Annotated in this window: 169 protein-coding genes, 1 pseudogene, 1 riboswitch and 2 other annotated features (1 of these 173 cut by a window edge); of the genes and pseudogenes, 103 read left to right on the top strand and 67 right to left on the bottom strand. The window is 63.3% G+C overall.

The window, feature by feature from the left end; translation table 11 throughout:
• Positions 1 to 276: 276 nt before the first annotated feature.
• The 7 genes from rpmH (at position 277) to DN611_RS16355 (ending at position 7,686) form a co-directional block, all read left to right on the top strand.
• A complete protein-coding gene (gene rpmH / locus DN611_RS16385; protein ID WP_021751147.1) occupies positions 277 to 417 on the top strand; it encodes a 50S ribosomal protein L34 in 141 nt (46 codons plus the stop codon).
• A gap of 121 nt (positions 418 to 538) precedes the next feature.
• Positions 539 to 883, top strand: a complete 345-nt coding sequence (rnpA, locus tag DN611_RS16380; protein WP_021751148.1) for a ribonuclease P protein component — start codon at positions 539 to 541, stop codon at positions 881 to 883.
• Positions 883 to 1,092, top strand: a complete 210-nt coding sequence (gene yidD, locus DN611_RS16375; protein WP_025543888.1) for a membrane protein insertion efficiency factor YidD — start codon at positions 883 to 885, stop codon at positions 1,090 to 1,092. Before rnpA ends, yidD begins: the two co-directional genes overlap by 1 nt.
• Before the next feature lie 151 nt (positions 1,093 to 1,243).
• The gene (locus tag DN611_RS16370) at positions 1,244 to 2,374 is read left to right on the top strand and encodes a YidC/Oxa1 family membrane protein insertase (protein ID WP_021751150.1); all 1,131 of its coding nucleotides are present in this window, start codon (positions 1,244 to 1,246) and stop codon (positions 2,372 to 2,374) included.
• A 15-nt stretch (positions 2,375 to 2,389) separates the two neighbouring features.
• A complete protein-coding gene (gene jag, locus DN611_RS16365; protein ID WP_119311864.1) occupies positions 2,390 to 3,214 on the top strand; it encodes an RNA-binding cell elongation regulator Jag/EloR in 825 nt (274 codons plus the stop codon).
• Between the two features lie 154 nt (positions 3,215 to 3,368).
• Positions 3,369 to 3,577 (top strand) — a binding site (T-box leader).
• Positions 3,578 to 3,633: 56 nt separating this feature from the next.
• Positions 3,634 to 5,049: a glycine--tRNA ligase gene (locus tag DN611_RS16360; protein WP_021751153.1), complete on the top strand. Its 1,416-nt coding sequence runs from the start codon at positions 3,634 to 3,636 to the stop codon at positions 5,047 to 5,049.
• Between the two features lie 687 nt (positions 5,050 to 5,736).
• Positions 5,737 to 7,686, top strand: coding sequence for an LTA synthase family protein (locus DN611_RS16355; RefSeq protein ID WP_119311863.1), 1,950 nt, complete (start codon positions 5,737 to 5,739; stop codon positions 7,684 to 7,686).
• A gap of 99 nt (positions 7,687 to 7,785) precedes the next feature.
• Here the strand turns inward: DN611_RS16355 and msrA are convergent, their stop codons facing one another.
• From msrA to DN611_RS16335, 4 genes are read right to left on the bottom strand one after another with little or no spacing between them, the layout of a single operon-like run.
• Positions 7,786 to 8,364, bottom strand: coding sequence for a peptide-methionine (S)-S-oxide reductase MsrA (msrA, locus tag DN611_RS16350; protein WP_021751157.1), 579 nt, complete (start codon positions 8,362 to 8,364; stop codon positions 7,786 to 7,788).
• The gene (locus DN611_RS16345) at positions 8,364 to 8,669 is read right to left on the bottom strand and encodes a DUF6881 domain-containing protein (protein WP_021751158.1); all 306 of its coding nucleotides are present in this window, start codon (positions 8,667 to 8,669) and stop codon (positions 8,364 to 8,366) included. The genes msrA and DN611_RS16345 overlap by 1 nt, the downstream gene beginning before the upstream one ends.
• Positions 8,654 to 9,826, bottom strand: a complete 1,173-nt coding sequence (locus tag DN611_RS16340) for a serine-tRNA(Ala) deacylase AlaX (RefSeq protein ID WP_025543895.1) — start codon at positions 9,824 to 9,826, stop codon at positions 8,654 to 8,656. The genes DN611_RS16345 and DN611_RS16340 overlap by 16 nt, the downstream gene beginning before the upstream one ends.
• Positions 9,827 to 9,869: 43 nt before the next feature.
• Positions 9,870 to 11,048 carry a glycoside hydrolase family 3 N-terminal domain-containing protein gene (locus DN611_RS16335; protein ID WP_021751161.1) on the bottom strand — a complete coding sequence of 393 codons (1,179 nt, stop codon included), beginning with the start codon at positions 11,046 to 11,048 and terminating at the stop codon, positions 9,870 to 9,872.
• A 140-nt stretch (positions 11,049 to 11,188) separates the two neighbouring features.
• Between DN611_RS16335 and DN611_RS16330 the strand changes: the two genes are divergently transcribed.
• The gene (locus DN611_RS16330) at positions 11,189 to 11,881 is read left to right on the top strand and encodes a hypothetical protein (RefSeq protein ID WP_119311862.1); all 693 of its coding nucleotides are present in this window, start codon (positions 11,189 to 11,191) and stop codon (positions 11,879 to 11,881) included.
• A gap of 108 nt (positions 11,882 to 11,989) precedes the next feature.
• On the opposite strand, the gene aspS is transcribed toward DN611_RS16330, so the two are convergent.
• From aspS to DN611_RS16230, 20 genes are all read right to left on the bottom strand, one after another.
• A complete protein-coding gene (gene aspS, locus DN611_RS16325) occupies positions 11,990 to 13,765 on the bottom strand; it encodes an aspartate--tRNA ligase (protein WP_119311861.1) in 1,776 nt (591 codons plus the stop codon).
• A 60-nt stretch (positions 13,766 to 13,825) separates the two neighbouring features.
• Positions 13,826 to 14,347 carry a hypothetical protein gene (locus DN611_RS16320; protein ID WP_119311860.1) on the bottom strand — a complete coding sequence of 174 codons (522 nt, stop codon included), beginning with the start codon at positions 14,345 to 14,347 and terminating at the stop codon, positions 13,826 to 13,828.
• Between the two features lie 128 nt (positions 14,348 to 14,475).
• Positions 14,476 to 15,831, bottom strand: coding sequence for a histidine--tRNA ligase (gene hisS / locus DN611_RS16315; protein ID WP_119311859.1), 1,356 nt, complete (start codon positions 15,829 to 15,831; stop codon positions 14,476 to 14,478).
• Positions 15,832 to 16,174: 343 nt separating this feature from the next.
• Positions 16,175 to 16,588, bottom strand: a complete 414-nt coding sequence (locus DN611_RS16310) for a methylglyoxal synthase (protein ID WP_021751168.1) — start codon at positions 16,586 to 16,588, stop codon at positions 16,175 to 16,177.
• A 15-nt stretch (positions 16,589 to 16,603) separates the two neighbouring features.
• On the bottom strand, positions 16,604 to 17,356 hold the full coding sequence (gene minD / locus DN611_RS16305; RefSeq protein ID WP_021751169.1) for a septum site-determining protein MinD: 753 nt from the start codon (positions 17,354 to 17,356) through the stop codon (positions 16,604 to 16,606).
• A 35-nt stretch (positions 17,357 to 17,391) separates the two neighbouring features.
• The gene (gene rsmG, locus DN611_RS16300) at positions 17,392 to 18,090 is read right to left on the bottom strand and encodes a 16S rRNA (guanine(527)-N(7))-methyltransferase RsmG (RefSeq protein ID WP_256264602.1); all 699 of its coding nucleotides are present in this window, start codon (positions 18,088 to 18,090) and stop codon (positions 17,392 to 17,394) included.
• Positions 18,087 to 18,533 (bottom strand): large-conductance mechanosensitive channel protein MscL, encoded by a 447-nt coding sequence (mscL, locus tag DN611_RS16295; RefSeq protein WP_021751171.1) that lies wholly within the window; start codon positions 18,531 to 18,533, stop codon positions 18,087 to 18,089. Before mscL ends, rsmG begins: the two co-directional genes overlap by 4 nt.
• A 185-nt stretch (positions 18,534 to 18,718) precedes the next feature.
• Complete coding sequence (serS, locus tag DN611_RS16290) at positions 18,719 to 20,035, bottom strand: serine--tRNA ligase (protein WP_021751173.1); 1,317 nt, start codon at positions 20,033 to 20,035, stop codon at positions 18,719 to 18,721.
• Between the two features lie 67 nt (positions 20,036 to 20,102).
• Positions 20,103 to 20,633: a hypothetical protein gene (locus tag DN611_RS16285; RefSeq protein ID WP_021751174.1), complete on the bottom strand. Its 531-nt coding sequence runs from the start codon at positions 20,631 to 20,633 to the stop codon at positions 20,103 to 20,105.
• Positions 20,634 to 20,653: 20 nt separating this feature from the next.
• Positions 20,654 to 21,532, bottom strand: coding sequence for a ParB/RepB/Spo0J family partition protein (locus DN611_RS16280; protein WP_021751175.1), 879 nt, complete (start codon positions 21,530 to 21,532; stop codon positions 20,654 to 20,656).
• Between the two features lie 22 nt (positions 21,533 to 21,554).
• Positions 21,555 to 22,313 (bottom strand): ParA family protein, encoded by a 759-nt coding sequence (locus DN611_RS16275; RefSeq protein ID WP_036636898.1) that lies wholly within the window; start codon positions 22,311 to 22,313, stop codon positions 21,555 to 21,557.
• A 187-nt stretch (positions 22,314 to 22,500) separates the two neighbouring features.
• A complete protein-coding gene (locus tag DN611_RS16270; protein WP_119311858.1) occupies positions 22,501 to 24,369 on the bottom strand; it encodes a glycoside hydrolase family 13 protein in 1,869 nt (622 codons plus the stop codon).
• Between the two features lie 14 nt (positions 24,370 to 24,383).
• Entirely contained in the window at positions 24,384 to 26,588 is a 2,205-nt protein-coding gene (locus DN611_RS16265; RefSeq protein WP_119311857.1) for a penicillin-binding transpeptidase domain-containing protein, read from the bottom strand.
• A gap of 14 nt (positions 26,589 to 26,602) precedes the next feature.
• A complete protein-coding gene (locus DN611_RS16260) occupies positions 26,603 to 27,115 on the bottom strand; it encodes a hypothetical protein (protein WP_021751179.1) in 513 nt (170 codons plus the stop codon).
• Between the two features lie 42 nt (positions 27,116 to 27,157).
• Complete coding sequence (gene mreC / locus DN611_RS16255; protein ID WP_021751180.1) at positions 27,158 to 27,997, bottom strand: rod shape-determining protein MreC; 840 nt, start codon at positions 27,995 to 27,997, stop codon at positions 27,158 to 27,160.
• 22 nt (positions 27,998 to 28,019) lie between these two features.
• The gene (locus tag DN611_RS16250; protein ID WP_021751181.1) at positions 28,020 to 28,598 is read right to left on the bottom strand and encodes a Maf family protein; all 579 of its coding nucleotides are present in this window, start codon (positions 28,596 to 28,598) and stop codon (positions 28,020 to 28,022) included.
• A 10-nt stretch (positions 28,599 to 28,608) separates the two neighbouring features.
• On the bottom strand, positions 28,609 to 29,040 hold the full coding sequence (locus DN611_RS16245) for a dUTP diphosphatase (RefSeq protein WP_021751182.1): 432 nt from the start codon (positions 29,038 to 29,040) through the stop codon (positions 28,609 to 28,611).
• Between the two features lie 180 nt (positions 29,041 to 29,220).
• Positions 29,221 to 29,865, bottom strand: a complete 645-nt coding sequence (locus DN611_RS16240; protein ID WP_160117459.1) for a DUF998 domain-containing protein — start codon at positions 29,863 to 29,865, stop codon at positions 29,221 to 29,223.
• Positions 29,866 to 29,869: 4 nt separating this feature from the next.
• Positions 29,870 to 31,990 (bottom strand): U32 family peptidase, encoded by a 2,121-nt coding sequence (locus tag DN611_RS16235; RefSeq protein WP_119311855.1) that lies wholly within the window; start codon positions 31,988 to 31,990, stop codon positions 29,870 to 29,872.
• On the bottom strand, positions 31,987 to 32,328 hold the full coding sequence (locus tag DN611_RS16230) for a cell division protein ZapA (RefSeq protein WP_021751185.1): 342 nt from the start codon (positions 32,326 to 32,328) through the stop codon (positions 31,987 to 31,989). Before DN611_RS16230 ends, DN611_RS16235 begins: the two co-directional genes overlap by 4 nt.
• A gap of 236 nt (positions 32,329 to 32,564) precedes the next feature.
• Between DN611_RS16230 and DN611_RS16225 the strand changes: the two genes are divergently transcribed.
• A complete protein-coding gene (locus DN611_RS16225) occupies positions 32,565 to 33,488 on the top strand; it encodes a DnaD domain protein (protein ID WP_119311854.1) in 924 nt (307 codons plus the stop codon).
• A gap of 6 nt (positions 33,489 to 33,494) precedes the next feature.
• Entirely contained in the window at positions 33,495 to 34,493 is a 999-nt protein-coding gene (locus DN611_RS16220; RefSeq protein ID WP_119311853.1) for an ATP-binding protein, read from the top strand.
• Between the two features lie 62 nt (positions 34,494 to 34,555).
• Here DN611_RS16220 and ileS read toward each other — a convergent pair whose 3' ends face one another.
• From ileS to DN611_RS16180, 9 genes are all read right to left on the bottom strand, one after another.
• Positions 34,556 to 37,363, bottom strand: coding sequence for an isoleucine--tRNA ligase (ileS, locus tag DN611_RS16215; RefSeq protein ID WP_021750459.1), 2,808 nt, complete (start codon positions 37,361 to 37,363; stop codon positions 34,556 to 34,558).
• 36 nt (positions 37,364 to 37,399) lie between these two features.
• On the bottom strand, positions 37,400 to 37,603 hold the full coding sequence (locus DN611_RS17370) for a PF20097 family protein (RefSeq protein WP_021750458.1): 204 nt from the start codon (positions 37,601 to 37,603) through the stop codon (positions 37,400 to 37,402).
• Positions 37,604 to 37,625: 22 nt separating this feature from the next.
• Positions 37,626 to 37,898: a PF20097 family protein gene (locus DN611_RS17365; protein WP_036630943.1), complete on the bottom strand. Its 273-nt coding sequence runs from the start codon at positions 37,896 to 37,898 to the stop codon at positions 37,626 to 37,628.
• A 33-nt stretch (positions 37,899 to 37,931) separates the two neighbouring features.
• Positions 37,932 to 38,183: a binding site (T-box leader), on the bottom strand.
• A 71-nt stretch (positions 38,184 to 38,254) separates the two neighbouring features.
• Complete coding sequence (locus tag DN611_RS16200) at positions 38,255 to 39,589, bottom strand: hypothetical protein (RefSeq protein WP_119311852.1); 1,335 nt, start codon at positions 39,587 to 39,589, stop codon at positions 38,255 to 38,257.
• Between the two features lie 63 nt (positions 39,590 to 39,652).
• On the bottom strand, positions 39,653 to 39,823 hold the full coding sequence (locus tag DN611_RS16835; protein ID WP_170180091.1) for a hypothetical protein: 171 nt from the start codon (positions 39,821 to 39,823) through the stop codon (positions 39,653 to 39,655).
• 102 nt (positions 39,824 to 39,925) lie between these two features.
• A complete protein-coding gene (locus DN611_RS16195) occupies positions 39,926 to 40,576 on the bottom strand; it encodes a peptidoglycan recognition protein family protein (protein WP_025544643.1) in 651 nt (216 codons plus the stop codon).
• Positions 40,573 to 42,549, bottom strand: coding sequence for an ABC transporter permease (locus DN611_RS16190; protein WP_145985120.1), 1,977 nt, complete (start codon positions 42,547 to 42,549; stop codon positions 40,573 to 40,575). The genes DN611_RS16195 and DN611_RS16190 overlap by 4 nt, the downstream gene beginning before the upstream one ends.
• Positions 42,524 to 43,420 (bottom strand): ABC transporter ATP-binding protein, encoded by an 897-nt coding sequence (locus DN611_RS16185; protein ID WP_021750452.1) that lies wholly within the window; start codon positions 43,418 to 43,420, stop codon positions 42,524 to 42,526. Before DN611_RS16185 ends, DN611_RS16190 begins: the two co-directional genes overlap by 26 nt.
• Entirely contained in the window at positions 43,417 to 43,779 is a 363-nt protein-coding gene (locus tag DN611_RS16180) for a GntR family transcriptional regulator (RefSeq protein ID WP_119311850.1), read from the bottom strand. Before DN611_RS16180 ends, DN611_RS16185 begins: the two co-directional genes overlap by 4 nt.
• Before the next feature lie 295 nt (positions 43,780 to 44,074).
• Between DN611_RS16180 and rpsO the strand changes: the two genes are divergently transcribed.
• Entirely contained in the window at positions 44,075 to 44,341 is a 267-nt protein-coding gene (rpsO, locus tag DN611_RS16175; protein ID WP_021750449.1) for a 30S ribosomal protein S15, read from the top strand.
• A 173-nt stretch (positions 44,342 to 44,514) separates the two neighbouring features.
• A complete protein-coding gene (locus tag DN611_RS16170) occupies positions 44,515 to 46,665 on the top strand; it encodes a polyribonucleotide nucleotidyltransferase (RefSeq protein WP_119311849.1) in 2,151 nt (716 codons plus the stop codon).
• 137 nt (positions 46,666 to 46,802) lie between these two features.
• Here the strand turns inward: DN611_RS16170 and DN611_RS16165 are convergent, their stop codons facing one another.
• Together DN611_RS16165 and DN611_RS16160 are read right to left on the bottom strand one after the other, a co-directional pair.
• Positions 46,803 to 47,447: an S-layer homology domain-containing protein gene (locus DN611_RS16165; protein ID WP_025544650.1), complete on the bottom strand. Its 645-nt coding sequence runs from the start codon at positions 47,445 to 47,447 to the stop codon at positions 46,803 to 46,805.
• A gap of 193 nt (positions 47,448 to 47,640) precedes the next feature.
• Positions 47,641 to 48,198, bottom strand: a complete 558-nt coding sequence (locus DN611_RS16160; protein WP_119311848.1) for a flavodoxin family protein — start codon at positions 48,196 to 48,198, stop codon at positions 47,641 to 47,643.
• A gap of 103 nt (positions 48,199 to 48,301) precedes the next feature.
• Here DN611_RS16160 and DN611_RS16155 point away from each other — a divergent pair, with 103 nt between their 5' ends.
• The 12 genes from DN611_RS16155 to DN611_RS16100 all read left to right on the top strand — a co-directional run bounded on the left by DN611_RS16155 (position 48,302) and on the right by DN611_RS16100 (position 59,998).
• Entirely contained in the window at positions 48,302 to 48,649 is a 348-nt protein-coding gene (locus tag DN611_RS16155) for a winged helix-turn-helix transcriptional regulator (RefSeq protein WP_025544652.1), read from the top strand.
• Positions 48,650 to 48,654: 5 nt separating this feature from the next.
• The gene (gene mnmE / locus DN611_RS16150) at positions 48,655 to 50,049 is read left to right on the top strand and encodes a tRNA uridine-5-carboxymethylaminomethyl(34) synthesis GTPase MnmE (RefSeq protein WP_119311847.1); all 1,395 of its coding nucleotides are present in this window, start codon (positions 48,655 to 48,657) and stop codon (positions 50,047 to 50,049) included.
• 116 nt (positions 50,050 to 50,165) lie between these two features.
• Positions 50,166 to 50,747, top strand: coding sequence for a DUF1836 domain-containing protein (locus DN611_RS16145; RefSeq protein WP_021750440.1), 582 nt, complete (start codon positions 50,166 to 50,168; stop codon positions 50,745 to 50,747).
• 2 nt (positions 50,748 to 50,749) lie between these two features.
• Positions 50,750 to 51,622 (top strand): DegV family protein, encoded by an 873-nt coding sequence (locus tag DN611_RS16140; protein ID WP_021750439.1) that lies wholly within the window; start codon positions 50,750 to 50,752, stop codon positions 51,620 to 51,622.
• A gap of 89 nt (positions 51,623 to 51,711) precedes the next feature.
• Positions 51,712 to 52,686 carry a 50S ribosomal protein L11 methyltransferase gene (gene prmA, locus DN611_RS16135; RefSeq protein WP_119311963.1) on the top strand — a complete coding sequence of 325 codons (975 nt, stop codon included), beginning with the start codon at positions 51,712 to 51,714 and terminating at the stop codon, positions 52,684 to 52,686.
• 28 nt (positions 52,687 to 52,714) lie between these two features.
• Entirely contained in the window at positions 52,715 to 53,710 is a 996-nt protein-coding gene (locus DN611_RS16130; protein ID WP_119311846.1) for a bile acid:sodium symporter family protein, read from the top strand.
• Positions 53,711 to 53,848: 138 nt separating this feature from the next.
• Positions 53,849 to 54,649: a ParB/RepB/Spo0J family partition protein gene (locus DN611_RS16125; RefSeq protein WP_021750436.1), complete on the top strand. Its 801-nt coding sequence runs from the start codon at positions 53,849 to 53,851 to the stop codon at positions 54,647 to 54,649.
• 127 nt (positions 54,650 to 54,776) lie between these two features.
• Positions 54,777 to 56,675, top strand: a complete 1,899-nt coding sequence (locus DN611_RS16120; RefSeq protein ID WP_119311845.1) for a VanW family protein — start codon at positions 54,777 to 54,779, stop codon at positions 56,673 to 56,675.
• Between the two features lie 119 nt (positions 56,676 to 56,794).
• Positions 56,795 to 57,454, top strand: a complete 660-nt coding sequence (locus DN611_RS16115) for a TVP38/TMEM64 family protein (RefSeq protein WP_036636562.1) — start codon at positions 56,795 to 56,797, stop codon at positions 57,452 to 57,454.
• A 79-nt stretch (positions 57,455 to 57,533) separates the two neighbouring features.
• Positions 57,534 to 58,595, top strand: coding sequence for an acyltransferase (locus tag DN611_RS16110; RefSeq protein ID WP_119311843.1), 1,062 nt, complete (start codon positions 57,534 to 57,536; stop codon positions 58,593 to 58,595).
• A 10-nt stretch (positions 58,596 to 58,605) separates the two neighbouring features.
• The gene (lspA, locus tag DN611_RS16105; RefSeq protein ID WP_021748676.1) at positions 58,606 to 59,112 is read left to right on the top strand and encodes a signal peptidase II; all 507 of its coding nucleotides are present in this window, start codon (positions 58,606 to 58,608) and stop codon (positions 59,110 to 59,112) included.
• Complete coding sequence (locus tag DN611_RS16100; protein WP_119311842.1) at positions 59,081 to 59,998, top strand: RluA family pseudouridine synthase; 918 nt, start codon at positions 59,081 to 59,083, stop codon at positions 59,996 to 59,998. The genes lspA and DN611_RS16100 overlap by 32 nt, the downstream gene beginning before the upstream one ends.
• A gap of 18 nt (positions 59,999 to 60,016) precedes the next feature.
• Here DN611_RS16100 and DN611_RS16095 read toward each other — a convergent pair whose 3' ends face one another.
• Entirely contained in the window at positions 60,017 to 60,274 is a 258-nt protein-coding gene (locus DN611_RS16095; protein WP_036629957.1) for a hypothetical protein, read from the bottom strand.
• Positions 60,275 to 60,368: 94 nt separating this feature from the next.
• On the opposite strand from DN611_RS16095, the gene DN611_RS16090 reads away from it, so the two are divergent.
• The 3 genes from DN611_RS16090 to miaB all read left to right on the top strand — a co-directional run bounded on the left by DN611_RS16090 (position 60,369) and on the right by miaB (position 62,832).
• Positions 60,369 to 60,572, top strand: coding sequence for a helix-turn-helix domain-containing protein (locus tag DN611_RS16090; RefSeq protein ID WP_021748673.1), 204 nt, complete (start codon positions 60,369 to 60,371; stop codon positions 60,570 to 60,572).
• Positions 60,573 to 60,585: 13 nt separating this feature from the next.
• On the top strand, positions 60,586 to 61,290 hold the full coding sequence (locus DN611_RS16085; RefSeq protein ID WP_119311841.1) for an HAD family hydrolase: 705 nt from the start codon (positions 60,586 to 60,588) through the stop codon (positions 61,288 to 61,290).
• Positions 61,291 to 61,419: 129 nt separating this feature from the next.
• Positions 61,420 to 62,832, top strand: coding sequence for a tRNA (N6-isopentenyl adenosine(37)-C2)-methylthiotransferase MiaB (gene miaB, locus DN611_RS16080; RefSeq protein ID WP_021750637.1), 1,413 nt, complete (start codon positions 61,420 to 61,422; stop codon positions 62,830 to 62,832).
• On the opposite strand, the gene DN611_RS16075 is transcribed toward miaB, so the two are convergent.
• Positions 62,829 to 63,074, bottom strand: coding sequence for a hypothetical protein (locus DN611_RS16075; protein ID WP_021750636.1), 246 nt, complete (start codon positions 63,072 to 63,074; stop codon positions 62,829 to 62,831). The two genes, miaB and DN611_RS16075, sit on opposite strands and share 4 nt — an antisense overlap.
• A 100-nt stretch (positions 63,075 to 63,174) precedes the next feature.
• On the opposite strand from DN611_RS16075, the gene DN611_RS16070 reads away from it, so the two are divergent.
• The 18 genes from DN611_RS16070 to lepA all read left to right on the top strand — a co-directional run bounded on the left by DN611_RS16070 (position 63,175) and on the right by lepA (position 83,108).
• Positions 63,175 to 63,375, top strand: a complete 201-nt coding sequence (locus DN611_RS16070; protein WP_021750635.1) for a helix-turn-helix domain-containing protein — start codon at positions 63,175 to 63,177, stop codon at positions 63,373 to 63,375.
• An 843-nt stretch (positions 63,376 to 64,218) separates the two neighbouring features.
• Positions 64,219 to 66,825, top strand: coding sequence for a DNA mismatch repair protein MutS (gene mutS / locus DN611_RS16065; RefSeq protein WP_174233006.1), 2,607 nt, complete (start codon positions 64,219 to 64,221; stop codon positions 66,823 to 66,825).
• 238 nt (positions 66,826 to 67,063) lie between these two features.
• Complete coding sequence (locus tag DN611_RS16060) at positions 67,064 to 67,774, top strand: CPBP family intramembrane glutamic endopeptidase (RefSeq protein ID WP_021752058.1); 711 nt, start codon at positions 67,064 to 67,066, stop codon at positions 67,772 to 67,774.
• A gap of 38 nt (positions 67,775 to 67,812) precedes the next feature.
• Positions 67,813 to 68,724: an AEC family transporter gene (locus DN611_RS16055; RefSeq protein ID WP_025545571.1), complete on the top strand. Its 912-nt coding sequence runs from the start codon at positions 67,813 to 67,815 to the stop codon at positions 68,722 to 68,724.
• 19 nt (positions 68,725 to 68,743) lie between these two features.
• Entirely contained in the window at positions 68,744 to 70,825 is a 2,082-nt protein-coding gene (gene mutL, locus DN611_RS16050; RefSeq protein WP_119311840.1) for a DNA mismatch repair endonuclease MutL, read from the top strand.
• Between the two features lie 226 nt (positions 70,826 to 71,051).
• Positions 71,052 to 71,246, top strand: coding sequence for a DUF6440 family protein (locus tag DN611_RS16045; protein ID WP_021750627.1), 195 nt, complete (start codon positions 71,052 to 71,054; stop codon positions 71,244 to 71,246).
• 5 nt (positions 71,247 to 71,251) lie between these two features.
• On the top strand, positions 71,252 to 71,845 hold the full coding sequence (locus DN611_RS16040; protein ID WP_119311839.1) for an NAD(P)H-dependent oxidoreductase: 594 nt from the start codon (positions 71,252 to 71,254) through the stop codon (positions 71,843 to 71,845).
• 167 nt (positions 71,846 to 72,012) lie between these two features.
• Entirely contained in the window at positions 72,013 to 72,957 is a 945-nt protein-coding gene (gene miaA / locus DN611_RS16035) for a tRNA (adenosine(37)-N6)-dimethylallyltransferase MiaA (protein ID WP_021752061.1), read from the top strand.
• 62 nt (positions 72,958 to 73,019) lie between these two features.
• The gene (gene hfq, locus DN611_RS16030; protein WP_021751189.1) at positions 73,020 to 73,265 is read left to right on the top strand and encodes an RNA chaperone Hfq; all 246 of its coding nucleotides are present in this window, start codon (positions 73,020 to 73,022) and stop codon (positions 73,263 to 73,265) included.
• A gap of 64 nt (positions 73,266 to 73,329) precedes the next feature.
• Positions 73,330 to 74,823, top strand: a complete 1,494-nt coding sequence (locus DN611_RS16025; protein WP_119311838.1) for an HlyD family efflux transporter periplasmic adaptor subunit — start codon at positions 73,330 to 73,332, stop codon at positions 74,821 to 74,823.
• Positions 74,824 to 74,872: 49 nt separating this feature from the next.
• Positions 74,873 to 75,565: a YggS family pyridoxal phosphate-dependent enzyme gene (locus tag DN611_RS16020; protein ID WP_036631279.1), complete on the top strand. Its 693-nt coding sequence runs from the start codon at positions 74,873 to 74,875 to the stop codon at positions 75,563 to 75,565.
• A 35-nt stretch (positions 75,566 to 75,600) separates the two neighbouring features.
• On the top strand, positions 75,601 to 76,035 hold the full coding sequence (locus DN611_RS16015) for a cell division protein SepF (protein WP_021751192.1): 435 nt from the start codon (positions 75,601 to 75,603) through the stop codon (positions 76,033 to 76,035).
• 27 nt (positions 76,036 to 76,062) lie between these two features.
• Positions 76,063 to 76,773, top strand: a complete 711-nt coding sequence (locus DN611_RS16010) for a DivIVA domain-containing protein (protein ID WP_025545188.1) — start codon at positions 76,063 to 76,065, stop codon at positions 76,771 to 76,773.
• A gap of 80 nt (positions 76,774 to 76,853) precedes the next feature.
• The gene (locus DN611_RS16005; protein WP_021751194.1) at positions 76,854 to 77,732 is read left to right on the top strand and encodes an HAD family hydrolase; all 879 of its coding nucleotides are present in this window, start codon (positions 76,854 to 76,856) and stop codon (positions 77,730 to 77,732) included.
• Positions 77,733 to 77,875: 143 nt separating this feature from the next.
• Positions 77,876 to 78,565, top strand: coding sequence for a helix-turn-helix domain-containing protein (locus tag DN611_RS16000; RefSeq protein ID WP_119311837.1), 690 nt, complete (start codon positions 77,876 to 77,878; stop codon positions 78,563 to 78,565).
• Entirely contained in the window at positions 78,562 to 79,995 is a 1,434-nt protein-coding gene (locus DN611_RS15995; RefSeq protein ID WP_119311836.1) for an MBOAT family O-acyltransferase, read from the top strand. Before DN611_RS16000 ends, DN611_RS15995 begins: the two co-directional genes overlap by 4 nt.
• A gap of 10 nt (positions 79,996 to 80,005) precedes the next feature.
• On the top strand, positions 80,006 to 81,091 hold the full coding sequence (locus DN611_RS15990) for a hypothetical protein (RefSeq protein WP_021751197.1): 1,086 nt from the start codon (positions 80,006 to 80,008) through the stop codon (positions 81,089 to 81,091).
• A 211-nt stretch (positions 81,092 to 81,302) separates the two neighbouring features.
• Positions 81,303 to 83,108 carry a translation elongation factor 4 gene (gene lepA, locus DN611_RS15985; RefSeq protein WP_119311835.1) on the top strand — a complete coding sequence of 602 codons (1,806 nt, stop codon included), beginning with the start codon at positions 81,303 to 81,305 and terminating at the stop codon, positions 83,106 to 83,108.
• A gap of 269 nt (positions 83,109 to 83,377) precedes the next feature.
• On the opposite strand, the gene DN611_RS15980 is transcribed toward lepA, so the two are convergent.
• A complete protein-coding gene (locus tag DN611_RS15980) occupies positions 83,378 to 86,029 on the bottom strand; it encodes a PAS domain-containing protein (protein WP_160117458.1) in 2,652 nt (883 codons plus the stop codon).
• Positions 86,030 to 86,403: 374 nt separating this feature from the next.
• Between DN611_RS15980 and DN611_RS15975 the strand changes: the two genes are divergently transcribed.
• From DN611_RS15975 to DN611_RS15965, 3 genes are all read left to right on the top strand, one after another.
• Positions 86,404 to 87,468 (top strand): carbamoyl phosphate synthase small subunit, encoded by a 1,065-nt coding sequence (locus DN611_RS15975; protein WP_021751202.1) that lies wholly within the window; start codon positions 86,404 to 86,406, stop codon positions 87,466 to 87,468.
• Positions 87,468 to 91,499: a carbamoyl-phosphate synthase large subunit gene (carB, locus tag DN611_RS15970; protein WP_119311833.1), complete on the top strand. Its 4,032-nt coding sequence runs from the start codon at positions 87,468 to 87,470 to the stop codon at positions 91,497 to 91,499. The genes DN611_RS15975 and carB overlap by 1 nt, the downstream gene beginning before the upstream one ends.
• A gap of 151 nt (positions 91,500 to 91,650) precedes the next feature.
• Positions 91,651 to 92,331 (top strand): TIGR00266 family protein, encoded by a 681-nt coding sequence (locus tag DN611_RS15965; protein ID WP_025544920.1) that lies wholly within the window; start codon positions 91,651 to 91,653, stop codon positions 92,329 to 92,331.
• Between the two features lie 68 nt (positions 92,332 to 92,399).
• Here DN611_RS15965 and ppdK read toward each other — a convergent pair whose 3' ends face one another.
• A complete protein-coding gene (gene ppdK, locus DN611_RS15960) occupies positions 92,400 to 95,030 on the bottom strand; it encodes a pyruvate, phosphate dikinase (protein ID WP_021751206.1) in 2,631 nt (876 codons plus the stop codon).
• Positions 95,031 to 95,388: 358 nt separating this feature from the next.
• Between ppdK and DN611_RS15955 the strand changes: the two genes are divergently transcribed.
• The 10 genes and pseudogenes from DN611_RS15955 to DN611_RS15910 all read left to right on the top strand — a co-directional run bounded on the left by DN611_RS15955 (position 95,389) and on the right by DN611_RS15910 (position 103,150).
• Positions 95,389 to 96,249 carry a DNA polymerase III, delta' subunit family protein gene (locus DN611_RS15955; RefSeq protein ID WP_021751207.1) on the top strand — a complete coding sequence of 287 codons (861 nt, stop codon included), beginning with the start codon at positions 95,389 to 95,391 and terminating at the stop codon, positions 96,247 to 96,249.
• Positions 96,246 to 97,070 (top strand): annotated as a pseudogene (locus DN611_RS17360) (PSP1 domain-containing protein); the annotation flags it as partial. The gene DN611_RS15955 and the pseudogene DN611_RS17360, both read left to right, overlap by 4 nt.
• A 575-nt stretch (positions 97,071 to 97,645) precedes the next feature.
• Positions 97,646 to 98,491 (top strand): HAD-IIB family hydrolase, encoded by an 846-nt coding sequence (locus tag DN611_RS15945; RefSeq protein ID WP_119311831.1) that lies wholly within the window; start codon positions 97,646 to 97,648, stop codon positions 98,489 to 98,491.
• A 117-nt stretch (positions 98,492 to 98,608) separates the two neighbouring features.
• Positions 98,609 to 99,388 (top strand): helix-turn-helix domain-containing protein, encoded by a 780-nt coding sequence (locus DN611_RS15940; RefSeq protein ID WP_119311830.1) that lies wholly within the window; start codon positions 98,609 to 98,611, stop codon positions 99,386 to 99,388.
• Between the two features lie 143 nt (positions 99,389 to 99,531).
• Positions 99,532 to 99,924 carry a GntR family transcriptional regulator gene (locus DN611_RS15935; RefSeq protein ID WP_025545026.1) on the top strand — a complete coding sequence of 131 codons (393 nt, stop codon included), beginning with the start codon at positions 99,532 to 99,534 and terminating at the stop codon, positions 99,922 to 99,924.
• Positions 99,905 to 100,600 (top strand): ABC transporter ATP-binding protein, encoded by a 696-nt coding sequence (locus tag DN611_RS15930; RefSeq protein ID WP_021747584.1) that lies wholly within the window; start codon positions 99,905 to 99,907, stop codon positions 100,598 to 100,600. The genes DN611_RS15935 and DN611_RS15930 overlap by 20 nt, the downstream gene beginning before the upstream one ends.
• Positions 100,594 to 101,403, top strand: coding sequence for a hypothetical protein (locus DN611_RS15925; RefSeq protein ID WP_119311829.1), 810 nt, complete (start codon positions 100,594 to 100,596; stop codon positions 101,401 to 101,403). Before DN611_RS15930 ends, DN611_RS15925 begins: the two co-directional genes overlap by 7 nt.
• 70 nt (positions 101,404 to 101,473) lie before the next feature.
• Positions 101,474 to 101,944: a COG2426 family protein gene (locus DN611_RS15920; protein ID WP_021747586.1), complete on the top strand. Its 471-nt coding sequence runs from the start codon at positions 101,474 to 101,476 to the stop codon at positions 101,942 to 101,944.
• A gap of 59 nt (positions 101,945 to 102,003) precedes the next feature.
• The gene (locus DN611_RS15915; RefSeq protein WP_160117457.1) at positions 102,004 to 102,480 is read left to right on the top strand and encodes a hypothetical protein; all 477 of its coding nucleotides are present in this window, start codon (positions 102,004 to 102,006) and stop codon (positions 102,478 to 102,480) included.
• Between the two features lie 163 nt (positions 102,481 to 102,643).
• A complete protein-coding gene (locus DN611_RS15910) occupies positions 102,644 to 103,150 on the top strand; it encodes a hypothetical protein (protein WP_119311827.1) in 507 nt (168 codons plus the stop codon).
• Positions 103,151 to 103,293: 143 nt separating this feature from the next.
• Here DN611_RS15910 and DN611_RS15905 read toward each other — a convergent pair whose 3' ends face one another.
• Entirely contained in the window at positions 103,294 to 104,568 is a 1,275-nt protein-coding gene (locus DN611_RS15905) for an amidohydrolase family protein (protein ID WP_119311826.1), read from the bottom strand.
• Between the two features lie 69 nt (positions 104,569 to 104,637).
• A riboswitch (purine riboswitch) is annotated at positions 104,638 to 104,736 on the bottom strand.
• A 110-nt stretch (positions 104,737 to 104,846) separates the two neighbouring features.
• Between DN611_RS15905 and DN611_RS15900 the strand changes: the two genes are divergently transcribed.
• Positions 104,847 to 105,611, top strand: a complete 765-nt coding sequence (locus DN611_RS15900) for a ZIP family metal transporter (protein WP_021747590.1) — start codon at positions 104,847 to 104,849, stop codon at positions 105,609 to 105,611.
• 71 nt (positions 105,612 to 105,682) lie between these two features.
• On the opposite strand, the gene DN611_RS17200 is transcribed toward DN611_RS15900, so the two are convergent.
• The 3 genes from DN611_RS17200 to thiI form a co-directional block, all read right to left on the bottom strand.
• Positions 105,683 to 106,027: a hypothetical protein gene (locus DN611_RS17200; RefSeq protein ID WP_025545020.1), complete on the bottom strand. Its 345-nt coding sequence runs from the start codon at positions 106,025 to 106,027 to the stop codon at positions 105,683 to 105,685.
• Between the two features lie 684 nt (positions 106,028 to 106,711).
• Positions 106,712 to 107,968 (bottom strand): competence/damage-inducible protein A, encoded by a 1,257-nt coding sequence (locus DN611_RS15890; protein ID WP_119311825.1) that lies wholly within the window; start codon positions 107,966 to 107,968, stop codon positions 106,712 to 106,714.
• A gap of 67 nt (positions 107,969 to 108,035) precedes the next feature.
• Positions 108,036 to 109,247, bottom strand: a complete 1,212-nt coding sequence (thiI, locus tag DN611_RS15885) for a tRNA uracil 4-sulfurtransferase ThiI (RefSeq protein WP_302213078.1) — start codon at positions 109,245 to 109,247, stop codon at positions 108,036 to 108,038.
• Between the two features lie 215 nt (positions 109,248 to 109,462).
• On the opposite strand from thiI, the gene DN611_RS15880 reads away from it, so the two are divergent.
• From DN611_RS15880 to DN611_RS15870, 3 genes are all read left to right on the top strand, one after another.
• Positions 109,463 to 110,278 carry a PepSY domain-containing protein gene (locus tag DN611_RS15880; RefSeq protein WP_021750818.1) on the top strand — a complete coding sequence of 272 codons (816 nt, stop codon included), beginning with the start codon at positions 109,463 to 109,465 and terminating at the stop codon, positions 110,276 to 110,278.
• 120 nt (positions 110,279 to 110,398) lie between these two features.
• Positions 110,399 to 111,040 (top strand): flavodoxin family protein, encoded by a 642-nt coding sequence (locus DN611_RS15875; RefSeq protein WP_021750817.1) that lies wholly within the window; start codon positions 110,399 to 110,401, stop codon positions 111,038 to 111,040.
• Positions 111,041 to 111,080: 40 nt separating this feature from the next.
• The gene (locus DN611_RS15870) at positions 111,081 to 111,323 is read left to right on the top strand and encodes a hypothetical protein (RefSeq protein ID WP_021750816.1); all 243 of its coding nucleotides are present in this window, start codon (positions 111,081 to 111,083) and stop codon (positions 111,321 to 111,323) included.
• 148 nt (positions 111,324 to 111,471) lie between these two features.
• Here DN611_RS15870 and DN611_RS15865 read toward each other — a convergent pair whose 3' ends face one another.
• Entirely contained in the window at positions 111,472 to 112,989 is a 1,518-nt protein-coding gene (locus DN611_RS15865; RefSeq protein WP_119311824.1) for a YifB family Mg chelatase-like AAA ATPase, read from the bottom strand.
• Positions 112,990 to 113,327: 338 nt separating this feature from the next.
• On the opposite strand from DN611_RS15865, the gene nifJ (DN611_RS15860) reads away from it, so the two are divergent.
• On the top strand, positions 113,328 to 116,954 hold the full coding sequence (gene nifJ, locus DN611_RS15860) for a pyruvate:ferredoxin (flavodoxin) oxidoreductase (RefSeq protein WP_119311823.1): 3,627 nt from the start codon (positions 113,328 to 113,330) through the stop codon (positions 116,952 to 116,954).
• A gap of 175 nt (positions 116,955 to 117,129) precedes the next feature.
• Here nifJ (DN611_RS15860) and DN611_RS15855 read toward each other — a convergent pair whose 3' ends face one another.
• Positions 117,130 to 118,848 carry a hypothetical protein gene (locus DN611_RS15855; protein ID WP_119311822.1) on the bottom strand — a complete coding sequence of 573 codons (1,719 nt, stop codon included), beginning with the start codon at positions 118,846 to 118,848 and terminating at the stop codon, positions 117,130 to 117,132.
• 230 nt (positions 118,849 to 119,078) lie between these two features.
• On the opposite strand from DN611_RS15855, the gene DN611_RS15850 reads away from it, so the two are divergent.
• On the top strand, positions 119,079 to 121,082 hold the full coding sequence (locus DN611_RS15850) for an LTA synthase family protein (protein ID WP_160117456.1): 2,004 nt from the start codon (positions 119,079 to 119,081) through the stop codon (positions 121,080 to 121,082).
• A gap of 180 nt (positions 121,083 to 121,262) precedes the next feature.
• Here DN611_RS15850 and DN611_RS15845 read toward each other — a convergent pair whose 3' ends face one another.
• The 4 genes from DN611_RS15845 to DN611_RS15830 all read right to left on the bottom strand — a co-directional run bounded on the left by DN611_RS15845 (position 121,263) and on the right by DN611_RS15830 (position 124,293).
• Complete coding sequence (locus tag DN611_RS15845) at positions 121,263 to 122,000, bottom strand: type 1 glutamine amidotransferase (protein WP_021750810.1); 738 nt, start codon at positions 121,998 to 122,000, stop codon at positions 121,263 to 121,265.
• A gap of 4 nt (positions 122,001 to 122,004) precedes the next feature.
• The gene (locus tag DN611_RS15840) at positions 122,005 to 123,333 is read right to left on the bottom strand and encodes a Mur ligase family protein (protein WP_021750809.1); all 1,329 of its coding nucleotides are present in this window, start codon (positions 123,331 to 123,333) and stop codon (positions 122,005 to 122,007) included.
• On the bottom strand, positions 123,330 to 124,004 hold the full coding sequence (locus tag DN611_RS15835) for a cyclase family protein (RefSeq protein WP_021750808.1): 675 nt from the start codon (positions 124,002 to 124,004) through the stop codon (positions 123,330 to 123,332). Before DN611_RS15835 ends, DN611_RS15840 begins: the two co-directional genes overlap by 4 nt.
• Before the next feature lie 67 nt (positions 124,005 to 124,071).
• Complete coding sequence (locus tag DN611_RS15830; protein WP_021750807.1) at positions 124,072 to 124,293, bottom strand: helix-turn-helix domain-containing protein; 222 nt, start codon at positions 124,291 to 124,293, stop codon at positions 124,072 to 124,074.
• A gap of 82 nt (positions 124,294 to 124,375) precedes the next feature.
• On the opposite strand from DN611_RS15830, the gene DN611_RS15825 reads away from it, so the two are divergent.
• Positions 124,376 to 124,624, top strand: a complete 249-nt coding sequence (locus DN611_RS15825) for a hypothetical protein (RefSeq protein ID WP_021750806.1) — start codon at positions 124,376 to 124,378, stop codon at positions 124,622 to 124,624.
• On the opposite strand, the gene mnmG is transcribed toward DN611_RS15825, so the two are convergent.
• Positions 124,609 to 126,474: a tRNA uridine-5-carboxymethylaminomethyl(34) synthesis enzyme MnmG gene (gene mnmG / locus DN611_RS15820; RefSeq protein WP_119311820.1), complete on the bottom strand. Its 1,866-nt coding sequence runs from the start codon at positions 126,472 to 126,474 to the stop codon at positions 124,609 to 124,611. The two genes, DN611_RS15825 and mnmG, sit on opposite strands and share 16 nt — an antisense overlap.
• A 15-nt stretch (positions 126,475 to 126,489) precedes the next feature.
• Positions 126,490 to 126,702, bottom strand: a complete 213-nt coding sequence (locus DN611_RS15815; protein WP_119311819.1) for a helix-turn-helix domain-containing protein — start codon at positions 126,700 to 126,702, stop codon at positions 126,490 to 126,492.
• A gap of 105 nt (positions 126,703 to 126,807) precedes the next feature.
• Between DN611_RS15815 and DN611_RS15810 the strand changes: the two genes are divergently transcribed.
• On the top strand, positions 126,808 to 126,993 hold the full coding sequence (locus DN611_RS15810) for a hypothetical protein (RefSeq protein ID WP_119311818.1): 186 nt from the start codon (positions 126,808 to 126,810) through the stop codon (positions 126,991 to 126,993).
• On the opposite strand, the gene DN611_RS15805 is transcribed toward DN611_RS15810, so the two are convergent.
• Positions 126,990 to 127,850, bottom strand: a complete 861-nt coding sequence (locus DN611_RS15805; RefSeq protein WP_051319946.1) for a metallophosphoesterase — start codon at positions 127,848 to 127,850, stop codon at positions 126,990 to 126,992. The two genes, DN611_RS15810 and DN611_RS15805, sit on opposite strands and share 4 nt — an antisense overlap.
• Positions 127,851 to 128,618: 768 nt before the next feature.
• Here DN611_RS15805 and DN611_RS15795 point away from each other — a divergent pair.
• The 4 genes from DN611_RS15795 to eno all read left to right on the top strand — a co-directional run bounded on the left by DN611_RS15795 (position 128,619) and on the right by eno (position 133,972).
• Positions 128,619 to 129,266: a hypothetical protein gene (locus tag DN611_RS15795; protein WP_119311817.1), complete on the top strand. Its 648-nt coding sequence runs from the start codon at positions 128,619 to 128,621 to the stop codon at positions 129,264 to 129,266.
• Positions 129,267 to 129,564: 298 nt separating this feature from the next.
• Positions 129,565 to 131,688 carry a sodium-translocating pyrophosphatase gene (locus tag DN611_RS15790; RefSeq protein WP_021750796.1) on the top strand — a complete coding sequence of 708 codons (2,124 nt, stop codon included), beginning with the start codon at positions 129,565 to 129,567 and terminating at the stop codon, positions 131,686 to 131,688.
• A 179-nt stretch (positions 131,689 to 131,867) separates the two neighbouring features.
• A complete protein-coding gene (locus tag DN611_RS15785) occupies positions 131,868 to 132,512 on the top strand; it encodes a GNAT family N-acetyltransferase (protein WP_036627997.1) in 645 nt (214 codons plus the stop codon).
• 158 nt (positions 132,513 to 132,670) lie between these two features.
• Positions 132,671 to 133,972 carry a phosphopyruvate hydratase gene (gene eno / locus DN611_RS15780; protein ID WP_021750793.1) on the top strand — a complete coding sequence of 434 codons (1,302 nt, stop codon included), beginning with the start codon at positions 132,671 to 132,673 and terminating at the stop codon, positions 133,970 to 133,972.
• Positions 133,973 to 134,071: 99 nt separating this feature from the next.
• Here eno and DN611_RS15775 read toward each other — a convergent pair whose 3' ends face one another.
• Complete coding sequence (locus DN611_RS15775; protein WP_119311816.1) at positions 134,072 to 134,848, bottom strand: helix-turn-helix domain-containing protein; 777 nt, start codon at positions 134,846 to 134,848, stop codon at positions 134,072 to 134,074.
• Positions 134,849 to 135,019: 171 nt separating this feature from the next.
• Positions 135,020 to 136,000 carry a phosphate acetyltransferase gene (pta, locus tag DN611_RS15770; RefSeq protein WP_025544830.1) on the bottom strand — a complete coding sequence of 327 codons (981 nt, stop codon included), beginning with the start codon at positions 135,998 to 136,000 and terminating at the stop codon, positions 135,020 to 135,022.
• Positions 136,001 to 136,302: 302 nt separating this feature from the next.
• Between pta and DN611_RS15765 the strand changes: the two genes are divergently transcribed.
• The gene (locus DN611_RS15765) at positions 136,303 to 138,156 is read left to right on the top strand and encodes a peptidoglycan DD-metalloendopeptidase family protein (protein WP_119311815.1); all 1,854 of its coding nucleotides are present in this window, start codon (positions 136,303 to 136,305) and stop codon (positions 138,154 to 138,156) included.
• Positions 138,157 to 138,218: 62 nt separating this feature from the next.
• Here DN611_RS15765 and DN611_RS15760 read toward each other — a convergent pair whose 3' ends face one another.
• Positions 138,219 to 139,253, bottom strand: a complete 1,035-nt coding sequence (locus DN611_RS15760) for a LacI family DNA-binding transcriptional regulator (protein ID WP_025544829.1) — start codon at positions 139,251 to 139,253, stop codon at positions 138,219 to 138,221.
• A gap of 198 nt (positions 139,254 to 139,451) precedes the next feature.
• On the opposite strand from DN611_RS15760, the gene DN611_RS15755 reads away from it, so the two are divergent.
• The 5 genes from DN611_RS15755 (at position 139,452) to ppk1 (ending at position 146,095) form a co-directional block, all read left to right on the top strand.
• A complete protein-coding gene (locus tag DN611_RS15755; protein WP_021750785.1) occupies positions 139,452 to 140,474 on the top strand; it encodes a LacI family DNA-binding transcriptional regulator in 1,023 nt (340 codons plus the stop codon).
• Complete coding sequence (locus DN611_RS15750) at positions 140,471 to 141,520, top strand: endonuclease/exonuclease/phosphatase family protein (RefSeq protein WP_119311814.1); 1,050 nt, start codon at positions 140,471 to 140,473, stop codon at positions 141,518 to 141,520. The genes DN611_RS15755 and DN611_RS15750 overlap by 4 nt, the downstream gene beginning before the upstream one ends.
• 390 nt (positions 141,521 to 141,910) lie before the next feature.
• On the top strand, positions 141,911 to 143,002 hold the full coding sequence (locus DN611_RS15745) for a tyrosine-type recombinase/integrase (RefSeq protein WP_158629762.1): 1,092 nt from the start codon (positions 141,911 to 141,913) through the stop codon (positions 143,000 to 143,002).
• 115 nt (positions 143,003 to 143,117) lie between these two features.
• Positions 143,118 to 144,023, top strand: coding sequence for a Ppx/GppA phosphatase family protein (locus DN611_RS15740; RefSeq protein WP_021750780.1), 906 nt, complete (start codon positions 143,118 to 143,120; stop codon positions 144,021 to 144,023).
• Positions 143,993 to 146,095 (top strand): polyphosphate kinase 1, encoded by a 2,103-nt coding sequence (gene ppk1, locus DN611_RS15735; RefSeq protein ID WP_160117455.1) that lies wholly within the window; start codon positions 143,993 to 143,995, stop codon positions 146,093 to 146,095. The genes DN611_RS15740 and ppk1 overlap by 31 nt, the downstream gene beginning before the upstream one ends.
• Before the next feature lie 62 nt (positions 146,096 to 146,157).
• Here ppk1 and DN611_RS15730 read toward each other — a convergent pair whose 3' ends face one another.
• Positions 146,158 to 146,922, bottom strand: a complete 765-nt coding sequence (locus DN611_RS15730) for an IclR family transcriptional regulator (protein WP_025544391.1) — start codon at positions 146,920 to 146,922, stop codon at positions 146,158 to 146,160.
• A gap of 423 nt (positions 146,923 to 147,345) precedes the next feature.
• Here DN611_RS15730 and DN611_RS15725 point away from each other — a divergent pair, with 423 nt between their 5' ends.
• The 3 genes from DN611_RS15725 (at position 147,346) to nifJ (DN611_RS15715) (ending at position 153,665) form a co-directional block, all read left to right on the top strand.
• Complete coding sequence (locus DN611_RS15725) at positions 147,346 to 148,773, top strand: alanine/glycine:cation symporter family protein (RefSeq protein WP_119311811.1); 1,428 nt, start codon at positions 147,346 to 147,348, stop codon at positions 148,771 to 148,773.
• Between the two features lie 89 nt (positions 148,774 to 148,862).
• Positions 148,863 to 150,044 (top strand): pyridoxal phosphate-dependent aminotransferase, encoded by a 1,182-nt coding sequence (locus DN611_RS15720; RefSeq protein ID WP_119311810.1) that lies wholly within the window; start codon positions 148,863 to 148,865, stop codon positions 150,042 to 150,044.
• A 96-nt stretch (positions 150,045 to 150,140) separates the two neighbouring features.
• Positions 150,141 to 153,665, top strand: a complete 3,525-nt coding sequence (nifJ, locus tag DN611_RS15715) for a pyruvate:ferredoxin (flavodoxin) oxidoreductase (RefSeq protein WP_119311809.1) — start codon at positions 150,141 to 150,143, stop codon at positions 153,663 to 153,665.
• A 285-nt stretch (positions 153,666 to 153,950) separates the two neighbouring features.
• On the opposite strand, the gene megL is transcribed toward nifJ (DN611_RS15715), so the two are convergent.
• A complete protein-coding gene (gene megL / locus DN611_RS15710; protein WP_021750393.1) occupies positions 153,951 to 155,144 on the bottom strand; it encodes a methionine gamma-lyase in 1,194 nt (397 codons plus the stop codon).
• Positions 155,145 to 155,497: 353 nt separating this feature from the next.
• On the opposite strand from megL, the gene DN611_RS15705 reads away from it, so the two are divergent.
• Positions 155,498 to 156,448, top strand: a complete 951-nt coding sequence (locus DN611_RS15705) for a LysR family transcriptional regulator (RefSeq protein WP_021750391.1) — start codon at positions 155,498 to 155,500, stop codon at positions 156,446 to 156,448.
• A 63-nt stretch (positions 156,449 to 156,511) separates the two neighbouring features.
• Here DN611_RS15705 and DN611_RS15700 read toward each other — a convergent pair whose 3' ends face one another.
• The gene (locus DN611_RS15700) at positions 156,512 to 157,939 is read right to left on the bottom strand and encodes a Na+/H+ antiporter NhaC family protein (RefSeq protein WP_021750390.1); all 1,428 of its coding nucleotides are present in this window, start codon (positions 157,937 to 157,939) and stop codon (positions 156,512 to 156,514) included.
• Between the two features lie 346 nt (positions 157,940 to 158,285).
• Here DN611_RS15700 and DN611_RS15695 point away from each other — a divergent pair, with 346 nt between their 5' ends.
• Positions 158,286 to 159,959, top strand: coding sequence for a formate--tetrahydrofolate ligase (locus DN611_RS15695; protein ID WP_174233005.1), 1,674 nt, complete (start codon positions 158,286 to 158,288; stop codon positions 159,957 to 159,959).
• A gap of 341 nt (positions 159,960 to 160,300) precedes the next feature.
• Here the strand turns inward: DN611_RS15695 and gdhA (DN611_RS15690) are convergent, their stop codons facing one another.
• Together gdhA (DN611_RS15690) and gdhA (DN611_RS15685) are read right to left on the bottom strand one after the other, a co-directional pair.
• Complete coding sequence (gene gdhA / locus DN611_RS15690; protein WP_021748968.1) at positions 160,301 to 161,647, bottom strand: NADP-specific glutamate dehydrogenase; 1,347 nt, start codon at positions 161,645 to 161,647, stop codon at positions 160,301 to 160,303.
• A 13-nt stretch (positions 161,648 to 161,660) separates the two neighbouring features.
• Positions 161,661 to 163,007: an NADP-specific glutamate dehydrogenase gene (gdhA, locus tag DN611_RS15685; protein ID WP_036630105.1), complete on the bottom strand. Its 1,347-nt coding sequence runs from the start codon at positions 163,005 to 163,007 to the stop codon at positions 161,661 to 161,663.
• A 798-nt stretch (positions 163,008 to 163,805) separates the two neighbouring features.
• On the opposite strand from gdhA (DN611_RS15685), the gene ilvC reads away from it, so the two are divergent.
• The 10 genes from ilvC (at position 163,806) to DN611_RS15635 (ending at position 175,692) form a co-directional block, all read left to right on the top strand.
• Positions 163,806 to 164,825 (top strand): ketol-acid reductoisomerase, encoded by a 1,020-nt coding sequence (gene ilvC, locus DN611_RS15680; RefSeq protein ID WP_025544393.1) that lies wholly within the window; start codon positions 163,806 to 163,808, stop codon positions 164,823 to 164,825.
• A gap of 72 nt (positions 164,826 to 164,897) precedes the next feature.
• Positions 164,898 to 166,556 (top strand): dihydroxy-acid dehydratase, encoded by a 1,659-nt coding sequence (ilvD, locus tag DN611_RS15675; RefSeq protein WP_021748972.1) that lies wholly within the window; start codon positions 164,898 to 164,900, stop codon positions 166,554 to 166,556.
• 26 nt (positions 166,557 to 166,582) lie between these two features.
• Entirely contained in the window at positions 166,583 to 167,773 is a 1,191-nt protein-coding gene (locus DN611_RS15670; protein WP_025545137.1) for an ATP-binding protein, read from the top strand.
• Between the two features lie 45 nt (positions 167,774 to 167,818).
• Positions 167,819 to 168,415, top strand: a complete 597-nt coding sequence (locus tag DN611_RS15665; RefSeq protein WP_119311808.1) for a LysE family transporter — start codon at positions 167,819 to 167,821, stop codon at positions 168,413 to 168,415.
• Positions 168,416 to 168,829: 414 nt separating this feature from the next.
• On the top strand, positions 168,830 to 169,840 hold the full coding sequence (locus tag DN611_RS15660) for a sugar ABC transporter substrate-binding protein (RefSeq protein ID WP_158629760.1): 1,011 nt from the start codon (positions 168,830 to 168,832) through the stop codon (positions 169,838 to 169,840).
• A 137-nt stretch (positions 169,841 to 169,977) separates the two neighbouring features.
• A complete protein-coding gene (locus DN611_RS15655) occupies positions 169,978 to 171,480 on the top strand; it encodes a sugar ABC transporter ATP-binding protein (protein WP_025545139.1) in 1,503 nt (500 codons plus the stop codon).
• 1 nt (position 171,481) lies between these two features.
• Positions 171,482 to 172,492: an ABC transporter permease gene (locus DN611_RS15650; RefSeq protein ID WP_021748978.1), complete on the top strand. Its 1,011-nt coding sequence runs from the start codon at positions 171,482 to 171,484 to the stop codon at positions 172,490 to 172,492.
• A gap of 171 nt (positions 172,493 to 172,663) precedes the next feature.
• Positions 172,664 to 173,821: a DUF4317 domain-containing protein gene (locus DN611_RS15645; RefSeq protein WP_119311806.1), complete on the top strand. Its 1,158-nt coding sequence runs from the start codon at positions 172,664 to 172,666 to the stop codon at positions 173,819 to 173,821.
• A gap of 24 nt (positions 173,822 to 173,845) precedes the next feature.
• The gene (locus DN611_RS15640) at positions 173,846 to 174,796 is read left to right on the top strand and encodes a nucleoside hydrolase (protein WP_317335456.1); all 951 of its coding nucleotides are present in this window, start codon (positions 173,846 to 173,848) and stop codon (positions 174,794 to 174,796) included.
• A gap of 14 nt (positions 174,797 to 174,810) precedes the next feature.
• Entirely contained in the window at positions 174,811 to 175,692 is an 882-nt protein-coding gene (locus DN611_RS15635; protein ID WP_119311805.1) for a ribokinase, read from the top strand.
• 74 nt (positions 175,693 to 175,766) lie between these two features.
• Here DN611_RS15635 and rpoN read toward each other — a convergent pair whose 3' ends face one another.
• Positions 175,767 to 177,098 carry an RNA polymerase factor sigma-54 gene (gene rpoN / locus DN611_RS15630; protein ID WP_119311804.1) on the bottom strand — a complete coding sequence of 444 codons (1,332 nt, stop codon included), beginning with the start codon at positions 177,096 to 177,098 and terminating at the stop codon, positions 175,767 to 175,769.
• Between the two features lie 16 nt (positions 177,099 to 177,114).
• Positions 177,115 to 178,539: a sigma-54 interaction domain-containing protein gene (locus tag DN611_RS15625; protein ID WP_051365663.1), complete on the bottom strand. Its 1,425-nt coding sequence runs from the start codon at positions 178,537 to 178,539 to the stop codon at positions 177,115 to 177,117.
• A 407-nt stretch (positions 178,540 to 178,946) separates the two neighbouring features.
• On the opposite strand from DN611_RS15625, the gene DN611_RS15620 reads away from it, so the two are divergent.
• From DN611_RS15620 to fabZ, 7 genes are all read left to right on the top strand, one after another.
• Positions 178,947 to 179,747, top strand: coding sequence for an enoyl-CoA hydratase-related protein (locus DN611_RS15620; protein WP_021748985.1), 801 nt, complete (start codon positions 178,947 to 178,949; stop codon positions 179,745 to 179,747).
• Positions 179,748 to 179,802: 55 nt separating this feature from the next.
• Complete coding sequence (locus tag DN611_RS15615) at positions 179,803 to 181,359, top strand: acyl CoA:acetate/3-ketoacid CoA transferase (RefSeq protein WP_021748986.1); 1,557 nt, start codon at positions 179,803 to 179,805, stop codon at positions 181,357 to 181,359.
• A 241-nt stretch (positions 181,360 to 181,600) separates the two neighbouring features.
• On the top strand, positions 181,601 to 183,079 hold the full coding sequence (locus tag DN611_RS15610) for a 4-hydroxyphenylacetate 3-hydroxylase family protein (RefSeq protein WP_021748987.1): 1,479 nt from the start codon (positions 181,601 to 181,603) through the stop codon (positions 183,077 to 183,079).
• Positions 183,080 to 183,344: 265 nt separating this feature from the next.
• Positions 183,345 to 184,484, top strand: coding sequence for an acyl-CoA dehydrogenase (locus DN611_RS15605; RefSeq protein ID WP_119311803.1), 1,140 nt, complete (start codon positions 183,345 to 183,347; stop codon positions 184,482 to 184,484).
• 18 nt (positions 184,485 to 184,502) lie between these two features.
• Positions 184,503 to 185,303, top strand: coding sequence for an acryloyl-CoA reductase electron transfer subunit gamma (gene acrB, locus DN611_RS15600; RefSeq protein WP_119311802.1), 801 nt, complete (start codon positions 184,503 to 184,505; stop codon positions 185,301 to 185,303).
• An 18-nt stretch (positions 185,304 to 185,321) separates the two neighbouring features.
• Entirely contained in the window at positions 185,322 to 186,431 is a 1,110-nt protein-coding gene (gene acrA, locus DN611_RS15595) for an acryloyl-CoA reductase electron transfer subunit beta (RefSeq protein ID WP_119311801.1), read from the top strand.
• Between the two features lie 182 nt (positions 186,432 to 186,613).
• Complete coding sequence (gene fabZ / locus DN611_RS15590; protein ID WP_021748708.1) at positions 186,614 to 187,045, top strand: 3-hydroxyacyl-ACP dehydratase FabZ; 432 nt, start codon at positions 186,614 to 186,616, stop codon at positions 187,043 to 187,045.
• A gap of 50 nt (positions 187,046 to 187,095) precedes the next feature.
• Here the strand turns inward: fabZ and tsaA are convergent, their stop codons facing one another.
• The 5 genes from tsaA to DN611_RS15565 all read right to left on the bottom strand — a co-directional run bounded on the left by tsaA (position 187,096) and on the right by DN611_RS15565 (position 189,879).
• Entirely contained in the window at positions 187,096 to 187,779 is a 684-nt protein-coding gene (gene tsaA / locus DN611_RS15585) for a tRNA (N6-threonylcarbamoyladenosine(37)-N6)-methyltransferase TrmO (RefSeq protein ID WP_119311800.1), read from the bottom strand.
• Between the two features lie 116 nt (positions 187,780 to 187,895).
• Complete coding sequence (locus tag DN611_RS15580; protein ID WP_021748711.1) at positions 187,896 to 188,228, bottom strand: hypothetical protein; 333 nt, start codon at positions 188,226 to 188,228, stop codon at positions 187,896 to 187,898.
• Positions 188,215 to 188,889 carry a hypothetical protein gene (locus DN611_RS15575; protein ID WP_021748712.1) on the bottom strand — a complete coding sequence of 225 codons (675 nt, stop codon included), beginning with the start codon at positions 188,887 to 188,889 and terminating at the stop codon, positions 188,215 to 188,217. Before DN611_RS15575 ends, DN611_RS15580 begins: the two co-directional genes overlap by 14 nt.
• On the bottom strand, positions 188,886 to 189,371 hold the full coding sequence (locus DN611_RS15570; protein ID WP_136891265.1) for a hypothetical protein: 486 nt from the start codon (positions 189,369 to 189,371) through the stop codon (positions 188,886 to 188,888). The genes DN611_RS15575 and DN611_RS15570 overlap by 4 nt, the downstream gene beginning before the upstream one ends.
• Positions 189,352 to 189,879 (bottom strand): RNA polymerase sigma factor, encoded by a 528-nt coding sequence (locus DN611_RS15565; RefSeq protein ID WP_309452237.1) that lies wholly within the window; start codon positions 189,877 to 189,879, stop codon positions 189,352 to 189,354. Before DN611_RS15565 ends, DN611_RS15570 begins: the two co-directional genes overlap by 20 nt.
• 245 nt (positions 189,880 to 190,124) lie before the next feature.
• Here DN611_RS15565 and DN611_RS15560 point away from each other — a divergent pair, with 245 nt between their 5' ends.
• The 5 genes from DN611_RS15560 to DN611_RS15540 form a co-directional block, all read left to right on the top strand.
• On the top strand, positions 190,125 to 190,562 hold the full coding sequence (locus DN611_RS15560) for a DUF3842 family protein (RefSeq protein WP_083491002.1): 438 nt from the start codon (positions 190,125 to 190,127) through the stop codon (positions 190,560 to 190,562).
• 50 nt (positions 190,563 to 190,612) lie between these two features.
• Entirely contained in the window at positions 190,613 to 191,944 is a 1,332-nt protein-coding gene (locus DN611_RS15555) for a sodium-dependent transporter (RefSeq protein ID WP_119311798.1), read from the top strand.
• Position 191,945: 1 nt separating this feature from the next.
• A complete protein-coding gene (locus DN611_RS15550) occupies positions 191,946 to 192,971 on the top strand; it encodes an XdhC family protein (RefSeq protein WP_021748717.1) in 1,026 nt (341 codons plus the stop codon).
• 97 nt (positions 192,972 to 193,068) lie between these two features.
• Positions 193,069 to 193,575 (top strand): deoxycytidylate deaminase, encoded by a 507-nt coding sequence (locus DN611_RS15545; RefSeq protein ID WP_021748718.1) that lies wholly within the window; start codon positions 193,069 to 193,071, stop codon positions 193,573 to 193,575.
• A gap of 43 nt (positions 193,576 to 193,618) precedes the next feature.
• Positions 193,619 to 194,967, top strand: partial view of a polysaccharide pyruvyl transferase family protein gene (locus tag DN611_RS15540; RefSeq protein ID WP_036629976.1) — the 5' portion only. Its footprint extends 952 nt past the window's final position; 1,349 of the gene's 2,301 nt are visible here — the first part of the coding sequence; its start codon is at positions 193,619 to 193,621; the stop codon falls past the right edge of the window.

The raw sequence follows: 194,967 nt of genomic DNA, 5'->3' as shown, positions 1-194,967 counted from the left end.
AGGAGATCCGCCTGCACAGGCAACAAGATATAGCGGCTTTGGACAGCATGGGACACCAGATTTTGAAATTTTCGAGAATCGCAACTGAAAAAAGAAAAAAATACGGAAATTTCGCAAAACTTTTAAGTTTTAGTTGACATATTTTCAAACAGTCTGTATAATATCGGTTGCGCCGCGATCATGCGGTCTTGATCTGTTTACTGCGCCGCCCTTTAGGCGGTGTCGAGTAAGTGCCGCCCTCAAAAGGGCCGCAATTCTGACAGGAGGTGTCTCAACATGGCAACGAAACGTACCTATCAGCCCAAGAAGCTGCACGGCCAGAAGGTCCACGGTTTCCGCAAGAGAATGGCAACCGCCAACGGCCGCAAGGTCCTGGCCCGTCGCCGCGCCAAGGGCCGCGCCCGTCTGTCCTACTGAGAAACGGACCGTGCGGGAGACACTTGAACAACGTCTTCAGGGACGGCGGGAATTCTGTGATTCCTCCGTCCCTCGTTGAGTTTGTGTCAGATGTGTCAAATGGGAGAAGGCAGGTGGCAGCATGAAGCGGGCAGTGACCCTGAAAGAGAATTATGAGTTCCGCCGGCTGTACCAGAAGGGCGCCTCCGCCGTGGGCGGAGGGATGGTGCTTTACTGCCGGAAAAACCGGCTGGGGCACAACCGCCTGGGCGTGACGGTATCCGTCAAGCTGGGTCATGCGGTGGTCCGCAACCGGGCCCGCCGCCGCCTGCGGGAGGTCTACCGGCTCAATTCCGGACGGCTCCGCCAGGGGTACGATATGATTCTGGTAGCCAGGGGACGGACCCTGACTGCCTCCTGGAAGGAGCTGAACGATACCTTCCTGCGTCTTTGCAGGAAGCTGGAGCTGCTGGAGGACCGGTCATGATGAAAAAGGTCCTGCTGGCCCTGGTGAAATTTTACCGGGTGGCCATCTCCCCGTACCGGCCGCCTTGCTGCCGGTATATTCCCACCTGTTCCCAATATGCGCTGGAGGCGATTGAGAAGTACGGCGCCCTCAAGGGCGGCTGGCTGGCGTTCCGGCGTATCCTGCGCTGCAATCCGTTTCACAAGGGAGGATATGATCCGGTCCCATGAGAGGAGGGGACAAGCCCCTCTGCCGGACCCTGTGCTGCTGTCCGGCCGTCTGTCAGCCGGCACTGCGGAATGCGGACAGGCCGAAAGCGGAAATGCTCCGCTCTGCGGGCGCTGAAAGCCCGGGTCCCATTACAATTTGGAGGAAGCATCTATGTTTTCAACCATCGGATACGCAATTTGTATCCCGTTTGCGGCCCTGCTGCGGCTGTTTTACAACCTGACAGGGTCCTACGGCGTGTCCCTGATCCTGTTCACGCTGGTCATCAAGCTGATCCTGCTGCCCTTCCAGATGAAGTCCAAGAAGAGCATGGTGCGGATGAGCCGCATGTCCGGCAAGATGCAGGAGATCCAGAAGAAATACGCCAACAACCAGCTGAAGATGCAGGAGGAGATGCAGAAGTTCTACCAGGAAGAGGGCTTCAATCCCATGAGCGGCTGCCTGTGGAGCTTTCTGCCCCTGCCCATTCTGATGGCCCTGTACTATATCATCCGGGAGCCCATTGTCTACTTCATGAACTTCGGCGGCAAGGACGCCGGTCTGGCGGTAGTGAATGCGGCCAGAAGTCTGATTGAAGGCGCCGGCATTGAGATCGTGGCCAGCCCCGGCTATGAGCAGATCGCCATTTCCAACATCATTAACAGCCAGTTCCCCGACTTCATTGCAGAGCATCCCGGCTGGGTGAACATCGACTACCACTTCCTGGGGATTGACCTGATCCAGACGCCCTGGAGCGCTGTCAGCAGCCTCTCCACGGGCATCACGCTGGCCGCGGTGGGACTGATTCTGATTCCCATCATTTCCGGTGTGTTCAGCTTCCTGCTGAGCAAGGTCAGCATGAGCCAGTCCGCCCAGACTGCGGCTGCCAACGGCTCCACCAAGATGATGATGTGGATGATGCCTCTGATGTCTATCTACATCGCCTTCATCGTGCCCGCCGCCCTGGGCGTGTATTGGGCTGCCCAGAGCGCGTTCTCCATTATCCAGGAGATGGTCCTGGGCAAGTTCTACACCAAGAAGCTGCAGGAAGAGGAGGACGCCCGGCAGGAGATGATCCAGGCGGACCGCCAGAAGCGGATGGAGGAGGCCAAGCTGCTTCAGGAGCAGCAGCGTCAGCAGGCCGCACAGAAGAAGAGCCTGAAGGAAAAGCGGCAGGCGGCGCAGGAGGCCAAGGCCCTGAAGGCCAAAAAGGCGGCCACCAGCACCACGGAAGCGGGCCGTGTGGGAGACCGGCCCTATGCCCGCGGCCGGTCCTACAAGGAGGACCGCTATGATGATCAGTAAGGAGCTTGTTACGCCATGAGACAGTTTATTGATGTAACGGGCAAGACCGAGGATGAGGCCATCCAGAATGCCCTGCGGCAGCTTGGCCTGGACCGGGACGATGTGTCCGTTGAGATTTTGGAGCGAGCAAAGTCCGGTTTCCTGGGTCTGGGCAGCTGCCCGGCCAAGGTCCGGGTGAGCTACGGCCCGGAGGAGGAAGAGGAGGTTCTCGCCCCCGCGCCTGCCCCCAAGGAGAAGCCGCAGGAAGAGCGGCCTAAGCCCCCCAAAGCGGAAAAGCCGCCCAGACAGGAGCGCAAGCCGGCGGAGACGCCGGCGCCCGCCCCGGAGGAGAAGACCCGGCAGTCCGCTCCCGTGCAGACACTGGGCGAAGAAGTGGATGACGAGAAGGCCCAGGCCATCCGTAAGTTCCTCTCCGGCCTGCTGGAGCAGATGGAGAGTGCTGCGGAGATCCACATCTATCTGCTGGAGAAGGGCCGCTACAAGGTGATCCTGGAGGGCAAGAATCTGGGCGCACTGATCGGCCGCCGGGGCGAGACTCTGGACGCCATCCAGCAGCTGACCAGCTATGCGGTGAACCGCAGCGGCAGCGGCCGGGTGAGGGTGCAGCTGGACGCGGAGAATTACCGGGAAAAGCGGGAGCAGAGTCTTCAGCATCTGGCCCGGAAGGTGGCCGCCAAGGTCACCAAGTACCGCCGCAGCGTGACACTGGAACCTATGAATGCCTATGAGCGGCATGTGATCCATACGGCGCTGCAGGATGTGCCCAATGTGACGACCTACTCCACCGGAACGGAGCCCAACCGCCGGGTGATCGTGGCCTACGATCGGGAGAAAAAGTAAATTGGGAAAGGCCGCCCTATGGGGCGGCCTTTTTCTGCGCTTCGGATAAGGGATCAGACCAGGGTCCGGGTGAGAGAGTGCCCTGCCTGGTGCGGCTTCTGTGGGACTCGGCCTTGACATTCTGATGAAAACGTGATACAGTTCTCACGATATCCAAAAGGCAGTGACAGGGAGAAGTATCCCCCATACCCCGGCAAAGAGAGAGGGCGGCTGGTGTGAGCCCTTGCGGGGAGGCGGAAGAACAGGCACCCTGGAGCCGCGGGGCGGAAATGCCCTGCCGGTCCCCGCCGTTACCGGGTGAAGAGTGCGCGTCAGCCAGGCGCGAATTCAGGTGGAACCACGGACTGATTGTTCGCCCTGAGCCGAAAACCGGCTCGGGGCGTTTTTTCTGTCCGGGCCGCCGTAAAGGAGAATGGAACATGAAAAACACCGAGAAGACCATGGAGAAGATCGTGGCCCTGTGTAAGAACCGGGGATTCGTATTCCCCGGCAGTGAGATCTATGGCGGCCTTGCCAACAGCTGGGACTACGGTCCCCTGGGCGTGGAGATGAAGAACAATGTCAAGCGGGCCTGGTGGAAGAAATTCGTCCAGGAGAATCCCTACAACGTGGGACTGGACTCCGCCATTTTGATGAATCCCCAGGTGTGGGTGGCCAGCGGCCACGTATCCACCTTCAACGATCCTCTGATTGACTGCAAGGCCTGCAAGATGCGCCACCGGGCGGACAAGCTGGTGGAGAGCTATGTGCAGGAGCACGGCATGGACGTGAACGTGGAGGCCATGACCCAGGAGGAGCTGGTGGCATTCATCCGGGACAACCAGGTGCCCTGCCCTGGCTGCGGCAAGAGCGACTTCACCGACATCCGCAAGTTCAACCTGATGTTCAAGACCCACCAGGGCGTCACGGAGGACACCGCCAACGAGGTGTACCTGCGGCCGGAGACCGCCCAGGGCATTTTTGTCAACTTTCCCGCCATCCAGCGGACCACCCGCCGGAAGCTGCCCTTCGGCGTGTGCCAGATCGGCAAGTCCTTCCGCAACGAGATCACCCCGGGTAACTTCATTTTCCGCATCCGGGAGTTCGAGCAGATGGAGCTGGAGTTCTTCTGTAAGCCGGACACGGATCTGGAGTGGTTCCAGTATTGGCGGACGTACTGCCACGACTGGCTGAAGGGCCTGAACATCAAGGAGGAGAATCTGCGGCTGCGGGATCACGAGCCCGAGGAGCTGAGTTTCTACTCCAAGGCCACTACGGACTTTGAGTATCTGTTCCCCTTCGGCTGGGGGGAACTGTGGGGTGTGGCGGACCGGACCAACTACGACCTGACCCAGCATCAGGAGCACTCCGGCCAGGATCTGACCTATTTCGATCAGGAGAAGAACGAGCACTATATCCCCTATGTGGTGGAGCCCTCCCTGGGCGCGGACCGGATGACCCTGGCCCTGCTGGTGGAAGCCTACGATGAAGAGGTGGTGGATGCAGAAAAGAACGACGTCCGCACCGTCATGCGGTTCCATCCGGCCATCGCGCCTTTTAAGTGCGCGGTGCTGCCCCTTTCTAAGAAGCTCTCCGAAAAGGCCCGTGAGATCCAGGCGGAGCTCAGCAAGGACTGGATGGTGGACTTTGATGACACCGGTTCCATCGGCAAGCGGTACCGCCGGGAGGACGAGATCGGCACGCCCTACTGCATCACGGTGGACTTCGACACCGTGGGCGATGCGGATAAGGCTGGTGACAACTGCGTTACCGTCCGGGACCGGGACACCATGGAGCAGGTGCGGCTGCCTATCGACCAGCTGAAGAGCTATCTGGCGGAGAAACTGGCATATTGATGCCTGTGTCGATCCTGCTCCAGAACGCCGCGGCGCGGCGTCCGAGCATTTTGCCGGAGGCAAAATCTCGCCGGAGGGCGGATTCATTCCGCCCGAGGAATGAGATGGGACAGGGGTCCCGCAAAAGCAGTGCTTTTGCGGGAGGGCAGGTGCGGCTGCCTATCGACCAGCTGAAGAGCTATCTGGCGGAGAAACTGGCATATTGATGCCTGTGTCGATCCTGCTCCAGAACGCCGCGGCGCGGCGTCCGAGCATTTTGCCGGAGGCAAAATCTCGCCGGAGGGCGGATTCATTCCGTCCGAGGAATGAGATGGGACAGGGGTCCCGCAAAAGCAGTGCTTTTGCGGGAGGGCAGGTGCGGCTGCCCGTCGACCAGCTGAAGAGCTATCTGGCGGAGAAACTGGCATACTGATGCCTGTGTCGATCCTGCTCCAGAACGCCGCGGCGCGGCGTCCGAGCATTTTGCCGGAGGCAAAATCTCGCCGGAGGGCGGATTCATTCCGCCCGAGGAATGAGATGGGACAGGGGTCCCGCAAAAGCAGTGCTTTTGCGGGAGGGCAGGTGCGGCTGCCCGTCGACCAGCTGAAGAGCTATCTGGCGGAGAAACTGGCATACTGATCGGAGATTATCGGGGCCGCGGGAAATCCCCGCGACCCTTTTTATAACCTGGGAAATGAGGTAGAAGTGTTGAAGAGACAGAAGCGGCCCCGGGCGTTGGGGCCGGTGTGGCTGCGCTGGGTCATGTTTCTGGGCGGCAGCCTTTGCATGGGGCTGGCTGTGGCGGTGGCCGTCCAGTGGGTGGTTACCGGTTCCCTCTCCATCGTGTGGGAGTGGTTCGTGAAATGGCCCACCTATCTGCTGCTGACCGGCGTCCTTTACGGCGCTGTGGTGTTCACCCTGGGGGCGCTGCTGGGTAGATTGTGGCTTTCCGCTATACTGGTGGGGGTTGCCGGACTGGTGCTGTCCCTGGTGGACTATTTCAAGACAGCTATCAACGGCACGCCACTGGTGCTGGCGGACTTCGGCCTGGCGGCACAGGTGGGAGAGGTGGCCGGTGTGGCGGGAGAGCTGCGCCCGCCGGTGGATTTCTGGATGGCGATGATCGCCCTGGGGATGTGTGTGGGGATTCTGATTCTGGTGCGGCGGCTGACGCTGCTCACCGGGCGGTGCCGCTTTGTCACTTTTTCCGTTTCCCTGGCCCTGACCATTGGGCTGTTTTCCACACAGGGAGCCCAGGCGGCGGGGGCGGTTTTTCAGGTGGATGTGAACACCCGCCTGGCTGCGGCCAACAGCCACGACACCTACGGTTTGACGCTGAGTCTCTGGCGGGACTGCTTTCTTCAGGCCAAGAAGAGCCCGGAGGGATACAGCGAAGCCTACATGGAGCAGGTCCTGGCCCGGATCGACGAGATCCTGACAGAGGACAGCGCCGACGCCCCCGCAGCGGCGGTGCAGCCCAACATCATCGTGGCCCAGTCGGAGTCCTTCTACGATCTGACCCGGCTGCCGGGCCTTCAGTATGAACGGGATCCCCTGGAGAATTTCCATGCCCTGGAGAGCGAGGGCATCAGCGGCACATTCCACAGCCACTATCTGGGCTACGGCACCGGCTATCTGGAGATGTCCATGCTGTATGGCGTTACGGAGCTGGACTTCGGTGCTGGGACGAACATCTGCTTCCTGGAGGATGACGCCTATGAGAAATTCGACGCCCTGCCGGAGCAGTATACCAAGAGCGGCTACCGGGCGGAGATGCTCCATGGGTATAACGACAGCCTGTATAATCGAACGGTGACCTATCCCAGGCTGGGCTTTTCCGACCTTCTGTTCTCCGCAGATATCCAGGCTCTGGACTTTCCCTGGGAGGGGGGCATCTACGGCGGGTATTACATGCGGGACAGTTACTTCTTCCAGGCCATGCTGGACCGGATGGAGGACATCAACAGCAGCGGGGAGCGGGCGTTTCTCTACGGTATCACCATGGAGAACCACCAGCCCTTTGACCCGGAGAAATTCAACTATGAGTGTCAGATCGGCGTCACCAGCGAAAGTCTCGGCGAGGAGGATATGGCCATCGTCCGGGTCATGCTGGAGGGCATCACCCGGGCGGATCAGGCCCTGGGAGATCTGACAGACGCCCTGCGGGAGAGCGAGGAGCCTACCATCGTGGTGTTCTTCGGGGATCACAGGCCCAATCTGTTCATGACGGACGGGGACACAGTGTACACAAAGTTGGGCCTCTGCCCGGATAACGACACGGTAGGCTGGACCCCGGAGGAGATCAGCGACCTGTATTCCACGGACTATCTGATCTGGGCCAATGATGCGGCCTTGCTCCAGGGGCAGGCAGGCACCCGGCGGGACAGCAGCATCACCGCCATTGGCCCCCAGCTGCTGGAGCTGACCGGTCAGCCGGTCACCCGGTACTGGGCGCTGCTGGAGAAGGTGAGCCAGGTGTGTCTCACCAACACGGAGCTGTACTTTGTGGATGGCACGGGGACGCCCAGCGCCGGCGTGGAGGAGGCGGCTCTCTCCGACGAGGCCCGGGAGCTGCTGCAGCTGCGGGAGGATGTGCTGTACGACGCCATGTACGGCCAACAGTATATCACTGCAGAGATGAACGAGCCCGTCCAGTGACGGAAGCTGAATCAAAGAGAGCGCCGCAGGCATCCGCCTGCGGCGCTTTTATTTACACAAATATGGTCAGCCTGTGGAAAACAGAGTTTCCCCCGCCCGTCAGAAAGACACTTCTCCGGCTTCTTTCCAGGTCTGCAGCAGCTCTTTTGCGGGACGGGTATAGGTCTTTGTGGAAAAGGGGAAGTCCGGCAGGGCGGCCAGTTTCCAGGGGGCCACGTGGCAGTAGCCCCGTGGGTGCTTTTCCAGATACCGCTGATGGAATTCTTCCGCTGGATAGAAACATGCCAGGGCCTTCAGCTCCACGGCGAAGAAGGGAACGGCCGCGGCCTCCAGGGCAGCGATGGAGCGGATGATGCCCTCGTCCGCCGGGTCCATCCAGTATACGCCGGTCTGGTACTGGCTGCCCACGTCCGGTCCCTGACGGTTGGGAGTCTCCGGGTCGATGGCGGCAAAAAAGACAAAGAGCAGGTGGGGCAGGGAGACAGTCCCGTCTTCATACGCCACTTGCACCGCCTCCCGGAAGCCGGTGCGGCCGGTGCAGACATCGTCATAGTTGGCGTGATCTGCCGTGTCTCCGTTGGCATAGCCGGCGGTGACATCCAGTACGCCGGGCAGGCGGCGATACAGGGCCTCCATGCCCCAGAAGCAGCCCCCGGCAAAACAAATGCTTCTTCTCATCAGGCAAACATCCCCATAAAGCCGTCCGGCCGCTCCTGGGCCTGTCCCCAGATCTCCCAAAACGCGGCCGGAGTGATGGCGCGGGCGGTGACTTCCCCGGGGCGGTTCAGCGTCCGCAGGTCCTCCGGGTAGGGGGCAGGAGAGAGAGCCTCCTCCCGGCCGTAGTCGCCGCCGTAGGCAAAGCAGAGGCCATTGGGGTAGAATTCCACCCGCCGGACCTCCCGGCGCCCGCTGTCCAGTTCCGCGTAGATGAACCGGGGCTCGTCCTCTTCCTCAAGATTCTGTTCGATCAGCACGTAGGACATTCAATCCCCTCCTTGCGGAAAAAGTCATAGATGGCGGTCCGGTCCGCCTGCACGCTGCCCTGGGCAAAGCCGTTCCGCCCGCCACCCCGGCCGGAAAGAGCGGCGTTCAGCCGCTTCACCAGGGGAGAGATGTCCGCCCCATCGGCCTGGACAAGGGCATAGACGTAGGAGGACTCCGCTCCCGCGAACACCGCCGCCAGACCGCCGGAGGCCTTTGCGGCTGCGTCTGCCAGCTTTCTGGCTCCGTCCGGCCGCGTGGGGGGCTCCAAAAGCAGCAGATCTCCCCGGTCTGTCAGGGCCTGGGCCCGGAGGGAGAAGAGCTGATCCTCCAGCTCCGTCATCCGCTGCTTGGCGGCGGCCAGCTCCTCCGCCTGCCGTTCTGCGGCGGCCAGGGTGTCCTGGGGTTTTACAGACAGCAGCTGGGCCACGGCGCGGTCCTGGTCGTATACCTGGGAGAGATACCGGTAGGCCCGCGATCCGCAGAGAATCTCCAGCCGCACCCCCTCCCGAAACTTTTGGCAGGAGAGGACCTTGATAATCCCCACCTCACCGGCCCGGCGCACGTGGGTGCCGCAGCAGGCGCAGCAGTCCGCCCCGGGGAAGGCCACGATCCGCACCTGGCCGGTAAGCGCTTTCTTGCTGCGGTAGTTCAGACGGGCCAGCGCATCCGGCGCGGGGAAGGTGATGTCCACCGGAGTGTCCTGCCAGATCACCTCATTGGCGGCCTTTTCCGCGGCCATGACCTGTTCCCAGGTCAGCTCGGCATTGTAGTCGATGGTCACCGTGTCGGCCCCCAGGTGGAAACCCACGTTGTCACAGTGGTACAGCGAGCACAGCAGGCCGGAGAGAATGTGCTCCCCGGAGTGCTGCTGCATGTGGTCGAACCGGCGGGGCCAGTCAACGGCCCCCGCCACTTGGGTGCCGATCTCCACAGGGCCGTCACAGGTGTGGAAAATCACGCCCTTTGTTTCATGGACATCCGTGACCTGGACTGCGCCCAGAGTGCCGTGGTCCGCCGGCTGTCCGCCCCCCTCCGGGTAGAAGGCGGTGCGGTCCAGCACTACGGCCCAGCCAGATTTGGATTTTTCACAGGAGAGCACCCGGGCGGTGAAGGCGGTGAGGTAGGGATCTTGGTAATAGAGTTTTTCCGTTTCCATGTGGAAAACTTCCTTTCGTCAGGGGATGGGACCGGGAGGTATGTTACAGCAGCCCCAGATTCTGCTTCCAGGTCAGCACCCGGCGGCAGGCGGTGTCGATGGTCTCCTCGGACAGGGCGCCGCTTTCCAGCGCCTCCAGGACCTTGGGGATCTGGGTGCGGTAGTCGGTGGTGATGACGAGATCGTTTCCCGCCTCCAGGGCCATCACCGCCACGGCCCCGTCGGCGCTGTACGCTGCAACTGCCTCCATGGCCAGATCATCGGTCATCACCACGCCGTCAAAGCCCAGGTCCGTCCGCAGCAGGCCGTGGACCTTCGGGGACAGGGAGGCGGGGAGATCTCCATCCACAGCAGTCATGATATTGTGGGAGACCAGCACAGCGGTCTTTCCGCCGCCGCTCTCCATACCCGCCTGGAAGGGGAGGAAGTCGGAGGACGTGAAGGACTCCAGCGGCCGCTGGTCCACGGCGATACCGGTGTGGGTATCCACATTGTTCCCATAGCCGGGGAAGTGCTTGAGGACGCTGCCCATACCGTCCTCCGCCATCTGCGAGACCACCTGGGCCACATAGTCCGCTGTGGCGGCCGCATCCTGGCCGAAGGTGCGGTCATACATAAAGTCGGCGGGGTTGGTGGACACATCTGCCACCGGGGACAGGTTCACGTTGAAGCCCAGGGCGGAGAGAAGGAGGTCCTTCTCTCGGGTATCTGCCAGCACGGCCTCCATGCCGCCGGAGGCATAAGCTTTCTGAGGAGAGGGGAACTTGGAGGCCCGCAGATGGGGATTGGAGCTGACCCGCACCACCGTGCCGCCCTCCTCGTCCACGCCGATCAGCAGCGGGATTCCGGTGTCCACAGCCGCGGCGTCCTGATAGCTCTGAATGGTCTGGATCAAAGCATCGGCAGTTTTGTCCGCCGTATCCCGGCCGAAGAGGATGTAGCCGCCCAGATGATAGGTGCTCACGTCGGAGACCGCGTCTGTGTCGGGTACCCGGACAAAGAACAGCTGGCCGACCTTTTCCTCCAGGGTCAGGGAGGCAAGCAGGTCCTCCACCTCCTGGGCGGCCAGTTCCTCCGGCGTGGGTTCCGGGGGCGCCTCCGGCTCCTGGGGCTGAATGTCCACTAAGGGTTCCTGGGAAGTCTCCTCTGTGGGGGAGCCGCCGCAGGCAGTCAGGCTCAACAGGGAGAGGACAGCCAGCAGAATTGTAAAAAGTCGTTTCATAAGAGCTCCTTTCTGCTGTGGAGTGATGATATGAAGTGTATCACATCCAGGCCCGAAAGAAAAGACTGTTACTGATTTGTGGTGGAATCCAAACGGACCCCGTGGTATGCTGGCAAAAATAGAAGGGAGCGTGTGACAACATGCGGATGGCGGCTCTACTGATGGCAATGATCGCCCTGCTGGGGAGTCCCCAGGGGGAGGGGACGGTCTCGGAGACCACCTGGGAGATGGTGGCTGTACAAGTGCTGGAGGAGACACCGGAGACGGCGGCACGGACCCTGCTGGACTGGGCGGGCTCTGGACAGACGATCCCGGAGGAGGACGTGGTCCTGGCCCTTTTGGAGGAGATGGAGGCGGAACCGGCAGCCTCCGCAGTGGCATTTGCAGCGGTTCTGGACAGGGCGGACAGCCTGCGGAAAGCAGGTGAGGCGCCGGAGCTGGGAGAAGAGACCTACCGGGCGGCGGTCCGGTCCCTGTCCCCCTTTTTCACCAGGCTTCTGGGGACGGAGACCACGCTCTGGCAGGAGGAGCCCTCTGCCTGGCCTGCGGATTTGGCTGCGTTTGACGGCATCTGGTGTGACAGCACCTTGCAGGAGCTGCTGATCTTCCAGAGCGGCACCTGTCGGGTGGTAATCCCCTACCTGGACTACTATGGGGAAACGGCCTTTTCTGCCCGGCTGCGGGACCGCGGCGGCATGGGCTGGTGTCCGTCGTTGGAGATAGATATCCACGAATCCGGCGATTTCTCCGGGCCGCTGACCTATTACGTCTCCGGTCTGGCGGAGGACCATTTCTGGTGCAATACCCAGGGCCAGCGGTTTGACAGGCTTTGACCTCCGGAGTCATGAAGGTGGTATGCGTGGGATGATGCCGGAAAGTGGAAAAAAAAGAGGCGGAACGCAGAAATGCGGTCCGTCTCTTTTTTATTCCGGATTTACAGGTCAGTCCTGGGGCTTGACGATGGCGATGTGCAGCTCGTCCAATTGTTTCTGCGTGACCTCGCTGGGGGCGCTCATCATCACGTCCTGGGCATTTTTGTTCATGGGGAAGGGGATGATCTCCCGAATGGAGTCCTCCCCGGCCAGCAGCATCACCATGCGATCCACGCCGGGGGCAATGCCCGCATGGGGCGGCGCGCCGTAGGTGAAGGCGTTGTACATGGCGGGGAACTTGGCCTTTACGTCCTCCTCGCCCAGCCGGACCATCTCAAAGGCCTTAATCATGATCTCCGGGTCATGATTCCGGACCGCTCCAGAGCTGAGCTCCACGCCGTTGCACACCAGGTCATACTGGTCGGCGGTGATGCTGAGGGGATCGATCTCGCCCCGCTCCGCCTTCAGCAGGACCTCCAGCCCGCCGGAGGGCATGGAGAAGGGGTTGTGGCAGAACTCCAGCTCGCCGGATTCCTCGCCGATCTCGTACATGGGGAAGTCCACAATCCAGCAGAAGGCGTACTGCTCCTTGTCCATGTGACCGGGGACGGCGGCGCCCAGAGTCTTTACCAGCGTGCCGGCGGTCTTTTGGGCAGCGCCCAGCTTGCCGGCGGACAGGGCCACGAAGTCGTTGGGCTTCAGACCCAGGGCAGAGACCACAGACTCCTTGATGGGCTGGACAAACTTGGCGATGCCGCCCACAATCTCACCGTTCTCGTCCAGGCGGAACCAGTAGGGCTTGCCGCCGGAGACCACCTCCACATCCGCCAGGGTCTTGTCGATGAACTTCCGGGTCTCGTGGAAATCGCTGACCACCACGGCCTTCACCACGTTGCCCTCGAAGGGGCCGAAGCCGCAGGCGCCCAGCAGGCCGGTGACGTCCTGCACCGTCAGGTCGATGCGCAGGTCCGGCTTGTCGGAGCCATACTTCTCCATGGCCTCGGTGTAAGGGATACGCATGAAGGGCGCGGAGCTGGCCCGGTCGTATTTGCCGTACTTGGCAAAGATGGGGGGCAGCACGTCCTCCAGTACGGCAAATACGTCATCCTGAGAGGCAAAGGCCATCTCCATGTCCAGCTGGTAAAACTCACCGGGGGAGCGGTCCGCCCGGGCGTCCTCGTCCCGAAAGCAGGGGGCGATCTGGAAGTACCGGTCAAAGCCGGAGGTCATCAGCAGCTGCTTGAACTGCTGGGGTGCCTGAGGCAGGGCATAGAACTTTCCGGGGTGGTTCCGGGCGGGCACCAGATAGTCCCGGGCACCCTCCGGGGAGGAGGCGGTCAGGATGGGGGTGGTGATCTCCAGGAAGCCATGCTCTGTCATGGCCTGCCGCAGGGCGGCCACTACCTGGCACCGGAGGATGATGTTGTTCTTCACCGCCGGGTTCCGCAGGTCCAGATAGCGGTACTTCAGGCGGGTGGCCTCGTCGGCCTCCCGGCTGCGGTTGATGGGGAAAGGCAGCTCGTTGTGCTGGCAGCGGCCCAGCACCTCAATTTTGCCGGGCACCACCTCGATCTCGCCGGTGGGCAGCTTGGCGTTCTTGCTGTCCCGCTCCCGGACGGTGCCCTCCACGGAGATGGTGGACTCCTTGTTGATGGACTTCAGCAGGGCCACCATGTCGGCGGTCTCCGCCACCACCTGAGTGGTGCCATAGAAGTCCCGGACCACGGCGAAGGCCAGCTCACTGCCTACCTCCCGGAGGTTTTCCAGCCAGCCGCAGATCTTTATGGCCTTGCCGGCGTCGGAGAGCCGCAGCTCTCCGCAGGTATGGGTGCGATTCTGTGTCATGATTGTGGATTCCTTTCTGTGTAGAAATGTGATTACAAATAGAAATTTATATAAAAAATATTACGAATTGAGATCATATTTCGCTGCCAGAGCCCAGAGCTGTTCCCCAAGGCCCCTGCCAACGGCCTCTCCGTCCGGGACGGTGCAGCCGTAGAAGTCCGCCTGTCCCGGAGCAGCATAGGACCACTCCCGGACGGTAAAGTTCAGCACAGCAAAATCGCCATCTGTACCGGCGAGGGAGAGGGAGAACATCCAGTCTCCCGACTCATAAGAGACGGACCCATGGCTGGCATTCACCGCCTGAGCAAGGGGCTTGATTAGAGGGTCTGTCAGAGAACGGCAGAAGGAGAGGTCTTGGAGCTGTTCCAGCAGGGCCGCCCCCTCTGGGGAAGTGAGGGGCACCGACACCGTGGCGGTCTCTGGCTCCTGGGCCCAGTCCCCCAGGGAGCGGATCAGGACGTTGATCTCTTGGAGTTCCTGGTCCTTCAGCAGGTCCGGCAATGTTACCGGGCGGCTGTACCGGATCGCGGCGACCAGCAGCAGGACCAACAAAGGCACCCAGACACGCTTCCGGTTCTTCATAGAAACACCTCTAGTAAATACTGCTTGTATTTTTTATAGAAAATATTTCTGCTTGGACTGCTTGAGATGCGATTTGGTTGTCTCCACAGGTGAAATTCGGCGTTAAAGTATCTCTGTGGGGCAGGGAATTACTCCTGGATGACGGTGCCCTTTTCCCGTTCCGCGAGACCCGCCTTAATGCGGTAGACGGTGGCGGCGGGTTCCAGCTTTGTCTGCTCGCCGGTGGCCATGTCCTTGCAGGCCACCACGCCGGAGCTGATCTCGTCCTCCCCCAGAAAGATCACATAGGGGATGCCCAGCTTGTCGGCATAGGCGATTTTCTGCTTGAATTTCTTTTCCTCGCAGTGGAGCTGGGCGCGGATGCCGTTTTCCCGCAGCAGGGTGGCCAGGGAGATGGCAGCGGACAGGTCCTCCGTCATGGGCAGGATCAGCACATCCGCCGGAGCGGTGGGCAGGTCCGGATTCAGCATACCCTGTTCTCCCAGCACATAGAACAGCCGGGTCAGGCCGATAGAGATGCCCGCGCCGGGAAGCTGGCGGTCCGTGTAATACTCCGCCAGATTGTCGTACCGGCCGCCGGAACAGACGGAGCCGATCTCGGGGTGATCCAGCAGGGTGGTCTCGTAGACGGTGCCGGTGTAGTAGTCCAGGCCCCGGGCGATGGTCAGGTCCACGGCGAAATTCTCCGCCGGGACGCCGAAGTCCGCCAGATACCGGACCACCGTGTTCAGCTCCTCAAGACCCTGGTCGAAGATTTCGTTCCGGCCCCGGTAGCCCTCCAAAGCGGAGAGAACGGCGTCGTTTCCGCCGGAGATGGCGATAAACTTCAGGATCTCGTCGGCGTCGGACGGAGCCACGGTGAGGTCGCCGGTGAGGATGGCCTTCACCTTTTCCGGCCCGATTTTGTCCAGCTTGTCTACGGTGCGCATGATGTCGCCGGATTTCTCCGTCAGGCCCAGCATGGCGTAGAAGCCGTTGAGGATCTTCCGGTTGTTCACCCGGATCTGGAACCGCTTCAGTCCCAGGGTGGAGAAGGTCTTGTAGATGATGGCGGGGATCTCTGCCTCATTGATGATGGAGAGCCTGCCATCTCCGATGATGTCGATGTCCGCCTGATAGAACTCCCGGAAGCGGCCCCGTTGGGCCCGCTCACCCCGGTACACCTTGCCGATCTGATACCGGCGGAAAGGGAAGGTCAGGTCGTTGTAGTGGAGGGCCACATACTTTGCGAGGGGGACCGTCAGGTCGAACCGGAGTGCCAGATCCGCGTCGCCCTTCTGGAGGCGGTAGATCTGCTTCTCCGTCTCGCCGCCGCCCTTGGCCAGCAGTACCTCGCTGGACTCGATCACCGGGGTGTCCAGGGGGGTAAAGCCATAGAGGGAATAGGTACGGCGGAGGATCTCCATGATCCGCTCCATCTGCTGCTGTGGTCCGGGCAGCAGTTCCATAAAGCCGGACAGTGTCCGTGGGGTCATTTTAGCCATCGTCAAAACTCCTTTTTCGTGGGATGCGGGTCGCTGCCCGGGATGCACCGCGGGCGCAAAATGATAAAACGCTCCCGTCCCGCGGCTTTGGGACGAGAGCGATTCCGCTTCGTGGTGCCACCCAAATTCAAGGCCTATAGAGCCTCCTTTTTGCCTCCTGTGCTACGGGGAGGGTGCCGTGGGCGTCTCCGCCCCCGCTCCGCCGCTGTCCTTCGTCCAGGCCGGCCGGGCCGCTCTCAGCGGTGCGCCCCTCTCTGTGGGGCCGGCGATTGGAGTACTGCTGCGGCATCCGCGCGGTGCAAATGAATCAACAGGGTGATTGTATGCGCTTTGGGGAAAAATGTCAAGCGATGGGACGGTTGGAGGGATTGACGATGCAGCGCCAGTCCAAATCGCCCCGGGCCAGACCCAGTACCAGCGCCTCCGCCGTGGCCAGATTGCTGGCAAAGGGGATGTTGTTCTGGTCGCACAGCCGGGAGATATAGGAAACATCTCCCACCATAGCCTCGTTGTTGGGGTCGTTGAAGAAGAGTACCAGGTCGAATTCGTTGTATGCGATCCGGGCGCCGATCTGCTGGCTGCCGCCGTGGGCGTAGGACAGGAAGCAGTGGACATTCAGGCCCGTGGCGTCGGCCACCATGTGGCCAGTGGTGTTGGTGGCGTAAATGTTGTGGTGGGACAGGATGCCGGCGTAGGCGGTGCAGAACTGCACCATCAGCTCCTTCTTGTTGTCGTGGGACATGAGGGCGATGTTCATGAAAGACTCCTTTCTCTATCTGATCCGCAGCAGGGGGACCCGTTCCCCCTGGAGGCGTTTCGCAATGTTGCGGTAGGCAGTCGCGGCGCTCTGGCCGTCCGCCAGCAGGATGGGCACACCCCGGTTCATACACAGCGGCAGGGCGTCATCCTCGGGGACCACTCCCAGCAGCGGCAGGCCGGCCTTGTCGATGGCATCGTCAATGGTGGCGTGGAGCTGGCGCAGCAGCTTTTTGCGCACCCGATTCACCACCAGGTGCAGGGCGCCTGATGGGAAGCGATCCAGCTCCATGACGGTGTGCTGGGCGTCCCGCAGGGAGGAGGCGTCCGCAGTGGTCACCACCACGCAGCGGTCCGCGGCGCAGGTGGCCAGCTGAAAGCCCCGCCCCAGGCCCGCAGGTGCGTCCAGCAGACAGAAGTCAAACCGCCTGCGTACCTCCCGCAGCAGATCTGCCATCTGGATCTCCGTCACCGGGCGACCATGGGGACGCGCCGGCGCGGTCAGCAGGAAAAGGCCGGGGATCTTGGGGTGTTCCACAGCGGCCAGTTCCAGGGAACAGCGGTTCTGCGCCACGTCTGAGAAGTCCATCAGCGTCCGGTCCGACAGGCCCAGGGCCAGATCCAGATTCCGCAGACCGATGTCGCAGTCCAGGCACAGCACCCGCCGGCCGGATAGGGCGAGAGCCGCGCCTACACCCGCCGTAAAGGAGGTCTTTCCGGTGCCGCCCTTTCCGGATGCGACGGCAATGCACTGTCCTGGAGACGTCATCAGGCGGCACTTCCTTTCAACTGCTCACAAATGTATTATAAGGGATTCTTCTTGATTTTTGCAAACATTCTCGGATATTTTTCCGGAGTTTTTTTCACTTTTTCCACCACGATCAGCCGGTGGCGCACATCTGTACCGGGGATGGCATAGTCCCGGACCGCCTCCACGGCGCCGCCCAGGATCGCAATGGCGTGCTGTGAGGCGGCCAGCTCCGCGTCTGACTCCACGGATTTCATGGCCAGGAACTTCCCGCCGGGCTTTACCAGCGGCAGGCACAGCTCACACAGCACCGGCAGGGCCGCCACTGCCCGGGAGACCGCTAAATCAAAGGTTTCCCGGTGCTCCGCGGCAAATTCCTCCGCCCGGGCGTGGACGCAGGCCACATCGGGGAGGTCCAGCTCCCGGCACACCGTCTCCAGGAACTGGATGCGCTTGTTCAGGGAGTCCAGCAGCGTCAGGCGGATGGAGGGCTCCAGCACCCGCAGGGGCAGACCGGGAAAACCGGCACCGGTGCCGACGTCCACCACGGACTTCCCGGAAAAGGACTCCAGGGTCAGCAGGGCGGCGCTGTCCAAAAAGTGGAGAGTGGCCACATCCTCCGGGTCCGTAATGGCGGTGAGGTTCATCACCTTGTTGGTCTCGATCAGCAGATCCCCATACCGGACCAGAGCAGGGATTCCCTCCACAGGGAGGTTCAGGGCGGCAAGACCCGATTGCAGGCGCTGTTCCATCATGTCCTCTCCTTCAGCAGGTCTCGGATCTCCGCCAGCAGCACTTCCTCCTGCGAGGGCTGGGGCGGGGGAGGAGGAGCGGCCTCCTTCTTTCGGTGGAAGCGGTTGATAGCTTTGATGAGGCAGAAGACCGCAAAGGCGATGATGAGGAAGTCCAGAATAGTGGAGAGAAAAGAGCCGTAATTGATGGCAACAGCGGCGCGCACTTCGTTGCCGCCGGCGTCATACACCGCCTCCCGCAGGACCCATTGCCATTGGGAGAAGTCCGCGCCGCCGGTGAGCAGGGAGAGCAGGGGCATCAGGATATCGTTGACCAGGGAGGTGGAAATTTTGCCGAAGGCGCCGCCGATGATGACGCCCACCGCCATATCCAGCACATTTCCTCTGGCAATGAATTGGCGAAACTCCGCCAGGAAGCCGGTGGTCTTTTTGGTAAGTTCAGTCATGGGACTCTCCTGTGTGAAATGAATGGGCACCTGTGTACGTATACTGTAACCATTGGAGCCCAAGGCTTTCAGAGATTTGACCCGAATGGAGCCGCTGGAGGGGCACCGAATGATCCGGAGCAGGGCTGCGCGCCGCTCCAACGGCTGAAAACGGGTTCAACGATTTGTATAAATAAAACGAAAAATTACAAATTGGATTTTTTCGCGGGGACCAGTAATTCCTTGCCGCCCATATAGGGCCGCAGGACCTGGGGGATGCGGACAGTGCCGTCGGCCTGGAGGTTGTTCTCCAGGAAGGCGATCAGCATCCGGGGCGGGGCCACGCAGGTGTTATTCAGGGTGTGGCACAGCTGCATTTTGCCATTTTCATCCTTATAGCGGATGCGCAGACGGCGGGCCTGGGCGTCCCCCAGATTGGAGCAGGAGCACACCTCAAAGAACTTCTGCTGGCGGGGAGACCAGGCCTCGATATCGCAGGACTTGACCTTTAGATCTGCCAGGTCGCCGGAGCAGCACTCCAGCTGCCGCACCGGAATATCCAGAGAGCGGAACAGCTCCACGGACATCCGCCACAGCTTCTCATACCAGTCCTTGGACTCCTCGGGCTTACAGACTACGATCATCTCCTGCTTTTCAAACTGGTGGATGCGGTAGATGCCACGCTCCTCGATGCCGTGGGCACCTTTCTCCTTGCGGAAACAGGGGGAGTAGGAGGTAAGGGTCTGGGGCAGGCTCTCAGCCGGCAGGATCTGGTCAATGAACCGGCCGATCATGGAGTGCTCGCTGGTGCCGATCAGGTACAGGTCCTCCCCTTCGATCTTGTACATCATGCCGTCCATGTCTGTCTGGCTCATAACGCCCTCCACCACGTTGCCGTGGATCATGAAGGGGGGGATGCAGTAGGTGAAGCCCTTGTCGATCATGAAGTCCCGGCCGTAGGCCAGCACCGCCTCATGGAGCCGGGCAATGTCGCCCAGCAGGTAGTAAAAGCCGCTGCCGGAGACCCGCCCGGCGGCATCCAGGTCAATGCCGTTGAAGGACTCCATGATATCCACGTGGTAGGGAATGGGGAAGTCGGGGACTTCACATGCTCCGAACCGCTGGACCTCTACATTTTCGCTGTCATCCTTGCCGATGGGCACGGAGGAATCGATCATCTGGGGGATCAGCAGCATATTGTGATGGAGCTTTTCCTCCAGCTCCGTCTCCTGTTTCTCCAGCTCTGCCAAGCGGTCCGCCTGTTCCTTCACCTGCTGCTTGACAGCCTCGGCCTCCGCCAGCTTGGCGGGGTCCTTTTTGGCCTGGCCCATCAGCATGCCGATCTGCTTGCTGAGTGTGTTTCGGTTGGAGCGGAGCTGATCCGCCTCCGCAATGGCGGCCCGGCGCTTGGAGTCCAGGTCCAGGACTTCGTCTACCAGGGGAAGCTTGGCATCCTGAAACTTCTTTTTGATATTTTCACGGACGGCATCCGGATTCTCCCGGATAAATTTGATATCCAGCATGATGATTCTCTCCTCAATTTATTGATGTTGCATGTTTCACGTGAAACAATGGCCAGCCGTTGACTGCTCAACGGGCCTCTGCCGCTTCCTTCAGCTGCGCATACCGCTGGGAGGGAGGGGTGACACCCTCCTCAGCAGTCTCAGGCAGTGCGTCCCGGTATTCAGACGCCTCGAAGGCGTCGATGCTGGCTTGACAGCCCGCCAGATCTCCCGCAGAATACTGCTGCTGAATGGTGTACAGAGCCAGCAGTGCCTGGTTCTCCCGCTGGGCCTCCGCCAAGGCGGCGTCAGTTTCCTCTGCGGAGGACTCCAGCGCGTCGATGGTGGTCTGGGCTTCATCCAGCTGGTTTTGCAGGTCCAGCAGGGCGTCCTGCGTGGCCTGTACCTCCTGCATGGCAGTGACGGAGTCCTGAAGCTCCCCAAGCACCTCGGAGTTGCTCCGCTGGTGCATTAGAAAGGACAGCGCCATCAGCAGAAAGGCCACGATGAACAGGATCATGATATAGATGACAACGGGCTTTTTCCCGGTGGAGGGCGTTTCCTCCGGAGCAGAGGAGGGTGTCTCCGCTTCGTCTCCGCTGCGTTTTTCAAATTTCATGGCAAATCATCCTTTCCCAATCAGGGGGTTTTCGTTTGCTTTGCCCGGAGCATCGCCAGGGCCTCCAGCAGGTCGTTGAGGTCGTCAATGCCGTAGTATTCCAGCTCAATCCGGCCCTTTTTGCGGCCGGTGACGATCCGCACCCCCCGGCCCAGCTTGGAGCTCAACTCCTTCTGCGCCTCCGCGGCATAGTCGATTCCCTTCGGCGCGGGGGCTTTTTCCGGCTTTTCCAGACTCAGCCGCTTGGCCAGGGCCTCCGTCTGGCGGACAGAGAGGCCGCCGGAGATCACGGCGCCAGCGGCGTTTTCCTGCAGGGCGGGGGAGAGGGGCAGCAGCGCCCGAGCGTGACCGGCGGAGAGCTTTCCCTCCTCCACCAGCTTGGCCACCGGCGGCGTCAGGGACAGCAGCCGCAGCGCGTTGGCCACGGCGCTGCGGGATTTGCCCACTCGGGACGCGGCCTCCTCCTGGGTCATGTGATACGTTTCCATCAGGGACTGGAAGCCAGCGGCTTCCTCTATGGGGTTCAGATCCTCCCGCTGGAGGTTTTCGATCATGGCCAGCTCGGCGGCCTTGCGGTCATCGGCCTCCATGACAATGACGGGCACTTCCTGAAGGCCCGCCAGCCGCGCAGCCCGCCAGCGCCGTTCTCCGGCGATGATCTGATAGTAGCCGGAGGCCAGCTTCCGGACGGTAAGAGGCTGGATGATACCGTGCTCTCGGATGGAGTCGGCCAGTTCTGCCAGGGATGCCTCGTCAAAGTGCTTGCGGGGCTGGGAGGAACAGCTTTCCACCTGGGAAATGGGCAGGTACAGGCTGCCGGTGCTCTCCGCCTTCAATACGTCGTCGCCCAGCAGGGCGCCGAGACCCCGGCCGAGGCCGGAGGGTTTCTTGGATGCCATGGGAACGCTCCTTTCCAGAGAATCAGGCGCTTTGCTTTTTCAGAAACTCCGCCGCAAAGGCGGTGTAGGCCTCCGCGCCCCGGGAGGTCCGATCATAGGCGGTGATGGGCTTGCCGTGGCTGGGCGCCTCGCTGAGGCGCACGTTCCGGGGGATCACAGTGGCATAGACCTTGCCGGGGAAGTAGTGCTTCACTTCCTCCGCCACCTGCAAGGCCAAATTGGTCCGCCCGTCAAACATGGTCAGCAGCACGCCGTCCAGTTCCAGCCGGGGATTCAGGGACCTGCGGACGATCCGCACCGTGTTCATCAGGTCACTGAGGCCCTCCAGAGCGTAGTATTCGCCCTGCACCGGCACCAGGATGGCGTCCGCGGCGCAGAGGGCGTTCAGCGTCAGCAGTTCCAGAGAGGGGGGGCAGTCGATGAACAGGAAGTCGTAGCGATCTTTTACCTTGTCCAGCGCGTCCCGCAGAAGGAATTCCCGGCGCTCCATGCCGATCAGTTCGATCCCGGCGCCGGCCAGCGCCTTGTTGGAGGGGAGAACATCGCCGTATTTGGTGTGCACCAGGGCGGCCTCCACCGGCACTTCGCCGATCAGGGCATCGTAGATTCCCTTGGAGACCGTCTTGTCCACGCCCATTCCAGAAGTGGAATTGGCCTGAGGATCAAAATCACACAGGAGGATGCGCTGCCCGGCCTCCGTCAAGGCCGCGGCGAGATTCACACAGGTGGTTGTTTTCCCCACGCCGCCTTTTTGATTCACAATCGCAATGGTTTTTGCCACGTGGGCACCTACTTTCTGAAAATACCCAATAAGGTAGAAATGCTTATGCTCATTTATTATAGCAAGCGTGGACGGCCGTTGCAAGGAGAAAAGCGGAAAAGCAGAGAAAAGGAAGAGAAAATGTTTCACGTGAAACAAACGGCAGAAAAAGAGCCGCGGATGTTTCACGTGAAACATCCGCAGCCGGTCACAGCAAAAGACGGCAGCCCCAGGGCGGCAGCTGCAAGTGCAGAACACCGCCGGAACAGGGAAGAGTATCTCCGGTGAGGAGATCAGTGGGGCCAGCGCCTTCCCACAGCAGTGTGACAGTGTGGGAGTCCGGTGAGGCGTTGACGGCTGTGGTCAGCCGCTGGTCACCGTTCTGCCGGGCAAAAATCAACAAAGGACCTGCGGTGTAGAGCCAGGAGATGGTGCCGGACTGCAGGGCTGGATACGCATTCCGCAGGGCACCCAGCCGGGTGAACCACGCCAGCAGGTCCCGGTCTTCCCGGCCCCAGGGGTAGGTTCCCCGATTCAGAGGGTCCTCAAAGCCCTCCATCCCGGCCTCATCCCCGTAATAGATCATGGGAGAGCCGGGGAAGGTGAACAGCACCAGCGCCGCCAGCCGCAGCTTGGCGATGCCCGCTGCCCGCTCCCGGGGCAAAAGCCGGTAGGAGGCCCGCTCCGCCTTGGTGTCCGGCGTTCGGTCCGCACCCAGCAGCGTCAGGATGCGGGGGGTATCGTGGGTGCCCAAAAAGTTCATGGCGGAGTAAAAGGCCGCCGGAGGATAGTTCTCCCGCAGGGTCTCCATGGCCTCCCGAAAGTCATCGGCATCCCCGCCGGAGACATAGGCCAGCAGCGCCGTGCGGAAGGGGTAGTTCATCAGCCCGTGGGTCTCACTGCCCAGCAGATACCGCCGCCGCTGGGAGTAGGCGATTTTATTGGAGCCGTCCTCCCACACCTCGCCGATCAGGATGCTGTCAGGGGCCGTCTCCTCCATGGCGGCGCGGATCTTCTCCAGAAACCAGTCCGGCAGCTCATCCGCCACATCCAGTCGCCAGCCGGAAGCTCCGGCACGCAGCCACCGGCGGATAATGGAGTCCTTGCCGTCAATGATGAAATCCACATAAGAGGGAGAGGACTCCTCCACCGCTGGCAGAGTGCGGATGCCCCACCAAGAGTCGTAGGAATCCGGCCAGTGGTGGAACCGGTACCAGCTGTACCAGGGAGAATCCTGGCTCTGGGCTGCGCCCAAAGTGGGGTAATAGCCATCGGCATTGAAGTACATGCTCTGGGATCCGGTGTGGTTGAACACGCCGTCCAAAATCACCCGCATCCCCCGCTGTCGGGCCTGGGCGCAGAGAGCGCGGAAATCGGCCTCCGTGCCCAGCATGGGGTCGATGCGGGTATAGTCCGCTGTGTTATAACGGTGGTTGGAGGCGGACTCGAAAATGGGGCAGAGGTACAGCGTGGTGACACCAAGGGCCTTCAAATCGTCCAGTTTCGACGTGATCCCCGCCAGAGTGCCACCAAAGAAGTCCCGGTTGCGGATCTCCCCATCCGGATCCGGCCGCCACTCCGGCGTGTCATCCCAGTCCTCGTGGACCCAGCGCCGTCCAACCAGACCCGCAGAGTCCACGAGTGCCAGACGGCAGAAACGATCTGGAAAAATTTGGTATGTCACACCTGCCCCAAACCAGCCGGGCGTACGGCTTTCCTGGTAGACCGTCAGCTGCCAGGACACGGCCTGTCCGTCACTGCGGTAGCCGGTCTTGTCCAGCAGACAGCCGGTGCCGTCCTCCCGCCAGAAGCGGAAGTGATACCAGAGAAGATCGGGCAGCTCCGGCGCGGTCAGTGTGCCGGAAAAGCAAAGCCGCTCGCCTGCGAAGCCCTCCAGGGGTAGTTCCTGCTCCCGCTGCGTCCCGGAAAACTCACAGGAGAGGACCAGTGCGCAGTGGGAAAAGCCCTCCGTGGCCAGGGGGCGGCAGTGAAAGGTGACCGCCGTTCCGCAGGGGACGGCGCCGAAGGGCTCCTTGCACAGGTCGCAGCGGGGATCAAAGACAAAGGGTTCGCTCATGGGGATGCGTCTCCTTACGGAAGCAGTTGGTTTTCGCCGGTGACGGCACTGCCGGTCTCGTCGGCGGTAAAGTAAGCGTTGAGAATATCCACGCCCGTGGTGGCCAGATTGGAGCCCCAGGTGGCGTGCTCAATGACGATGGCCACGGCGATCTCCGGATCGTCATAAGGGGCGAAGCAAACGAAGACGCCGTTTTCGGTCTGGTTGCCGCCCAGCTCGGAGGTGCCGGTCTTGGCGCCGGCAGTGACCACACAGTTCCGGAAGGCATTGTAAACAGAGCCGCCGGGCTGGGTGTAGCCCAGCATGCCCTTTTTCACCGCCTCTAGCGTGGAATCCTGCATGGAGACCACGTTGGTGGGCGCCGTGTCGCCCACAGCCAGGACCTCCGTATTGTCATAGGATTTCACGGCCTTCAGCAGGTGGGCCTTGCAGTGCTGTCCGCCGGAGGCCAGTGTGGCGATGTAGTTGGCAAGCTGGAGGGGTGAGTAGAGCTGGTTGGCCTGGCCGAAGGTGGCCCAGGGGGTCTGGTCGTGGCCCGCCTCATTGCTGGGCAAGGTACCGGCGTAATCACCAATCTCAATGCCGGTGTGCTCTCCCAGGCCGAAGGCCTGCAGATACTCCCGGAAGGTGTCCATGCCCATTCGGTATCCCATCTCCGCGAAGAAGTAGTTGCAGGACTTGGTGATGGCCTCCGTCACATTGATGAGACCGTGGTTGCCGCCGGCGCAGTTGGCGCCGCTGTGGGTGGGGTCGTTGGGATAGACCCACCGGCTGGGAGAGTAGATCTCCTGGGTGGGAGTAATGATCCCCTTCTCCAGCGCGGCCACGGCCGTCAGGGGCTTGATGGTGGAGCCGGGGACGTACGTCCCGTTGGTGGCGCGGTTTGTGAAGGGGCGGGCAGGGTCATTGTAGAGAACCGCGTAGATGCTGCTCTGTCGGAATGTGGAGAGATCATAGGTGGGATAAGAGGCCAGGGCCAGAACTTCCCCCGTGCCCACCTGTACCACCGCCACGGCGCCGCCCCGGGTCTCATCCCCATCCTCCCCGGTCATCCGGGTGATGGTGGCGGCCAGGGCGTCCTCCGCCGCCTGCTGGAGGTCCAGGTCGATGGTCAGCTCCACAGTGTTGCCGGGCACCGGCTCCTTGGAGTAATACTCGCCGGTGATCTTGCCGTCCTCGTTCAGGGAGACCACCCGGGTGCCGTCGGTGCCCTTGAGATGGGATTCAAAGGCCGCCTCCACGCCGTCCTTGCCCACATAGTCGTTCCAGTTATATCCCTCGCCCAGGGCCTCCTTTTCCGCACTGTCGTTGATTTTTCCGAGATACCCCAGGATATGCGCCCCGTAGGTCGTCTCGTACTCCCGTACGGAGGAGGGGGTGATCTTGGCTCCGGCGTAGTCGCCGTCGTTCAGCAGGGAGATCATCTCCGCGTCGATGTCCTCCGCCAGCACATAGGGGTCCGTCCTGGCGAGATTTCGGCTGCGGATCTCGTACTGGACGCCCAGCACCAGCCGGGCCTCCTCCACGGAAAAAGAGGCGGAGAGGCCGAAATCCTTCCGCATCAGGGCGATCAGCCGCGTGGCGGAGAGACCGGACCCTTCCAGCATGGCGCCGGTCAGCTGACTGGAGGTCAGCTCCTCCAGCAGGGCCTGGGCCTTGCCGGCCTGATCCAGCTCCTCATCCGCCAGGATGTCGTCGGCGGGGTTTTCCCTGTTGCCCTCCTCGTCCGTGGTCTCCAGCAGGGCAGGATGCTCCAGCAGATAAGCGGCCAGGGCGTTCGCGGCCTCGTCCAGATCCTTCAGATAGGTGAGAAAGCGGCTCCTGGCGGCGCTGTCCAGGGAGTCGATGGTGTAGGCGAAGGGGGCGGAGCGGGAGATGGGCAGAGAATCCACCCAGTTGATCCCCCGGCTCTGACACAGCTGCAGCAGCCGCAGGAGGGACTCGTTGGCATCTTCGTCCTTCTCCAGCAGGGAGGCGTCAAAGGTCAGGTTGTAGGAGGAGCGGCTGGACACCAGCACCTTGCCGTTTCGGTCGGTGATATTGCCCCGGGCGGCCTCCACGGTCTCCGACCGGGCGATGCTGCGGACGGAGCTGGCGTAGTAATAGTCGTAATTGTTCACCTGCGTGTCGTACAGGACCCCGATGTAGACCGCAGCCACAATGAAAAACAGGGCTGCCAGAACATACAGGCGCAGATGATGGGCTTCCTTATGGTCCATAGACAGCCTCCTTCTCAGTCGTCCAGGTGGGTGCGGCGGAACACGGCAGAGAACAGCAACACCACCGGGACCACCAGCAGGATGGAGACGCAGACCTCCCGCAGGAAGACCTGGGCCCCCGCAGCCCAGGCGGCTTTCCCCCCGGCCCACAGCACGACACAGTGAAAGGCGTCTGTGAGGAGGAAGGAGAGCACGGAGGTGACCACCCCACAGAGAAAGCCTGCCGGCAGCAGGCTCTGGGAGATCAGCGCCGCGCATAGCCCCGCCGCGGGAAAGATCAGGGTGTAAAAGCAGGGGATGGACGCCGGCAGCAGCAGGTCGCACAGCACTCCCACCGTCAGGGCGTAGACGGAGGCGGGGAGGGGACCCTCATACATACCCAGGACCGCCACCAGGATGGGGAACACAAAGGGAATGACGCCCCAGAGGGTGATCCGCTGGAGCACCGCCCCCTGGAGCAGGAAGAACACTGCCGTGGCCCCGGCATACAGGGCCCATTTGAAAATGGTTTCATTCCGCGCCAGCAATGCCGGAGCCTCCTTTCCGAACAGGTGGGGACATCCGTCCCATCAGGTCTGGATGTCAAAGGATTTGATGACGAAGACCTCCACCAGACTGTCAAAGTCGGCGGCGGGTTCCAGCACCGCGTAGGAGGCGGCGCCGGAGTCGCTGAGCTGCACCTCCTCCACTGTGCCGACAGAGAGGCCGGAGGGATAATACCCGCCCAGGCCGGAGGTGACCACCAGATCGCCGCCCAGCAGCTGACAGTCCGCGGGCAGATAGTCCAGCCGCAGGCGGTTCTCCCGCATCAGGGAGAAGTCCCCCACCGCCAGCCCCAGGTCCTTGGTGCGGAACACCTGGGCGCCCAGGGAGGTGTCCGTGTCCACGATGGTGAGGACCGTGCACCAGTTGAGTCCCACTTCGCTGACCACACCCACCAAGGCATACGTCTCGTCGATGACGCAGTCGTTCACTTCGACGCCGTGATCCGTGCCGATGTTCAGTGTCAGGGAGGAGGTCCAGTTGGTGACCGTGCGCTCCGTGACGGAGGCCGTCTCCAGCTCCAGGTCATAGTTCTGGGGCCGCAGGTTCAGCAGATCCCGCAGGCGGGCGTTTTCCTCATTGTTGGTCTGAGCCAGGCGGTTCTGGGCCTTGAGGATGGCGTTTTCCCGCCGCAGGGCGGCGTTCTCCTCCTCCAGGGCGGTGACGTCCTGATAGTAGTTCTGCTTGTCTGTGATCCAGCCTGTTACAGCGGTGTAGGCCGACCGGAAGGGGGAGGCGATGATCCCCGCCAGATTGGACAGGGGAGAGGAGGTGTTGGAGAAAAAGGACATGAGGGACAGGCTCACGGCGATCACCGCCGTGGCGAACAGGACCCAGATGCCGTGTTCCCGAAAAAATTTCTTCAAAGGAAACCCTCCTGATCGTTGGTCAGCAGAAGAAATGGACGCCGAACCGCTCCAGCATCCGGCTCAAGCGCAGGACCGGCAGACCCATCACGTTGAAAAAGTCACCGTCCAGCCGCTCCACCAGAAGGGCACCCAGCCCCTGGACGCCGTAGGCCCCGGCCTTGTCCATGGGCTCGCCGGTGCGGATGTAGCCCCGGAGCTCCGCCTCCGCGGCGGGGCGGAAATACACGTCGGTGGACGCGCTCTCCGTCAGGATCTCGCCGCCCCGGCGGACGGTGACGCCGGTGCATACCGTGTGGCGGCGGCCCTGGAGGGCCGTCAGCATCCGCAGGGCGTCCGCCTCGTCCACAGGCTTGCCGAGACGCTGGTCGTCCAGAAACACCATGGTGTCGGCAGTGATGATGATTTCCTCCGGTGTGCAGAGAGCGGCGGCCGCGTCGGACTTCTCCCGGGAGATGTACTCCACCGTCTCCCGGGGGGAGAGGCCGGCGGGATAGGTCTCCTCTGTCTGAGGCACCCGGATGTCAAAGTCCGTGATGCCGATGCGCTGGAGCAGCTCCTGCCGCCGGGGAGAGCCGGAGGCCAGTACGATCTTTGCCATGGCCGCGCCCTCACTTTCCGGTGGAGCCGAAGCCGCCCCGGTCGGGACCGTCCAGATGCTCCACTTTGGTGAAGGTCAGCCGGGGCTGGTTTTTCATGATGCGGAACTGGCAGATCCGGGCGTTTTTCTCAATGGTCACATCCCGGGTGGCGTAGGCGGGCATCCGCCACTGGTCACCGTCGCCCCGGTAGGTGTAGTCTACCACGCCCATGGAGTTGGTCTGCAAAATGCCGTAATTCTTAAAGGTGGAGCTGCGGGGGACGATGTGGGCTTCATACCCCTCCGGCAGGGCGATGGCCACCCCCAAGGGGATCAGCCGGAACTCCCCGGCCTTCATAGTCACGGTTTCCGCCGCATGTAGGTCGATCCAGTCGGACTTGCCCTCCACGTAGCACAGCTCGTCGATGTCATCTGTGAAATATTTTACCTTGATCTCTTCCATGTCAAACTCCAAAATAAATACGGTTTGTATAATATAAAATAAAATTTATGAATTGTATAGGAAATATGATGCTGTCAGGCGGTTAACCCCATTGGATGCAGGAGACAAGTCCCGCTGATGGGCGGACAGATGCATCCCTGCTTTTATCAGTGTAAGGTTCCGTGCGGAGGGCTGTACAGCTCAGGGGGCGGAAATCAGGTGGACGATTGCATCCAGCAACAAGGGAACATACATGGCCGCCAGGCAGAGCTGTTCCCAAAGACCCTCACGGGCCACAGCCGTGCCCTGGAAGCGGTCTTTGTCCGAGAGGACAAACAGCGTGAAGAATACCAGCGCCAGCCCCAGGGCGGCAAAGCAGGCCCACGCCATAACCGGGGAGTCTGTCTCCAGCGCCAGCAGCGCCCGCCAGAGGGGTAGGAACAGCAGGGCGAAAAAGCCCAGGGCAGAGGCAATGCCGTGGATCAGGGCAGAGCGATCCGACAGATCTTTGGTGAGCCCGGTGGGAAACAGGGCGGCCAGGATACCGGCGCCCAGGGCGAAGCCGCCCAGGGACACGGCCAATCCCGCCGCCAGCCACCGGGAGGCCGGCGCCGCGCCGACGGCGTAGACGGCGGCAGTGGTCAAAAGCCATATCCCCAGCCACGCCAGCCACAGGCGGTAGACCCGGGCCACGGGACCGCCCCTTCTGCCCAGAACGCTGACCGCCATGGTTCCAGGCCGATAGGCTGGATCCTTCCGGGCCAGCAGGCAGGGAAGCAGAAACTCTCCGCAGAGGGTAAGGATCAAAAGGGTCCAAAACCAGCGGGTATCTATCCAGGCTGCCATTTGATTATTCAACTCCCCGTTCGTAAAGCCCCCGGGTGAAATCCCCCGCGGCGGGCGCGGCATCCAGATAGTTTTGCACGACGGACACGCATTCCTCCGCTGTCTCCGTGGTGAAGCGGAGACGGGCATAGGCCAGTCCCAGCCTGCGGTGCTCCGGCCGGTCCGCCAGATACAGCGGCTTGCTGTTCTGGATTTCCGTCCGGTGGCCGTAGGCGGGCAGCAGGGGAAAAGCGGCGCCGGTGCGGTCGACCAGAACATTGGGCTGGCCGCAGCGGCAGGGGCCGTCCTCCGGGACACAAGGGCCCTGCCGGTCCAGGCGGCAGCCGGTCTCGTTCTGCACCAGGCAGTTCTCCGTAATCATCAGGGGCAGGCGGCCGTAGACAATGGCCTCCGCCCGCAGCACCTTTTTCAGATCCCGGATCTGGGCGAACCGCAGCTCAAAGGACACGCAGGCGCTCTCCAGCTCCTTGTCCTTCAGATAGGCCAGGGACCGGGAATTGAACACATTCAGGCCGTAATCGCCGTAGAGATGGAAGTCCAGGCCCCGCACCAGAGGCAGATGGCCCAGATTTCCGATCAGAACACCGGTAAAGCCCAGAGCCCGGGCCCGCTCCAGCAAGGTGCGGAGCGCAGGCTCGTCCCGGTCCCGCCAGACCCGGGGCAGAACGGCGCACCACTCCGGGCCTTCTCCCGGGAGAGATTCCAGCCGGGAGACCTCTTCCAGCGGGATATAGACCCGGGCCGGGCAGCCCAGCTCCAGCAGGGCGGGGGAGAGCTGCTCCAGCCGGGCCACGGAAATGGTGAGCCGGGGCGCCTCCGCTGTGCAGTCGGCCTCCGGCAGGGGCGGCACCGGCAGCTCCCGGCGCTTGGGCGGCGCAGTGCGGGCGGCGGTGAGAGCCGCCAGCGCATCCCGCCGCAGGGCATTGACGGCACTGGCGGAGAGGGACAGCCCCTCATCTACCAGGGTGACCACGGTGTCGCAGCGGTAGGCGGTGCCGCCGGTCTTGCGGAGGCGGGCTTCCAGCTCCAGTCCATCCAGGGCCCGGGTCCGGGCGGCCTCCGGCACCGGGCCGGTGACCGTGACGCTGTGGCCGTCCCGGTCCGACACAGTCAGGGTGCAGGGCACCCCCGCGGAAACGGAGCAGGAGAGATCCACCGGCACTGTCCGCAGGCTGTCCCGTTCATAGGCCCGGCGGGCCTCCTCAAAGAGGTCCTTGGGGTCCGGAGCGTTCTCCGGACGGGTGCCGAACATGGCAGCGCCGTGTTTGCCCTGCCAGTACCAGTCGGTGAAGCCGGACCGGGAGAAGGCCTGCTCCAGCTCCGCCCGCTCGTCGGCGGTGGGACCACGGCCCTCCTCCAGCAGGCGGGCGTAGATGCGGGTGATGACGGCCACATACTCCGGCCGCTTCATGCGGCCCTCCAGCTTCACGCAGGATACGCCCATGGCCCCCATCTCCTCCAGCCGTCCGGCCAGACAGCTGTCCTTCAGGCTCAGGGGATATGCCTTTTTGGCGGGGGCGTTAACCCCGTAGGGCAGGCGGCAGGGCTGGGCGCAGCGGCCCCGGTTGCCGGAGCGACCCCCGATCAGGGCGCTCATCTCGCACTGGCCGGAGTAGCACATGCACAACGCCCCGTGGGCAAAGACCTCCACTTCCACAGGGCAGTTTTCACAGATCGTACGGGTGTCCTCCGCCGAACACTCCCGGGCAATGACCACCCGCTCGCAGCCGTCGGCGGCGATCTCCCGGGCACCGCCGGAGGTGAACAGGCTCATCTGGGTGCTGGCGTGGAGGGGCAGATCCGGCAGCGTCCGGCGCAGCAGGCCGAACAGCCCCCAGTCCTGCACCAGCACCGCGTCCACCCCCAGGCGGCCGGCCTGAACGGCTGTCTCCAGCGCCTGGGGCAGCTCCCGGTCCGTCACCAGGGTGTTCAGCGTCAGAAAGACCCGGACCCCCCGCTCGTGGCAGTAGGCCAGGGCGGCGGCGAACTCCTCATCAGAAAAATTTTTCGCGCCCCTACGGGCGTTGAAGGCGCCCCAGCCCAGGTACACCGCGTCCGCGCCGTTCTGGACCGCCGCCCGCAGAGCCTCCGGCGAACCGGCGGGGGCCAGCAGCTCCGGCCTCATCCCCGGTCCTTCCGGGCCTGGGCGTCCAGCTTCTGCTGGAGGCGGAAGACCTCCCGCTTCAGCTCGCTGGCCTCGCTCTGGGCCCTGCCGGCCTCGTCCAGATACCCCTTGATCTGGCCCCGGAGCTGCTCCGCCGCGGCCTGGGCCTTGAAGAGCTCGTCGGCAATGTTGACGGCGGTGAGGACGGCGGCATCCGTGCGGCCCACTTTGGAGCTGTCCAGGACCTCCGCCATTTTATCATTGACGTAGGCGCCCACCCGCTGCATGTAAGAAGAGGACTCCTCCGCAATGAAGGTGAGCTCCTCCCCGCAGATGTTGATGACCACGCGATTTGCCATAAACAACTTCCCCCTCGTCGGTAGATTGATCAGCGGCAGGGCAGATGCCGCCCATTATCATAAATTATAGTATATCATAGGAAAAAAGACAGCGCCACAGAAAAACGGGAGGTTTTAAAAAAATTCACATTTCCGCCAGAAGCTGGGGCAGGTGCGGACTTTTTCCGCCGGGGCTTGTCCTGCCGGGGAAAATCGTGTAGAATAGGGGAAGTTCAAAAAGAGGGGAGGAGCGGAGGATGCCCAGCTGTCTGGTACATACCGGGGATGAGAGCGTCACCCTGTCCGCGGCCACGGTGAAGCGGCTGCTGGACCGGGGCGACGGGGATGCGGCGCTGCTGTATCTGGCGCTGCTGCGGCGGCAGGGCACGGTACCGCCCCGGTCCCTGGCCGGGGAGCTGCGGTGGGACCGCGGCCGCATCGAGGCGGCGGAGACCGCCCTGCGGGAGCTGGGCCTGGTGGCCCCCGCGGAGACGCCGCCCGCCCCGGCGGAGGAGCGGCCCGTCTATCAGCGCGCCGACGTGGCGGAGCGGCTGGAGCACAGCAAGGCGTTCCAGGCCCTCACCCGGCAGGTGGAGGTGAAGCTGGGCAAAAAGCTGACCACCCCGGACGTGGGGATCCTGCTGGGACTGACGGACTATCTGGGCCTGCCGGAAGGCGTGGTCTATCTGCTGGTGTGCCACTGTGTAGAGCGGGTGCAGCGCCGATTCGGCGAGGGCCGCCGCCCCGGCATGAAGCAGATCGAAAAGGAGGGCTACGCCTGGGCCCGCATGGGGATCGACACCCAGGCGGCGGCGGATGCCTATCTCCGGACCTATGCCCAGCGCCAGGGGGTCCTGCCCCAGTATATGAAGGCGCTGCAGCTGGGGGACCGGCCCCCCGCGCCTTCGGAGGAGAAGTACATCCTCGCCTGGCAGGAGATGGGCTTTGGCCCGGAGGCCGTGGCCCTGGCCTATGACAAAACGGTGCTGAAGTGCCATGAGCTGAAGTGGGCCTATTGCAACGGCATTTTGAAGAAGTGGAACGAGGCGGGCCTCCACACGGTGGAGGAGATTCAGGCGGGGGACCGCCCGGCGGCCCGCAGGGGGGACCAGCAGTCCCCCAGGGACACGGAGACGGAGATGCGCAGATATATGCAGGAGCTGCATCGGAACAGGAGGTGATGAGCGGTGGCGTATGACGGAAAGGTGATGCGCTTGGCCCTCCAGCGGTTCGAGGAGGACCGCCAGAGGCGGCAGGCCCAGTATCAGGAGCGGCGGGAACGGATTTTTGCCCGCCAGCCCCGCCTGCGGGAGATCGACGGGGAGCTTCGCTCCACCATGAGCCGCATCATCACCAGTGCGCTCCGCCACGGCACGGACCCCCGGTCCGCGGTGGCAGTGCTGCGGGATGAAAATCTGAGCCTCCAGGCAGAGAAGCGGGAGCTTCTGCAGAAGATGGGCCTGCCGGAGGATGCTCTGGAGGAGACGCCCGCCTGCGCCCTCTGCGGGGACACGGGCTACCGCAACGGCCGGGTGTGCCGCTGCCTGCGGGGCTATTACGCCCGGGAGCAGCAGAAGGAGCTGTCCCGGATGCTGGACCTGGGGCACCAGAGCTTTGACACCTTCTCCACAGACTGGTACCCGGACCGCTATGACCCGAACATCGGCATCACCGTCCGGCAGCACATGGAGATGATCTACGACATCTGCGCGGATTTTGCCCACCAGTTCGGCAAGCGCCCGGCGAACCTCCTGCTCTTCGGCGCACCCGGACTGGGAAAGACCCACCTCTCCGCCGCCATTGCCCGGGAGGTCAGCGAGAAGGGGCATTCGGTGGTTTATGACACCGCGGGCCACATCTTTGCACAATTCGAGCAGCAGAAGTTCACCCGGGAAGAGGAGGCCGACGACCACGTGGAGCGGGTGCTGAACTGCGATCTGCTGATTCTGGACGATCTGGGATCCGAGATGACCACATCCTTCGTTCAGAGCGCCCTGTACCAGATTGTCAACACCCGCCAGATGGAGCGCCGCTCCACCATCATCAGCACAAACCTGACGCCGGGAGAGCTGGCCCGGCGGTACACGCCCCAGATCGCCTCCCGGATTGAAGGGGAATATACCCTGCTGCCCTTTGCGGGAGAGGATATCCGGAAGCTGAAAAAGGAACGTGCCCGGGGGAATTGAATCGACATGGAAAAAGGTCCCGGCCAATGGCCGGGACCTTTTTGACTGCTGTTTTCGGATGGTCAGAACTGGGGGAGTTTCCGCACCACGGCGGCGCAGCGGGCGCAGAGGGTGGGGTGATCCGCGTCGGCGCCCACAGTGGGGCTGTGCATCCAGCACCGCTCGCACTTGTCGCCTCTGGCCTCGCTGACTTCCACGGTGAGGCCGGGGAAGTTGGCACCCTGGCCCACAGTGGAGGCGGCATCGGGCTCCGCACTGGAGACCTGGCAGTCGGAGACGATGAAGAGCTCTGCCAGGTTCAGGCCCATCACCTGCACCAGGGCGGCAGACGCCGCGTCGTCCCCAGCGTGGAGGGCCACGTGGGCCTCCAGGGCCTTGCCGATTTTCTTCTCGGCCCGGGCGGCCTCCAGCACGGCGTTCACGTCGTCGCGCAGCTTTTCCACGGCGGACCACTTCTCCATGGCGGTCTCATCCAGGGCGTAGTCGGTGAAGGGCTTGTTCATGTCGTTGAACACCACGTTCCGACCATCGTCGCCGCTGCGGTGGGGCATAGAGAGCCAGATCTCATCGCAGGTGAAGCACAGGATGGGGGCCATCAGCTTGGTCATGGTGTCCAGAATCAGGAACAGGGCGGTCTGGGCGCTGCGGCGCTTGGCGCCGTCCTTTTCCTCGCAGTACAGACGGTCCTTGATGATGTCCAGATAGAAGTTGGACATGTCCACCACGCAGAAGTCGTTCACCGCGTGGGTGACCACCAGGAACTCATAGTCGTTGTACGCCTTGGCGCACTTCTCCATCAGGGCGTTCAGGCGGGTGACGGCCCAGCGGTCCAGTTCCTCCATCTCCGCGGGCGCCGTCAGCTGGTCGGCGTCAAAGCCGTCCAGATTGCCCAGGCAGTACCGGGCGGTGTTGCGGAACTTGAGGTAGTTCTGGCTGAGCTGCTTGAAGATCTCGTGAGAGCAGCGGACGTCGGCGTGGTAGTCGGCGCTGGCGGCCCACAGGCGCAGCAGGTCCGCGCCATACTGGTTGATGATCTCTGCCGGGTCCATGCCATTGCCCAGGGACTTGTGCATGGCTCTGCCCTCGCCGTCCACGGTCCAGCCGTGGGTGACGCACTCCTTGAAGGGCGCGCCCTGGCCGAAGGCGCCCACGGCGGTCAGCAGCGCCGACTGGAACCAGCCGCGGTACTGGTCCAGGCCCTCCAGATACATGGTGGCGGGCCAGAAGCCCTGGTCCTTCTTCATGGCGGCGAAGTGGGAGGAACCGGAGTCGAACCAGCCGTCCAGGGTATCGGTCTCCTTGGTGAAGCCGGCTTTGGCACCGCAGTGGGGGCAGGCGAAGCCCTCCGGCAGGATCTCCTCCGCCTCCTTGGCGAACCAGGCGTTGGAGCCTTCGGCGGCGAAGAGCTTGGAGATGGCGTCGATGGTCTCATCGGTGCAGATGGGCTTGCCGCAGTCCTTGCAGTAGAACACGGGAATGGGCAGGCCCCACTTGCGCTGGCGGGAGATGCACCAATCGTTGCGCTCTCGGATCATGGACTTCATCCGGTCAATGCCCCAGCCGGGCACCCAGCGCACATCGTCGCACGCGGCGACGGCCTGTTCCTTGAAGGACTCCACGGAGCAGAACCACTGGGGCGTGGCCCGGAAGATGATGGGGCCCTTGCAGCGCCAGCAGTGGGGATAGCTGTGGATGATGTCCTCGCTGGCGAAGAGCATGCCGCTCTCCTTCATGTCCGCCAGGATGACGGGGTTGGACTCATCGGTCTTCATACCGGCGTACTTGCCGGCGTACTCCGTGTGGCGGCCCTGGTCGTCCACGGGAACTACCATCTCCACGCCGTAGCGCTTGCAGGTCTCGTAGTCATCCGCGCCGAAGCCGGGGGCCGTGTGGACGCAGCCGGTGCCGGAGTCCATGGTGACGTAATCCGCCAGCAGCAGGCGGGAGGTCTTGGGCAGGAAGGGGTGGTCCGCCAGCATGTTCTCAAAGAAGGCGCCGGGATGGGTCTCCGCCACCTCCCAGGTGTCGAAGCCGCCCAAGTGCATGACCTTCTCCACCAAAGCCTCGGCCATGATATAGGCCTCGCCGTTGGGGGCCTTCACCACAGCGTAGGACTCGTCGGGATGCAGGGCGATGGCCAGGTTGCCCGGCAGGGTCCAGATGGTGGTGGTCCAGATCACGAAGAACAGCTTGTCATAACCGGAAAGCTTTCCGCAATCGTCGTGCATGGGGAACTTCACATACACAGTGGTGCAAGGGTCGTCCTGATACTCGATCTCCGCCTCCGCCAGGGCGGTCTCGTCGTGGGGGCACCAGTAGACGGGCTTGAAATCCTTGTAGATATAGCCCTTCTTGTACATGGCACCGAACACCTTCACCTCCTCAGCCTCAAAGCCGGGGTTCATGGTGAGGTAGGGGTGCTCCCAGTCGCCGATGACGCCCATGCGCTTGAAGGCGTCCATCTGCACGCCCACATAATGCTGGGCAAAGTCATGGCAGGCGGAGCGGAAGTCCGGAATGCTCATAGCCTTGTGGTTCAGCTTGTTCTGCTTGATAATGGCGGACTCGATGGGCATACCGTGGTTGTCCCAGCCGGGGATATAGGGGGTGTAGTAGCCCCGCATGGCGTAGGATCGGGTGATGATATCCTTGAGGGCCTTGTTCATGGCGGTGCCCATGTGGATGCCGCCGTTGGAAAAGGGCGGGCCGTCGTGGAGATTGAAGAGGGGCTTGCCCTCGTTCTTCTTCAGCAGCTCGTTGTACACGTCCTGCTCCTGCCAGCGCTTGAGCATCTCCGGCTCCCGCTTGGGCAGGCCCGCCCGCATGGGGAAGTCGGTCTTGGGCAGATTGATGGTCTTGTTGTAGTCCATATCTTTCCTCCTATTTCCATTCTGTTTGCTGAATTTTTATTGATATTGGGTAATGACGGTTTTACAGCTCCGGCAGAGGTAAGCCCGGGGGCGGACAACCAGCCCCAGCTTTCCACCCAGAAGCAAATCTCCCTTCCTGGCGGGAAGGGGAAGGCCTGACACCTCCTCTGACCAGAAAACGGGGGAGCGGCTGCTGAGAAAGCCCTCCTGCATTTGCTGCTGACAATACGGACACTTCATAAAGCTCCTCCTGTTCCAGCTCCTATTTGCTATCTTTTTTGGAGGTTTCAATCAAGCTGCACGGGAAGGTGACAAGGCCGCATTCCCGGCAGAGCATGGCATGGGGAAATTCCGGGAACGGATCCCGTGTAAACACGCTGGTGGTGTCATCGCCAATGGGGCCCAGCTCCACGGTGTCTGTGGGGGCCCGAAAGAATCGGAGCTCCTGCTGCGTCCAGAAAGGGTAATTCCGGGTGTGCAGAGTTCCCTCTTCCATTTCCTTTCCGCAGTTTGGGCATTTCACCAGAATACACATCCCTTCAGAAAACAAAAACGCCTTGCCTCTTTTTCAAGAGACAAAGCGTTTGCAAACACTCTGCGGTACCACTCTCGCTGCTGCGCCCTTGCGGGAAACAGCCCCTCACAGCCCGCTGCCACGGGCCGATGCTGTAACGGGCATCAATCGTCCACGCTTACTCGCGTCGTCTTTCAGCAGGAGGCTCCAAGGTGATTTTCGCCGCAGCTCCCGTCCGCCTTGCACCAAACGGCGGCTCTCTTTGCAGGAGGGATGCCGGTTACTCGTCCTTTTCCACGCCGGAATGTTCCATTTACCGGACTATCGTATCACATTTTCGCCGTTTGTCAAGGCGGTTTTTGCAAAAGATACCCGTTTTAGCCCGGGGCGACCGTATCCGGGACCAAATCCCATCCCAGCCATCGGCCCTGCGCGTCATAGTTCCGGGCGGTGCGGCTGGCCCGGCAGTAGAGCTCCAGCACATCGTGACAGTATGCGGGCAGGGAGCCGACACCGGTGGACACCATCCGGCAGTTGCCCTCTATGCCGTCCAGGCGGCAGATGCCCTCGGCGTCCAGGGACCAGGAAAAGGAGTTCCCGGCCTGCGGATCGGAGAAGGTGACGGTATAGGTGGTCTCCGCATCCAGCGGCGCATCGGTGGGGACGATCACCGCCCCCTTCGAGGAGGGATATGGGCTGTTCCAGAGAAGGGACCAGAGATCCAGATAGGCCGCCTCCCCGGCACCGTCCATGGTCCAGCCGTCGGGGCCGGTAATGGACACATGGGGCAGGGCGGCCCCGCCAGCTGTGGGATCTGAAAGGGGGACTGTGTCTTCCAGCGAGGCCGGGACATAGACAAGGTCCATCTCAATCTCCAGGGCGCCGTCCCGAAACGTCACGGCGCAGAACTGTTCCTGATCCTCGTCCGTGCCGTGATAGCGGTAGATCAGCCGGACCGGGCCGGGCCCCTCCTGCTCCACCGCAGCCAGGAACAGGCCCGATGCGTCGATGTATTCGGACGGCGTCACACAACAGATGGCGCCGTCTGTCCGCCGGAAGTAAAAGGAAAACGCGCCCTGCCACTCGGCGATCTCCCAGACCAGCTCCGCCGTTCCGTCCCCGTCCAGGTCCAGGGCCACCGGGTCCATCCTGGCGGTGAGGACCTGCAAGTCCCCGGCAGTGTCGAACCAGTAGTAATCATAGGAGTAAACGCCGGAGCAGTGCCCGTCGGTCCGCAGCAGAAAGCCATCGTGCCCCAGAATACCGGAGCAGGCGGTAAGGGCGGCGGTTTCCGCGTAATTGGGGCCCTGGTCCGCGCCGCGGTACAGGCGGGCAAATCGGATCCACCCGGCGCCAGGGCGCAAAAAAGCGCCATCGATCAGGCCCTCCGCTGTAACGTAGAGCCTGACGATGGTGTTGTCTTTTAATGTACATTCCGCCAGAACGGATGCCATCTCCGCCTGATCCACAGGGGCCAGGGTGCCGCCCCCCACCCGGACGGGATTGGCAGACGCCCGGGTATCCACCGGCTCCAGGTCCAACAGGGAGATAATCTGGACCGGCGTCTCTTCATAGAGCAGGGATTCCTCCTCCAGCGTCTGCGGAGGAGGGACTTCGCCGGGCGGAGCGGCGGGGGAGCGGGCGGCGGCAAAGACCGTCAGTGCGGTGGCCAGCAGGAGACACAGCAGTGCTGGCCCGCGTTTTTGCCACATGGATCAAAAAGCCTCCTTAGGCGGCTGAAGCCGTCGGGATATGGACGAAAAGGCCCCGCAGGGTCATTGATAACGGTATTGCTTGCAGGCGTATTGGTCCACGCAGCTCAAAAACATCTCGTGGCTGCGGAACTCCAGCAGCTGGCAGTCCTTCTCCTCGTGGAAGGAGACAATGCGCCGCTTGGTATCCACCCACATGCGCCAGAGCGTGGCGGCAGCCGGATTTTGCTCCATGGAAAAAGGCCCCCTTTGATGTAAAATCTCCCTCTGCTTTATAAGACGATCAAGAATGCCGTTTTGTTTCACGGAGGACCAAAAAATTTTTGAAGCTCCGTGTCAGGAGACTTCGGTCTGGCGCTCCATCTCTGCTGCAACGTCTGCCCGGAAGGCATCCCAGGCCTCCGGATGCTCCACATAATAGAGGGGACACAGCTTCTCCGTCACGTCGTAGTGGCGGATCACATCAGTGTCCGGATCCAGATCGAAGGTCCGGCACAGCCAGGCCGTCAGCTCCACCACCTGCTGGTAGGCGGCCGGGGAGAATGCCCCGGTCTCGTCCGGGTGGCAGACCTCGATGGCCACAGTGTCCTCGTTGCGGATATTGGAGGCGTAGGCGATCTCCGTCAGGGGAATGCACTGGATGACCTCACCCTCCAGCCCCACGATGAAGTGGCTGGAGGCGTATGTCTCCGTCTCCCCAGAGGACAGGGATTCAAAGTAGTTCCGGTTGGCCTTCGCCGTGGTGCCGGGGTTGCCCACGTAGTGGATCACAATCCCATCGATCTTCTCCAGGGGCGTGCCGGGCCGGGACCAGGGGTTCACGGTGAGGAGGTCCGCCTGCACATAGTCCGGCACCTCCACGCCCTCTCCCGGAAGGCCCCGGCCGGCCCACAGCCAGACGGCGGCGCCCACAGCGGCAAAGATCAGCAGCAGGCATAAAGCGGCAAAACGGGGATTCCGGCGCCGCCGCGTTCTTGCCCCCCTCATGCCGGGGAGACCATGGCGGAAGTGGTGTCCTCCGTGTAGACCACCGCATTCTCACCCGTGTGCGGAACCTCCTGCCAGATGGAGGAGCCGTCCGCCCCATAGTCCTCCGGATACAGCTGCCGGTAGGTGACGAGATCTGCCCTCGTCACCAGGCCGAGGCGCTCCAGGCAGTCCACCGTCTCCGTCATGGCAGGGGTCACATGGACAGAGATCCAGTCGTAACGCTCCTTGTCTGCACTTTCAAAGTCCAGCCCCAGGTCCATGGCATAGCTGCTGCCGCTGTCGCCGGAGAACCAGTCGTAATCCCCCCAGTTCCCGGCGGTCAGATCCCGGCCCACTGCCTTGAGAATGGCGTCACCCTCCCGGCTGCCCAGTTCGTAGCCCTCGCCACGAGTGTCAATGTACAGGCTGCCGCCGCTCACCGTCCAGAAATCGTCATCCAGATGGAGGCGCCGGGCTTTTACAGTATCGCTGTTCACGAACTGGTCCAGCAGATAATCATAGGTCTCTGGCTGGGCCAGTCGGTCCCGGGTAATGAGCAGGGAGTACCAGCGGTCTATCCGGGTGCCGCTTTTCAGAGTATAGGTGAGATTCAGGCCGGTGTATGCCGTGTTGGGGGTCTCATCCTCAGACCAGGTGGAAGATCTGCGGGCCTCCATCTCCCGAACATAGGATTCGTCGGCAACCACCGTTTGATGGAGGGCCCTGACCTGCTCCAGCAGGTCCGCGTCCTTCTCCGGCGTGAGCGTGTAGGTGTTGTCGGCAATCCGGATCTCCAGGGTCTGGATCTGGGAGGCCTCCGGCACCCGGTCCGCCACACCCAGCAGGTCGAAATGCAGCACACAGCAGACCAGGGCACAGCCCGCCAGCACAATGCCCAGGCCCTTCCAGCTGCCCCGGAACACCTTGAAGGCCTTGGCCAGCAGCATGGAGGCGCCGTAATACCCGATGGCCCCTGCCGCCAGCAGGCAGACCACCATGGGCAGCGTGTCGTAGTATTCCCCCTGCTGGAAGCCATACCAGAACAGGGAGTAGAGGAACTGGCCGCCCAGCAGGGCACAGAGCCCTGCCACACCGTACCGGAACACCGGCCGCAGCCAGCCCACGGCCACCACGTCGCCGGCGGTCTCACTGCGGCGCCTGCGGTAGAGGATGAGGGCCAGGGCAGCCAGCGCCAGTCCTACCAGGGCGTAGACGCCGATCAGCCAGAAGCTCTCCAGGTCTGCGGAGGTCAAAAGGCGGGAGGTGTAAGGCGTTCCATCGGGGAACGTCTGCTGGACCTCCACATACTGCCGGGCGCACCGGACGTTGTTGACCAGATACACGGTGGGGGAGAGCCATTCCACCACCCCGGTGTAATAAGTGGAAAAGCCGAAGATGAACCCTTGGGCGAAGGAGGAGATCAGCCAGTCCAGCAGCACCGCCAGGAAGTGGAGCAGGGCGTACAGCGGCGGCATGGTGAAGGCGTTGCCGGTGATGAAGGCCACGAAGGTGGCGCTGGAGAAGTAGAAGAAGCTCTCACCCAGCACTGCCAGGACGGTGACGGCCAGCCCCTTGGCGTCAAAGGCCCCGCCGCACAGGGAGACCACGACGCACAGGACCCCGGTGACCGCGTAGGGAATCAGGGTCATGGAGAGGCCGGAGAGGAAGTTGGTGAGGAACAGCCCTTCCCGCCGGATAGGCAGGGTGTGCATCAGCCCCACGCTGCGGGCGTTGTATAGATAGCTCCACACCGCCATGGCACAGAGGGCGGCGTAGACCAGATTGATGACGGGCACGGCGCTCACCGCATCATAGTACATACCGGTGAAGTCCGGTGCGGAGAGGACGTTCCAGCCCCGGTGCACCATATCCAGCAGCACCGCCAGAGGGAACAGAGCGCCGATAAAGGACGCCAGGCCCCACAGCGGCCAGAACCGGGTCAGGTTCTTGCGGAACAGCGTGGCGTTAAAGTACGATGTCTTTGACTGCATAGTCCGCACCTCCCAGCTCATAAATAAAGATCTCCTCCAGGGTCAGGGGCACTGCGTCCACCAGCAGGGGACTGTACGCCGCCAGACGGTCCTCTGCCTCCTGGGCGCTCATCCGCATGATGAAGGTATGGATGCGGCCGATTTGGCTGGCGTGGAGCACCGGCAGGTCCGACGGCACCTCCGTCATCCCGTCGGGGAACACCACCTGCAGCTTTACCATGTTGTCCTGCAGCTGGGCCAGGGACCGCTCCAGCAGCACGCGGCCGTGGTCCATGATGCCCACGTGGTCGCAGACGTCCTCCAGCTCCCGCAGGTTGTGGGAAGAAACCAGCACCGTGGTGCCTCGCTGGGCCACATCCGCCAGCACCAGAGACCACACCTGCCGGCGCATCACCGGGTCCAGACCGTCCACCGGCTCATCCAGGATCAGGTAGTCCGGCATGCAGCACAGGGCCAGCCAGAAGGCCGCCTGCTTCTGCATACCCTTGCTGAGGCGGCGGATAGGCCGTTTTTCATCCAGCTGAAAGACCTCCTTCAGCTTTTCATACCGCTCCATGGAAAAAGCGGGATAAAATCCGCGGTAAAAGCGCATCATATCCCGAATGGAGGACTGAAGGAAGTAGTACCAGTCGTCAGGGATGGCGGCGATCCGCGCCTTCAGGGCGGCGTTCTCCCACACATCCTCGCCGCCGATGCGCACCGTGCCCGCGTCCTGGCGGAAGATGCCCGTCAGGTGGCGGATCAGGGTGGACTTACCGGCGCCGTTGGGACCCACCAGGCCGTAGACGCTGCCCGCCGGCACCGACAGCGCGGCGCCGTCCAGGGCTGCGAAGCCGTCGAACCGCTTCACCAGGCCATTCACTTCGATCATGACGGACTCGCCTCCTTCACCAGATTCAGCAGCTCCTGCTGGCTTACCCCTAGATACCGCAGCTCGGAGAGGAGCTCCCGCACCTGGGTCAGCAGCTCCGCCCGCCGGGCGGAGTCCGCCGCCGCGTTCGCGGCGGCGAAGCTCCCCTTGCCGGGGACCGAGTAGATGTATCCCTCGCCCTCCAGCTCGTTATAAGCTCGCTGGATGGTATTGGGATTGATGGCCAGCTGGGCGGCCAGCGCCCGCACTGAGGGCAGCTTTTCGTCCGCGCTCAGCGCACCGGTGACGATCAGCTTCCGCAGTCCGTCCCGGATCTGCTCGTAAATGGGCCGGGAGTCCCGATAATTCAGGCTGATCATCCGCTCACCTTCCCTTCCGCGGGGCTGCGGTGCAGCCCTTGCAACTGTATTAACCGTATTAGTACGGTTAGATTATCATGAGAAGAAGCGGTTTGTCAAGCCCATTCGGGGGACAAAAACGGGGAATTTTCCGCCGATCCGGGGAAAACTCCACATTTTTATCTTTACAACTGGGAATTTCTGTGGTATCATGCAACAGCACGTGTATGTGCGGCCCCAGCCCTTCGCTCCGTGGACTTTCACCGATCCCGGGGCGCAGCCCTGCGGGTATATATGAAGAAAGGTGGAAATTTTCATGCTGCGCAAAGAACAGAAGACCGCGATCATCGACGCCAACCGCACCCACGAGGGGGACACCGGCTCTCCCGAGGTCCAGGTGGCCATCCTCACCGAGCGGATCAACGTGCTGACCGAGCACATGCGGAACAACCCCCAGGACAAGCATTCCAACCGCGGCCTGCTGCAGATGGTCGGCAAGCGCCGCCGTCTGCTGGACTACCTCCAGAAGAAGGACATCGAGCGCTATCGTGCCCTCATCGCCAAGCTGGGCATCCGGAAGTGAGTCAATGTGGAGGGTGGTGCGCCTTTGCCGCACCACCCTCTTCCCGCATTCTTTCAACGCCCGCGGGCAGGCCGATCTTTTAGCAGTTGAAGGAGGGACCGGGGATCCGGCCGTTGCTTCAAGTGCTAAATGGTTTGGCTCCCGCGGAGATCATACGAAAAAGGAGACCAGACATGTCAACCATTATCACCAAGAGACAATTCCCCAACTACCACAAGTACGAGATGGAGCTGGCGGGCCGCCCCCTGACCATGGAGGTGGGCAAGCTGGCGGAGCTGGCCAACGCCGCCGTCATGGTGGGCTACGGCGACACCCGGGTGCTCTGCTGCGTCACTGCGGCGCCCCGCCCCCGGGACGGCATCGACTTCTTCCCCCTGAGCGTAGATTTTGAGGAGAAGCTGTACTCCGTGGGCCGCATCCCCGGTTCCTTCAACCGGCGGGAGGGCCGCCCCGGCGAGAAGGGCATCCTAACCAGCCGTGTCATCGACCGGCCCATCCGGCCCCTGTTCCCCTCCGACTTCCGCAATGACGTGTCCGTCATGTGCACGGTCATGAGCGTGGACCACGACTGCACGCCGGAGATCGCCGCCCTGATCGGCACCTCCGCCGCCCTGGCCATCTCCGACATCCCCTGGAACGGCCCCGTGGGCGCCCTGAAGGTGGGCCTTGTGGACGGCAAGCTGGTGTTCAACCCCGACAGCGAGCAGCGCAAGGTCAGCGACCTGGACGTCACCGTGGTCTCCACCCGCAAAAAGGTGGTCATGATCGAGGCCGGCGCCAACGAGGTCCCCAACGACAAGATGTTCGAGGCCATCAAGATGGCCCATGAGGAGAATCAGAAGATCATCGCCCTGATCGATCAGATGGTCTCCGAGGTGGGCAAGCCCAAGTTTGAGTATCCTCACGCGGATTTCAACCAGGAGCTGTTCGACAAGATCGTGGCGGACTTCATGGACGAGGCCAAGGCCGCCATGGACACCGACGACAAGAACATCCGGGAGGCCCGCTGGAACGCCATGATCGAGAAGTGGCACGAGAAGTATCTGGAGGAATATCCGGATATGGACCAGTACCTGGAGGAGTTCACCTACAAGTTCCAGAAGAAGATCGTCAAGCAGTGGCTTCTGGAGGGCCACCGCGTGGACGGCCGCCAGAAGAACGAGATCCGGCCCCTGGCCGCCGAGGTGGGCGTGCTGCCCCGGACCCACGGCTCCGGCCTCTTCACCCGCGGCCAGACCCAGGTGCTTTCCGTCTGCACCCTGGACACCCTCTCCGCCAACCAGAAGCTGGACACCATCTGGGAGGAGACGGAGAAGCGGTATATGCACCACTACAACTTCCCCGGCTACTCCGTGGGCGAGGCCAAGCCTGCCCGTTCCCCCGGCCGCCGGGAGATCGGCCACGGTGCTCTGGCGGAGCGGGCTCTGGTGCCCGTGCTCCCCTCTGTGGAGGAGTTCCCCTACGCCATCCGCGTGGTTAGTGAGGTGCTGAGCTCCAACGGCTCCACCTCCCAGGGCTCCATCTGCGGCTCCACCCTGGCCCTGATGGACGCCGGCGTGCCCATCAAGGCCCCTGTGGCCGGCATCTCCTGCGGCCTGATCCAGGATGACGACGGCTCCTTCACCACCTTCATCGACATCCAGGGCGTGGAGGATTTCCACGGCGAGATGGACTTCAAGGTGGGCGGTACCAAGAAGGGCATCACCGCCATCCAGATGGACCTGAAGAACGACGGCCTGACCATGGAGATCATCAAGGAGGCCCTGGACATCACCTATGACGCCCGGTGCGAGATCCTGGATCAGATCATGCTGCCCGCCATCTCCGAGCCCCGCAAGGAGGTCAGCAAGTACGCGCCCAAGATGCTGACCATGCACATCGACCCCTCCAAGATCCGGGAGGTCATCGGCTCCGGCGGCAAGGTTATCCAGAAGATCGTGGCCGACACCGGCGCCAAGATCGACATCAACGACGACGGCTCCATCTTCATCGCCGGCGTGGACGCCGCCAGCTGCGACGCCGCCAAGAAGTGCATTGACGACATCGTGTTCGTCCCGGAGGTGGGCGCGCTGTACTACGGCCGCGTGGTGCGGCTGATGACCTTCGGCGCCTTCGTGGAGCTGGCCCCCGGCAAGGACGGACTGGTCCACATCTCCAAGCTGGCGGACCACCGGATCGAGAAGGTGGAGGACGCCTGCAAGGTGGGCGACATGATGTGGGTGAAGGTCACCGACATTGACGAGAAGGGCCGTGTCAACCTCTCTCACAAGGATGCTGTGAAGGAGATCAAGGCCAAGGAAGCCGCCGGCGAGCGGATCAAATAACGAGGTCTCCATCCTGTTCCATTCCCTGTCAACTGGAAGCGTCCGGGCGCATCGTGTACCCGGACGCTTTTGACGAAAGACGGCGGCTGCCTCTGGCAGCCGCCGCCTTTTTTTCGTTGCCTGCAGTTCATCGTTCCCTACTTCGCGGAAGTCTCTGCCTGAGCGGCCCGATACAGGAATGTGGCGATCTGGCCCCGGGTACAGGGAGTGCCCGGGGAGAATGTGGTCTCCGTGGTGCCGCTGGCGACGCCGTTCTCCACCGCCCACAACACCGCCTGGTCAGCATACCGGTAGAGGGGCTGTCCGTGTCCGTCTCCGTCCCCGAAGGGGACGTCGGCAAAGGGAAATTCTCCTTCCATATCCGGGCTGCCGGCGGCGCGCCACAGGAAGAATACCGCGTCCAGCCGGGTACACACCGCATGGGGCGCAAAGGTCCCGAATCCCCACATATCCTTCTCTGCAGCCCACTGGACGGCTCCGTAGTAGTAGGCGCTGGGATCCGTCACATCCATGAACTGCTGTTCTGCCAGCGCGGGTTTCGGCTCGCCGGCCGCCCGCCATAGGAACACGGCCAGCTGGGCCCGGGTACAGGGCGCATCGGGGGAGAAGGTGGACGCTGTGGTGCCGTTGGTGACGCCGGTTTCTGCGGCCCACAGAATGGCATCATAGTAGGGGGAGGTCTCCTGCACATCAGTGAAGGGGCTGGCAAAGGCCAACGCGGGCAGGGGCAACCCCAGGCACAGGGACAGCGACAGACAGAGCGCAAAAACGTGCGCTTTCATGCTGTATTCCTCCTTTTCTGTATCTTTGTGGCTCGTTCGGCGCGGCTGTCAGTCGTGAAAGCAGAACCGGCGGGCGGCATCATGATTTCCAACGGCATTTGGTTTTGATGGCTGCATTATATCACCGCGTACCCGAAAACACAAGGAGGCCCCAGCGCCCGTCCTCGTTCTCGTCAGGACAACTGCGGGGCGGTCACAGCGCCGCGCCCAGTTGCCGGGCGGCCTCCAGCTGCTCCGGATGGGCCTGGATATCCCCGACGGCCATGTTCCCGCCGGCGTATACAATGCCCGCATCCTTCCAGCCCAGGCAGTCCAGCAGCGCCTTGTAATAGGCCCGCACCGGGGCGAAATTCTCCTCCGTGTCGCCTTCCGCCGCCATCAGAAGCACCGCGTCCTTGACCGGATTTGCCAGATCGGGGCCCAGTTCCGCCACCGCGAACAGCCGGTCAAAGGCGCATCTCAGTTGTCCGGAGATGCTCCAGTAATACATGGGCGAGGCCAGCACCACCACATCCGCGGCCATGTAGGCCGGATACACGGCGTCCATGCCGTCCCGCTGGACACAGGGGTGCCGGGGATCCCTTCCGCCGCCCAGGCAGCCCCGGCAGCCGTGGATGTCCAGAGCGGCCAGATCGAACCGGGCAACGGTGTGGCCCGCCGCCTCCGCTCCGGCAGTAAACGCGTCGATCAGCGCCGCAGTGTTTCCGTGGATGCGGGGGCTGCCGTTGAGAATCAGAATCTGCTTTGACATCAGAATGGCTCCTTTTTTCTTGATGTCCCCAGTATCCTATGATATTCTCTGTTTGTAAAGTACGCACATCGGTGTAAGATACTAACCAAAAGGAGAGCATAAAATGGAGCCATGCATCACGGCGGGCACCGGGATTGAAGAGACGGGCTTCGGCTACACCATGTCCCTGGTGAGCGGTAAGTACAAGATGATTATTCTCTACTGGCTGGCGGAGTACAGCGTTCTGCGGTACAACGAGCTGAAGCGGCGCCTGGGGACCATCTCCCACAAGACGCTGAGCCTCTCCCTGAAGGAGCTGGAGGCGGACGGCCTGGTGCAGCGGGAGGAGTATCCCCAGATTCCCCCCAAGGTGGAGTACAGCCTTTCGGAGCGGGGGCGGTCCCTCATCCCCATTTTGGACGCTATGTGCATCTGGGGCGAGGAGAACCGTCCCCGCGGGAAGGGAGCGTGAGGCAGATGGATGTGATCGCGGCAATCGCCACTGGAAGCGCCGCCACCGCCATCGGAATCGTCCGGGTGTCGGGAGACGGGTGCTTCGCCCTGTGCGGGCGGGTGTTCCGGGCGGCTGGCGGCCGTCCCTTTGCCGCCCAGGAGCCCCGGAAAATGGTGTTCGGAGAGATGCTGGACCGGGCGGGCCGGGTCATTGACCGGGGCCTTGCGGTGCGGTTCCCGGGGCCGGGCAGCTACACCGGGGAGGACTGCGCAGAGTTTCACTGCCACGGCTCCCCCGTGGTGCTGCGGGAGCTGCTGTCTGCCCTCTTCGCTGCCGGGGCCCGGCAGGCCCAGGCGGGGGAGTTCACCAAGCGGGCGTTTTTGAACGGCCGGATGGACCTGACCCAGGCGGAGGCGGTGGTGGACCTGATCGACGCGGAGACCGCCGCCGCGGCCAGAAACGCCGCCGCCCAGCTGGACGGCGGCCTGCGCCGGGTGCTGGAGCCGGTCCAGGAGGAGCTGCTGGAAGTCACCTCCCGGTTTTACGCGGTGGTGGACTACCCGGACGAGGACATTCAGGATGTGCGGCCGGAGGAGATCGCCGCTGCCCTCCGGTCCGCCGCTGGGCGGCTGGAGCGGCTGCTGGACACCTGCCGCCGGGGACAGGTACTGAAATCCGGCGTCCGCACGGCTATTGTGGGCCGGCCCAACGCGGGCAAGTCTTCGCTGCTCAACGCCCTGGCGGGGTATGAGCGGGCCATCGTCACCGACATCCCCGGCACCACCCGGGACACGGTGGAGGAGTCCGTACTCTGCGGCGGGGTCCTGCTGCGGCTCATCGATACCGCCGGCATCCGGGCCACGGAGGACCCGGTGGAACAGCTGGGGGTGGAGCGGAGCCGGAGAGCCATCGCCTCCGCGGAGCTGGTGCTGGCGGTGGTGGATGGTGCGGTGCCGGAGGACCCGGAAGAGGGATCTCTGCTGGCGGATGTGGCCCGGTGCGGAGTTCCTTGGCTCCTGGTGTTCACTAAGCGGGATATGGCGGGGGGGCTGCGGACGGCTGGGGCGGTCTTTCCCGCCGGAGAGGGCCCCCTGGCCCCGCCTGCCGCCGTGGTGTCCCTGTCCTCCGTCACTGGCGAGGGACTGGAGGACCTGGGAAACGCCGTAGCAGCCCTGTTTCCCGCCGGGGACCCGGGGGAGGTGGGCAGCCTGCTGACCGACCGGCGGCAGGAGGACGCCGCCCGCCGGGCCCTGGACGCAGTCCGCCGGGCTTTGGAGGCCCTGGAGACCGGAATGACCCCGGATGCGGTGCTCACAGACGCGGAGGAGGCCCTGGACGCGCTGGGAGAGCTGACAGGCCGCACGGCGAAGGAGGAGATTGTCTCCCGCATTTTTTCCCGATTCTGTGTGGGAAAATAACTGCTAACAGAAAATGCAATACCGGACCCTGGAAAACGTGATTTACAAAATCAGATTTGCGTGGTATACTACCTCTGAATAAAAGCCGTGCCGCACGGCGGAAGGAGTGTATCCGCATGTATGATCTGACGGCCCTGCGGGAGAGGCTGCGGACCCAGCGCCCGGTGCCCTGGGACCAGCTGCCGGACTTCTCCCTATATATGGACCAGGTGCTCAGCTATATGGACCGGCAGGTGATCCGGTTCGACGAGGATGACGGCCTCACCGCCGCCATGGTGAACAACTACACGAAGAGCGGCCTGGTGCCCCGGGCGGAGGGGAAGAAATACAACCGGGACCACCTGGCCTATCTCACCGCTATCTGTGTGTTGAAGCGGGTGATGTCCACCCGGGATATGGATCTGCTGATCCGGGAGGAGCTGCAGGGGGACCGGCCCATCTCCGACGGGTACGCCGCCTTCTGCGGGAGCCTCAACAAGGCGCTGAACGCCGTGGCCGATGAGATGGAGGACCGCACCGGGGAGGAGGAGCTGGCGGATGCGGCCATCCACTTTGCTCTGATGAGCTACGCCGCCGGCGTGGCCAGCAGCCGGTATGTGACGCTGCTGCGCCAGCGGCAGGAGGCCCGGGAGGAGGCAGCAAGCGCCGCCCACGCCAAAAGCAAAGAACGGGCCAAAAAGGAAAAGGAGAAGGACTGAGCATGGATGATTTTGTGATCCTGACAGACAGCTGCTGCGACATGACCGCCCGGATGGCGGCGGATCTGGAGCTGGAGGTGCTGCCCCTGAGCCTGAATATGGAGGACCGGGTGTACCACAACTACCTGGACGGCCGGGAGATCGGCTTCCAGGACTTCTATGCCCGGCTCCGCGCCGGCGCCCTGGCGACCACCTCCGCCATCAGCGTGGGCGTGTTTGATGAGGCTATGCGGAAGATTCTGGATAGCGGCAGGGACGTGCTGTACCTGGCCTTTTCCTCCGCGCTCTCCACCACCTACCAGTCGGCGGTGATCGCCGCCGATGACCTGCGGGAGGCATACCCCGGACGGAAGATCTTTGTGGTGGACACGCTCAGCGCCTCTTTGGGCCAGGGGCTGCTGGTATACCTCTGCGTCCAGGAGAAGCGGAAGGGGAAGACCATCGACCAGGTCCACGTCTTTGCGGAGGAGACCAAGGCGAAGGTGTGCCACTGGTTCACCGTGGACGACCTGAACCATCTGAAGCGTGGCGGCCGGGTCAGCGCTGCGGCGGCCCTGTTCGGCACCATGCTGTCCATCAAGCCGGTGCTGCATGTGGATGACACGGGCCATCTGGTGCCCGTCAGCAAGACCCGGGGGCGGAAGGCGTCCCTGCTGGCCCTGGTGGACCGCATGGCGGAGAGCGCCGTCGACCCGGCGGGGCAGACCATCTTCATCAGCCACGGGGACTGCGAGGCAGACGCTGAGTTTGTGGCAGACGAGGTGCGCCGCCGCTTCGGCGTACAGGACATCTATATCAACTACGTGGGGCCGGTCATCGGCAACCACTCTGGCCCTGGCACGCTGGCCCTGTTCTTCCTGGGCAGCCGCCGGTGAGGACGGACGGAAAAGCGTCCCTTCAGAGGGGCGCTTTTCCCTGGAGATCAAATATAATTCCGCTCCGGCGGAGAGATGAGGTGACGGCTGTGAAATGGCTGGAGGTACATATCGACACAAACCACACCGGACTGGAGCCGGTGGAGACGATGCTCTCCGCCCTGGGCATCGACGGTGTGGTGATCGATGACGAGACGGAGTTCGAGGACTTCCTGGAGAACAACGGGCAGTACTGGGACTATGTGGACGAGGATTTGCGGCAGGAGATGCAGGGCCGGTCCCGGATCACCTTCTATCTGGAGGCGGGGGACGAGGGCTTCGCCAAGCTGGGGGAGGTCCGCATCGCCCTGGAGGAGCTGAAAAAGACCCGGGACGACTGCGGCACCCTGCTGATGACCCTGGATGACCTGGAGGACGCCGACTGGGAGAACAACTGGAAGCAGTATTACAAGCCCATGGAGATTGGAGACCGGCTGCTGGTGGTGCCGGAGTGGCTGCGGGAGGACCCCAAGGTCCGGGCGGGCCTTGCCGCCGGGCGGGTGGCCCTGGTGTTGGATCCGGGCCTCACCTTCGGCACCGGCAGTCATGCCACCACCCGCCTGTGCCTGACGGCGCTGGAGAAGACCATCCGCGGCGGCGAGCGGGTACTGGACCTGGGCTGCGGCAGCGGTATCCTCTCCATCGCGGCGCTGAAGCTGGGGGCGGCCTCCGCCGCGGCGGTGGATATCGACGACAAGTGCCGGGACGTAGCCTATGAGAACGCCGCCCTCAACGGCATCGGGCAGGACACCTACACCGTCCGGATCGGAGATGTACTGGGGGACGCGGTTCTGCGGGCGGATCTGGGCGGCGGCTGGCAGATGGTGGTGGCTAATATCGTGGCGGACGTCATCATCGGCCTTTCTCCGCTGGTGCGGCCCATGCTGGCTCCGGGCGGACTGTTCCTCTGCTCCGGCATCATCGACGACCGGGCGCAGGAGGTGGCGGACCGCCTGCGGGAAAACGGCTGGGAGATCCTGGAGACACGGAGCGCTGAGGGCTGGTTTTCCTATCTCTGCCGCTGAACAGGAACTAGAAAAGAGGGGATCGGATTTGAAAACGCTCGGCCGCCTGGATGGCTTCCTGGGCGGACACATGGCGCCGGTGGTGCTCTGCTGTGTGGCGCTGGGTATTGCCTTTCCGGAGGTGCTCTCCCACCTGAACGGGGTGACGGTAGGGCTGTTCGCCTTCATGACTTTTTCCAACAGCCTGGGCGGCGGCTTCCGGGAGCTGGCGCAGGTGGTCCGCCACCCTCTGCCGGTGGCGGTGATTTTCGGCCTGCTCCACGTGGTGATGCCCCTCATTACCCTGGGCCTGGGGACGCTGTGCTTTCCGGACGCGCCGCTGTTTACCATCGGGCTGGTGCTGGAGTATGCAGTGCCCACCGGTGTGGCGTCCCTCATGTGGGTGGGCATGAGTCGGGGCAATACCGCCCTGTGCCTCTCGGTGGTGCTGCTGGATACACTCCTCTCCCCGGTGGTGATCCCCCTGACCATGAAGCTGCTGGTGGGCTCGGTGGTGGAGCTGGACACCTGGGGCATGATGCGGGACCTGCTGCTGATGGTGGCGCTTCCGGCTCTGGTAGCCATGGTGCTGTACCAGCTGACAAAGGGTGCCGTGGCGGTCACGCTGAAGCCGAAGCTGTCCCTGCCCGCCAAGGCGGCCCTGCTGCTCATCATCACGGCCAATGCCACCGGCTGCGCGCCCTTCCTCCGGAACCTGACACCGACCCTGGTGCGGGTGATGATCGTGGTGTTCTTCCTGTGCCTGTTGGGCTTTTTCCTGGGGTATTGGGCGGGGCGGCTGTTGAAGCTGGACTTCCCCACAGTGCAGACTGTCGCCCTCAACGCCGGGATGCGGAACATCAGCGCTGGGGCGGTGCTGGCCGAGGCCTATTTCCCCGGAGACGTGCTGTTTCCGGTGGCCTTTTCTCCGGTGTTCCTCCAGGCCACCACGGCCCTGATCGTGAAGGCCCTGCGGGCCACCAGGCCCGGCCGGGCGGATCAGGCGGCCTACGAAGCGCGCCTGGCGGAGGAACCGTCCCGGTAATGGAATATGCAGTGTTCGCATGGCGGCCGCCCATTGGGCGGCCGCTTTTCCTGCGGAGTGGGGGACGCCTCGACAGATTCCCCCTGCCTTTTTGGAACAGGACCTGTAAAATAAAGGAAATGAAACGGAGGTGGTCCCATGGACAGGCCGGAACGGAAGGTGCTGTGGCTCCCGGCGGCGGAAATCCGCCCCAATCCCATGCAGCCCCGGCGGACCTTTGAGGAGACGGGGCTCCGGGAGTTGGCGGAATCCATCCGCCGCCACGGTATCCTCCAGCCCCTGACGGTGCGGCGGACCGCGGCGGGCTGGGAGCTGGTGGCGGGGGAGCGGCGGCTGCGGGCAGCCGTGCTGGCGGGTCTGGAGACCGTCCCCTGCCTGGAGGCGGAGGTGGACGGGCGGGCCTCCGCCCTGCTGGCCCTTGTGGAGAATTTGCAGCGCAAGGATCTGCATTACCTGGAGGAGGCGGAGGCCATCGCCGCCTTTCTCCACCAGACGGGCATGACCCAGGAGGCGGTGGCGGCCCAGCTGGGCATGTCCCCCTCGGCTCTGGCCAACAAGCTGCGGCTGCTGCGGCTGTCCCCGGCCTGCCGGGCGCTGCTGGTGGAACACGGATTGACGGAGCGTCACGCCCGCTGCCTGCTGCGGCTGGAGGACGAGGGCGAGCGGCTGACCGCCCTGCGCCAGGCGGCGGCGAAGCACTGGAATGTGGCCCAGACGGAGCAGTATGTAGAGCGGCGGCTGGCAGCCCTCCAGACCGCGCCGCCCGCAGGACGGCGGACGTACATCATCAAGGACGTGCGATTGTTTTTGAACAGTGTGGACCGGGGGCTGCGGCTGATTCGGGACGCAGGTGTGGACGCCCGGACGGAGCGGGAGGAGACAGAGGACGAAATCGTTCTGACGCTCCGCATTCCGAAACAGCGTCGGAAAGAGGCCTGAAACTTCTGATTGTTACGGGATTGTAATCCATTTTCCAGAAAAAACGTGCTAAAATAAAATCCTGAATGCATAAGCTAGGACAGCACGGCTTGTCTGGGCGATCCGACAGAACAACAGGAGGGGCTTCATGGAACCGAATACGAACGAAGCCACCGCGCCGAAGCGGCTGAAAACCGGCGGCAAAAAGCCGATAATTATCATAGGAGTTATTGTGGCGGTATTGCTTGCCGCCTATGTGGGCCTGTGCGCCTATGCCAATTCCCTGGATATATTTTACCCTAACACCACCATCAATGGTGTGGACGTGGCAGGCCTCACAGCGGAGCAGGCCGCGGAGCGGCTGCGGCAGGAGATTCCGGAGGAAACCGTAGAGTTTTATTTACCGCTGGCCGATGAGACCGGGGATGGGGAATCCGCGCCGGAGGGAGATATGCTGTACGGCGCAGACCCCGACGCCGTATGCACCTATCGGGAGCTGGGCATCACAGAGGAACTGGACTATGAGGTCAGTGCCCAATCCGCATTTGATGCCGTGCAGGGCCGGAGCAGCTTTTTTGTCAAGGGCTGGGAGTATCTTGCCTGCCTGGTCGGAGCAGATGGACAACTGGGCGTCGTGCTGGAGCCGGAGGAGGATATCTTCCAGGTAAAAATGGAACAGCTCAGTGAGCAGTTCTCCCGGGAGGCCCAGGACGCCTCCTACGAGGTGACGGAGGATGCCGTCGAAATCACAAAAGCCCTGAACGGACTGTCCGTGTCCGCCGCAGATCTTGCGCGGACTGCACAGGAAAGATGGACTGGCAGCGGCAATGGCGCGGCGGCCAGCGTGTTTGTGAACAACGCTCGGATCCTTCCCGCCAAGACCCTCACCGCCCAGGAGATCTACGACGATTGCTCCGGCGTGGTGAAGAACGCCTCCTATGACAAGGAGACGGGCGCCATCGTACCGGAGGAGGCCGGAGCGGACTTCGATGTGGACGAGGCCCAGCGGCTGCTGGACGCGGCCGCGCCCGGCGAGACGGTCACCGTCCCCGCCCAGGTGGAGCTGCCCGCCGTCACGGCGGAGGAGCTGGAGCAGGTGCTGTTCCGGGACGTGCTGGGCGAGGCCCGCACCCATGTGGGCGGCACATCCGCCCGCCGGTCCAATGTGAAGCTGTCCGCCGCATCCATCAACGAGTATGTGATGAACAGCGGCGACGTGTTCTCCTACAATGACGTGGTGGGCCAGCGGACCGCCGCCCGGGGCTATCAGGCGGCTCCCGCCTATGTCCAGGGGGAGACGGTGGACGAGATCGGCGGCGGCATCTGCCAGACTTCCTCCACGCTGTACCTGGCCTGCCTGCGGTCCAACCTGGAGATCACGGAGCGGTACGCCCACCGCTACGTCCCCGCCTATATCACCGCGGGCATGGACGCCACGGTGTCCTGGGGCGGGCCGGACTACAAGTTCACCAACAACTCCCTGTACCCCATCAAGATCGTCACCATCTATGAAAACAATTACCTGACGGTCCGGATCCTGGGCACCAATGTGGACGGCACCAGCGTGAAGATGACCAACGAGCACCTCTCCACCACGCCCTATGAGACGGTGTATGAGGACGACCCCACCCTGGCGCCGGGCACGGAGAAGGTCAAGACCACGCCCTACACCGGGTACAAGTACCGGACATACCGCAATGTCTACGACGCCAACGGCAAGCTGATCTCCTCCACTTACGAGGCCACCAGCGACTACAAGTCCCGCAATAAGGTGATCCTCCGGGGCCCGGCGGTAGAGCCCGCCGACGGCGGCGCCCAGATACCAACGGACACCACCGAGCCCACCACGCCGGTGGAGCCCACGGAGCCCCAGGACCCTGATGTCCCCGCAGAGCCTACAGAACCCACGACGCCGGATAATGGCTGGACCATCCAGACGCCGGAGCAGGACGGCCAGCAGACAGCGGAAGGGCAGACCGGCACCGGGACCACTGGGGAGTCCGGACTTTCCACGGACGTCCTGCCCCAGGACGAACCCTTTGTATGACCGCCAGGGGAATTCTGTCACTATTTGCAGAAAGAGGCAGCCGGATTTCCGGCTGCCTCTTCGTCTTTTTCCGCCCGCCGCATATACTAGCCCTATCTGACGCGGGCGGGAGGACGGCCATGGAAAAACATGCCTTTCATGTCTGGCGGTACGGGGCGCCGCTGCTGGTGCTGGCAGCGGGCGCCGCCGCCCTCTGGCCGTTCCGCCACCAGCTGACGGCGGAGGCCATCGCCGCCTTTTCCCCCCGGCAGACGGTTCTGGCGGCGTCGTTCCTGGTGGGGCTGTACGCCCTCAAGAGCCTCTCCGTCTGCTTTCCCATGTCCGCCCTCACGGCGGCGGGGGGACTGCTGTTCCCGTTCCCCCTGGCGCTGGCGGTGAACCTCTGCGGCACCGGGGTGGCCCAGACCATCCCCTTTTTCCTGGGGCGGCGGGAGCAGGGGGGACTGGAGGCCCTGGCGGAGCGGATTCCCCGGGTGGCGGGCGTCTGCCGGGCCCAGGCGGAGAACCCGTGGCTGTCCGTCTTTCTGCTGCGGCTGGCGGGGGCATCGCCGGGGGATGTGGTGAGCCTCTATCTGGGGGCCTCCGGCACGCCCTACGGCACGTATCTCTCCGCCGGGCTGCTGGGCGGCCTGCCCCGGATTGCCTGCGCCACCGTGCTGGGCGGCGCGCTGTGGCAGCCGGGGAGCGGGCGCTTCTGGCTGTCCCTGGCGGCGGGCGGGGCGCTGACGGCCCTCTCCGGCGTTATCTGGCTCCTGTGGCGGCGCCGCAGGAGGGCGTGAAGCGGCGGTTGCTTTTTTCTGCCAAACCGTGTACACTGTTGTCGGCAAGCTCGATCTGTCCAATGAGGGAGATGGTCGGATGCAGACGCTGACACAGCGCCGCAGCGTGCCGGTGGACGCGGCCAAGACGGCGGCGATCTTCGGCACGCTGCTGATCCATGCCTCCGCCGCCGGGGGCTTTGCGGGAGCGCCGGGGTCCTTTGGGTGGACCTCCGCCCTGTTCTGGAACTGCCTGCTGCGCAGCGCGGTGCCGGTGTTCTTCCTGTGCAGCGGCGCGCTGCTGCTGCCGCCGGAAAAGGAGGTCACCGTCCGGCGGGTGTGGACGAAGTACATCCCCCGCATCCTGGCGGCCCTGCTTTTCTGGGCCGCAGCCTATGAGGGTGTGGAGCTGCTGCGGGGCTGGCGCGCTGCGGGCGTGCTGGAGCGGACGGCCCTCCGGCAGGCGGCGCTGAATCTGGTGCTGTTCCATCACAAGAACCATCTCTATTACCTCCACATCATTCTGCTGGTGTACGCGGTGCTGCCCCTGACCCGCCGCCTTGTGGCGGCGGCGGACCGGCGGCTGCTGAACTACGCTCTGGGGATCTGGTTCGTGCTGGGGTGTCTGGCCCCCACGCTGAAATTCTTCCCGCCCCTGTCCCTCGTCGGCGGCATCCCTGCCCAGTACCCCATCAACCTGACCTGGTGCGCCGTGGGCTATGGTGTGCTGGGCGATGTTCTGACTCAGGAGGCGCCCCGCCACAGGCCCCGGACCTTTGTCTGGCTGTATTTGGCGGGCACGGCGCTGACCTTCGGCCTGACGCTGGCGGCCTCCGTCAAAACCGGGGCGCTGTATCAGGTGTTCCTCCAGGGGAGCGCCCCCGGCGTCTGTTTGCAGGCGGCGGGGCTGTACGGCTTCTGCGCCGCCCGGTGGCAGGACCGGGACCGCTGGCCTGTGGCGGAGACCGTCTCCAAGGCGTCCTTCTGCATCTACTTGACGCACCTGTTCTTCCTGGACTTCCTGGCGGGCAGGGGCCTCTCCGCCGGGACGCTGCCGCCCGTCTGGGGCGTGCCGGTGCTGGCGGCCGCGGCCTTCGGGGGCGGCTTTCTGGTATGGCTGGTCCTCCGGCGGGTGCCGGTGGTGAAAACCTATCTGATTTGAGGAGAAAACTATGCTGTATGCCCTTTGCGCCGCGCTGTCCCTGGCCCTGCTGGGCCTGGACCAGTGGGTGAAGCACTATGTCACCGTCAACATCCCCCTGGGGGAGGCCCAGCCCTTTCTGCCCGGGCTGGTAGAGCTGCGGACCGTCCACAACTACGGGGCGGCCTGGTCCAGCTTCTCCGGTATGCGCTGGCTGCTGGTGGCGGTCACCTCCGTCATTGTGATCGCGGTGGCGGTGGTCCTGCTCCGCCGGATCGTCCGGCACCCCCTGGGGGTGGCGGCGGGATTCCTGATTCTGTCCGGCGGCGTGGGGAACATCATCGACCGGGTGCGGCTGGGGTACGTGGTGGACATGTTCCACCTGGAGTTCTGGCCCTCCTACCCGGTGTTCAACGTGGCGGACATCTGCGTGGTGTGCGGCGCCGTGCTGGCGGTAATCTATTACCTATGGTTCTACGAGAAATACGACAAGAGAGGCAAGGCCCATGGAGACGCGGACGCTCCAAGTGAATCCTGAGGACACCGGCACCCGGCTGGACGCCTGGCTGGCCGGACAGCTGCCGGATGTGACCCGCTCCGCCGCCGCCCGGCTGTGCGAGGAGGGGCGGGTCACCGCTGCCGGAAAGCCCCTGGCGAAAAACTACCGCCTGGGCGGGGGAGAGGCCGTGTCCGTTACCCTGCCGGACCCGGAGCCGGTGGACGTGGCGCCCCAGGACATCCCCCTGGATGTGGTGTACGAGGACAGCGACGTGATCGTGGTGAACAAGCCCAAGGGGCTGGTGGTCCACCCGGCCCCCGGCCACCCGGACGGCACGCTGGTCAACGCCCTGCTCCACCACTGCGGGGACTCCCTCTCCGGCATCGGAGGGGAGCTGCGGCCCGGCATCGTCCACCGGATCGACCGGGACACCTCCGGCCTCATCATCGCGGCGAAAAACGATGCTGCCCACCAGAAGCTCTCCGCCCAGCTTCAGGACCACACCCTGGCCCGGATTTACCGCTGCATCGTGATCGGGAATCTCCGGGAGGACAGCGGCACGGTGGACGCCCCCATCGGCCGCCACCCGGCGGACCGGAAGAAGATGGCGGTGGTGGCGGGCGGCCGGAGCGCGGTGACCCACTGGTCCGTGCTGGAGCGGTTCCCCGGCTATACGTATGTGGAGTGCCGACTGGAGACCGGGCGCACCCACCAGATCCGGGTCCACATGGCGCACATCGGCCACCCCATTCTGGGGGACACGGTGTACGGGGCGAAAAAGCCCGTGCCGGGCCTCCAGGGGCAGTGCCTTCATGCGGTGGGGCTGCGGTTTCTCCACCCCCGGACCGGGGGGCTGGTGGAGCTGTGGTGCGACCTGCCGGAGGCGTTCCAGACCCAGCTGCGGAAGCTGGAGAACCGAGGATAGAACAACGCCGGGCCGCTCTCAGCGGTCCGGCGCGTTTGCACCCGGCAGCCGGGTGTCCGGCGGGTCCTGGTCCGGGGTGCGGGGGATCCACAGGGGGCAGGACTGGTCCTCCCGCCGGTCCTTCATGCGGGGATGGGCGCAGTGGCCCAGGCTCAGGGGCAGAAAGCACCCGTTGGGGGCGTTCCGGGCCTGCCGCCCGTCCCGCCAGATGTAGTGCCGGGTAAAGTGGCCGCAGGAGCCGCAATACACGTCATCCCGTTTCTCATATAGAGCCATTTTTATCACCTCATGAAAATTATATCGGCTACACCGATATAAGTCAATATCGCTTTCACCGATGCGGTATGTTATCGCTTGAGGTGATGGCATCATGTATTTGAGGAGAGTCAAGGAACTGCGAGAGGATTCGGACACACCGCAGAAAGTGATCGCGGAGTATCTCGGTGTGAAACAGAACACCTACTCAGACTACGAAAACGGAAAGATCAAGATACCGCTGGAAGTCTTTTTCAAATTGGCAGATTACTACAAGGTCAGCTTGGACTATTTAGCGGGCCGCACAGACAAGCGATAGAAGGAGGGCACCCATGTTCACAGCCATTCTCTGGGACTACGACGGCACCCTGGCCAACACGCCGGTGAAGAACATCGCCGTCACCAGGGCCGTCCTTGGCCGCCTGGACCCGGCCCTGCTGGACCCGCTGCCGGAGGCGCTTTCCTCCCTGGCCGCCTATCAGGCCGCCAACTACCGCTGGCGCAACTGGCGGGAGCTGTACCAGCACGCCCTCCGCGTCCCGGCGGACCGGCTGGACGAGGCGGGGGCCCTGTGGGGCCCCTGCCAGCTGGCGGACCGGACCCTGCCGCCCCTCTTCGGCGGGCTTTTGGAGGTTCTGCCCCGTCTGGCCGCCCTGGCCCCCATGGGCATCTGCTCCCAGAACGACAGCGGCAACATCCGCGCCGCCCTGGCCGCCCACGGCGCGGCGGACTGCTTTGCCGCCGTGGTGGGCCACGCGGACGTGGACTTCGCCCGTCAGAAGCCGGACCCCGCCGCCTTCCTGGCCTGCCTGGACCGGCTGGGGCTTCGGGAGGGGCGCTTCGCCTACATCGGGGACCACGCCGGGGACATCGCCTTCGGCCGCAATGCCCAGGCGGCCCTGCGGGCCATGGGCCGGGCGGCGGAGGTGGTCTGCGTGGCCGCCGCCTGGGGCGGCGCCCCGTCCGTGGATTTGGCGGCGGCGGACGCCGTGGCCGCCCGCCCCGCGGACCTGCCGGATCTTCTGGCAGACCTGTGACACAACAGCGGCCCCGCCGGGAACTTCCCGGCGGGGCCGCTGTCTGCCTGCCGGAGGTTTCTGCTTGTGCTTTGTTTTCTGGTGTGCTATGATATTTTAGTTAAAGTATCTGCATTTGGAGGAACTGATTTGGAACGCGAAAACGTATTGATCCCCCAGGCGGACCTGGACCGCCAGCGGGAGTTTGAGGAGAAGATCCGCGGCCTGTTCGCCGCCCGGGAGGCTCACCCCGCGGCCTGTGTGGACACCTTCGGCTGCCAGCAGAATGTGGCGGACGGACAGAAGCTCATGGGGATGCTGGAGGCAAGCGGCTTCACCCTCACCCAGGACCCGAAGGAGGCCGATCTGGTGCTCCTGAACACCTGCGCCATCCGGGAGCACGCGGAGGACCGGGTGTTCGGCAACCTGGGCGCCCTGACCCACACCAAGAAGGAGAATCCGGAGCAGGTGATCTGCCTGTGCGGCTGCATGGCCCAGGAGCCCCGGGTGTCGGAGCGGATCAAAAAGTCCTATCCCCACGTGGATCTGGTGTTCGGCCCCCAGGCCCTGTGGAAGTTCCCGGAGCTTTTGTGGCAGGTGTATGAGACGAAGAAGCGGGTCTTTTCCGTCCAGGACGAGCACGGCACCATTGCCGAGGGCATCCCCGTGGTGCGGGAGAAGGGCGTGAAGGCCTGGGTCTCCATCATGTACGGATGCAACAACTTCTGCTCCTACTGCATCGTGCCCTATGTCCGGGGCCGGGAGCGGAGCCGGGACCCCCAGGCCGTGCTGGCGGAGGTCCGGCAGCTGGTGGAGGCGGGGTACAAGGACATCACCCTGCTGGGCCAGAACGTGAACTCCTACGGCAACGATCTGGATTTGGATTACCACTTCCCGGACCTGCTGGCGGACATCGACCGGATCCCGGGGGAATATCTCATCCGCTTCATGTCCAGCCACCCCAAGGACGCCACGCCCCGGCTGTTTGACGTGATGGCCGCAAGCTCTCATGTGGCCAAGCAGCTGCACCTGCCCTTCCAGTCCGGCAACGACCGGGTCCTGAAAGAGATGAACCGCCGCTACACCCGGCAGCAGTACCTGGATCTGGTGAACTACGCCAAGCGGGTCATGCCCGGGCTGGTATTGACCTCCGACGTCATCATCGGCTTCCCCGGCGAGACGGAGGCGGAGGCCATGGACACCGTGTCTCTGGTGGAGGAGGTGGGGTTTGACGCCCTGTTCACCTTCATCTACTCCCCCCGCCCCGGCACCAAGGCCGCGGCCATGCCGGACCCGGCCACCCGGGCGGAGAAGCAGAAGTGGTTTGACAGGCTCCTGGAGGTCCAGAACAATATGTCCGCCAAGCTCCACGCCGCCTATGTGGGCAAAACGGTGCGGGTGCTGGTGGACGGCGAGAGCGACGACCCGGAGTACCCCCTGACCTCCCGGACGGAGGGCAACCGTCTGGTGCGGCTGAAAGGGGACAAGGCCCTGATCGGGCAGTTCGCGGATGTGGCCGTCACCGGCAGCAACACCTGGGCGCTGTACGGCGAGGCCGTTTAACGGTAGACCTCCCGCGCGAGGAGGAAGGCCCTGCGGGCGTAGGCGTCCTGATAGGCGCTGCCTGCGGCGGCGGAGGCGTCCTCATAGGAATCCAGCAGCGCACGCTGCTGATCGGTGAGGGTGGCGGAAAGCGCGGTCAAGGCGTCGTTCGCCTGCTGGAGGGGGAGGAAGTAGTCCTTGCCCAGAGAGGGGTACAGCTCGTCCTCCAGGGCGGTGAGCAGGATGTCGATGTAATCGGACATAGGGGATCACTCCTGAATTTGTTTGACAGACACGATTGTGTCTTTTATAGTACGTATCATAGCAGACATATTTGTGTCTGTCAAGAGCGGAAGAGGAATTATGACGTTTGCAGAACACCTTCTTCAACTGAGAAAGCAAAGGGGCCTGAAACAAACCGAGCTGGCAAAAATCATCGGCATCGGTTGGCGGGCCTATCAGACGTATGAGCGTGGAGAGCGGGAACCGACCCTGTCCACACTGATTGCCCTGGCGGATTTCTACGGCCTGTCGCTGGATGAGCTGGTCTGCCGGGAGCGGTAGGGGCGGAACTGTGTGTCCGCCCGCCGGATTTCCGCCGGACCCCTGCAGGACCGTAGGGGCGGTTATCAACCGCCCGGGGGATTCAGCTGGGGTGCCAGCTGGGCAATGCGCCCCCCATTCTCTTTTTGGTTGCGCCAAAAAGAGAACGCGCCGCGCCCGGTGTAAGAGAAAAAGGCGCCGGGCGCGCTCCGGTGCAGTGGCCCTCCGCGCGTACGGGGGTCGGCGTACCAGTGCCTGCTCCGATTTGGCCTTGCCTTCGGGCACGCTATGCTCTTCTGCGATTTCCCCGACTGCCGTCCCGTGGCGGATGGTGCGGAAGTTGTCGGGGTGCAAGAACGCATTTGACCAGCTTCTCTTTCCGCGCGTTCCGCTTCGCTACGCGCTGCCCGGGCGGTTGTAGAGGCCGATGCCCTCATCGGCCCGCTGCGGAGGCTTTCATCAACCACCGGCCAGCGGCAGCGAAAATCAGCGCAGCGTGTATCCCAGACTTCCCCGGGCTGAAGGTTTCCCCAAGGGCCGGGCGTTTCCGTCTCTGACCGCCGCGCGGGATTGCCAACCTTCCCCCGCCGGCGGCAGGAGGTCTGCGCCTGCGCAGACCGACCCGCCGAGACATTTTTTCTTTTCCACCGGGCGCGGCGCATTTTCTTTTTGATGTCTCAAAAAGAAAATGGGGGGCGCATCCCGCATGGACAATGCCCCCCGGCGGGAGCCAGACCCCTGTGGCCGCCGTTCGGCGGCCTGCCCAGCCCAGCCATCCACATGGCTGATTTCCCGCGTCCCATGGGACGCACCCCCATAAAACGAATCCAAATCCTTTGATAGAAAGAGAATGAGGTGACCCTTTTGGCCGAACTCACCCCCATGATGAAGCAGTACCTGGAGATCAAGAAGGACAATCCGGACTCCATCCTGTTCTTCCGGCTGGGCGACTTCTATGAGATGTTCGCTGACGACGCGAAGCTGGCCTCCCGGGAGCTGGACCTGACCCTCACCTCCCGGGACCACGGCAAGCACGCCAAGCCCGAGGAGGAGCGGGTGCCCATGTGCGGCATCCCCTACCACGCCAGTGAGGCCTACATCGCCCGGCTCATCGCCAAGGGCTACAAGGTGGCCATCTGTGAGCAGATGGAGGACCCGGCAACGGCCAAGGGGCTGGTGAAGCGGGATATCATCCGGGTGGTGACCCCCGGCACGGTGATTGACGCCGCCTGCCTGGAGGAGAAGGCCAGCAACTTCCTCTGCGGCATCTACATCGACAGCCAGAACGCCGGCGCGGCCTTCTGCGACATCTCCACCGGCAAGACCCACCTGACGGCCTTCTCCGGCCCGGACCGGGTGGAGCACGTCGTCAACGAGCTGGGCCGCTTTTCCCCGGCAGAGGCGGTGGTGAACGACGGGGCCGCCTCGGAAAAAGCCCTGACCGACGCCCTGACGGAGAAGTTCCGCTGCCGGGTGGAAAACGGCGGCGAGGGCCGCTTCCGCCTGGCGGAGGCGGAGCGAAACATCCGCCGCCAGTTCGGGGAGGAGGCGTTTGACCGCCTGCCCAGGACCAACCCGGCCGCGGCCATGGCCCTGGGGGGATTGCTGCACTACCTGTACGAGACCCAGAAGACGGACCTCTCTCACATCAACGACCTGGACTACTACGAGCAGGGCCGGTTTATGGAGTTGGACCTGACCGCCCGGCGGAACCTGGAGCTGACGGAGACCCTCCGGGACCGGGAGAAGAGAGGCTCCCTCCTGTGGGTGCTGGACAAGACCAGGACGCCCATGGGCGGGCGGCTGCTCCGCAGCTGGCTGGAGCGGCCGCTGCTGTCCGTCACCGCCATCGCCAAGCGCAATGCCGCCGTGGCCGCCCTGGTGGAGAGCACCATGGCGCGGGAGGAGCTCATCGCCGCCCTGACGGGCCTGGGAGATATGGAGCGGCTCATCGGCCGCATCGTCTACGGCACCGCCGGGGGACGGGACATGGTGTCCCTCCGCTCCGCCATCGAGCGGCTGCCCGCCCTCCGGGCCCAGCTGGCGGCCTTCTCCGGCGGACGGCTGGCGGAGCTGGCCGGGGAGCTGGACGACCTGACGGAGATCGGGGCACACATCGGCGCGGCCATCTGCGACGAGCCGCCGTTCTCCGTCCGGGAGGGCGGCTTCATCCGGGACGGCTACCACGAGGAGGTGGACCGCCTGCGGCACATCATGAACGGCGGCAAGGGCGTCCTGGCGGAGATCGAGGCCAAGGAGAAGGAGCGCACCGGCATCCGGACCCTGAAGATCGGCTACAACAAGGTCTTCGGCTATTACATCGAGGTGTCCAACTCCTTCAAGGACCAGGTGCCGGACACCTACATCCGCAAGCAGACCCTGGTGAACGGGGAGCGGTACATCACCCAGGAGCTGAAGGACTTGGAACACGAGATCCTCACCGCCTCGGACCGGGTGGTGGCATTGGAGTATGAGCTCTTCACGGCGCTGCGGCAGGAGATCTCCGCCCAGAGCGCCCGCATCCAGCGGACTGCCGCCGCGGTGGCGGAGGTGGACGCCCTGGTGTCCTTCGCGGCGGTGGCGGTGCGGAACCACTACTGCCGCCCCACGGTGGACGAGTCTGGGGCCACCGAGATCCACGACGGCCGCCATCCGGTGGTGGAGCAGATGCTCAAGGACAGCCTCTTCGTCCCCAACGACACCTTCATGGGGGAGAAGGAGGACCGGGTGGCCATCATCACCGGCCCCAACATGGCGGGCAAGTCCACCTACATGCGCCAGGTGGCGCTGATCGTCCTCATGGCCCAGATGGGCTCCTTCGTCCCGGCGGCCAGCGCCCGCATCGGTGTGGTGGACCGGATCTTCACCCGCATCGGCGCCAGCGATGACCTGTCCGCCGGCCAGTCCACCTTCATGGTGGAGATGACGGAGGTGGCGGACATTCTGCGCCACGCCACGAAGCACTCTCTGCTGATTCTGGACGAGATCGGCCGGGGCACCAGCACCTTTGACGGCATGTCCATCGCCCGGGCGGTGCTGGAGTACTGCGCGGACAAGAAGCTGCTGGGGGCCAAGACCCTGTTCGCCACCCACTACCACGAGCTGACGGAGCTGGAGAACACCCTGCCCGGCACGGTCAACTACAACATCGCCGTCAAGACCCGGGGGGAGGACATCATCTTCCTGCGGAAGATCCTCCCCGGCGGGGCGGACCGCAGCTACGGCATCGAGGTGGCCAAGCTGGCGGGGCTGCCGGACAAGGTGGTCCAGCGGGCCAAAACGGTCCTGAAAGAGCTGGAGGAGGAGAACGGCGTTCAGTACGTAGCGGCCCGGAAAGAGGAGGACCAGGTGTCCCTCACCGCCATCGGCGAGGGGGAGGTGCTGGACGCCCTCCGCCGCTGCCAGCCGGACACGCTGACGCCCATTGAGGCGATGAGCCTGATCTACGAGTGGAAGCAGAAGCTCAACTGAGCACCCGGCCGGGCAGGCACGGCGGGATGCGCCCTCTGCCGCGGGGGACCGGACGCGCTGACGGCGCCCGGAGAGCGGCCTTCAGGCCGGGACAGGGGATTCCGCGGAAATGAGGGGCCTGGCGGCGGGCGGACACGCGCCGCCCAAGCCCAGCGGATCAAAAGAAGACCCCGGCGGATCCGCCCGCCGGGGAAAACGAGCTGAAACAGAAGCCGGACGAAAACCGGGAGGGAACGAGATGCCAAGAAGAAAGAGCGCCGCCTATATGTCGGCGGGGGAACAGATCGCGGGCACGGTGCTCTTTGTGATCTACCTGCTGGTGCTGCCCTTTGTCACAGCCCCGCTGTTCCGCCTGATCGGCGGACTGCTGGGAGTGACCATCAGCACCGGATTGCAGAATATCCTGTATTACTACATCCTCTTCGCCGCCACGGTCATCATTTTCCACGGCTTTCTGGGTCGGACCTCCCGGCACTTTGCAGAGAACCTGGGCGGGGCCTGCAAGTTCATGGCCATCGGACTGGTGGCCCTGTACGGCCTGAACGAGCTGGTGTACCGCCTGACAAGACTGGTGGTATCCAACCAGACCAACCTGAACGACACCACCATCTCCGCCCAGATCGAGGACGCGCCCCACATGACGCTGCTGATCGTCATTTTCCTGGCGCCCTTTGTGGAGGAGGTGCTCTTCCGGGGACTGGTGTTCGGGAATCTCCGGCGCAAGAGCGCGGCGGTGGGATACCTGGTCAGCTGCCTGCTGTTCGCCCTGCTGCATGTGTGGCAGTTCGCGGTGGTGAACCGGGACATCACGTATTTCCTGCTGATGCTCCAGTATCTGGTGCCCGGGCTGGTGCTGGCGTGGGTCTATGACCGCACCGGCACCCTGTGGACGTCCATCGGTCTCCATGCGGCGGCCAACGCCCTCTCCGCTTGGACCCTTGTGGCGTAAGAACCGAATTCCGGAATGATGAGGGGAGAAAGGGACAGATGAATTTTTGGGACGTATTTGGCGAGATGCTGGTCATCCTGTTCGCCATTGCGGCGGGCTATGCGGCCAACCGGCTGGGGTACCTGGGCGGGGAGGCGGACCAGAAGGTCTCCAAGCTGCTGCTGAACATCACCATGCCCGCCATGATCGTGGCGGCGGTGATCACCGGCGAGGAGCTGCCGGAGCTGGGGACCATCCTCTCCATCCTGGAGGTTGGCGTGGTGTTCTACCTGCTGGAGGCGGTCTTTGCCTTGGTGGTGCCCCGGTTCCTGCCGGGCACACAGGGGCAGAAGGGCGTGTGGCGGTATGCCCTGGCCTTCCCCAACGTGGGGTTCATTGGCTATCCCGTAGCGGTGGCCCTGTTTGGAGACGGCGCACTGTTCTATGCCGCCATTCTGGCGCTGCCCTTCAATCTCTTGTCTTACAGTCTGGGCCCGCTGCTGCTGGCAGGGGCCGCCCGCTTCCGCTGGAAGCAGCTGTTCACCCCCTGCATCGTGGCCTCTGTCCTGGGATTGGTGCTGGCGCTGACCCGGCTGCGGCCGCCGGCCCTGGTGGGCGAGATGCTGGACTTTGTGGGAGACATCACCGTGCCGCTGTCCCTGTTGGTGGTGGGCTCCCTGCTGGCGGGCATGTCAGCCGGACAGGTGCTGCGCTCTCCCAAGCTGTGGCTGCTGACGGCCATCCGCCTGCTGTTGCTGCCGGTGGCCCTGTGCCTGGTCCTCCGGGCGCTGGGGATCGACTCCCTGGTGCTGGGGATCGCTGTCACCCAGATGGCCATGCCCGTAGCAGTGAACGGGACGCTGCTGAGCATGGAGTACGGCGGAGACACCGAGTGCATGGCACAGATCACCTTCCTGACCACGGCGGCGTCCATCGTGACCATTCCCATCGTCGCCGTGCTGCTGCTCTGAGCTTAGAAAGGAAACCAATATGCCTCACATTCAACAACTGGAGTCCCACGTAGCGGACCTGATCGCCGCCGGTGAGGTCGTGGAGCGGCCCGCCAGCGTGGTGAAGGAGCTGGTGGAAAACGCCGTCGACGCCGGCAGCTCTGCCGTGGTGGTGGAGATCCGCCGGGGCGGCATGGGCATGATCCGGGTGACGGACAACGGCTGCGGCATCGCGCCGGAGGAACTCCCCACCGCCTTCCTGCGCCACGCCACCTCCAAGCTGCGGACGGAGGAGGACCTGGGGAAGATCGGTACTCTGGGGTTCCGGGGCGAGGCCCTGGCCGCCATCTCCGCCGTCAGCCGGGTGGACATCCTCACCCGCCAAACCGGCACGACGGAGGGAGCCGCCCTCCATCTGGAGGGCGGTGTGCCCGGCGCAGTGGAGCCCGCCGGTGCGCCGGAGGGCACCACCATCACGGTCCGGGACCTGTTTTACAACACCCCCGCCCGGCTGAAGTTTATGCGCAAGGACAGTGCGGAGACTGCGGCGGTGAACGGCCTCATGCAGCATCTGGCCCTGTCCCATCCGGACATCTCCTTCAAGTTCATCAAGGACGGGGTGGAGGCCCTGCTGACCCCCGGTGACGGAAAGCTGGACTCCGCCGTCTACGCTGCCCTGGGCCGGGACTTCGCCCGGGGGCTGGTGCCGGTGTCCGGCAGCGGAGGGGACATCACGGTCTCCGGTTTTGTCACCGCGCCGCTGATGGGCCGGGGCTCCCGGTCCATGCAGGTGTTCTTCGTCAACGGCCGGTTCATCAAGTCCCAGCTGCTGACGGCGGCGCTGGAGGAGGGCTACCGCAACCAGATCATGAAGGGTAAGTTCCCCGGCTGCGTCCTGTCCGTCACCCTGCCGGTGACGGCGGTGGACGTGAACGTCCACCCCGCGAAGACTCAAGTGAAGTTCGCCCGGGAGCACGATGTGTTCGACGCGGTCTACCACACGGTGCTAGATGCCCTGGGCAAGACCGGCGCTCCCGCCGCCGCTCCCGCGCAGGAGGCGCGGCTCCCGGCGGCCTCCCGGCAGGACTTCTTCCAGACCATGGACGCCAAGACGTTCCGGCAGGGCGGTGCAAAGCCCGCTCCCCAGCCCGCGGCTCCGGCCCGGCCCGCCTGGAACACCGAGCTGCGGGCGCCCGCCCGGGTGGCGGACAGCGGGCAGACCTCTTTTTACCAGACCAAGCGCTCAGAGTCCGCGGCCCAGGGCGCTCTGGGAAGGGCGCCCGCCTCTGTGACGTCGCCGCCAGACACGCAGCAAAGCAGCCCGCCTGCACCCTCCTGCAACAAAGGTGCGCTGGGCAGCCCGCCTGTCTCCGTGACCGCCCCACGGGCGGAGCGGACGGCTCCCTCCGCCCCCTGGACCTCTGCCCCAGTGTCCGTCCCTGCAGAAAAGACGACCTCGCCGGAATCTGCTCCCCGCCCCTTTGTGCCCGCCATCCCGCCGGAGCGGCTGAAGCTGACGGAGGATCTACCGGGCCAGACGACTGTTCTGGAGACGAAAGAGGCACCCTGGCGGATTGCCGGAGAGGTGCTGCGGACCTATATCATCTGCGAGAGCGAGGACGGCAGCGTCTGGCTCATCGACAAGCACGCCGCCCACGAGCGGATGAATTTTGACAAGCTGAAAAATGCTCAGGAGCCCCCCATGCGACAGACGCTGCTGGCCCCCATCGCGGCGGAGTTAAGCCGGGAGGACGGGGCGCTGCTGCTGGAGAACCTGCCCCTGCTGGAGCAGTTCGGTTTTGCCTGCGAGGACTTCGGGGCCGGCGCCCTGCTGGTGCGGGAGGTGCCGGCGGACATCGACGCCGCCGACACGGTGCCCACTCTGGAGGAGTTTGCCGAGCGCCTGCGGACCGGAAGATCCCCGGATGAAAAGCGGGAGGCGCTGCTGCATACCATGGCCTGCAAGGCGGCCATCAAGGGCGGCTGGGTCAGCGATCCGGCGGAGCTGCGGGTGCTGGTGGACCGGGTACAGAGCGGAGAGATCAAATACTGCCCCCATGGCCGCCCGGTGGCGGTGAAGCTGACGAAGTACGAGCTGGAGAAGATGTTCAAGCGGGCGTGAGACTTCGAAGGGGGACTGCGTCCCCCCTCACCAGTGACGTCGGTCACTGGTGTGTGCGCCCGAGGCGCACAGGTCAACGGATTTTCGGCAGGTACACGCCCTGCCGAAAATGATTGAGATTTCTTTGTTCGCCCGCGGCGAACGAACTGGGAAAAACCGCAGGGTTTTCCCCAGCCCTTTTTCCTGGCGGAGATGGGAGTGACGAATTTTTCAGGAGGTTTCCTATATGGCAAAAAAGGAAAAACGGTTTGTGCGGACCAGTGTGGAGAGCACCGGCTTTGAGGAAAACTCTGTCTGGGTGGACCGGGAGACCGGGGTCAACTACCTGTGGCATTCCACCGGCCATGCCGGCGGGATGACGCCCCTGCTGGACCGGGAGGGGAAGCCCATCATTACCACCCTTTTGGAGGAGAAGGAGTGATTTGCATGAAACTGCTGTTTGTCAACGGCTGCATCAGCCAGCGAGGGGAGGAATCCCGCACCCTGGTGCTGGCGAGATCGTTTTTGGACGCATGGCAGGCCAGGCATCCGGAGGCCGAGGTGGAGACTGTGGAACCAGAGGCCCTGCTGGCGCTGAAGCCCTTTGCGCCGGAGATGCTGAACGACCGGGACGCCCTGGCGGGGATCCGGTGCTTCGATGCGCCGGTGTATGATCTGGCCCGCCAGTTCCGGGCCGCGGACCGGGTGGTGGTGGCGGCACCCTTCTGGGACCTGACCTTCCCGGCGGCCCTGCGGACGTATATTGAGTACATCTCCGCCAATGGCCTGACCTATCACTACGAGGCCGACGGCTGCCACGGGGATTGCCGGGCAGAGAAGCTGGCTTATCTCACCTCCGGCGGGGATCTGGAGCAGCCCGAGAGTCTGGGTGTTCTGTACTGGAAGCAGCTGTGCGCCATGTTCGGCATCCCGGCGTTCAGCTATGTGTTTGCCGGCGGACTGGACCTGGATCCCGCCAAGACGGAGGAGATTTTGACGGAGGCCTGTGAGAAGGCACGCAGGCTGGCGGAGGACTTCTGAAAAGGAGGCGGCTGCCGTAAGGGGGAGATTGCCGGCTGCGCTGGCACTGGTGCTTCTGCTGTCCGCTTGCGGAGGGCCCCCTTTACATCCGGGAGCGGATCGTATACAGTGAGTATATCGATGCATCAGAAGCGGAACAGCCTTGACAGGCGAGAGGAGAGACGGCGATGGCTGAGAAGATCATCTGTGTGGTGGGGCCGACGGCCTGCGGCAAAACGAAGCTGGGTGTCCTGCTGGCAAAGCGGTATGACGGGGAAGTGGTTTCCGCCGACTCCATGCAGATTTACAAGGGCATGACCATCGGCACCGCCGCCCCCACCGCCGAGGAGATGGAGGGCGTGCCCCATCACATGATTGCCGTGGCAGACCCGGCGGAACAGTGGTCCGCCGCCCGGTACGCCCGGGCGGCCGTCCCCATCGTGGACGACATTCTGCGGCGGGGAAAGCGGCCCATCCTGGTGGGCGGCACCGGGCTGTGGCTGGATGCGGTGGTGCAGGGCCGGACCTTCGCCGGCGGCCACGCCGGCGGCGCTGTCCGCAGGGAGCTCCAGGCCCAGCTGGCCCGGGAGGGCATCGGCCCGCTTCTGGAGGAGCTGCGGCAGGTGGACCCGGAGGCGGCGGAACGCCTCCATCCGGCGGATGAGAAGCGCATCCTCCGGGCGCTGGAGGTCTACCGGGAGACGGGAAAGACCATCTCCGCCCACAACGCGGAGACAAGGGACCTGCCGCCCCGGTACGACGCCGTGTGGATCGGCCTCCAGTTCCGGGACCGGGCGGACATGAAGACCCTGATCGACCGCCGGGTGGACGCCATGGTGGCGGCGGGCCTGCTGGAGGAGGTGGGGCAGCTGCTGGAAAGCGGCCTGCCCCGGGAGGCCACGGCTCTCCAGGCCATCGGATACAAGGAGTTCCTGGGGGTTCTGGACGGCACCGCCACGGTGGAGGAGGCCGTGGCGGAGGTGAAGCTCCGCTCCCGGCAATACGCCAAGCGCCAGCTGACTTGGCTGCGGCGAAATCCGGACATTCACTGGATCTGGTGGGAAAAAGACCGGGATTTTGCCCGGGCCCTCCAGGTTTCGACGGAAATCCTGGCCGCCGCTGGCGTATTCTAGCGGTGAGCGGACGGGAGACAGGGAAATCGTCCGACTCATACAGAAAAAAGGAGCGGACATATATGCAGACAAAAGCGAATTTACAGGACCTGTTTCTCCTCCGGGCCAGACGGGACAAGCTGCCCGTCACCATGTTTCTGATGAACGGCTTCCAGATGCGGGGCACCATCGCGGGGTTTGACGCCTTTGTGGTGGTGCTGGACAGCGACGGCCGGCAGCAGATCATTTACAAACACGCGATCTCCACCATCGCGCCGGTGCGGCCGGTGGATCTGGAGGGTGAGGAACCGGCCGTCGCGGGCGCATGAGCGGCCTGCGGACCCGTTTTGAGGCCCGCCGCCTAAAGGGCGGCACTTAGGCCGGGATCACGTTTTGCGGACCAAAACCTTGAGCACGGCGGGCAAAGCCCGCCGTGCCTGGGGAAATGAGAACTGGCGGGCAGAAAATCATTTCAAGCACACGACCTCCGCCATCGCGCCGGTGCGTCCGGCGGTGGAGCTGGAGGTTGTGGAGGTCTGCGCCTCCGCAGAGGGTCCTGCATGGGGCCGGGAAGGCTTCGCGGACAGAGACAAAGAGGTAACCATGAAAGAGAAAACCCTTGGCACAAAACTTTTGCTGGCAGCGGTCACGCTGGGCGTGCTGGCCTATTTCTCGATTCAGGCGGTGCGCTATTTCGGCGACCCGCTGACCACCACCATCGCCTACCAGTATCAGGTGGAGATGTCCACGGTGCTGTCCGGCTATGTGGTGCGGGACGAGGCGATCCTGACGGACGACACCAGCGGCCTGCTGCAGCTGCAGCGGGCGGAGGGCGAGCGGATCAGCGACGGCGGCGTGGTGGCGCTGGTCTACGCGGACCAGGCGACGCTGGACCGCCAGAAGGAGATCCAATCCCTCCATACCCAGATCGAACAGTTGCAGTACGCGGAGGAGGCGGCGCTGGGGGCGGAGGTCTCTCTGCGACTGGACGCCCAGATCCTCCAGACGATCCGCGACTACCGGGGCGCTCTGGCGGCGGACCGGCTGGACACGGCGGAGGACTGCGGAGCCGAGCTGCGGAGCCTGGTGATGAAGCGGGACTACACGTATTCCGATACGGAGGACCTGTCCGCCCAGATGGCGGAGCTCCAGAGCCAGTTGAGCAGCCTGCGGGCCCAGGCGGGAAGCTCTGTCCGGCAGATCACCGCGCCGCAGGCGGGGCTCTATTCCGCCGTGGTGGACGGATATGAGAACATTCTAACGCCGGAGAGCCTGGAGACGCTGACGCCCAGGACCCTGGCGGCCCTGGAGCCGGACGAGTCCCTGCGCTCCAACCGGGTGGGCAAACTGGTGCTGGGGGACACCTGGTACTATGTGACGGCCCTGGAGGAGAGCGAGGCCCAGACCCTGCAGGAGAGCGGGAGACTGAAGCTGCGCTTTGCCAAGGGCGTGGGCCGGGACTTGAGCGTGAAGCTGACCCATATCAGCGAGGCGGAAGGCGGCCGGGTGGTGGCGGTGTTCCAGGGGGACACCTATTTATCAGAGCTGACGCTGCTGCGCCAGCAGAGCGCCGAGGTTATTCGGCAGACCACCACGGGCATCCGAGTGCCCAAGGAGGCCCTGCGGGTGCGGGAGCGAACGGTTACGGACGAGGACGGGAACGAGTCCGTGGTGAGCGAGACCGGCGTCTACTGCATGGTGGGCATGAAGGCCCGCTTCAAGCCGGTGGACGTGCTGTACAGCGGAGATGACTTCGCCCTGGTGCGCTCCACGCTGGACACGGCAGAGGAGGTCAGCAAGACCCAGGAGCAGATTCGCCTCCGGGCGGGGGACGAGGTGATCATCACCGCCTATGACCTGTATGATGGAAAGGTGATTGGCAGCTGACAGAGAGATGGCCGCAGGGCGGCCGCTGGAAAGGAGTATTGGAACGCTGATGACAATTGCGGAGAACATTGCCCGGATCCGGGCGAACATGGCCGCGGCGGCCCGGGAGGCCGGCCGGGACCCGAAGGAGATCCTGCTGGTGGGCGCCAGCAAGATGAACGATGCCGCCGCCTGCCGGGAGGCCGTGGCAGCCGGCATCGACGCCCTGGGGGAGAACCGGGTGCAGGAGATGGTACAGAAGCTGGAGCAGCACGCCTACGACGGCGCCCCCCTGCACTTCATCGGCCACCTGCAGCGCAACAAAGTCAAGCAGGTGGTGGGCCATGTGGCCCTGATCCAGTCCGTGGGCTCTCTGGAGCTGCTGGACGAGATCGAGAAAGTGGCCGCGGCCCGGGGGCTGGTGCAGGACATCCTGCTGGAGGTGAACATCGGCCGGGAGGCTGCCAAGAGCGGCTTTGCACCGGAGAAAGTCCTCCCCGCAGCGGAGGCCGCCCTGGAGCGGACCCATGTCCGGGTGCGGGGACTGATGACGATTCCCCCGGCAGACGCGCAGAGGGATGCCAATTTCCGGTATTTTCAGGAAGTTCAGGCACTTTATGTTGACATGAACCAAAAATTGTTTCATAATGAATTAGAATATCTGTCCATGGGCATGAGCGGCGACTATGAGGATGCGATCCGTGCCGGCGCCACCATGGTGCGGGTGGGCAGCGCCATCTTCGGCGCCCGCCATTACAACTGAAAAAGACCGGAGCGCGGCTCCGATGGGAGGCTATTATGAGCTTATTGGACGAACTGAAAAAGTGGACCCACCCCTACGAGGATGAGGACGAGGAGTATGATGACTTTGAGGAGCCGGTGCGGCAAAACGCCTTTGAGGACCGGAAGCTCAAGGTGGAGGACCGCCGCAACAAGGTGGTGAATATCCACGCCACCACCCAGCTGAAAGTGGTGCTGGTGAAGCCGGAGCGGTTCGAGAACGCCTCCGAGATCGCGGACCACCTGAAGGACAAGCGGACCGTGGTGCTGAACCTGGAGTCCACCAACAAGGATATCGCCCGGCGGCTGATCGACTTTCTGTCCGGCGTGGCCTATGCCGGCGAGGGCAAGATCAAGAAGGTGGCTGCCAATACATACATCATCACGCCCTATCATGTGGATATCGAGGGCGATCTGATCGACGAGCTGGAGAACAACGGCCTCTATTTCTGAGCGGACACGAGGGGGTAACATCGCACTATGCTGACACCACAGGAAGTTTCCACCCACGCCTTTTCCAAGGCAGTGATGGGCGGATATAACATGGCCATGGTCGATGAGTTTCTGGACGAGCTCACCGATGATTACACCGCGCTCTACAAGGAGAACGCGGCGCTGAAGGCCAAGCTGAAGGTCCTGGTGGAAAAGGTGGAGGACTACCGTGCCACCGAGGACTCCATGCGCGCCACCCTGCTGACCGCCCAGAAGATGGCGGACTCCATCGTCCACGAGGCAGAGGCCAAGCGGGACGAGATCCTGGCCCAAGCGGAGACCAGCGCCCGGGAGAAGATCGGCCAGCTGCGCCAGGAGGTGGAGGCCGCCGAGGAGCGGCTGCACCAGGGCCAGCGGGATCTGGCCCAGTTCATTGCCGCCAGCAGGGAGATCTGTGAGAAGGAGCTGAAATTCCTGGAGCAGCTGCCCGAGCTGCCGGTGGAGGCGGCGGAGCCGATTTCCCAGCAGGAGCCGGAGGAGGCCGTCCAGCAGATCGAGGAAAAGGTGCTGGCCGCTTTCAGCGAGCAGAGCGTGGAGGAGGAAGCGGCCCCGGCGGAAGCGGAAGAGGCGTCTCCGGCGGCGGAGGATGACTATCCGGAGGGGGACCCCTTTGCGGCTGATCCTGTGGATGAGCCTACCCGCCGCATCAATCTCAACGATCTGAAGTTCGGCCGCAATTACTCCGGCGGCGATGACTGAACGATCAAAGCGGCTCGCAGGAGCCGCTTTTTTCTTTCCCGGTCCCGGCGCTCAACGTCTTTTGATTGGAGGAGTCAGCCATGAAGCAACAGCCCATCGTGGCCTTTCTGTACGACTTTGACAAGACCCTCTGCACCACCGATATGCAGGACTACGCCTTCATCCCCTCCCTGGGGATGACCCCCGCAGAGTTCTGGGCGGAGGCCAACGGCTTCGGCCGCAGGAACCGGATGGACGGCATCCTGGCCTATATGTACACCATGCTGCGGGAGGCGGCGCGGCGGAACCGTCCTTTCACCCGGACGGACTTGGTGGAGAAGGGGCGGAGCATCGTGCTGTTCCCCGGTGTGGAGGACTGGTTCCGGCGGATCAACGACTTCGGCGCCGGCCAGGGTGTCCAGGTGGAGCACTACATCATCTCTTCCGGCCTGCGGGAGATCATTGAAGGCTCGTCCATCAGCGGGGAATTCAAGGAGATCTATGCCAGCGAGTTTTACTACGATGAGAGCGGTGTGCCCGTGTGGCCCAAGCTGGCGGTGAACTTCACCGCCAAGACCCAGTTCGTCTACCGGATCAACAAGGGCGTGCTGGACGTGTCCAACGACCGGGATCTAAACGCCTCCATGCCTGATGACAGCAAGCGGGTGCCCTTCACCAGTATGATCTACATGGGGGACGGCCTTTCCGACGTGCCCTGCATGAAGATGATGCGGGCCTACGGCGGCCAGGCCATCGCCGTGTACCAGGCCAGCAACCGCGCCGGTGTGGAGGACCTGCTGGCAAAGGGCCGGGTGGATTATATCTTCCAGGCGGACTACCGGGCCGGGTCTGCGCTGGAGGCCACGGTGCAGGACATCATCCGCAAAATGGCGGTGACGGACCGCTTGTGGGAGGAGAATGCCCGCCAGGTGCGCAGCATCGGGGGAGACGTGCTGCTGGGGCAGGTGGGCCTGTTCTGAGCTGGACGGCAAGGAAACAGCGGGGGAAGGCGCCGCAGCGCCTTCCCCCGAAAAATGTCTGAATCCGTGGGATTTTTCTTTACAATCCGTATCGTATTTGTTAAACTATACGTTATGTATTTAACTCTGGAGGAGAGAGAACGATGGCTTCCACAACTGAATTTTCACGGACCCTGTCCCTGCTGCGGCAGGAGCGGGGCGTCTCCCAGCGAACTGCCGCAGGGGATCTGGGAATCTCCCAGGCCCTGTTGAGCCACTATGAAAACGGCATCCGGGAACCGGGCCTGGCCTTTGTGGTGAAGGCCTGTGATTACTACCACGTCTCCGCGGACTTCATCCTGGGCAGGACCCTGTCCCGGGAGGGGAACATGCTGACGGAGCAGGAGATCCTGAACGCTACGGAACCGGGCAACATCCTCCAGGGCAGCGTGCTGGCCACGCTCCAGAGCAAGCTGCTCTCCGGCGCTGTGGGGGTGCTGTTCGGCCTGCTGGGCAAGCTGAACGACAAGGCGGCCATCAACGCCGCTGCCGGATATCTGGGCAGCGCGGTGTACCAGCTGTACCGCCATCTGTACCGCACCGCCGGCGCCAACGAGGCGTACTTCTCTCTGGACCCGGCCGCCTGCACCATGGGCACAGCGGAGGCGGACATGAAGCTCTCGGAGATCCAGTACACCCGGAGCCTGCGGTCCCTGGCGGCAAAAAAGGCGGCGTTCCCGGACCTGTCCAACGAGGCCCTGACCGCCGCATACCCCGGACGGTGCCAGAGCCTGACCCAGGTGCTGAGCACCGCGGATGCCCGTCTCAGCGGCCTGACGGAGAAGACCAGATGAGCTTTCAGTCTCTGGCCTTTTTCGGCTTTCTGGCCGCAACGCTGGCGGTGTGCCTGACAGCGGGGCGGCGCAGCCCCCGAGCGGGTGCGGCGATGCTGGCGGCGGCCTCCGCGGTATTCTACCTTCTGGGCCCCGGAGGATGGACGGTGGTGCTGGGGGGCATTGCCTGCCTGCTGGCGGGCATCTGCGTGACAGCATGCGCTATCCGCCGGATGGCCCGGTCCGGCGGCCGCCGCCGGACAATGGTTCTTGCCTGCGTCTATCACATCGCCATACTGGTGGGATTCAAGTATACGGAGTTCCTCACCGGCGGCGCGGTGGAGGTGGGCTGGGCTCCGCTGGGGCTGAGCTTTTTTACCTTCCAGCAGCTGTGGTTGCTGAAGGAGGTCTATACCGGGGAATATGTCCCCGCGCCGGGGGATTCCCTTCTGCTCTACGGGCTGTTTTTCCCCACCGTTACCTCCGGCCCCATTCTGCGGCCCGGAATCTTTTTCCCCCAGCTGCGGGAAAAGGGATTCCTCCATCCGGACTGGTCCGACGCCGCGGCGGGTATCTACGCCATCTGTTGTGGCACCATCAAAAAGGTGCTGCTGGCGGACGCCTTCGGCACTGTGGTGAACAACGGCTGGGTACATCTGGAAGAGCTCAGCGCTCCGGCGGCCTGGCTGGTGATTTTGGGGTATACGCTCCAGCTGTACTTTGACTTCTCCGGCTACTGCGACATCGCAGCCGGTGTGGCCCGGCTCTTCGGGCTCCGCCTGCCGATGAACTTTGACTCCCCGTATCGCAGCGCCTCTGTGACGGAATTCTGGAAGCGGTGGCACATCACGCTCACCACCTTCCTGCGGGAGTGCCTGTATTTCCCCCTGGGCGGCAGCCGCCGGGGCGCGATCCGGACGTATTGCAATATTCTCATCGTCTTCCTGGTCAGCGGCTTCTGGCACGGGGCCGGGTGGACCTTCCTGGTGTGGGGCGCCCTCCACGGCCTGGCCCAGGTGGTGGAACGGGTTTGGGGCAGGGGCCGGGACCGGCTGCCCTTTGTCCTCCGGTGGGGGCTGACCTTTCTCTTTGTCAACATCGCCTGGGTGTTCTTCCGGGCACCGGACTGTACCGGGGCCCTGGAGCTGCTGGGCCGGGCCGTCACCGGCGGCTTTGCAAAACCGGCGGCCTGGCTGCTGGAGGGCCTTTTCGCCGAGGAGACCAGCGCGGTGCAGATGCTGATTCCCGCCTTCACGCCCTGGAAAAACATCCTGCGGGTGGTGCTGCTGTATGGGGCGGGGATGGTCGCCGTCCTCTGGCCCCGGAACACCATCCGTCGGATGGAGGACTTCCGGCCTACGCTCTGGCGGGGCGCGGCCCTCACAGTGCTGACGCTTTGGTGTGTGCTGTCCTTTACCGGCGTCACCACCTTCATCTATTCCAACTTCTGAGGAGGGCCGTATGAAGCAAGCATATCGACGCTGGGTCTGCGGCCTTCTGGCGTGTATTCTGGCGCTGCTGGCGGTCTGCGGAGCCGTTGTGTACGTGGTGGATCCCTGCCTGTATTATCGGGTGCCGGACAAGTGGCAGCCGGTGCTGTTCAATGAGCGGTACCAGATGGCGGGCCTGGCGAAGAATGTGGAGGCGGACACCGTGCTGGTGGGCACCTCCATGGCGGCCAACTACCGCTCCAGCTGGATTCAGGAGACCTTCGGCACCTCCGCGGTGCGGCTCACCATCCCGGACGGGTATTACAGCGAGTTCGACCAGGTGATGAACGTCCTCTTTCGGACCCAGGAGCCGGAGCGGGTGATCTTCGGCCTGGATGTGAACACCCTGATCCGGGATGAGAGCGGTGTGACTGCGGCCATGCCGGACTATCTCTACAACGCCAATCCGCTGGATGACATCCAATATCTGCTGAACAAGGATACGCTGTATTACAGCGCCTACACCCTGCTCTCCAACCACTGGGGAGAGGGCGACACCATCGACGAGGGATTCACCTGGGACCGGAATGAGTGGTGGAACCATATCTCCGCCCTGGAGAACTATGACCGGCCGGAGATTGCGGCGGAGGAGCTGCCCGCAGATGCCTATCGGGACGATGTGGCCGCCAATCTGGCGGTGGCGGAACGGTGGGTCACAGAGCATTCGGACACGGAATTCGATTTCTTCCTGCCCCCGTACAGCATCCTCTTCTGGGACAAGGTCATTCGGGAGGGGAGGACGGAGGCGGTGTTTGCGGCCATCCGCCAGGCAGGGCAGACGCTGCTGCAGTATGACAATGTGAAGTTCTACGGCTATCTCATGGACCCGGAGATCGTCACGAATCTGGACAACTACTGCGACTATATCCACCACTCCGGCGGCGTCTGCCGGGAGATTCTCGCCATGCTTCAAAGGGAGGAGGGCCGCCTGACAGAGGAAAATCTGGAGGAGACCCTCGCCAACTGGCGGGAATTTGTGGTACACTATGACTATGACCAGTTCTGGGACGAGCGCTTCTGGATTCAGTGGAACGCAGAACATGCTGCGGCCCCATAAAGCGGCGGCCCGGGGAGGAACCCTGTGACAGGAGACTCCCAGGCGGAGCAGAGCCGCCCGGCGGCGAATGCCGCATCCGCTCCCTTGCGCCTCACCACCCCATAGAATCTCGGATTTTATGGGGCCCCCATTCCGATTGAAAGAACGGCGATGCGCGCCGGGCCCTTGATGCGGGCCTTGCGTGGACCGGCCGATGGAGGAATATCCGAATATGACAAAACAGAGCAACATCCGAAATTTCAGCATCATTGCCCATATCGACCACGGCAAGTCCACGCTGGCGGACCGGCTGCTGGAGAAGTGCAACGCCGTCTCCGCCCGGGAGATGGAGAGCCAGCTGCTAGACAACATGGACCTGGAGCGGGAGCGGGGCATCACCATCAAGGCCCGGGCCGTCCGGCTGACCTACCATGCCCAGGACGGGGAGGACTATGAACTGAATCTGATCGACACCCCGGGCCACGTGGACTTCAACTACGAGGTGTCCCGCTCTCTGGCCGCCTGCGAGGGCGCCGTGCTGGTGGTGGACTCCACCCAGGGCGTGGAGGCCCAGACCCTGGCCAACACATATCTGGCCATGGAGCACGACCTGGAGATTCTGCCTGTGTTCAACAAGATCGACCTGCCGGCGGCGGACCCCGCCAAGGCCAAGCAGGAGGTGGAGGACATCATCGGCCTGCCGGCCATGGACGCACCGGAGATCTCCGCCAAGATGGGCACCAACATTGAAGCGGTGTTAGAGGACATTGTAAAGAACGTGCCGCCCCCCAAGGGGGACCCGAATGCGCCTCTGAAGGCGCTGATCTTCGACAGCCAGTATGACTCGTACCGCGGCGTCATCGTCTACTTCCGGGTCATGGAGGGAACCCTCCGCACGGGCCAGCAGGTGAAGATGATGGCCTCGGGAGCCACTTATCAGGTCATCGAATGCGGCCATCTGCTGCCCCTGGGCATGGAGTCCTGCGACAGCCTCCGGGCCGGCGAGGTGGGCTACTTCACCGCCTCCATCAAGAACGTGAAGGACACCCGTGTGGGCGACACCGTCACAGATGCCGCCAGCCCCACGGCCGAGGCCCTGCCCGGCTACCGGCCCGTGCAGCCCATGGTCTACTGCGGTATCTACACGGAGGACGGCTCCAAGTATCCGGACTTGCGGGACGCGCTGGAAAAGCTCCAGCTGAACGACGCCTCGTTGAGCTTTGAGCCGGAGAGCTCCGTAGCCCTGGGCTTCGGCTTCCGGTGCGGCTTTTTGGGCATGCTCCACATGGAGGTGATCCAGGAGCGGCTGGAGCGGGAGTTCGACCTGGATCTGGTGACCACCCTGCCCTCCGTCATCTACCACGTGTACAAGACCGACGGTACCATGGTCACGGTGGACAATCCCCACAACTACCCGGACCCGGCGGTGATCGAGCACGCGGAGGAGCCCTATGTCAAGGTGAACATCATCGCTCCCAACGAGTTTGTGGGCAACATCATGCCCATGTGCCAGGACCGGCGGGGGGAGTTCAAGGACATGCAGTACCTGGACACCAATCTGGTGGAGCTCCACTACCAGATGCCGCTGAACGAGATCATCTACGACTTCTTCGATGCGCTGAAGGCCAACACCAAGGGCTACGCCTCTCTGGATTATGAGCTCTCCGGCTACCGGTCCAGCGAGCTGGTGAAGGTGGACATGAAACTCAACGGCGATACGGTGGATGCCCTGAGCTTCATCGCCCACAGAGACAAGGCGTATCCCCGGGCTCGCCGGCTGTGCGAGAAGCTGAAGGAGAACATCCCCCGGCAGCTGTTCGAGGTGCCGGTCCAGGCGGCCATTGGCGGCCGGGTCATCGCCCGGGAGACCGTCAAGGCCATGCGGAAGGATGTGCTGGCCAAGTGCTACGGCGGCGACATCAGCCGCAAGAAGAAGCTGCTGGAAAAGCAGAAGGAGGGCAAGAAAAAGATGCGCTCCCTGGGAAGCGTGCAGATCCCGACGGAGGCATTTCTCGCAGTGCTCAAGCTGGACGAGTAAGCCCTCCTTCCCGGGCCAGCGGCCCGGCGCCGCGGGAGCGGCGTCAAGCGGTTTCGGAAGGAAACCCTTGGAGCGGGCAGGCTCAGCCTGCCCGCTCTGATTGGATGAGGGGTCCCCGTAGAACCGGAGGTCCTGTGGGGTATGGCAAAGAGAAGATGTACTCCCTGGGAAGTGTGCAGATCCCGACGGAGGTATTTCTGGCAGTGCTCAAGCTGCGTCGTGCATGGAAGACCCGCCGCGGGCGATAGCCTGCGGCGGGTCTTCTGCGTTTATGGGGCGGGGGACGGCGTGCCGGCCGGAAGGCGGCGGCAAGTCACCAGCAGCACGCCGGGCATCCCCTCCAGCGGGGAACACCGCAGATGGTAAGGCGCTCCTTCCGGGGCCGGGAGGACCAGCTCCACAGAGGGAACTGCCTCCAGCTGGGACAAGACAGCCTCCAGGGAGAGGGCTTTCCGCAGGGCGGTCCGCTGGTGGGAGGGCGGCAGCTGCTGGAAATACCAGGCGGCCAGGGACCGGCAGGTGGCGTTCTCCGGCAGACGGCCTGCGGACGGTCCATAGGCACGGCAGGCACCGGAGCGGGCGTCCGCTGTCAGGACCAGCTCGTAATCCTGCCTGGTCAGGGTATCCAACAGAGTGCTTTGCAGCCTGCGGAAGCTCCGGTCCCACAGCTGGAAAAAGACTTCCAGATGCAGCGTGTCCGGGTTTTCCGCCATCTCTGCTTCTATCCGGACCCAGGACGGGCCGCCCTTTCCGGTAGAGATCCAGTGGTCCATGGAGAATTGGAACACGCCTTCTGCAAAGGCATCCGACAGAGCATCCGGAGAGAAGAGAGCCTGGAACCGCGCCCGCTCCTCTGCCTCCGGCAGGGCAGAGGCCATCTGCTGGAGGCAGGCGCCTGCGGTACGGTCGAACAGCGTGCGCAGCAGGTGCCGGGACGCGGCCTTGGCGTCCAATGTCTGTCCGGCGGTCAGATCCAGCCGGGCGGAGGCCAGACAGGCCCTGGCCTGCCGGCGGTGCCGGGCGGCCAACTGCCGGAAGTGTTCCGCAGCCGCCCGGCGGCCAGTCACATCTTCCGCTTTGCCCAGCAGACGGTACACATTTCCGGCTTCATCGAATAGGCTCATCCACGACACCTGATAGCGTCGCCAGCCGGTGTCCTCATAATCCGCCCGATAGGTGCAGGAGACCGTCCCGGGATGCGTGATGGCCCGACGGACCGCGCCTGCCAGCCGCCGCCGGTCCTCCGGGTGGAGGTAGGACGCGGTGAGCAGGCTCTTCAGATAGCCGGAGACGGTGCGGGAGGTCCTGCGGCCGCTGGTGCTGTGCCGCTGGATCTGGGCCAGGTCCCGGGCGGGGTCATAGTCCAGTGTCAGGAGGGAGGTGTGCTCTAACAGCAGGTCGTACATCCGGGAGCGGATCTGATGCTCGGCCTGGGCCGCGGCCTCTTGGGAGATATCGGCACAGGCGATGTATGCCAGCCAGGAGCCGTCCGGCTGTTCCACCCAGGACATGTGGAGAGAGAGGCAGAGTTCCCGCCCGCCGCCCAGGCAGACCCGACAGGCCCGGCGCAGGGGCAGGCCGCACTCCCGGGACCGAACAGCTGCGGCCAGCAGTTCCTCCCGCTCGCCCGTCGGCAGGCCGCTGCCCGGGTCTTCCGCCAGACGGCGGGCCAGAGCTGCGGGCGAGAGGCCCAGCAGCCGGGAGAGAACCTGATTGGCCCGCAGCAGCTCCACGCCACCGTCAGGTCGGCGGCGCAGCAGGCAGAGACCTACCGGCATCCGGTCCAGCAGCGTCTCCGCATCCCGCAGAGCCGTCTCCCGCCGGGAAAGGGCCGCCTGCAGGTCCTGCCCCTCCCGCCGGAGGCGGTCGATATCCAGAAAGACGCCGCGGAAGACCGTGGCCCCCTGGCGGGTCGACAGGATTTCCGCCCGGAGATTCACCCAGACTGCCCCACCGTCCCGCCGCAGCAGGCGGAAGTCGTGATCCACGCCCCGTTTCTCCCGCGCCGCGTCCAGCAGTTCCTGGAGCAGCGCCGGCCAGTCCGCCGGAGCCACCAGAGCGGAAAAGGCCCTGCCGCCCCGGTCCAGCAGCGCCCGCCGGGACCACTGGGTCAGCTGGCACAGCTGCCGGCTGCAGGCAAGGCACCGCAGTCCCTCCCGGTTCAGCTCCAGATCCGCGCCGGGCAGGAGCTCCGGCAACGCGCCGCTCTGGGCTCCGGCCCCCGACCGGGGATCCAGCAGGCAGGCCACCGTGCCGTACATCACCTGATAGCAGGTAACGGTGAGGGTTTGGCCCCCGGCGGTCACATAGGGGAAGGAGGCGGAGGAGCCGGAAAAAGCTACGGCCTGCATGGGCGCCAGCTGCTCCAGCGCCCGCTCTGGCCCGAGCTGGGACAGGCGGCGGCCCTGCACCTCCTCCGGGGAGAGCCCCAGAAGCGCCGCCGCGGCAGGATTCAAAAAGCGGCACACCAGATCCACCATCTCCCCGCTGCCGTTGGTCAGTATCTCCGCCAGGGCGAAGGGGATGGGGCTGTCCCGGAAGGGCTGGGTAAACTTGTCCAGATGCTTTGCCACAGGATGCGCCTCCTCCCTGATTTTGCTGCCTTTATTATAAATGGCGGGCCACCGCATGACAACGGCGCCAGAAGAAATTTCTTTGTCCGGCAGTCCAAAATACCTTGCGGCCCGACTGCGGCGCGTTTTCGGGTGGAGCGGAAGTCTGCCTCCCGCTTCCGAAAGAACGCCCGGCAGACCCGCACATTGTCCAGCGCCGTCCAGAGGCGGGGCCGGGGCGGCGTCGATGCCGCCGTTGATGCAGCGGATGTCCGGCAGGTGGCCGAAGACATCGTCGCTGGTGATGATCCGGCCCTCTTGGGGAATGGGGAGGTGGGTGCTGCGGCAGATGGCAGCAGCGGAATACATGAAAGGGCTCTTTGGCGGTATAGCAGATCCGCTGGTTCCGGGGATCGGAGAAGAATGCCTCTTCGTCCTCCCGGGCGGGCATCCGGAATGCATGCAAACAGATCATAGGCGCACTCCTTTGCCGGAGCAGTTCTTCCGCCTGTGCAGATGAGCCGCTTTTCCTGCATCATAGCCCATTGGTTACTGCTTTGCAAGAGAGGCAGTGCGGCGGGAAATAGATCGACCTTTGCGAAAATGCACAAAAAGTAATACCTTCATCCCTGGAAAAGTCTACCGTGCCGCACTGCACGGGGGGATTGACTGCTTCAGAAAAAAAACGCATAATAACATCTAATAGGGATTTTCCGGTCGATGCGCCGGAGAGGGAGGACGACATGAAGAAGGGATATCTGGTATTACAGGATGGCCAGGTGTTTGAGGGCTTCCGGTTCGGGGGGCCGGCGGACGCCGTGGGCGAGCTGGTGTTCACCACCGGCATGTGCGGCTATCTGGAGACACTGACGGATCCCAGCTATGCTGGACAGATCGTGATGCAGACCTATCCTCTGATCGGCAATTATGGGATCATTCCGGAGGATTTTGAAGGCGCGTGTTGCGTCCGGGGCTACGTGGTGCGGGAGTGGTGCGAGGAGCCGTCCAATTTCCGCTGCCAGGGAGACCTGGACGCTTTTTTGCGGGACCGGGGCGTGCCGGGGCTCTGGGGTGTGGACACCCGGGAGCTGACCCGGATCATCCGGGAGCACGGCGTCATGAACGCCGCGATCTGTGATGAGGTTCCGGCGGATCTGACGGCGGTGAAGACCTATGCCGTCACCGGCGTGGTGGAGGCGGTGACCTGTAGAGCAGCATCCGCCCACCCGGCGGAGGGAGAGGAGCGGTTCCGGGTCAGCCTGCTGGACTACGGCGCCAAGCGCAACATCGTCCGGGAGCTGCAAAAGCGCGGCTGCACCGTCACTGTCCTGCCTGCGCAGACCAGTGCAGAGGAGGTGCTGGCGGCCAAGCCTGACGGCGTCATGCTCTCCAACGGCCCCGGGGATCCGGCAGAGAACGTCTATCAGATTGAGCAGATCAAAAAGCTCCTGGGCAAGGTGCCCCTGTTCGGTATCTGCCTGGGCCACCAGCTGACGGCCCTGGCGGTGGGGGGCGGCACCTACAAGCTGAAATACGGCCACCGGGGGGTCAATCAGCCCGTCCGGGACCTGGACGGCGTCCGCACCTACATCACCAGCCAGAATCATGGCTACGCCGTGGACGGTACCAGCCTGCCGGTGGGGAAGGTCCGCTTCATCAACGCCAACGACGGCACCTGCGAGGGCATCGACTATCCGGACCTGCGGGCATTCACGGTCCAGTTCCATCCAGAGGCCTGCACCGGGCCCAAGGACACATCGTTCCTGTTCGACCAATTTGTAGCTCTGATGAAAGGGGGTGACCGGTAATGCCGCTGGATAAGAGCATTCAGAAAGTGCTGGTCATCGGCTCCGGCCCCATCGTCATCGGCCAGGCGGCGGAGTTCGACTACGCCGGCGCCCAGGCCTGCCGGGTGCTGAAGGATGCCGGCATCAACGTGGTCCTCTGCAACTCCAACCCCGCCACCATTATGACGGATCAGGCCATGGCGGATGAGATCTACCTGGAGCCCCTGACCGTGGAGACCGTCAAGCGCATCATCAAGAAGGAACGCCCCGATTCCATCCTGGCGGGCCTGGGCGGCCAGACCGGCCTGACCCTGGCCATGCAGCTGGACAAGGAGGGCTTTCTCCAGGCCCAGGGCGTCCGCCTTCTGGGGACCGACGCAGCGGCCATCTCCCGGGCGGAGGACCGGGAGCTCTTCAAGGAGGCCATGGCGGAGATCGGCCAGCCGGTGATTGCCTCCGACATCGCGGAGACCGTGGACCAGGCCCTGGCGGTGGCGGAGAAGATCGGCTACCCCGTCATCGTGCGGCCCGCCTTTACCCTGGGCGGCGCGGGCGGCGGCGCGGCCAAGGATCCCGACGAGCTGAAGATCATCGCGGGCACCGGCCTGGACGCCTCGCCCATCACGCAGATTTTGGTGGAGAAGGCCATCTTCGGCTGGAAGGAGATCGAGTTCGAGACCATGCGGGACAGCGTGGGCAACGTGATCGCCGTCTGCTCCATGGAGAACCTGGACCCGGTGGGTGTCCATACCGGCGACTCCATCGTGGTGGCCCCCACCCAGACCCTGGCGGACAAGGAGTTCCAGATGCTCCGCAAGGCGTCTCTGGACATCATCACCCACCTGGGGATCGTGGGTGGCTGCAACGTGCAGCTGGCATTGAACCCGGAGAGCTTTGAGTACGCGGTCATCGAAGTGAATCCCCGGGTCAGCCGGTCCTCGGCCCTGGCCTCCAAGGCCACCGGCTACCCCATCGCCAAGATCACCACCAAGATCGCTCTGGGCTACACCCTGGACGAGATTAAAAACGACATCACGGGCAAGACCTGTGCCTGCTTCGAGCCCACCCTGGACTATATCGTGGTGAAGATGCCCAAGTGGCCCTTCGACAAGTTCGCCGATGCCAGCCGGGCCCTGGGCACGCAGATGAAGGCCACAGGCGAGGTGATGGCCATCGCCCCCAGCTTCGAGATGGCCTTGCTCAAGGCTGTCCGGGGCGCGGAGATCGGCATGGACACCCTGAACCGGAAACCGGACCACGGGGACGACGCCCCCATCCGGGAGCGGCTCCGCCGAGTGGACGATCACAGGCTCTTCACGGTGTTCGAGGCGCTGAAATCCGGCGTCACCGTAGAGGAGATCCACGACATCACCAGAATCGACCCCTGGTTCCTCTGCAAGCTGCGGAAGCTGGCGGCGTTCGAGGCTTCCATTGCAGACGGCCTGTCGGAGGCGCAGTACCGGGAGGGCAAGCGGCTGGGCTATCCCGATGAGGCTCTCCGCAGGCTTTCCGGCGGCGGAGAACTGCCGGAGCACCGGGATGCGGTGTACAAGATGGTGGACACCTGCGGCGCGGAGTTTGACGCGGAGACGCCCTATTTCTACTCCACCTATGACCGGTTCTGCGAGTCCCGGGCCTTCCCCCGCAGCGGCAAGCCGGTCATCATGGTGCTGGGCTCCGGCCCCATCCGCATCGGCCAGGGCATCGAGTTTGATTACTCCTCTGTCCACTGTGTCTGGACGCTGAAGGAGCTGGGCTACGACGTGGTGATTGTCAATAACAACCCGGAGACTGTCTCCACGGACTACGACACTGCCGACCGCCTGTATTTTGAGCCGCTGTACCCGGAGGACGTCATGCACATCATCGCCGTGGAGAAGCCGGTGGGCGTGGTGGTGGCCTTCGGCGGCCAGACGGCCATCAAGCTGACGAAATTCCTGGACAGCCGCGGCATCCCCATTCTGGGCACCAGCGCCGAGTCCATCGACATGGCGGAGGATCGGGAGCGGTTCGACGCGCTGCTGGAGCGGTTTTCCATCAAGCGGGCCGCCGGCCGGGGCGTGCTGGGTATGAATGAGGCGCTGGAGGCAGCGAATGAATTGGGGTATCCTGTTCTGCTGCGGCCCAGCTACGTCATCGGCGGCCAAAACATGGTCATCGCCCACAACGATGAGGAAGTCCGCCGCTACATGGAGATCATCCTCTCCGGCAAGATTGAGAACCCGGTGCTGGTGGACCAGTACCTGATGGGCAAGGAGCTGGAGGTGGACGTCATCTCTGACGGCACCGATGTACTGATCCCCGGCGTCATGCAGCACATCGAACGTACCGGCGTCCACTCCGGCGACTCCATCGCCGTGTACCCGCCCTTTTCCATCGGGGACAAGATGCTCCAGACCATCGTGGACTGCTCCGAAAAGCTGGCCCTGTCCCTCAAGACCCGGGGGCTTATCAACATCCAGTACCTGATCTATCAGGGAGAGCTGTACGTCATTGAGGTGAACCCCCGGGCCAGCCGGACGGTACCCTATATCTCCAAGGTCACCGGCGTACCCATGGTGGACCTGGCCACCCGGGTCATGGTGGGCCAGCCCCTGAAGGCCCTGGGCTATGGCACAGGCCTGTACAAACGTCCGCCCTACGTGGCGGTGAAGGTGCCGGTGTTCTCCTTCGAGAAGATTACCGACGCCAACGCCGCCCTGTCCCCGGAGATGAAATCTACCGGCGAGGTGCTGGGCCTGGGCGCCAATATGCAGGAGGCGCTGTTCAAAGGCCTGGTCTCCGCCGGGTACAAGGTGGAGAAGAGCGGACACGCGGGGGTATTGATCTCCGTGAACCGCCGGGACCAGCCGGAGATTGTCAACATCGCCCGGAAGCTGGATGAAATGGGCTTCCGCCTCTACGCCACCGACGGCACCGCACGGGAGATCTCCCGCCTGGGCACGGACGTGGAGGTGGTGGGCAAGCTGGGCCGGGACAACCGGGTCTTCCAGCTGCTGGAGTCCGGCAGGATCGACTACGTGATCCTCACCGGCTCTACGGAGCCGGAGTATATCCGGGACTTCATCCACCTGAACCACCGGTGCGTCCAGCTGGGCATTCCCTGCCTGACCTCGCTGGATACGGCCGGTGCCCTGACGGACATCCTGGCCAGCCGCTACAACCAGGAGAACACGGAGCTCGTCGATATCTGCCATCTGCGGACGGAGCGGCAGAAGCTGCCCTTCGCCAAAATGCAGACCTGCGGCAACGACTACATCTTCCTGGAGAATTTCAGCGGGGAGATCACCTGCCCGGAGTCCCTGTGCGTCACCCTCTGCGACCGGCACTACGGCATCGGTGCCGACGGCATCATCCTCATGGAGGGATCCCGGAAGGCGGATGCCAAGATGCGGATGTTCAACGCCGACGGGTCTGAGGGCTCCATGGCCGGCAACGCCCTGCGGTGTATGGCGAAGTACCTCTATGACAACGGTATCGTCCGCAAGGAGGAAATGACCCTGGAGACGGACAAGGGCACCAAGACCGTCCGGGTCTACACCACCGACGGCAGGGTGACCTCCGCCTGCGTGGACATGGGCTACGCGACCCTGGACACCACGGCCCTCCGGCTGAATATCCCAAAGCGGCAGGTGGTGAACTATCCGGTGGAGATTGCCGGGCAGCCCTGGGAGATCACCTGCGTGGACATGGGCAATCCCCACTGCGTGGTGTTCTGTTCCCGGGTGGACGGCGTGGATGTGGCCCGGATCGGGCCGCAGTTTGAACATGCGCCTTATTTTCCGGACCGGATCAACACGGAGTTTATCCGGGTGGTAAATCCCAGCACCATCAAGATGCGGGTCTGGGAGCGGGGCAGCGGTGAGACGCTGGCCTGCGGCACCGGCGCCTGTGCCGCGGTGGTGGCGGCGGTGGCCAACGGCCTCTGTGAAAAGGGACGGGACATCACGGTCCGGGTCCAGGGCGGCGACCTGGTGGTGCATTACACCGACGAAGCCGTCACCCTCACCGGCGATGCCAAGCTGGTCTACACCGGCGTAGTGGAGTACTGAGCGCAGCACAGCCCCGGCATCCGTTTAGATGCCGGGGCTGTAAAATTTCTGTAAGGACCAGGAAAGCCGCCCGGTTTGGATTGACACGATGCAGCGGCCCCGGTAGAATGGAGAAAACCGGCCCCGGGCCGAGAAGAGAAAGGAGCACACCATGGAATATCAGATCGAGGGAGCACCGCTGCCGGTGGTGATCTGCCAGCTGGAGGCCGGCGAGACCATGCTCACCGAGCGGGGGAGCATGAGCTGGATGACCCCCAACATGAAGATGGAGACCAGCACCAACGGCGGTCTGGGGAAGGCGTTTGGGCGGATGCTCTCCGGCGACTCCATTTTCCAGAACCGCTACACCGCCCAGGGCGGCCAAGGACTGATCGCCTTTGCCTCCAGCTTCCCGGGCAGCATCCGGGCCTTTGACATCGGTCCGGGCCGGGAGCTGGTGGTGCAGAAGAGCGGCTTCCTGGCCAGCGAGGCGGGCGTCCAGCTGTCCGTCTTTTTCCAGAAGAAGCTGGGTTCCGGCTTCTTCGGCGGCGAGGGCTTCATCATGCAGAAGCTCTCCGGCCGGGGGATTGCCTTCACCGAGTTCGACGGGCATATCGTGGAGTACGATCTGGACCCCGGTGAGTCCCTGGTGGTGGATACCGGATATCTGGCGGCCATGGATGCCACCTGCTCCATGGATATCCAGGCGGTCCCGGGGCTCAAGAACATGGTGTTCGGCGGTGAGGGGATCTTCAACACCATTATCACCGGACCGGGCCATGTCTATCTCCAGACCATGCCGATCTCTCAGGTGGCAGGGGTTCTGCGGCCCTTCATGCCCACAGCGAAGTGACTTATGCATCGATACAAAGAAACCGGACCGCCCTCTTTGGGCGGTCCGGTTTTTTATGAGAGAGAAGATTACTTCTCGTCCTTGATGGCAGCCTGTGCCGCAGCCAGCCGGGCGATGGGCACCCGGAAGGGAGAGCAGGACACATAATCCAGGCCCGTCCGGTGGAAGAACTCCACACTGGAGGGGTCGCCGCCGTGCTCGCCGCACACGCCCAGATGCAGCTCGGGGTTGGTGGCGCGGCCCATCTTGCAGGCCATATCCACCAGCTTGCCCACGCCGGTCTGGTCCAGCTTGGCGAAGGGATCGTTCTCGTAGATCTTCTTGTCGTAATAGGCGTCCAGGAACTTGCCCGCGTCATCACGGCTGAAGCCGAAGGTCATCTGAGTCAGGTCGTTGGTGCCGAAGGAGAAGAAGTCCGCCTGCTTGGCGATCTCATCGGCGGTCAGCGCGGCCCGGGGGATCTCGATCATGGTGCCCACCAGGTACTTCATGTTGGAGCCGGCCTCCTTGATGATGGCATCGGCGGTCTCCACCACGACCTTCTTCACGTATGCCAGCTCCTTGACCTCGCCCACCAGGGGGATCATGATCTCAGGCACCATGGTCCACTCGGGATGCTTGGCCTGGACGTTCAGCGCAGCCTTGATGACGGCGCGGGTCTGCATGGCGGCGATCTCCGGATAGGTGACCGCCAGACGGCAGCCCCGGTGACCCATCATGGGGTTGAACTCGTGCAGGCCGGCGATGATGGCCTTGATCTCCGCAACGCTCTTGCCCATGTCCTTGGCCAGCAGCTCGATGTCGGCCTCCTCAGTGGGCACGAACTCGTGCAGCGGGGGATCCAGGAAACGGATGGTGACAGGCAGGCCCTCCATAGCCTCATAGATGCCCTCGAAGTCGGACTGCTGCATAGGCTCCAGAACAGCCAGAGCGGCCTCACGCTGCTCCACGGTGTCGGAGCAGATCATTCGGCGGATGGCGGGAATGCGGTCTGCGTCAAAGAACATGTGCTCGGTCCGGCACAGGCCGATGCCCTCAGCGCCGAACTTCCGGGCCTGGGCGGCGTCGTGGGGGGTGTCCGCATTGGTGCGGACCTTCAGGCGGCGGTACTGGTCGGCCCAGCCCATGACCCGGCCGAACTCGCCGCCGATAGAGGCGTCCACCGTGGGGATGGCGCCGTCGTAGATCTTGCCGGTGGAACCGTCGATGGACAGCCAGTCGCCTTCGTGGAAGGTCTTGCCGGAGAGCTCAAACTGCTTATTCTCCTCGTCCATCTTGATGGCGCCGCAGCCGGAGACGCAGCACTTGCCCATGCCGCGGGCCACCACGGCCGCGTGGGAGGTCATGCCGCCCCGCACAGTCAGGATGCCCTGAGCAGCTTTCATGCCCTCGATATCCTCAGGAGAGGTCTCCAGCCGGACCAGGACCACCTTCTCGCCGCGCTCGGCCCAGGCCTTGGCGTCCTCAGCGGAGAAGACGACCTTGCCGCAGGCGGCGCCGGGAGAGGCGGCCAGGGCGCTGCCGATCACGGGGGTCTTCTTCAGCACCTCGCCGTCAAACTGGGGATGCAGCAGGGTGTCCAGGGTGCGGGGATCGATCATGGCCACGGCCTGCTTTTCGTCGATCATCCCCTCGTCCACCAGGTCGCAGGCGATCTTGAGCGCAGCGGCAGGGGTGCGCTTGCCGTTGCGGGTCTGCAGCATGTAGAGCTTGCCGTTCTCCACGGTGAACTCCATATCCTGCATATCGTGATAGTGATCCTCTAGAATCTTGCAGACCTTCTCAAACTGGGCGAAGGCCTCGGGGAACTTTTCGCTCATTTCGCTGATGGGCATGGGAGTCCGGATGCCGGCCACCACGTCCTCGCCCTGGGCATTGGTCAGGAACTCACCGAACAGCTTCTTCTCGCCGGTGGCGGGGTTGCGGGTGAAGGCCACGCCGGTGCCGCAGTCGTCGCCCATGTTGCCGAAGGCCATGGACTGGACGTTGACGGCGGTGCCCCAGGAGTAGGGGATGTCGTTGTCCCGGCGGTACACGTTGGCGCGGGGGTTGTCCCAGGAGCGGAACACGGCCTTGATGGCGCCCATCAGCTGCTCCTTGGGGTCGGTGGGGAAGTCTGCGCCGATCTTGGACTTGTACTCGGCCTTGAACTGGCCGGCCAGCTCCTTCAGGTCGTCGGCAGTCAGCTCCACGTCCTGGGTGACGCCGCGGGCCTCCTTCATCTGGTCGATGAGCTGCTCAAAGTACTTCTTGCCCACTTCCATCACCACGTCGGAGTACATCTGGATGAAGCGGCGGTAGCAGTCCCAGGCCCAGCGGGGGTTGCCGGACTTCTTGGCCAGCACGTCCACCACGTCCTCGTTCAGACCCAGATTCAGGATGGTGTCCATCATGCCGGGCATGGAGGCCCGGGCGCCGGAACGCACGGAGACCAGCAGGGGGTTCTCCAGATCGCCGAACTTCTTGCCGGTGATGCCCTCCAGCTTGGTGATATACTCCATGATCTCCGCCTGGATCCCGTCGTTGATCTTCTGGCCGTCCTCATAGTACTGGGTGCAGGCCTCGGTGGTGATGGTGAAGCCCTGGGGCACCGGCAGGCCAATGTTGGTCATTTCGGCCAGATTGGCACCCTTGCCGCCAAGCAGCTCCCGCATGTTGGCGTTGCCCTCGCTGAACAAATAGACATATTTTTTGCTCATGTAGTCCAAACCTCTCTTTCCTGCCGCAGTCGAAAGTCGGGTGGACTCCAATCTGCGGTTAAACGATTAGCCCATTTTGATAACGATAACATTATATTGGGAATTTTTTCGGAAAACAATACATAAAAATGCTAAGAAATTTGGGGATAGCTGGAGTATTTTCACAAATGTTTGTGCAATCCACACAATTAACAGTTGCGCAACAAAGAAAATATTTACGTTCTTTCCTTTTTCGGGGCCATGTGGTACAATGGCTCCAGTGTGCCCGCCGGAAGGCCGCCGGGCGCCCCAAACACCCGGCGCCGCCGGAAAATCTGCAGATCAGCCCGTGCTCACAGCGGGAAAAGGAGAGTACGCCATGTCCCTGTTCGGCCTGCGGCCGGAGGAGCCAGCCGCCATCCGCATCCGGGAGGCCGCCACTCGCGGCACCCTGTCCCACGCCCTGCTGCTCACCGGCAGCGGCGACCGGATGTCCGCCGCCTGCTTTGCCGCCGCCGCCCTGGAGTGCACGGGGGAGGAGAGCCGCCCCTGCGGCGTCTGCCCCGCCTGCCGGAAGGTGCTGGCGGGCATCCATCCGGACGTGATCACCGTCCGGGACCCAGACCATAAGAACATCGCCGTGGACGTGGTGCGCGCCATCCGGGCAGACGCCTACATCCGCCCCAACGAGGGGCGGCGGAAGGTCTATGTGTTTCCGGACTGCGCCCTGCTGACGGAACAGGACCAGAACGTGTTGCTGAAGGTGGTGGAGGAGGGGCCGCCCTATGCGGCCTTTCTCTTCTGTGCGGAAAATGCCGCTGTGGTGCTCCAGACCCTGCGCTCCCGGTGCGTGGAGCTGAAGCTGCACCCGGCTGCGGAAGGCGGCGGTGAAGAGGTCCAGGCGGCAGAGGCCCTGTGCCGCTGCCTGGCCGCCCGGAAGCGGGGAAAGGTGACGGAGCTGGCGGTGCGGCTGGAGAAAAAGCGCATCACCCGGGAGGACCTGTCCGCCCTGCTGGAGCGGAGCCGGGCCCTGTGCGCGGCGGCGCTGCTGCTGCAATATGGACAGGAACCGGAGGAAAGCTGCCGGGAAATCGCCCCAATTCTCGCGAAAAACTTGACAAAATCCCAAATCATGCGCACAATAGAGCTGTTACAGAAGTATCGCGGGGAGTGCACGTACAACGTGGGAACCGGCCATGTGCTGGGCGCCATCGCGGTGGAATTGGAGGGCATCCTTTGACAGAAGTTATCAGCGTCCGCTTTCGAGGCGGCTGTAAAAATTACTATTTCAATCCAAACGGCAACCAGGTGAAGATGGGAGACCAGGTGATCGTGGAGACCGCCCAGGGCCCGGAATTCGCCACCTGCACGGAGGGGAACCACGAGGTGGAGGACTCCGCCATTGTCAAGCCCCTGAGCCCTATGCTGCGGATGGCCACGGACAGCGACCGCCGCACCGTGGAGCAGAACAAGAAGCGGGAGAGCGAGGCCTTTGACATCTGTGAGAAGAAGATCGCCGCCCACGGGCTGGAGATGAAGCTGGTGAACGTGTCCGCCAGCTTTGACGGCAACAAGATCGTCTTCTACTTTACCGCCGACGGCCGGGTGGACTTCCGGGAGTTGGTGCGGGATCTGGCCGGGGTGTTCCGGGCCCGGATCGAGCTGCGGCAGATCGGCGTCCGGGACGAGGCCAAGATGATCGGCGGTCTGGGGATCTGCGGCAGACCCTTCTGCTGCTCCCAGTTTCTGGACGGGTTCCTGCCCGTGTCCATCAAAATGGCCAAGACCCAGAACCTTAGCCTGAATCCCACCAAAATCTCCGGCACCTGCGGGCGGCTGATGTGCTGCCTGAAATACGAGCAGAACGTCTATGAGGACGCAGCCAAGCGGATGCCCAAGGCAGAATCCTTTGTTCAGACGCCGGACGGCCCCGGCAATGTGAAGAGCGTGGACCTGCTGCGGGAGACCGTGAAGGTCAGCCTGGACAGTGCGCCGGAGCCTTTGAAGTGCTATCACAACTGTGAGGTGTGCGTTCTGCGCAACGGCAAGGGCAGCCGGGAGGGCATCGCCATTCCGGAGCGCCCCGCCCGCTATGTGGAGCCGAAGGAGGCGGAGGAGTTCCGGGAGGAGGCCCCGGCCCTGATGCCGCCCTTCTATATGGACACGCAGCTGGAAGAGGCGCCCATGCGGGAGAAGATCGGCGCACCCGGCAGCGGCGACGGCAAGCCACGCCGCCGGCATCGGGGCGGCCGCCGGAGAGGGGGAGCCAAAAGCGGAGAGGGGGTCGAGCAGCCCAAGGCCGAGGCCAGGGGGCCGGAGAAGAAGGAAGGGCGGCCCCGTCCCCCCAAACAGGAGAGCAGGCCTGCGCAGCCCAAGCCGACAGAAGCCAGACCTGGGGAGAACAGGGCGGCGGCCCCGGACGGTGAAGGCGAGGCCAAGCGCCGCCGCAGGCCCCACCACCGGGGGGGGCGCCGCCGGAACAAAAACGGCGGCGAGGGCGGCGGTTCCGCCCCCAAGAGTGAGTGAATCCGGCTGGACCGCCGCCCCTTTTTCGGGCGGCGGTCTTTTGAAATGCCGGGAGAGCAGGCAGATGGAGCGGATCTGCCTTTTCAGAGAGATAGGATGGAGGAGTTTTTATGGGAAAATTTGACGGTGTACTGCTGGCCAGCGATTTTGACAATACCCTGCTGAATACGGAGACGGCCCGGCGCACGGGCGCCGAGGTGCCGGAGGTGTCCCGCCGGAACTGGGAGGCGCTGGAGTATTTCATGGCCGGCGGCGGGAGATTTGCCATCGCCACCGGCCGGGCGCTGGCGGCCTTCATCAAATTCGCGGATCAGGTGCCCATGAACGCGCCGGGCATTGTGTGCAACGGCGCGGCCCTGTATGATTTTCAGAAGGGGGAGTATCTGGAGACCATTCTGCTGGACGAGAGCACCCGCCGGCGGGGACAGGAGACTCTGGACCGATTCCCCACGCTGGCGGTGGAGGCATACCACATCGACAACGTGATCCACGCCGTCCGGCCCAATCTCTATACCCGCCAGCATGAGCACGTCACTCATGTGAGCGTGGTGGAAAAGCCCTCCCTGCTGGATGTGCCCCTGCCGCTGGGAAAGATCATGTTTGAGGAGGACCACGCCGTTTTGGAGGAGGTCAAGGCGTTTCTGCAGTCCCAGCCCTGGGCGGGGGAGTATGAGATCTTCTTCTCTGACCGGACACTGCTGGAGGTCACCGCCAGAGGCGCCACCAAGGGTGGCATGGTGGCCCGGCTGGCGGAGCGGCTGGGCATCTCCCGCCAGCACGTCTACTGCGCCGGGGACGAGGCCAACGACCTGTCCATGCTGACCTGGGCGGCGGAGGGATTTGCCCCCGCCAACTGCGTACCCGCTGTCCGGGCCTGCGGGGCCACCATCGTGGCAGATGCGGACCACGACACTCTGGCGGACATCGTGTCCCGCCTGGACAAAATGTACGCCTGAGCGCCGGAAACACCGCTCCGCTACCTGTGGTAGCGGAAATTCCAGGTTTGGTTGCTGGCATGTCCCGGTATCGTCTGGTATCCTGAACGTGTGAAAACGGCAGGGGAGGGAAGCGCCATGACCTTTGGAGAGAAGCTGCAAAAGCTCCGGACCCGGGCGGGATTGAGCCAGGACCAGCTTGCCAAGCTGCTGGATGTGAGCCGCCAGGCGGTGAGCAAGTGGGAGCGGAACGAGGCTATGCCGGAGGTGGAGAAGCTCGTCCGCATCAGCCGCCAGTTCGGCGTGTCCACGGATTACTTATTGCTGGAAGAACTAGAGGAGCCGGAGACGGCCAATACCACGGCTCCTGCGGCGGGCCTGTGGGTCCGGGTCAAGCAATGGTACCGGAACAGGGGCTATCTGCTGGCCTGGGTTCTGGCGGCCTGGGGTGTCTGGAACCTGGTTGACCTGGCTGTTCTTGCGGCCAATACATACCAGCAGGCGCAGGACCTCGAGAATTTTGCCTGGGTGAAATACGTGCAGATGGTGTATATTCCCACAATGATTCCCCATGTGCTGCTGATTCTCGTGTCTGTGATTCTGGTATTCCGGGGCCGCCAATTGGCAGGGCGGCTTCGTTGGTATCATCTGGGCTGGCTCCTGGTGCTGATGGGTCTGCTGAACATGCGGCTCCCCCTTCCCGCGCCTCTGCGGTTTTTGCAGACGGGGCCGGTCTGGAGTATTTCCACTGCGTTGCTGGTGTATCTGGCGGAGTATGGGCCGGAGAATATGTGGGAATTTGTGGAGGTGACTTTTTGGGACGACCTGCCCTGTCTTCTGGTGACCATTTTGGGCTTCGCCATCCTCATCCTGGGCTGCCGGTATGATCAGAGAACCTCCCTCCGCAAAATCGAATAACCGATGAATCCCTTGCGCCGCAGCGATAAGCCGCTGCGGCGCTTTTGCCTCTCCAAAATTTTTTTCGAATCCACTTGACAAATCTGGAGAATGTGCTATTGTATTACTTGCTTAGTACAACAACACAAATGGGAGGTGCTTCTGTGAAGTGGCAGTTTTCCAATGACGCGCCGATCTATTCCCAGCTGATCGCGCAGATCAAGGTGGGCATTGTCTCCGGCGCGTTCCCGCCGGGGGAGCGGCTGCCTTCCGTGCGGGACCTGGCTACGGAGGCCGGGGTGAATCCCAACACCATGCAGCGGGCCCTGACGGAGCTGGAGCGGGACGGACTGGTATACAGCCAGCGAACCACGGGTAGATTTGTGACGGAGGATCAGGCCATGATTGCATCTGCAAAGAGAAGTTTGGCGGAGCGCCACATTCAGGCGTTCCTGGAGGCCATGACCCACCTGGGCTATGGCCGGGAGGAGATCCTGACGCTGCTGCGGCAGGAGGAGACCAAGGGAGGAGAAGACAATGGCAGTTCTGGAATGTAAAGATCTGAGCAAGCACTACGGCAACGCGCCGGCGCTGAACCATGTGAGCCTGGCGGTGGAACCGGGCCGGATCGTGGGATTGCTGGGCCCCAACGGCAGCGGCAAGACCACCCTCATCAAGCTGGCCAACGGCCTGCTGACCCCCAGCGAGGGAGAGGTGCTGGTATGCGATATGGCCCCTGGAAAGGAGAGCCACGCCAGCGTCAGCTACCTGCCGGAGCGGACCTGCATCCCCACTTGGATGTCCGTGAAGCAGCTGCTGGATTTCTATGGCGACTTCTACCGGGACTTCAATCGGAAGGCGGCGGAGGAGATGCTCACCCATCTGAACATCCGCCTGACCCAGCGGATCAAGCAGATGTCTAAGGGAACCCGGGAGAAGGTGCAGCTCATCATGGTGATGAGCCGGGCGGCAAAGCTGTATCTGCTGGATGAGCCCATCGGCGGCGTGGACCCCGCCACCCGGGACTACATCCTCTCCACCATCATCGGCAATTACAATCCCGAGGCGGCAGTGATTATCTCCACCCACCTGATCGCCGATGTGGAAAAGGTTCTGGACGAGGTCATTTTCATCAATCAGGGCCAGGTGGTGCTCCAGTCCTCTGTGGATGAGATCCGGGAGGAGAAGGGCATGAGCGTGGACGCCCTGTTCCGGGAGGTGTTCAAATGCTGACGAAACTCTTGAAGCACGAATTCCGTGCCACGGCCCGCATCATGGGGCCTTTGTACCTGGTTCTGCTGGCGGTGGCCCTGGGCTTCAATTTCTCCGCCAGGCTGATGGACTCAGGCAACTTTGTGCTGAATATGCTGGCCGCTTTGGTGGTCATGGCCTATGTGGTGGCCATTACCGCCGTGTTCATTGTGGCGTTCATTCTGATGCTCCAGCGGTTCTACAAAAATCTGCTGGGGGACGAGGGCTACATCATGTTCACTCTGCCCGCCTCGGTTCACCAGCATGTGTGGAGCAAGCTGATCGTCTCCGCCGTGTGGTTCATCGCCACCGGCGTGGTGGTGTTCCTGTCTGTTTTTGTGGCGGCCTTCAACGTGAGCTTCTTGACGGATTTGGCGAGTGTTTTCCCCAAGCTGTTCCAGCAGATGACCGCCTACTACGCCGTCAACGGCACCGTTTTCGCGCTGGAGCTTCTGGCGCTGATGCTGGCAGCCTGCATGAGTTTCTCCCTGCAGTTCTATGCCGCTCTGGCGGCGGGCCACAGCTTTGCCAACCATAAGATGGCCCTGTCCGTGGCGTTCTTCTTTGTGTTCCAGTTTGTGGTGCAGATGGCGGGGGCCATCGTTCTGGTCCTGCTGGACGAGGGGCCGTTGCACCAGTTCCTGCTGACGCTGGATTTCCAGCTCACCGGCGTGGCGGCGGTCCACTTCACGATGGTGGCTTTGCTCCTGCTGACAGTGCTCTACGGTGCGATTTTCTATATTGTAACCACAATTACCTTGAAAAAGCGCTTGAATCTGGAGTAAACTGGACCATACGCTTCCGGCGGGCCGTGGGAGTGATCCCACGGCCCCGGAAATCTTAAGGGAGGCCGCCATGCCCGTAGAGGAAAACCTGATGCAAGCGATCCTGCTGACCTTCGGCACCGCTATGGTGCCGGTGCTGGAGCTCCGGGGCGCCATTCCTGTGGGAGTGGCGGCGGGACTCTCCCCGGCCGCGGCCTGCCTGGTGTCCATCCTGGGCAATATGGTGCCGGTGCCTTTTATCCTGCTGCTGATCCGCCGGATCTTCGACTGGCTCCGGGGCACCCGCCTTTTCGGCCCCAGGATCGACTGGCTGGAGCGCCGGGCTCACCTGAAGGGCCGGATGGTGCGGAAGTACCGCCTGCCGGGACTCATCATTCTGGTAGCCATCCCCCTGCCGGGGACTGGGGCCTGGACGGGGGCTCTGGTGGCGGCCCTGCTGGACATCCGGATGCGCCACGCGCTGCCCGCCATCTTCCTGGGCGTGGTGATTGCCGGGGCCATCGTCACCACGCTGACCTACGGCGTGGTGCAGCTGTTTTGAATCTTATAAGGGGTTCGTTATCTATGAGGAAATTCCTTTTTGCATGTGGCATGATTTCCTTGATGCTGTTTACCCTGACCGCCTGCGGCAGTGAGGACCCGGCAGAGGAGATCTCCCGAGCGCTGCACATCGATGTGTCCGCCGGAGAGGAGATCTCCTCTTCTGACACCCACGGCGGCTTCCACGGCGACGGCATTTCCTGCGTTGCCCTGCAGTTTCCTGACAGCCAGGTAGCCGACGCCATTGCGGCGAACGCCGCCTGGACACCGCTTCCCCTGGACGAGACGGCCCAGGCACTGGCCTATGGCGTCACCCGAGAGGACGGCGGCGAAGTTTTCAGCGCGGGCCCTTATCTCACCGATGACAGCGGAGATCCCCTGCTGCCGGGGATCGCCAATGGCTTCTACCGCCTGATTGACCGCCACAGTGACGCCGGGGATGGACAAAACCTTCTGGAGCGGGCTTCGCTGAATGTCACCTTGGCCGTGTATGACGCGGACAGCGACACGCTGTATTTCTGCGAAATGGATACCTGACTGACATCCCGGTGGGCGAACGAGGGCAGAAGGAGATCCAACCCATCCGCAGGGGCCGATACCCTCATCGACCCGCAGCCCAGATGCCCCGTGACCGCCGGGGGAACGGCAGCGGGGAGAGCCCTCAACGAACCCCACCCACTGAAAAACACAGGAGGCAGCCATGAAAAGACATATAATCCCCTGTATCCTTTCCCTGACTCTGCTGCTGACCGCCTGCGGCGGGGAACAAGCTGCGGCCGACACCGCTGAGGAGGCAGTGAAGGACCACTACTACCAGATTCTGGACGCCGCCGGTAAAGAGCTGTACACCGTCACAGACAGCGGGGCCGTGGCAGAGATCGACGCCCTCATCAACAAGGCCGGCGGCGAGAACGCCGACCACGGGAATGCGGAGGGAGACCCTCTCTACACTTATGTCTACTGGCAGGAGACTACCCTCCACGCTGGGGAGGACCCGGATGCGGAGCGGGAATACCTGGAGGTCTTCCGGACCCAGGTGCGGCAGGGCAGCAACGCCGTCACCACGGAGGTCCTGTCCGATACCCTGGAGGGCGTTGGGAGCTTTGTAGGCGTGGAAGGACTGGGCGGTCTGCTGACGTTTACCGCTGAAGTGCCCCGGGAAACGGCGGACGCCCTGCGGGACCCGGCGCAGTTTGCCGGGGCGTGAGCAATACAAAATAGATGCGGCGCATCCGTTTCAGGGTGCGCCGCACGTTTGCTTTTAGGGGTGTGCCGGCCCATACCACTCCCCAGGGAGGCCTCCCTGACGGGAACAAAAAAGAGCGGGACACACAGCATCCCGCTCTTTGATCAACCCTCTGCGGAGAATACCTTCCGTCCCTCGCTCCAGACCGCCCGGATGGCGCCGCCCTGACGCAGATACACCGCCCGCTCCAGCCGCTCCTGGGGCGTCATGGGATGGGGCTGGGGAAGATCATCGTCCGCCAGGACCAGGGCGTGGAGATGATTGCCTGGGGCAAAGCCCGGCTGCTCGGCGAAGTATGCCGCACCGGCGGAGGTGGCCAGGTACCAGCCCTCCGGCACCGTGAGGAAATCCGTCTCCCAGTTGTCCAGCACCCGCCGGGCCTTGGAGGCCCGGATGGAGGCGGCCACCACATCGAACATGTGCAGGTGGTCCCCACCGGCAATGTCGCTGCCCAGGGCCACCTTCACGCCCTCATTCAGCATGGCCCGCACCGGCGCCACGCCGGAGCAGATGTTCTGGTTGGAGTCGGCGCAATGGACCGCTGTCACGCCGGCGTCCCGCATGGCCTGCCGCTCCCGCGCATCGGACCAGACGCAGTGGGCCATGACGGCGCGGCTGGTCCACAGGCCGTATTTGGCATAGGTCTCCCAGTACTGCTGGCAGCCCGGGTGGAGCTGGCGCACCCAGGCCATCTCTGCCTGGTTCTCCGACAGGTGGGACTGGACGGGGAGATCCCGCTCCGCCGCCAGTTTGCCCAGAAACGCCATCAGCTCATTAGTACAGGAGGGGGTGAACCGGGGCGTCAGCATGGGCTTCACCAGGCGGAAGTCCTGACAGGCATCCAGCCAGCGGAGCGTCTCACGCCTGGACTCCTCTGTGGTCTCCTCCAACAGGCCGGGGGCAGCGTTCCGGTCCATGTTCACCTTGCCCACGTAGCCGGTGACGCCGGCCTTCTCCAGTTCCTCCATCAGGATCAGCGTGGCGTCCGTGTGGAGAGAGGAGAACATGCACACCCGCGTGGTGCCGTTTGCAATAAGCTCCCGGGCCAGGCGGCTGTAAATCTCCCGGGCGTAGCCTGTGTCCGCGAACCGGGCCTCTGTGGGAAAGGCGTATGCGTTCAGCCAGTCCAGCAGGGGCAGGTCCATGCCCATCCCCAGCATGGGGTACTGGGGCGCATGGAGGTGCAGATCCGCAAAGGACTGGAGGATCAGCGCGTCTCCCCAGTCCTCCACCGGGGCACCGGCGTACTGCTCGGGCAAAGACCCGTACACACCCCGGATGAGGCCGTCCTCGGCCACCAGATATCCGCCCGGCAGGGCATCCAGCTGTCCCAGGGTGGGAGCGGACAGAATAGTTCCCTTGATGATCGTCAGTGACATGGCAAATCTCCTTTTGTTTCCGTTCCGGATTTTTCAGACAGAAAAGAAGCGCCTGCCGGCAGGGGATGGCCCCTTCCAACAGACACTCATAGAAGAGCCTTCGGCGGCTCCGTAGAGACGTTCGCGCCATGACAGCGAACTTATATGAGCTTTTCCTGCTGCCTATACCATATCACACATCGTCCCCGGATGCAAGCCCTGTCACGCCGGGAAGTCCTGCCGCTTATACTGGCATACGGGCGGTGTTCCGCCTGAATCAGAGAAAAGGCGTTGGTGCTATGCTGCAGTCTCTTGGCTGGGCGGCCCTGGGTACGGGCTTCACATTTTTGATGACCGCTCTGGGCGCGGCCATGGTGTTTTTTTTCGCCGGGGAACCCCGGCCCCACTTTCAAAAGACCCTGCTGGGCTTTGCTGCTGGAGTCATGACGGCGGCCTCCGTGTGGAGCCTGCTGCTGCCGGCCATCGACCGGGCCGCAGAGGGGGCGCTGCCGGACTGGCTGCCCGCCGCGGGCGGAATGCTGTTGGGCGTGGTCTTCCTGTCCGCTCTGGATGCCTTGCTGCCCCATCTGCGGCGGGACCGGACCTGGCAGGATGCCTCTTGGCGGCAGACCACTCTGCTGATGACAGCCATCACCCTACATAACGTCCCGGAGGGGATGGCGGTGGGGCTGGCCTTTGCCCTGGTGTCCGGAGGGGAGGGCTTTGCCGGGGCGGCGGCCCTGGCCATGGGCATCGGCATCCAGAATTTTCCGGAGGGAGCCGCCGTGGCTCTGCCCCTGCGGCAGGGCGGCTGGTCCCGTCCCAGGGCCTTTGTGGGGGGAATGCTCTCCGGCGCCGTGGAGCCGGTGTTCGGCGTGCTGGCGGCACTGGCCGCGGCCGGCGTGGACCCGCTGATGCCCTGGTTGCTGAGTTTTGCTGCCGGAGCGATGCTGTACGTGGTGGTGGAGGAGTTGATTCCCCAGGCCCACAGCCGGGCGGGGACCTGCGGTTTTGTGATGGGGTTCCTGGTGATGATGGTGCTGGACGTGGCACTGGGCGGCTGAGACCGCCCTCTGGACTCCGGCAGAAAAGGGCCGGGAGGCCGCCTGCAGGCGGTCTCCCGGTCTTGCGCAGCTCAGGCCTCTCTGCTGGGCTGCAGAGCCAGAATCACCAGAGTGGCTTCGCCGTCCCGAACGGTAACGCTGCTGTTGCTGTTCAGGGAAAAACGGGTAGCCTCCTCCACGGAGATGATGAAAGAGGCAGAGCCGGATACACTGGTATTGTCGATACCGGTCCGATTGTAGACGCCGTACTCCAGATGACCGCGTCCTCCGTAGCCCGGTGTGATTTGAAGATATCCGGCGGTCAGAAGGTTGGCGGCAAAGTGGTAGGCGATGAGATATACTCCCGGTTGCAGGAGGAGCTGAGTGGTAGATTCCTGCACAATGTGGCCGGTCACATCCGTTGCTGCCGCACTCAAAGAGATTGAGCTGCCGTTGAAAAACTCCTGCTGGTAGGTGACAAAAGACGCATAGGCCGGAATACCCGACGGACCCTGAGGTCCTTGGGGACCCTGGAGTCCTTGTGGGCCCTGGAATCCTTGTGGGCCCTGAGGTCCTTCCGGCCCCTGAGGCCCTTGCGGCCCCTGGGGTCCTTCCGGCCCCTGAGGCCCTTCCGGTCCCTGAGGCCCTTGCGGCCCCTGAGGTCCCTCCGGCCCCTGGGGTCCTTCCGGCCCCTGAGGTCCTTCCGGTCCCTGGGGTCCTTCCGGCCCCTGAGGTCCTTCCGGCCCCTGGGGTCCTTCCGGCCCCTGGGGTCCTTCCGGCCCCTGAGGTCCTTCCGGCCCCTGAGGTCCTTCCGGTCCCTGGGGTCCTTCCGGCCCCTGAGGCCCTTCCGGTCCCTGGCAGCCGATTGGCCCCCGGGGTCCAGCCGGGCCCGGATTACCCCTTGGAATGGCAAAGTCCAGCTCCACACCGCAGGGCGTGGGCGAGGCGGTTACCCGGGCCCGGGTGCCGGGGGGTGTCGTGACAGTGCTGCCCACCGTAACAGTGGGAATGATACAACACGGGGGATAACAGAAATCCCCCTGAGAATAATGCATATACAGAAGCCTCCTCTCTGAAGGGCTAGGCCAGTATATGCCCCACAGGCCCCCTTGGGTGCGCGCTTATCCGATGGGCAGGCCGGTGAGATACCGCCGGACCACGTCCAGAGCGTGGTTGGCGGCCAGCTCCTGGATGCGGTCCCGCCGGCGGCGGCCGGAGTCCGTCCGCCGGCAGAAGGTGCCCTCCGGCGTGGCCAGGCCAATGTACACCAGCCCCACCGGGTTGTCCCGCTCATCCCGGTCCGGGCCCGCCACGCCGGTGACGGACACGGCGATGTCTGCCCCGGTGATCTGCCGGGCGCCCTCCGCCATGGCCCGGGCTGTCTCCTCCGACACGGCGCCGTACTGGTCCAGCGTTTCCTGGGGCACGCCCAGCACCGCCGCCTTGACAGAGGTCCAGTAGCTGACCACGCCGCCCCGGTACACGCTGGAGACGCCGGGCAGGGCAGTGATCCGCTCCGCCACCCGGCCGCCGGTGCAGCTCTCCGCAGTGGACAGGGTGAGATTCCGCTCCTTCAGCAGCTGGAAGCACACCGCTTCCAGGCCCTTCACATCCACGCCGTACACATAGTCTCCCAAAGCCGCGCGGACCTCTGCCACCACCGGGGCCAGCATGGCCTCCGCCTCCTCTGCGCCGGCGGCCTTGGCGGTGGCCCGCAGCCGCACCTCGCAGGGCTTGGCATAAGTGGCCAGGGTGGGGTTCACCATGCGGACCATCCGGTCATGGAGCAGCTGGTCCACAGAGCTCTCGCCCATGCCGAAGGTCATGATATCGTGGGAGACGATGACCTCTTTGGAGAGGGCGCGGAGGTACGGCTCCACGCACCGGCGGAGCATGGTCTCGCACTCGTGGGGCGGCCCCGGCAGCATCAGCACATGGACGCCGTCCGCTTCAAAGGCGCAGCCGGGGGCGGTGCCCACCGGATTGTCGAACACGGTGCAGCCCTCCGGCAGCTCCGCCTGCTGGGTGTTGTTTTCCGGCATGGGCACATGGAGGGCGGACTGATAAAAGGCCCGGATGTCCTCCAGAATATCTTCGTGCAGCACCAGCTTCTGGCCGAAGGCCGCACAGATGGTCTGCTTGGTCAGATCGTCGTAGGTAGGACCCAGGCCGCCTGTGGTGAGAATGATGTCGGCCCGGTGCCGGGCAATGTCCAGAGCCTCCCGCAGGCGCTGAGGGTTGTCCCCCACTACCGTGTGCCAGAAGACGTTGACGCCCAGGGTGGACAGGCTCTGAGAGAGCATCTGGGCGTCGGTGTTGGCGATGTTACCCAGCAGGATCTCTGTGCCGACGGCGATGATCTCCGCGGTGTGTGACATGGAAAGACCTCCTTTTTGAAACAGCGGCCCCGCCGGCGACAGGCGGCGGGGCCGGGAACAGATCGGGTCAGATCCGGGTCGGATCCGTGGACTTCACCCGCACCCAGGTCTCGTCCGCCAGGGCCTTCTGCACCAGGGACTCCACGTCCAGGGCGGCCTCCGCCTGCCGCACATCTTCCAGCCGGGGCCGGGTGGCGGGGTGGCGGGGCGTGAACACCGTGCAGCAGTCCTCATAGGGGAGGATGGAGGTGTCGAACACCCCGATCTCCCGGGACATGCGGATGATCTCCACCTTGTCCATGCCGATCAGGGGCCGCAGCACCGGCAGGGAGGTCACATCCTCGGTGACCCCCAGGGCCAGCATGGTCTGGCTGGCCACTTGGCCCAGGGACTCGCCGGTGACCAGGGCGCCGGCGTTGGCCTTCCTGGCGATGGCCTCGGCGATGCGCATCATGAACCGGCGCATGATGAGGGTGAAGTACTCCTCCGGGCAGTTCCGCCGGATCTCCTCCTGGATCTCCGTGAAGGGGACGATGTGGACCAGCAGCCGCCCGGTCCAGGCAGTCAGCAGCCGGGCCAGCTCCAGTACCTTGTCCTGGGCCTGCTGGGAGGTGTAGGGCGGGGAGACAAAGTGGACCATCTCCAGCTCCACGCCCCGGCGGGCCATCATCCAGGAGGACACCGGGGAGTCGATGCCGCCGGAGAGCAGGCTCACCGCCCGGCCGCCCATGCCGATGGGCAGGCCGCCCGCGCCGGGAACAGAGGGAGTATGAACGTAGGCGTACTTCTCCCGGATCTCCACAAATACCGTCAGATCGGGAGTGTGGACATCCACCGCCACATGGGGGAACAGCTCCGCCAGATCGCCGCCCACAGCTTGGCTCAGCTGGATGGAGTTCATGGGAAACATCTTGTCTGCCCGCTTGCTCTCCACCTTGAAGCTCTTCGCAACGGCAAAGGCGTCCGCCAGATAGGTCCGGGCGGCCTCCACAATGGCGTCCACTGTCTTTTCACAGGGCACGGCCCGGGCCACGGCGGCAATGCCGAACACCTGGCGGCAGGCGTCCCAGGCGGCCTCCATATCGCAGTCCTCTCCCTGGGGCTCCACGTAGATGGTGCTCTGCCGGAGGGAGCACTGGAAGCTGCCGCAGTTTTTCACCCGGCGGCGGACGTTGGCCAGCAGCTTGTCCTCAAAGGACTGGCGATTCTGTCCCTTCAGGACCACCTCGCCCAGTTTCAGCAAAAAGATCTCCTGCGGGGCAGGGGAAGCATTCATCATAACGGACCTCCATATCAGAACAGTTTGGAATATCGGCCCCTATTATAGCGCATTTTTCCGGGAATAGAAAGTCTGTTTTGTGGGGAAGGGCCAGCGGCGCGAAAAAAATAAAAAATTTTCCGCACAGTGCAATAAAACCTCTTCTGGCGCCGTTAATGGTGCAGAAGGGGCGGGAGAGACCCGCCGAATGCAGAACATGAAAAGGAGAATGAACAATGAAGCAGAACGGTTTCTGGAAGGGCTTCGGCTCCGGTTTGGTCCTGACGGTCCTGATCGCAGCACTGTGCGTCACGGCCACCGCCACCTCCAAGCGCAGCATCCAGGTGGAGGACGGCATCGGCATCACCCTCAACGGCGCCAGATTCACCCCGCGGGATGCCGCCGGAAAGCAGGTCCCCGTGTTCCTCTACAACGGCACCACCTATGTCCCCGTCCGGGCCATCAGCGAGGCCATGGGTATGGACGTGTCCTTCAACTCGGCCACCCGCACGGTCCAGCTGACCACCGCGGACCGGACCGCCAGCCAGCAGGGCGCCTCTTCCGCCTCCGGCAATTATATCAGTGCCGACCGGGCCAAGCAGATCGCCCTGAATGACGCCGGTGTCAAAGAGGCCAACGCCGTGTTCCTGCGGGCCAACCTGGACTGGGATGACGGCCGGATGAAGTATGAGGTGGAGTTTTACAGCGGCACCACCGAATATGACTACGACATCGACGCCGTCACCGGCGCCATCCTCAGCTCCGATCGGGAGCTGGAGAATTTCCAGATCTGGAACAACGGCACCAGCCGCCCCTCCGGGAACGGCAGCAACTCTTCCAGCGGTGACTATATCACCGCAGAGCGGGCCCAGCAGATCGCCCTGGCGGAGACGCCCAGCGGCTCCACGGTGGTGAAGTGCCAGTTTGACTGGGATGACGGCCGGGCGCAGTATGAAGTCGAGATCCGCAACGGCTGGACCGAGTACGAATTTGAGATCGACGCCGTCACCGGCACCATCTTCAGCCGGGACATCGACAACGACCGCTGGTGATCTTCCCCAGAGTCCCAAAGAGACGCCCGTCAGGGCGTCTCTTTTTATGGGGGAAAAGGAGCTCTTGCCCGCCGTCCAGCCCTCTGCTATAATGGAGGGACAACAAGGGGAAACCAAATTATGGAGGGGAAGTTTATGAAGATCGTGGCCATCAACGGCAGTCCCAGAAAGAACGGCAACACCGCCCAGGTGCTGGAGGTGGTCCGGCGGGAGGTGGAGGCCGCCGGGGTGGAGTTCCAGGTGTTCCAGCCCGGGGCGAAGGTCCATCCCTGCATGGCCTGCTACCACTGCCTGAACACCGGCAGCCTCCGGTGTGTCCAGACCGACGATATGGTCAACGACATCATCGCCGCCTGCATCGAGGCGGACGGCATCCTGCTGGCAGCTCCGGTGTATCACGGTGGTATTTCCGGCAATATGAAGTGCGTGCTGGACCGGCTGATGCTGGCGGCGGGCTGCGGGGTGAATCAGCTCCACCACAAGGTGGGGGGCGCCCTGTGCACCCTGCGCCGCAGCGGCGGCATGGAGACGTACCAACAGCTACTGGGCACCATGGACGCCATGGAGATGGTGATCGTCACCTCTGACTACTGGGGCGCCGTACATGGCGCAGACCCTGGCGAGGCCCTGAAAGACGAGGAGGGCATGGAGGTGGCCGCCCGCCTGGGCCGGGATATGGCCTGGATGGTGAAGGTGCTGGCGGAGAGCAGGGTCCCTGTGCCGGAGAGCACGCCCCGTCCCATGATGAACTTCATCCGGTAAAGAGGAGAGTCGGCGATTGGCGGAAGGAGGAATCTGGAGAATGAGCCCGCTGTATGATGGTTCCAACGGAGACGGATGGTTTTCGGTTTTTGTGATCGTACCGGTGATCGGCCTGGTGATCTGGGGCCTGAACACGTTCTGGCTGCACCGCCTGAAAAAGGGAGATATGGATTACTCGCCGGAGGGGTTCCGCAAAAGGGCCCGGATCTTCGCCATAATATTGGCAGCGGTGCTTCTGGGAGTGCCGCTGCTGGCGGCCCTGCTTCTCTGGAACCGGCACTGACCACGTTATTTCCGCCACAGTGAACCAGGCGGCCCCATTCCGGGGCCGCCTGGTTTTCTGATCCTTTGGGAATGTCCGGTTCCGGAACGGAATGGCTTCGGCCTTGCCCCCGTAAAGTCCGCTGCGCTGGGCTGCGGCGGGGACCCGGTTATCCCTTCAAAATATCGGTATTCCGGAACTGGATGGCCTCTGCCAGATGCTCCGGCCTGATGTCCGCCGCACCGTCCAGGTCCGCGATGGTCCGGGCTACCCGCAGAATCCGATCATGAGACCGGGCGGTGAGGCCCATCCGCTCGAAGGCGGACTTCATCAGCGCATCGCCGGCGTGGTCCAGGCAGCAGAACTGCCCGATCATGTGGGCGGTCATGTGGGCGTTGCAGGTGACGCCGGTGCCGGCAAAGCGGGCGGTCTGGACAGCCCGGGCCGCGTCCACCCGGTACTTCACATCGGCGGAGCTCTCCGGCGTCTCTTTCCGCCGCATGGATGCGTATTCCACCGCGGGAACACTGACGTGGAGGTCGATCCGGTCCAGCAGGGGGCCGGAGATCTTCTCCACATACTTGGCCACCTCCCGGTCCGAGCAGGTACACCGCCCGGAGGGGTGCCCTCGCCAGCCGCACCGACAGGGGTTCATGGCGCACACCAGCTGGAACCGGGCGGGCAGGTGCAGCGTCCCGCCGGAGCGGGCCACTGTCACCGTGCCGTCCTCCAGGGGCTGGCGCATGGCCTCCAGCACGTCCCGGTGGAACTCCGGCAGCTCGTCCAGAAACAGCACGCCGTTGTGGGCCAGGGAGATCTCCCCCGGCCGCAGCAGCGGCCCGCCTCCGGTGAGGGCGGCGGCGGATGCGGTGTGGTGGGGGCTGCGGAAGGGGCGCCGGGTCAGCAGGGGGTGCTGCGGGTCCGCCAGCCCCGCCACGGACCAGATGCCGGAGACCTCCAGCGCCTCCTCCCGGCTCATATCCGGCAGGATGGAGGGCAGCCGCTTGGCCAGCATGGACTTGCCTGCGCCGGGGGAGCCGATCAGCAGCAGGTTGTGGCCGCCTGCCGCGGCGATCTCCAGGGCCCGCCTGGCATTTTCCTGGCCCATCACATCCCGCAGATCCGGCCCGGCGGCCTCCTCTGCCTCCGGCACCCAGGCCGGGGCGGGGGAGAGGCGCTCCTCGCCCCGCAAGTGGCGCACCAGCGCCCCCACATCCGGTACGCCGTAGACGGTGAGGCCGCCTGCCAGCGTGGCCTCAGCGGCGTTCTCCGCCGGGACATACAGCTCCTTCACACCGGCGTCCCGGGCTGCCAGGGCCATGGGCAGCACGCCGGTGACGCCCCGCAGCGCCCCGGTGAGGGACAGCTCCCCGATAAACGCCGCTTGCTGGGCCGGCGGCGGCAGCTCCCGTCCTGCGGCCAGCAGCCCCACAAAGATGGGCAGGTCGTAGACTGTGCCCGCCTTTTTCTGCCCGGCCGGGGCCAGATTCACCGTGATTCGGCTGACGGGGAACTTGGCCCCGCAGTTCTTCACCGCCGCCCGGACTCGCTCCCGGGCCTCCCGCACGGCGGCGTCCGGCAGACCCACGATGTCAAAGGCGGGCAGCCCGCCGGAGAGGAAGCACTCCGCGCTGACCGCATACCCGGCAATGCCGTTCAGTCCCAGGGAGCGCACCGTCACCACCATAAACGACCACCTCCAGAAGCCCTCCCGCTCCAGGCTGCCGCCCGCTGCCGGAAGAGCCGATTGCGAATTGTCGAAAACCGCCGTTTTCACGGAAGTCAGTTTACCACAAAACGACGAAATAAGAAACCCCGGATTCCAAAACTGGCCTGAAAATTCCAGGAAGTCTTGACGTTTCCGCAGAAACCAGAAAATTTGCGCAAAAAATAACAAGGCAGTTATTTACACGGCAAATTTCAAGTGATATAATAGCACTGCATGAGCATTCGGGGGAATGCGACCGTGTTCATGTTGGTTCAGAATGCTGTCGTGTGGGCAGCACATTTATAGGAGGTAAGTTTATGGCAAGAAAGTTCAAGTCCATGGACGGTAACAACGCAGCTGCGTATGTCAGCTATGCGTTTACCGAAGTGGCGGGGATCTATCCCATCACCCCGTCCTCTCCCATGGCAGACTTGGTCGACCAGTGGTCCGCCGCTGGTCAGAAGAACATTTTCGGCACCACTGTCAAGGTCGTCGAGATGCAGTCCGAGGCGGGTGCCTCCGGCACGGTCCACGGCTCCCTGGCCGCCGGTGCGCTGACCACCACCTACACCGCATCCCAGGGCCTGCTGCTGATGATCCCCAATATGTACAAGATCGCCGGCGAGCTGCTGCCCTGCGTGTTCCATGTGTCCGCCCGTACCGTGTCCACCCACGCCCTGAACATTTTCGGCGACCACTCCGACGTCATGGCCTGCCGCCAGACCGGCTTCGCCATGCTGTGCGAGGGCAACGTGCAGGAGGTCATGGACCTGGCGCCCGTGGCCCATCTGGCCGCCATTGAGGGCCGCGTTCCCTTCGTGAACTTCTTCGACGGTTTCCGGACCTCTCACGAGATCCAGAAGGTCGCCGTGTGGGATTACGATGACCTGAAGGAGATGTGCGACATGGACGCCGTGGCGGCGTTCCGCAAGCACGCCCTGAATCCCGAGCGGCCCAACATGCGCGGCTCTCACGAGAACGGCGACATCTTCTTCCAGCATCGTGAGGCCTGCAACAGCTACTACACCGCTCTGCCCGACGTGGTGGAGAAGTACATGGGCAAGATCAACGAGAAGCTGGGTACCGACTATCAGCTGTTCAACTACTACGGCGCTGCCGACGCAGACCGCGTCATCATCGCCATGGGCTCCATCTGCGACGTGGCTGAGGAGGTCATCGACTATCTGAATGCGGGCGGCGAGAAGGTGGGCCTCATCAAGGTCCGGCTGTACCGGCCCTGGCGTGCGGACAAGCTGCTCGCCGCCATCCCCGCCACCTGCAAGAAGATCGCCGTGCTGGACCGCACCAAGGAGCCCGGCTCCCAGGGCGAGCCCCTGTACATGGACGTGGTCACTGCTCTGGCCAACGCCGGCCGGACCGACATCCAGGTGATCGGCGGCCGTTACGGCCTGGGCAGCAAGGACACCCCGCCCGCCTCCGTCTTCGCCGTGTATGACGAGCTGAAGAAGGATTCCATGAAGCGCGAGTTCACCATCGGCATCGTGGACGATGTGACCCACCTGAGCCTGGAGGAGAAGCCCGCTCCTAGCGTGGCTCCCGCCGGTACGATTGAGTGCAAGTTCTGGGGCCTGGGCGGCGACGGCACCGTGGGCGCCAACAAGAACTCCATCAAGATCATCGGCGACCATACCGACAAGTATGTCCAGGCGTACTTCCAGTACGACTCCAAGAAGACCGGCGGCGTCACCATCAGCCACCTGCGCTTCGGCGACTCCCCCATCAAGTCTTCCTACTACATCAACAAGGCCGACTTCGTGGCCTGCCACGTGCCCGCCTACATCACCAAGCACTTCCCCATTGTCCGGGACGTGAAGCCCGGCGGTGTGTTCCTGATCAACTGCCAGTGGAGCGACGAGGAGCTGAGCCACCATCTGGATGCCGCCTCCAAGCGCTACATCGCCAAGAACAACATTCAGGTCTACACCATCAACGCCATCGACCTGGCCAAGGAAATCGGCATGGGCAAGCGCACCAACACCATCCTGCAGTCCGCCTTCTTCTCTCTGGCTAAGGTCATGCCTGAGAGCGAGGCTGTGGGCTACATGAAGGACGCCGCCACCCACTCCTACCTGAAGAAGGGCCAGGACATCGTGGACATGAACCACAAGGCCATCGACGCCGGCGCCACCGCCTACAAGAAGTTCGATGTGCCCGCCGACTGGGCCAACGCTGTGGACGAGGCCGAGCCCGTCAAGCACGAGGGCCCCGCCGCTCTGGTGGAGCAGGTCAGCACGATTCTGGACCCCGTGGGCCGCATGGACGGCGACAGCCTGCCCGTGTCCGCCTTCGTCAAGCATGTGGACGGCCAGTTCGAGCTGGGCGCCGCCGCCTATGAGAAGCGCGGCGTGGCCGTGTCCGTTCCCACCTGGGATTCCACCAAGTGCATCCAGTGTAACAACTGCGCCTATGTCTGCCCCCACGCCACCATCCGTCCCTTCGCTCTGACGGAGGAGGAGGCCAAGAATGCCCCCGCCGCCGCCAAGATCGTGGACGTGAAGGCCGGCAAGGGCAAGGGCGTGTACAAGTACACCATGGCCATCAGCCCGCTGGACTGCATGGGCTGCGCCGTGTGCGTGGGCCAGTGCCCGGTGGACGCCCTGACCATGGTGGACCAGGAGCAGGAGGCCGCCCAGCAGGAGGTCTTCAACTACTGCGTCTCCCAGGTGTCCGAGAAGAAGGACATGCAGGACAACACCGTCAAGGGCAGCCAGTTCCGTCAGCCCATGCTGGAGTTCTCCGGCTCCTGCGCCGGCTGCGCCGAGACCAGCTATGCCCGCCTGATTACCCAGCTGTTCGGTGACCGGATGTACATCTCCAACGCCACCGGCTGCTCCTCCATCTGGGGCGGTCCGGCTGCCACCTCTCCCTACTGCACCAACAAGGAAGGCCATGGTCCCGCTTGGGCCAACTCCCTGTTCGAGGATAACGCTGAGCACGGCCTGGGCATGTATCTGGGCCAGCAGGCCACCCGCAGCCGTCTGGCGGATCTGACCCGGGAGCTGATTGCCAAGGATTGGGCAGTGCCCGCTCTGAAGGAGGCCGGCCAGAAGTGGCTGGACACCATGGAGGACAGCGCCGCCAACGGCGAGGCCACCAAGGCATACATCGCCGCCCTGGAGAGCAGCATCTGCACTGTGGACGAGCTGCTGGCCAATCCCAAGGCGGAGATCCATGCCTTCGGCGAGGAGCTGAAGGCAAAGGGCGAGACGCTGTGCCAGTGTGACGCCTGCAAGCTGGCTGCTGAGATTCTGGCGGACAAGGAGTTCCTGTCCAAGAAGTCCATGTGGATCTTCGGCGGCGACGGCTGGGCCTACGACATCGGCTTCGGCGGTCTGGACCACGTCCTGGCCTCCGGCAACGATGTGAATGTCTTCGTCTTTGATACCGAGGTGTACTCCAATACCGGCGGCCAGGCCTCCAAGGCGTCCAACATCGGCCAGGTGGCGCAGTTCGCCGCGGCCGGCAAGGAGATCAAGAAAAAGTCCCTGGCGGAGATCGCCATGAGTTACGGCTATATCTACGTGGCTCAGGTGGCCATGGGTGCCAACCCCGCCCAGACCCTGAAGGCCATTCAGGAGGCCGAGGCTTATCCCGGCCCGTCCCTGATTATCGGCTACGCCCCCTGCGAGATGCACTCCATCAAGGGCGGCATGATGAACTGCCAGAAGGAAATGAAGAAGGCTGTGGAGTGCGGCTACTGGAACCTGTTCCGCTTCAACCCCGCCGCTGAGGGTGCCAAGTTCACGCTGGACTCCAAGGAGCCGACTGGCGGCTATCAGGAGTTCCTGATGAACGAGGCCCGGTACAGCCGTCTGACCCGCGAGTTCCCCGACCGCGCCGGCGAGCTGTTCCAGCGCAACGAGAAAGCTGCCATGGATCGCTATCAGCACCTGCTGAAGCTGAAGGCCATGTACAGCGAGTAAGCATATACCATATCAGAGGACCGCGGGAGTTATCCCGCGGTCCTTTTCTCTGCCGGGACGTGCGCCTGGAAGACAGCCCGTCAGAGAACAGCGGCACACCGCCGTCAGAGAGGTTGAGACAGCCCCCGGACGCCGCAGCGTTCGGGGGCTGTTTCTGGTCAGACGATTCGTGGGGTTACAGCAGGGCCGCAAAGGCATCCGCCATGGCCCCGCCCTGGACCCGAGCGATTTCGGCGGCGCTGCCCGCGTCTTCCGGAAGCAGGCCCCATTCCCAGGCCAGTTCCAGAGCGGTTTGGTCCCAGGCACCCTCCGCCAGCGCATCGGGCAGAGGCGCGGTGCGGACAGCCTCCGGCTCCAGCCCCAGGGCCTCCACAGTGCGGACGAGAAAGACGGCGGCTTCCTGCCAGGTGAGGTACCGGGCGGCCGCAAAGGCGCCCTCCGCCGTACCGCCGGTGACGCCGGTCTCCGCGGCCCAGTTCACCGCCGGCAGGAACCACTCGATGCCCAGCAGATCCTGGAAACCGGCCTCCGCCGCTGCGGCAGGGGACCCGGCCGCAGCATACAGCAGCCCCACGAACCGCCCCCGGGTGAGCGGCGCATCCGGGTATTCCCGCTGTTCCAGCGTCTCCGGATGGGCCAGCAGCCACTCCACAGCGGTGTCTCTGCCCGCCAGGGTATCCGCCATGGTTTGGGGAACGGCGATATCCGGCTCCAGAGACTCCACGCCCCGTCCGGCGTCGGCGTCCAGCAGGGTGCCCAGGTCGATGTATTTGGAGGAGACACCAATCTGGATGCCGGAGTTGGGCAGAGAAAAGCCACTGACGGAGCCAAAGTGGTCCACGCTGCCGCTGGCAGGCTCTCCCACCAGCGGGATGCCCATTTCCTGCAGCTCTACGGCATTGATGATGGCAGAGGAGAAGGTGGCCTCTCCGATGAGTCCCACCACCTCGGTCCCATCATCCATCTCCTGCCGCAGGACGGACAGCAGAGGCCAGATTACGCCGTCTGACCCGCCGCCGTTGTTCCGCAGGTCCACGAGAACGCGGCTGTAACCTCCGGCCTCCAGGTCCGCCTGCACCTGGGCGGCAAAGTCCTCCATGGGCAGCGCCGGGTCCTCCTGGCAGACGTTGTACTGGATATAGTAGACCTGCCCGCTCAGCGGAAGTGCGCAGTAATTGCACTTCTGGCGGGCAGTGGCGGGCTGGGGCACCTCAGCGCCTAGCTGGACAATTTCCGCCTCTCCCAGGGAGAGGTAGGGCATGGGAGCGATGGAGACGGTCTTGCCGTCAGCCAGGGTGAGGGCCAGAGGCTCACCCGCCTTTGCCAGACCCAGATAGGCGTAGTAATCCGCCACATTGCACACCTGCCGGTACTGCCGCCGCAGCTTCACCGGGTTGTCGGCACTGAGCACGCGGCCAAAGGTCTCCACCACCTCTGCCATAGAGCGGCCGCCTATGGCGGTGACCTCCGCGCCCAGCAGATCCTGTTCCTCAGCCGGAACTGTGGTCAGGTACCAGTGCCCGTCCCGCCAGGACAACACCATGGGATAGGCATTCAGCTGGTCCACCACGCTGTCCGCCACCTGGACGCTGGTGTGGGAGTCGCCCACAAGCGCGGCCAGACTCTGCAGGCCGAAGAGAAATTCTACGTCGCTTGCGGTGTCCAGATGCTCTGTAAGCTCTGCTTTGCGGGCCAGGAAGGTCTCCTCCGGCGTGTTGGCAAAAAGATCCGGATGGCTGTCTTTCAGCGTCTCATAAAATATGGTCAGGTCCTCCCGCCGGTCATCCACTGTGGATGTGCTCGGTCCGGCCGCCTGAACACCCATGCCGAGTGCCAGGACCGCCGCCAGCGCCAGAGCGCTGGTTCTTTGAATGAACTTGGATCGCTGCTGCAAATGAAATCCGCTCCTCTCAATGTACTATTACGATAGTACAATAATACAAATGGGGCCGTCTGTCAAGAGGCTTCCGCCGCAGTTTCTAATACGATGGAGCAGGGAGACTTTCTTCAAAATCAGATGAAATTTTAGAAAAGAAAAAGAAAAAAGTTCGCAAAAAATTCATGGAATTGCAGAGGGAAAGGCGCTATAATAAAAAATCTATGAAAAGAAAGAAGGTCATTCCGATGCAACAGACATTGCCGCCGGCGGCCGCGGATGCCGAACGGCATCGACAGGAACGCAGAGCGTTCCTGTATCTTCCGCTGCTGGCTTTAGCGGTCACCGTCGTGGTGGAGCTGTTCAATCACAAGAGCTTCACAGATGGGCCCGCCGGCTTTTGGCGCTTTATGACGGAGGAACCGCTGGCATTTCTGGTGAATTTCCTGATTGTACTGCTGACGCTCTGCCCCGCCTTTTTTCTGCGGCGGCGGGCGTTCTGGTGCGCATTGGTGTCCTTCTTGTGGCTGATCTGCGGCGGCGTGAACGGGTTCATCCTCCTCAACCGTATGACGCCCTTCACCGTGGCGGATCTGACGGTGTTTGAAACGGGGCTGGACACGGTCCCCAACTATCTCTCCACCGGCTACATCATTCTGCTGATCGCGGCGCTGGTGCTGGTGGCCGCAGGGCTGGTGCTGCTGTTCTGGAAGGGGCCCCGCAGCAGCTGTCCGCTGCGGACCCGGATTCTCACCGGCATCGGAGCGATGGCGGTCTCCGGCGCCCTGATGGGCGGCGGATGCGCCCTGGCCTTTTTCACAGGCAACCTGTCAGACCAGTTTGCCAACCTGGCCTTTGCCTACGAGGACTACGGCTTTTCCTACTGCTTCCTGCAGACCTGGCTGAACCGGGGGATCCGCCGCCCGGCCAATTACAGCCAGAAGGCGGTGGCGGATATTGTCCGGTCGGTGGAGGAGAAGACGGCGGCGCTCTCCGCCGATCCGCAGACGGATGTGAATGTGATCTTCATCCAGCTGGAGTCCTATATTGATCCATCCATGATCCAGGGCCTGGAGCTGTCGGAGGATCCGGTGCCCAACTGGACGGCGCTGAAGGAAGCGTATTCCTCCGGCTATCTGACGGTGCCGGTGGTGGGCGCGGGCACAGCCAATACAGAGTTCGAGGTGCTTACCGGTATGAGCAGCCGGTTCTTCGGACCCGGGGAGTACCCCTTCCAGACCTGCCTGAAGGATCAGACCGTGGAGTCTGTGGCCTACGACCTGAAGGAAAACGGCTACGCGACCCATGCCATCCACAATCACCGGGCGGCCTTTTACAGCCGGAACGAGGTCTATCCCAATCTGGGCTTTGATGATTTTACCGCCCTGGAGTATATGCCTGCGGTGGAGAAGACGCCTACCAACTGGGCTAAGGACGGTGTGCTGAAGGACCAGATCCTCCAGGCGCTGGATGTGACGGAGGATCAGGCGGATCTGGTGTTCACGGTCTCTGTCCAGGGCCACGGCAAATACCCCATGGAGCCGGAGCTGGAGGACCCGGCCGTCACGGTGGAAGTGTGCCCCGATGAGGCGTACCGCTGGGCCTTGGAGTATTATGTGAACCAGATTCATGAGATGGACGCCTTTGTGGGGGATCTGATCCAGGAGCTGGAGGCCCGGGACGAGCGGACGGTGCTGGTGCTCTACGGCGATCACCTGCCGGCGCTGGGGCTGGAGGCCGAGAACATGGAGAGCAGCAGCCTCTACCGCACAGAGTACATCATCTGGGACAACTTTGGGCTGGAACAGCAGGACGAGCCCCTGGCGGCCTATCAGCTCTCCGCCGCTGTGCTGGGCCGCCTGGGCATCACCACCGGGCTGATGACCGCCTTCCAGCAGACCTGCCGGGAGGAGCCTACATACCGGGCGGACCTGCGGATGCTGCAATATGACGCCCTCTATGGAAAAGGATACTGCTATGAGGGCGAGGCCCGCTACAGACCCACGGAGATGGAGATGGGCATGGTGCCCATCGAGATCACCGGTATGGAGCAGCGGGCGGGGGACTGGTTCATCCTGGGAGAGAATTTTACACCTTACTGTGTGGTGACACAGAATGGGCAGCTGCTGGATACGGAGTATGAGGCCCCCTGGCTGCTGCGGGTGACGGAGGAGCCGAACACCGCGGATTACCGGGATTTGGAGATCAGCGTGGTGGATAAGCACAATGAGGTTTTAAGCAATACGGAATAAAATAAGACCGGGGAGCGGCTTGCAACCGCTCCCCGGTCCGTTTTCCGGGCAATGTCCCCCATGGTCGCGCTTCCCTGCGTCAGTCTGTGGCTGGAGTTGGATGCGCACGGCCCCGGCGGGCCTCTGCAAAAAACAGGACGGCCGCCCACAGGCGGCCGTCCTGGCGGATTCTCCCTGCAATCACTGCCGGGCCTCGGCACGCAGCTTCAGCTGCTCTGCTGTGATGGCGTAGCCCGCCTCTGCATAGGGGAAGGACGGCCGCTCCTCTGGCAGGGAAATGCCCCGCCGGGTACAGATGGCGTCCGCCACAGCCTCCAGCAGCCGGGGGTTCTTTACCAGAACTGGCCCGGTGAGCTCAGAGGCGAACACGTTCTTCCAGTGGAAGCCCTCCGGGCCCTTCTCCGCCTCATTGCCGAAGCCTAGAGAGAGACCGGTGAGCAGCGGCGCCTCCACGCCGCGGATTTGGCCGCACTTGTTCATGAAGCCCACCACGGCCTCCGGAAACAGGGCTGTAACGCCGTACACATCCCCTACGATCCGCCGCTTGCCCTGGACCGTGGTGAAAGAGGCCAGACCGATGCCGGGATACGTGTCCCCGTCCCTGTCGGTGACAGAGGCGCCTAAGAGCTCCATAGCTGTGCCGGCGAACAGCATGGCGGTGCCGTCCTCTGCCGCGGCCTTCACCGCCGCGCTATACCGGGCGAAGTCCTCCGCCGCAAACCGCTGGGCCCGCTCCGTGCCGGCTCCCATAAAGAGAAAGTCGGCGCTGGTGATGTCTGCGCCCTCCCCCGGGACAACGGCCTGTACCGTGACGGCGCAGCCCAGGGCCTCCAGATACCGCCGCAGGACGGACACATTGGCATAGCTGCCGTAGAGGCTCATGAGATCCGGATAAAAGTGGATGATCTTCAGTTCCATGTCCTCACGCCTCCTTTACCACCTGGGAGAGAATCTTGTCCCGGTCCGAGAAGCAGGTGACCACGTATACGTTTTCACTGCCGTCCGCCTTCAGCTCCGCCGCCGCGGCGGGGATGTCCGCCTGGACCGTGACCTTTTCCCGGGGAATGTCCGTGAAGGAGAACCGCTCCGCCAGATCGTTGCAATACCGGCCGGAGAGGATGATCCGCTGCACCTGGGGGGCGTTCAGCTGGTCGAAGTCGATGTCCCACAGCCAGCTGGTCTCGCTGGTGAAGTACTTCCGGCTCACCGCGTCCACGATCACCAGGACGGTGCAGGGCTCCTGGGCGGCGCGGATGTAGCGGAGGTTCGTGTCGTAGGCGATGGAGTTCTCATGCTTGCTGGTTAGCAGCATCCCCCGGTGCTCCCCCAGGGTGAATTTCTGCATCCGTCCGTTCTTCAGGATGTAGTTGTTGATGACCCCGGCGGCGGTGTCCGCCGCCACGCCGCACTCCCGGCAGGCGGCATAGGCCGCCAGGATGTTGTAGACGTTGTAGATGCTGCGGAAGGCCAGCTGGATGGTGATGGAGCTGTCGATGGTCAGGGTGCCCCGGCCCAGGTCCAGCGCCGTGGCGGTGTAGTCCGTGGCGGGCTTGTGATGGCCGCATTTCGTGCAGCGGAAAGCGCCGATGTGGTTGTAGTGGACGTAGTCATATTCCATGGGGGCATGGCACACCGGACAGCAGGCCCCGTCGTGGTACACGCCGGTGGGGGACGCGGTGTCGGAGGGGCAGCGGTCCAGGCCGAACCACTTCACCCTGTCCCGTCCCCGGGCAAAGCAGCTGGACAGGGGATCGTCGGCGTTCAGGATCAGCTCCGTCTCCGGATGGAGGGCCGGGAGAATGGCGTCATACACCCACTCCGGATGGCCGTTCCGGGTCAGCTGGTCCCGGTAGAGATTGGTGATGACGAACTCCGTGGGGTGGAAGTACCGGAAGCTCTGGGCTGCGTACCGCTCGTCGGACTCGATCAGCAGCACATCCGCCCGCACCCGGCCCGTGAGAGACGCGTGGGTCAGCACCAGCGTGGTGACGCCCTCGATCTGGTTGGAGCCCTCTTCATTGTAGACCACGGTTTTGCCCCCGGCCCGCAGGATGGCGGCGATCATCTCCACGGTGGAGGTTTTGCCGTTGGAGCCGGTGACGGCGATGATGTGGCTGGGCAGCTGGACCCGGGCGAGGATATCGGGGCAGATCTTCAGGGCGAATTTGCCGGGCATAGAGCTGCCCTTGCCCACCAGCTTGCCCACGGCGCGGCCCAGCTTGCACACCAGGATGGCCAGAAACTTTCTCAAAGCGCCTCCATCTCCTTTTCCTCCGGGAAGTCCCGGAATTCCGCGATGGCGCGCACCGGCGCGCCGTCGGCGTTCTCAAATTTCAGGGGCAGTGCGAAAAGCATCAGGTCGGTGCGCCCCACGACCTTTTTCAGGCACAGGCTCTCCAGGATCACCAGACCGCCGTCCAGCAGAGTTTTGTGGGCCAGGAACTGCTGATCCCGCAGGGTGTCCACGCTGAGGGCGTCGGTCCCCACGCCCTTGAGGCCGCAGGAAACCAGATATTTGGCCGCCTCCTGGTCCGGCACGGGGAAATCGTCGTCATAATAGGCGCCGGTGCCCCACTTCCGCTCCCAGCCGGTGTAGAACAGCACGAAATCCGCCGAGCGGATGGTCCCGTTCTGCTCCCGGAGGTAGTCGGCGGTGATGACGCTCCGGGGCGGCAGGTCCGATACGTCCAGCACCACGGCCCGGCCGCAGAACTGGGAGGCGGGCAGCACCTCCAGCGTGGAGCCCCGGGGAAGCATGTGGGACGGGGCGTCCATGTGGGTGCCGGTGTGGGAGGCGATGGTCAACTGGGTCTCCCGGAACCCGTCCCGGGTCAGGGAGCCGGTGGGCTTGATGGAGGGGGCGGCGGAGCCGGGATACATGGGCATCTCCGGCGTGATGGTGTGGGTCAGGTCGATAATCATGGGCGGGAGCTTCCTTTCCTTCCATGCGGCGGGGCATGGTGCTTTTTCTAAGTTCTGGGAGAGCGCGTTACCGCTGGTCCGAGAGGCCCAGCAGGTAGTCCACGCTTGTTTGAAAATATCCGGCCAAAAAGATCAGCTGTGTGGCGGGGACGTTGATGCATCCGGCCTCGATTGCCTGATAATGGCGCTCGGTTTTTCCAAGCAGCTCGGCCATCGCCTTCTGCGTGATCTTGCGGTCCCTGCGCAGCTGCTTCAGGCGCTGGGAAAAAATAGGCAGAATCACATCCATAGAGGGGTCCCTTTCTATTGACTGATACAAGATCTCGTGTTACAATAAGCACGATATATAATATCGTGAAAGGAGGGCGCTTGTGAAAGAAATTTACGAATGGCTCTATGACGAGTACGCAGAGGCGGCGCTGTGCCAGGAGCCGCTCTTCCAGGACCATGTGCTGGAGGAGGTGCTGGCCGCCGCGCCGGAGGACATCCGCCTCGGCCTGTTCGACCAGGTGGCGGGCCTGCGTCTCCAATGGTGTACCGCGGCCTTTGCCAGAGGCCTCCAGCTGGGCCTGGCCCTGGGAGTGGAGCAGGGGCAGGCGCCGCACTACCGCTCCAGATAGATCATCAGCGCCGTCACGTCGGCAGGGCTGACGCCGGAGATCCGGGAGGCCTGCCCCAGGTCCGCCGGGCGGACGGCGTTCAGCTTCTCACGGGCCTCCAGCCGCAGCCCCTGGATGGAGGAATAGTCCAGATCCGGCGGCAGGCGCCGCCGCTCCATTTTTTGGAAGTCCTCCACCTGTTTCTGCTGGCGCTGGATGTACCCCTCGTACTTCACGCTGATCTCCACCTGCTCCGCCACGTCTGCCGGCAGGTCCGGCCGGTCCGGGTCGAAGGGGGCCAGGTCCGCGTAGGTGAGCTGGGGCCGCCGCAGCAGGGCAACCAGGGGACAGCCGTCCGGGGCGTCCGCCGTGCCCTTTTCCGCCAAAAACGCAGCCAGGGCGGGGGAGGGGGAGACGCCGGTGTGGGTCAGCCGGGCGATCTCCCGGGCCACGGCGTCGTACTTTGCCTCCACGGCCCGCAGACGCGCCTCCGGCACCAGGCCGATGTCGTACCCCCGGCGGGTCAGCCGCTGGTCGGCGTTGTCCTGCCGGAGGAGCAGGCGGTATTCGCTGCGGGAGGTCATCATCCGGTAGGGCTCGTTGGTGCCCTTGGTGACGAGATCGTCGATGAGGGTGCCGATGTAGCTCTCCGACCGGGAGAGGATGAAATCGCACTCGCCCCGCAGCTTCCGCACGGCGTTGACCCCGGCCGCAAAGCCCTGGACCGCCGCCTCCTCGTACCCGGAAGAACCGTTGAACTGCCCGGCACCGTATAGGCCCGGCACAGCCTTGCACTCCAGGGTGGGCCGCAGGGCCAGGGGGTCGATGCAGTCGTATTCGATGGCGTAGGCAGGCCGGGTCATCACGGCATGGCGCAGGCCCGGCACGCTGCGGAGCATCCGGATCTGCACCTCCTCCGGCATGGAGGAGGAGAAGCCCTGGATGTACAATTCTTCAGTGTTGAGGCCCATGGGCTCCACAAACAGCTGGTGGCGGAGCTTGTCCGGGAACCGGACCACCTTGGTCTCAAAGGAGGGGCAGTAGCGGGGGCCCACCCCCTCGATGACGCCGGAGTACATGGGCGCCCGGTCCAGATTCTCCCGGACGATCCGGAGCGTCTCCTCCGTGGTCCAGGTGAGCCAGCAGACTGCCCGATTCTCCGGCGGGGATTGGGTGCCGTATGAAAAGGGGACCGGCAGGGCGTCGCCGGGCTGGAGCTCCATCTCGTCAAAGTCCACGCTCCTGGCGTTGACCCGGGGCGGGGTGCCAGTCTTGAACCGCCGCAGGGGCAGGCCCAGCTTCAGCAGGGAGTCCGTCAGCCGTCCGGCGGCGTGCATCCCGTCGGGGCCGGATTCCTCCACGCACTCGCCCACGATGGTGCGGCCCGCCAGATATGTGCCGGTGGCCAGGATCACGGCCTTCACGGAGAACACCGCCCCGGTGGCCAGCACCACGGCGGAAACCGCGCCGTTCTCCGTGCGGACCTCCACCACCTCGCCCTGGCGGACCGTCAGATGGTCCTGCTGCTCCAGGGTGTGCTTCATGTACTCCTGATAACGCCGCCGGTCCGCCTGGGCCCGGAGGGACCAGACGGCGGGGCCCTTTCCCTTGTTCAGCAGCCGGTACTGGATGCAGCACGCGTCGGCGGCCTTCGCCATCTCGCCCCCCAGGGCGTCCAGCTCCCGGACCAGATGGCCCTTGCCGGTGCCGCCGATAGCAGGGTTGCAGGGCATGTTGCCCACCGCATCCAGATTGATGGTAAAGACGATGGTCTCCATCCCCAGCCGGGCGGCGGCCAGCGCCGCCTCGATCCCGGCGTGGCCCGCGCCGATCACGGCGATATCAAATTGTCCGGCGAGAAATTCGGTCATAAGGTGGAAATCCTTTCATCGGTGTGCATGGGGATTGTCCGTGCGGCCCATCAGCCAGTCCACGGACACATCGTAGAAGTCCGCGATGTGGAGCAGATTATCAAAGCCCGGCTTGGCGCCCAGCTCCAGGTCCTGATAGCCCCGGGCGGACAGGCCGACCTCCTTGGCGACTTCTGCCTGGGTCAGCTTTTTCTCTTTACGAAGGACTCGAATTTTATCAGCAAACATATTGGGCCTCCTCTTGACATACATTCGAATGTGTGATACGGTAATAAAAGATACATTCGAATGTGCAAATATAGATTTACCCATTCTTCATGGGAGGCGGCTTTGATGGATAACTCGTATCATATCCCCGATATCATGGAAGAACTCTTCCTCGCCTGGGTCCCGGCTCCGGACTCAGGCCAGTGGCCGGAGTATCTGCGGGAGGACCCGGTCCGGGGCTATGGGCTGTTCTGCTTTTGCCAGGGCCTTGCCCTGGGCCTGCGGCTCTCGGAAGCCTGCCGCCGGAACTAGCCCTCCGCCCGGCGCAGCGTCAGCACAGCGATTTCCGGGCGGTTGAACACCCGGAAGGAGGGCCCGGAATTCCCCAGGCCCCGGGTGACGAACAGCACGGAGCCGTTTTCTTCATACAGCCCGGCGGTATAGGAGGGAAACAGGTCCAGGTCATGGGAGAACAGCCCGTCCGTCCCGGGCAGGCGGACGATGCCGCCGTGGGCATGGCCGGAGCACACCAGATCCGCCCCCAGCAGGCTGTACTGGCGCGCAAACCGGTTGTTCCGGTGGGCCAGCAGGATCCAGAAGGGGTCGCCGCAGGCGGCGTAGACCTCGGCGGCCAGTTCCTCCGGCGTCTTCTGGTCGGCGTAGCCGTTGGGATCGTCGATGCCCGCCAGGACAATGGTGTCCCCGTTCCGCTCCAGGGGCACGAATTGGTTGGACAACACCGTGACGCCGTTGGCGGTGAGGATTTCCTTCAGCGCCGGCACTCCGCCCACGGCCCACTCGTGGTTGCCGGTGACGTAGTAGGTGGGGGCAATGGCAGAAAGTCCCCGGGCGGTCTCCGCCGGGTAGCCGTCCTCCGGCCCCCGGTACTTGTCCTCCAGATCCCCCAGAAAAAAGATGTACTCCGGCTGCTCCGCGGCCACAGCCGCCAGCAGGTCCGCGTTGTGCGCACCGAACGAGGCGCCGTGGAGGTCGCTGAGGACCACGATCCGGCAGCCATCAAAACCGGCGGGCAGATCGGAAAAGACAGGGTCAAACCGGGTCACCTGCAGAGCGGTGTTGTCCCAGTAGAGAAATCCGGTCAGGCACAGGGCGGACAGGGCCAGCACGGCCAGGTTCCGCCGGGTGCGGCGCTTGGGATGCTTGGGCATGGTGAACGCGGCCTCCTCCGCCGCGGAACGCAGCACGTCCGAGACGTGGAAAAAGCAAATCCGAATGTAGGAAGCGCGGGCGCTGCAAAAAGGCGCCTCCGCAGGCGCGGAGCAGATGCCCGGCCAGTATAATAGCCGCTTCGCGGCTATTATACCATAAATAGTATGGACATGACGAGTGGAAAAATACACAAAGAAGACGGAAATGGCGGGTGGCTTCCGTATGGTTTCGGCCTACTGGGAGAAGAATCCTGCACAAAAACTTTGCAAAAATTTTATGTAAACTGTATATTCCTGCCCTTGCAGACGGCTGCCCACCCTGCTATACTGAATTCTGTAATCCTCAGAGAGAAAGGAGGGAGCAGTATGATGAATTGGAATTGGCGGGATCTCGACGATGTGGACGACCTGATCTTTACGGACGCCGGCTGGAAGCACAGCGAGCGGTGAGAACGGAATCCGATGGAGAGCCACGCCGGAGGCGTGGATTTTTCTTTTTTCGGCCCGGCGCTTGACAGTTTCCGCGGATGTGGTTCGCTCCGCTGACGATATGCAGTTCCCCGGGGAGACCGATCTCCTCTGCCGCCTGGAATGTTCCGGGCGGCATTTTTGCGGCTTTTTCAAAAAAACTGTCGAAAAAACGGAAAAAAGTAAAAAAATGAATGGCATTTTTCTGAAAACTGTGATACGCTGATACCAGAGAGGAGAGCCTTGCGGCTGTGGGCCCGCGGTGCCGGCGGCCCGTTTGGGAGAAGGAGAGAGGAAGCTATGAAGAGGTGGAGCGTGCTGTTTCTGGCACTGGCGCTGTGGGCGCTGGCCGGGTGCGGCGGGCCCGCCGCGGACGAGGGGGCGGCGGGAGAAGCGCCTTCCGTTTTTGCGGAGGCCTCTGCACCGGATGCGGAGGGCGGTCTGTCCGCCGTCAGGCTGGAGGGTCAGGCCCGTCCCCTGACGGACGAGGAGATCCAGGCGGCCTATTTCCGGGCGGAGGAGGCGTACGGCTGGTTCAGCCTGGAGACGCTGCCCTGCGGAGAGAAGACGCAGACCATAGACGGCTGGCTTTACTATCCGGTGGAGTACCCGGGCATGGAAAATCTGGCAGACCTGCGGGCCTATCTGCGGGGCCTGTTTTCAGAGGAGCTGGTGGATGCGCTGCTGGCCTCCGGCGGAGCCCATCCCCTGTATCAGGATGTGGACGGGACCCTGTATGTTCTGCCTACCAGCCGGGAGCGGGACGAGTCCAAGGGTCAGGCGGACATCCAGATCAAGCCGTACGGCCAGGCGGGATACTCTGTCATAGTAGAGGTGGATCTGCTGGCAGACGGCGGCTCTACCGTGACAGGGGTGGAGTCCTATGCATTCCCCTATGAATTTCTGGAAGACCGCTGGGTCTTCACCGATTTCCACTTGATCTATTGAGCAGAGCTGGATGGGTTGCAGCTCAAAATCAGAACCATATTGCTGTATACGGCCCTCAGACTGCGGTTTGAGGGCATTTTTCACAAAAAAATTCGCCGGATTTCAGGTCAGGCGTCCTGTAAAGAGGCAATCTGCCCAAATGAATGAAAAGTGGGAGCCAAAAAACAGGAACTTTGTGGAAAACGCGAAAACGTAGCTGTCTGCACGCAAAATTACCTAATATTTTCTTGAAAAATTTCCGGGCTATGTTAAAATATACGTACCGTATACAAATACAACTGCAAAGGAGCGGAGAAACATGGAAGACCTTTTCTGGATCGGATTTGTCGGGGCGGCTATCGCACTGCTCTTCGCGTGGCTGCAGCGCAGCCGCGTGATGTCCTTCTCGGAGGGGAACGAGAAGATGCGGAAGATCGCCGCCTCCATCCGTGAGGGCGCAAACGCCTATCTGAAGCACCAGTACACCACAGTGTTCAAGGTGTTTCTGGTGGTGTTCATCCTCCTGCTGATTATTGCTTTCGGTTCCGGCGGGAAGATGCTCTCGCAGTTCACCCCCTTCGCGTTCCTCACCGGCGGCATCTGGTCCATGCTGGCGGGCTTCATCGGCATGAAGATCGCCACAAACTCCAATGCTCGGACGGCCCAGGCGGCCTCCGAGAGCCTGAACAAGGGCCTGCGGGTGGCGTTCTCCTCCGGTTCCGTCATGGGCTTCACCGTGGTGGGCCTGGGCATGCTGGACATCACGATCTGGTTTTTCCTGCTGCGCTATGCCTTCGGCATCAATGATCCGGTGTCCCTGGGCAATATCATGGTGATGAACGGCATGGGCGCCTCCTTCATGGCTCTGTTCGCCCGTGTGGGCGGCGGCATCTACACCAAGGCCGCCGACGTGGGCGCCGACCTGGTGGGCAAAGTTGAGGCCGGAATCCCCGAGGACGATCCCCGGAACCCCGCCACCATCGCCGACAATGTGGGCGACAACGTGGGCGATGTGGCCGGCATGGGCGCGGACCTGTATGAGAGCTATGTGGGCTCTATCCTGGCAACCTTCGCCTTGGGCGCTGTGGGCGGCTACGGCTGGGGCGGCCTGCTGCTGCCCGTGGCCCTGGCCGTGTGCGGCATCATCTGCTCCATCATCGGCTCCTTCCTGGTGAAGACTAAGGAGAACGCCACCCAGCAGTCCCTGCTGAAGAGCCTGCGGACCGGCACTTACACCGCCGCTGTTCTCTCCGCCATCCTGGCGGCGCCCCTGACCTATTTCATTCTGGATGGGCACATGGGCGTTTATGTGGCCATCCTCTGCGGTCTGATCGGCGGCTGCGCCATCGGCTACTTCACCGAGTATTACACCTCTGATACCTATAAGCCCACTCAGGAGCTGGCGGCCGCCTCCGAGACCGGCTCCGCCACCATCATCATCGGCGGCATCTCCCTGGGTCTGAAGTCCACTCTGACCTCCATCCTGATCGTGGCGGCTGCGGTGCTGGTCAGCTACTTCGCCGCCGGCGGCAGCATGGAGATTGTGGATGAGGCCGGCGCCTTTACTGCGGCCTTCAACCAGGGCCTGTACGGCATCGGCATCGCCGGCGTGGGTATGCTGTCCACCCTGGGCATCACCCTGGCTACGGACGCCTACGGCCCCGTGGCAGATAACGCCGGCGGCATCGCGGAGATGAGCGGCCTGCCGGAGAGCGTCCGGGAGCGGACCGACGCCCTGGACTCCCTGGGCAACACCACCGCCGCCACCGGCAAGGGCTTCGCCATCGGCTCCGCCTCCCTAACGGCCCTGGCCCTGCTGGTCAGCTACGTGAACATCGTCCAGGAGAACACGGAGGAGATGCTGAACTTCACCCTGACCAGCCCCACGGTGCTGGTGGGCATGTTCATCGGCGCCATGCTGACCTTCGTCTTCTCCGCCTTCACCATGAGCGCGGTGCAGAAGGCGGCCCAGTCCATCGTGGTGGAGGTCCGCCGCCAGTTCAAGGAGATCGCGGGCATCATGGAGTACAAGGCAGACCCGGACTACGCCTCCTGCGTGTCCCTGTGCACCAAGGGTGCCCTGCATGAGATGGTGGTGCCGGCCCTGCTGGCCATCATCGTGCCTCTGGCTACTGGCCTGGTGCTGGGCCCCACCGGCGTGGTGGGCCTGCTGGGCGGCGTGTCCGTCACCGGCTTTGCCATGGCGGTGTTCATGTCCAACGCCGGCGGTGCCTGGGACAACGCCAAGAAGTATATTGAGGGCGGCCACCACGGCGGCAAGGGCTCCGAGTGCCACAAGGCCGCCGTCGTGGGCGATACGGTGGGCGACCCCTTCAAGGACACCTCCGGCCCGTCCCTGAATATCCTCATCAAGCTGTGCTCCACGGTGTCCATCGTGTTCTCCGGCCTGATCCTGAGCTTCAACCTGATGAACCTCCTGTGAGTTTTCGATTCGGCGCCTCCCGCTTTTGCGGGAGGCGCTTTTTCGCGCCAGCTTTCACTCCGGACGAAAAAAATCACTGCCCACCATTGCGTGCAGCCGAAAGAGACATATAATAGAGAGCAGGACAAGCTGTGCAGACTGCGCCCGCAGGGCGCCAATTCATGCAGGGAGGAACCGATATGGAGAAGAACATCACGATCCGCCCGGAGCGGGTGAGCGATTACCAGCAGGTGGAGGACATCATCCGGCAGGCGTTTTACAACCTCTACACGCCAGGATGCACGGAGCACTACCTGGCCCACGCCATCCGGCCCCACCCGGATTTTCTGCCGGAGTTGGACCTGGTGCTGGAGCTGGACGGCCGTGTGGTCGGCAATATCATGTACACGAAGAGCACACTGGTGGACGAGGCAGGGAAGGAGAAGGGCATCCTGACCTTTGGACCAGTCTGTATCCGACCGGGACTGCAGCGCCGGGGCTATGGCAGGCTGCTGATGGAGGAGTCCTTCCGGCGGGCGTCCGCCATGGGGTACGAGGCTATTGTGATCTTCGGCGATCCCAACAACTACGTGGGCCGCGGCTTCCAAAGCTGCAAAAAGCACCGGGTCCATCTGGAGGACGGGACGTATCCCGCCGCGATGCTGGTGAAGGAACTGGAGCCCGGCACCCTGGCGGGAAAAAGCTGGATATACCGCCAGAGCCCGGCGTTTGTGTTTGACGAAGCGGAAGCCCGCCGGTTTGACGACAGCCTGCCGCCCATGGAGAAAAAGCGCCTGCCCTGTCAGGAGGCCTTTGAGATTCTCAGCAGCGCCGTCCTTCTGTGACAGGAGTGCGCACTTTTTTCACTGGAAATATCCGGTTTGCTTGACAGAGTAAACGATTACCGATATAATAGCACCGGAAATCCCTGGTGGGCCCTCCCTTGGGAGGAACGCGCCCGCATGATTCTGTCTTATAATTTTAATAAAGGAGTACGAGTTCTATGAAGCAGATCATTGAGATTGTCGACGTCCTGGGCCGGGAGATCCTAGACAGCCGGGGCAACCCCACTGTGGAAGTGGAGGTCTATTTGGAGGACGGCACTATGGGCCGCGCCGCCGTGCCCTCCGGCGCTTCCACCGGCATCTATGAGGCCTGCGAGCTGCGGGACGGCGACAAGGGCCGCTACAACGGCAAGGGCGTGGAAAAGGCTGTGGAGAACGTCAACACCGAGATCGCCGAGTGCCTGATCGGCATGAATGTCCTGGATCAGACCTCCATCGACAAGGCCCTGATCGACCTGGACGGCACCCCCAACAAGTCCCGCCTGGGTGCCAACGCCATCCTGGGCGCGTCCCTGGCCTGCGCCAAGGCGGCGGCCGAGAGCCTGGGCGCCAGCCTGTACAGCTATATCGGCGGCGTCAACGCCAAGCAGCTGCCCGTGCCTATGATGAACATCCTCAACGGCGGCGCCCACGCCACCAACAATGTGGAGATCCAGGAGTTCATGATTATGCCTGTCTCCGCCCCCTCCTTCCGGGAGGCCCTGCGCCGCTGTGCCGAGGTGTTTCACGCCCTGAAGGCTGTGCTGAAGGAGAACGGCACTCCCGCTGCCGGTGTGGGCGACGAGGGCGGCTACGCCCCCAATCTGAAGAAGGATGAGGACGCCCTGAAGGTCATTGTCCAGGCCATCGAGGCCGCGGGCTACAAGCCCGGCGAGGACTTCAAGATCGCCATCGACGCCGCCTCCTCCGAGTGGTGGGACGAGGAGCAGAAGTGCTATGTCCAGCCCAAGTCCGGCAAGAAGCTGACCCAGCAGCAGCTGGTGAACATGTGGAAGAAGTTTGCCGACAACTATCCCATCATCTCCCTGGAGGACGGCATGGCCGAGACCGACTGGGAGGGCTGGGCCATGCTGACCAAGGCCATCGGCGATCGGGTCCAGCTGGTGGGCGACGACCTGTTCGTCACCAACGTGGAGCGTCTGGCCACCGGCATTGAGAAGCAGGTGGGCAACGCCATCCTTATCAAGGTCAACCAGATCGGCACCCTGACCGAGACCCTGGACGCCATCCAGATGGCCAACCGGGCCGGCTACACCGCCATCGTGTCCCACCGCTCCGGCGAGACCGAGGACGCCACCATCGCCGACATCGCCGTGGCCGTCAACGCGGGCCAGATCAAGACCGGTGCCCCCAGCCGCACCGACCGGGTGGCTAAGTACAACCAGCTGCTCCGCATCGAGGAGGAGCTGGGCGACGTGGCGCAGTATCCTGGCATGAAGGCGTTCTTCAACCTGAAGTAAGCAGCGAAAGCAAAGCGCAAAGCCGCCCGACAGGGCGGCTTTGTTTTTAATTCAAAGGTATACGTTTTGAAATATTTTTAAGATATACTACGATTCGGACTAAGCTTTGCACCGATGTCGCCGAGAAATCAGCGTCCGTAAAGAATAGGCAGCGACCAGCAGGAGCATAGCCAGCCAATACAGCGTCAGAAATTTCCCACCTGCTGGAAGTGCGAAAAGGTGGAACAGGTCTAAATAGCCGAGAGGCTCTAAAGAAAGCCACCAAATATTTCGGTATTGATACAAGACCGCCACCAATAGGAACCAGCATATAGGTATGGATGGCGGATGACGAAGCGAGTAGACCGTCAGAACCCCCAATGGTACGATTACGGTAAGCGCCATAAAATTGTCGATACGTGTTCCTTCGAAAAGATAAAATAAGGATGCACCCACGGAGACAAAATGTGCCAGCCATGCGCCCCAAGCGCAGAGAAGGCCCAGAGGGCACCTGCACAGCAGACACAGAATCCCGCAGGTCACCAGAGGCCAGGCAAATAAAATTCCCCATGTGCCTTCGCTGCGAGCGCCCAGCAGCACAGATGCCAGCAGCAACAAAAGACCCAAAAGACGTTGCCGATGGAGCCGAAGTTCCTCTGCCGTCACGCCGGCCTTTACGGCGGGGGCCGCCGAATCCGGGACCTCTCCCTTCACCAGTTCATCCAGAGATACGCCGAACACTCCACTCAGTTTCACCAACTTCTCCAAATCCGGTACGCTGGCGTCGTTTTCCCACTTGCTGACAGACTGCCGGGATACTCCCAGCTGCTCCGCCAGGGTATCCTGACTGAGCCCTGCTTTTGCCCGCAGCTGAATCAGCCGCTCTCCCAAGGTCATGGTCTCGCCTCCCGCTTCAATTCTGCGACCATCATAGCAGAGGGCGGCGGGATTGTCCATCAAGGTCCCTTGGCGATTCCGCAACCGCCGGTTGCAATGAACAAAAAAACAGCGGCGGACCGCGAAAGCGTCCGCCGCTGTCTGCTGTATGGAAAATGGGATGTACGGCAATCAGTCCTCGCACAGGCCGGCAGTGATGATGGCCATGGAGTAGACCTCCTGGGCGTTGCAGCCCCGGGACAGATCGTTGATGGGGGCGTTCAGACCCTGCAGGATGGGGCCGTAAGCCTCAAAGGAGCCCAGGCGCTGGGCGATCTTGTAGCCGATATTGCCGGCGTTGATGTCCGGGAAGATGAAGGTGTTGGCATGGCCGGCCACCTTGGAGTCAGGGCACTTGGTGCGGGCCACGCGGGGAGAGACGGCGGCGTCGAACTGCAGCTCGCCGTCCACATCCAGATCGGGGGCCAGGGCCTTGAGTCTGCTGCAGGCATTGCGCATCTTGTCCACATCCTCGCCCTTGCCGGAACCCAGGGTGGAATAGCTGAGGTAAGCCACCTTGGGATCGATGCCGAAGACCTTGGCGGTGGTGGCGGTCTCCAGGCCGATCTCCACCAGCTCATCCTCGGTGGGCTTGATGTTGATGGCGCAGTCGCCCATGGCCAGAACCTCGCGGTCGCCGGTGGCAGAGGGACGGACCAGAATGAAGCAGGAGGACACGATCTTGTTGCCGGGCTTGGTCTTGATGATCTGCAGGGCGGGACGGACCGTGTCGGCGGTGGAATAGGTGGCGCCGCCCAGCAGAGCGTCGGCATAGCCCATCTTCACCAGCATGGTGCCGAAGTAGTTGGCCTGCTTGAGGAGCTTGCGGCACTCCTCCTCACTCATCTTGCCCTTGCGCAGCTCCACCAGGGTGGAGACCATCTTCTCCATGTCGGGGAAGGCCTCGGGATCAATGATCTCAGCGCCCCGGATGTTGAAGCCGGCCTCCTCGGCAGCGGCCTGGATCTCGTCGAGATTGCCCACCAGCACAGGGGTCAGGAAGGTACCGGACAGCAAGCGGGCGGACGCCTCCAGAATGCGGGGATCCGTGCCCTCAGTGAAGACAATCTTCCGGGGATGGGCCTTCAGCTTTTTGATCAAAAATTCAAACATCTCTGATTTCCTCCAAAAACGTACAGATTTGGGAACGTATTTAGACTATTCTCATTATACACAACTCGCCGTCGGGGTCAATTGGAAAATCAAAATATCATCACAAAAATTTGCGCCCGGCAGCAGGGCGCTTCTGGCAAAAGTGTGGGACCCTACCAGATGCTGTGGTGCGGAAATTGATGGAAACACAAGAAATTGAAGAACTTTTTTAACAATTTTAGACTTGACTGGAAGCGAGAAATGGCGTATGATTACAAACGGTAACAAATTGTAACTATTTCGCTGGATTTTACGGAGACGATATGAGCGAACATATTCAGAAAAGCGATCATGCCGCCCGGCAGTCCCGCCGCGGCGGCAAGCGTCTGGCTGCCGGACAGGCGGAGCGGGAGAGGAAGTGTCCGCCCACGCCCCCGGAGGTGCAGCCGGAGCCCGTATCCGCACCGACGGCGGTGAAGCCCTTGATCCCCGAGTGGGGAGAGGAGCCCGCTGGTCCGTCCCGACGGACAGAGCCCCGGCGCCGGAGGCTGCGGCAGGCTGTGCAGTCCTGGCAGGACACGGAGGGGGAGATCAGCCCTGTGGTGACCGGCTGCCAGGCGCTGGCGGAAAAGGCCAAGAATACCCGCCGCCACTGGCGGCGTCTGGTACGGGAGAAAAAGGCAAAGCGGTTCCCGGAGTCTGAGCGGCTTCCTGTGCAGTTGCTTCTGCTGGCCTGGGGAATGCTGCCCACTCTGGGGGGGCTGCTGGGCGAACGGATCCGCGCCAGCCGGAAGCAGCGGCGTGAGCGGGTCTCTGCCCTGCGGGCCAAGCTGGGGCACCGCTGGCGCCTGCATCCAGCGATGCTGCTGTGCGGCGGCTGCGTGGCTGCTGCCATCGGGTTGTTCTTCTCCGTCTACACCTTCGGGACGACGGTTTTGTACGACGGCGAGGTGATTGCCGCTGTGGGCTCCCAATCCGCAGCGGAGGAGGCCGCGTCGGACCTGGAGGCGGTCACCGCCCGGACGCTGGGGGAGAGCTACACCATCGACGACTCCCTACTGCAGTATTCCTCCGGCCTGCTGCTGCGGCAGGACGTGGTAGACGAGACGACGCTGGAGGAGGACCTGTCCCAGCAGATCGGTCTGGTCACCCAGGCGTACAGTCTGTATGTGGACGGTGAGCTGGTGGGCGCGACCCCCTATGAGGGCGCACTGGAGGAGCTGCTGAGCCAGCTCCAGAGCAGCACCGCGGACGAGAACACCATCTCCTGCGAATTTGCGGAGGATGTGGAGATCAAGCAGGAGTACGTGCCCACGGAAAAGGTGATGAACCTGGGGTATCTGGCGGAGCTGCTGTACAGCACGAAGACCGCTGAGACCACATACACCGTGAAGGCGGGTGACACCTGGTCCGAGATCGCGGAGGATCACGGAATGACCTCCAAGGAACTGCTGGCGCTGAACCCCGGCTACAACATCGACAAGATCCAGATCGGCGAGGTGCTGACGCTGTCGGAGGCCGTCCCCTATCTTACAGTGACAGTGAAGCAGCGGGAATACTACGTGGAAGACGTCATGTATGATGTGGAGTACACGGACTCTGCCTATCTGTACAAGGGCGACTATCAGGTGACTTCCCCCGGTGAGTACGGCGCCGCCGACGTGGTGGCCAACGTCACCTATGTCAACGGTGTGGAGACGGAGCGGACGATCCTCTCCTCTGTCACCCTGAAGGAGCCCGTGACGGAGCAGCGGCTCCAGGGCACGAAGGAGCGGCCCACCTGGCTGCCCACCGGCACGTTCCGGTGGCCCATCAGCGGCCGGATCACCTCCCGCTTCGGCGGACGGTCCTCTCCCGGCGGCATTGGCTCCACCAACCATCAGGGCATCGATATTGCCGGGCCGTACGGCACGCCGGTCTACGCGGCGGACGGCGGCACAGTCACCTACTCCGGCTGGATGGGCGGCTACGGCTACCTGGTGGAGATCAACCACGGCAACGGCTATGTGACCCGGTACGGTCACAACAGCAGCCTGACGGTCTCCGTGGGCGACCACGTCTACAAGGGCCAGCAGATCGCACGGGTGGGCTCCACCGGCAACTCCACCGGCAATCACTGCCACTTCGAGGTCCGTTACAACGGCGTGGCCCGCAACCCGCTGAACTATCTTCCCTGAGCAGTATAAGCGAGCCCCCGGCTGAAAAGCCGGGGGCTTGTTTTGTTCGGATGCCCGGGCCGCTAGACCGCGGTCCTCTGCTGCGGAGAGCAGCAGGTGCTGCGCTCTACCAGCCGGGGGGCGATCAGCTTGTGGGTGACCTCCCCCGGCCCGCCGGAGTCGATCAGCTCCAGCAGCAGCCGCACAGCGCTCTCTGCCAGGGCCCCGGTGGGCTGGGCCAGAGTGCTGAGGCGGATTTTCGGCAGGGAGGCGTATTCGATATCGTCATAGCCCAGCAGGGAGATCCGGCCGGGAATGTCCAGTCCCAGCTCGTCTGCCGCCTGGAGGACACCCAGGGCCATGGCGTCGGAGGGAGCGAAGACCGCCGTCTGCGGGAAGGGGCGGGCGAACACCTGCCTGGCCAGCCGGTAGCCGTTGGGGGCGGAGGAGACGGCGCCGGGGTTGAAGACGGTCTCCACCTCCATGCCCCGCTCCCTGGCGATGGTGAGAAAGCCCTGGTGCCGGAGCACATGGGTGACGCTGTCCCGCCGGGGGCCCAGATACAGCACCCGCCGGTGCCCCAGCCGGGAGAGGTATCCGGCCGCCATGGCGCCGCCTACATAGTTGTCGGTGCTGACAGCGTTGATCCGCTGGAGCGTAGCGGTCGGGGACACATCCCCCAGCAGCACGGAGGGCGTCCCCCGTGCGTGGCGCCGCAGCAGATCGGGCGCGGCGCTGCTGGCACTGACCAGCAGAATGCCGTCCACCCGGTGACTTACCAGAAAGTCGAACAGGGCGGCGGTTTCGCTGCCCCCTACCCGGCCGCAGCACAACATGATCTGGTAGTCCTGTTCCTGGGCGTAGCGCTCCAGGTGCAGCACGATGGAGGCGTGAAAAGGGCCGGAGAGCTCCGGCAGAATGACGCCCAGCACACGGGTCCGGCTGGAGACTAGGCTCCGAGCCAGCAGGTTGGAGCGGTAGCCCTGTTCCCGGCACACCTGGAGCACGCGCTCCCGGGTCTGGGAGTTGATCTCCGGCGCATTGTTCAGCGCCCGGGAAACGGTGGTGACGGAGACCCCGGCCAGCCGGGCAATGTCCCTGATGGTCATGCGGGCCATAAAAGTCCTCCTTCTGCTGTGCAGCTTTTTTCATAGAAGCATTATACCAGAATGCCGTTCCGGAAGATACTGGAGAAAATATATTAAAAACCCACAAAAACATGGTAAAACAGACGAAGAAACTTGACAGTTTCCCTGCCGGAATGGTATCTTAAAGGTGCTATTGGAAACGTTTGCACAAATAGGAGGGAGAACGGGATGCGGCGGACGACCATTAAGGACGTGGCAGCGCTGGCCGGGGTCAGCCCGGCCACTGTGTCCCGGACTCTGGACGACCGCCCGGAGATCAGCGCAGAGACCAAGGAACGGGTCCGGGCCGCCTGTGCCCAGCTGGGATACGTGCCCAACGCCGCCGCCAAGGGGCTCACGGGGCAGGCCACCCACACTCTGGGGGTAGTGGTGCCGGACGTGTCCAACCCCTACTTCACGGGCATCGCCACTGCCATTGAGGAGACGGCAGCGGAAAACGGGTACCGGGTGCTGTTGAGCAACTCCCTCCAGGAGGAGGGACGGGAGCTTCGAGCCATCGAGAACTTTCTGGCCCGGCAGATCGACGGCGTGCTGATCTCGCCCCTGTCCCGGGAGAGCCAGGCCAAGCACGCCGACCTGCTGGAGGGCACCCCCTGCGTGTACCTGGGCGTGAACCACGGGGAGAAGTGCAGCTATGTGATGGCGGACAATGAGGCGGGGGCGGCCATCGCCGTCCGGTATCTGCTGCAGCTGGGCCACCGGGACCTGGTGTTTTTGGGTGGGCGTGCGGACTCTCTCACCCGTGTGCAGCGGGTGCGGGGCTTTCGCCGGGCGCTGAGAGAGCACGGGCTCTCCGGCCGGGTGCTGCCCGCGCCGCCGGACACCCGGGAACTGCGCCAGTGGGCCTATGAACAGGCGTTGGCACTGTTCGGGGAGCGGACGCTGCCCCACGCCGTGCTGGCATTTTCAGACCTGACCGCCCTCAGAATTTTGGAGGCGGCGGAAGAGCGGGGGATCCGGGTGCCGGAGGACCTGTCCCTGGTGGGGTATGACAACGTCTCCTACGCCGCCATTCCCCGTATCCATCTGACCACTGTTTCGCAGCATAAATTTCAGCAGGGACGCATCGCCGTGGAGCGGCTGCTGTGCCAGATTCAGGGGGACCGGCGGCCGACAGCGGACCTGCTCCAGCCGGAGCTGGTGGTCCGCTCCACCTGCGCCCCCAGAACACAAGGAGGAAGGACACTATGAAGGGTATCCCCAATACGGAGCGCCAGCGCCTGGGTGCGCTGCTGGACCACGAGACGCAGGAGACGGTGATGGCCATGATCCCCCAGTTTTCGGAGACGGAGATCGGCGCACCGGTGCCGGCCCCGGCGGAGGTGCCGGAGGAGCTGGGCCTGCTGGTGTTCAATATGGAGCGGGGCGTCCACCTGGAGGAGCTGGGCGACTTTCTTCAGGACTGCCCGGGCGTCCGGCCCCTGGATGTGGTGCTGGCCAATGAGCTGGATGATGGCTGCGTCCGCTCTGGCGGCCGGAACACCGCGCGGGAGCTGGCGGAGCGGTTCGGCTGGAACTACGCCTACGGCCTGGAGTTCATCGAGCTGGTGAATGGGGAGGACCCCAAGGGCTTCCACGGAAATGCGGTGTTCTCCCGCTGGCCCATCCGGCGGGCGTGGACCCTGCGGCTGCCGGAGCAGTACAACTGGTACTTCGACCGCCAGCGCCGGATCGGCGGGCGGTGCGCGGTGCTGGCGGAGCTGGATGTGGGCGGCAGGCCTCTGGGCGTGGCCTCCATCCACCTGGAGAACCGCACCCATGGCGAGGGACGGCGGCTCCAGCTGGAGGCGGTGCTCCGTGCGGCGGAGAAACTGCTTCCCGGCATTCCGGTAGTGCTGGGGGGAGATCTGAACACCAACACCTTTGATGGCCGGGACAAGGACGCCATCCGGGAGATCGCGGGGAGTCCGGCACTCCAGCGCCGCTGTCTGGAAGACGTGGCGCAGTATGAGGCTGCCCTGACGGCGGCGGAGGCCATGGGCTACCGGGCAGTGCCGGAGACGCCCATTTTAACCCGGCGCAAGCCCCTGCCGGGCGGCGGATGCCTGGGCCTGCGGCTGGACTGGCTGCTGCTGCGGGGGATGACACCCACCAAGAGCCGCACCCTTTCTACCCGGACGGCGGACTGTGGCTTTGCCCGGCCGGACTCCGCCCTGGCCCGCTTTGCGGGGGAGGAGCTCTCGGACCACAACGCGGTGTGGGCCGCCTGCCGGATGGGAGTGAAGGACGCGAAGTGAATCGGCTCTTGGAGAGCGGCTGCCGCAGGCAGCCGCTTTTTTGTCCCGCAGGCCGTGAAAAAGCCTGCGGCAGAAGGGGCATTCGCCCCGGCCCTACATGAATAGAGGGCCGGAGCGGGCCCGGAAATTTACAATAATTGTGTTTTGTCTGACCGAATATGGGTATCCTATTGGACAGCGTGAGTTGTTTATGATAAAAGGGCATAAAACTTCATGGGCAGTGGGGCGCCGCGAAAATCAGCTGCGCCGGCGGCGCATGAAGTTTTCGCGCATGTGGGCTGTCCCGGTCCGTGCGCTGAAATTTCAGGCCGCGCCGTGGTCGGCGGCACACGGCCCTTTTGCGATGCGCCTGCATCGCAAAACGAGAGAGAAAGAGAGAGGAATGCACCCATGCCCAGAAAGACGATCCAGAAGAATCTTGCATACGACACGGAGCGGCAGCTGTATTACGCGGTGTTCCGGCAGGACGGACGGCGCTATACCCGCACCTACCGCACCAGGGAGGAGGCCCAGGCCGCGCTGGAGGGGAACTCCTGTGCCGACCGGCGCCTGCCGGGGAAGGACTGCACACTGGGGGAGTGGCTGACCTTCTGGCTGGAGGAGGTGGTGGCCCGGGACCGGGCGGAGAGCACGCTGTACGCCTACCGCAACATGGCACGCTGTCATGTGCTGCCTGCCCTGGGAAGGATCCCTCTGGCGGAGCTGACGCCCCTGCGTATCCAGGGCTATCTCTATGAGAAGATGAACCAGGGCCTGTCCCCCAACACGGTCATCAAGCACTATGTGATGCTGACCACGGCCCTGGGCATGGCGGTGCGGCTGGAGATGCTGGAACGCAGCCCCATGGACCGGGTGACGCCGCCCAAGAAGAAGGAGGCCCGCTTCAGCTTTTACTCCCCGGAGCAGCTGCAGCTGCTGTTCTCCGCCGTGTCCGGCACGATGATGGAGCTGCCGGTGAAGCTGGCGGCCTATCTGGGCCTGCGGCGCAGCGAGATCTGCGGCCTGCGGTGGGAGAATGTGGACCTGGAGGCGGGGCTGCTCTCCATCCGGGAGGTGCGCACAGAGGTGGGCGGCAGCGTGGTGCTGAAGTCCCCCAAGACCCGCACCTCCGCCCGGCGGCTGGGCATCACCGGGCTCCAGGACCTGCAGCAGGTGCTGCGGCGGGCGTGGGAGAGGCGGCGCAGCGACGACCCGAAGGAGTGGGTGGTGCTGCGGCAGGACGGGGCGCCCCCCAAGCCGGACCAGCTGACCCGGGACCTGCTGACGGTGGTGCGGCGGCAGGGGCTGCCCAAGATCTCCCTCCACGGCCTGCGGCACAGCTTTGCCTCGGTGGCCAACAGCCAGGGCGTGCCCATGTTCGATATCTCCCGCACCCTGGGGCACAGCTCCATGACCGTCACCAGCAACATCTACACCCACCTTTTTGACGACACGGAGGCCCAGGCCCTGGCCGCTGTGGCCAGAGCCATCGAAAAAGCCTGAATTTTACCGGCATTTTACAGCACCGCGCTTTTGAATTTCATCTGCCTCTGTCAATCTGATAAACGTGAAACGCCGCATCCCAGTGGGGAGCGCGGGAAGAAGGAGCGTCATACCCATGAAATTCGCCATTGTGGACCTGGGGTCCAACACCATCCGACTGTCCGTCTACAACACCCTGCCGGAGGGCGGATTCGACCTGCTGTTTTCCGAAAAGGAGATGGCGGGACTGGTCAGCTACGTCCACGGAGGGGTGCTCTCTCCGGAGGGAATCCAGCGGGCCTGCGGGGCCATCCGGGACTTTCAGGCGCTGCTGCGGCAGTTTGATCTGGACGCCCCCCACGTATTTGCCACCGCCTCCCTGCGGAACATCCGCAACACGGAGGAGGCAGTGGAGCAGATTCGGGCGGCCACCGGCGTGGGGGTGGATGTGATCTCCGGCGAGCTGGAGGCCAGACTGGGCTATTACGGCGCCCGGACGGCCACGGACTTGCAGGACGGCGCCATGTTCGACATTGGCGGCGGCAGCGCAGAGGTCCTGGAGGTCCGGGCCGGGGAGGTCAAAAAGGCCCAGAGCCTGCCCATCGGATCCCTGGAGCTGTTCAATCGCTGCGTGGACGGCCTGTGGCCCAAGAAAAAGGAGCTGGAGCGGATCCGCAGCACCGTGGCCGCGGCCCTGAAGGAGGCCCGGCTGCCGGCGCACCGGGCGGAACGGGTCTGCGGCGTGGGCGGCACGGCCCGGGCGGCGCTGAAAATCGCCAATGACTGGTATGAAAAGCCGGCGGGAAACCGCATCCTGACGCCTGCGGAGGTCCGCCGGCTGACAAAGCTGCTGTTGAAGCGGGACCACCAGGCGCGGAAGCAGATCCTGCGGCACTGCCCGGACCGGGTGCACACGATTCTGCCGGGCATCGTGCTGATGGATGCACTGACAGAGGCGCTGTGCGGAGGAGAGCTGTATATCAGTCCCTACGGCGTCAGGGAGGGATATCTGTGTCACAAGCTGCTGAACGCTGGGACCTGAGTTACACCCAGAACCGGGAACTCAGTTGGCTGGCCTTTGACCAGCGGGTGCTGGAGGAGGCGGCGGACCCCTCTGTGCCGCTGATGGAGCGTCTGCGCTTTCTCTCCATCTTCACCAGCAACCTGGACGAGTTCTTCATGGTGCGGGTGGGAAGCCTGACGGACCTAGCCCTAGTGGCCCCGAACGCCCGGGAAAACAAGGGCGGGTTCTCCCCGGCGGAACAGCTGCGGCGGATCTATGCCGCCGTGGTGCCGCTGGTCCGGCAGCGGGACCAGGTATACCGGGAGCTGATAGAGGCCCTGGCGGAACATGGGGTGGCGGATATCCCCTACAAGGAGCTGAAAAACGGTGAGCGGGAGTATGTGCGGGCCTGGTACCGGGAGGCCATGCGCCCGTTGCTGATGCCCCAGATCATCGACCCCAGCCACCCCTTTCCCCACCTGAAGAACAAGACCCTGTATGCCGCCGCCCTGCTGCGGGAGGGAGACAAGCGGCGGCTGGGCATCGTGGGGGTGCCGGATGTGGTGCCGCCCATCCTGCCTCTGCCGGCCCGGCCCGGCGCCTTCGTGCGGACGGAGGACATTCTGGCCCACCACCTGCGGAAGATCTTCAAGATCTATCAGATCGAGGAGCAGGCGGTGGTGTCCGTCACCCGGAACGCAGACATCAGCTATGATGAGGCTATGGACCAGGAGGACCTGGACCTGCGCGCCCAGATGACCAAGCTGCTGCGCCAGCGGGAGCGGCTGGCCCCGGTGCGGCTGGAGATGCAGGGGGAGGCCCCGGCTCTGCAGGCCATGCTGCTCCGGCGGCTGAGGCTGACGGCGGAGCAGAGCTATGTGTGCACCTGCCCGCTGGTTCTGAAATACGCCTACCAGCTGGACAGTCTGGACAGCGCCCTCTTTTACCCACCCCATGCGCCGGCATATCCCGCCTGGCTGGACCGGGAGGTGCCCATGTGGGAGCAGATCCGCCAGCGGGACGTGCTGCTGTTCTATCCCTACCACTCCATGCAGCCGTTTCTGGACCTGCTGCGCCAGAGCGCCGCGGACCCGGCGGTGGTGTCCATTCAGATGACCATTTACCGGGTGGCGGGGAAGTCCGCCGTCATCAAGCACCTGTGCGCCGCGGCGGAGAACGGCAAGGCCGTGACGGTGCTGGTGGAGCTGCGGGCCCGCTTTGACGAGGGCAACAACATCACCTGGGCCCGGGAGCTGGAGGAGGCCGGGTGCCGGGTGATCTACGGACCCGCCGGCTATAAGTGCCACGGCAAGATCTGCCTCATCACCCGAAAGGAGAAGACGGGGCTCAGCTATGTGACTCAGATCGGCACGGGCAATTACAACGAAAAGACCGCGGCGCTGTACACAGACTTCTCCCTGTTGACGGCGGATCGGACCATTGCCGCCGACGGCGTGGCCTTTTTCCAGAATATGCTGATCGGCGATTTGCGGGGCAGCTACGGCAAGCTGCTGGTGGCGCCGGTGTCCCTGAAGCAGACGCTGTTACGGCTCATCGACGGGGAGATCGCCCGGGGCGACCGGGGGCGGATCATCCTGAAGACCAACGCCGTCACGGAGCGGGAGCTGATCGACAAGCTGGCGGAGGCATCCCAGGCAGGAGTGCGGGTGGACCTGATCGTCCGGGGCATCTGCTGCCTGGTGCCCGGCGTGCCAGGCAAGACGGACCATATCACCGTGACCAGCATCGTGGGGGAGTTTCTGGAGCACTCCCGCATCTACTGCTTCGGGGAGGGTGCCCTGCGGCAGATGTACTTATCCTCTGCGGACATCATGACCCGAAATCAGGAGCGGCGGGTGGAGATCGCCTGCCCGGTGGAGAGCCGGGAGGTGCAGGACTTCCTCTCGGACTATCTGGCCCGGCTTCTGGGAGACAATGTGAAGGCCCGGCGGATGCTGCCGGACGGGGGCTTTGTCCGGGCGGAGCAGGCCGGCGCGGTGCCGGTTTCCGTCCAGCAGTTCTATCTGGACCATCCTCCCCAGATGCGGGCCACGGAGCGGGGAAAGGGCCGCGGCTGGAGACTGCCGGAGCTGTTCCGGAAGCGGAAGTAAAAAACAGCAGGAGCGGGAGCCCTTATGGGGTCCCGCTCCTGACAGCTGGAAAACAGATCGCGTCACGGCCGCCCGCCCATCAGGCGGGAGATGTTGGCGGCAGTGGCCTTCACGGCACGAGTCATCACGTCCAGCTCTTCTTTCATACGGAAGGTGGGACCGGCGATGCTGACCGCCGCCACCACCGTCTGGTCCAGACCGAAGATGGGGGCGCCCACGCAGATCAGGCCGGGTTCGATCTCCCCGTCGTCAATGGCGAAGCCGTTGATCCGGGCCTGGGCCAGCTGCTCCCGCAGCAGGTCCGGGGAGAAGACGGTGCGGTCCGTCAGCCGCTGCATCTGGGGCAGGTCCCGGCAGTAGGCGTCCACATAATCGGGATCGTGAAAGGCCAGCATGATCTTGCCGCCGCTGGTGGCGTGGGCCGGGGCTCGGGTGCCCACTTTCGTGTTGCACACCACGGAGCGGAAGGTCTCCACTTTGTCCAGATAAAAGATCTCCCGGTCCAGCATCACGCTGAGGTTGATGGTCTCCTTCACAGTGGCGGACAGCTTTTCCAGCTCCGGCCGGGCGGTACTGCGCAGATCGGAGTGGCTGAGGACGGTGCTGGAGAGCAGCAGGAGGCGTGGCCCCACCCGGTAGCTCTTGCGGACGGGATCCTGGACCAGATAACCCCGGTCCGTGAGGGTGGAGAGCTGGCGGTGGACAGTGGTGGTGGGCAGATCCAGCTGTGCCACCAGGCGCTTCAACGTCCATTCCGTCTCGTTATCCATGAAGCACTCCAAAATCTCCAGGGCGCGGAGGATGCTGGATACCTGTTCTTTTGCCATAAATCGGCCGCTCCTTTTTGGCGATATCATAGAAACATTCTGCCTTGACAAATGTTTGTCTATATAATATCATAAATCATAAGGAAAGAAAACAGGATCCGTAATTTTCCGTGGAAATGCTTCGTGTCGGGCCGCAGTTGCGGCTTTGGTTTTTGACACAATTTTGGAAAATGATCCCGTTCTACGGAAAAGCTGCCGCTTTTTTGGATACATGTCCAGAAAAGACCGGTAGCTTTGACAATTCTACCCAAAGGAATCCGCTTCCACCATACGGAATTATTGGAAATCAGGCAAGTTATGCGGCTGGCCGCATATCGAATATAGGAGGAAAGGAGGAGCCGGGGAAGCCGCGGGGAAAGACTTCCCGACAGATGATTCAGCCAATCGAAAATGGAGCGCATGAAGTTATTTGGGAGGTAGAATATGTTTATCATCGACATCATGATGGCGATTTCCAACTGGCTGTGGGGATGGCCGCTTCTGATCCTGACATCCGCAGTCGCTGTGTACCTGTCCGTCCGCTTTAAGTTCTTCCAATTCACCAGGTTCGGACACGCCATGAAGAACACGTTCGGCAAGATCTTCGACAAGGGCGACGGCGAGGGCGATATTTCCCCGTTCCAGGCCTGCTGCACGGCGCTGGCCTCCACGCTTGGCGTGGGGAACATCGCCGGTGTATCGGTGGCCATCGCCACCGGCGGCCCTGGCGCCGTATTCTGGATGTGGGCCGTGGCCCTCATGGGCTTCATCGTGAAGTTTTCCGAGATCACCCTGGGCATGGCCTACCGGGAGCGGGATCCTGAGACCGGCAGATGGCACGGTGGCTTCTATTGGTATGTGCGCCGGGGGCTGGGCAAGAGCTGGAAGTGGCTGGGCATTTTCTGGGCTGTGATCCTGGGCTGCGCCATGGTGTTTGCGCCCGCCGTGCAGGCCAACTCTGTGGTGGAGGCGATTCGGGTCTCCTTTGACGTTCCCGGCTGGATCGTGGGCGTGATCTTTGCCGTCATCATGGCCGTTGTGCTGGTGGGCGGCATCAAGAGTATCTCCTCCTTTGCGGAGAAGGTGGTCCCCCTGATGGCGCTGGCCTATGTGATCGGCAGCATCTTTATTCTGGTAAAGTTCGGCAGCAACATCCCGCACGTCTTTGCGATGATTTTTGAGTACGCCTTTACGCCTATGGCTGCCACCGGCGGCTTTGCCGGCTCCACCGTGATGCTGGCCATCCGTTGGGGCCTGGCCCGCGGCGTGTACTCCAATGAGGCCGGCACCGGCATGGCGCCGCTGGCCCACTCCTCCTCTTCCGCCAACCATCCGGTGAAGCAGGGCCTGTGGGGCATCAGCGAGGTGTTCGTGGACACCATCATCGTCTGCACCATGACCGCTCTGGTGGTCCTGTGCACCGGCGTGTGGACCGAGGGCGGCACCGGCGCGGCCCTGACCGCCACTGCTTTCGGCGCCGGTTTCGGCAACGCCATCGCTGGCACGGTGTTCGTGGTGGCCATCATCACCTTCTTCGCCTTCACCACCGCGCTGGTCAATGTGTACTACGGTGAGATCTGCATGACCGTCCTGGGCGGCAAGAAGTTCATTCTGCCCTACCGGCTCCTGGGCTGCGCCTTCGCCATCATCGGCTCTGTGGGCGCCCTCAGTGTGCTGTGGAATCTCTTCGACTTCTTCTTCGGTGTGTGCGCCGTGTGTAACCTGGTGGTCTGCTTCCTGATGCGCAAGCAGATCGGCGCACTGATCAACGATTACCTGACCCGGCTGAAGTCCGGCAAGTGGGAGCCCACCAGTGAGGCGGCGGCCAACGCCATCCCGGAGCTGTGGGTGAACGACAAGGCTGCGAAGTAAGGAACTGCCTGCTGCGCATTCGGCGTGCCCGCTTTCGGAACGGGTGCGCCGGGTGCGCGTGAGAAGATGATCAAAAGGAGATGTTACCAATGGAACAGGAACTGCGCATTTCCCAGCGGGCGAAGCAGTATCCAGCGTCCGGCATCCGAAAGATGTTTGATCTGGCGGCCCAGTACCCGGAGGCGATTAAGCTGACGGTGGGCGAACCCAACTTCGACACGCCCCAGTACATCAAGGACGCGGCGAAGAGAGCCCTGGACGAGGGGCAGACCCATTACGCGCCCAACGCCGGCACCACAGAGCTGCGGGAGGCGGTGGCCGCCAAGTACCGGAAGCAGTACTGGGAGGGCTATACCAAAGACCACGTCATCATCACCGTGGGGGCCATGGAGGGCTTGTTCCTGGCCATGATGACGCTGCTGGACCCGGGCGATGAAATCCTGGTGCCGGATCCCTGCTTCCCCAACTACTACGGGCAGGCCAGCAGCATCGGCGCCAGAGCGGTGCCCGTCCCCACGTATGAGGAATATGATTACCGGATCCAAGCGGCGGATATCGAAAAGGCCGTCACACCCCGGACCCGGGCGATCCTGCTGAACTCCCCCTGCAATCCCACCGGCGCGGTGCTGACGAAGGAGGACATCCTGGCCATCGCCAAGGTGGCGAAGACCCATGACCTGTGGGTGCTGACAGACGAGCCCTATGACGCCATCGTATACGACGGCATCCAGCCGTACAGCATGGCCCAGGTGCCCGAGATGCAGGACCGCGTGATGGTGCTGAACAGCTTCTCCAAGTCCTATGCCATGACCGGCTGGCGGATCGGCTATCTGGTAGCGCCGGAGCCGGGGTACATCAAGAAAATGGCGCAGCTGCAGGAGGGGGTGGCCTCCTGTGTGTCCACCTTCATCCAGGCGGCGGCGGTGGAGGCCCTGAAGAGCACGGCGTGCGTGGACCAGATGGTGGCGGACTACACCCGCCGCCGGGACATTCTGGTGGACGGACTCAACGCTATCCCCGGCATCACCTGCAAGAAGTCCGCGGGCAGCTTCTACGCCTTCCCCAACATTAAGGCATTCGGCAAGACCTCCCAAGCGTTTGCGGAGGAGCTGCTGGAGAACGCAGGAGTGGTGACGGTGCCCGGCTCCGCCTTCGGTGACATGGGCGAGGGCTATCTGCGGCTGGTATTCGCCAACTCCGACGAAAACCTGAAGGAGGCGGTGCGCAGGATCGCCGACTATGTGGCCCGGGCCTATCCCGGTATAAAGTAAGCTCCCTGGAGTGCCGTCCGCTGCCCCGGAGCGGGCAGCGGACGGTGTTGAGGCAATGAGAACAGACCAAGTGAGATCGAAAGGAAAACAGGAGACATGGCTAAGAAAAAACTAGTAGTAATGGATGGCAACACCGCCGCGGCGTACGCGTCCTACGCGTTCACAGAGGTGGCGGCCATCTTCCCCATCACGCCATCTTCCGTGATGGCGGAGAAGGTGGACGAGTGGTCCGCCAAGGGGAGGACCAACATCTTCGGAAAACCCGTGGAGGTCATTGAGATGCAGTCCGAGGCGGGGGCCGCAGGCACCTGCCACGGCTCCCTGCAGGCCGGCGCTCTGACCACCACCTACACGGCCTCTCAGGGCCTGCTGCTGATGATCCCGCCTATGTACAAGATCGGCGGCGAGTTCCTGCCCGGCGTGTTCCACATCTCCTGCCGGACTGTCAGTGCCCACGCCCTGTCCATCTTCGGCGATCACTCCGACGTGATGACCTGCCGAATGACCGGCTTCGGTATGCTGATGTCCTCCTCCCCCCAGGAGGCCATGGACCTGGGCGCGGTGGCCCACCTGTCCGCCATCGGCGGCCGGTATGCCTTCATGCACTGCTTCGACGGCTTCCGCACCTCCCACGAGATGCAGCGGATCGAGGCGCTGGACTATGACGACCTGGCCAAGCTGGTGGACTATGACCAGCTGGCGGCGTTCCGCAAGAACGGCCTGAACCCGGAGCACCCCTCCACCCGGGGCACGACGGTGAATCCGGACGTGTTCTTCCAGTGCAAGGAGGGCGCCAACGAGAAGATCGCCACGATCCCCGGCGTGGTCCAGCACTACATGGATGAGATCAACAAGCTCACCGGCCGGGATTACAAGCTGTTCAACTACTACGGCGCGCCCGATGCGGAGGAAGTCATCGTCATCATGTGCTCCGGTGCGGAGACGGTGAAGGACACGGTGGACTATCTGAACAGGAAGGGCCGCAAGGTGGGCATGGTGCAGGTGCACCTGTACCGCCCCTTCTCCATCCGGCATTTTGTGGATGCGATCCCCGCCACCTGCAAGAAGATCGCCGTGCTGGACCGGACGAAGGAGTCCGGCTCCGTGGGTGAGCCGCTGTATCTGGATGTGCAGAGCGCCCTGCAGCAGGCGGGGCGGAAGGACATCGTGGTGGTGGGCGGTCGGTACGGCCTGGCCTCCAAGGACACCACGCCCGGCCAGATCGTGGCGGTGTACGACAACCTGGCCAAGGAGGAGCCCAAGAACAGTTTCACCATCGGCATCGAGGACGACGTGACCTTCACCTCCTTGCCTTATGAGGAGATCGCCCTGGACTATCCCGGACAGGTATCCTGCAAGATCTGGGGCCTGGGCGGCGACGGCACGGTGGGCGCCAACAAGAACGCCATCACCACCATCGGCCTGGCGGCAGACAAGTACGCCCAGGCGTATTTCTCCTACGATTCCATGAAGTCCGGCGGTCTGACCCAGAGCCACCTGCGGTTCGGCGACCAGCCCATTCACGCCACGTATCTGGTATCCGCGGCGGACTTCGTGGGCGTCCACGCACCCACCTATGTGGACAAATATGACACCACCGCGGACCTCAAGGACGGCGGCACATACCTGCTGAACTGCCCCTGGAGCGCGGAGGAGCTGGAGGAGCGGCTGCCCGCCAAGATGAAGCGGGACCTGGCCAACAAGCACGCCAACTTCTACATCATGGACGCCACGAAGCTGGCTCGGGACCTGGGCCTGGGCAACCGGATCAACACGATTCTCCAGGCGGCCTTCTTCCAGCTGACCAAGGTGATCCCCATCGACCTGGCGGTGGAGGAGATGAAGCAGGGCAACTACAACTCCTACTTCAAAAAGGGCGGCCAGGAGATCGTGGACCTGAACAACCGGGCTGTGGACGTGGGTCTGACCGGCATGACGAAGGTGGAGGTCCCCGCCGCCTGGGCGGACGCCAAGGACGGCGCGCCGGAGGAGCTGAAGGGCACGGACTTCGTCAAGGAGATCGTGGTGCCCATGGACCGCCAGCACGGCGACAAGCTGCCGGTGTCCCTGTTCAAGAGGCACAACTGCCTGGACGGCACCTGGGAGAATGGCACCACCGCATACTCCAAGCGGGGCGTGGCTGTCACGGTGCCCCAGTGGAATCCCGACGTGTGCATCCAGTGCAACCGCTGTGCCATGGCGTGTCCCCACGCGGCCATCCGGCCCGTGCTGCTGACGGAGGAGGAGAAGGCCGGTGCGCCGGAATCCTTCGTCACCGTGCCCGCCAAGGGCCTGGGCAAGGACGCCCCTGCCTATTCCTTCCGGATGCAGGTCTCTCCCTACGACTGCCTGGGCTGCGGCGTGTGCCTGACCGCCTGCCCGGCCAAGGGGGCGCTGGAGATGGTGCCCTTCGAGACCCAGAGGGAGCAGCAGCCCAACTTCGACAACTACGCGATGAACGAGAAGCTGCTCAAGAAGGACATTATCAGCGACAAGAGCGTGAAGACGGCCCAGTTCGCCAAGCCCTACTTCCAGTTCTCCGCCGCCTGCGCGGGCTGCGCGGAGACCACCTACATCAAGCTGGTGACCCAGCTGTTCGGCAGCCGCATGTACGTGGCCAACGCCTCCGGCTGCTCCTCCGCCTACGGCGGTGCCATGCCCATGACGCCCTACTCCTGCGACAGCCGGGGCTTTGGACCCTGCTGGGAGCAGTCCCTGTTCGAAGACAACGCGGAGTTCGCCTACGGCTTCCTGCGGGCCCACGGGTCCATCCATGGGGAGGTGGAGCTGCGGCTGAAAGCCCTGAAGGAAAAGGGGGTGGCCGTATCTGAGATCGGGGAGTATCTTGCCAAGTGGCAGGACCCGGCCGTCACCCGGGAGGTGTCCGACGCGCTGATCGCCGCCCTGGAGAAGGCGGAGCCCACGGAGGAGGGCGCCTTTGTCCTGCAGAACAAGGAGTATCTGACCAAGAAGAGCGTGTGGGCCTTCGGTGGCGACGGCTGGGCCTACGACATCGGCTTCGGCGGCATTGACCACGTGCTGGCCCAGAACCGGGACATCAACATGCTGGTGATGGATACGGAGGTGTACTCCAACACCGGCGGACAGTCCTCCAAGGCGACGCCCACTGCGGCAGTGGCCAAGTTCGCCGCCGGCGGCAAGGAGGTCAAGAAAAAGGACCTGGGCGCCATCGCCATGAGCTACGGCTACATCTACGTGGCCCAGGTGGCCATGGGCTACGACCAAGCCCAGACCCTGAAGGCCATCCGGGAGGCAGAGTCCTATCCCGGCCCGGCCATCGTCATCGCTTACTGCCCCTGCCTGGAGCACGGTATCAAGGCGGGCATGAGCTGCACGCAGGAGGAGATGAAGAAGGCGGTGGAGTGCGGCTACTGGCATCTGTACCGGTATGATCCCCGCCGGATCGCGGAGGGGAAGAACCCCTTCCAGCTGGATTCTCCCGCGCCCGACAGCGGCAAGATGATGGACTATCTGAAGGGCGAGAACCGCTATGCCTCCCTGCAGATCAACTTCCCGGACCGGGCCCAGCGCCTGTACGAGAAGACCGTCCAGGACGCCAAGGACCGCTACGCCAAGTATCGCAAAATGGCTGAGGACTGAGCATTCCCCCCCGCTTACCTCTCTGAACCAAACAGGAAAAAGCGCCGTGCGCATGTGCGCACGGCGCTTTTTCCTGCTCAAGGGCCGCCCGCCGCGGGAGGAGAGATACACAACAGGCGGCAGGTACAGAAGCACAAAAAGGCCCGGCGGAGAAGCCGGGCCTTTTTGGCCGCCTCCGGCAGGGTGGGGAAAGACCGGGACGGCGAAAAGGAGGTACGCGGATCCGCGGGAAAGCGGGGCTGCTCCCAATGTAGGAGAGGAGGAGCGGCCCCGCAGCGGGATCAATTACAGCGTATCCAAAACCGTCTTGAAATCGTCGATGATATCCTCGGGATCCTCCAGCCCCACACTGATGCGGACCAAGCCCTCGGAGATGCCGGCGGCTGCCAGCTCTTCGGCAGAGTAGGTGGAGTGGGTCATGGTGGCGGGATGCTCCACCAGAGTTTCCGCATCGCCCAGAGACACGGCGATGGTGCACAGCTGCAGCTTGTTCAGCGCGGCGGCAACAGCGGCGCGGTCGGCCTTCAGCTCGATGGAGATCATGCCGCCGGGCAGCTTCATCTGCTTGGCCGCGATCTCGTGACCGGGGAAGGTGTCCAGGCCGGGATAATAGACCTTGGCCACCGCGGGATGGCTGGTGAAGAACGCCGCCACCTTCTGGGCGTTGGCGCAGTGGCGCTCCATGCGGATGTCCAGGGTCTTCAGGCCCCGGGCCATCAAGAACGCATCAAAGGGACTCAGGACGGCGCCGGTCATATCCTTCAGGCCGAACATCCGGCACTGGGAGATGAAGTCCGCCTTGCCCACCACGATGCCTGCGATCACGTCGCCGTGGCCGTTGAGGTACTTGGTGGCGCTGTGAACCACCACGTCCGCGCCCAGCTCCAGAGGACGCTGCAGGTACGGTGTGCAGAAGGTGTTGTCCACGATCACCCGGATGTCGGGGTTGAAGGCATGGGCCGTCTTGGCGATCAGCTCGATGTCCAGCAGCTTCAGCGTGGGGTTGCAGGGGGTCTCGAAGTACACCACCCGGGTCTTGTCGGTGAGGTTCTTCTTCAGGTTCTCAATGTCGGACAGGTCCGTCAGGGTGACCTTCACGCCGAACTTGGTCATGCCATGGTTCAGCAGCGCGTATGTACAGCCGTACAGCGTCTCATCCGCCACGATCTCGTCCCCGGCCACCACAGAGGTCCACAGAGCGGAGGAGATGGCGCCCATGCCGGAGGCCGCGGCCATGGCGGCCTCGCCGCCCTCCAGGGAGGCCAGCTTCTCCTCAACAGCGCCCAGAGTGGGGTTGCCCAGACGGGTGTAGATATATCCGCCCTCCTCGCCGGCGAACCGGGCGCCGCCCTGCTGGACGGTGGAGAATGCGAAGGTGGAGGTCTGATAGATGGGGGCGCACAAGGAGCCCGCCGCGTTTTCCATGTGGCCGGCGTGGATCTGACGCGTGGCAAAACCGAACTTTTTCTCCGTGTTCATACAGTCGATCTTCCTTTCTTCACCGGCCCCTCCGGAGACGCTCCGCAGGGGCAAAATTGACTGGTATTCAAATTTTCGCTATCAGAGAGACTCTGACGCGGCTGCGGGGATAGAGAGAAGAGAGGGGGAAAATCTGTGCATCCATCGAAAAACGCAGGTGATATTAAACAGAAAACTTCTCAAATAACTGATATATTTTGTTTGGTTCTACTTATAGAATAGCACAAAGGGCGCAAAGCTGTTAATATGCGTTTTGCGGGATGCGTTGACAGTTTTTTTGATAACGATTTGACAACCAGCTCAAAATGCCTATAATAGAAAAGTGAGATCGAAAGGGGAAGAGGAGGCTTTCTATGACGTTTCAGCAGCTTGAGTACATCGTGGAGATCTCCAAATGCGGCTCCATCAACAAGGCGGCCCAGAAGCTGTTCCTGTCCCAGTCGGGGATTTCCACGGCGGTGCGGGAGCTTGAGAACGAACTGGGCATTCGGGTGCTGGCCCGCAGCAACCGGGGCGTGGAGTTCACGCCGGAGGGCAAGGAGTTTCTCAGCTACGCCGTCTCCCTGCTGGAGCAGAAGCGCGGGATCGAGAGCCTGTATGGTGAGGCACGCAACGCCGCGGCTCCGGTGCGCTTTTCCGTTTCCTGCCAGCGGTATCCCTTTGCAGTGGACGCGTTTTTGAGGCTGCTCCGAATCGCCGGTGAAAACCGCTTCCGATTTGGCCTCCGGGAGACAGGGATGGACGGTGTGATTGACGACGTCTATGACCACCGGGCGGACGTGGGCGTCATCTGCCTGACGGATCTGACGGAGAAGATTATCTGCCGGCTGCTGGACGCCCGGGAGCTGGAATTCCACGAACTGGCCGCCGTCTGCCCCTGTATCTATGTTCGCGGGGGGCATCCGCTGGCTGGCCGCTCCAGCGTAACGGAGGAGGAACTGGACGGATATCCGTATGTGGCGTTTGAGCACGACCAAGGCGTGGCGTCGGACTTTTTCGAGGAGTACCCCATGGTCTCTCTGAAAAAGCCGGCAAAGTGCATCAGCGTGAACAACCGGGCCACGGCGATGTACGTGCTGGCGTCCACCGATGCGTTCACCTCCGGCAGCGGCCTGCTGTCGGAGGGGCTGGCGGACGGAAGCGTAGTCACGATCCCGCTGCTGGGGAAGACCTCGGTCCACCTGGGCTGGATCCACATCCGCAGCAGCCGGCCCTCTCCGCTGACGGAGCAGTTCGTCCGCCTGCTGGAGGAGGCGCTGGCGGATTCCATCGCCTTCACCAGGCGGCTTCAGGAGGGGACCTGACAGAGGAGAAAAAGACCGGGCGCCTCAGGGCGCCCGGTCTTATTTTAGCAAGAGACACGCAGGTCAGATGGGCGTCTGCGCGGACTCCTGCCGCTCCAGCTCCAGAGAAGCCTTCTTGGCAGCCACGCCGGACTCCGCCACATCGTACTCCCAGTTCCAGGGGTCCTTGCGGCAGATGCCGTCGGCGAAGGGAATGAAAATGGAGAGGATGCCCACGGCGGCCAGAATCCAGCAGTACCACATATAGGGCAGGATGTCTATGGGGTTCATGGTCACGCCGTATATCGTGGTGAGGCTGGCGGCAGTCAGCAGCTGGGCGCCCCAGGGGATCATGCCCTGAAGCACACAGGAGAACACGTCCAGCAGAGAGGCGGTGCGGCGGGGATCCACTTTGTGGATACGGCTCATGTTTTTGGCCATGGGGCCGCTGACAATGATGGCCACCGTATTGTTGGCAGTGGCACAGTCTGCCAGGGACACCAGAGCCGCGACACCCACCTGGGCGGACTTGTTGCCCTTCATCATGCGGCCCAGCTTTTCGATCAGCCAAGTGATGCCGCCGTTGTGGGCGATCATCTCAGACATGCCGCCGCAGAACAGGGACAGGAAGAAGACCTCGTTCATGCCGGTGAAACCGTTCCAGATGCTTTGGGCAAAGAGGGGGATATCCAGATCGCCAAGGGCCAGGCCGATGATGCCGGCGGCGAAGATGCCGATGGTCAGCACCAGGAACACATTCATGCCGATCAGCGCCAGTACCAGCACGGCGAGGTAGGGAATGACCTTGATGACGTTGAAAGACAGATTTCCCATCTCCGTCACGGTCTCAGGCCGGCCTACGACCAGCAGCACGATAATGGTGATGATAGCCGCCGGCAGGGCAATGAGGAAGTTCACCCGGAACTTGTCCCGGAGCTGGCAGCCCTGGGTGCGGGTGGCGGCAATGGTGGTGTCGGAGATCATAGAGAGGTTGTCGCCGAACATGGCGCCGCCCACGCAGGCGCCCAGAAACAGGGGAAGGCTCAACCCGCCCTTTTCCGCCACGCCCACAGCGATAGGAACAATGGCGCTGATGGTGCCCATGGAGGTGCCGGTGGCGGTGCCCATGAACGCGGAGATCACGAACACGCCGGCGGCCAGGAAGTGCACGGGAATGACGCTGAGACCCAGATTCACGGTGGCGTCCACGCCGCCCATGGCACTGGCCACAGTGGAGAAGGCGCCGGCCAGGATGTAGATCATCAGCATGGTCAGGACGTTCTCGTTGGCGGCGCCCTTGGCGAAGACTGTGAATTTCTGATCGATGGTGCCCTTGCCCTGGCAGAAGGCCAGCAGCAGGGCGATGAACATGGCTGTGACAGAGGGGAACTGGTAGAAGGCCATCTCTACACCCTGTGCCTGGAAGTACAGGCCAGCGCCTAGATAGATGACAATAAATAGCAGGAACGGGAGCAACGCGGAACCTTTGCCTTTTTTCTCCAGAGTTTCCATATACGTACCTCCTTATGTGCTCTTTCCTCTTTTCATACACCTCTGTTCGTCTGAATGCACAGTTTTTAAGATATAAGCACCTTCTTCTCTGTACAATATTATAGCATCTGCGGAGGAGAAACTGCTAGAACGGATCTTATGCAACCGGCTATCACATTTACAGATAACAAAGGACATGGACGCAGAGACCGCTATGCAGCAGGTGCCGCCGGTGTTTTACCTGTAAAAGGTTGGAAAATAAGGGGATTTGGAGAGAACTGTTGCTTTTACCCGGGGGAGCCGGTATAATCGAACATGAAACAGCAGGGTGTCTGGACACGGACAGCCCGGAAAACAGGAGGCAGCCATGACCATCAAAAGCGATATCGAGATCGCCCAGGAGGCGAAGCCCCTTCCCATCACGGATATTGCGGACGCCTGCGGGATGGATGGGGCGTATATAGAGCAATACGGCAGATACAAAGCCAAGATCGACAACCGCTTTCTGAAGGAGACAAATCGGCCGGACGGTAAGCTGGTTCTGGTGACCGCTATCACCCCCACCCCTGCCGGGGAAGGCAAGACCACCACTACGGTAGGGCTGGCGGACGGGCTGCGGCGGATCGGCAGAAATGCCGTGGTGGCCCTGCGGGAGCCCTCCCTGGGGCCGGTGTTCGGCATCAAGGGCGGCGCCGCCGGCGGCGGCTATGCCCAGGTGGTGCCTATGGAGGACATCAATCTCCACTTCACCGGGGACTTTCACGCCATCGGCGCGGCCAACAACCTGCTGGCGGCGATGTTGGACAACCACATCCAGCAGGGTAACGCCCTGGGGATCGACGTCAAGCGGATTACGTGGCGGCGGTGTGTGGATATGAACGACCGGCAGCTGCGCAGCATCGTGGATGGCCTGGGGGGCCGGATGCAGGGTGTGCCCCGGGAGGACGGATTTGATATCACCGTGGCCAGCGAGGTCATGGCCGTGCTGTGTCTGGCATCGGACATCCCGGATCTGAAAGCCCGTCTGGGGCGGATCGTGGTGGGCTACACCTATGATGACGCCCCGGTGACTGCTGCCGACCTGAAGGCGGCCGGCGCCATGGCGGCCCTGCTGAAGGACGCTCTGAAGCCCAATCTGGTTCAGACGCTGGAGCATACTCCGGCCCTGATCCACGGCGGACCCTTTGCCAACATCGCCCACGGCTGCAACTCCGTCACCGCCACCCGGATGGCTCTGAAGCTGGGGGACTATGCCATCACGGAAGCGGGCTTCGGCGCGGATCTGGGGGCGGAGAAGTTTCTGGACATCAAGTGCCGCATGGCGGGGCTGAAGCCCGACGCGGTGGTGGTCGTGGCCACGGTCCGGGCATTGAAGCACCACGGCGGCGCAGCCAGAGCGGAGCTGGGCAGAGAGGATCTAGCGGCCCTGGAGCGGGGACTGCCCAACCTGCTCCAGCATGTGGACAATATCAAAAACGTATTTGGCCTGCCCTGCGTGGTGGCCATCAATGCGTTCCCCACGGACACGGCGGCGGAGCTGAAGCTGGTAGAGGAGAAATGCCGGGAGCTGGGGGTGAGCGTGGCCCTCAGCGAGGTGTGGGCCAAGGGCGGCGCCGGCGGAACTGCTTTGGCAGAGGAGGTAGTCCGGCTGTGTGAGCAGCCATCCGACTTCCGGTACAGCTATGCGCTGGGGGGGTCCATCGAAGAGAAGCTGGAGACTATCTGCCGGCGGATTTACCATGCGGACGGCGTGGTACTGACGCCTGCCGCCCAGAAGCAGGCCCGGCGGCTGACAGAGCTGGGGTTCGGGGAACTGCCCATCTGCATGGCCAAGACCCAGTACAGCTTTTCCGACGACCCCTCCCTGCTGGGAGCGCCCCGGGGCTTCACTGTGACGGTCCGGAACCTGAAAGTGTCCGCTGGGGCAGGCTTTCTGGTGGCCCTGACGGGAGATATCATGACCATGCCGGGATTGCCGAAAGTACCGGCCGCGGAGCGGATCGATGTGGATGAGAACGGCCGGATCAGCGGGCTGTTCTGAGGCATGGTCATACCGCCGCGGGAGCGGCGTCCAAGCGTTTTGCCGGAGGCAAAACCTTGAGCTGGACGGGCTGGGCCTGCCCAACTGGATTAAATGCGGAGTCCCCGCGGGACCTGTCCCGTGAGGGGCCATACCGGGACTGCCGAAAGTACCGGCCGCGGAGCGGATCAATGGGGACGAGAACGGCCGGATCAGCGGGCTGTTCTGGACGCTGTGGGACGGGAAACAAAACCGGCGGCCCGGCATCTGCCGGACCGCCGGTCCCACTACAAAGGAAATTTATGGGACAAAGCGGCCGCCCGGAAGGGCGGCCGCTTTGTGTGTTTTGAAGAGGGGGAGAATCACAGTCCCTGGGCGATCATGGCCGTGGAGATCTTCTTGAAAGCGGCGATGTCATTACCGGCAATCAGGTCGTATCCCAGACCGTACTCCTCCGCCGCCGCGGCGGAGGCATCATAGATGCCGCCCATGATCTGCTTCAGGCGGCTGTCCACCTCCTGGCGGGTCCAGCTGTACCGCAGGCTGTTCTGGACCATCTCCAGGGCGGAAACCACCACGCCGCCGGATCCGGAGGCCTTGGAGCCTGCGGTGAGGATCTTGGGACTCAGCCGCAGGAGGCGCAGGGCCTCGGCGGTGGCGGGCATATTGGCCGCCTCCACATAGTAGCGGACGTTGTTGGCCACAATCATCACGGCATCCTCCACGTCCAGCTCATTCTGGGTGGCGCAGGGGATCACGATGTCCACCGGCACTTCCCAGGGCCTTTTGCCGGGGAAGAACTCCACGCCGAAGCGGTCGGCGTAAGGCTCCACCTTGTCGGCGCCGCCGGCGCGCATGGACAGCATGAAATCGAACTTCTCCTGGGTGCAGACGCCGTCGGGATCGTAGACATAGCCGTCCGGCCCGGAGAGGGTGACCACCTTGCCGCCCAGCTCCGCGCTCTTGCGGCACACGCCCCAGGACATGTTGCCGAAGCCGGAGACGGCCAGGCGCTTGCCCTCCAGGGTCTCGCCCTGGTGTTCCAGCATCCGGGCCAAGAAGTAAACAGTGCCGAAGCCGGCGGCCTCCTGGCGGATGACGCTGCCGCCGTAGGTCAGGCCCTTGCCAGTAAGAGCGCTGCTCTCCGCCTTTCCGGTGAGCCGCTTGTACTGGCCATAGAGATAGCCGATCTCCCGGGAGCCCACACCGATGTCACCGGCGGGGATGTCGGTGTCTGCGCCGATCAGACGGTACAGGGCTGTCATGAAGCTCTGGCAGAAGCGCATGATCTCCCGGCTGCTCTTGCCCCGGGGATCAAAATCCGCGCCGCCGGCGGCGCCGCCGATAGGCAGCCCCGTCAGGGCGTTTTTGTAGGTCTGCTCAAAGCCCAGGAACTTCACGATAGAGGGGTTGACGGAGGGATGGAACCGCAACCCACCCTTGTAGGGGCCGATGGCGCTGTTGAACTGCACCCGGTAGCCGTGGTTGGTGTGGGCCATGCCCTGATCGTCCATCCAGGGCACAGTGAAGGTCAGCATTCGATCCGGCTCCACCATTCGGGTCAGCAGGTCCACCCGCTCATAGATGGGATTGTCCTCCAGGGCCGGGGCAATCATCTCCAGCCAGGTGAGAACGGCCTGGAGATACTCCGGCTGGCCGGCGTACCGCTGCTGGAGGTCGGCGGACACGCGGGAAACATAGTCGCTCATGCAGATGCCCTCCTTAGACCAAACCGTAGGCCAGCATGGCGTCAGCCACTTTCAGGAAGCCGGCGATGTTGGCGCCGGCCACCAGGTCGCCGGGCTTGCCGTACTGGGCGGCGGCGCCCGCGGCGTTGTGATAAAGGTTGGTCATAATGTCCTTCAGATGGCTGTCCACCTCCTCGAAGGACCAGGACATGCGCATGGAATTCTGGCTCATCTCCAGGGCGGAGGTGGCCACGCCGCCGGCGTTGGCGGCCTTGGCGGGGGCAAAGAGGAGACCGGCAGCCTGCAGGGCTTCCACCGCGTCGGGAGTGCAGGGCATGTTGGCACCCTCGGCCACGGCGAAGCAGCCGTTCTGGATCAGGGCTTTGGCAGCGGACAGATCCAGCTCGTTCTGGGTGGCGCAAGGCAGGGCGATGTCACAGGGCACCTGCCACACGCCGGAGCAGCCCTCGTGGTACTCCGCTTCCGGGCGGACGGTCACATACTCCCGGATGCGCTTGCGCTCCACCTCCTTCAGCTGCTTCACCAGCGCCAGGTCGATGCCGTTGGGGTCGTGGACAAAGCCGTTGGAGTCGGACATGGTGACCACCTTGGCGCCCAGGGCCGTGGCCTTTTCGCAGGCGTAGATGGCCACATTGCCGGAGCCGGAGATGGCTACCTTGGCGCCCTCAAAGCTGCGGCCCGCGTCCTTGAGCATATTGTCGGCAAAGTAGCACAGACCATAGCCGGTGGCCTCGGTTCGGGCCAGAGAGCCGCCGTAGCTGAGGCCCTTGCCAGTGAGGACGCCGGTGAACTCGTTGCGCAGCCGCTTGTACTGGCCGAAGAGATAACCGATCTCCCGGGCACCCACGCCGATATCGCCGGCGGGCACGTCGGTGTCCGGCCCGATATACTTGAAGAGCTCGGTCATGAAGCTCTGGCAGAAGCGCATGACCTCCGCGTCGGACTTGCCCTTGGGGTCGAAGTCGCTGCCGCCCTTGCCGCCGCCGATGGGCAGGCCGGTCAGGCTGTTCTTGAAGATCTGCTCAAAGCCCAGAAACTTGATGATGCCCTCGTACACGGAGGGGTGGAACCGTAAGCCGCCTTTGTAGGGGCCGATGGCGCTGTTGAACTGCACCCGGAAGCCCCGGTTCACGTGGATGTTGCCCTGGTCATCCTCCCAGGGCACCCGGAACTTGATGATCCGCTCCGGCTCTACCAGGCAGTCCATGACGCCCTCTTTGATATACTCCGGCTTCGCCTCCACCACCGGGACCAGGGAGGTCAGAACCTCCTGGACCGCCTGGTGAAATTCCGGCTCTGCCGGATTCCGCCGGACCACGCGCTCCATCAGGCCGCTTAGATACTCGTTCTGAATGCTCATGGTGAATCCCTCCAAAAACCAGACTTGGCGGATGACCGCGCCGCGGCCTCCGTCCGTGTTTGTATCGACCACATTGTAATACTGGGCGCGTCTTTGCGTCAACGACTTTTGTCCGCGCAAGAACATGTTCGGCGGATTTCTCAAGTTTTAAACGCCTGTTATGAGACTTTCTGGCACTTCTCCTTTGAAATCAAAAATATTTAGAAAATATTTCCATTTAACAAAAAGAGGAACCCTAAGCGCAAAGATTTGGGCTGGTCTGGCCGGTCCCTGTACAGGCTTGGCGGAAAATCGTGGGGAAAATACATAAGGTTTCGCGTTTGAAAAGGGATGGAATTGGTCAAACCAATAAAACTTTGCGGGAGCGGGGAAGTTGAGCGCAAGTTTCTCTTGACAGGGGGCGGAACAGTGTGTTACCGTCTTTGCATACCTAAAATATGATGAAGGGAACAAGTAGCCCGCTTCGCTCCGCTTTCAGAGAATTGCCGGTTGGTGCAAGGCAACAAGCGTCGGATCTGGTGAAATCATCCTGGAGTAGCCTGCTGAAAGAGAACTCTCTGATAGGCAGTGCCGGGCGCACCCGTTACCGTGCAGGGCCTGTTGGGGCCTGCTGAGATGGCGGCGGAAGGATCTTCCACCGTTAACAAGAGTGGTACCGCGAAGGTGTTTCAAAAGCCTTTGCCTCTTGCTTGCAAGAGGCAAAGGCTTTTTTCTTTCACTTCGGCCGTTCTGTTCAGGGCCCATCGGCAAAACCATTCCCACCCACATCGTCAAGAAACAGAAAAGGAGAACACGAACATGGCAATCAAAAAGTATTACGACACTGACTGCAACCTGGGCCTGCTGGACGGCAAGACCGTGGCCGTGATCGGCTTCGGCTCTCAGGGCCATGCCCATTCTGAGAACCTGGCCGAGAGCGGTGTCAACGTGGTGGTGGGCCTGCGGAAGGGCTCCTCCCACTGGGCCAAGGCGGAGGAGTTCGCCGCCACCTGTCCCAATTTCCGCGTGATGGAAGTGGAGGAGGCCGCCAAGGCCGGCGACATCGTGATGATGCTGGTGCCTGACGAGCTGTGCGCCGACATCTACAACAAGCAGATCGCCCCGTACATGACCGAGGGCAAGACCCTGGCCTTCGCCCACGGATTCAATATCCACTTCAAGACCATCGTGCCCCCCGCCAACGTGGACGTGATCATGGTGGCTCCCAAGGGCCCCGGCCACACGGTCCGCAGCCAGTACCTGGAGGGCAAGGGCGTGCCCAGCCTGATCTGCGTGGAGCAGAACTTCACCGGCAAGGCCAAAGAAGTGGCTCTCGCCTATGCCTCCGGCATCGGCGCCGGCCGCGCCGGCATCCTGGAGACCACCTTCAAGGAGGAGACCGAGACCGACCTGTTCGGCGAGCAGGCCGTTCTATGCGGCGGCGTCTGCGGCTTGATCCAGGCCGGCTTCGAGACCCTGGTGGAGGCCGGCTACGAGCCGGAGATGGCCTACTTCGAGACCTGCCACGAGATGAAGCTCATCATCGACCTCATCAACGAGGGCGGCTTCGGCAAGATGAGCTACTCCATCTCCAACACCGCTGAGTACGGCGACTACCGCACCCGCAGCCGCCTGATTACCGAGGACACCCGCAAGGAGATGCGGCAGATCCTCAAGGAGATCCAGGACGGTACCTTCGCCTCCGAATTCCTGGCGGAGATGAACCCCAACGGAGGCCGCAAGACCCACTTCCTGGCCATGCGCCGCATGGCGGCCGAGCACCCCATCGAGAAGGTGGGCGCCCAGCTGCGCAGCATGATGAGCTGGCTGAAAAAGTAAGAGGACCCAAGGCACCGGCCCGGAGGCGGGAACACCTCCGGGCCGGGTAGAAAAAGGAGGAAAGCAAGACCTATGCGCAGTGATAATGTGACCAAGGGCGCCGAGCGGGCACCCAACCGGAGCCTTTTCTACGCCCTGGGCTACACGCCGGAGGACCTGGAGAAGCCCCTGATCGCTGTGGTCAGCGCCCACAGCGACATCGTTCCCGGACACATGAATTTGGACAAGCTGACCGACGCGGTAAAAAGCGGCATCGAGGCCGCCGGCGGTACCCCCTTCATGGTGCCCGCCATCGGCGTGTGCGACGGCATCGCCATGGGCCATGTGGGCATGAAGTACTCCCTGGCCAGCCGGGAGCTGATCTGCGACAGTGTGGAGACCATGTTCATGGCTCACCAGTTTGACGGCTGTGTGCTGGTGCCCAACTGTGACAAGATCGTCCCCGGCATGGTGATGGCGGCGGTGCGGATGAACGTGCCCGCCGTGGTGTGCAGCGGCGGCCCCATGCTGGCCGGCACCTACGACGGCCAGGAGGTCAGCCTCTCCAAGATGTTCGAGGCTGTGGGCTCCTACAAGGCAGGCATGATCTCCGCCGAGCAGCTGGAGGACTGCACCCAGAACTGCTGTCCCGGCTGCGGCAGCTGCTCCGGCATGTACACCGCCAACTCCATGAACTGCCTGTGCGAGGCCATCGGCATCGGCCTGCCGGGCAACGGCACCATCCCCGCGGTGTACAGCAAGCGGCTGCAGCTGGGCCGCCGGGCCGGCGCCGCCATCATGGAGATGGTCCGCCGGAACATCTGCGCACGGGACATCATCAACGCCCGCAGCATCCGCAACGCCCTGACCTGCGACATGGCCCTGGGCTGCTCCACCAACACGGTGCTGCACCTGCTGGCCATCGCCCAGGAGGCGGGCTGCCCGGTGGACCTGGCCCTGTTCAACGAGATCAGCGAGAAGACCCCCAACCTGTGCCACCTGGCCCCTGCGGGCCCCACCCACATGCCGGACCTGTACGCGGCCGGCGGCATCCCTGCTGTCCAGGCGGAGCTGGCCAAGCGCGGTCTTCTGGATCTGGACTGCCTGACCGTCACCGGCAAGACCGTGGGCGAGAACATTCAGGGGGTCCAGAACCTCAACCACAACGCCATTCGGCCCATCGAGGATCCCTACTCCCCCACCGGCGGACTGCAGATCCTCTGGGGCAATCTGGCCCCCCACGGCTGCGTGGTGAAGCGCAGCGCCGTGGCCCCGGAGATGCTGACCCACACCGGTCCCGCCCGGGTGTTTGACAGCGAGGAGGACGCCATCGCCGCCATCTACGCCGGTAAGATCGTCCCCGGCGACGTGGTGGTGATCCGGTACGAGGGCCCCAAGGGCGGCCCTGGTATGCGGGAGATGCTGAATCCCACCTCCGCTCTCGCGGGTATGGGTCTGGACAAAACCGTGGCCCTTATCACCGACGGCCGGTTCTCCGGCGCCAGCCGGGGCGCGTCCATCGGCCACGTCAGCCCGGAGGCCGCTTCCGGCGGTCCCATCGGCCTGGTGCAGGAGGGCGACGCCATCGCCATCGACATTCCCAATGCCTCCATCATGTTGCAGGTATCTGAGGAAGAGCTGGCCGCCCGGAAGGCCGCCTATGTCCAGCCTGCCCCCAACATCACCACCGGCTGGCTGGGCCGTTACGCCCGGATGGTCACCAGCGCCGACGAGGGCGCGGTCCTCCGCTGAAGGCCTGAGATCGGGAGGAATGCAACATGCACGTACAAGAGATGTACCGGCGGCTGACGGGCCTTGTGGTGTTCCGCCGGCTGCTGCAGGACCCGGTGGTGGCCGCCTGCGGCGAGATGCTCTCCGCCCGGGTGCGGGGGGACAGCGGCGATTTCTCCGCCGCCTGCGCCGGATTTGAAGCCGCCCTCTTCCAGTCCAGCGACAGCTGGTCCTGCTATCTGCGGGAGACGGTGCTGGAGAGCGAGAACGTCTGCATCCGGGGGCAGGCGGTGGGCAGGAGCTCCGTCCTTCAGGAAAGCCTGCGGCGGGAGCTGGCCTTCTTCGACCAGCTCTCCCAGCTGCAGCTGGAGGACCTGACGGCGGGTCTGCGGGAGCCTCCGGAATTTCTGGTGGGCTGGGTCGTGTCTCCCACCGATATCACCCGGGAATACCTCCGCCGGATGGAGGAGGTGGGGGTGAAGGGCTACGGCATCTTCGCCCGGTACCACGTGTTCACGGTGGAGGAGGGGCAACTGGCGCCGGTGAAGCACCCGGATCCCCAGAGGCTGGAGGAGCTGCCTGGCTATGAGCGGGAGCGGGAGAAGGTCATCGCCAACACCCGGGCCCTGCTGGAGGGAAAGCCCGCCAACAACGTGCTGCTGTATGGTGACGCGGGCACCGGCAAGTCCAGCGCCATCAAGGCCATCGCCAACGCCTTCGCGGACCAGGGGCTGCGGCTGGTGGAGGTCAAGAAGAACCAGCTCTATCAGATCCCGGACCTGATGGACGCCCTGGCGTCCAATCCGCTGAAGTTCATCCTCTTCATCGATGATCTGAGCTTCACCGCCAATGACGACAACTTCGCCGCCCTCAAGGCGATCCTGGAGGGCAGCGTGGGCGGCCGGGCCGGCAACATCGCCGTCTACGCCACCAGCAACCGCCGCCACCTGATTAAGGAGACCCTCACCGACCGGGAGGGCGACGACATCCACGAGAGCGACACCCGCCAGGAGCTGATGAGCCTGTCCGCCCGGTTTGGGCTGACCATCACCTTCGGCAGCCCCGACCGGGAGCGGTATCTCCACATTGTGGAGGAGCTGGCCAAGCAGTACGGGGTGGAGCTGGACCCCAGACAGCTGGCGGTCCGCAGTGAGGCATTCGCGGTCCGCTCCGGCGGACGCAGCGCCCGGGTGGCCAAGCAGTTCATCGAGCTGTGCAAGGCCGGCGTCTTCAGCTGACGCCGCGGCGGGACAGTATCTGATAAAGAGAAAGGGGCAGTTCCCATGACAGCAGTCTATTTACAACTGGCGGCGTATGCCTGTGCAACCACCTTTTCCCCGGGACCCAACAACATTCTGCTGTTCAGCAGCACCAGCCGGTACGGCATCCGGAAGTGCTGGCCGCTGATTTTTGGGATCTGGGCGGGATTGATCACCGTTATGCTGCTGTGCGGCTTCGGCTGTGCCTGGCTGGGAGAGCTGGTGCCGCAGATTGTCCCCGTGGCCAAGTATGTGGGCGCGGCTTATATCCTCTATCTGGCCTACCGCACGCTGATGCGCAGCCCCGGCGCCAAGAAGGAGGCCGGCCCCTCCGGCAAGCCGCTGTCCTATGTGAACGGCTTCCTCCTGCAATTCCTGAACGTCCACATCCTGATGCTGGGGATCGCCGCCTATTCCGGTTATATCCTGCCCCATGGGTATACGGTGCCAGCCGTGCTGTGCTTCTCTGTCATCATGGCTGCCTGCGCCGCCACCGGAAACCTGATCTGGGCCACGCTGGGCGCGCTGCTGTACCCGCTGTACAGCCGGTATTACAAATTTGTCAACGCCGTTATGGCGCTGCTCCTGCTCTGGTGCGCCTGGAAAATCATCTCCGTCTGAGAATACATGGTCCGAACGCCCTCCCAAGCCGGGAGGGCGTTTTTTGTGCGGAACAGGCATGTCCGCACCTCTTTATATTATATAATGTAGGACGGGCGCGCCTGCGGCGACACCCAGGGGAGCGGTTTTTGGGGGATAGAGAGGCTGTGCGGCAGATTTGCGAAAAATTTGCGCAAACTGGACGCCGCCGGGCGCCTGATAAAAAGCCGACGCTGTCAAGTAAATGATTAGCTGATAAAAAATTTTCTGCATATTGTGCAAAAAAGTTCCGCAAAATTGTAATAATAGCTGTTTTTTACGTTAACACGTTGACTGTATAAGCACACCATGTTAAAATCTTCTTACTCCCGCAGTTCAGATCCATTTCTGCCTGAATGTGAGAGGAAACCAATTAAGAAGGAGAAAAGAAGTAAGATGAAAAAGTTTTTTGCACTTCTCCTCGCACTGGTGATGTCCCTGTCTCTGGTGGCCTGCGGCGGCGGAGATACCGCCAACGAAGACACCAGCACCGATGACACTGCTACCGAGGAGAACGGCGGCGATACCGCCACTGCCAGCGATGTGGAGATCGCTGTGGTCCTGAAGACCCTGGCCTCCGAGTACTGGGGCTATGTGAAGGCCGGCTGCGATGCCGCTGCCGCTGACCTGGGCGTTACCGTCAACGTGGTGGGCCCCGGCGCTGAGAGCGAGATCGAGCAGCAGGTTTCTATGATTGAGCAGCAGATCGGCGCAGGCTGCGATGCCATCATCGTCGCTCCCAATGACGCCGGCGCCGCTTCCGGTGCGCTTGCCAGCGCCATCGGCAGCATCCCCGTTCTGTCCGTCGATACCAATGTGGGCATCGAGGGTCAGACCAGCTTCGTGGGCACCTCCAACGTGGACGCCGCGAAGGAAGGCGGCCTGTGGGCCGCTGAACAGGCCGGTGAGGGCGCCAACGCCGTCATCATCTATGGCCAGGAGGGCGACAACACCTCCAATATGCGCCGCGAGGGCTATCAGGCCGCCTGCGACGAGGCCGGCGTCACCGTTCTGGACGCTCTGTCCGGCCAGAACACCACCGACGGCGCCACCAAGACCATGGAGGACCTGCTGAACGCTTATCCCGACCAGATCGACATCGTGCTCTGCCACAATGACGATACCGCTATCGGCGCCATGAACGCCTGCAAGTCCGCCGGCGTGGACGACATGATTATCGTCGGCTTCGACGGCAACGCCTCCGCCGTGGATCTGATCCTGGCCGGCGAGATGGTGAAGGCCACCGTTGCCCAGCAGCCCTATGAGATGGGCTACCAGGCCGTGGAGGCCGCGCTGAAGGCCATCAAGGGCGAGACCGTGGAAGAGGTCATCAACGCTCCCGTCACCGTGGTCACCGCTGAGAACGGCCAGGAGTACCTGGATAGCCTGGCTGCCATGCAGGGCTGATCAGCCTGTGCCCCTCAGATCTCACATCTGAATGAATGGAATATGGCGGCAGTGGTCCTGCCGCCATATTCCCGTTCCGCACCTCCCCGCGGGCGGCGGGGACCGCTGAAATCAGGAAACAGAAACGAGGTAATCCCATGAGCGAGTATGTTGTCGAGTTGAAGAACATTACCAAACGTTTTCCTGGTGTCGTCGCATTGAAAAATATGTCTATTGGCATCCGGCCGGGAGAGATCCACGGCCTGATCGGCGAAAATGGCGCCGGCAAGTCCACCTTGATTAAGGTGCTCACCGGCGTTCACACTCCTGAGGAGGGGGAGATCTACGTGGACGGCCAGAAGGTCGTCTTCCACAACCCCGTCCAGTCCCGCGAGGCGGGCATTGCCTGCGTGTACCAGGAGCTGAACATCGTCAAGCAGCTGTCTGTCACGGATAACGTTTTCATGGGACGCGCCGTCAAGAAAAACGGCCTTCTGGACTACCCCAGAATGTACGAGGAAGCCAAGCAGGCCCTGACCACGCTGGGCCATCCCGAAATTGATGTTAAAATGGAATGCGGCAAGCTGGGTACCGGCCAGCAGCAGATGGTGGAGATCGCCAAGGCTGTGTCGCTGGACGCCAAGCTGATTATCATGGACGAGCCGACTTCCTCCCTGGGCAAGGAGGAGATCAACCAGCTGATGGAGACGGTCCGGGGCCTGAAGGCCAAGGGCGTGGCCATCCTGTTCGTCTCTCATAAATTGGAAGAGCTGTTCGAGCTCTGCGACCGGGTCACCGTCATGCGGGACGGCGAACATATCGTCACCCAGGACATCGGTGACATGACGGAGGACTCCCTGATCAACGCCATGGTGGGCCGGACGCTGGACAACCTGTATCCCAAAGAGTTCGGCGTCAAGGGCGACGTGTGGCTGGAGGCCAGGAACCTCAACGAGGCCGGCGTCCTCCATGACGTGAGCTTCAAGGCCTACGGCGGCCAGATCACCGGCTTTGCTGGCCTGGTGGGCGCCGGGCGGACGGAGACCATGCGGGCCATCTTCGGCGCCGACAGGTTGGACAGCGGCGAGATCTACGTCAAGGGGGAGAAGGTACATATCCGGACGCCCAAGGACGCCATCAAGAAGAAGATTGCCTTCCTGACCGAGGACCGCAAGGGCCAGGGTCTGGTGCTGTCCCTGGACGTGCGGACCAACCTCATTCTGGCCAATATGAAGGGCTTCTCCAACGGACCCTTCCTGAACAAGGGGAAGATTGAGAAGTCCGGCCAGGACAATGTGGAGTCCCTGCGGATCAAGACTCCGTCCCTGGACGAGGTGACGGCCCAGCTCTCCGGCGGCAACCAGCAGAAGGTGGTTATCGGCAAGTGGGTCAACACCGACGCGGACATCTTCATTTTCGACGAGCCCACCCGCGGCATCGACGTGGGCGCCAAGATCGAGGTCTACCATGTCATGAATGACCTGGTCAAGGCCGGCAAGTGTGTGATCATGGTCTCCTCCGAGCTTCCGGAGATCCTGGCCATGAGTGACCACGTGGTGGTCATGCGGGGCGGCCGGGTCATGGCCAATATCGACCGTGATACCCCGCACTTCAACTCTGAGGATATCATGAAAGCGGCCTGGGGAGGAGAATTAGACTGATATGAAAAAGAAGAATTCCGGAAAAGAGCTTTTGCAAAAGCTCGGCACCCTGATGGCGCTGGCGCTGCTGGTTCTCATTTTCTGCGTGATGATGCCCGATAAGTTCCCGCGGATCAGCAATATCATGAACATCTTCAAGCAGGCTTCCATCAACTGCCTGATCGCCTCCGGCATGCTGTGCGCCCTGATTACCGCCGGCATCGACCTGTCCGTGGGTTCCAACTGCGTGCTGTGCACCTGCACCATCGGCGTGCTGGTCCAGAACTTCGGCATCACCAGCATGCCGCTGCTGATCATCGCCGGCCTGGCGGTGAGCACGTTTGCCGGCTTTGTCAACGGCATTCTGCTGACCCGTTTGGACCTGCCCCATCCCTTCGTGTCCACCTTGGGCATGAAGAACGTGCTGTGGGGCCTGGCCCTGGTGATTACAGGGTCGAAATCCATTGCCTTTACCAACACCGGCGTGGACAACCTGATGTGGATCGGCGGCGGCTCCCTTTTCAAGACCGAGACCTTCCCCGGCATCCCCTTCAGCTTCATCCTGGTGCTGATCGTGTTCGGCATCTTCCACGTGTTCCTGACCCGGTCCGCCCTGGGCCGCCAGATCTACTGCGTGGGCGGCAACCCCGAGGCGGCGCGCCTCTCCGGTATCCCCTCCAAGAACGTGCTGACCTTCGTCTACTCCCTGTCCGGCTTCATGGCCGGCATGGCGGGCGTGGTGTCCGTGGGTCGTCTGGCTTCTGCCAACGGCAATGCCGGCTCCACCTATGATACTGATGCCATCGCGGCCTGCATCATCGGCGGCGCCTCCTTCACCGGCGGCAAGGGCACCATCTGGGGCACCCTGATCGGCGCCCTGCTGATGGCGGTCATCCGCAACGGCCTGAACCTGATGGGCGCCTCCAACGACATTCAGTACATCGTCATCGGCGCCGTCATCATTCTGGCGGTCACCATCGACGTGTTCCGGAACAAGGCTGAGGCCAGGGCCCGGAAGATGGCTGCCCAGTAAGCGGACATCCTTTGGAGCGCATTTGAAACGTGAAACGGCGGGGACTGCGGTTCCCGCCGTTTTTCCTGTCCGCCCCTTTCGGCGTGACAAGACGGCGGAGATGTGCTAAGATAGAGACCCGGCAGGACTGCAGTCCCGCTGGGATCAATTTGAACGAGCGAGGTGTCCTCCATGAACCAAAGAGAGCTGGGTGAGCTGCGCCGCCGGTTCCGGCCGGAGAAGAGCGCCATCAGCCGTGTTTACGGCTGCTATGTGAACAGCAGCCGCGAGATCATCGCCTATATCGACCAGTCCCTGGGCCTCATGCCCCAGGAGGAGGCGGAAAAATACCTGGGCCTGCTGAAAAAGGCCCTGTCCGGCACCCTGGGCCGGAACCTGATTGACATCGTGTTTTCCACCCAGCAGGTGGCGGACAGCGAGGAGCACCGCCTGCTCTCCGCCCTGCGGACGTCCGAGCTGAAGGACGCGGAGGCCCGGGATGCCTTTTACCAGCAGGTCATCGGCTCCCTGGACATGGGGGAGAACAACTATCTGATCCTGCTGGGGGCCGACGCCTATGATGTGCCCCACCGGGGCAAGGACGGCGAGGTAGACCGGGATGCCTGCGAAGAGGTGTTCCGCTACTTCGTCTGCTGCGTCTGCCCGGTGAAGGATGGGACGCCGGAGCTGGGATACTTCCATGGGGAGAACGAGTTCCACATCTCTATGGAGAAGCAGATCGTGGGCCAGCCGGAGCTTGGCTTTTTGTTCCCGGCCTTTGATGACCGGACGGCCAACCTTTACAACGCCCTGTTTTACAGCCGGAAGCCGGACGAGCTCCATCAGGAGTTCATTGACGCAGTGTTCCGCACAGAGCCGCCCATGTCCGCCGCCGAGCAGCGGGAGACCTTTCAGTCCGCCCTGTGCGGCACTCTGGAGGGGGCGTGCAGCATGGAGGTGGTGCAGTCTGTCCACGACTACCTGCGCCAGCGGATCCAGGAACACAAGGAGAGCCGGGACCCGGAGCCGCTGGCTGTCACCGCAGGCGAGGTGAGCGGCGTGCTGCGGAACTGCGGCGTGCCGGAGGAGCGGGTGGAGGCGTTCCAAACCGCCTGCGGCCAGTCCTTTGGCGAGGGGGCGCTGACCCCGGCCAACCTGATCGACGCCAAGCACTTCGCGGTCAAGACCGCCGACGCCACTATCCAGGTGGACCCGGAGCGGAGCTATCTGGTGGAGGCCCGGGTCATCGACGGACGGCGCTACCTGCTGGTCCCGGCGGACGAGAGTGTGGAGGTCAACGGTCTGGGGGTCCGGATTGCCGCCGCCAAAGACGGCGGAGAGACTACATAAACAGATAAACAGGGAGGAAGGAATATGCTGAAGCAGATCCTGATCGACGCCGACACCGGCATTGATGATTCCATCGCCATTCTGTTTGCCCTGAAGCGGCCGGACGTCCGGGTGATGGGCGTCACCACCGGCTTCGGCAACACCACAGCCCGGCAGGCGGCGGAAAACAGTCTGCGGCTGATCCGACTGGCCGGTGCGCCTTATGAGGTACCGGTGGCGGTTGGAGCCACGGAGCCGCTGGCGGGGAACTGGAAGGGGCCGGATCCCCACATCCACGGGCCCAACGGCATCGGCGGGGTGGAGCTGCCGCCTTCGCCCCAGCAGCCGCTGGAGGAACCGGCCTGGGCGTTCATCGCCCGAATGGCCCGAGAGCACCCCGGCGAGCTGACCTTGGTGACGCTGGCCCGAATGACGAATCTGGCAAAGGCTCTGGAGATAGAGCCGGACCTGCCCCGGCTGTTGAAACGGGTGGTGTTCATGGGCGGCACGTTCCACGCGCCGGGAAACGTGTCCCCGGTAGCGGAGGCCAACATCGCAGGGGACCCGGAGGCGGCGGACCGGGTGTTCCAGGCGGGCTTTGACCTGACCATGGTGGGGCTGGATGTGACCCAGAAGGTGCGGCTGACCACGGACCATGTGGCGATCCTGGACAAGTACGCCGCGCCGGAGAACCGGCCCATTGTGGACTATCTGAAGCAGGCACTGCCCTTCTACTTCCGGTTCAACCGACTGCAAAACAACTGTCTGGACCACTGCCCGGTCCACGACCCGCTGGCCATGCTGGCGGCGGTGGATCCCAGTGTGGTGACGGTGCGGACCATCCCCGCCCGGGTGGAGTGCGGCGGCAGCTTCTGCCGGGGCATGGTGGTGGCGGATCTGCGGGAGCATCCCATCGAGGCTCCCGGCGTCTCCATCTGCGTGGATGTGGACAGCCGCCGCGCCCTGGAAGAGCTGCTCACCACCTTTATGGCATGAGGGAGGAGAAGGATATGCGCGTTGTCAACTTCGGGTCCCTGAATATCGACTACGTCTACCGGGTGGACCACTTCGTCCAGCCCGGAGAGACCATGAGCGCCCAGTCCCTGCAGATCCAGTGCGGCGGCAAGGGGCTGAACCAGTCCGTGGCTCTGGCTCGGGCCGGGGTGGAGACCTGGCACGCGGGCCTCATCGGGCCGGAGGGGCATTTTCTGAAGGAGACGCTGGACCGGGCAGGCGTCCACACCCGGTTTGTGGAGGAGACCACAGGCAGCACCGGCCACGCCATCATCCAGGTGGACAGCACCGGCCAGAACAGCATCCTGCTCCACGACGGGGCCAACGGCCGCCTGACCCCGGACTTTGTGACGGCGGTGCTGGATCAGTTCTCAGCCGGGGACACGGTGCTGCTGCAGAATGAGACCAGCTGCGTGGAGGAAATCATCCACCAAGCGGCCCGCCGGGGGATGCGGACGGCCATGAATGCGGCTCCCGCCAATGAGAAGCTGGTGGGCCTGCCGCTGGAGGCGCTGTCCTGGCTGTTGGTGAACGAGGTGGAGGGCGCCTTTCTGGCGGGAACGGAGGCGCCGGAGGCGATTCTGGACACGCTGGCGGCGCGGTACCCGGAGACCACTGTGGTGCTGACCTTGGGAGAACAGGGCGCTGCTGCAGCGCGAGGGGGCTGGCGGGCCTGGGGCCCAGCCCGGAAAACGGCGGTGGTGGACACCACTGCGGCGGGAGACACCTTCACCGGCTACTTCCTGCGCCGGGCGCTGGAGGGCGGCACACTGGAAGAGGCACTGTCCCTGGCCGCGGCGGCCAGCGCCCTGGCGGTGTCCCGGCCCGGCGCGGCGGATGCGGTGCCGGGATATGAAGAGGTCCTGCGGACCCTGTAAATCGGAAAAACACGGAAGCCCCGGACGAAACTCCGTCCGGGGCTTCCGTTTCTATCCTGCGGGCCAATAGACCCTCAGTCCCGCTTTCGGACGGCGGCGGAGCCCAGGCGGAGCTCCGTCCGATACTTGGCCACCGTGCGGCGGGCGATGCGGATGCCCTGCTCCGCCAGCAGCTCCGCCAGCTTCTGGTCACTGAGCGGGCGGCTGTGGTCTTCCTGCCGGATCAGCTCCAGCAGCCGCAGCTTCACCGTCTGCTGGGAGGGACCCTGCTCCCCCAGAGCGCGGCTGAAGAAATAGCGGAGGGGGTACGTCCCCTGCCGGCACTGGAGGTATTTCTCCCGAGTGGCCCGGGAGACGGTGGAGGGATGGAGGTGGAGTCGCTCCGCCAGTGTCACCATGGTCATGGGGACCAGCTCTGTGGTCTGGCCGGCAAAAAAGGCCCGCTGGGTCTCCAGGATCGCCTCCGCGCACTGGCGGAGGGTGCTGCCCCGGCGCTCCAGGCTGTTCAGCAGCCACTTGGCCTGCTGCATCTTTTGCTGGAGATAGGCCCGGGTCTCCGGCTCGTCGGATTCCTTCAGAAGCCGCACATAGTACTGGCTGATGGACACCCGGGGAAGGTAGTAATCGTTCAGGATCACCTGGAGCTTTCCGTCCAGTTCCGCGATGAACAGATCCGGCCGGACATAGAGTGTGGGCTCCGCCGGCTGGAAGGAGCGGCCGGGGCAGGGATCCAGGGCAGAGATCCGCTTTTCCGCCGCCCGGACCTCCTCTGGCGTGGTATGGAGTTCCCGGGCAATGAGGCTGTAATGCTTCTTGCCCAAGTCCGGCAGGAAGCGGCGGACGATCTCCATATCCAGGGGGGAGGGAGCATCCTGCCGGGCCAGTTGCAGCAGCAGGCACTCCGACAGGGACCGGGCGCCCACGCCGGCGGGGTCCAGGCTCTGGAGGGTCTCCAGCGCTTGCTGGGTCAGGGCCTGGGGGATCTTCAGATCTGCCACGCCGTCCAGGTCCTCCTGGCTGAGGCGGCCCTCCTCGTCCACCAGCTCTGCCAGATACCGGGTCAGGGCCAGCAGGGGCTTGGGCAGGCGCCGGCGCTCCAGCTGGTCGCAAAGGAAGGCGGAGAGGCTCTCCGTCTCCCGGTCCGCGGCGCCCCGGTCCGGCATGGCGCCGTGGCCGTCCTCCGGCAGGCCGCCATTGATCCAGTGGACCTTCTGCCGCAGGGCCTCATAGGCTTTGTGGAGGGAGGACAGATCAGTCTGCTCCACCAGAGGGTTTTCTTCGCTGACCTGGTTCAGATAGTCCAGCAGCTCCTGGGAGTTCATCTGCAGAAGCTCCATGGACTGCAGGAGCTGGGGGGTGAGCTTCAGCTCCTGCCGAAGCTCTGTGCTGAGATGGATCAAACTCATGGACCGGAACCTCCTCTCACGCCCGGGCGGTCACGTATTTGGCAATCTTGCGGGCTGCTGTGGCCTGGGAGATGCCCAGCTCCCGGGCCACGGCCACTGTGGTGCCGCACCGCTGGTAGGAATCCCGGATGATTTGGGCCTCGTAGGCGTCCATCCGCTCTGCCAGCGTGCCGCCGGGAAGCAGCTCCGCAGGGGCCGACGCGTCGGCGGTGTACTCCAGCGGCAGGGCAGGAATGTCCAGAATGGGGTCCTGGGCAGTGATTACCAGCCGCTCCATCAGGTTCTCCAGCTGGCGCACGTTGCCGGGCCAATCGTACTGCTCCAGAAAAGCCAGAAAGCGGGGGCTGCAGGTGAGGGACTTGTTGTACTCCCCGCAGAAGCGGGCCAGGAACTGGTGGGCCATGGGGACGATGTCCTCCTTCCGCTGCCGCAGGGGGGGGATGTGGATGCGGATGACGTTCAGCCGGTAGAAGAGATCGGACCGGAACAGACCGCGCTGCACCGCCTCCTCCAGATTGCGGTTGGTGGCAACGATCAGCCGGAAGTCCAGCTCGATCTTCTGGGTGCCGGAGAGGCGCTCAATGGTCTTCTCCTGAATCAGCTGCAGGAGCTTGGACTGGATATGGGCGGGCAGCTCGCCGATCTCATCCAGGAACAGCGTGCCGTGGTTGGCCAGCTCGATCTTGCCGATCTTGCCGGAGGAGGAGGCCCCGGTGAAGGCGCCCTTCTCATAGCCGAACAGCTCTGACTCAATGAGATTTTCATGGAGCACCGCGCAGTTTACCTCGATAAAGGGCCCGTTTGCACGGTTGCTCATCTTGTGAATGGCCTTGGCGATGGCGCTTTTACCCACGCCGGTCTCTCCGGTGATGAGAATGTTGGCCCGGGTGTTGGCAGTGTTCTGCATCAGCGTCCACAGCCGCTGCATGGGGGCGCTTTTGAACAGCAGATTGGTGGAGGTGGCCCGGGTCCGCAGCTCGGCAATCTCCTGGGAGTAGTGCTGCAGGGAGTCCTGCATCCGGCGGTAGTTCCGTTGGATGGAGTTGATCTGCTCCATGGACACGGTGTTGAAGCAGACGGCGTATTTCAGCTCCCCGTTGGCGTCAAACAGGGGAATGCCCACGGTCATCACGTTTTTGTGGGTGTGGTTGATGGTCTGTGTGGCGCTGATCTTCTTCCGTCGCCGGATGACCTCCGCCGTAATGCAGGGGGTGAAGGTGCCGTCCGCCTCCAGATCAAAGGCGGACTTGCCAACGATGGAGTCATGGGCAAAACCGAAGTTTTTCTCATAGGTCTCGCTGACCCGCAGAATGATGCCGTTGCCGTCCGAGACCATCATGTCGTCCGCCAGGACCAAGTTGTTTTCCGGGCTGAGGATCTCCAGAAGTCCCTCCAGATTGATCCCCTCGTCGTGGAAAGCAGAAAAAGACGGAATCGCCATAGGCGCAGACCTCCTGTGCCGGACTGAATGCCGGTTGCTCTATTCAAAAATGAGTATAGCATATTCAAAAATGAATAGGAAGAGGCGGGAAATATTTTTGGCTCGTGAAATTTCACGAAAATTCGACAGACAGACTGCTGTATTTCACAAACAAACTGCGGAAAATGCTGGAAGACACTGATAAATTTGTTATTCAAAAATGAATAATCCCGTATGGAAACGGCTGACGGCACCGGGAAAAGCAAGCGATTTACCACTTGGATTTTAGCAACCTACACAAAAAAACGAACCGAAAATGAGAGAATTACACCTGGAAAAATGGCATGATTTTTGCTATAACTAAATTGTTGGATGATTACTCTCCAACAGTTTGCTGAGCAAAATATGATTAAGGAGGACATTCCAATATGTATCAGACCATTCGCTATGAAAAGAACGGCAATATCGGGATCGCCACCATCAACCGCCCCGAGGCGCTGAATGCGCTGAACTCCACCGTGATCTCTGAGCTGGAACAGCTCATCAGCGAGGTGGAGAAGGATGCCGAGCTGGGCGCCTTCATCATCACCGGCGAGGGCCGCTCCTTCGTGGCCGGCGCCGACATCGGCGAGCAGAGCACCATGGACGTGGCCGCCGGCCGCAAGTGGGGCCAGCGGGGCAGCGCCCTGTTCCGCCGGATCGAGAAGCTGGAGATCCCCACCATCGCCGCAGTGAACGGCTTCGCTCTGGGCGGCGGCTGTGAGCTGGCCATGTCCTGCGACATCATTCTGGCCGCCGGCCCCAACGCTGAGGGCAAGGGCGGCGCCAAGTTCGGCCAGCCCGAGGTGGGCCTGGGCATCACCCCCGGCTTCTCCGGCACCCAGCGTCTGCCCCGCCGTGTGGGCGTGGCCAAGGCCAAGGAGTTGATCTTCTCCGGCAAGCAGATCGGTGCTGAGGAGGCCAAGCGCATCGGCCTGGTGAATGAGGTCTATGCCGCCGAGGAGCTGCTGAACAAGGCTGTGGAGATGGCCAAGTCCTTCACCGCCAACGCCCCCATCGCTGTGAAGTATTCCAAGGCCTGCATCGACCGCGGGATGCAGATGGACATCGACAACGGCATCGCCCTGGAGAACGAGCTGTTCGCCATGTGCTTTGCCACCGAGGACCAGAAGGAGGGCATGGGCGCCTTCCTGGAGAAGCGCAAGGAGAAGCACTTCCAGAACAAGTGAGCGCAGACCGGCAAGAGGCCGTCCATTTCATTACATATAAAGAGGGAAGTCAGGCATGAAAAAAGTTCGCGTGCTTACCGCCGAGGAGGCGGCGCTGCTGGTGAACGACGGCGATACCATCGCCACCGGCGGCTTTGTCAGCTGCGCCTGCCCTGAGGCGCTGTCCAAGGCATTGGAGAAGCGGTTCCTGGAGACGGGCCATCCCAGAGATCTGACGCTGTTCTTCGCGGCGGGCCAGGGCCACCGGGACGGCACCGGCGGCGACCACTACGGCCACGAGGGCATGGTCAAGCGGGTCATCGGCGGCCACTGGGACCGGGCCCCCAAGCTGGGCGATCTGGCCCTGAGCAACAAGATCGAGGCGTATAACCTGCCCCAGGGCGTCATCTCCCACATGTACCGGGACATCGCGGCCCACAACATCGGCACCATCACCCACGTGGGCCTGTACACCTTTGCCGACCCCCGCAACGGCGGCGGCAAACTCAACGATGTCACCAAGGAGGACCTGGTGAAGGTCGTCGAGATCGAGGGCCAGGAGCGGTTGCTCTACAAGGCGTTCCCCATCAATGTGGTGTTCCTGCGTGCCAGCTACGCCGACGAGTACGGCAACTGCACCGTTCACCGGGAGATCGGCCCCATCGACGTCACCGCCATGGCTCAGGCCTGCAAGAACTCCGGCGGCCGGGTCATCGTCCAGGTGGAAAAAATCGTCCAAGGCGGCAGCCTGGATCCGAAACTGGTGGCAATTCCCGGTATCTATGTGGATTCTATTGTGGTAGGATCCATTGAGGATAACGAGCAGTGCCTGGGAATGCCCTATGACGGCAGCCTGACCGGCGAGTTCCGCATTCCCGTGGACGCCATCCCACCCATCCCGCTGGACGCCAAGAAGATCATCGCCCGCCGGGCCGCCATGGAGCTGCCCCAGGATGCCATTGTGAACCTGGGCACCGGCGCGCCGGAAAAAATTGCCAACGTGGCGGCGGAGGAGGGCATCTCCGACAAGATGACCCTGACCGTGGAGGCCGGCTCCATCGCCGGCGTGCCCATGGGCGGCACCCAGTTCGGCGCCGCAGCCAACTCCATGGCCATCATCCCCCACAACGTCCAGTTTGACTTCTACCAGGGCGGCGGCCTGGATGTGGCCTTCCTGGGCCTGGCGGAGACGGCACCCAACGGCGACCTGAACGTGTCCAAGTTCGGCACCCGTCTGGCTGGCGCCGGCGGCTTCATCGACATTACGCAGAATGCCAAGAAGGTGGTCTATTGCGGCACCTTCACCGCCAAGGGCCTGAAGACTGCCTGCGAGGACGGCAAGCTGGTGATCGTCCAGGAGGGCGCCAAGAAGAAGTTCGTCAACCAGGTGGAGCACATCACCTTCTCCGGCAAGTATGCCGTGCAGGTGAAGCAGCCTGTTCTGTACATCACCGAGCGGGCTGTGTTCGAGCTGCGGCCCGAGGGCGTGACTCTGATCGAGATCGCGCCGGGCATCGACCTCCAGACCCAGGTGCTGGATCAGATGGAGTTCATGCCGAAGATCGCTGAGGACCTGAAGCTTATGGACGAGCGCATCTTCAAAGATGAGCTGATGGGACTGGCGGAGGCCTGAGAATTTCCACCGTCGCGGCAATGCGATTTCCAGCCCTGACCGGGCCGCAAATCGCGCCGCTGCCTCGAAGCCGGCGAAGCGCCGCCAGCGGCGGATCAAGCGAGCCGGGTTCCCCCTCTCCCTCACACGGCGAGGGAGCCGCGCCCAGTGGCGCGGGCCATGGAGTTCCGGGCAGGCGAAGCTCACCTGGAACACATTGAAATGTAAAAGACCCCCATTTTTTTGAGGAGGAAAAAAAGAAATGGCATTGATGACCGCACAGGAGTATGTAGAGAGCCTGCGCAAACTGAATACCCGGGTGTATATGTTCGGGGAGAAGATTGAGAACTGGGTGGACCACCCCATGATCCGGCCAAGCATCAACTGCGTGGCCATGACCTACGCTCTGGCCCAGGACCCCCAGTATGCCGATCTGATGACGGTGAAGTCCAGCCTGACGGGCCACACCATCAACCGCTTCACCCACCTGCACCAGTCCACGGAGGACCTCATCAACAAGGTGAAGATGCAGCGCCTGCTGGGCCAGAAGACCGCTTCCTGCTTCCAGCGGTGTGTGGGTATGGATGCGTTCAACGCCGTGTTCTCCACCACCTATGAGATCGACGAGAAGTACGGCACCCGCTATCACGAAAACTTCAAGAAGTTCCTGACCTTCGTCCAGGACAACGACCTGACGGTGGACGGCGCCATGACCGACCCCAAGGGCGACCGGTCCAAGGCCCCCAGCCAGCAGGCGGACCCGGACATGTACGTGCATGTGGTGGAGCGCCGCGCTGACGGCATCGTGGTCTGCGGCGCCAAGTGCCACCAGACCGGCTCCATCAACAGCCACTGGCACATCTTCATGCCCACCATCTCCATGGGCGAGGCGGACAAGGACTGGGCGGTGAGCTTCGCCTGCCCGACAGACGCCGAGGGCATGTACATGATCTACGGCCGTCAGTCCTGCGACACCCGCAAGCTGGAGGAGGACGCGTCCATCGACGTGGGCAACGCGAAGTTCGGCGGCCAGGAGGCCCTGGTGGTGCTGGACCACGTGTTCATCCCCAACGAGTACATCTTCCTCAACGGCGAGTATGAGTTCGCCGGCATGATGGTGGAGCGGTTCGCGGGCTACCACCGGCAGAGCTACGGCGGCTGCAAGGTGGGCGTGGGCGACACGCTGATCGGTGCTGCGGCGCTGGCAGCGGAGTACAACGGCGTGGAGAAGGCCAGCGCGGTGAAGGACAAGCTGATCGAGATGATCCACCTGAACGAGACGCTGTACTGCTGCGGCATCGCATGCTCCTCTCAGGGCTTCCGGACGAAGGCGGGCAACTATCAGATCGACCTGCTGCTGGCCAACGTGTGCAAGCAGAATGTGACTCGGTTCCCCTATGAGATCGTCCGCCTGGCGGAGGACATCGCGGGCGGCCTGGTGGTGACGATGCCGTCCCAGAAGGACTTCCACTCCGACACGGTGGTGGGCCGGAACGGCGAGACCATCGGGGAGATCTGCAACAAGTTCTTCGCCACCCGGGAGGGTGTGAGCACAGAGGACCGTCAGCGGATCCTGCGGTTCATCGAGAACCTGTGCCTGGGCGCGGCCGCCGTTGGCTACCGGACAGAGTCCATGCACGGCGCGGGCTCTCCCCAGGCCCAGCGCATCATGATCGCCCGCCAGGGCAACCTCCAGGCCAAGAAGCAGATGGCCAAGGAGATCGCCGGCATCCAGAACTAAGGTCCCCCACTGTTGCGGCATTGCGATCCCCGGCCCCTGACGGGCCGCCAAGCGCGCCGCTGCCTCGAAACCGGCTCGCTTGCTCTGCCGCTGGCGGCGCATCGCCGGTTTCCCCCTCACGTTCGCACAGCGAACATGTCGACCCGGCGGGCAGAGGTGTTTTGCCCGAAGTGAATTCGTGCAAAACAGAATTTCATAAGCAAACCTGCCGGAATATTTCATACATCGTTGCGTTTTCCAAATTTGAATATAAGGAGAAGACATCATGGATTTCAATCTCAGCCGTGAGCACCAGCTGGTCCGGAAGATGATGGCGGAATTCACCGAGAATGAAGTGAAGCCCATCGCTGCCGAGACCGACAAGACCAGCCAGTATCCCCGGGAGAACATCGAGAAGCTGTTCAACCTGGGCGTGATGGGCATGTGCGTCCCCAAGGAGTATGGCGGCGCTGGCGCTGACCCCCTGGCCAGTGCCATCTGCATCGAGGAGCTGTCCAAGCAGTGCGCCTCCACCGGCGACATCGTGGCCACCCACAACGGCCTGTGCTGCGATCCCATCATCACCCACGGCACCGAGGCCCAGAAGGCCAAGTACCTGCCCATGCTGACCAAGGGCCACAAGGTCGGCGCCTTCTGCCTGACCGAATCCGACGCCGGTTCCGACGCCGCCAAGGGCCAGACCGAGGCCAAGCTGGACGGCGACCACTATGTCCTCAACGGCTCCAAGATCTTCATCACCAACGGCTACGTGGCCGACGTGTTCGTGGTCTTCGCCATGACCGACAAGTCCAAGGGCACCCGCGGCATCTCCGCCTTCATCGTGGAGAGCAGCTTCCCCGGCTTCTCCGTGGGCAAGCACGAAGAGAAGATGGGCCTGCACGGCTCCCCCACCGCCGAGATCGTGTTCACCGACTGCATCGTTCCCAAGGAGAACCTGCTGGGCCAGGAGGGCAAGGGCTTCAAGATCGCCATGCAGACCCTGGACGGCGGCCGCATCGGCATCGCGGCCCAGGCTCTGGGCATTGCCGAGGGCGCCATGGAAGAGGCCATGGCCTACACCAAGGGCCGTGTCCAGTTCGGCAAGCCCATCAGCAAGTTCCAGAACACCCAGTTCACCTTCGCCGACATGGCGATGCGCTCCGAGGCGGGCCGCCTGCTGACCTATCAGGCCGCCGTGCTGAAGGGCGAGGGCAAGCGCTTCACCAAGGAGGCGGCCATGGCCAAGCTGTTCTGCTCTGAGCACGCCATGCTGACCACCACCAAGGCGCTGCAGATGTTCGGCGGCTACGGCTACACCAAGGACTATCCCCTGGAGCGCATGATGCGCGACGCCAAGATCACCGAGATCTATGAGGGCACCAGCGAAATCCAGCGTGTGGTCATCTCCGGCAATATCGGCCTGTAAGAGGAGGAAGAACGAATTATGAAGATCATTGTTTGCGTCAAGCAGGTCCCCGATACCTCCGGCAAGGTGGCGGTGAACCCGGATGGCACCCTGAACCGTGCCTCCATGCAGACCATCACCAACCCCGATGACATGAACGCCGTGGAGGCTGCCCTGAAGCTGAAGGACGCCACCGGCTGCAAGGTCGTGGTCGTCACCATGGGTCCGCCCCCGGCAGCCGGCATGCTGCGGGAGCTGATGGCCATGGGCGCTGACGAGGGTGTCCTGGTATCCGCCCGCGAGTTCGGCGGCTCCGATACATACGCCACCTCCCAGATCCTGGCCGCCGCCATCTCCACCATCGGTGTGGAGGAGGACGACATCGTCATGTGCGGCCGGCAGGCCATCGACGGCGACACCGCCCAAGTGGGCCCCCAGATCGCTGAGAAGCTGCACCTGCCCCAGGTGACCTACGCCGCCGACATCCAGAAGGACGGCAACACCATCACCGTCAAGCGGATGCTGGAGGACGGCTACATGACCATCAAGGTCAAGACTCCCTGCCTGCTTACCTGCATCAAGGAGCTGAACGAGCCCCGCTATATGAGCATCGACGGCATCTATGCCACCTACAACAAGCCGCTGGAGACCTTTGACTATGAGAAGCTGAAGGATCATCCCCTGATCGACGCCACCACCATCGGCCTGAAGGGCTCTCCCACCAACATCTTCAAGAGCTTCACCCCGCCCCAGAAGGGCGCCGGCAAGATGCTGGAGGGTGCCGGCAAAGAGACCTGCGAGGAGCTGGCTTCCATTCTGGCCGCCAAGCACATCATCTGAGAAGGGAGTATTTGAACAATGTCCAATTTCAATAGCGCTGATATCGCTGCTTTCAAGGATGTGTGGGTCTTCTGCGAGCAGCGCGAGGGCAAACTGATGCCCACCGACTTTGAGCTGATCTCCAAGGGCCGCGACCTGGCCGACGAGCTGGGCGTGAACCTGTGCGGCCTGCTGCTGGGCGGCGAGGGCATCGAGTCCGCTGCCAAGGAGCTGGGCGGCTACGGCGCCGACAAGGTGCTGGTGTGCGAGAGCCCCCTGCTGGCCGTCTACAACACCGATGCCTATGCCAAGGTCATCTGCGACGTGATCGAGGATCTGAAGCCCGAGGCGTTCCTGATCGGCGCCACCAACATCGGCCGTGACCTGGGGCCCCGCTGCGCGGCCCGTCTGCATACCGGCCTGTGCGCCGACTGCACCCACCTGGACGTGGATGTGGCGAACTACATCCAGTTCCTGCGTGAGTCCAGCACCCTGGACGTGGACAGCCAGAAGTGGGATATGGAGGACCGGAACCTGAAGATGACCCGTCCGGCCTTCGGCGGCCACCTGATGGCCACCATCATCTGCCCGCGGTTCCGTCCCTGCATGGCGACGGTGCGCCCCGGCGTGATGAAGAAGAACGTCTTCGACCAGGCCAAGGCGGATGCGTGCGAGATCGTGAAGCCCAGCTTCCAGCTGAGCGAGAGCGACCTGAACACCGAGGTTGTGGAGGTCGTGAAGGCCGCCAAGAAGCTGGTGGACCTGATCGGCGCGGACTACATCGTGTCTGTGGGCCGCGGCATCAGCAAGGATGTCGAGGGCGGTATCAAGCTGGCTGAGGAGCTGGCGGACGTCCTGGGCGGCGTCGTGGGCGGCTCCCGTGCCACCATCGACTCCGGCTGGCTGTCTGCCGACCATCAGGTGGGCCAGACCGGCAAGACGGTGCATCCGAAGGTGTACATCGCCCTGGGCATCTCCGGCGCCATCCAGCACAAGGCCGGTATGCAGGACTCCGAGTGCATCATCGCGGTGAACAAGAACGACACTGCGCCCATCTTCGAGATTGCCGACTACGGCATCTGCGGCGACCTGTTCAAGGTCACCCCCATGCTGATCGAGGCCATCAAGGCCGCCAAGGCTGCGAAGTAAGGCACCCCATCTGGAAAATGAGAGAGCCGCCCGGGAGGGCGGCTCTCTTTTGTGATCCGGAGCGCAAATTATCTCTTGCATTTTGCCCTGTCGGCAGTACAATAAAAAGAGGCAGAGCCGTGCCGCTGTCCCGGCGCGGCTTATATACGGAGCGTTTTGCGCGAAAGAGAGGAACCACTATCATGAAGCTTTCCAAAGAAGAGATCAAGGCCATCATCCCCCACCGAGACCCCATGCTGCTGGTGGATACCGTGGAGGAGATGGAGGCAGGCGACCACATCGTGACCACATTTTTTGTGGACCCGGCCCGCGAGATTTTCAAGGGCCACTTCCCCGGTGAGCCGGTGCTGCCCGGCGTGTACTCTGTGGAATGCATGGCCCAGACGGCGGATATCCTGCTGCTGTCCGCGGAGCGGTATGCGGGGAAGATCCCCCTGTTCTTGGGGATCAATAATGTGCGGTTTCTGAAGAAGATCCTGCCGGGAGATACCATCGAGATCCACGCCAAGATGGCTTCCGAGCGGGTGGAGAAGGCCATTGCCACCTGCTCCGCCGAGGTCTACAACCACGGCGAGCTGGCGGTGACCGGCGACGTGACGCTGGCCATGCGCTGAGTGCCCGGAAAAGACGGGCGCCCCGGGAAATATCCCGGGGTGCCTTGCGTTCATTTGATGTCCACGACCTGCAGGCGGTCTCCATCCACGGTGAATCTCACCTCCTGCCCGGCGAAGAGGAAGCCGTACACCCGGTCCGGGTCCTGCTGATACCGGGGACGGGGATCCAAGGCCAACACATCCCGCAGGGCCTCCCGCCGGTCCGGAGGCAGTTGGTCCAGCAGGGCGGGTGGGATTTCCACCTCCAGCGTGGGACGCGCCGGCTCGCTGGCAAAGCCGCCGGTGGCCTCCGGGTGGCAGTCCCCGTAAGGGAGGTAGGGCTTGATGTCCAGGATGGGGGTGCCGTCTACCAGGTCTGCGCCACGGACATGGAGCACCGGGCCCAAGGCGTCCGTGTACGCGATGTGGTCCAGCCGCACGGAGGAGAGGCCGATGGGATTGGGCCGGAAGGGGGAGCGGCTGGCAAAGACTCCCACCCGCTGATTGCCTCCCAGCCGGGGCGGCCGGACTGTGGGGGACCATTCCGGCCGCTGGGACTGGTGAAAGGCCCAGATCAGCCAGATGTGGGAGAATCCCTCCAGCCCCCGCAGGGCGTCAGGATTGCGGTAGGGCTCCTCGAACACCACGGCGGCCTCCAACGCGTCCACCAGACCGCTCTGACGAGGGACGCCGAACTTGGAGCCGAAGTCGCTGCGGATGCGGGCGATGGGGCGCATTTCAAACGAATCAGACATGAGGATTCTTCCTTTCTGCGGCAGGTATTTTCTCCATTATACCGGATTTTCCCGGGAAAACCAAGAAGAAAGGGTAAGGCCCCGGTGCAATGCACCGGGGCCTTCGCAGACCCGTATCAGTAGTGGATGACGGCCTCCGGGTGGTACACCAGGCACCAGGCGATGCCGAAGAACACCAGCGCTGCGGTGACCAGGACGAAGCAAAGCACCATGCCCACCCAGTCGTAGCGGATTTTCCCGCCGGAGCGGCTGGCCAGCAGCACCTCCACGCCCAGACAGACCAAGATCAGGGGCGAGAGCTGCAGGGCCAGGGTCAGATCCAGGGAGGGGAAGAACATGCTCACCAGCATCAGCGCACCGCAGATCACCAGCACGGCGCCGAAGGTGAAGGTGCCCACCCGGCGATCCCGGGCCGGACGGGATTCCGGCGTCTGCTCAGGGCTGTTCATCACGGTGGGCCTCCTCTCCCTCCGGGGCGTTTCCCGCAGCGGAGCGGTCTGATGCAACGTCTTCCGCCCTGGCCTCCGCCGGATCGGCGGCGCAAGCCCCGGCCGCGCTGGAGGCAGGCGGCGCAAAGGGGGGGATCTCGTCGTCAATGGGCGTCTTGTCCTTGGGGCCCCGGATAAACCACAGGCCCAGCAGGATCACTAGCACGGTGATGACCAGGCGGGGCAGGCCATAGCGCAGCAGTCCGTATAGCCACTCCCCGAACCAACCGAAGAAGAGACCGCCCAGCTGGCTCAACAGTATGTCGTAGAGCATATAGACGCCAACTACCACCAGCGCCCAGCCGATGAGACTGTGACGCTTGCGCAGCAGCTCTCCCAGCCGTTTGCTGTCCATATCGGACAGGCCGAAGAGGAAGGCGTCCTCCGGCGCGGTGCCGGCGGCCAGCTGGCTCCGGAGCGCATAGCTGTCGAAAAAGGCATACAGCCAGATCACCGGCAGAAACAGCGCCAGTGCCCCCAGAAAGAAATAGGTGGAGGCAAAAAGGATCAGGCAGAAGGCCAGCAGCAGGGACAGGCCCCGCTTCATATAGCCCTGATACATCTGTCCGCAGCCGGAGAGGCAGGAAGAGATGAAGAGCAGGAATCCATTTCGATGGGTCATGGGTGTGTACCTCCTTGTGTCAGATCATTCCGCGGCGAGACGCCGAAATTGTCAAATAGGCCGGAGAAGCCGGAGAGGGCCTCCTCCCACGCCTGTGGCCAGGCGTCGGTCCACTTTGTCAGGGCAGTGCCCGCCCGCTCCAGAAGCGAGGGCGCAGTGGAATGCACCCGTCCGGACAGGTTTCCGCTGCCCCACAGCAGCGTCAGGGCCAGGGTCACTGCCGCCGCGGCCGTGGCGTACCGGCTGACGCCAAGCTGGACGGCCCGCTGCCGGATCCGGCGCCGCAGGCTCTCCCGGCAGGAGCGGGCGGGGGTCAGCATCGGTCCCTCAGACAGCAGCTCTGTGTACCGCTGGAGGCACTGGTCGCAGTAGGCCAGATGTTCCGCCAGCTCCAGGCGGTCCAGCTCCTCCAGGCAGTCCCCCCGGACAAGGGCGGTCAGGGCCGCGTCCGTCAAATGCCCGTCAGGGCGAAAGCATGTCATCGTTCCCACTCCTTTCCAATGCCTCCCGAAGCATCCGCTTGCCCCGGGACAGCTGTGTATGGATGGTCTTTACCGGCCGGCCCAGCGCCAGGGCCGCCTCCTCCGGTGTCTTTTCCTCCAGCAGGCACAGCCGGCACACCGGCTGGTAGGGCTGGCGCATATGGAGGATCAGGTCCCGGATTTCAGCTGCAGCCGACCTGCGCAGGACCGTCTCCTCCGCAGGGGGAGACAGCCCCGGCGGGATATTGTCCTCTCCCGGCAGCAGGGTGTGGCGCTGATAGGCGCTCTGTAAGTAGTCCTTGGCCTTGTTGGTGGCCACGCGGCACAGCCACTGCCGCTCATAGCCGGGAGGGATGGCGTCCCGGTGGAGGTAGGCGGACAGGAAGGTCTCCTGGGTCAGGTCCTCGGCCGCGGCGGCGTCCCGCACCAGCTGGAAGCAGACCGTGTAGACCAGCCGCTCATACTGGACTACCAGCTGGGAAAAGGACGCGTTTGTCAGTTTGTTCACGCCGTGCCGCCACCTCCTTTTGTCGTCCGACATCTATCATACGGGACTGCGGGCCGGATTTCTTCAATATCTCCAAAAATTTTTTGACACGGTGGTGCGCCTCCCATTGTAGCTGCCATGCGGGAAAAATACAAGGGTGGGCGCAGGCGCTCTGCAAGGCGCGATGGACGCTGCGGAAGAAGTTGACAAGCGGGGGCGGAATGGGTATGCTGAAAGGGAGATCTGAAAATGGAGGAATGGAGAGAATGATGCGTGGGGAACTGCTGGTGGCCGTGGTGGACGGCCAGGGCGGCGGCATGGGCCGGGGCCTGGTGGAGGCTGTGAAGAAAAAGTGGCCCAGTCTCCATGTGCGGGCGCTGGGGACCAACTCTCTGGCCACCGCCGCTATGCTGCGGGCGGGGGCGGACGACGGCGCCACCGGCGAGAACGCCGTGGCGTTCAACGCCCGGCGGGCGGATATCCTGCTGGGGCCCATCGGTGTGCTGACGCCCAACGGCTTGCTGGGGGAGGTCTCTCCCCGGATGGCGGAGGCCATTGGCGGCAGCGAGGCGGTGAAGATTCTGCTGCCCTCTCAGCGATGCAGCATCCGGCTGGCCGTGGGGGAATCCCAGCCGCTCCAATTCTATCTGGACCAGGCAGTGCGCCTGCTGGGTGAGGAGCTGCAAAAGCGGGGCGCCGGCTGACGCGCGCCGCGGCGGGCCGCCGCAGTTTTGAGAGAAGAGAGGAAAAAATCATGGAACAGACAAGACGGGACAGCTTCCGGTCCCGCTGGGGATTCAAGCTGGCCTGCATCGGCTCCGCGGTGGGGATGGGGAACATCTGGCTGTTTCCATCCCGGATGTCCGCCTACGGCGGGGCCACCTTCCTGATCCCCTATGTGATCTTTGTGGTGCTGATTGCCTCCACCGGCGTCATCGGCGAGATGGCCTTCGGCCGGGCCGCATCCGGCGGACCCGTGGCGGCCTTCGGCACGGCGGCAGAGAGGCGCACAGGCCGGCGGGGCTGGGGCGAGGCTCTGGGCCTCATCCCGGTGGCGGGCTCTCTGGCCATGGCCATCGGCTATTCCGTGGTGGTTGGTTGGATTTTGAAGTACGCCGTGGCGTCCTTTACGGGCGCTGCGCTGGAGAACCAAGGGGTGGAGGCATTCACCGCCTATTTCGACACCGCGGCGTCCTCCTGGGGCAACACCGGCTGGCAGGTGGCCGCTATGGCGGGCACGCTGCTCATCATGGCCCTTGGCATCGGCGGCGGCATCGAGCGGGCCAACAAGGTGATGATGCCCCTGTTCTTCTGCCTGTTCGTGGGGCTGGCCATCTACATTGCCACCTTGCCCGGCGCGGCGGACGGCTACCGCTACATCTTTGTCCTGAAGCCGGAGGGACTGCTGGACCCCATGGTATGGGTCTACGCTCTGGGACAGGCGTTCTTCTCTCTGTCGGTGGCAGGGAACGGCACCCTGATCTACGGGTCCTACCTCTCCAAAGAGGCGGACGTGCCGGAGTCTGCCCGGACAGTGGCGTTCTTTGACAGCATGGCCGCGATCCTCAGCGCCCTGGTCATTATCCCGGCCATGGCCACGGCGGGGGAGACCCTGACCCAGAGCGGCCCTGGCCTCATGTTCATCTACCTGCCCAACCTGTTCCGGGAGATGCCGGGAGGCCGGATCCTCATGGCGGTGTTCTTTGTGGCGGCGTTGTTCGCCGGGGTGACGTCCCTGGTGAACTTGTTCGAGGCTCCCACCGCCACCCTGCAGGAGAAGCTGCACCTCAGCCGGGGGACTGCTGTGGCGGTGATCGGCGTCGTGGGCCTGGCCGTGGGGCTGTGCATCCAGGGCATCGTCTCCGGCTGGATGGATGTCTGCTCCATCTACGCCTGTCCCATCGGCGCGCTGCTGGCGGGGGTGTTCTTCTACTGGGTGCTGAAAAAGGAGGACTGCTTGGTTCAGGTGAATCTGGCCCGGCGGCGCCCTCTGGGCCGCTGGTTTTACCCGACGGCAAAATATCTGTACTGCGGCGTGACGGTACTGGTCCTGATCCTGGGCGCTGTGAACGGAGGAATCGGCTGATATGCGGGAATTTTTCAGAGAGATCGTCCACGCTCTGGAGGAGGGGCGTCCGGTGGAGCTGGTGAGCATCGCCGCCTCCGACGGCTCCACCCCCCGAGGGGCCGGGGCCATGATGGCGGTGTTCCCCGGCGGCGGGATCACCGGAACCATCGGCGGCGGAAACGTGGAGTTCGAGTGCCAGCGCCTGGCGGCGGAGCTGCTGGAGCGGGGGGGCGACGCCCTGCGGCAGTTCCGCTTTACCCTGGGAGACGCCGCCAGCCTGGGCATGGTCTGCGGCGGGGGAGTGACGGTGCAGTTCCAGTACCTCCCCGCGGGAGAGCAGAGGATCATCGCCGTTTTGCGGGATCTGATCGAGGCGGACGGCGGAAACCGGGACACCTGGCTCCTGCGGCGGATCGAGGGGGAGCAGGTGACGGCCATGGGCCTGGCAGACCGGACCGGGCCCCGTCATCTGGATATCCTGCCGGAGGAGCTGGAGCTCCTGTGCGGGAATCAGGCGGTCTTTGCCCGGAAGTGGCTGTCCATCCCGGTGGTGAAGGCCGGGCGGACCTATCTCTTCGGCGGCGGACATGTGTCTCAGGCCCTGGTGCCGGTGCTGGCTTCCCTGGGCTTCCGCCCCGTGGTGTACGACGACCGGCCGGAGTTCGCGGACCCGGCGCTGTTCCCCAAAGCAGAGAAGACCCTCTGCGGGGACTTCGCCCGGCTGTCCGAACAGGTGACGGTGACGCCGGAGGACTATGTGGTGGTGATGACCCGGGGCCATCAGGCGGACTACGAGGTGCTGACTCAGGTGCTGCGCAGCGGCGCCAAATACCTGGGCTGCATTGGCTCCAAGAGGAAGCTGGCCCTGTGCCGGGAGCGGCTGCTGGCGGCGGGGTTCACAGACGAGGAGTACGCCCGCCTTCACGCTCCCATCGGTTTGGCCATCGGCGCCCAGACGCCGGAGGAGATTGCCGTGTCCGTGGCCGCAGAGATGATCGCCGTGCGGGCGGGGCTGGAGAACGGGCTCCGGCGCCCCCTGGGGTGACTTCCAACAGAAATCCCTTCCAGAGTGGGGAGAGTTCTTGCAAACTGCGGCGGCATCATGATACAATAGAGGAACTCGATAGAAAGAGGTGTCGCCCATGGACCGGATCAGCAAAGCCAACTACTACCTGGATATCGCCCAGACCGTTCTGGAGCGGGCCACCTGCCTGCGCCGGGTCTATGGGGCCATCATCGTGAAAAACGACGAGATCATCTCCACCGGCTACAACGGTGCGCCCCGGGGGCGGGCCAACTGCGTGGATCTGGGCTACTGCTCCCGAGAGGCCATGCAGGTTCCCCGGGGAGAGCGGTATGAGCTGTGCCGCAGCGTCCATGCAGAGGCGAACGCCATCATCTCCGCCTCCCGGCGGGACATGGTGGGCGGCACGCTGTACCTAGTGGGCCGGGACGCCCGGACCGGGGAACTGCTGGGAGATGCCACCTCCTGCTCCATGTGCCGGAGGCTGGTCATCAACGCCGGGCTGAAAGAGGTGGTGATCCGCCGGACCGCCACGGCGTTCGACGTGGTGGATGTGGCGGACTGGGTGGCGGAGGACGACCTTCTGGCATCCCGGGACGCCGACGCCATTCTGGACAGGCAGTGACCCGCCCGGCGGGATATCCGGACTGCGGAAAGGAAGACACTTGGTGAAAACAGGACTGCTGACCTTTTACCATATCCATCACTACGGCGCCATGCTGCAGGCTTACGCCACGGAGCGGGCGGTGGCGTCCCTGGGGAGCGAATGCGAGATCATCGACTACTACGTGAACCAGGACAATACCCTGTTCCAGCGGCCCACTGGCCTGGGAAGCGCCGCCCATGACGCCCACACCGCCCTGCACTATGGCCCGCTGAAGGCCCGATACGAGCGGTTTGAGGCATTTTCCCGGGAGAATCTGAACATTTCCGGCCGCCGCTACCAGAGCCTGGAGGAGCTGCGGCAGGCGGAGCTGCCCTACGATGTGCTGCTCTCCGGCAGTGACCAGATTTGGAACCCGAAGATCTTCCCCGACGGCCGGTTCGACCCGGTGTTCTTCGGGGCCTTCTCCCACAAGCGGAAGATCGCCTATGCCCCATCCTTCGGCATCCCCCGCATCCCGGACGGCATGGAGGAGGAGCTGCGGACCTATCTGGAGTCCTTCTCCCACTTGTCCGTCCGGGAGCGGCAGGGGCAGGGCATTGTCCGGGACATCACCGGGAAGGACGTGCCGGTGGTGCTGGATCCCACGCTGCTGCTGGAGAGAACGGATTGGGCGGCCGCAGCCAGGGACGGAGGCGCGGGCCGGGGCTATATCCTCTGCTATTGCATCAGCCGCCCCGACGCCCTGGCACCCTATATCCGCCGCCTGGCGGAGGAGACGGGGCTGCCGGTGGTGCAGCTGTGCGGCGTACGCCAGAAGGTCCACCCCAAGGCCCGCTGCATTCTCAGCGCCGGTCCGGCGGAGTTTCTGGGTCTGTTCCGGGATGCCGCCTATGTGTGCACCAACTCCTTCCACGGAACGGTGTTCTCCGTCCAGTTCCAAAAGCCCTTCTTTACGGCGGTGGCACCGGCAGAGATGGCTGCGCCGGAGAGTTCCCGGACCTTCAGCCTGTTGAGCCGCCTGGGACTGGGGGAGCGGATCATCGGCAAGGGAGATACCGCGGACCTGACGGCGCCCATCGACTGGGCGGCGGTGGGGGAGCGGCTCGGCCGGGAGCGGAAGTTGTCCCTGGACTATCTGCGCTGCGCCCTGGAGGACCGGCCCCATACACCGGAGGAGGCGCCTGTCAAGGCAGAGGAACGGCCCTTGCCCCATTTGGCGGACCACACCCACTGCACCGGCTGCACGGCCTGCGCCAGCGGCTGTCCCAAGGACGCCATCACCATGGAGCGGGACCGGGAGGGCTTTGCCTATCCGGTGATCGACGGAGCGGCCTGTGTGCGGTGCGGGCACTGCACGGCGGTGTGCCCCGTCCTGCGGGAGCGGCCTCAGAGCTCCATGCCCGCTGTATT

Origin of the sequence: Oscillibacter sp. PEA192 (assembly GCF_003574015.1) — a bacterium.
Taxonomy (GTDB): domain Bacteria; phylum Bacillota; class Clostridia; order Oscillospirales; family Oscillospiraceae; genus Oscillibacter; species Oscillibacter welbionis.
Note: the sequence above shows the minus strand (reverse complement) of the source record. Positions and strands in the feature narration are given on the sequence as shown.

Excerpts from the sequence above, each read along its gene's own strand:
- rpmH (WP_021751147.1), top strand. The coding sequence starts at position 277 with ATGGCAACGAAACGTACCTATCAGCCCAAGAAGCTGCACGGCCAGAAG.
- rnpA (WP_021751148.1), top strand. The coding sequence starts at position 539 with ATGAAGCGGGCAGTGACCCTGAAAGAGAATTATGAGTTCCGCCGGCTG.
- yidD (WP_025543888.1), top strand. The coding sequence starts at position 883 with ATGAAAAAGGTCCTGCTGGCCCTGGTGAAATTTTACCGGGTGGCCATC.
- DN611_RS16370 (WP_021751150.1), top strand. The coding sequence starts at position 1,244 with ATGTTTTCAACCATCGGATACGCAATTTGTATCCCGTTTGCGGCCCTG.
- jag (WP_119311864.1), top strand. The coding sequence starts at position 2,390 with ATGAGACAGTTTATTGATGTAACGGGCAAGACCGAGGATGAGGCCATC.
- DN611_RS16360 (WP_021751153.1), top strand. The coding sequence starts at position 3,634 with ATGAAAAACACCGAGAAGACCATGGAGAAGATCGTGGCCCTGTGTAAG.
- msrA (WP_021751157.1), bottom strand. The coding sequence starts at position 8,364 with ATGAGAAGAAGCATTTGTTTTGCCGGGGGCTGCTTCTGGGGCATGGAG.
- DN611_RS16345 (WP_021751158.1), bottom strand. The coding sequence starts at position 8,669 with ATGTCCTACGTGCTGATCGAACAGAATCTTGAGGAAGAGGACGAGCCC.
- DN611_RS16340 (WP_025543895.1), bottom strand. The coding sequence starts at position 9,826 with ATGGAAACGGAAAAACTCTATTACCAAGATCCCTACCTCACCGCCTTC.
- DN611_RS16335 (WP_021751161.1), bottom strand. The coding sequence starts at position 11,048 with ATGAAACGACTTTTTACAATTCTGCTGGCTGTCCTCTCCCTGTTGAGC.
- DN611_RS16330 (WP_119311862.1), top strand. The coding sequence starts at position 11,189 with ATGCGGATGGCGGCTCTACTGATGGCAATGATCGCCCTGCTGGGGAGT.
- aspS (WP_119311861.1), bottom strand. The coding sequence starts at position 13,765 with ATGACACAGAATCGCACCCATACCTGCGGAGAGCTGCGGCTCTCCGAC.
- DN611_RS16320 (WP_119311860.1), bottom strand. The coding sequence starts at position 14,347 with ATGAAGAACCGGAAGCGTGTCTGGGTGCCTTTGTTGGTCCTGCTGCTG.
- hisS (WP_119311859.1), bottom strand. The coding sequence starts at position 15,831 with ATGGCTAAAATGACCCCACGGACACTGTCCGGCTTTATGGAACTGCTG.
- DN611_RS16310 (WP_021751168.1), bottom strand. The coding sequence starts at position 16,588 with ATGAACATCGCCCTCATGTCCCACGACAACAAGAAGGAGCTGATGGTG.
- minD (WP_021751169.1), bottom strand. The coding sequence starts at position 17,356 with ATGACGTCTCCAGGACAGTGCATTGCCGTCGCATCCGGAAAGGGCGGC.
- rsmG (WP_256264602.1), bottom strand. The coding sequence starts at position 18,090 with ATGATGGAACAGCGCCTGCAATCGGGTCTTGCCGCCCTGAACCTCCCT.
- mscL (WP_021751171.1), bottom strand. The coding sequence starts at position 18,533 with ATGACTGAACTTACCAAAAAGACCACCGGCTTCCTGGCGGAGTTTCGC.
- serS (WP_021751173.1), bottom strand. The coding sequence starts at position 20,035 with ATGCTGGATATCAAATTTATCCGGGAGAATCCGGATGCCGTCCGTGAA.
- DN611_RS16285 (WP_021751174.1), bottom strand. The coding sequence starts at position 20,633 with ATGAAATTTGAAAAACGCAGCGGAGACGAAGCGGAGACACCCTCCTCT.
- DN611_RS16280 (WP_021751175.1), bottom strand. The coding sequence starts at position 21,532 with ATGGCATCCAAGAAACCCTCCGGCCTCGGCCGGGGTCTCGGCGCCCTG.
- DN611_RS16270 (WP_119311858.1), bottom strand. The coding sequence starts at position 24,369 with ATGAGCGAACCCTTTGTCTTTGATCCCCGCTGCGACCTGTGCAAGGAG.
- DN611_RS16265 (WP_119311857.1), bottom strand. The coding sequence starts at position 26,588 with ATGGACCATAAGGAAGCCCATCATCTGCGCCTGTATGTTCTGGCAGCC.
- DN611_RS16250 (WP_021751181.1), bottom strand. The coding sequence starts at position 28,598 with ATGGCAAAGATCGTACTGGCCTCCGGCTCTCCCCGGCGGCAGGAGCTG.
- DN611_RS16245 (WP_021751182.1), bottom strand. The coding sequence starts at position 29,040 with ATGGAAGAGATCAAGGTAAAATATTTCACAGATGACATCGACGAGCTG.
- DN611_RS16240 (WP_160117459.1), bottom strand. The coding sequence starts at position 29,865 with ATGGCAGCCTGGATAGATACCCGCTGGTTTTGGACCCTTTTGATCCTT.
- DN611_RS16235 (WP_119311855.1), bottom strand. The coding sequence starts at position 31,990 with ATGAGGCCGGAGCTGCTGGCCCCCGCCGGTTCGCCGGAGGCTCTGCGG.
- DN611_RS16230 (WP_021751185.1), bottom strand. The coding sequence starts at position 32,328 with ATGGCAAATCGCGTGGTCATCAACATCTGCGGGGAGGAGCTCACCTTC.
- DN611_RS16225 (WP_119311854.1), top strand. The coding sequence starts at position 32,565 with ATGCCCAGCTGTCTGGTACATACCGGGGATGAGAGCGTCACCCTGTCC.
- ileS (WP_021750459.1), bottom strand. The coding sequence starts at position 37,363 with ATGGACTACAACAAGACCATCAATCTGCCCAAGACCGACTTCCCCATG.
- DN611_RS17370 (WP_021750458.1), bottom strand. The coding sequence starts at position 37,603 with ATGAAGTGTCCGTATTGTCAGCAGCAAATGCAGGAGGGCTTTCTCAGC.
- DN611_RS17365 (WP_036630943.1), bottom strand. The coding sequence starts at position 37,898 with ATGTGTATTCTGGTGAAATGCCCAAACTGCGGAAAGGAAATGGAAGAG.
- DN611_RS16200 (WP_119311852.1), bottom strand. The coding sequence starts at position 39,589 with ATGTGGCAAAAACGCGGGCCAGCACTGCTGTGTCTCCTGCTGGCCACC.
- DN611_RS16835 (WP_170180091.1), bottom strand. The coding sequence starts at position 39,823 with ATGGAGCAAAATCCGGCTGCCGCCACGCTCTGGCGCATGTGGGTGGAT.
- DN611_RS16195 (WP_025544643.1), bottom strand. The coding sequence starts at position 40,576 with ATGAGGGGGGCAAGAACGCGGCGGCGCCGGAATCCCCGTTTTGCCGCT.
- DN611_RS16190 (WP_145985120.1), bottom strand. The coding sequence starts at position 42,549 with ATGCAGTCAAAGACATCGTACTTTAACGCCACGCTGTTCCGCAAGAAC.
- DN611_RS16185 (WP_021750452.1), bottom strand. The coding sequence starts at position 43,420 with ATGATCGAAGTGAATGGCCTGGTGAAGCGGTTCGACGGCTTCGCAGCC.
- DN611_RS16180 (WP_119311850.1), bottom strand. The coding sequence starts at position 43,779 with ATGATCAGCCTGAATTATCGGGACTCCCGGCCCATTTACGAGCAGATC.
- rpsO (WP_021750449.1), top strand. The coding sequence starts at position 44,075 with ATGCTGCGCAAAGAACAGAAGACCGCGATCATCGACGCCAACCGCACC.
- DN611_RS16170 (WP_119311849.1), top strand. The coding sequence starts at position 44,515 with ATGTCAACCATTATCACCAAGAGACAATTCCCCAACTACCACAAGTAC.
- DN611_RS16165 (WP_025544650.1), bottom strand. The coding sequence starts at position 47,447 with ATGAAAGCGCACGTTTTTGCGCTCTGTCTGTCGCTGTCCCTGTGCCTG.
- DN611_RS16160 (WP_119311848.1), bottom strand. The coding sequence starts at position 48,198 with ATGTCAAAGCAGATTCTGATTCTCAACGGCAGCCCCCGCATCCACGGA.
- DN611_RS16155 (WP_025544652.1), top strand. The coding sequence starts at position 48,302 with ATGGAGCCATGCATCACGGCGGGCACCGGGATTGAAGAGACGGGCTTC.
- mnmE (WP_119311847.1), top strand. The coding sequence starts at position 48,655 with ATGGATGTGATCGCGGCAATCGCCACTGGAAGCGCCGCCACCGCCATC.
- DN611_RS16145 (WP_021750440.1), top strand. The coding sequence starts at position 50,166 with ATGTATGATCTGACGGCCCTGCGGGAGAGGCTGCGGACCCAGCGCCCG.
- DN611_RS16140 (WP_021750439.1), top strand. The coding sequence starts at position 50,750 with ATGGATGATTTTGTGATCCTGACAGACAGCTGCTGCGACATGACCGCC.
- DN611_RS16125 (WP_021750436.1), top strand. The coding sequence starts at position 53,849 with ATGGACAGGCCGGAACGGAAGGTGCTGTGGCTCCCGGCGGCGGAAATC.
- DN611_RS16120 (WP_119311845.1), top strand. The coding sequence starts at position 54,777 with ATGGAACCGAATACGAACGAAGCCACCGCGCCGAAGCGGCTGAAAACC.
- DN611_RS16115 (WP_036636562.1), top strand. The coding sequence starts at position 56,795 with ATGGAAAAACATGCCTTTCATGTCTGGCGGTACGGGGCGCCGCTGCTG.
- DN611_RS16110 (WP_119311843.1), top strand. The coding sequence starts at position 57,534 with ATGCAGACGCTGACACAGCGCCGCAGCGTGCCGGTGGACGCGGCCAAG.
- lspA (WP_021748676.1), top strand. The coding sequence starts at position 58,606 with ATGCTGTATGCCCTTTGCGCCGCGCTGTCCCTGGCCCTGCTGGGCCTG.
- DN611_RS16100 (WP_119311842.1), top strand. The coding sequence starts at position 59,081 with ATGGAGACGCGGACGCTCCAAGTGAATCCTGAGGACACCGGCACCCGG.
- DN611_RS16095 (WP_036629957.1), bottom strand. The coding sequence starts at position 60,274 with ATGGCTCTATATGAGAAACGGGATGACGTGTATTGCGGCTCCTGCGGC.
- DN611_RS16090 (WP_021748673.1), top strand. The coding sequence starts at position 60,369 with ATGTATTTGAGGAGAGTCAAGGAACTGCGAGAGGATTCGGACACACCG.
- DN611_RS16085 (WP_119311841.1), top strand. The coding sequence starts at position 60,586 with ATGTTCACAGCCATTCTCTGGGACTACGACGGCACCCTGGCCAACACG.
- DN611_RS16075 (WP_021750636.1), bottom strand. The coding sequence starts at position 63,074 with ATGTCCGATTACATCGACATCCTGCTCACCGCCCTGGAGGACGAGCTG.
- DN611_RS16070 (WP_021750635.1), top strand. The coding sequence starts at position 63,175 with ATGACGTTTGCAGAACACCTTCTTCAACTGAGAAAGCAAAGGGGCCTG.
- DN611_RS16060 (WP_021752058.1), top strand. The coding sequence starts at position 67,064 with ATGCCAAGAAGAAAGAGCGCCGCCTATATGTCGGCGGGGGAACAGATC.
- DN611_RS16055 (WP_025545571.1), top strand. The coding sequence starts at position 67,813 with ATGAATTTTTGGGACGTATTTGGCGAGATGCTGGTCATCCTGTTCGCC.
- mutL (WP_119311840.1), top strand. The coding sequence starts at position 68,744 with ATGCCTCACATTCAACAACTGGAGTCCCACGTAGCGGACCTGATCGCC.
- DN611_RS16045 (WP_021750627.1), top strand. The coding sequence starts at position 71,052 with ATGGCAAAAAAGGAAAAACGGTTTGTGCGGACCAGTGTGGAGAGCACC.
- DN611_RS16040 (WP_119311839.1), top strand. The coding sequence starts at position 71,252 with ATGAAACTGCTGTTTGTCAACGGCTGCATCAGCCAGCGAGGGGAGGAA.
- miaA (WP_021752061.1), top strand. The coding sequence starts at position 72,013 with ATGGCTGAGAAGATCATCTGTGTGGTGGGGCCGACGGCCTGCGGCAAA.
- hfq (WP_021751189.1), top strand. The coding sequence starts at position 73,020 with ATGCAGACAAAAGCGAATTTACAGGACCTGTTTCTCCTCCGGGCCAGA.
- DN611_RS16020 (WP_036631279.1), top strand. The coding sequence starts at position 74,873 with ATGACAATTGCGGAGAACATTGCCCGGATCCGGGCGAACATGGCCGCG.
- DN611_RS16015 (WP_021751192.1), top strand. The coding sequence starts at position 75,601 with ATGAGCTTATTGGACGAACTGAAAAAGTGGACCCACCCCTACGAGGAT.
- DN611_RS16010 (WP_025545188.1), top strand. The coding sequence starts at position 76,063 with ATGCTGACACCACAGGAAGTTTCCACCCACGCCTTTTCCAAGGCAGTG.
- DN611_RS16005 (WP_021751194.1), top strand. The coding sequence starts at position 76,854 with ATGAAGCAACAGCCCATCGTGGCCTTTCTGTACGACTTTGACAAGACC.
- DN611_RS16000 (WP_119311837.1), top strand. The coding sequence starts at position 77,876 with ATGGCTTCCACAACTGAATTTTCACGGACCCTGTCCCTGCTGCGGCAG.
- DN611_RS15995 (WP_119311836.1), top strand. The coding sequence starts at position 78,562 with ATGAGCTTTCAGTCTCTGGCCTTTTTCGGCTTTCTGGCCGCAACGCTG.
- DN611_RS15990 (WP_021751197.1), top strand. The coding sequence starts at position 80,006 with ATGAAGCAAGCATATCGACGCTGGGTCTGCGGCCTTCTGGCGTGTATT.
- lepA (WP_119311835.1), top strand. The coding sequence starts at position 81,303 with ATGACAAAACAGAGCAACATCCGAAATTTCAGCATCATTGCCCATATC.
- DN611_RS15980 (WP_160117458.1), bottom strand. The coding sequence starts at position 86,029 with ATGTATTCCGCTGCTGCCATCTGCCGCAGCACCCACCTCCCCATTCCC.
- DN611_RS15975 (WP_021751202.1), top strand. The coding sequence starts at position 86,404 with ATGAAGAAGGGATATCTGGTATTACAGGATGGCCAGGTGTTTGAGGGC.
- carB (WP_119311833.1), top strand. The coding sequence starts at position 87,468 with ATGCCGCTGGATAAGAGCATTCAGAAAGTGCTGGTCATCGGCTCCGGC.
- DN611_RS15965 (WP_025544920.1), top strand. The coding sequence starts at position 91,651 with ATGGAATATCAGATCGAGGGAGCACCGCTGCCGGTGGTGATCTGCCAG.
- ppdK (WP_021751206.1), bottom strand. The coding sequence starts at position 95,030 with ATGAGCAAAAAATATGTCTATTTGTTCAGCGAGGGCAACGCCAACATG.
- DN611_RS15955 (WP_021751207.1), top strand. The coding sequence starts at position 95,389 with ATGTCCCTGTTCGGCCTGCGGCCGGAGGAGCCAGCCGCCATCCGCATC.
- DN611_RS15945 (WP_119311831.1), top strand. The coding sequence starts at position 97,646 with ATGGGAAAATTTGACGGTGTACTGCTGGCCAGCGATTTTGACAATACC.
- DN611_RS15940 (WP_119311830.1), top strand. The coding sequence starts at position 98,609 with ATGACCTTTGGAGAGAAGCTGCAAAAGCTCCGGACCCGGGCGGGATTG.
- DN611_RS15930 (WP_021747584.1), top strand. The coding sequence starts at position 99,905 with ATGGCAGTTCTGGAATGTAAAGATCTGAGCAAGCACTACGGCAACGCG.
- DN611_RS15925 (WP_119311829.1), top strand. The coding sequence starts at position 100,594 with ATGCTGACGAAACTCTTGAAGCACGAATTCCGTGCCACGGCCCGCATC.
- DN611_RS15920 (WP_021747586.1), top strand. The coding sequence starts at position 101,474 with ATGCCCGTAGAGGAAAACCTGATGCAAGCGATCCTGCTGACCTTCGGC.
- DN611_RS15910 (WP_119311827.1), top strand. The coding sequence starts at position 102,644 with ATGAAAAGACATATAATCCCCTGTATCCTTTCCCTGACTCTGCTGCTG.
- DN611_RS15905 (WP_119311826.1), bottom strand. The coding sequence starts at position 104,568 with ATGTCACTGACGATCATCAAGGGAACTATTCTGTCCGCTCCCACCCTG.
- DN611_RS15900 (WP_021747590.1), top strand. The coding sequence starts at position 104,847 with ATGCTGCAGTCTCTTGGCTGGGCGGCCCTGGGTACGGGCTTCACATTT.
- DN611_RS15890 (WP_119311825.1), bottom strand. The coding sequence starts at position 107,968 with ATGTCACACACCGCGGAGATCATCGCCGTCGGCACAGAGATCCTGCTG.
- thiI (WP_302213078.1), bottom strand. The coding sequence starts at position 109,247 with ATGATGAATGCTTCCCCTGCCCCGCAGGAGATCTTTTTGCTGAAACTG.
- DN611_RS15880 (WP_021750818.1), top strand. The coding sequence starts at position 109,463 with ATGAAGCAGAACGGTTTCTGGAAGGGCTTCGGCTCCGGTTTGGTCCTG.
- DN611_RS15875 (WP_021750817.1), top strand. The coding sequence starts at position 110,399 with ATGGAGGGGAAGTTTATGAAGATCGTGGCCATCAACGGCAGTCCCAGA.
- DN611_RS15870 (WP_021750816.1), top strand. The coding sequence starts at position 111,081 with ATGAGCCCGCTGTATGATGGTTCCAACGGAGACGGATGGTTTTCGGTT.
- DN611_RS15865 (WP_119311824.1), bottom strand. The coding sequence starts at position 112,989 with ATGGTGGTGACGGTGCGCTCCCTGGGACTGAACGGCATTGCCGGGTAT.
- nifJ (WP_119311823.1), top strand. The coding sequence starts at position 113,328 with ATGGCAAGAAAGTTCAAGTCCATGGACGGTAACAACGCAGCTGCGTAT.
- DN611_RS15850 (WP_160117456.1), top strand. The coding sequence starts at position 119,079 with ATGCAACAGACATTGCCGCCGGCGGCCGCGGATGCCGAACGGCATCGA.
- DN611_RS15845 (WP_021750810.1), bottom strand. The coding sequence starts at position 122,000 with ATGGAACTGAAGATCATCCACTTTTATCCGGATCTCATGAGCCTCTAC.
- DN611_RS15835 (WP_021750808.1), bottom strand. The coding sequence starts at position 124,004 with ATGATTATCGACCTGACCCACACCATCACGCCGGAGATGCCCATGTAT.
- DN611_RS15830 (WP_021750807.1), bottom strand. The coding sequence starts at position 124,293 with ATGGATGTGATTCTGCCTATTTTTTCCCAGCGCCTGAAGCAGCTGCGC.
- mnmG (WP_119311820.1), bottom strand. The coding sequence starts at position 126,474 with ATGACCGAATTTCTCGCCGGACAATTTGATATCGCCGTGATCGGCGCG.
- DN611_RS15815 (WP_119311819.1), bottom strand. The coding sequence starts at position 126,702 with ATGTTTGCTGATAAAATTCGAGTCCTTCGTAAAGAGAAAAAGCTGACC.
- DN611_RS15810 (WP_119311818.1), top strand. The coding sequence starts at position 126,808 with ATGGATAACTCGTATCATATCCCCGATATCATGGAAGAACTCTTCCTC.
- DN611_RS15805 (WP_051319946.1), bottom strand. The coding sequence starts at position 127,850 with ATGCCCAAGCATCCCAAGCGCCGCACCCGGCGGAACCTGGCCGTGCTG.
- DN611_RS15795 (WP_119311817.1), top strand. The coding sequence starts at position 128,619 with ATGAAGAGGTGGAGCGTGCTGTTTCTGGCACTGGCGCTGTGGGCGCTG.
- DN611_RS15790 (WP_021750796.1), top strand. The coding sequence starts at position 129,565 with ATGGAAGACCTTTTCTGGATCGGATTTGTCGGGGCGGCTATCGCACTG.
- DN611_RS15785 (WP_036627997.1), top strand. The coding sequence starts at position 131,868 with ATGGAGAAGAACATCACGATCCGCCCGGAGCGGGTGAGCGATTACCAG.
- eno (WP_021750793.1), top strand. The coding sequence starts at position 132,671 with ATGAAGCAGATCATTGAGATTGTCGACGTCCTGGGCCGGGAGATCCTA.
- DN611_RS15775 (WP_119311816.1), bottom strand. The coding sequence starts at position 134,848 with ATGACCTTGGGAGAGCGGCTGATTCAGCTGCGGGCAAAAGCAGGGCTC.
- pta (WP_025544830.1), bottom strand. The coding sequence starts at position 136,000 with ATGTTTGAATTTTTGATCAAAAAGCTGAAGGCCCATCCCCGGAAGATT.
- DN611_RS15765 (WP_119311815.1), top strand. The coding sequence starts at position 136,303 with ATGAGCGAACATATTCAGAAAAGCGATCATGCCGCCCGGCAGTCCCGC.
- DN611_RS15760 (WP_025544829.1), bottom strand. The coding sequence starts at position 139,253 with ATGGCCCGCATGACCATCAGGGACATTGCCCGGCTGGCCGGGGTCTCC.
- DN611_RS15755 (WP_021750785.1), top strand. The coding sequence starts at position 139,452 with ATGCGGCGGACGACCATTAAGGACGTGGCAGCGCTGGCCGGGGTCAGC.
- DN611_RS15750 (WP_119311814.1), top strand. The coding sequence starts at position 140,471 with ATGAAGGGTATCCCCAATACGGAGCGCCAGCGCCTGGGTGCGCTGCTG.
- DN611_RS15745 (WP_158629762.1), top strand. The coding sequence starts at position 141,911 with ATGCCCAGAAAGACGATCCAGAAGAATCTTGCATACGACACGGAGCGG.
- DN611_RS15740 (WP_021750780.1), top strand. The coding sequence starts at position 143,118 with ATGAAATTCGCCATTGTGGACCTGGGGTCCAACACCATCCGACTGTCC.
- DN611_RS15730 (WP_025544391.1), bottom strand. The coding sequence starts at position 146,922 with ATGGCAAAAGAACAGGTATCCAGCATCCTCCGCGCCCTGGAGATTTTG.
- DN611_RS15725 (WP_119311811.1), top strand. The coding sequence starts at position 147,346 with ATGTTTATCATCGACATCATGATGGCGATTTCCAACTGGCTGTGGGGA.
- DN611_RS15720 (WP_119311810.1), top strand. The coding sequence starts at position 148,863 with ATGGAACAGGAACTGCGCATTTCCCAGCGGGCGAAGCAGTATCCAGCG.
- nifJ (WP_119311809.1), top strand. The coding sequence starts at position 150,141 with ATGGCTAAGAAAAAACTAGTAGTAATGGATGGCAACACCGCCGCGGCG.
- megL (WP_021750393.1), bottom strand. The coding sequence starts at position 155,144 with ATGAACACGGAGAAAAAGTTCGGTTTTGCCACGCGTCAGATCCACGCC.
- DN611_RS15705 (WP_021750391.1), top strand. The coding sequence starts at position 155,498 with ATGACGTTTCAGCAGCTTGAGTACATCGTGGAGATCTCCAAATGCGGC.
- DN611_RS15700 (WP_021750390.1), bottom strand. The coding sequence starts at position 157,939 with ATGGAAACTCTGGAGAAAAAAGGCAAAGGTTCCGCGTTGCTCCCGTTC.
- DN611_RS15695 (WP_174233005.1), top strand. The coding sequence starts at position 158,286 with ATGACCATCAAAAGCGATATCGAGATCGCCCAGGAGGCGAAGCCCCTT.
- gdhA (WP_021748968.1), bottom strand. The coding sequence starts at position 161,647 with ATGAGCGACTATGTTTCCCGCGTGTCCGCCGACCTCCAGCAGCGGTAC.
- gdhA (WP_036630105.1), bottom strand. The coding sequence starts at position 163,007 with ATGAGCATTCAGAACGAGTATCTAAGCGGCCTGATGGAGCGCGTGGTC.
- ilvC (WP_025544393.1), top strand. The coding sequence starts at position 163,806 with ATGGCAATCAAAAAGTATTACGACACTGACTGCAACCTGGGCCTGCTG.
- ilvD (WP_021748972.1), top strand. The coding sequence starts at position 164,898 with ATGCGCAGTGATAATGTGACCAAGGGCGCCGAGCGGGCACCCAACCGG.
- DN611_RS15670 (WP_025545137.1), top strand. The coding sequence starts at position 166,583 with ATGCACGTACAAGAGATGTACCGGCGGCTGACGGGCCTTGTGGTGTTC.
- DN611_RS15665 (WP_119311808.1), top strand. The coding sequence starts at position 167,819 with ATGACAGCAGTCTATTTACAACTGGCGGCGTATGCCTGTGCAACCACC.
- DN611_RS15660 (WP_158629760.1), top strand. The coding sequence starts at position 168,830 with ATGAAAAAGTTTTTTGCACTTCTCCTCGCACTGGTGATGTCCCTGTCT.
- DN611_RS15655 (WP_025545139.1), top strand. The coding sequence starts at position 169,978 with ATGAGCGAGTATGTTGTCGAGTTGAAGAACATTACCAAACGTTTTCCT.
- DN611_RS15650 (WP_021748978.1), top strand. The coding sequence starts at position 171,482 with ATGAAAAAGAAGAATTCCGGAAAAGAGCTTTTGCAAAAGCTCGGCACC.
- DN611_RS15645 (WP_119311806.1), top strand. The coding sequence starts at position 172,664 with ATGAACCAAAGAGAGCTGGGTGAGCTGCGCCGCCGGTTCCGGCCGGAG.
- DN611_RS15640 (WP_317335456.1), top strand. The coding sequence starts at position 173,846 with ATGCTGAAGCAGATCCTGATCGACGCCGACACCGGCATTGATGATTCC.
- DN611_RS15635 (WP_119311805.1), top strand. The coding sequence starts at position 174,811 with ATGCGCGTTGTCAACTTCGGGTCCCTGAATATCGACTACGTCTACCGG.
- rpoN (WP_119311804.1), bottom strand. The coding sequence starts at position 177,098 with ATGAGTTTGATCCATCTCAGCACAGAGCTTCGGCAGGAGCTGAAGCTC.
- DN611_RS15625 (WP_051365663.1), bottom strand. The coding sequence starts at position 178,539 with ATGGCGATTCCGTCTTTTTCTGCTTTCCACGACGAGGGGATCAATCTG.
- DN611_RS15620 (WP_021748985.1), top strand. The coding sequence starts at position 178,947 with ATGTATCAGACCATTCGCTATGAAAAGAACGGCAATATCGGGATCGCC.
- DN611_RS15615 (WP_021748986.1), top strand. The coding sequence starts at position 179,803 with ATGAAAAAAGTTCGCGTGCTTACCGCCGAGGAGGCGGCGCTGCTGGTG.
- DN611_RS15610 (WP_021748987.1), top strand. The coding sequence starts at position 181,601 with ATGGCATTGATGACCGCACAGGAGTATGTAGAGAGCCTGCGCAAACTG.
- DN611_RS15605 (WP_119311803.1), top strand. The coding sequence starts at position 183,345 with ATGGATTTCAATCTCAGCCGTGAGCACCAGCTGGTCCGGAAGATGATG.
- acrB (WP_119311802.1), top strand. The coding sequence starts at position 184,503 with ATGAAGATCATTGTTTGCGTCAAGCAGGTCCCCGATACCTCCGGCAAG.
- acrA (WP_119311801.1), top strand. The coding sequence starts at position 185,322 with ATGTCCAATTTCAATAGCGCTGATATCGCTGCTTTCAAGGATGTGTGG.
- fabZ (WP_021748708.1), top strand. The coding sequence starts at position 186,614 with ATGAAGCTTTCCAAAGAAGAGATCAAGGCCATCATCCCCCACCGAGAC.
- tsaA (WP_119311800.1), bottom strand. The coding sequence starts at position 187,779 with ATGTCTGATTCGTTTGAAATGCGCCCCATCGCCCGCATCCGCAGCGAC.
- DN611_RS15580 (WP_021748711.1), bottom strand. The coding sequence starts at position 188,228 with ATGAACAGCCCTGAGCAGACGCCGGAATCCCGTCCGGCCCGGGATCGC.
- DN611_RS15575 (WP_021748712.1), bottom strand. The coding sequence starts at position 188,889 with ATGACCCATCGAAATGGATTCCTGCTCTTCATCTCTTCCTGCCTCTCC.
- DN611_RS15570 (WP_136891265.1), bottom strand. The coding sequence starts at position 189,371 with ATGACATGCTTTCGCCCTGACGGGCATTTGACGGACGCGGCCCTGACC.
- DN611_RS15560 (WP_083491002.1), top strand. The coding sequence starts at position 190,125 with ATGATGCGTGGGGAACTGCTGGTGGCCGTGGTGGACGGCCAGGGCGGC.
- DN611_RS15555 (WP_119311798.1), top strand. The coding sequence starts at position 190,613 with ATGGAACAGACAAGACGGGACAGCTTCCGGTCCCGCTGGGGATTCAAG.
- DN611_RS15550 (WP_021748717.1), top strand. The coding sequence starts at position 191,946 with ATGCGGGAATTTTTCAGAGAGATCGTCCACGCTCTGGAGGAGGGGCGT.
- DN611_RS15545 (WP_021748718.1), top strand. The coding sequence starts at position 193,069 with ATGGACCGGATCAGCAAAGCCAACTACTACCTGGATATCGCCCAGACC.